The following is a 230,686-nucleotide window of genomic DNA, read 5'->3' on the forward strand; positions in this document are numbered from 1 at the left end:
ACGGCAACGGCACTGTAATTTCATCCCCGGACGGAATCAACTGCGGGACGAGATGCAACGCGCCTTTTACCCGCGGAACCAATGTCACACTTACAGCTACACCTGCTTCGGGTTTTATTTTTTCCGGGTGGAGCGGAGCATGCAGTGGCACCAGTGCTACCTGTTCCGTTGCCATGAATACGCCCCAAAGTGTAACCGCAACCTTCTCCCCCGTTGCCACCCCTGGCACCGTTGTCGAATATTACAATCCCGATCTGGATCATTACTTCATTGCGGCCGATCCCGGCGAGCAGGCTTTTGTTGACAGTGGCGCAGTTGGACGCTGGCAGCGTACGGGGGTCAGGTTCGCGTCTGGCGGAAATGTGCCTGTCTGCCGCTTCTACGGCAGCGTCTCGCCCGGGCCAAATTCTCATTTCTATACAGCCAGCGCAGATGAATGCACGCAGCTTAAGCAATTGCAGGCGACAACGCCTGCAACACAAAAGCGCTGGAATTTCGAGAGTCTCGATTTCCTGACGATGATGCCCATGAATAACACATGTCCCGCCGACACCGCGCCGATATATCGCGCCTACAATAATGGATTTAGTAAAAACATCGACAGTAACCACCGGATCACCAGCGATCAGGCAGCGATTCAGGAAGTGGTAGCTCGCGGCTGGATCAATGAAGGTATAGTGATGTGCGCACCGCAGTAAGCTCTGCTTCGTTATCCTAAAAATCCCGATACGACGATAGAGATGTCTTGATTGCTCGGATCGATAAAGCGCACTTTCAATTCGCAGAAATTGAAAAAGTACTTGGAATTCCCATCTATTTTTGCAGGCTAGGGTTAATGGCATAATTTATAACATCATGATTTAAAAGATGGCATGAATTATATTGAACATCCCTAGCGCATTTTCGACACCGCATCCTCCACCCGCTCCACTGCAATAATTTCCATACCTGCTATTTCTTGCTTCGGCTTGTTAGCCTTGGGAATAATGGCTAGGGTAAAACCTAGCTTGGCAGCCTCTCGTAAGCGTTCCTGACCACGCTGCACCGGACGTATTTCGCCAGCCAGGCCGACTTCCCCAAACACTACCAATTTTTCTGGCAGAGGTTTATTGCGTAGCGAAGAGACGATGGCCAACAATACGGGCAAGTCGGCACCCGGCTCGGTAATTTTCACTCCGCCCACCGCGTTGATAAACACATCTTGATCAAAACAGGCGATGCCTGCATGGCGGTGCAGTACGGCCAGCAACATGGCCAAACGATTTTGTTCCAGGCCCAATGAAAGGCGGCGCGGATTGGGCGAATGCGCCTCATCCAGCAGGGCCTGGATTTCGACCAATAGCGGACGCGTACCTTCCTGCGTCACCATCACGCATGAACCAGCCACTTGCGCGCCATGCTGCGACAAAAACAACGCGGAGGGGTTACTCACTTCACGCAAGCCTTTTTCGGTCATGGCGAACACACCTAGCTCGTTTACTGCACCGAAACGATTTTTGAACGCACGTATCATGCGAAAGCTGGAGTGGGTATCGCCTTCGAAATAAAGCACTGTATCCACGATATGTTCTAGCACACGCGGGCCGGCCAACGTGCCATCCTTGGTGACGTGGCCTACCAGAATCATGGTCACCGCTGTGCTCTTCGCCATGCGCGTGAGTTGTGCTGCAGATTCACGCACCTGCGCTACTGAGCCGGGAGCTGATGTGAGATGTTCAGAATACATGGTCTGGATGGAATCGATCACCACCACATCAGGTTTTTCCTGCTTGATAACAGACTGAATTTTTTCCAGCTGAATTTCAGCCAACAGGTACATTCCCCGCGCATCCAGCGATAGTCGCCTGGCGCGCAAGGCAATTTGCTGCGCCGATTCCTCGCCACTGACATATAAAACTTTTTTATGTGTAGCGAGATGCGCCAGTGCTTGCAACAGCAGGGTAGATTTACCTATTCCAGGATCACCACCGATCAAAACCACACCACCACTCACTAACCCGCCACCCAACACGCGATCAAACTCGGCGATACCGGTTGGCGTGCGCGGGACTTCTTCCGCTCCTACTTCGGCCAGCGTCTGCATCATGCTCATTGTAGCCAGCGAGCTGTAGCGATTTTTTCCGCTAGTTTCCAATTCCGCCACACTTTCCACCAGCGTATTCCAAGCCGTGCAATGCGGGCACTGCCCCTGCCATTTTGAAACCTGCCCACCACATTCAGTGCAGCTATATATTATTTTTGCTTTCGCCATAATTACCTTTTATTTGGAGCAAAACAGGAAAAATTGGCGCCGTCAAAAATTAAAATTTCTAAATAAGGCCAGGTTTAAACGAGGTTAGACATGAGAAATTTTTGCTGCGGGATAAATCGTCTTGAATAAACAAAAAGCTCAACGCATAGCCGGCACCATCAATAACCGGCATCTAGCTTGCATAAAAAAATCTGCCACACATATCACCCGTGCCTATAAGGCAAAAATTTGCTTCCTAGTGGCAGAGAATAAGCAGCAGGGCGCAATACTCCATGTCCCAAACTTCCCACCAAACTCAATTGGGTTCCGGCAAGCATTGTTCATGCGAATGTATGATGAGTATTGCTGCACTTTATACATTCTGGGCAGGCTCTTGCTTTTATAAAGCCTTCAATGTAATTCGTCCGTTGATCACCAATACCTATGAGTGGGATTTTTTCCAATCACTTGCCAGTTCCTTCGCTTCGGAAATTTGGGATGCTGTCATAAACGATTCCGCAATCTTCAATCCATTTTTTGCACTTTCATCACCCGCCTCACTGGCAAGATTGAACCATTTATGTGCTTCGACATAGTCCTGTGTAACACCATGGCCTTGCGCATACATGAGCCCCAAATTGTTTTGTGCGACCGGATGTCCACTCTCTGCGGCCTTACTCCACCAAGTCACAGCTTGCTTTTGATCCTGTTCTACCCCTTCACCCGTGTCGTACAGGCCGCCCAAGTTTAATTGAGCATCTGCACTTCCCTGCCCTGCAGCCATGCTGTATAAAAACACAGCCTGCTGGTAATCCTGTGTAACGCCTATGCCTTTCTCATACATAAAGGCCAGGTTGTATTGGGCCACTTCATCTCCCTGCTCTGCAGCCTTACGAAACCAAAACACAGCCTGCTCGTCGTCCTGTGTAACACCTTGACCTTTTGCATACATAAATCCCAGATTATATTGTGCCTCTGAATTTCCCTGCTCTGCGGCTTTAAGCAACCAGAACACAGCCTGCTGGTAATTCTGTGCAACACCTTCGCCTCTAGCATACATAAGCCCAAGATTGTTTTGGGCCAATGGCTCTCCCTGCTCTGCTGACTTGCGAAACCAAGGCTCTGCTTTCTGAAACTCCTGAGTAACTCCCAGGCCTTTTGCGTATATTAGTCCCATATAGTTTTGTGCCAGTGCATGTCCCTGCTCTGCAGCTTTCTTAAATGATTTTATGGCTTTAGCGTAGTCTTTGCTGGCTATAAACTTTTCACCTTCTTCAAAGTCTTTAGTGACCGCCCCTGCGGGTGTTGATGGCTTCATAAATTTCTCTCCGTTATTTTAATCGTGGCTAGCGGCAAATCTAATTAACGCTGTGGGAATAAGTTTATAAGTCAGAATCATTGATCACACAATGGCTGGCATCTTCGAATGATGTCATCAATTGCGCGCCGATGTCGAGAATATATTTTGTTTTTTCTTCAAGCGGGAAGTAGCAATTTTCTATCGCACAATTGGCCCCGTTTCTGACTAAAATGTAAATAGCCATTTAAGGCATTAGCTCTCGCTTTGCGTTTCTGTTTGTTTTTTTTGCGTCACCCCAATGTGCGAATCACCCCGTTTAAGCGCCAGTGCATTCTGTTTTTGCCGCTCAACAGCACGGGCGCGTGTTTTTTCCGGCAGGGTATCAAAACAATGCAGGCAAGATATGCCCGCTTGATAACTGGGTAACGCCTTATCATCCTGTGAAACGGGATGACGGCAGGCATAACATTGATCATGCGTCCCTATTTTCAGGCCCTGTCCAACAGAAATTCGCTGGTCGAATACAAAGCATTCACCCTCCCACATGCTTTTTTCAGCAGGAATATTTTCCAGATACTTGAGAATCCCGCCCTGCAAATGGTAAACCTCCTTGAAACCCTGTTCGAGCATGAAAGAAGTGGCTTTCTCACACCGAATTCCGCCCGTGCAGAACATGGCAATTTTTTTATGCTTTGCGGGATCAAGATTTTTGCTGATGTACGCGGGAAACTCGCGAAATGTAGTGGTGTGGGGGTCAATTGCACCTCGAAAAGTTCCTATGTCGTATTCATAGCCATTTCGTGTATCAATTAGCACTACCTCTGGATCGGAAATTAGAGCATTCCAGTCTTTTGCGTCCACATAGGTTCCGACCTTTTCGTTCGGATCCACTCCTGGTACGCCTAGCGTGACAATCTCTTTTTTCAGGCGGACCTTCATTCTGTCAAAAGGCATTTCATCAGAATAGGACTCTTTATGTTCGATACCTCTTAATCGCGCATCAGTCCCGAGAAAATTGATCAATGCATCTACCCCTGCGCGCGTGCCAGCGACCGTTCCATTAATACCTTCCGCAGCCAGCAAAATTGTTCCATTGAGTCCTTGCGCAATGCAAAAATCGAGCAGACCGTTCTGTAACTCACGGTAGTCAGGCAGTTTGGCAAATTTATACAGCGCAGCAATAACAATATTAGCCATGAATTATTTAACTCTATTAAAACTTATTATGATATTTCGTAAAGTTTCCAGCTATACAGCACGAAATTCGGGCGCGTATGGCACTAGCTCCGATTATATGCTGGCATTGATTCCAATGTCGTTGTGTGCTGTGTGCCTCGTACTCAACATTGAATATTAAACCGGTTCGGAGCAGCTTTCCAGTCTTGGTACAAGGCAACCATATCGGACTGCTGTTGTTTTTTCTGAACTAGCCACCCCGCTCAGGGTTTGGATGTTTCTGCAACTTGCGTTGTAACGTGCGCCGATGCATATCAAGCATGCGTGCGGCAGCGGAAATGTTACCGCCACAGTCAGCAAGCACCTTTTGCAGATGCTCCCACTCCAGGCGATCCACTGACATTCTTTTCGTTTTAATCACAGCTTCAGCAATGCCTGGCTGATGGTCAAAAGCCGCGACAATTTCATCTGCATCCGCGGGCTTGGCCAGATAGTATGTCGCACCCAGCTTCACTGCCTCCACAGCAGTGGCTATGCTCGAATAGCCGGTCAGCACCACGATGCGCGCGTCAAAATTACGCTCCTTGAGATAGGCTACCAATGTCAAACCTGACGGCCCGGGCATTTTTAAATCAATCACCGCGTGAGTAGGAAGATTTTGTGCAATCATTTGAATGGCTTCATTCACATCTTTTGCCACACTTACCGCGAAACCGCGCCGGGAAAGAGCCTGCGCTAACACCCTGCAATAGGTGACATCATCGTCCACCAGCAACAGCTTGCGCGTGTGCGGTAACGAGTTTTTCAATTCTGGTAAGGTCATATTGAATTCGTCACACGCAAACGAGCCAAGGGCAATGTCACGCGGGTGCACACACCTCCGCCATCCCGATTCGACAATGACAGTGCACCCCCAAACCGGCGTAGTGTGGCATTGACCAGAAATAATCCAAGTCCCTGCCCGCTTTCTTTTGTAGTAAAAAATAATTTTCCGGCATGAGTTTCCGCAGTTGGGGTCAAACCTGTGCCACGGTCGGAAACTTCGATCCTCAATTGCTCTGCATTGCAACTAACTTCCACCTCAACACTGTGCTCCGAAGCGTCGGCAGCATTGTTTAGAATATTGGTGATAACTTGTCCCAGCACTTGTTCCGCTACAATCTGCGGTGCGGGGGATGGACCCATCCAGCGATAACTTACCTGCGCCGAGGGACGCATGCTGCGCCATTGCGCAAGTAAGTCTGCCAGATAACTGTCAAGCGCGATGCTGTAACCACTTTCCGCTCGCGCTTGTTCTGTCGACGAAAGCATGTGCGAAAGCGTGTTTTTACAACGCGTAACTTGGTCACGCAACAAATGCAGCTCTTTTACCAATTCTGGCTGCATCGCATATTCATGTTCAAGTTCTTTAAGCACTACCGCCATCGTCCCCAGCGGCGTACCTAATTCATGCGCCGCACCCACTGCCAGTGCCCCGAGCGCCACCAGATGTTCATCACGCAGCGCGTTTTCACGCACTTCAGCCAGCATGCGCTCGCGTTCGCGCAAGGTGCTGCCCATCTTCACCACATAATAGCCGATCAACCCCACGCCCAGCACGAACCCGAACCACATGATCCAGGCACTTGAGTCTAAGCGGGCAACGTGGTCAATATGAAAATGCGGCAGCGGAATGTATACGAACATCAAGAACGTATAACAGACCACGATTACCGCAGCCAACACCCAAGCATAGATAGCTAACAGCGTGGCGGAAGCTATCGTGAGCGGCAACAATAGCAGCAGCACAAACGGATTGGTGGCGCCTCCGGCCAGATAGAGCAACGCGCTCAGCAACAATACATCTAGCAGCAACTGCGCAAATACCTCAATCTCCCGCACCGGCCATGCGAATTTGAGCCGTATCCAGGTGAGTAAATTGAGTACCAGCAGCACGGTGCCTATCACCGCAAACGGCAACGGCATCCCCATGCCTTTTGCAACCACCAGCACCGCCAAGGTCAGACCGACCACGGCGATATTTTTGAGCACCAACACACGCCGCAAATTCACTGGCGACGATGTTGAAAAAGAAACAAATGGTTTCATTAATTAATCCGGCAATTCAATACTCTCTCGCTTTTAGAGGAGAGAAATGAAGTATAGCAGCACCTTGCTGACCTGCCGTCCGCACACCCACTCACTGACACACGTTATCGCGTGACTTTAGTTAATGGATTGGAATGACAGTAAATGCCCGTGCTTATTTGTAGCCTCCGCATGCGCCGAATGTAAGCTTAACAAGCATAGCTCGGATGGAATGGAATGAATCCGTAGATTAAATTTACACCCCAAATCTGGCTACGCTGCATACGGATTACTTATAGCTCTGCTATTCCGCCGCAACTGGTAAACGTATGGTGTATTGACCTGTTTTTTCATCACGCACCATCATGAGCAGATTGTGCTTTTGTGCGTCCTCCACCAATTCTTTGAACGAACGATAGCCGTAAGCTGATTCAGCAAAGCCCGGCTTACGCCGTTGCATGGTTGGCTTGACCATGGAATACCATATTTTCTCCTCCCCCCGTTCAGCAATCAATGCTTCGATGGTTTCGACAATAAAATCGAGTGCTTCCTGCCGCTTGTCATCTTCAGTCTTCAATAATATTGATTTTTTCGACGTGCCACCGGCAGGTGCTTTTGCCGGAGATTTATTTTCAGCACGTTTTTTCTGTGCTTCTTGCTCTCGTACCAGATCATCATAAAAAATGAATTCATCGCAATTGGCGCTGAGCAAATCAGAAGTCGAGTCCTTAACCCCAATCCCGATCACATATTTGTTGTTTTCTCGCAGCTTTGAAACCAATGGAGAAAAGTCTGAGTCGCCGCTGATGATGACGAAGGTATCGACATGGGATTTGGTATAGCAAAGATCCAGCGCATCGACGACCATGCGGATATCGGCAGAATTTTTACCTGATTGACGCACATGCGGAATCTCAATCAATTCAAAAGCCGCTTCATGCATCGTCGCCTTAAATTCCTTGTAACGATCCCAGTCACAATAAGCTTTTTTGACGACAATGCTGCCCTTGAGCAGTAAGCGTTCAAGTACCTTCTTGATGTCAAACTGCGCATACTTGGCGTCGCGTACCCCTAGCGCAATGTTCTCGAAATCGCAAAACAAAGCCATGTTGGTAATTTCAGGTTGACCAGCCATCTGTTACTCCTAAACTAAGTTTGTTAATAGCTGTACCACACATATCAACTTACTGCTTGACCGGATGAACCCGATTATTACCGACTAGCCTCGCGTATTTGATTGCGTCTCGAACTGCATCAGATCCACTAGCGGCTGCGCTTGCCAGCCAAGCTTACGGTGTTCCGTCACAATATTAGTAAAAATGCCACCACGAACGTAAAATTTGGCGGTCAGGCGCATGAAACGCGGCTGGATGACGGCGACCAAATCATCCAGAATTCGATTGGTAACGTCTTCATGGAAATGCCCTTCATTACGGAATGACCAGATATAGAGCTTGAGACTTTTCAATTCGACGCAGGTCGTATCCGCGATGTAATCGAGGATCAACGTAGCAAAATCGGGCTGACCGGTCTTGGGACACAGACAGGTAAACTCAGGGATTTCCATGTGGATGTGGTAATCGCGCTGGGGATTGGGGTTGGCGAAGGTTTCCAGAAGTTTGCTGGCCACGGTTTTGCTGGGCAGAGCGCTCATTTTGATATGCCTTGTGGGTCGGTTAGAATACAGCGCATTATAATGTCCAACTGATTGAAATTGCGTCTTTCTCACATCAAGATCGCTGGATTCAAATCTTTCGTTGATCCCACCCATATTGCTCTACCCGGGCAGATCGTCGGCATTGTCGGCCCGAATGGTTGCGGAAAATCGAACATCATTGACGCGCTACGCTGGGTACTGGGCGAATCTCGCGCTTCAGCGCTACGCGGCGAATCGATGCAAGACGTAATTTTCAACGGCTCCGGTAAGCGTAAACCGGTCTCGCGCGCCAGCGTCGAGCTGATCTTCGATAACAGTTTGGGTAAGGCTGCCGGCCAATGGTCAAGCTACGCCGAAATTTCTATTAAGCGTGTGCTGCTGCGCGACGGTGATTCCAGTTACCACATCAACAATCAGCATGTGCGACGCAAGGATATAACCGATATTTTTCTTGGCACTGGGCTAGGCGCACGGGCTTACGCCATTATCGAACAGGGCATGATTTCACGCATCATCGAGGCTAAACCGGAAGAACTGCGCGTGTTTCTGGAGGAGGCTGCGGGGGTATCTAAATACCGTGACCGCCGTCGCGAAACTGAACTGCGCATTGCCGATACGCACGACAATCTGCTACGCGTTGATGACATCTTGCTAGAGTTGACCAAACAACTTACCCATCTGACTGGACAAGCAGCGGTAGCCAGGCGTTACTGCGAATTAGAATCGAAGCGCGACACCACGCAACAATTGCTGTGGTTGATGAATAAACAGGAAGCCGAAACACGCCGGGTGCGTTTTACCCAAGGAATTGAGTTAACCAAAAACGAGCTAGAAGCTGAGACTGCGCATCTGCGTGGGATGGAAAGCCAGCTGGAATCCACGCGCAGTGAGCATTACGGGCAGGCTGATGCACTACATGCCAAGCAGGGCGAGCTGTATGCGGCTAATGCTGAGATTGCGCGACTAGAGCAACAGATTGCCCATCTCAACGATCAACGCAAGCGCTTAAACCAGCAGATGGCCAATAGTAAGCTACAGGTTGAACAACAACGCGTTCAGTTACAAGGTATAGAATCTTTACTGGCCCATTGGCAGCAACAACAACAAGAAGCAGACATTCGCGTTGAGAGCTGGGAAAACCGCGCAAACGCCGAAGCACTGCATCTGCCGCAAGCGGAAGAAGCAGCGCGCGCCGGACTGGAGCGCCACAACACCATGCAACGCGAACAGCTCATCTCACAGCAACAACTACAATTGGCCGATACGCAACGCGAACATATCCAACGCAATGTGCAACAACTAGAAACACGCCGCTCACGTTTGCTGCTGGAACAGGACAATCTCCCGCAGGTGGATAGCGAAGCGCTGGCCCAAGCGCAGTGTCTATTACTCGATATGGAGATGAAACACACAGCACAACAGCAGCAGTTGACGGAGTTTCAGGCGCAATTACCGGGGGCCGATACAACACGGCACGATCAACGCACCTCAATGCAGGAACTGGAACGGCAACTGTCGCAGGTGGAGGCGAAACTTTCCGCGTTGCAACAGCTTCAAAATCAGGTCGATAACGACAAGAATCTGAAACAGTGGTTAACCAAACATCAATTAGACCCACTGCCGCGCCTGTGGCAATCCATCGGTATTGAGGCAGGCTGGGAAGATGCACTGGAAGCCGTTTTGCGCGAACGACTCAATGCGCTAGCCCTGCCCCACCTGAACGATGCTGCACATTGGAGTGATGCACCACCAGCCAGGCTAGCTATATTCGCAACGGACAGAGCATCAAATTTCGAAACCCAACAAAATATTGGGCTGACTCCGCTGGGGCAGTTCGTAACCTACCATGATCCACAGGCTGCGCCCGTAGTGACAGACTGGTTGTCTAGTGTGTATGTCACGGAAACGCTGGCACTGGGCTTAAGCTTGCGTGAACGACTGCCTGCCGGTACCTGTTTAGTGACTCCGCAGGGACACCTAATTGGCGCGCATAGCGTGCTATTCCATGCTCCGGACAACCAAGTGCATGGCGTCCTGGCGCGGCAACGCGAAATTGAGCATTTGCAGGAGGCAGCACAACAACAGGCAAAGTCATTGGATCAAGGCAAACACCAGGCAGCACTAGCTGAGGAAACCTATCACACTATCGAAAGCCGCATTGCGCTCTTGCGCGCGGCAAATAGCGAATTACAACAACGTCAACATGGAATACAAGTTCAGATTCTAAAATTAACTCAGGCCAACGAACGCAGCCACGAGCGCGCCGCGCAAATCACGCGCGAATTGCAAGAGCTGGCCGAACAGTCTGCTGGTGAACAATATCAGCATCAGGAAATCGCTGAGCGCATGCACATTCTGCGCGAAAACATTGCGACACAGCAGATAGAAGTGGAGCAGGTGAGGCTGCAAGCTACCGCTCAGGAATCTATGTTGCGTCAACAGCGTGAACGCTCACAAAAAGCGCATCACGAATTGCAGGAAGCTCGCTTTTTTGTTAAGACTTGCACGGGGAAAATCGCCGATCTAAAACATAGTTTTAAACAAATCGAATTGACGCTGGCGCAGTTAGAACAAGCTTTGATACAAAACCATGCTGAGTTAGACCGAATAGAAGACGGCACTAGCAAGCAACAATTGCAGGAGGCACTGCAACAGCGTCAAGCGCGCGAACAGGCGCTGGCCGAGACGCGCAACTTGCTGGAACAAACCACCAGTAATCTGAACAGACTGGAACAAGAGCGCCTGTTGTGCGAACAAAAATTACATCCTCTGCGTGAAAAACTCAGCGAGTTGTCGCTCAAGGAACAGGAAGCACGTCTGCAATATGAACAATGGGCAGCGCAATTGCAAGATGTGGAGGAAACAACATTGCTCTCCCTGTTGGAAAGCGACAATATCAAGCTGAATACGTTACAGAACGAATTAAATCGCCTGAACAGCGACATAAATGGGCTGGGTGCAGTAAATCTAGCGGCGCTCGAAGAATTAAATACGGCACAGGAACGCAAAACCTATCTGGATGTTCAAGCAAAAGATTTGACCGAGGCGATGGACACACTGAAAGGAGCAATCCGCCGCATTGATAAAGAATCACGTGACTTATTGATGACCACTTACAATGAAGTAAATCGCCATTTAGCAGAAATGTTCCCCGTGCTGTTTGGAGGTGGCGAAGCACGCCTGGTGCTAACGGGCGATGAAATACTGGATAGCGGCGTGCAGGTGATGGCCCAACCACCGGGCAAAAAAAATGCCTCAATTCAGTTGTTATCAGGCGGCGAAAAAGCGTTAACTGCGATTGCGCTGGTATTCTCTATGTTCCAGCTTAACCCCGCGCCTTTCTGCCTGTTAGATGAGGTTGATGCACCACTGGATGACACTAATACCGAACGATTGTGCAAGCTGATCCAGAAAATGGCACAGCACACCCAATTCATCTTCATCAGCCACAACAAGATCACTATGGAATTAGCGCAACAACTGGTCGGCGTAACGATGCAGGAACGCGGCGTATCGCATGTGGTGACAGTAGATATTGAGGAAGCCCTACGCCTGCGCGACGATAGCACAATAACCGCATAGCGCTTAGCACGCTACCTGTCAACCTTACATATACATTAACTAATGTAGCCGTAAAACTTTTATCAAACTCTCTTTACGCACATTAAGGTTAACCACGCCGCGTATTTCGCCCACGACTAGCGGCGGCGCTTTCCATCCATTTCTTTATGCGGTTGGCATCACCAACGCGCGTATTCTTCCCTTGTGAATCCAAGAGCACAATGATCACCGGGCGGTGCATAATATGAGCATGCATCACTAGACAGCGCCCTGCTTCATTGATGTAGCCAGTTTTACTCACACCGATATCCCAAGATGCATTTTTCACCAACGGATTGGTATTTCCAAACCGCAGTGGGGGAAATCCAGGTGCTGCAACCAAATGTGACGCCGTCGTGCTGTATTTATGAATAAGCTTATAGTGTTGTGCTGCAATCAACATTTTTACCAGATCCTGCGCAGTGGAAGTATTGCCACTGTTCAAACCAGTCGCATCATTAAAATGGGTTTTCATCATACCCAGTTCGAGCGCCTTTGCATTCATCATTGCCACGGCTGCACTGGTACCGCCCGGATAAGTGCGCGCTAATGCAGCCGCTGCACGATTCTCAGAAGACATCAGCGCCAGATTGAGCAATTCGCCACGTGTCAGCGTCATGCCAATACGCATACGCGAATGACTGCCCTTGAGAATATCGAAATCAAACACGCTGATGGTAATTTTTTCTTCCAACGGCAACTCTGCGTCCAGCACCACAATCGCAGTCATCAGCTTGGTAATGGACGCAATAGGTACGACGGCATTGGCATTTTTGCTATATAGGGGACGTTGCTCCTGCTCGTCGTAAATCAGTGCAATCGATGAACTTAATTTGGGCGAAGAAGTGTACTTCAGCACCGTCGAAGTCAGATCGTCGACCTGTTTTTGGGTAATTGCCTTATTAGGTGCCGCCTGCACTACCAGTGCTGGCGCTAGCAGCAGCACCAGCATCATGAATTTTTTGCACATATCTTCTCCATCAGGGAAAACTACTAAGCGGAGCATACCGCAACATAACAATAAATCAAAGGGAAAGGCTCTTACAATCTCAAATGTGCCTGATGCTTGGCCATATGTCCAACAAGACCTAGACTTAAAAATATTATGTTTTTAATCAAAAAACTTATGCATGGCATAGTGATCTACATAAACGAAGCATGGCTACAAACCTTAGCGTCAAGTTAAGCGTTCTCTGAAGGAAGCCGATACCACACCTTGACACAAATCAAAGAGTGGCATCCGACGGACTCCTAGGCAATACCACTATCCTCAATTTCCATAATATCAACAATAATCCAAGCAACGCCGCTACGGCACTAAAGGAGTACATCACGCTTGCACCCCAGTGCTCCCATAGCGGGCCACTCAATAATCCACCCACCATGCCGCCCGCACCGTAAGTAATGCTACCAAACAGCGCCTGCCCCTTGGACTGATGCCGCCCGCGAAAAAATTGGTGTACCAGCGCCATAGCCACCGCATGAAAGGCACCAAAAGTAGCGGCATGTAATACTTGCGCAAACAGCATCAGCGACAGCAAGTCCACTCCCCAACCAATCAATAAAAAACGTAGCACTGCACCAGCAAAACTTGCAATCATAATTTTCGACAGTGTGAAACGTGACATTAGCCACGGCATAGCGAAAAATACTGCAATCTCGCAGATTACACCCAGCGCCCACAGCCAACCGACCGCGCTTTTCGAATAATCATTCTCCACCAGATAAATCGAATAAAAAATGTAATAAGGCCCATGCGCCAGAGCCATCAGGAAACATGCGCCAAACAATATCAACACTTGCGGCTGTAATACCAAACGCAGGATGGGCTGGCTGTCGGTGTGGTGCGCCAACACTTCGGTGGGTGGAATCTGACGCGCGAACAACAAAACGCCTAGTTTGATCGCCACACCTACCCACAATATCCATGCGATAGCGATGTAGTCAAACGCATAACCCAGCCCCAATACCGCCACAATAAAGCCAACAGAACCCCAAGAACGAATACGGCCGTAGCGCGCAGTGTGCTTGCCCAGATAGGTCAGCGTAGTTGCTTCCACCAGCGGCATGGAAGCACTCCAGAAAAAACTCATCACCATCATAACCAGCAACAAGCCCACAAATTCAGTCGTAAAGAATACCCCCAAGTAACTGAGAATACTGCACAGCGCCGCCAGTTGCACCACTAGCAAACGCTGTCCGGTATGATCGGCCAGCCAACCCCATAGTGCAGGAGACAACATCCGCATCACTGGCTGAGCCGACATTAAAACGGCAATTTGCATTGCATTGAAATGGATGGATTGCAGATACAAACTCCAGTAAGGCGCAAACATGCCCACAAAAGCAAAGTAAAAGAAATAAAACCCAGCGATACGCCAGTGATAGTTTTTATGAAGGGTCACAGCAATGTAAATGGGTTAAAACTGGGGGGCAATGTCCGCGAAAACGTATTATCTCACGTCAATAAAATAATATTGCGCAATGCTCTTGAAATCAAAAAAGTCGACCCCATTTTTATGCTACGCATTTTTGAAGAAATCATTTTGGAGAAGCAGATGGAACCCACCGAATCCTCATCCCAACAGCCTGAACAGGCTACCCAAGCTGAAGATACGCTTAACCCAGAGGTTATGCCAAGCATCGAAGAGATGTTGCAGCAAGCAGAGCGCAAGGGGCAGGAACACTATGACGCTTGGATGTACGCCAAGGCAGAAGGCGAAAATATTCGTCGTCGCGCGCAAGAAGACGTTAGCAAAGCCAAAAAATTAGCGGTCGAGCATTTCTCCAATGAAATGCTGATGGTGAAAGATAGCCTGGAAGCGGGATTAGCTGTTGAAATCGCCACAGTAGAAAGCTTCAAGAGCGGCATGGAACTCACTCTCAAGCAGCTCACTGCTGTATTCACTAAATTCAACATCAAAGAAATCAATCCGCTCGGTGAAAAATTCGATGCCCACAAGCACCAGGCCATCAGCATGGTAGATAGTGAGCAAGAGGCCAACACGGTAGTGAGCGTAATGCAGAAAGGCTATCAACTGCACGACCGGGTGTTACGTCCTGCATTGGTGATGGTGGCCAAGGCGAAGGAATAGCAACTCCATAACCAAGCAGCAGTTCGCTTCTTAAATAAATTGCATGTTCGCGGAGTTTTGCGAAAAAGTATCGTAACACTTGAAATACACATCTGCTGCCCACAGATTAATGCAACACAGGCAGCAAAGACTTTCAACATTACAACGAAAAGGAAACGTTATGGGCAAGATTATTGGTATTGACTTGGGCACCACGAACTCGTGCGTTGCTGTCATGGAAAACGGCAAACCTAAGGTGATTGAGAACGCCGAGGGTACGCGCACCACGCCTTCCATCATCGCTTACATGGAAGACGGCGAAGTGCTGGTGGGCGCGCCAGCCAAGCGGCAAGCAGTCACCAACCCAAAAAACACTCTCTATGGTGTCAAGCGGCTGATCGGACGCCGTTTTGAAGAGCCCATGGTGCAGAAGGACATGGGCATGGTGCCGTATGGCATCGTTAAGGCCAAGAACGGTGATGCATGGGTTAAAGTCCGTGACAAAGATATTTCCATTCCGGAAATTTCCGCACAAATACTCATGAAAATGAAAAAGACCGCCGAGGATTATCTAGGTGAGTCGGTCAGTGAAGCTGTAATCACAGTACCTGCCTACTTCAACGATAGTCAACGTCAGGCTACTAAAGACGCTGGCCGCATCGCTGGGTTGGAAGTAAAGCGCATTATTAACGAGCCAACTGCGGCTGCGCTGGCATTTGGTATGGATAAGCAGGAAGGCGACCGCAAGATCGCAGTCTATGACTTGGGCGGCGGCACTTTCGATATTTCCATTATCGACATCGCTGAAATTGACGGTGAACATCAGTTCGAAGTGCTGTCCACTAACGGCGACACCTTCCTCGGCGGCGAAGATTTCGACATGCGCGTAATTGAATTCCTGGTAGAGGAATTCAAGAAAGAAAGCGGCATCGACCTAAAAAAGGATATGTTGGCTCTGCAACGCCTAAAAGACGCGGCTGAAAAAGCCAAAATTGAGCTGTCTTCCGCACAGCAAACTGAAGTGAACCTGCCTTACATCACAGCAGATGCCAGCGGCCCGAAACATCTGGCCATCAAAATTACCCGCGCCAAGCTTGAAAGCCTGGTGGAAGAATTGGTCGCGCGTACCATAGCCCCCTGTAAGATTGCCATGAAAGACGCGGGCGTTTCCAATGCCGATATCGCCGATGTAATTCTGGTGGGTGGACAAACACGGATGCCGATGGTGCAGGAAAAAGTCAAGGAATTCTTCGGTAAGGAAGCTCGGCGCGACGTTAACCCAGATGAAGCAGTGGCAGTGGGCGCGGCCATTCAGGGTGGCGTGCTGCAAGGTGAGGTTAAAGATGTTCTGCTGCTGGATGTAACCCCACTCAGCCTGGGTATTGAAACCTTGGGCGGCGTAATGACCAAACTGATCAAGAAAAACACCACCATCCCGACCAAGGCCTCACAAATATTTTCTACCGCCGATGACAATCAGAGTGCAGTGACTATTCACGTGTTGCAAGGTGAGCGCGAAGTTGTTTCTGGAAATAAGAGCTTGGGACAGTTCAACCTCTCCGACATTCCACCCTCACCGCGAGGCATGCCGCAAATTGAAGTGACATTCGACATTGACGCCAACGGAATCCTGCATGTAGGCGCAAAAGACAAAGCGACCGGTAAAGAATCCAAGATTACCATCAAGGCCAATTCCGGTTTGTCTGAAGCTGAAATTCAAAAAATGGTACAGGATGCGGAAACGTATGCCGACGACGACCGCAAAGCAATCGAATTGGTTACCTCGCGTAATCAGCTGGATGCATTGATTCACTCCACGCAAAAGTCTATGAAGGAATATGGCGAACAGCTGAGTGCGGATGAAAAAGCTGCAGTAGAATCCGCTTTGAAAGAAGCTCAAGATGTAGTGAAAGGCGACGACAAAGACGTTATAGACGCCAAAGCTGAAGCACTTTCCACCGCTGCGCAAAAACTTTCAGAAAAGATGCACGCCGCTGAAGCTAGCCAGTCCCACCAGCCTGGTGAATCTGGGGCGCAAGGCGACAGCAAGAAAGATGACAGCGATGTCGTAGATGCCGAGTTCACCGAAGTAAAAGATGACAAAGCAAAAGACGAAAAGAAGTAAATATGAAATAGGATGAGAGATGTCTGAAGCGCAATCATCGCAACTTCGAAACTAGTTAATTGGCATTTTGAATATGCAAATAAAAATTATCTAAGGGTCATCTCTTTTTTCCGTTCTAAAAATATAATTAATTTGGCCCGATACAGCGATATCTGCTCTTGGTTATCGCTGTTATTGGTTCTCTGCTGGAATTGAATACATCAACCGAGCTAACTCCAGCTTGGTCTATCGAAAAAACGAACAAAAATGGATGCTATTTCTGGATTTGTCATTAAGCTAATGACCTCAATATAGAGACCAATTACGTAAATCTTAAATCATTAACTCCTTAACCCCTTTTCGCTTCATGCAAAAATGAAAAAACGTGACTATTACGAAGTATTAGGCGTCAACCGCGACGCGTCAGAAGATGACATAAAAAAATCTTATCGCAAGCTGGCAATGAAGCATCATCCTGACCGTAATCCGGATAATCCCAAAGCTGAAGAGCACTTCAAAGAGGCCAAAGAAGCTTACGAGATCCTTTCCGATTCGCAGAAACGCGCGGGTTATGACCAATTTGGACACGCCGCTGCCGATGCCGGTATGGGTTCAGGAGGATTTAGCGGCGGTTCATCCAGCTCCCATTTCGGCGATATTTTTGGTGATATTTTTGGTGCCGGAATGAGCGGAGCAGGCTCACGCGGAAGCAACCAAATGCACCGTGGCGCCGACCTGAGCTACAATCTGGAAATCACGTTGGAACAGGCTGCACGCGGTACCGAAACGCAAATTCGCATACCCACCATGACCAAGTGCGATACCTGTCACGGCAGCGGTGCCAAGCCAGGTACGAGTACGACGACCTGTACCACTTGCGGCGGGCATGGGCAAGTACGCATGCAGCAGGGGGGATTCTTTTCTATCCAGCAAACTTGTCCGCGCTGCCATGGCAGCGGCAAATCCATTATATCGCCGTGTGGTTCTTGCCACGGCACAGGCCGCATCAAGCAACATAAAACACTGTCTATAAAAATTCCAGTCGGGGTTGACAACGATGACCGCATCCGTCTGTCCGGCGAAGGAGAACTCGGCAGCAACGGAGGTCCACCCGGCGATTTGTATGTGGTCATCCGCATCACGTCGCACTCGGTATTCCAGCGCGATCATAACGACCTGCATTGCGAAATGCCGATCAGCTTTGTTGTTGCGGCGCTGGGTGGCGAAATCGAAATTCCTACGCTGGATGGTTCAGCACGCATCAAGATTCCAGCTGAATCGCAATCCGGCAAAGTCTTCCGTCTTCGCGGCAAGGGAATCAAAGGGGTACGCAGTTCAACCTTTGGCGACCTGCACTGCCACGTGATGGTAGAAACCCCGGCCAATCTCACTGATCGGCAAAAGGAATTACTACGCGAATTTGAGCAGATAAACGAAGAAGATAGCGCACGCCATAGCCCGCGCGCGAAATCTTGGATGAACAAAGTTAAAGAATTCTTCGGATAATAAATATTGATCCGGCACGAATTGAACTTGACTGCCGTTCGTGCTGAGCTTGTCGAAGCATAAGAAGCCATTCACATTTCGACAAGCTCAATGCGAACGACTTCTTTGATAAACGGTTACGGATCAATAAGTTGATTAGTTTTCATCAGGATATTTTAAATAGGTGATATTGCCGATAAATTTTATCGGCTCTCTAACTCTTCCCAGCGCGCCATCAGTTGCAACAACTCGTCCTCGATAATAGCGGTGCGTTCCTGTAGCTGCTTGGCGTGGGCAGGATTATCACGGTAGAGATTGCCCGCGCCCAAAGTGGCAGCAAGCTCTTCCTGCTCTTGTTCCAGAGATGCAATTCGCTGCGGAATCTGCTCTAGCTCACGCGCTTCTTTAAAGCTCAACTTGGTAACAGGTTTGGATTGAACTTCAGTCTGCGACGATGGCTTCGCGGGTACAGCGGCTACATTTACGAGCGTTCGCTGCCCGGCCTGCTGCTTCTTTACGCGTACCCAATCTTCATAGCCACCGACGTATTCCATCAATTTGCCATCGCCCTCAAAGGCGATAACCTGAGTCACCACGTTGTCGAGGAAAGCACGATCGTGACTGACCAGAAACAGCGTGCCATCGTAATCGGCGAGCAGGTCTTCCAGCAGCTCCATAGTTTCAATATCGAGATCATTGGTTGGCTCGTCCAGCACCAACACATTAGCCGGACGGCTGAACAGGCGCGCCAGCAGCAAGCGGTTGCGCTCGCCGCCGGACAAACTCTTTACCGGTGAGCGAGCACGTTCCGGCGCGAATAAAAAATCGCCGAGATAGCTAATGATGTGCTTGCGTACGCCACCAATTTCAATGAAATCAGCGCCCTGGCTGATGGTATCGGCCAGCGTAGCCTCTTCATTCAGTTGCGCACGCAATTGATCGAAATATGCCACTGCCAGCTTGGTGCCCAGATGCACCTTACCGCTATCCGGGGCTAATTCGCCCAAGATAATTTTGAGCAGCGTGCTCTTACCAGAACCATTGGGGCCTAACAGACCAATCTTGTCGCCGCGTTGAATGCGGCAAGTGAACTCTTTAATGACTTGCCTGTCACCGAATGATTTGCTGATGTGCGACAGTTCCGCCACCAGCTTACCGGATCGGTCGCCCGCCTCCAGACTCATTTCAACTTTGCCCACACGCTCACGCCGCGCACTGCGCTCACGCCGCAACTGCTCCAGCCGCCGCACGCGCCCTTCATTGCGCACGCCTCGTGCTTTAATGCCCTGACGTATCCATACTTCCTCCTGCGCCAGCACTTTATCGAACTTGGCATTGAGCACCGTTTCGTCCTGCAACATAAGCTCCTTGAAGCGCAGGTAAGCCGCGAAATTACCGGGGAAACTAGCAAGATTACCGCGATCTAATTCGATTATACGAGTAGTGACATTATCCAAGAAACGTCGGTCGTGGGTCACGAACAATACGCTGCCGCGAAAGTTGTTAAGCAAGCCTTCCAACCATTCAATGGACGAGAAATCAAGATGGTTGGTGGGTTCATCCAGAATCAAAACATCCGGCTCAGCCACCAATGCCTGCGCCAGTGCCACGCGCTTGCGCACGCCACCAGAAAGATCACCCACACGACTGTCGGCATTCAGCTCCAGACGTTGGATGGCAGTCTCAATGCGCGCCTGCACCGCCCACCCATTTTGCGCTTCAAGCTTTGTTTGCAGCGGTTGCATTGCCTCCAGCAAACTTTCGTAATCGGCATCCGGTTCGGCAAGTTGATGCGACAAATGATGGTAATCGGTAATAATTTGTTGTAGCTCACCCAGCCCGCGCGCAACTTCGTCAAACACAGTCGCTTCAACGTTTAATTCTGGTTCCTGGCTCACATAACAGATACGCACACCGGGTGCGCGCCATACCAGGCCATCGTCTAACACAGCCTGTCCGGCCAGCACTTTTAACATACTGGACTTACCGCCGCCGTTGCGCCCGATCATGCCGGCGCGCTCACCTTCGTCCAGTTGGAAATTTACATGATCAAGCAATGGTACATGGCCGTAAGCAAGCGCGGCCTTATCAAGAGTAATGTATGGCATCAGGTATTATATTTTTGATTAGCGAAGAAGGATTAATAGATAAACGAAGAACGCACCGGCCATAGCGCAATAGAAAAAAACATGAGCGCCACAACGAGGTTCGGCAACCGCGATAAAATTATGACAGAAACGAATAACGTCGCAGCCAGAATGTTGCTGACAGGATTTCTCATCCCTTTCCAGCAGCCAATAATTTATTTAAATCCTCAATAATTTCTTTCGAATGACGCGACGTTTCTACCTTGTCATACACCTTGCTAATTTTACCTTGCGGGTCAATCAAAAAAGTATATCGACGCGCCACCTTGAATATCCCAAGATTCCGTAGCACGGCATAACGCGTAGTCACCTCGGCGTTCTTGTCCGCCAGCAACGGAAAGGGAAGAGAGTATTTCTTGGCAAAATCGGCATGACTCTTGCTGTCGTCCACGCTGATGCCTACCACCTGAGCACCGAGTCTAGTTAATTGATTCAGATCGTCACGAAAGTTGCATGCCTGCTCAGTGCAGCCTGGCGTATCATCCTTTGGGTAAAAATACAGCACTAACCACTTGCCGTGAAAATCCGCCAAGGTATAAATCTTTCCATTCTGGTCGGGTAGATTGAAATTTGGTGCGGATTCTCCAATTTTCGGCAATTCGCCCGCACGTGCCAACTGGCTTGCTATCAGCAATGCTAATATGCTCAATATACCAAATATTATCAATATCTTAATGTTATTCTCCTCGTGTTTATTTTCAGGCAAAACTCCGAAGCCACAGCAATTACCCACCATAGAGTCGGTATCTAGCCCAACACCGTAATGATACCAGCCGAACGCTATATCGCGCTTGTACTCAATACAACAGAAGCCAACGTTTAAATATGTTGTAGGGGACAAATAAACTGTGCGGATTTGTAGCACATGATTTGTCCGAGTGAAATTGCTACAGAAAATTCGAAAAATGAGCTTTCTGTACCCAGATTGAGTTCTCAAAATATGGAGGCCCAAAGTGCATGGGCACTTCCTTGACGGGATTTTAACCCGCTAACTAACTTCTTTTACTGCAAACGTCTGGCCCTATTTATTCTTATTTGTTTTCGAAAGAAGGGCATATCTCAATCCCGGCAAGCTAGGCTTCGGGAAGTTCAGTTATCGAAACCTTCTGCCCGCCAGTATCATCCATAGTCGCGACGAGCAAGACAAGCCGACCGTGGGCAATTGTCTTTCCCCAGCTGACGTGAACACCTCCAAGCTTGGCACGGTGCATGGCGAAGGGAGCAATCTTGAATTCGCATTGGCCAATAATGCGGAACGACGAAATTGGCCGAAGAACAAGGGGATCAAGCTTCTTCATGAAGAGTGGCCTCTTCAAAGCATCGTGCGGCGGCTCGCAACGAAATTCGAACCACGTGTGCTCCTCTTGTCCTTCAGCGAGGAGATAGTCACGGGCGGAGTTCGAATTTGCGACTGCTTGAACGTATTCGGTTGCTTGGCAGAGCTCGCTACCATCTTCAATATAAAGGAGGTTGTCCTGCAGGAGTACGACCGTCTCTTCGGGAAGACTGTCGGTCGCCAATACGGTGGCGGTGACCTTTGTCGGAGTAATTGAGACTGTCTTCGTCCAAAGCGTTCCATTGGCACCAATTAGTGAAGGAAAATCGATACTATCAACGTCTTCAAGGGAGAATGTCTCAATACCATATGCCTCTGCGACACGGCGAGCTTCCGGAGTGAATCCGGACTTGGAAGCAAGAATCAGTGCGTTTGTAGGGAGCCGCTCATGTTTCGTACACAATGCATCGACCCACTGTACATCGGCTGGCCGTTTGTGGTCACGGCACTCAACGCAAACCATCACGGCCTGGCCGCCAACTCGCCCTTCGATGCAGACGTCAACTTCGCGTCGCTTCTGAGTAACGCGGTCTCGAAGCATCTTCGATTCGGTAACCATCGCCCCAGCCGCAAGATTTGTCCGTACGAGGTATACGAGCTTCTGGAATTCGTTTGTTCGCTTTGGCATGAGAGATATTTTTAAAATTAAAGGGGCAAACACTGATCATTCATAGCGCTTAGCATCATAATCCCAATTCCTCTTGTCCTACGTCGTGCGCTGGAGCCAATGCATTTACCACTCCCAATGGCAATGGCAATGGCAACAATTGTCCTCCACATGCCATTGCCGCAATCAGTTCACCAGAATGCCCAGCAGTTATCAGGCCGCGAGTTCCATGCCCCGGCAATAATTCACCCACTAACGGCATGGCCCCGGGAACCGAAGCTCTCACTGATGCGCGACCGTTCAGTTGCTCAACATTTAATGAATCAATATTCATCGATTTGGCTAGTGCGGGAGATATGCCTACCAGCATGGACAAATTCTCTGCATGATCGGATGCCCGCACATCCACTGCCTCATCGTTAAAACCATGCATCGCTCCCAGCACGTGCAGCTCTCCGGCGGATGGAGCAAGATATCCATTGGCAGATACAATCGTCCGCAAATTTTCGCTATGCGGTAGCAGGCAGCAAAGTGATCTGCCCACGCACCGGCGTCAGAGGAACGTGTGACAACGGCGCAAACGATTTCACTTGATAACCCGTACAAACCCCACCACTACTTGGGCCTCATCAGACCATGGTTGTTGGCGCTCGTCTTTCCCCTCTACCCGCCAGCCGGACTCTATCGCTGTCAAGGATTCTGCGTGACAACCGTTACACTGCACGATGGCTGGACTCTGCCAATGCTGGGAATAAGCGACAAAGTTGTCGTGCCCGCAATAATCACACCAACACAGATGATTTTTTTTTGAAGCTGATGCTTTTTTCCATGCGCTGTGCCACGAATAAGCGAAATTCCTCCATCACCATGACCAATTCTTCTGCCGATGCAGGGATAGGATGCGACGCTTCGACAAATTCGATCTCAATAATTCCGTCATATGCCAATGCTGCTCCTAAAAAGAGCAGAGGGATGGTTGCTTTGTACGCATATTCAAAAATATTAGGGGATAAGAACAAAAAGTCATTTTGAAAATTGTCATCTGTTGCATGGTCGCAATAAACCAGAACAATTTCATCTTTGGCTAGTGCTTTGCGGACTTTGATGAAGGATTTTGCATCAGATTTAATCAGGCGTAGGGGCTCAGTGCAGCCCCAATTCCAACCATAGGCTTTTTTTCTGGAACCGCCATTAGAGATACTCGTAATTGGTATTCCGTGTTTTTCTAGAAAACCAAATACAGCCATGGTTAGACCAAAATGAGCGCTACATAGTATGAATCCACCGTATTTGCGGTGATATTCCAAGAGCGTCCGTTCGTTAGGGCTACGGAGGGGGATTTCGATATAAGCGTAGCGAGTTATGGCAGAAAGAATAAATTTTAAGAGCGCTGTTTTACTGAGGAGTGATTTTTGGGGTCGACGAAAAACCCAGCGATCAACAAAGACGGCAAAAGGGAAAAGCCATTTGACCCAAAGGAGTGCCGCCCAATAGCGCTGTTGAGGATTGCGCAGCTTGGCAATAATAAACCCTGAAACTGCGATGAAGAATTCAATGAGTTGCTTGAATAGTTTCTTTATTGTTTCCCGCATTTGTATGGGACTTGTGTTTGGGTTAAACAAAAATGTTTGAGCATGAAGGCCCTTGCTTCAATCATAAGCCTAAAGTCATAAAATTAAAGGCCAAGCATGAATTATTCATAGCGCTTGTCATCCTAACCCCAATTCCCCTTGCCCTACTTCGTGCGCTAACCATGATTTTGATCTTTGCATAGAAGCGTGAATTCATCAATCGCTCGCCTACCCTACAAACCTCGGCACAGGAACCAATGCATTTACTACCGCCAATGGCAGTGGCGACAAATGTCCACATGCAATCGCCGCAATCAATTCACCGGAAAGCCCGGCAGTTATCAGACCGCGCGTGCCATGACCCAGACTGGTATACAAGCCCGGCAATAATTCGCCCACCAACGGCATGGCTCCGGGAACGGAAGCTCTCACTGATGCACGTCCATTTAGTTGCTCAACATCTAATGAACCAATATTCATCGACTTGGCTAGTGCCGGGGATATGTCCGCCAGCGTGGACAAATTCTCTAAATGATCGGATGCCCGCAAATCCGCTGCCTCGTCATTGAAATCATGCGTCGCTCCCAGCACGTGCAGCTCTCCGTCTGATGGAGCGATATAGCCATTGGCAGATACAATCGTTCGCAGATTTTCGCTATGCGATGTAGCAGGCAGCAACGTGATTTGCCCTCGCACCGGCGTTAGAGGTAAATGTGACAACGGCGCAAATGATTTCACCTGATAACCGGTACAAACCACCACTATCTGAGCCTCATAAGACCATATCTGTTGGCGCTCGTCTTTTCCCTCTACCCGCCAGCCGGACTCTACCGCTGTCAAGGATTCCGCGCGATAGCCGGTACGCTGCACGATGGCTGGGTTCGCTGCCAATGCTGCGCACATCTGTGGCGGAACCAGCCAGCCACCGGCGGGAAACCACAGACCGCCATGTGCCAACTCGATACCAGCTAGCTTAGATGCTTCAGCCGCGTCCACGCGACGTAATACATGCGATGGCCAATCAAGTGCCGCCAGCCGGTCGATCCGTTTCGCTTCTTGTGCAGAAAATGCTAGCTGCAGTTCTCCGCATTCCGCACGAGCGATCCCGTTAATGGGAAGCTTTTCATCCAGCAAGGCGAGCGCATGCCCATAGGAGGCCAACAAAAATCGTTGCAACGGGTTCATGCCTGCGCTTAACCGGATATGCAATATTCCGCGCGAATTGCCCGATGCCGCCGCAGCCAATACCGGTGCACTTTCGATCAGGGTAACGGAGACTCCGCGCATCGCCAATGCTGAAGCAACCGCACAGCCGGCCACACCTCCGCCGATCACGATGGCTTTTGTTACAGTAGCCCGCACTGGTGGCGAACCGGGAAGGTGACCTTGCAGCATTTCACGTTTGCGTCCGAAGCCTGGAGATTTTCGGACCTGAAATCCCGCTTGTTCCAAACCACGCCGTACCCAGCCGGCACAAGTATAGGTGGCAAATGAGGCACCTGGCTGAGAAATTCTCACGATGCTCTCGAATACCTGCTGCGTCCACATTTCGGGATTACGTGCCGGTGAAAAACCATCCAGAAACCATGCATCAATGCCACCGCAGCTTTCCGTTAGCGCATCGACTACGTCACCTATCACCAGCGTAAGACGTATCTTTCCACCGGCAAAACACCACCGATTCCAGCCGGGCACGCGGCGGCGCCAACGGGCAAGGAGTTCATTCGCATACTGCCGCAACATGGGCCACAGTGCCAAAACATCGGCCAGCTCTTTCTCATCAAGCGGATATTTTTCGACGCTAAAAAAATCCAGGCTACTATTGGATGGAGCGACCTCATCGAACAATTGCCAAGCACAAAAAAAATTCAACCCAGTGCCGAATCCTGTCTCGCCAATGGCAAAACACTCCCCGCTTGATAAAGATGCAAAACGTTCAGCCAGCCGATTGCCTTGTAGAAAAACGTGGCGTTTTTCTTCCAGTCCGGAATCATCTGAAAAATAGACATCGCTGAAACGGCGGGAAAAAGGCTGTCCGCCCTCCCAGTTAAGCATGGCAGAAGAATTCAACAATTGCTCGAACTGGTTACAGGCAGCTTTAACGGCTCAACAAAAGTGGGGGTCATCTTGATGCTTGAGGAAATAAGGTAGTTGTCATGTACATGAAGATGTGTGCAAATGTTTGTTAAGGAAGTTTGCGGTATGAGATGAAGGTCATCTCTGAATATTCTGATCCATTAACTAAATTTCCAGCCTTCATAAAAAAGACAACTGCCTTGTTAAATAGAATTTATTTCTCTGGTGGACACTCACGTATGCTAAGTAAATTAACTGGCTGCTCCCCATCGTGATCAGTTTTTAAATACTTTTGTCCAAGTGAACTAATAGCGACAACTACCCAAAATGGATACCCCCCTACATGAGCATAAAATCGCCATTTACCAACTGCAATACCCTCAATTGCCTCCTCCACGGATATTTTCCAGCGAACTCCTTCAGCATCCACCCCACCTATAAATTGAATGCGCTCATGTGCAAGTTGACTGTTATTCTTTTTAATACAGGTAACTCGTAAGTCCATGCTTTTCTCCTTATAACCATCTTTTGAAACGGCATGAAAAATCACTCATACAGAAATTATTGTTCAATTCACACAACAGACTATTATTTACAATTTACAAATTATTTCAAGTTGCCACTCGCATTACGATAGGGACTTTCTCAATAAATTTGGACGATTTATTGCGAAGTCCAATTGCTGCGCACCGAACGGGCAATGCTGAATATTTCTTCCAGCTTGTTGCCATCGGCTTCGGCAAGCGCATTACGCAAAGTTTCTAGTTCACTCATGTAGCGGCCCATCTCTATCAACAACGCATCGCGGTTGGCCAAGCTGATATCACGCCACATTTCCGGCGAGCTTGCTGCAATGCGCGTGAAATCTCGGAAGCCACTAGCAGCAAAAGAAAGTAACAAATCGCGGTTTTCGCGCTGTGCCAAGTCGTGTACCAATGCAAATGAGAGCAGGTGCGGCAGATGACTGACAGCGGCAAACACTTCGTCATGCTGTTTCGGCGTTAATTCGCTCACCAGCGCGCCACACAATTCCCAGGCTAATCTTACACGCGCCACAGTATCAGTGGAGTTTTCCGGCAGCGGAGTCAATATTACTTTTTTATTTTGATACAGATCAGCACGCGCCGAGGTAGCACCACTTTGCTCGCTACCTGCAATAGGGTGTGCCGGTATAAAGCGGGAAATATGCGCGGCCAAATGTTTATAAGCATCATTAACAACATCGCACTTGGTGCTGCCGCCATCAGTAATAAGTGTATGAGCACCCAGATGCGGCGCGATGCGAGCCATGATCTCGGCCATTTGACCCACGGGCGTTGCCAGCAATACCAGATCGGCGTCGCCCAGCTCTGCCGCAAGATCAGAACCGCTGCGGTTGATAATACCGAGTTGTTGCGCTTGTACCAGCGTCTGCGCGCTGCGCCCGAAACCGACCACTTCATCCACCGCATTCATCCGCCGCAAAGCAAGCGCAAACGAGCCGCCGATCAGACCGACGCCGAAAATAACAACCTTGCGAAACAATGGTTTTGTCACGACTTTCCCCACCTCTCCCGCTAGCGTGAGATAGGATTAGAGTGTGCGTCCAATCGCTGTAGCGATACCGCCCAACACGCCCATCAACTTCTTCAACTCTTGCGGAGTCAGCGCCTGATCGGCATCGCACCAAGCCTCACTCGGATTTGGATGCATCTCTACCAACAATCCATCCGCCCCCGCCGCAATCGCTGCCTGCGACAGCGCCGCGACCATCCATGCCTTGCCGCCGGCGTGTGAAGGATCGACTATTATCGGTAAATGGGTTTCTTTTTTCATTACCGGAATGGCGGTCACGTCAAGCACGTTGCGGTAATAAGTTTCAAAAGTACGGATACCACGCTCGCAGAATATGATGTTATGGTTGCCGCCGGCTGCAATGTATTCTGCCGCCATCAGCCACTCGGAAATGGTAGCCGACATGCCGCGTTTGAGAATGACTGGTTTGTTGATACGACCCACTTCTTTGAGCAGATCGAAATTCTGCATGTTACGAGTGCCGATCTGGATTACGTCGACGTCATTTTCAAGAAAGGTATCCAGCATGCGGACATCCATTAGCTCAGTCACAATTGGCAGCTTGAATTTGCTGGCTGCCTGACGGAACATATCCAGCCCTTCAACACCCTTGCCCTGAAAAGTGTAAGGGCTGGTACGAGGCTTAAATGCGCCTCCACGCATCAAACGGCAGCCTGCCTCACTCACGTACTGGGCGGACAAGTCCATCTGCTGCTGAGTTTCTACTGAGCACGGGCCGGCAATAATCTGGATTTGCTTGCCGCCCAGCTGGATGCCGCCGATATCAATCACTGTGTTTTCAGGATGAGATTCGCGCGATACGATCTTATATTGTTTGACTATGTGCATTGCCGACTCCACTCCAGGCAATGGGGTAAACATTTCTTCGGTCAACTTGCGCTCATCACCAATAGCACCAATCACTGTGCGTTCAATGCCTCGAGAAATATTGGCATCCAGCCCGGCATCCTTGAGCTTTTTTACCACCACGCTTATTTGATCGTCGGTAACATCCTTGTTCATTACAATAATCACGCTGCTTCTCCTAACGCCTGCGCCAGCGCAGACAGAAATTTCTCATTTTCACTTTCCAGACCAATGCTCACACGCAAATAATCCGGCATACCGTAGTTTGCAATCGGCCGCACAATCACCCCCAATTCCAGCAGGCGACGATACATCTGGCCCGCCCCTTTTCCCCCACTCTCGGCGGGATTCGCAATACGGCAACAGACGAAATTTCCATAAGAGGGAATGAACTCGAGACCTAATCGCTTCAATCCTTGCGTAATCTGGTTCATGCCAGCCTGGTTCAATTCGCAAGTTTGCCTTACAAAATCCTCGTCCTGTAACGCCGCTACAGCAGCAGCCTGCGCTACGCTGTTGACATTGAACGGTTGCCGCACCCGGTTCAACATGTCCGCTACCAACTCACCTGCCAATGCATAACCCACGCGTAAACCGGCCAAACCATATGCCTTGGAGAAAGTGCGGGAAATGATCAAGTTGGGAAATTCGCGCAACCAGCTCACACTATCGTAACGCAAATTTTGCGGTAGATATTCGTTGTATGCCTCATCCAACACTACCAACACCTGCGGCGGCACTGCACGCAGAAAATCCAGCAATTCCACCGCACCGAGAAAAGTACCCGTGGGATTATTCGGATTTGCGATGAACACCATCTTCACCTTATGCTGCACCGCAGCTTGCAGCATTGCGGAAAGATCGTGGCCAAACCCTTTAGTAGCTGGCACGCTGATGCCGGTAGCGCCTGCGGCTTGCGTAGCCAGCGCATATACCGCGAAAGCATGATCAGCATAAACCACCTTGTCGCCCGGTGCGAGGAAAGCGCGTGCGGCCAATTCCAATAAATCATTGGAACCATTTCCCAACACAATGCATGCAAATTCAATCTGATATCGTTCAGACAATGCTGTCTTCAGATCGAAACCACTGCCATCGGGATAACGCGCGATGTCGCTCATCGCCGCATGCATCGCGGCCATAGCTAGGGGGCTGGCACCGAGGGGATTCTCATTGGACGCCAACTTGACGATGCCACTGATACCGAGCTCCCGCTCCAGCTCGGCAATCGGTTTGCCCGGCTGATAGGGCGCTATGGCGCGAATATAGGGAGGGGCTAGCTCACTGTAGTTCATTTAATACCTTAATTAATTTCGTTTCTGTCATTACCAATAGAAGCAGGCACTCAGTCATTGATAGAACTAAATTTCGTCTTCACGGAATAACGATATTTTTAAATTACACAAACGGTTTTATAGGGTAGCCGGGTAGGAACCTAGTGTTTTTACGAACGCGGCAACTTGCTTTAATTCAACCAGTGCGGCCGCCACTTTGGGTTCATGCTGATGCCCTTCAATATCCATATAAAACACATATTCCCACACGCCGGAACGCGCCGGGCGAGATTCCAGCTTGGTCATACTGACGTCATTTTTGGCCAGCGGCGCTAGCAAATCGTAAACCGCGCCCGGACGATTAGGTGCGGACAGGACCAGTGAGGTTTTATCCTTGCCGGATGGCGCCACCTCCTGATTTCCGATGACCAAAAAGCGCGTGGTATTGCGCGCGTCGTCCTCAATATTTTCAGCCAATAATGGAATGCCGTAACTTTTGGCTGCCTTTGCGCTTGCGATCGCCGCACTATCTTCCTGCTGTTCCAAAGCCAGAAGAATCGCCTTGGTATTGCTGCCAACTGGCACGCGCTCAACATTAGGCAAATTCGTATTCAGCCAGACTTGGCACTGCCCCAAAGACTGTGAATGCGAAAACACACGCTTGATGGCAGAAAGGTCAGTTACCCGCGACATCAAGCATTGATGCACCGGCAACATTACTTCACCACACACCTTGAGCGGGCTTTGCAACAACAAATCCAGCGTACGCCCGATAGCACCCTCTGTGGAATTTTCCACCGGCACTACCCCATAATGTGCCTTGCCGCTTTCTACAGTTTGAAAGACTTCATCTATCGAAACACACGGCTTACTCAGCACTGCGTGACCAAAACGTTTCTCTACTGCTTCCTGGCTGAAAGTTCCACTGGGTCCTAAATATGCAACACATAGCTGCGTTTCTAATGCACGGCAGTGAGACATGATCTCGGTAAATAATTGCGTGATACTCTGATTCGGCAAAGGACCAAGATTGTTGCTAACCATACACTGCAATATCTGCGCCTCGCGCTCTGGCCGCAACACCGTATTTTCACCCTTAAGATGACCGATTTGACTTGCCAGCGCCGCGCGCTGGTTGAGCAACTTGAGCAAATCTTCGTCAATCCAGTCGATTTGATCGCGGTATTTCTTGAGTTCATCACTCATTACTCATACATCCTATTGCTTAAGCATCCAAGGGCAAGTCGCGTACCATGAGCACACCCGGAATGGCGGCAAGCTGCGCGATCATCTCAGGAGGGGTGGCGATATCTGTATCGACCAGGGTATAAGCCATCTCGCCACGCGACTTGTTTATCATATTGTGGATATTAATGCCGGCTCCGGCCAATGCAGTAGAAATCTGTCCGAGCATATTCGGCACGTTGGCGTTAGCGATGGCGATACGGAAAGACGATTCACGCGGCATATTTACAGTCGGGAAATTTACCGTATTGTTCAAGTTACCGTGCTCCAGATAGTCGCGCACTTGCTCCGCCACCATTACCGCACAATTGTCTTCAGCCTCTTGCGTGGACGCACCCAGATGAGGCAGCGCAATAACTGCCGGATTGTCCTGCGTCTTCTGCATGGGAAAATCGCAAACATAATAGCGAATACGTTTGGCGGCGATACCCGCCAGCACTGCGTCTTCATCCACGATACCATCACGCGCAAAATTCAGCAGCACGCTTCCTGGTTTCATCGCTTGTACGCGCTGGTCATTAATCAAACCTCGTGTAGCATCCAACAAGGGAATGTGCAGAGTAACGAAATCGCTCTGCTTAAGCAGATCTTCTATGCTGTGCGCTTTCTTCACCTGCGAAGGCAGTCCCCAGGCTCCTTCCACGGTAATGTCAGGATCGTAACCCACCACTTGCATGCCCAAGCCAATGGCGGCATCCGCCACCAGACGGCCAATGGCGCCCAAACCAATAATGCCCAAGGTACGACCACGCAATTCAATACCTGCATAATGCTTTTTGCCATCCTCGACCAGCTTGTGCAGCGTAGCGTCATCACCCTTCAAATTGGCGGTGAAATGCAGCGCAGCAATCATATTGCGCGAAGCCAGCAACATACCCGCGATAACCAACTCCTTCACTGCGTTGGCATTAGCACCCGCAGCGTTAAAAACCGGTACGCCTCGCGCATTCATCTTTTTAACTGGCACATTATTCGTACCAGCGCCCGCGCGGGCGATGGCTTTCACACTAGCCGGAATGTTCATCTCCAGCATATTGTGCGAGCGCACCAGAATCGCATCGGGTTCTGTAATATCGCTGTCAACGATATAATTTGCAGCGGGCAAGCGGTTTAGACCTACCGTTGAAATTTTATTTAACGTCAGTACCTTAAAAGTTTTAGCCATGTTGCTTTGCAAAATGTGTTATGAAATCAACCAATGTCTGCACACCTTCCAGGGGCATCGCATTGTAAATGGAAGCGCGCATACCACCGACAGAGCGATGTCCCTTCAGTTGCAATAGACCGTGCGTATCTGCCTGTTTGAGAAACTCGCCATCCAGACTGGCATCTTTCAGGGTAAACGGCACGTTCATGCGTGAACGATCCGACTTGACCACCGGGCAATTGTAAAAACCGTTGCTAGCGTCAATCGCCTGATACAGCAGGTTTGCTTTGCTGATGTTGGTCTGCTCCATCTGCGCTAATCCGCCATTGCGCTTGAGCCACTGAAATACCAGCCCGGCCATGTAAATGCCGTAAGTGGGAGGCGTGTTATACATTGATTCATTGTCAGCATGGATCTTGTAATCCAGCATAGTAGGCGTGCTCGGTGACACATGACCAATCAGGTCTTCGCGTACGATAACAATACACAATCCAGCCGGACCAATGTTTTTCTGCGCTCCAGCATAAATCAGGCCATATTTAGATACATCAATCTGGCGCGATATAATGTTAGATGACATGTCTGCAACCAAAGGAATTCCACCGGTTTCCGGAACCCAATTGAATTCGACTCCGCCTATCGTCTCATTCGACGTGTAATGCAAGTAGGCTGCATTTGGATCACATTGCCAAGTATCAAACGCCGGCACATTAATGAAATTCTTGTCCGCGCCACTGGCCACTATATTTACATTGCTAAATTTTTTAGCCTCGGCTATCGCTTTCTTGGACCACTCACCAGTATTAACGTAATCAGCAGAAGACTTGCCACGCAACAGATTCAGCGGAATCATGGCGAATTGCAAATGCGCCCCGCCTTGCAGGAATAGCACCTTGTAATTAGTCGGGATAGCAAGCAAACCACGTAGGTCACTTTCCGCCGCAGCTGCGATACCCATGAACTCTTTGCCGCGGTGGCTCATTTCCATAACTGACATGCCACTGCCATGCCAGTCCAGCAACTCCTCACGTGCCTGTTGCAATACCTCATGCGGTAATACTGCGGGACCTGCGCTGAAATTATAAATTGTCATAACTTGTTTATTCTTTAATCTGGTCTTTAATCTGGTTTGATTAAATGGGAAAGATCTTCCGGCTCAGGATCGGCAATGCGGCTCAAGCCCGCCAGTTTGTCGTCTTTGCCTAAATTAATTAATGTCACGCCTTGCGTAGAACGGCTCATTTCACGGATTTCCTTGACGCGAGTGCGGATTAGTACGCCATTCGTACCAATCAACATGATTTCATCTTCCTCGTTTACCAGTGTAGCCGCGACAACCTTGCCATTCCGGGCAGAAGTTTGAATCGCAATCATGCCCTGAGTACCACGACCATGGCGTGTATATTCTGAAATCGGCGTGCGCTTGCCGTAGCCGTTCTCGGTCGCAGTTAATACCGCCTGGCTTTCATCGCCCGCCACCAGGAGCGCAATTACATGGTGCTTCGCGGCCAGCTTCATGCCGCGCACACCGCGCGACACACGCCCCATGGAACGTACATCATTTTCGTCAAAACGTACCGCTTTGCCACCATTGGAAAATAGCATTACGTCATGCTTGCCATCAGTCAATGCCACGCCGATCAGATAATCGCCTTCATCCAGGTTGATGGCGATGATGCCAGCCTTGCGCGGGTTGGCGAAATCAGATAACGCGGTTTTTTTCACCGTGCCTTTGGCGGTGGCAAAAAATACATATTGATCGTCCGAGAATACTTTTACCGGCAGAATCGCGTTGATCTTCTCGCCACTTTCCAGCGGCAACAGATTAACAATTGGCCTGCCGCGGGCAGTACGGGCACCCTGCGGTACGTCGTATACCTTGATCCAATACACTCGGCCCCGGCTGGAGAAGCACAGAATATAATCGTGCGTATTAGCGATAAACAGGTTATCTACAAAATCGTCCTCTTTAGGAGGAGCAGCCTGTTTGCCACGACCACCACGCTTCTGCGCCACATATTCCGCTAACGGCTGTGCTTTCATGTAACCGCCATGCGACATCGTAACCACCACGTCTTCCGGCGTAATCAGGTCTTCCATACTCATATCTTGTGTATGGGTGACAATTTCGCTACGGCGCTTGTCGCCGTATTGCGCTTTAATCGCAACCAGCTCGTCAATGATAATTTGCGTTACGCGCTCTGGCTTGGCCAGGATATCGAGCAAATCGATGATCTTATCCATCACTTCGCGATATTCGCTTACAATTTTATCTTGCTCCAGCCCGGTTAAACGCTGCAAGCGCAGCTCCAGAATAGCTTGCGCTTGCATGTCCGAAAGCCGATAGGCGCGCTGCTCACCCTGCCCTGACATACCGAATTCCGGCGCCAGACTTTCCGGACGCGATGCATCGCTAACCCGGCTTAGCAATTCCTCAACCAGTGTCGATCGCCATGATCGCGCCATCAAACCCTGCTTGGCAATCGCAGGCGTCGCGGCCGCTTTAATCAGCGCAATAATTTCGTCGACGTTGGAGAGTGCAACTGCCAAACCTTCCAGAATATGGCCCCGATCCCGCGCCTTGCGCAAATCAAATATCGTACGCCGCGTTACCACTTCGCGCCGATGACGCAGGAAGGCATCCAGGAATTGCTTCAAGTTAAGCAGCTTGGGCTGGCCGTCGATCAAGGCCACCATATTCATGCCGAAACTGTCTTGCAGCTGGGTCATTTTAAACAATTGATTGAGTATTACTTCCGGCATTTCATTGCGCTTTAGTTCAATCACAGCACGCATTCCGGACTTATCCGATTCGTCGCGAATTTCGGAAATTCCCTCAATTTTCTTTTCGCGCACCAGCTCGCCTATCTTCATTAGCAAGGTGGCTTTATTCACTTGATAGGGCAATTCATCAATAATGATGGCTTGGCGGTTATTCCCCTTTTCGATATCTTCGAAATGAGTGCGCGCGCGCATTACCACGCGTCCGCGACCAGTTCGGTAACCTTCTTTTACCCCGGCCAAACCATAAATAAAACCCGCTGTTGGAAAATCAGGTGCTGGAATAAATTCTATCAATTGCTCGATATCCAGATCAGGAGTTTTCAGTAGCGCCAGACAGGCATCAATCACCTCGCCTAGATTGTGCGGTGGAATATTAGTCGCCATACCGACCGCAATACCGGTTGAACCATTGACCAAGAGATTAGGGAAACGCGCCGGGAACACCAGCGGCTCATGCTCGGAGCCATCGTAATTGGGTCCGAAATCCACGGTCTCCTTATCCAGATCTGCCAGCAACTCGTGGGCAATACGCGCCATGCGAATTTCGGTATAACGCATCGCCGCTGCGTTATCACCGTCCACCGAACCAAAGTTACCCTGACCGTCCACCAAAGGATAACGTAGCGAAAAGGTCTGCGCCATACGAACGATAGTGTCATACACCGCCGTATCTCCATGCGGATGATATTTACCGATCACATCACCGACAATACGCGCCGATTTTTTGTAAGCCTTGTTCCAGTCGTTGGATAGTTCGTGCATGGAAAACAACGCGCGGCGATGTACCGGTTTAAGTCCATCACGCACATCGGGCAAGGCGCGCCCAACAATCACGCTCATTGCGTAATCGAGATACGACTTGCGCATCTCCCCTTCAAGACTGACTACCAGAATTTCTTTAGCGAATTGTTCCATAGGTATAGCGGATGCTCTAAAATTTCTTGTAAAACAATTCGTAAGTTTAACATGCCCATCTCAAGCGAGCCAAAACATAATTTCTTTGCTGCGCAGCACCTGAAATTAAGTCGCCTGATTGGCTGGCGGTTCAAGACAAGTTTTGTTACATTCTGCCCTTCATTCCGAATTTATGAGCACATCATGACCAATGCTGATCCGCTTGAACTGGAAAAATTTAGTCAGCTTGCCCACCGCTGGTGGGATTCCAATAGTGAATTCAAACCACTACATGAAATCAACCCGCTGCGCCTGAACTATATCAACCGTATCGCGGCCCTGGCCGGCAAAACTGTGCTGGATGTCGGCTGCGGCGGCGGCATTCTGTCGGAAAGTATGGCCACACTTGGCGCGCAGGTGACGGGCATTGATCTGGGTGAGAAGGCACTGCAAGTTGCCAGACTGCACTTGCTGGAAAGTGGCCAACAGGTGAACTACCGCAACATCGCCGTGGAAGACCTGGCGGCAGAACAGCCAGGCCACTACGATGTGGTCACTTGCATGGAATTGCTCGAACATGTACCCGATCCCTCCAGCACCGTGGCTGCTTGCGCGCAACTAACCAAGCCAGGTGGTCACGTATTCTTTTCCACCCTCAACCGCAACCCAAAGTCCTACCTTTTCGCGGTAATCGGCGCGGAATATTTACTTCATTTGCTGCCGCGAGGCACGCACGATTATGCTAAATTTATCAAACCGTCCGAACTCGCACAATCTTGCCGCAATGCAGGGCTTAACATAAGCGACATCAGCGGTATGAGTTACCACCCTCTTTATAAAACCTACTCAATCGGCCAGAACACTGACGTCAACTACCTGCTCGCCTGTCGTCGTGACTAGTGCCGTACTGTTCGATCTCGACGGCACTTTTGCTGACACGGCACCCGACCTGGGCGCCGCCCTAAACCATCTGCTCAACCTGCATGGCAGGCCACCTTTGCCTTTGGAAACAATCCGCCCGCAAGCATCGCATGGCTCCCTTGGCTTGCTAAAACTGGGTTTTAACATTGAGCCAAACGCGCCAACTTTTACGAATTTACGCGATGGCTTCCTGGATTATTATGCCAGCCATATTTGTGTCCATACCACCCTGTTCCCAGGAATGGCGGAACTGATCGAAGTACTGGAACAACGTGGCTTGCCGTGGGGCATCGTCACCAACAAACCCCATCGCTTCACCCTACCGCTGATGCAAGCGCTGGGCTATGCACAGCGCGCTGCCTGCCTGATCAGCGGCGACACATGCGCACGTGCCAAGCCCTTCCCGGATTCGCTACTGAAGGCCAGTGAATTGCTGAAAATCGCACCAAAGCTCTGCCTGTATCTGGGTGATGACAAGCGCGATGCGGAAGCGGCGCAGGCTGCCGGAATGCGCTGCGTCATCGCCCGCTATGGTTACAACAGTTCTCCGGAGGAATTATCCAATTGGCCGGCGCAAGGCGAAATTGATTTACCATCTCAACTATTACAGCATTTAAGAGATTGAAAAATCTGGTAATTTCATGAGGTGAATAGAGAAGACAAAATGATTGCTTTAGCAGGCTCTGCCACCTTTCACTGTATGGTACGAACGCGAGGAAACTAATGTTGTCGGGTCGACGTTTGCATGTCAGTGCACTCAAATGTAAAGTGCATAATATGACCTTGCGCTGACTACATCATGGCCAAAATTATCCTTAAGATTTCCATCCTGCTATTCATCATTCTCCCGGTAGTTATCATCATTGCGGGACAGGCTGGCTTATTCAATGGAAAACGTCCAACCGATCTTGGCCTGCGTGATGGCAAGCTAAAAGCACCTCTTGCAGAATCATCCAATAGTATTTCCAGCCAAGCGGCACTATACCCGCACAGCGACTACCACATCATTGCTCCGCTCACATATCAAGGTGACGGTAAAGCCGCCTTTGTCAAACTGACTAATATAGTGCGCAACATAAATAACACAACGGTGATTACCGCAGAACCAACTTATTTATACGCCGAATTCCAGAGCCGTCTAATGAAATTCACCGATGACGTAGAATTTGCACTCGATGAACAGGCTGACGTTATTAACATGCGCTCTGCGTCACGCCTAGGCAAGAATGATTTTGGAACGAACAGGAAGAGACTAGAAGCTATTCGTGCAATATTTGGAAGTTGACGAGGCGTAATCATGTCCACATCGCAGATAACGGAATCCTCCCGACAACCATCGTTGCGCCAGCGTATGAGCGCTGGGTTAACTCTTCCGAGAAAAAATTACAACCGACAACCGTCGCACTGATGCATTCGGCCTGATATTCAACTCCGACTGTTCAACTCCGGCCCGCGCCATAACGGATCCACTTCCGCCACATCCATAACCACAAAACTAGCAAGCTCATTATCAAAGATGAAGTGAAAGTTGAAATTCTCGTTCGTACATCATCTTGATAATTTGTGTTGAGATAAGTAATTTGAGCCGCGCAATAATATGCGTTGTGGTAGGGTATGTACCCTACTATAAAGGGTGACAAAGTGACAAGATTGTGGACACAGTCAGACAAACTATATAGCTTGCTCAAGACTTGGGCGGTACGAATGCTATGCGCAACAGTTATAACACTGTTAGGTTTAAACATTACGGGGTGCACCATCCCGAAACCGATCCCGGTTGTTGTAGCCGCCCCAATTCCGCCGCATGAACCCAACGAAGTACTGCAACGTGAAATCGAACGTCTGCAGCAACAATTGGCGGAAAAAGAGGTGTTAATCCGAAACCTGAACGCTCGTCAGCAGGGCCAGGCCAAAGCGTTACAGGAAACCACCAGTCAAGTCACTCGCGACCAGGTGAGGTTACGGCGGCTAGCCACACAGCCCGGTGCCGCCTCATCTATCGCGGAAGTAGAAGTAGCTCTGGCAAGTTTAAAGTTATCCCAGATCACAGCGCCCGAACAAACACTGCAAGCACAACGTCTCCTTGATGCCGCTACGGCGTCCTACGCCAAAGGAGACTACGGCACAGCCATGGACCACACGGCGCAGACACGAGAATTTATCGACATGGTGATGGATAACCGCACCCGCAAGGCATCAGATCCACGCCTTGTAATGATACCGTTCAATGTCCCCATTCCGTTACGCGCCAAGAGCAACATCAAGCTGCGCCGAGAGCCATTTGGCAGTGCAGTTAAGCTTGGTGCACTAAAAAAAGGTTCCGCGCTAACTGCGCACGCCTATCTGGGTGACTGGCTACACGTTCAGACCAGCAATGAGCGTTCTGGATGGGTACTAAATACTTTGGTAGAGGTACAAGTGGGCAACCTTAATCACTAATCTTACTATCTCACAAATGTAATATCGTACGTATCTAATTGTAATGAGAACATTGTCACGAAACACTTACGAGTGCGACACTCAAGCCAGGCATAGTGTCATGATTGAGTCCTGTACCTGACACTGAGCGCTAAACTGCCCTTGGGGACGTAATCTTTGAACGTGGCTGACATTTGGCGTTGGCGGTTTCATTTCCATGACCTTCGTCTGCCAACACTACACTCATGAGCACACCTGCAACCATGGCCTAATGCATCTGCTCCAAGGTAATCTTGGACTTGATCGCAACGCAATATCTTCTTCCTAAAGATTTACTCTGAAGAGCCGAGATATTCGATAGGTTAGTAATGGTAAGGAGATGTTATGCAACATCAGAAAATGTGGGGACTGGCCGAGTGGGTAGACTTTTTCAGTCAAGTCGATATTCCGGTATTGAAACAAACCGCACGCAATCTGTCTGCATTGCGCCAACATGAAAAAAACCTTAGTGCGCGGGGTGTTGCCTATATTATTAATTCTGACCCAATGATGACCGTCAAGCTGCTGCGCCATCTGCAGCAGCAAAAGCACGCCAGCCAAGAGCATGAAGTGATGCAGGTGGATCAAGCATTAATGATGTTGGGTCTCGATACGTTTTTTAAAAAAGTGCCGGCAGAACCGCTGGCGGAAACAGTTCTAAGCGGGCAGATGGATGCCTTAAGCTGCTTATTGCGAGTGATACACCGTTCAAACCGTGCATCCACTTTCGCTGTGGATTGGGCGGTGCGCTTGAGTGATATGCATTTTGAAGAAGTTCGCATCGCTGCATTATTATTTGATATTACCGAACTGCTAATGTGGTGTTTTGCACCTGTAGATATGCTGAAAATCCGTGCCCTGCAACAACAGGATAAAACATTGCGTAGTAATGTTGCGCAGGAACGGGTGTTGGGCTTTGCATTATTTAATTTGCAATCTGCATTGGCATCCAAATGGTCACTACCCAAGCTGTTGATCACGCTGATGGATGGCGAATGTGCCAATCAGCAACGCGTGCGTAATGTCTTTCTCGCCGTCAATCTTGCGCGCCATTCTGCCAATGGCTGGAATGATGCAGCTCTGCCCGATGACTATACTGATATCGGCAAACTCCTGCACATGCAGCCAGAAGAAGTGAAGGTTATGATCGGTGCGCAAGAGAAAGACTAATACGCTCCCGATAAACTGAATTCCTGATTTTTTCAATACAAAATTCTTCACCCACGCAGCAGGTTAAATTTTATGTAGCTGCCGCACAGCGACGAGTACTTGTTGCGCAAGATTGTGGGTTAAGCAATCAAATTCGATGATTTCCGGCATGCCGCGCAGCCAGGTAAGCTGACGTTTAGCCAGCTGACGTGTGGCGGCGATCCCTTTGTCCAATAACTCTGTTTCGTTTATTTCTCCGGCGAGGAATTGCCATGCCTGACGATAACCTACGCAGCGCATGGAGGGCATGTTGGAATGCAAAGAATATTTTTCTTTAAGTGCGAGCAATTCATCTACCAAGCCAAGTTTAAGCATGGCAACAAATCGTGTGGCGATACGTGCATGCAACTTGCTACGTTCACTTGGAATGAGCGCAATCTGCATGACGTGATAAGGCAGCGGATATTTGTTTTGCTGCTTAAACAGCGTGGACATTGGTTGGCCGGAGAGTTGATAAACCTCCAGCGCACGCTGGATACGCTGCGCGTCGTTTGGCTTTAGAAGTGCTGCCGTTTCCGGATCAACCTGGGCTAATTTGGCATGCAAGGCAGGCCAACCGAGACGGTCAGATTGCTCGTCCAAAGCAGCACGCACTTTAGAGTCGGCCTGCGGTAGTTCATTCAGACCAAAGCGCAAGGCGCGGAAATACAACATGGTGCCGCCCACCAGCAAAGGAATGCGCCCGCGTTGCGTGATGTCCTTCATCAGACGTAGTGCGTCATGGCGAAAAGCGGCGGCGGAATAAGCATTGGTTGGATCAATTATATTGATCAGGTGGTGCGGCGCACGAGCGAGGACGGCAGCCTCGGGTTTGGCAGTACCGATATTCATATCCCGATACACCAGCGCGGAATCAACGCTAATAATTTCTACTGGTAGCTGCTGGGCCAGTTCTACAGCCACCTGGGTCTTTCCGCTGGCGGTAGGACCCATAAGGAAAAGAGCGGGAGGCAGTGTGTTCATTTTCCTCGCATGAACAGCGTATCCAATTCTGCAATACTCATTTGAAACCAAGTCGGACGACCGTGATTGCACTGGCCAGAGCGTTCTGTACGTTCCATTTCACGCAGGATATTATTCATCTCAGGCACGGTAAGAATTTGATTGGCCCGCACAGCGGAATGGCAGGCCAGCGTAGACAACAGTTCATTACGTCGTTCGGTCAGCACCCGAGTGGCGCCGTATTCACGCATTTCATGCAATACATCACGTGCGGCAGCTTCGGCGTGAGTCTGTTTAAGCATAGCAGGCATGGCACGCACTGCCAGAGTTGTCGGCGACAATGGAGCGATATCAAAACCCAGTTGTGCAATAGCTGCGTGCTCTTCCTCGGCTGTGGCAATGTCCAATGCCTCGGCAGTAAAGCTCACCGGGATTAGTAACGGCTGCATGGGAATTTGTTGCCCGTCAAGTGCCGTTTTAAGTCTCTCGTATACGATACGCTCATGGGCGGCGTGCATGTCCACTACGACCAGCCCATGTATGTTTTGGGCCAAAATATAGATGCCAGCAAGTTGCGCTAGTGCAAAACCGAGTGGCGGAATTTCAGTTTCTGATGAGGAAGATTGGGAGTGAGTATTTAAAAAGGGCGCGTCATTGAATTTTTCCTCCTCCCCTCCCCTGCTTTCCTTCTTTCCAAAAAGAGCATCGTAAAAAGCCAGCGGCTGTGATGCCATGTGCAACCGCAAAGGCTGCTGCATTGGCTGTTGTATCGACGTGGTTCGTTGCACGGATGAAACCTGGGCTAGTTGATTTGATAGGTCAGACGAATTTTCTGTCAGAGCCACAGGCGTGCTCAACACCTGTTGAAGCGTATGAAACACGAATTGATGAATGGCCTGGCTCTCACGAAAGCGAACTTCGCTCTTGGCCGGATGCACATTCACGTCCACCAATTCTGGCGGCATATCTAGAAACAACACAAAGGCGGGATGACGCTGGTGATGAAGGATATCCTGATAGGCTTGTCGGATGGCATGGGCGACTACCTTATCGCGGATAAAACGTCCATTCACAAAAAAATATTGAGCTTCGCGTGATGCTTTCGAATATGCAGGCAAAGAAGCCATGCCATATAAATGCAATCCAGCCGCCTTGCGTGAGACGGGCACCGCACTTTGCCCAAATTCTTTGCTTAACATGGCTTCGATGCGCTTTGGCAATGCATCTGCTTTTTCTTCCCAACTTACTTCAGGAAGCTGGGAGATCGACGTGAAAGGTACACAGCTTGAGCGTGGCAGCATGGGTAATTGCCACATCATGCGGTTGTTGTGTTGCAGGCTGAAGGCGACATCCGGGCGTGACAGTGCGATGCGCTTGAAGGTTTCCTCACAATAAGCAAGCTCGGTGGCTTCGGACTTGAGAAATTTGCGTCGCGCCGGGGTATTAAAATACAGTTCGCGTATTTCCACGCTGGTGCCCTGAGCGTGCGCAGCAGGAATAACTTCGCTCTGTGTGCCATCCCCGGATTGAATCTGCCAAGCATGTGAGTTTTCCGTCTTGCGGCTGGTAAGCGTTACCTGCGCCACTGCCGCCATGCTGGCCAAAGCCTCGCCCCGAAAACCCATGCTGGCGACGCGCTGCAAGTCGGCTAATGAGGCAATCTTACTGGTCGCGTGACGCATCAGGGCGAACGGTAACTCTTCTGGCGCAATACCATTACCATTGTCGCGCACACGCAGCAGCTTTACGCCGCCGCCTTCCAGCTGCACGATGATTTCAGTGGCACCCGCATCCAGACTGTTTTCCAGCATCTCCTTAAGCGCGGCAGAAGGACGTTCGATAACTTCGCCAGCAGCGATTTGGTTGATGAGCAGATCAGGTAATAGCTGTATGGCGGACATATAAAATAATTCAGGTTGCGGACAATGAATTATAACTTTTTCACGCTATGGCAGTGCGGTGGCGAAGATAAAATCGTATAATCTTATGCTAATAAAATCGTATAATTATAAGTTAATATAAATTATTATTGCCCGGTATAACCGGGCTTTTTTAATATGCTTGGACTGGAGCACAGACGTTTTGTCCGCATGTAAGCAAGGTGTCTCGCTTGCAGCTGGGTGGATGACCTCCCCGCTTTAAAATTCACAGCGCATAATAAATTTAGGAGTTTGCACTGCATGGAAAGCTTAAATTCTGAGCAAAGTAGCACAGGTACTGATAGTGGAGTCGCTCCGCCCCCAGTTTTAAAACTGGGGTTCGGAATGAAATTTGAAGATCTCTACAGCTGCGATGGGCTACCCCGCATCGACTCTTGTTTTCTGGCTGAACTTGCTGAAAGCGAACCATTACTGGCTGAAAGACTGGCGGCAGCGCGTAATGCACCGGACAATCTGACGCATCTGGAAGAATCGCAGCTCATTATTAATCTGGCCCCACATCTGGAAGATTTTCTTGGTCAATTATTTGATATTCAGATTGCGGTACGCGAGTTGGCGGAACGACACCACGAGCTAGCGCCGCTGTTCCACTGCAAACGTATTTTTGTGCAGCGTAAAGCAATACACAAGTACAAGGCAGCTGATGCCGCGGCTTTCGATGGTGATATCCTTGCGGCAGCCTTGTTACAGGCTTTCGGCGATGCTACTGGTGAGATGAGTGAATTGCTTTTTGCCCGGCACGTTAATGGCTGGCTTGATGCCGAGGCAGAAAATATCGACAAGCTTGATACCGCCATGCGTTACGCAGCTTGGGCGGCACTTACCACGGCGGGGAAAAAACGTCACGGGCATGGTGTGTTGTTCAAGCTTCCTGCCAAGCTCGACTTTCAGCGTCTGGTGCCTATCGTTCCCGTTGAAAATGTTTCATATACCGCGCATCGCCTTGCGGATAGCCATCTGCGCCAGCGCGAGGGTTTCGCCCTTACGGATAATGGTACGGACTTGGCGGGCGCCTTGGGTGAAGCTAATTACTGCATTTGGTGCCATGAACAAGGCAAGGACTCATGCTCGATCGGGCTGCGAGAAAAAGAAAGCGTGGCGGGTGCTCCCCCTCCATTTAAGAAAAGTACTTTCGGCATTCCGCTCGCAGGTTGCCCTGTGGATGAGAAAATCTCAGAATTCCATAAAGTTAAAGCTTCCGGTCTGGCATTGGGTGCTTTAGCTGTCATTGTTGTAGATAATCCGATGTGCGCCGCAACCGGTCATCGTATTTGCAATGACTGCATGAAATCCTGTATTTATCAAAAGCAGGAGCCGGTCAATATTCCACAGTCTGAGACGCGGTCATTGAAGGACGTTCTGGAACTGCCGTGGGGCTTTGAAATTTACAGCCTGCTCACCCGCTGGAATCCGCTCAATATTCGTCGCCCCTATCCGCGTGCTGCCACAGGTAAGCGTGTGCTTGTGGTCGGTATGGGTCCTGCCGGTTTTACGCTGGCACATCATTTAATGAACGACGGCCATATTGTTGCCGGTGTCGACGGGCTGAAAATCGAGCCCTTGCCGGGCGATTTATCTGGCGTAGATGCTGGTGGTAATCGAGTGGCGTTTAGCCCGGTCTATGATGCAAGCGAATTGAGGGAGCCGCTGGATAACAGGGTCATGGCCGGTTTTGGCGGGGTGGCCGAGTATGGCATTACGGTCCGATGGGATAAGAATTTTCTTAAAATCATTCGCCTGCTGCTGGAGCGGCGCACACAGTTCGCGCTATTTGGCGGTGTGCGTTTTGGTGGAACAATCACTGCCCAAAGCGCTTTTGAGCTGGGCTTCGATCATATTGCACTGGCTGCTGGCGCTGGCCGTCCGACATTGCTCGATATACCAAACGGCATGGCATGCGGTGTTCGCACTGCATCGGATTTTCTTATGGCATTGCAATTGACGGGTGCCGCCAAGCCTGACTCCATCGCCAACATGCAAGTTCGCTTGCCAGTTGTGGTAATCGGCGGTGGCTTGACCGCTATTGATACAGCCACTGAGTCTCTGGCCTATTACCCGGTGCAAGTTGAGAAATTTCTTTGCCGCTACGAAATGCTGGTAGCAGAAAAGGGTGAAGCGGCACTGCGCCGCATGTGGTCGGCGGCTGAAGCAATTATAGGCGACGAGTTTTTGAGTCATGCTCGAGCTATACGCGCGGAGCGGACTCTGGCCTCGATCGAAGGACGTAACCCCAATATCCTTCAGCTTATCAAATCATGGGGGGGGGTCACTTTGGCCTATCGCAAGCGCCTGATCGACAGCCCATCATATACCCTCAATCATGAGGAAGTGGAAAAGGCTCTGGAGGAAGGAATTTATTTTGCCGAAGGTTTGACCCCGGTGCGTGTAGAGGTGGATGTGAATGGCGATGCGACTGCCATGGTGGTGATGAACCAGGTATTAGATGCCGAGGGAGCCTGGCAGAAAGCCGGGCAAATACATCTGCCGGCGCGCACCATCTTTGTAGCTGCGGGCACCCAACCGAACACAGTGCTGGCCCGCGAGTTTCCAGAATACTTCAAGCTTGATGGACGTTACTTCCAGGCATGTGACGAACAAGGGGAACCGGTAAGACCAGAGCGTAGCAATGCCAAACCGGCCAAGGCACAAGTACTTCAATACAAGTACCATGATGGCCGCTTCATCAGTTTTTTCGGTGACCTGCATCCTTCTTATTCCGGCAACGTGGTCAAAGCCATGGGCAGTGCGAAACAGGGTTATCCGGTATTGAGCAAGGTGCTGTCACAGGTGGCCGCTGCAGCAAAAGAGAATAATCAAGAATTTCTTGCACGCCTGGGCAACGATCTGCGCGCCACCATACATCAAGTGGTCCGTCTTACCCCCAATATTGTCGAAGTAATCGTCAAAGCCCCTGCCGCGGCGCGCAGCTTTCAACCAGGACAATTTTATCGCCTGCAGAATTACGAGACTCATGCCGCACAAATTGATGGTACGCGCATGGTCATGGAAGGTTTAGCCCTGACCGGCGCTTGGGTTGATGCCGAGCAAGGCTTGCTCTCTACTATTGTGCTGGAAATGGGCGGCTCGTCGCAGTTATGTACAATGCTGAAGCCCGGTGAACCGGTAGTGCTTATGGGGCCAACTGGTACGCCCACTGAGATTGCTCCGGGGGAAATAGTGTTGCTGGCTGGTGGAGGCTTGGGCAACGCCGTACTATTTTCCATCGGCAAGGCATTCCGTAGCGCCGGCTCTAAAGTTCTTTACTTTGCCGGCTACAAAAAAATGATAGATCGTTACAAGGTGGAAGACATTGAAATGGCCGCTGATGTGGTGATTTGGTGCAGCGATGAAGCGCCCGGATTTATACCGAATCGTCCCCAAGATCGAACTTATGTAGGCAACATCGTGCAAGCCATCAAAGCCTATGCCAGCGGCGAATTAGGGCAGCCAGACATCGCGGTGAATCAAGCCGATCGCATCATTGCGATTGGTTCAGACAGGATGATGGCTGCGGTTGCGGCGGCCCGTCATAACGAGCTGAAACCCTATATGAAACCGGATCACCACGCCTTTGGTTCCATCAATTCACCCATGCAATGCATGATGAAAGAGATTTGCGGCCAGTGCATTCAGGAGCACTTCGATATATCGACCGGGGAAAAGACCTATGTATTTTCCTGTTTCAACCAGGATCAGAGACTAGACTGTGTAAATTTCCCCGGGTTGAATGCCCGGCTCAAGCAAAATACCGTGCAGGAAAAACTTACCGCACAATGGATAGCGCATTGCCTAGAACAAGATGACATATTGACAGGCACATCTTGATGATAAAATTATTTAATTATGGGTTCATGTGCCCGGTATACCCGGGCATTTTTAAAAGGGGAGATGTTTCATGCGTATAGGCATTCCTACGGAAACGCACGCAGGTGAAACACGTGTCGCGGCAACACCCGAAACGGTAAAAAAGATGCTGGCCGCTGGTCATGCGGTCATGGTGCAGCAGGGTGCCGGAGCAGGAGCGAGTATTCCCGATGCAGACTATCAGGCAGCAGGTGCCACCTTGGTCAGCGCCGCGGAAGTTTATGCTCAAGCGGAGATCATGCTTAAAGTGAAAGCTCCAACTGAAGACGAGCTGGCAAAGCTGGCCGCCAAAACCGTGCTGATCGGCTTACTTTCACCTTCTCAGGCGGACTTGGTTGCGGCCTACGCTAAGCAGGGAATCACCGCTTTTGCCATGGAAAAGCTGCCGCGCACGTCACGCGCGCAAGCTATGGATGTTCTGTCTTCGCAAGCTAATATTGCCGGATATAAGGCGGTACTAGTGGCGGCTAATTTATATAAACGGTTTATGCCGATGTTGATGACGGCTGCCGGAACTGTGAAGGCTGCGCGCGTGGTGATATTAGGCGTGGGTGTGGCTGGTTTGCAAGCTATCGCCACTGCCAAGCGCATGGGTGCGATAATCGAGGCTTCCGATGTGCGTCCTGCAGTGAAAGAACAAGTGGAGTCCCTGGGTGCCAAATTCATAGATGTGCCTTATGAAACTGACGAGGAGCGTGAAATTGCCCAAGGCGTTGGCGGTTATGCCCGCTCCATGCCCGCCAGTTGGATGGAACGTCAGAAGGGAGAGGTTGCCAAACGTGTGGCGCAAGCCGATATTGTCATTACCACTGCATTGATTCCCGGTAAAACCGCACCAGTGCTGGTGACAGAGGATATGGTCAAATCCATGAAGCCAGGTTCCGTGATCGTGGATATGGCTGTTGAAGCAGGCGGCAATTGCCCATTGTCCGAGTTAGGGAAGACGGTGGTTAAGCATGGCATCACATTGGTGGGTGAAGACAACCTACCTGCTTTGGTTGCTGCAGATGCCAGCGCTTTATATGCACGCAATCTATTCAATTTCCTCAATTTACTATGCGACCCCAAGAACGGCGGGAAGATGAACATCAATCGTACTGACGACATTATCGCCGGATCGCTGCTGTGTATCGACGGAGAAGTAGTTATTAAATAAATACATTAACCCCTCCCTCTCAGAAAATGAGCTGGGAAAGGTTAAGACTTGCCAATCTCAACATAGGAGTTTTGAAATGAGTAGTGCAATTGATCCTGTCATTATCAATCTGACCGTATTCGTATTGGCCGTGGTGGTTGGCTATCACGTGGTATGGAATGTCACGCCTGCGCTACATACACCGCTAATGGCAGTGACCAACGCAATTAGCGGCATTATCATCGTCGGTGCCATGTTGGCGGCGGGACCTGAGCAACTCGACGCTGGCACAGTAATGGGGTTAGTCGCAGTTATGCTGGCGGCAATTAATGTATTCGGGGGTTTTCTGGTAACACAGCGCATGCTGAGCATGTTCAAAAAGAAAAGTAAATAAGCCGAGAACGTCGATGTTCAGACGCAAAAAGTACAGCGGAGCGATATCAGCCATTAATTTGTAATAGCTCCCTACTTTATTTGTTGAGCATCACGATGCTTCACCTGATTTGCGAGGTAAAGCCGTTACAAAAAATAATCAAGGAAAAATTATGTCGGCAAATTTTGTTGCATTAGCCTATTTGATCGCCGCAGTTCTGTTTATCCTGGCGCTGAAAGGCTTGAGTTCTCCCATTTCCGCACGGCGCGGAAATATGTTTGGCATGATAGGCATGGCCATTGCGGTGCTCACCACACTGACTATCACTCAGAACCTGATTTATATTGCGCTTGCCATCATCGTGGGCGGAGCGATAGGTGCGGTAGTCGCCCGGCGCATTCAAATGACTGCCATGCCGGAATTGGTAGCGGCAATGCACTCGCTGGTCGGTCTGGCGGCGGTGCTGGTCGCCATGTCCGCGTTTTATAATCCAGTCGCCTATGGCATCTCACCGCTGCACGCCAGCAACCTGATTGAATTATTCATCGGTACGTTTGTTGGTGCGATTACATTCACCGGTTCCATTATCGCTTTCGGAAAACTATCCGGCAAACTCGGCAGCAAGCCCTTGCATTTTGCTGGACAGCACTGGTTTAACCTGTTTCTGGGTGTTGTCATGATCGCCTTCGGCATCATGTTCATTTTTACGGAAAGCTGGACGCCATTCCTGATCATGATTGCTTTAGCACTGTCGCTGGGAGTATTACTGATTTTGCCGATTGGTGGAGCGGACATGCCCGTCGTGGTATCCATGCTTAACTCTTATTCCGGGTGGGCCGCAGCAGGCATTGGCTTTACCCTAAATAATAATATGCTGATTATTGCCGGTTCGTTAGTCGGCAGCTCTGGCGCGATTCTTTCTTACATTATGTGTAAGGCAATGAACCGCTCCTTCTTCAATGTAATTCTTGGTGGCTTTGGTGGTGGTGATGGCGGAGTGGGGACTGGCGAGGTCGAGCAGCGGCCGGTACGTAGCGGTAGTGCGGATGACGCTGCGTTCCTGATGGGCAATGCGGATAGCGTCATCATCGTCCCGGGCTATGGTCTGGCAGTGGCGCGGGCACAACATGCAATCAACGAAATGACTGAGCATTTAATCGAGAAGGGCGTCAAAGTGCGTTATGCCATCCACCCTGTGGCCGGACGCATGCCGGGGCATATGAACGTATTGCTGGCTGAGGCTGAAGTACCTTACGATCAAGTATTTGAAATGGACGAGATCAATAACGAATTTGCCGATACTGATGTGGTGCTGGTCATCGGTGCTAACGACGTGGTGAATCCTGCAGCCAAGACTGACCCGAACTGCCCTATTTATGGCATGCCGATCATTGATGCGCACAAGGCGCGTACTATTCTGGTAGTCAAACGCAGTATGGCTGTCGGCTATGCTGGACTGGACAATGATTTGTTCTATTTAGACAAAACCATGATGGTGTTTGGCGATGCCAAAAAAGTAGTCGAGGATATAATCAAGGCGTTGCAGCACTAAGTTAATACTTGATTTCATTTCGAATAATATCCCGGTTTACCGGGATATTTATTTTAGGCATCTAAAAATAGCGCAGAACTTTGCAAATACCTTCTGACCTAGTCAATATTTTAAACAATGCAATGCAGCAGAGAGGATAGAACCTGGATTGTAGAGACACACTAAATTACATTGCGTTCCATAACCCATGCCACATAAAAAACCGAATCGCATATGCCTTCAGGAAACCATGGAGTGCCTTAAAGTATTTCTACAGATTGTCGTAAGGTAATATTCAAAATGATTATTCATGAGATACAAAAAGTGATTTCTTAAAGACCCCTTAGAGTAACTATGTTCAGCGTTCAGCCACACTACAATTATGGAGTTTTCATACAAAATATGATGCTAAATTATTAACGTGGTGAAACCATTGACTGCATCCCGCATTAATCCTATTCAACAGCTATTATCATGGTCTCCTGCTATCCGATTTCTACCATGGTTGGTAGTAATTATTTCTTTAGCTGTAACCCATCAGTTGTGGAAAAATGCGCACTACGAAGCTGTACGGGAGTTGCAATATAATTTCAATTTCCGTTTACTTGATGTCAGCAACCGCATTGAACAACGCATGCAGTCTTATGAACAAGCGTTGCGGGGTACACAAGGTTTATTCGCAGCTTCCATCAGCGTAGAGCGGGACGAGTTCCATGCCTATATCGGTGCTCAACATATTGTGGAGAGCTTCCCTGGTATTCAAGGTGTGGGGTTTTCGCTGATCACCCCTACGACGAAGCAAAATAACCACATTGCCACCGTCTCCAAGGAAAGCTTCCCCGCATACCCCAGCCCTCCTAATGAGAAGCAAGACATCACCACCTCAGTCGTCTACATCGAGCCATTCTTAGAGGGTAATCGACGTACTTTGGGTTACGACATGTATTCCGATCCGGTGCGCCGTGCCGCAATGGAGCAAGCGCGTGACAACAATAAAGCCGTTATCACCGGCAAGACGAAACTGATACAGGAAAATAGCGAAAGCGCGCAGGCTGGTTTTGTGATGTATCTGCCTATCTATAAAAACGGGACACCCTATGCAACCTTGGCTGAGCGTCGCGCCAATCTTGTTGGCTGGGTCTTTGCTCTGTTTCGGATGGATGATCTTATACGTGGCATTCTCGGGGCGAGCAGTCCTGACATCGACATCAAAATCCACGACAGCGAGGAGATGTCGAGTAAGACGCTAATGCATGCAACAGACAACACCAATAAAAACGACATCAAGATGGACTCGCTCTTTCATGCTTCGAAGCGCCTTGAAATTGCTGGCCACACCTGGACAATGGCTATTAGCTCTCTCCCCCGCTTTGAGGCACAGTTAGTCAAAGAAAAAGCACAATCCATTGTCGTGGTTGGCTTAGCTGTAAGTATATTGCTGGGCCTACTCACAGGATTGCTGGTGCAGGGCCGGGAACGCGCTCTTCGAACTGCGCGGAAGATGAATGAACGATTAATCGAGAGCGAGGAGCGCCTACGCCTTAGTCTGATGTATGGCGAGATCGGCACTTGGGATTGGGATATTCGCACTAGCAAACTATATTGGTGCGATCATATTTCCGTCCTTATGGCCTGTCCTGCAAGAAAACAGAATGGTACTTATGACGACTTCCTGAGCAGCATACATCCGGATGACCGTCAGTACATGATCGATTCCATGAATGGCTGTGTTGAAGAAAGCGCTAGATACAACATAGAGCACCGAGTTATTTGGCCGGATGGCACGGTACGCTGGCTACATCAGCGCGGCGGTGTGATACGCGATACAGATGGAACGCCGCTGAAGATGCTGGGTGTGGTTCAGGATGTGACCAGCAAAAAGCTGGAGGAAATGGAGCTGGTCGAAATCGATACGAGATTGCGCACCATTATTGATGCTGCCCCGGACGCCGTGGTGTTAATGAATTCCGAGGGCATACTCACTGGCTGGAATGGCCAGGCAGAAAAAATTTTTGGCTGGGCCAGGGAAGAAGCCATCGGACACATGCTGCACGATCTGATCATCCCGCCGCAATATCGTAATGCGCATATTCAAGGCTTGAAACATTTTTTAGCTTCCGGCAAGGGAGCCGTCCTGAATAAGCGTATAGAGATAACAGGCTTGCATCGCGATGGCCATCAATTTGCCATCGAATTGGCAATATCTCCGGTCAAACAAAAGGGTAAATATGAGTTCTGCGCCTTCATCCACGACATCACAGCACGCAAGAAAACTCAAAGTTTGCTGTTGCGTGCCAAAGAAGACGCCGAGCGAAGTTCCGCAGAGTTAATCAGCTACATCCAGGCAATTGACCAGCACGCCCTCGTTTCCGTTGCCGACCCTTTCGGGCGCATCATCCAGGCCAATGACAAATTTTGTGAAGTCAGCGGCTACAGCCGGGAAGAGATGCTCGGCCATGACCACCGTATCATTAATTCCGAGACGCATCCAAGCGCTTTTTTCGTCGAGATGTGGGTTACCATCGCCAGTGGTGACATCTGGCGCGGTGAAATTTGTAACCGCGCAAAAAACGGTGCACTCTATTGGGTGGATAGCACTATCGTGCCACTCAAAGATGCCAACGGACAAATTGTACGTTACATATCGGTCAGGGTTGACATTACCAAACGCAAGGAATCTGAGCAGCACATTCAGTCCCTTGCCTACTACGATGTGTTGACTGGTCTGCCCAACCGCACCTTGCTGCATGACCGTCTTGGGCAACTGATCGCTGAATCACATCGTGACCAGCATAAATTTGCACTGCTATTTATCGATCTTGATCGCTTTAAATATGTAAACGACTCAATGGGGCATGCGGTGGGCGACAAATTATTGCAAGTCGTGGCGCTACGTTTACAGGAATGTGTGCGTGAGGTAGATACCGTATCACGTATCAGCGGCGACGAATTTATCGTATTGCTGCGTGAGACTGATGCAAAGGGCGCGGCGCGCGTGGCTGGCAAGATACTCAAGGCGCTGACTATTCCTTGTGATGTCGGCACCCTGCAAATCGCCACCCACGCCAGCATCGGCATCAGTATCTATCCTGACAATGCGGACAGTGAAGACGAAATCAATACGTTGATCAAGCATGCTGACGTGGCGATGTATCGTGTAAAAGCCGAGGGCCGCAGCAACTTCATGTTTTTTGCGCCGGAAATGAATTTCCGTGCCAATCAACTATTTTCTATGGAAAATGATATGCGCTTGGCGTTGGAACGCAATGAATTTATATTGCATTATCAGCCCCAGGCAAATTTAATCAGCGGGATGGTGTGCGGTGCAGAGGCATTACTGCGCTGGAAGCATCCAGAAAAGGGCTTCGTTGCACCAGCAGAATTTGTTCCGGTGGCCGAAGAGACCGGGCAGATTATACCTATCGGGGAATGGGTGCTGCGCACAGCTTGCGCGCAACTGGCCGAATGGAGGCGGCAGGGGATGTCCTTATTCCCGATATCTATTAATTTATCCATCAGTCAACTGCGTCAGCCTCAACTGGCGCAAATGATCATCGCTATACTAGAAGAAACGGGGCTACATCCAAAGGACTTGGAGTTGGAAATTACCGAAGGCGTCATGATGAACGAGGCTCAAGCGTCCATGGCTTTCCTGGCCCAGATGCATGAGCTGGGAGTGCAATTAGCCATAGATGACTTCGGTACCGGTTATTCTAGCCTTAGTTACTTGAAGAAAATGCCGCTCGATCGACTAAAGGTGGACCAATCCTTTGTACGTGACATTGCTACTGATGAAAATGATGCGGCTATCGTGCGTTCTATCATTAGTCTGGGTCACCAGTTTAAATTACAGGTCATCGCAGAAGGAGTGGAAACGTTGGAACAACTGGATTTCTTGCGTACTCGAGGCTGCGATGAGATTCAAGGTTATTATTTTAGCCACCCGCTACTAGCTGAAGAATTTGCGATATTTATCAATGGCAATCCAGTGCTGGATTAGGATTGGATATAATTTTGAGTTATCTTATTCAAGCATTGTTCATCTGAGGTGTGGGCATTCGCGAGCTGGTCGTCAATACACGGCACGTCAAGAATGTCCGCAGTCACCCTCGATGCTAACGCAAGCAAACTTTCTGCTCACCACAATGGAAGTGATTTCACGTTCACACTTTAAATAGACATCAAGAGTGCCAGTGTGATGGGAAAACAATAAGGGTGAGCACGACGATAAGCACACAAATCGCGATGACAACTAAAATCAGCACGATGAAAGCCCAGATGCTACGCCATATACTATTCATGTTTTTTCGTCTTTAAGTCTTTTGATGCGAGTACATCGTCCAGAGCAAGTCCAGTCAGGCTGGAAATAGTGCGCCACAAATAATAAAAAATCATCATCATCATCAGCATGGAAGGAATCGCAATCACTGGGTAGCTTAGTAAAGTTAACTGTCCCAGCTCCTCATTGAAGGCGATGCTACCTGTAGGACTGACAACAATCCATTTTGCGAGAACGTAGTTCATCCCTGAAGAAAAGAAAAAAGTACCGCTAAGCATGTAAGTAGCGTTTAATAATCGGGCTTCAAAGGCCTCGGTCCTATCATTTTCAACAAGTTTCTGTGTGATTTTTTCAATATCAATAACGGCTGGGTTATACAGCAATGTCCTGATCAGTGGATAACGTGAGTAGGTAGAAAGAAGCACAGCAATGCCAATCAGGCCGGGGATAGCAGCCTCCTTGATGGCCAGCCATTGGGTACTCAATGCCAGTAAACCAATACCACCTGTAAGCAACGTGCTGATCAAACCAAGAAGTGCTATGAAGTTAAATTTTTTATATTTCAAAAACTCAAATAAGCCCCATATTAGCGGAAAAGCCAAGGCTATAATTAGAGCACCGCTCGCACCAAGACTATTCTCGTTGCTGAATTTCATAAGAACAACGGAGGGAATAAGAATGCTGACTAACAGGTCAATAAACGGACGTGGGGTATGTTTTGCTGCTTTTTTTCCCTGCGTGGGAGGGTCAATCATAAAGTTTCCTTGGGTGTAATCCCGATTTTCAACAGTCACTTTCAATAGCAATATTATAATTGCTCTGGGTAGTTCAAGCGGAAAGATCGCAAATAATATGGATAGGTGTTTAACTCTTTATTTATTTTTAATCATGTCATTCATTATGGCGTAATGCAAATAAGAGGCCTTATTTTTTCAGAGGGGTTTTCAGTTGCGCCGCCAAACGCTCGCCAGCCAAGGTTGCTGTTCTCGCGGCAGTTTGTCGGGACGGTAATAGTGGATAAGCTCAGTGAATCCCGCGTCTGACATGAGGCACCGCCAAGTATCAAGATTGTAATAGACACCGTAGCGCCCGTGGTTCCATCCTTCCTCGTTATGCCCGTGTGGGTTGGAACTAAACAGAACAGCTGCCGGTTTCAGCGTCGTGTGCAACTCACTTAATATGCGTGGCAGCGCTTGACTGGGCACATGGAAAAGCGAGGCGTTAGCGAACGCTCCATCAAAATGATTGGCCGGAAGATCTAGATTGAGGAAATCTTGCTGCCATACTTCGCAGCGGCTGTAGTCGCGCGCCATCGCAGCGAAACGCTTGCAACCATCCAATCCCACCGCAATGTGCCCCATTTGTGCAAACATCTTGAGATCTCGCCCCGGTCCACAGCCAAAATCCAGTATCTTGAAAGGTGGCCCAACCTCGATGTAGTGAAGCAACGACATGATATTTTGACTGACGTCATGATTACTTGTGCCTACAAAAAAATCTTCGGCATGCTGGTTGTAGTACTTTAAGGTGAGCGTGGATATTTTTTCTAAGTCTTGCAGATTCAACTTCATATTGCATTTAAAATTATTGTGTAATCGACGATTTAATTTACTTTAATGTTAAAAGAGTAAGGTCGTCCGGCTTTGTTATTTTTGACTTTTACGTATCCAGATAGTGAAGTTAAATAATAACGAGTGAATAAATTATTTATGACATTTAACCTAGCAGATGTTTTATTTGCTCACTTTCTTTCAATAGCTCACGATAGTTTTCCAGCATATGTTGGCGACCGAGTTCACTTATTGGCAGATTCTGCACAATTTGATAGTCGCCGTTGTGACAAGTGACTGGGAAACCGTACACCACACCTGCTGGTATATCATAACTTCCATCCGATAGTACGCTCATGGTGACCCAGTCATCATGGTGTGAGCCAAGTATCCAATCATGCATATGGCCAATGGCTGCGTTGGCGGCGCTAGCAGCGCTACTCAAGCCGCGCGCTTCGATCACCACTGTGCCACGCTTTTGCACAGTGGGGATAAATTCGCTTTCAATCCAGGTGTGATCTTGCAGAATGTCGAGAATTTTGCGTTCCCGTATTTCGGCATGTGACAGATCAGGATACTGTGTACCGGAATGGTTGCCCCAAATCACCATTTTTTTGATGCTGCCAATGGGCTGGGAAAGTTTGCGCGATACCTGTGCGATGGCGCGGTTGTGATCAAGCCGCATCATAGAACTGACATTCTTCGGGTTTAGGTCGGGTGCGTTATGTATGACAATTAGTGCGTTGGTGTTAGCCGGATTGCCTACTACTAGAACTTTGACATAGGGTGCGGCGCATGCATTGAGAATCTTGCCGTGTTCGGCGAAAATACCAGCGTTAATCTCGATTAGATCTTTACGTTCCATGCCCTTACTACGTGGACGCGCGCCAACTAGTAGAACAATTTCTGCATCGCGAAAGGCGACCCGAGGGTCATCGGTAATGACAACCTGCTGCAACAGGGGAAATACACAGTCTTCCAGTTCCATCGCTATTCCGCGCAACGCTTGCTGTGCTTGTGGTATGTCCAGCAGTTGCAAGATGATGGGCTGTTCGTGTTTCAGCATATCGCCATTGGCGATGCGAAACAAAAGACTGTAACTGATCTGACCACCAGCACCAGTGATAGCGATGCGAATAGGTGCTTTCATAGCAATCTCCTGCGCGATGAATTATATAGACATTCTGACAGTGTTTGTCAGTCAGGCAAAGGGGGCACTCAAGTGTTCAGTTTAAAGCCAAGCTTAATTCCGGTCAAAATATGAGCCAAAAATGTTGCTATCCAATTGAATTTGATAGCAACTTAGAAATCATAATCTTTGGCAATACTATCTGAGGGGTAGGCTTATCTTATTTTAACAATGCCTACCGTGCAGATTAAGATAAATTGTTGCAGGACTCAAATATAGAAGACAGTAAATAGGCGCGGGGCATGTCATAATTTAAAATTGTCTTCTTGCATAAAAATTACTTGCCAGAATTTCATCATGAAAAAATATTTACTATGAAAATTTCATTGGCGACCATCCTTGTCTGGATTGCCGTCGCTTTGCTTGGATCAGCCGCATTGGGTGGTATAGCGCTGAATCGCGGCGAGTCGATCAACGCGCTGTGGTTTATCACAGCCGCGCTGTGCGTATATGCGATTGCCTACCGTTTCTATGCGACATGGATTGCCACTAAAGTCCTGCTCATTGATCCGACTCGTGCTACACCCGCAGAGCGACTTGATAACGGGCGAGATTATATTCCAACCAATCGCTGGATCGTATTTGGTCACCATTTTGCCGCCATTGCGGGGCCAGGGCCTCTGGTCGGACCGACTCTGGCTGCACAGTTTGGTTACTTGCCAGGTACGCTGTGGATATTGTTCGGCGCAGTACTCGGCGGCTGTGTACAGGACATGGTCACTTTGTTTTATTCTACCCGTCGTAATGGCCGTAGCTTGGGTCAAATGGCACGAGACGAACTGGGTGCCATCGGTGGTATTGCCGCGCTAACTACCACGCTGTTTATCATGATTATCCTCATCGCGGTACTTGGCTTAGTAGTAGTCAATGCCATGAAGCACAGCCCCTGGGCTACCTCCACCGTGGCTGCTACTATCCCCATCGCTATGCTGGTGGGCCTATACATGCGTACCATCCGCCCGGGCCGTGTGCTTGAAGGTTCGTTACTTGGCGTCATCCTGTTACTGTTGGCTGTGGCGGGAGGTGGATGGATCGAGCACCAGCAGAACCTACGCGAGTTTTTTGATTACCCCGGTCTGCCGTTAGCCTGGGTGGTAATTGCTTACGGTTTTGCAGCAGCCATTCTGCCAGTATGGCTGCTGCTCGCGCCACGCGATTACCTGTCTACCTACATGAAACTCGGTACGGTCATCCTGCTAATGCTGGCCATTGTGTGGATGCAACCGAGCGTAAAAATGCCCGCATTCACCCAGTTCGTCGACGGGACCGGTCCTATTTTTGGAGGTAAGTTATTTCCTTTCGTGTTTATCACCATCGCCTGTGGCGCAATCTCTGGCTTTCATGCTCTGATCGCCTCCGGCACTACGCCAAAGCTGCTTAGCAATGAGCGCGACATCCGCATGATCGGCTTCGGCGGCATGGCGCTGGAATCTTTTGTTGCAATAATGGCGATCATTGCAGCCACGGTGTTAGACCCCGGCGTGTTCTTTGCCATCAATTCTCCAGCTGGCGTAGTCGGCAAAGAAGCGGCAGATGCGGTAGCAAAAATTTCCAGTTGGGGCTTTCCGGTTACGGTGGTGCAGATGAACTTGCTGGCGCAGCAGATGGGCGAAGCTACCCTGTTCGCGCGAACTGGCGGTGCGCCCTCGCTGGCGGTTGGCATGGCCAGTATTTTCGGCAGCGCTTTTGGTCAAGGCATGCTGGCCATGTGGTATCACTTCGCCATCATGTTTGAGGCCATCTTCATTCTCACAACGTTGGATGCAGGTACACGTGTCGGCCGCTTCATGCTGCAAGATATGCTGGGCAATATTTGGAAACCGCTGGGGCGCACCTCATGGTATCCATCTGTATTGTTAAGTAGCGGCATCATTGTGGCCGCGTGGGGCTATTTTTTATATATTGGTGTGATTGATCCGAATGGCGGTGTTAATATTTTGTGGCCGCTGTTTGGCATCTCGAATCAAATCTTGGCCGCCATCGCGCTGTGTGTAGCCACGGGTATCCTGATTAAATCCGACAAGCTAAAATATGCTTGGATCACAGCTTTACCACTTGCCTGGTTGATCATAATTACCAGCAGTGCAGCGTGGGAAAAAATCACCAGCGCAGATGTACGTATCGGCTTCCTCGCTGCTGCTAATGACCTTGCCACAAAACTCGCATCAGGTCTTCTTTCTCCAGAAAAGGCGGCCATCGCGCCACAGCTCATCTTCAATCAGCGTCTTGACGCGGTACTGACCCTATTTTTTATCTGCATGCTATGGTTGATCGTGTTCGACATGCTGCGTGTTTGTGTCCGCTACCTCACGGGCAAGCCGGTACCTCCTCTGTCCGAGGTTTCACACCATTTGGCTGGAATGGAGAAAGGGTGGGTACGGGATTGATCAAACGAAGCGCGAGCGAATCATCGTCCACGGTAAATGATTCTAGTTTGCCTGTCTTGGAAACTACCCAGGATGTAAATAGGTACATCGCACAAAGCGCTACACTCAGGACAAACGGAACCTGTATCGAACCGCTCGCATTTTGGTCATATGTATGGCGCACTATTCGTGAATTGAGTGGAGATGATGCTTACGAACGCTACATTGCACAACATACCACCAATCATCCTGATACGACGCCACTAGCGCGCAAAGATTTTTTTCTTTATCAGCAACAGCAAAAATGGAGCGGTCTCCAGCGCTGCTGCTGAGGTGTTGCTGACCACAGCAAATCAGAGGTTGGTTAACTTTATGTTTGAATTATTATAAATTTTACAGATGCTTCCTAAAGTTTTCCATTGCACAGCCGAGATTAGTCTTACCTGCACAACACTGCAAAAGTGGTTCATTTATTCTTTCAGGGGTATTCACGTTGCGCTGAATTGTCAAACATTCAATCTGTTGGGTGCGGATTTATTTATAAATTTAACCACGTAAATTAGAGCGAATTCCCCAGGAAGACATATTTTGACTGAAGCTTAGATCAGATACTGAAGCAGCCACATGCACTGTACAAACTGGCAAGTGAGATTAACCAGATGGAGCAGAAGAAAGAAGCCATAATGCGCGACGACTGGACGGAAGCTTCTCGCTTAGCGAAAACATCCGCTCATCCTTCGACAGGCTCAGGACGAACAGATTCACTTCTTCTGTAAGTAGTTGAAAGTTAATTATCCACTCTATTTCTCGTGGAGCCAGATAAAATATTAATAAGGAGTTTGCATGGTTGAGGTTGGCACGAATAAGAACGGGACAGCACAAATGATAGCGGCAAAAAATCTACGGGTACTGTTGTTGGACGACGACAAGTTTACACTCGAATTTGTTGGCGATATGCTGCTCGAACTAGGTGTTGCCGAAGTTATTAGGGCGGAAAATGGTGAGCAGGGACTCGCTATGTTAGCCGGGCTATCATCACAGCCGGATATATTGATATGCGACCTCAGCATGCCTGAAATGGACGGCGTTGGTTTCCTGATGCATCTTGGTATGCAGGGTTACGTTGGCGACGTCATCCTAATCTCAGGAGCCCAACAACATCTGTTGTCCGGGATGGATATGTATTCCAGCAAGCTGGGCTTGATTCCTTTGGGTACGCTGATAAAACCAATTGCACGCGATGAACTGGCAGCCGTTATTACCCGATTTTGCCAGGGCAAATAAAAAGTTGACTTTCTGCTCTTAGCAATATTGTTGAAGCTCTATGTAATTCGTAATGGTAACCCTTCGATAAGTGCAAAATGAATAACAAGAAATCGACAGCTACAAATCTGTTCGTCTTGAGCTTGTCGAAGGATAAATGGATTGCTCGCTTGGCGCACATCCTTTGATAGGATCATGACGAACGGATTTACGTATTCTGCGAGAGATTGAAAGTTGACTACCTACTCTATGTTCACATAGAACCAAGATAATTAATCAGACAGTCGTGTTTGCTTTATCCGAAACAAACACACTACAAATTCAATATTGACAATATTTCTGAATGATTCATGGGTGTCCGCAATTTGAATTTAAAATTGAATCTTTATGCTATTGGCGGATTTTATAAATCCAAGGTGATACATAAACATGGACAAGATACTGCTTTTTCAAATCATGAAGTACGTGCTGTGGAATCCTCCTGGACGCATCTTCAATCGTTATGGTGGAAATGCCATTATCACGCGCTGGCCATATACCTTCTCCTGCCAGTGCGCAACTTTTGTGCCAAAAATCCGACAGGCGCAAAGCTTGACGCGAAAGACAGCGTATTGAACTCGACTATTATCAACCTGTGTTCGAATCTATTCGGTTGTATCCCATTTCAGCGATGAAAAAATTTTTCGGTATCAATATTTTTGCTTTATTTTGGCGAGCCTGTCCGCTTTACATGCTGGCGGCATTTCTGGTTACTGCAAATTCTTATGCCGACAATCAAGAACCCGCTATTGTTGTCATTTCATTCCCTTCAACCAGTGAAAACACGATTTCCCGAAGCACGTTACGCGCTATCTTTGGCATGCGCCTGAGCAAGTGGCCAGCGGATGCACAGGTCAAGGTTTTCGTGATGAAGGATGATGCACCTGAGCATGGCGCATTCAGCAAGAATATTCTGCAAGTATTCCCCCATCAATTGCGATTAGCGTGGGATCGGCAGGTATTTTCCGGGCAGGGCCAATATCCAGAGCAAGTCGCCTCTTCGCAAGAAATGCTATCTAAAATAGCATCAACCCCCGGGGCGGTTGGCTATATCAAAACAAGCGAGGTCACGAATAATGTGCGTATCCTTCAAATTCGCTAAAACTGTAGTTGAAAGATTTGTCCCGTGTGTTTTATTGCTTTGGACTACGTTTGCGCATGCCATAGATCTAATGGGTAGCGAGTTGCAGCTGCATGGGTTTCTCACTCAGGGCGTGGTGATCACCAGCGACAATAATTTCCTCGGTCAGAGTAATAAAAAAGCGAGTACAGACTTTAGAGAAATAGGAGTGAATGCTTCCCTGCGGCCAACTTCCGATTTGCAGCTGTCCGCCGGCTTGCTTTCGCATAAGGCCGGGGCGACCGATAACGGCGAAGTGCGACTGGATTACGGGCTAATCGACTGGACAGCATCGTCGAACGAGCAAGGCCGTAGCGGGATCCGCTTGGGGCGGCTGAAGAATAGCTTTGGACTGTATAACAAGACTCGCGATGTCGCTTTCACTCGTCCCAGTATCCTGTTGCCGCAATCCATTTATTTCGAGCGCACGCGCAACCTTACCATTGCAGGTGATGGAGCAGAGCTTTATATCGATCGCAATTATGAAGCTGGCAACCTGTTCGTGACTCTCGCCCTCGGCAAACCCCAGATTGGTAGTGAAGCGAGCAAGGTGGCCTTGGTTGGCTTGACCCCCAATGGTAGCTTTGAATCAAAACTGGTGCCGATTTTCCAGGTGATATACGAGGGGGACGGTGGCAAATATCGTCTTGGGTTTACCGCAGTGCACTTTGATGCGAGTTATAATCCTGGCGTGAGGGATGTACTGCAGGCAGGACAACTGAAGTATACGCCAAAAATTTTTTCTGCCCAATACAATGCCGAAAGCTGGAGTGTGACCAGTGAGTATGCCTTGCGTCCAGTTTCAACCCGGAATTTTGGTCCGAATTCTCCGGATGCCTTTAATGATGGACAAAGCTATTATGTTCAGGGCAGCTACCGGTTGGCTCCAAAATGGGAAGCACTGCTGCGGTACGATGTGACGTATATCGACAGAGGGGATCGTGATGGCAAGGCATTTGCTGCGGCGACGCACCTGCCGAGCTTTACTCGCTTTTCCAAAGACTGGACTGCAGGAGTGCGCTTCGATTTGACCCCCGAGTTCATGCTGCGTGCCGAGTACCATCGCGTTGACGGCACAGGCTACTTGCCGGTTCAGGATAACCCTAACCCCCGGACTCTGGAGCGCCGCTGGGATATGTTCATGCTACTGGCTTCCTTCCGGTTTTAGTGACTCTCATGTCGGATAGCCGATCCTCTGGTTCAGGCCGTAGTACATTCAGGTTCTTGAGTCTGAAGTGGAAGGTGCTACTAACGCTGGGTGTGGTGATGATCTCGGTTAATGGCACACTTTCCTGGCTACATTTTCATGATTTGAAGGCACGCTTCGAGGAGCAACGTACCGCTTCGCGCGAGCGCCTGATTTCTGAAGCTATCGCTGTGCACACTGATTCTGCTCTGCGTTTACAAACGATGGCCAGCATGCTCGCAACGGTTGGCGCGGGAGGTGTATTCCAGTTGGAGCCGATATCTCGGCGGCTTCATGAGCACCTCGATAATTATTGGCCTGTCTTGCAGCTCGATCTAGACATCAATTCCATGAAGGTGTATTCCAGGACGGGAGTTGTTCTGGCCGCTTGGCATGCAGATGCACTCTCCGATATAGAGCAGAATGACCGTGTGCATGCCGTAATTTCGCAAGAGCGCGCCATGCATTGGACGCACTGTCGACAGACATGCACACAGTTTGCTGCAGCTCCAATCCTGTCGGCGGGCCAAGTGGTTGGAGTAGTTGTTTTGGGTAGTTCTCTGACAGCAGTGATTGTTTCCTTCAACCGTTTATCCGGGGCCGATCTTGGCGTGCTGGCCCCTGACGGCTTTATTATGGATAAAAACTCACTGCCCAACTTGGGTTTGCAGGTAGTCGCCCTGAGCGGCTCCGAACGTAATCTTCCGCTACTTCATCAACTAAGGGTTTTGCCACCGAAGCAAAGCAAAACAAATTGGCAATTGGTACCTTACCAGGACAAGCAATTCGAATTGTCGTTTGTGACTATGGATGATGGCAGTGACGCATATTCCGGCGCCATGCTAGTGGTGATTGATAATTTGACTCAGTCCTTGGCCGAAATTCGCAAATCAGTGGCGAGCCGTTTACAAGCCGAGCTAGCGACATCATTAATCTCTTTACTATTACTAGCTTTTCTTGTGAATGCGCCCTTGCAGCGCATGACGCGGGCAGTACGGGCAATTCCTTTACTCGGTCGAAGTGCTTTTGCCGAGGCGCGTACAAAAATTGCCCCACGTGGCCGACGTTTTTTGGATGACGAAATTGACAGCTTGGATGAGGCTGCGGTTGCCTTGTCCTTTCGGTTGGAAATGCTGGAGCAAGAAGTGGCAGCGCATGCTGAAGAGTTACAAGACATGCTGCATCGTATTTCAATTGAGCGGGATTTTAATAAGAGCCTGCTCGATACCGCACAGGTCATCATTCTGACGCAATCAGCCAGTGGATCGATTCACAGTCTAAATCGTTATGGAGAGTTATTAATAGGTTGCAGTGAAGAAGAATTGTTGGGCAAGTCTTTTACTCAGGCAACTGTTCGTCCTGAAACGACTGAAACAGGAACGCAACAGGCATTGCAAGAACTCGCTACGGGAGGACATAGGCACATTCAGCGTGAATCGATTTTGATGAGCAAGCCAGGTGAAAAATACCAAATCACCTGGAATCACTCGCGTCTTTCCGGCCAGTCAGGCGAGACGGCAATGATCCTGTCAGTCGGGATTGATCACACCGAACGCAAGCGTGCCGAGCAAGACTTGCTCAATTTAAATGCAAGTCTGGAAGTTCGGGTTGAGAAACGCACTTTCGAACTCGAACAAGCCAAGCAACAAGCAGAAACAGCCAACCAGGCCAAGAGCGAATTTCTTTCCAACATGAGCCACGAAATTCGCACTCCAATGAACAGCATCATTGGCATGGCACAGCTGGCGCGACGTACAGAACTTAATCCCAAGCAGCTTGATTATATTTCAAAGATTGATCATTCAGCGCAGCATCTCTTGCGCCTGATCAATGAAATGCTCGATTTTTCCAAAATAGAAGCGGGCAAAATCGAGCTGGATGTAATGGATTTTGAGCTAAGTACAATATTGGAGAACATCTCCAGCCAACTTGGCGAGAGCGCTTCAAGCAAATGCCTGAGACTTGTGTTTGACGTTGACCCTGACTTATCCCATCCGCTCCGTGGAGACTCATTGCGGCTGTATCAGGTGTTACTTAATTACATCAGCAATGCCATCAAATTTACTGATCAGGGTGAAATAATCGTCCGTGCCCGAATTATCGAAAATCAAGCCCCCGGAACAGACAGTTTGATACGCTTCGAAGTGCAGGATAGCGGTATCGGCATAAGCGCAGAACAAATCGCTCAACTTTTCCAACCATTTCATCAGGCCGACGCTTCAACCACCCGTAAATATGGCGGCACCGGACTGGGGCTGGCCATCAGCCGACAACTGGCCGAAATGATGGGCGGCGAAGTTGGAGTAGAGAGTCAGCCCGGCAAGGGTAGCACTTTCTGGTTTACTGCCCGGCTGGGCAGAGGCCTCAAGCCGGTTACGGCGACTCAAACTATGCCATCGGTTGATCTGAGTATAATCCAAGGCTCATACATCCTGTTGGTTGAAGACAACCTCTTTAACCAGCAAGTAGCCAAAGAATTGTTGGAAGAAGCGGGTGCAACCGTTGTCATCGCCAACAACGGAAAAGAAGCCCTTGATCTACTAGTTAAAAAACATTTTGACTGCGTCCTGATGGATATGCAGATGCCCGTGATGGATGGCCTTGAAGCTACCCGTCAAATTCGGGCCAATCCTGAGCTCGTGACCACGCGCATAATTGCCATGACTGCCAATGCAGGACGTGAAAATTGGACACGTTGTTTCGACGCCGGCATGGATGATTTCATCACTAAACCGATCGAGGTGCAGTTACTCCTTACGACACTTGCTAAATGGCTTGTGCAGCGATCCGATCGTGTTGTGGCCGTATCAACGACGACTTCATTTCTAGAGCCTGCAGCGATGGAAGCAGCTGAAGTAGGAGGTGCAGTCGACCCCAGCATCATCGATCTGTCAATACTGGCCAAAATATTGGGAAATCATCCAGATAAAATCCGCAAATATGTCATGATGTTTTTGGACTTGACTCGGGAAGCAATAGTTGAGATCGAAACTGCGCTGGCACATGAAGACATGGCGACACTGAGCGCCCTGGGGCACCGCACCAAGTCATCCGCCAGAACTGTGGGGGCAATGGGTTTTGGCGAATTATGTCAGGCGTTAGAGCAGCTCAAGGGTGGCGAAGATACTGAACAAGCGCGGGACATTGTCGTGCAAATGCGAGCATTGCTGGCGCAGATTTCGGAGAGTATCAATAAGTGGTTGGTATGAAATAACATTTAGTAATACTGATTCGATATGATTCTGCACTTGCCAAAGTAATGGTGCCGATTTTAATAATCATGCGACTCAGGCTTACCGCAATATTCAGTACTTCGATCAGTCGAGATGCGAATCACTTTGCAAGTTAGCATTTGATCTGTATTACAAAATAGTTGCTGATTCATTTTAATTATTTACAATTTTTGGTTTTTTCTTGCAGCAATTAAAGCCAAGTTCAACACCACTTCTCAGATAATTGTTCTATGGTCGGGCACACCCCATTCGACAGTTTATTGTAGCGAGGAAATTCATACAGATGGTATTGTTGAAAAGCATTAAAAGTAAAATTTTTGTTTTCGCCATCATAGCCACACTTACCCCGTCGCTCGGCTTGGGGCTGCTGTCATTCCGTCAGAACGAAGCGCAGATCAGCGAAAATGTGACCCGTGAACTACGCGCCCTGGCAAGTCAGGCCAGTCGTGAGTTGGAGCTGTGGATCAATAAGCACATCCGCGCAGTTCGTGCATTATCCACATCCAATGCGGTCATCGACGGGCTGTCTGCGACTGCTCATCCACGTGCAGGCAAGTCCAATAATACTCCGCAGGCCTTAACGCATTATCTGCGTTCTGTACAATCAAAACTTGACACAATATTGGAATTAACCGTGGTGGACGCTGCCGGACAAATTTTGGCCAGCAGCGCTGCGGCACCCTCCGCTGTAACTTTGCCGCAAAGTTGGCCAGAAAATGCGCTCACCGAAGGCGTTGTGCTCGTGCCACCCCACTGGGAAAAGCAGCGTGCCACCGCGACGCTTAGCGTTGCGGTTCCTGTATTGTCGTACGACAATGTGCTGATGGGAGCATTAGTGGCGGTGCTTGATCTTCGTACCGCACAACCTTATCTAAAAAGCTCAACGAAATCACCGCCGGGCGAGGTGTTATTGCTGGACCAAAACGGCAGAGAACTGCTTAGTAGCCGCGCTATTAGTACAACCAAGCTAATGTCACTGGATGCGGCGGTACTGCGGCAAATGCTGTCGCAACCGGGCGAATCCATGGTCTTTCAAGGGCTAATGCATCGTGAAGTCATCGGGCTAGCAGATATACCTGCTGCGCTACCGGTCACGATAGTGGCAGAACAAGATCGTGCTGATGTCTACGCCACTTGGGTGGATTTGCGCAATCTGTACCTGGCACTAGTGTGCATACTAGTTTTGGTAGTGACAGCGGTGGCTTTTCGGATGGGGCGTTCAATCGTCACGCCGCTGCAGCATTTAATCAATGCAGCCAATAGCATCGCTAGTGGGAATCTTGATGTGCGGCTGCCTGTGACACGAAATGATGAATTCGGCCATCTCACCCGCATATTTAACCAAATGGCGGACAAGCTGCGCCATAGCCATGCCGAAATAGTGGCCACAAATCAAGCTATGCAGCAACAGAATCAGCTACTTGAAAAGCTCTCAATTACCGATGGTCTGACCGGGCTGTATAACCGCAGTAAACTCGATGCGATCCTGATAGATGAAATGGCCCGATTCAAGCGTAATCTACGGCCCTTTGCGGTGCTCATGATGGATATTGATTACTTTAAGACGCTCAATGACAGCCACGGTCATATTGCAGGTGATGAAGTCATTACAGCTGTGGCCAATATACTTAGCCGGTCGATTCGTATCGTAGATTACGCTGCGCGCTATGGTGGCGATGAATTCATTATCATCATGGTTGAAACAACGGCAGATATGGCGCTCAAAACGGCAGAGCGCATCCGTTCTCAGGTTAATGACATGCGCTACAGCGCCAACGGTCAGTTAGTTTCCGTGACAGTGAGTATCGGTGTCGTACAGTGCCAGCAGTCCGACGACGTTACACCGACAGCGGTGTTTTCCCGCGCCGACAGTGCACTCTATGAGGCAAAGCGCGCTGGCCGCAACCGGGCACACTATGCAGCTTAGTGTAACGTGGCATTTACAACTTAATGCAACTGTCGGCTCTGATGACTTTTTGCTTTTGGGAAATGTCGAAGACTTTCACGGTCCAGATAAAGGGCTTGATATCTTTAGTTGTATGAACAATAAATTCATTAACGGCAACCTCAAGTTCTAACACGCTGATAGGTACCCCACAGCATAGCCGTTGCTCGCTATAGTATTGACCTACGTTAATATCCTATCTAGATAGCCGCTTTACTATAACTACAAAATTATATTTAAAACGTATTATCCAATAGTTAATAAATATATGAACAACACTCAACTTCCAACTTTTTTCATCTCGCATGGTGGTGGCCCTTGGTCATATATTGACGACATGAAAAAACAGTTTGCAAAAACTGCCCGGGAATTGAGTCAGCTTCCGGCAAGCCTCACCTGCAAACCGACAGCGATTTTAGTCATTACAGGTCATTGGGAGGAAAGCGAATTTACAGTATCAACTGCAGCCAGCCCTCCAATGAGGTATGACTACTCTGGCTTTCCTGAATATACCTACCGGATCAAGTACCCGGCACCAGGATCACCTGCGCTCGCAAGCCGCGTTCGCGAGCTGCTTGGTCAAGCGGGAATTAGTAGCAAGGAAGATCCACATCGAGGATTCGATCATGGAACCTTTGTTCCCTTGTTCCTGATGTACCCAGATGCAAGTATTCCAATAGTAATGCTTTCATTGAAGTCGGATTACGATCCCTTGGAGCATATCCGGGCTGGTGAAGCTTTAAAGCTCCTACGAGATGAAGGTATTCTAATCATCGGAAGTGGTCTTACTTACCACAACATGCGAGGATTCGGACAAGCCGATGCGACACCTGTGTCCGAACAATTCGAGCAGTATCTAAATGAAGCAATTTCCGAACCAAACCCTGTTAACCGCGCTGAAAAATTAATCAATTGGGAAACAGCACCGGCAGCTCGGCTGACTCATCCCCGGGAAGACCACCTCATTCCGTTAATGGTAGTAGTAGGTGCAGCTGGTAATGATGTCGGGCGTCGTATTTTTGTAGATAAAGTATTTAATGTCGCTATGGCTTCATATCGGTTTGGTGACTGATGTGATGACGAAAAAGTCAAACCATAACGCGTTTACACGCAATCACATCCAGCCCCACTTGTAAGCAGCCACTCAAATTCCAACCAAACTGAAAATATGGAGCCCACCGCGCCTATTTTCCCTGCATGGACAGTGTCCCGCTACGTCCATCCACTGTCCCTATTACCAGCTCATTCCGTGGCAGAGTGCCTTTAAGATTTTTCAAATACTGACGCAATGAAACAAGCTCGTAGCTCTGCTCTTTCCAGCCTATGATGAGCTGTTCAAATACTGGCATCCACTTGCCGCCTTCCAGCTCGGCATGCAGTGTAAATACATGGCCCCTAGCTGGAGGACTTGCAGTCAGTCCCAGTAAGTGTTGCGCCACATTTTCCAGCGTGACCCCCTCTCGATTGATGATTTCATCCAACGTAGGCAAGGTGGTAGGCAATTGTGGGCAGGCAACAATCTCTGCATCCCAAGTGGGAATAAAGGGATGTGTACCCCGTGTGTCGGAGCTGTAATCAAAACCTAGTAGTTGCATCAGGCGTAGGGCATGCCGATTCATCTGCCAACCGGCGGCAGCATGCGCCTTAGGCGCTACGCCAAAAATTTCGATGAATCTATCCACGGCACGCTGCATCTCGCGCCTTGTCCACTCGGCATCTTTACCCGCGACAAAATCCTGCCAGCGGATATGGTCATAGCAATGAATACCGACTTCAAAACCTGCATCGCGTACTGAGCGTAATATCTGTGCACAGCTGCGTCCAATATCCGGCCCAGGCAATAAAGTGCCATACAGCAATGTCTTAAGGCCGTAGTGTTCCAGCACTGAGGTGCGCGATACCTTGCCTAAAAAACCGGGACGAAATACACGCCGGATAGCACGCCCTGTGTGGTCAGGGCCAAGAGTAAAAAAAAATGTGGCTTGCACATCATGTCGCTTCAGCGTTTCTACTAAACGCGGAACCCCCTCGCACGTGCCGCGATAGGTATCGACGTCAATTTTAAGAGCTAACTGGGGCATGAAAATTATATTTCCGTCTGTGCGGGGATGATGAATATTAAATTTGTACTAATTTCCATAACGGTCACAATCATTTCATCAGGGCGATTCGATTAATGACTCATAAATTCTTGGAAAATTATAGAGATACACTGAATTCAAATCTTGTCACCCCATACTGTGTGGCAAACTCTGTGGCGCTCATCTCTATGCCATCCAGCTCAAAACGTACTACGCGCAGTACGCCTTGCCCACAGATAGCGTATGCCTTGCCTTCCTTGATGTAAAAGGCTGGTGTCTCACCTGTTGCAGCGCAAGTTGTGACCAGTGTTTGCAGGATACGCATGGATTTACCCAAAAATTGGGTGGTCGCACCCGGATAGGGCGGTGCCACAGCACGCACCAGGTTGTGAATACTGCGCGCGTCTTGCGACCAATCAATAATGCCATCCTCCGGTTTGCGTCCACCGAAATATGCACCTTTGCTCAAATCCTGCTTTACTGGTTTTGCTGTACCGGCAAGTAGCGCGGGCAAGCAAGCATTCAAAGCGATTTCAGCCGCCACGGTGACTTTTTGAAACACTTCGAATGCAGTGTCATCCGGCAATATTGGTACGGCCTGCTGCGCTAACACCGCGCCGTTATCCGGCTTTTCAGTCATGTAATGCAAAGTCGCGCCAGTTTCTGTTTCGCCTTTAATGATGGCCCAATTTACCGGCACCCGACCTCGATATTTCGGTAGCAGCGAACCATGCATGTTGAGCGCACCATGTTTAGGAATTCCCAGCAACTCGCGTTTAAACATTTCGCGATAATAGAATGAAAAAAGAAAGTCTGGTTGCAGCGCTCGAACCTGCTCAAGCACTTCCACCGTATTCGGATTGTCCGGTGTGATGACCGGAATGCCATGCAGCGCAGCCAACTCGGCCACGCTGGCAAACCAGATATTTTCTTTCGGGTTGTCCCGATGAGTAACCACCAGCGCCACCTCTATGCCATGCGCCAGTAATACAGACAGGCAACGAACCCCCACGTTATGGTAAGCAAAAGCTACCACGCGCGTCATTCAGTCTTGTCCAATACTGCTTGGATCAGATAACGCGGACGATGGCGCACTTGCAGATAAATGCGGCCGATGTATTCCCCCAGCAGACCGATGCCGAACAGGGTAAGACCAATCAGGAAAAAAGCGATGGCGAACAGGGTAAACAGCCCTTCCGCTTCGGGGCCGACAAATAGGCGACGCACCAGTAGAAAGACCACGAAGAATGCAGACATCAATGAAATTGCAATTCCAGCCATGGAAAACCATTGCAGGGGTACGACAGAAAATCCGGTCATCAGGTCAAAATTAAGACGAATCAGACTGTACAATGAATATTTTGATTCACCCAGCGCACGTTCTTCGTGTTCAACCATCACCTCAGCGGGATTGCGCGCAAAAGTATAGGCCAGAGCCGGAACAAAAGTATTCACCTCCTTACAACTATTGATCGCATCAATGAGGGGACGGTCGTACGCGCGCAACATGCAGCCCTGATCAGTCATTTTAATATTCGTAATACGTTCGCGCAGCCGGTTCATGGTGCGTGAGCCCATATGCCGCCACCAGCTATCGTTACGCTGCTTACGGATTGAACCGATGTAATCGTAACCCTCATCCATCTTGGCGAGCAGCTTGGATATTTCTTCCGGCGGATTTTGCAGATCGGCGTCCAGCGTCACCACGCGCGCACCGCGCGCATGCTCAAAGCCCGCAGTGATCGCCATATGCTGACCGAAATTGCCATTGAACAGAATCACCCGTGTTACATCGTGGCGGCGTTGGAATTGCTCGCGCAGGATAGCTGCCGAACGGTCACGGCTACCATCATTGATAAACACGATTTCGTAGCTAATACCAAGATTGTCCAGTGTCGGATATAAACGATCAAACAAGGTTTGCAGACCTTCTTCTTCGTTATAAACAGGAATGACGACAGAAAGTTGGGGGGTATTCATGGCGCAGGATTTTACCTCAGAGGGTGAGGTTAGCGAAATTGGAAATAGATATAAGCAAAATTTAAGATAATGCCAGCAGCATAGTGCGTGCTCTGCGCACGCTAATTTTTCAATACTTCACACATCGCAACGCACGTGCGTTCGACATCGCTTTCACTCATCGCCGCAAACATTGGCAATGAAACAATCTGACGCCCAATACGCTCTGCAATTGGGAACATGCCTTCCTTAAAACCCAGTGCTCGATACAGTTTGAATAGGTGAATAGGCGCGTAGTGATAACCGATGCCGATGTTCTTGTCTTTCATATGCGCCATAAAATCGGCACGGTTGATACGCTCCGGTAGCACTACCTGAAACAAATGCCAGTTGGTATTTTCAAAATCAGCCGGAGGTAATTGCGCGCCAGTTTGTATCTCAAAAACTTCACCGAGTGTATCGAAATAATGCCGTGCCAATTTACGTCGTTGCGCGGTGAAAACATTTAATTGCGCAAACTGCCCTAAGCCAATGGCGGCAGCGATGTCGGTCATGTTGAATTTACCGCCCAGCACGTCCACTTCAATGCCGTCGTAGCCGCTCCGCGTGACGCCTTGCAGCCGATATTTTTCGGCGAGTGCGGCTTCCTCTGCGTTGTTCAGCACCAGACAGCCGCCTTCAGAGGTAGTGATATTTTTGTTGGCCTGGAAGCTAAACGAAACGAAATCGCCGAACGAGCCGATGGGCTTGCCTTGCCATGTTGAACCGATGGCTTGCGCGGCATCTTCGATTACGCGCAATTTATGTCTGGCAGCTATCTTATAGAGATGATCCATATCCACCGGTTTGCCCGCCAAATAGACCGGGATGATTGCCTTGGTACGCGGCGTAATCGCCACCTCAACCTCATCTAGATCAATGTTACGTGTGACCGGGTCAACGTCAGCGAATACCGGGGTTGCACCGACTTCGAGTATGACATTAGCGGTAGCCACCCAGGAAATGGGTGTGGTGATGACTTCGTCACCCTGTCCTATACCCGCAATACGCAGGGCGATTTCCATCGTGCAAGTCCCGGAGTTGAAGGTGCGTACAAAACGTCCACCGAAATACTCAGAGAGTTGCCTCTCGAATTCCTGTACCTTGGGGCCACTGGTAATCCAGCCGGAACGCAGGGTTTCCGCTACACCAGCAATAGTAGCCTCATCAATTGATGGGCGAGAAAATGGAAGAAATTCGTTCATGCTCGAGAAATAATGATGACACCCAAAATTATAACGCTGATGCCGGCCACTTTAGCCGGGTTGATTGATTCGTTAAAAAACCACCACGCTACCACTACATTTACTACGTACCCCATGGACAGCAACGGATAAGCAATGCTGACCTGCACGCGTGATAGCGCCAATATCCAAATCACCACGCTAAGCACATAACAGGCTATTGCTCCAATGATGTGAGGCTCGGTGGCAAGACGCACACCGATTGGTAAGACATTGCTGCGACTAAATTCGAAATAGCCAATGCTGTTGGTACCGGCCTTGATCAAGAGCTGCGCAGCAACATTGAGCATCACGCCAGCAAAAATCAAACCAAAACTGATCAAGTTCATGGTTTGATCACGACGATATATTGTGTATCCTCGAAAATAATCTTCATTGCCAAGCCTTGCTGTTGAAGTTGCGGGTATAACTGAACCGGCATAATCGCCAACGCTGCTGGTTGCTTATCCCATATTTTCGCGAAGCTGACGGTGTCTGGTATCCAACGCTGCGGCTCCTGCATAATACCGAATGCCATTTCATTCTGATAGTCAACTAAGGTGAAGGTGCGCTTCAGATAAAACGGCAGAGTCTGCTCGTAGGTGCCTACCGAATACAATGGGATATCGGGCTTGACATAGGGACGGATTGACTCGGCAATATGGTACGCAGAACGCCATCTGGCCACTGTATTATGCCCGGATAAAACAATTTGTGCCCCAATCAAAGTGCTTAATGCCACCACCAGTACCGCCAGAGATTTTTTTCTGCGTACCAACAATATCATGCCGGAGATCAACCCAAACAAATAAACCAGTGCTGCCACCGCGGCCCAAACTGCATAATTGCTATACATTTCTATTTTTAGCGGGGTTTCTGTCAGCTGTGCTGTAAACGGTGCGAACCCCAACGTCACCACCGGCACCAGCAAGACGGGGACGAGTTGCCACAACAATACTCGTTCCCGTATCTCGGCCAGACGTTTACCCATTAACAATGCCAGAGCCGGAAACATCGGCAGCAAATAGGACGGTAGTTTTGATCCGGATACCGAAAAAAAGACATAAATGAATACCACCCATATCATTAGAAAGCGTTCCGAGTTAAATGCCGTGCCGATATACGTGGTATTTTTCCAAGCACGTAGCAAGGTATCAAACATTAAAATAGTCCATGGCAACATACCTGCCAGCAGGATGGGAATAAAATAGTACCAAGGTTGATAACGCCCCAAATCCTTGGTAGAAAATCGCGTGTAGTGCTCGTAGATGAAGAAACGCTCGAAGAATTCTGGATTTGCTTTCATCACCAGAATGAACCATGGGGCAGTGACAAGCAGAAACAGTAATAGCCCGGTCACTAGATTAAGACGTTTCCATGGTGTCAGATCGCGTTGCAACACAGAATAAATCACCAGCGCGGCAGCTGGCAGTACCAGCCCTATCAGCCCCTTGCTCAATACTGCCAAACCCAATGCCATCCATGCGCAATAGAGCCAATTGCGCCGGGTGCGCGTATCTGCCTCGGCCTGCTGACCAAGTAACAGGCCGACAATACCAAGGGTTAAGAAAAACGTGACACCCATATCGAGCGTATTGATGTGCCCGATCACCGCATACAATAAACTGCTGCCAAGAATCAGGGCTGCATACTGTCCTGCCTCGCGCCCGAATAAACGTACACCGGCAAACCACACCAATAACAAACCCGCAAAACCGGTCAATGCAGGCCACAAACGTGACGTCCAATGATGCTCACCAAACAAAGTATATGCAGTCGCAGTCGCCCAATATTGTAGCGGAGGTTTCTCGAAATATTTCAGATTGTTCAGGCGTGGCGTTACCCAGTCACCGCTCACTACCATTTCGCGCGGAATTTCGGCGTAACGTCCTTCGTCTGGCTTTATCAACTTACGGTATTCCAAAGTACCAAACCAAATTACGACGACCATTAGCAATAGCCACCACCAGCGTTTTGCATCCATCTTTGCCATTAATGCACCAACTTTCGTGGCAGCAGCAGTAGTGAGATACCGGTCGAAAAAGAAATGCCGACGATTTTTAACAATTGATCAATTTTCATTACCGCTCCAAGTATGTCGCTGGTCAATTCAGACTCCATTCACCAGATTTATGGGAGAACACCCATGTCTTAAATATCAGTTGATCGATTTTTTATTCGTAAGTAAAACAATGAGCCGGAGGTCTAATTTTTTATGAACTATACCTGGGTGTCAATTTTGTGTTCCCTATAGCGGGGAGATAGAGCGGGCTAACTGGCTGTTGATACAAAATAAATCTTACCTAAGCGATAAATGACCCAACAATTAAAAAGAAAGGTATAAATTAAAGTTACAGGGATACTACTTCGTTGAGACTTGCCCTTCTAAAAGCACTCCCTGAAATATTTTATTCTCTCCAGATAATCGATGTAGCATCAAAATACAAGCCATAAATTAAATCTTCAGCTATATCCGCAACTCTTCTTAAGCTTTGCTTACAATACCATGACGGCTTATTAAATCGTAGAGTGTTGGACGGCTGATACCGAGCAATTCGGCCGCCTTGGCAATATTGCCATTTACTCTCGCCAGCGCTTTCACCACGGCATTGTATTCAGCGTCATCACGTACCTGTCGCAAATTAATTGACTCTATCATTTTGGGGGAAGTCGACAGACCAATATCGTCAGTGCTTATTTGAGAGCCTTCAGCCATGATGACGGCACGCTTGATGCAGTTTTCCATTTCGCGCACATTACCTGGCCAAGAGTATCCTTCTATCATGGCCAGAGCTTCCTGACTGAAGTTTAGTGAAGAACGCCCCTCCTTTACGCTAAATTTGTTTTTAAAGTGGTGCGCCAATAACGCGGCATCGCCCACACGCTCCCGCAGTGGGGGAATAGTGACTGCAATCTCGCTTAAACGGTAATAAAGGTCTTCGCGGAAGCGCCCTGCAATACTCAGTTCTTTGAGATTACGATGTGTTGCGCAGATAATCCGCACATCAACAGGAATTTCCTGACGCCCTCCTATTCTCTCGATTACCCTTTCTTGTAAAAATCGAAGAAGTTTCGCTTGTAGAAGCATGGGCATATCCCCTACTTCATCAAGAAAAAAAGTGCCTCCATCGGCAAGTTCAATTTTGCCTAACGTCTGTTTGGCGGCTCCGGTAAACGCTCCCTTCTCGTAGCCAAACAACTCGCTCTCCAGAAGATTTTCCGGGATTGCAGCGCAGTTGATTGCCATGAAGCGCTTCTCCTGCCGTGGGCTCATCTGGTGCAGTGCTCTCGCTAACAGCTCTTTGCCCGTTCCGCTATCACCCAACAGCATTACCGAGGCAGAGGATGGTGCTACTTTCTCGATGCTACGGCACACCTTCAACATGCCGGGATCCCGACTGATAATAGTTGATAAGGGGGAATCCGCCTGAATCTGTAAAATTCTGCGATTCTCCTGTTGCAGAGCGTGCAAATAAAATGCACGTTCAACCACCAAACCCAGTATCTCCGGGTCAAACGGTTTCTGATGAAAATCATAAGCACCCATGCCAATCGCTTTCACCGCATTGGCATGATCCTGATTCCCTGAAAGTACAATCAGCTTGGTGTCAGGGGCTAGCGCAAGGATCTGTTGCAGGATTGCCAATCCTTCCGAAGCACCATCGGGATCGGGAGGAAGTCCAAGATCCATGGTGACAACCGCCGGTTCATGGCGTCTGACCTGCGCCAGCGCGCTTTCACGGTCTCCCGCCAACAGTACTTCATAAGCATCAAAATTCCAGCGCAATTGTTTTTGCAAGCCAAGATCATCTTCAATAACAAGCAGCTTTTTTTTATCTTGATTCATGGAATTATTCCTGCCGTGACACGGCGTTCTTAACATCATCGACATGCATATGAAAAGGTAAAATCACTCGGAAAATCGTGCCGGTATTTTGACAACTGGAGACTTCAATCTGACCACCCAGTTCATGGATATATTCACGACTCTCAAACATACCAATTCCCATACCTGCCGATTTTGTAGACTCAAATGGCTTGAATAGTCGTTCACGAATGAACTCTTTGCTCATGCCTTGACCGGTATCTTTGATTTCGACCACCACCAAAGCCTCCTGCTTCGAAATACAGATTGTTACTTTGCCATCCTTAGGTGTGGCTTCAACAGCATTCTGAATAATGTGGCCAATCACTCTCTCAAGGCGATCCCAATTAGCTACCACCATCAGGTCAGGATCTAATATTTCAAGCTCGGGCTTAGGCTCAAATACAGATTTTAACGTCAATGTCTGCCGTAATAATTTGTCAATAAAAAGCGGGGCCGGATGCTCAATGGAAGAACCTCTGCTCAATCTATGCAGAAGCAGCTTCATTTTCTGAACAGAGTAATCCAGCGTATCAAGCATATCTTTCTGAAATTCTGGATTATTCTTATGCTTTTCGACATTGGAAAGTAATAACGACAACTGGGAAACTAAATTTTTCAGGTCATGGACTATAAAAGTCGACATACGATTGAACGATTCAAACTGACGTGCAATCATGAGAGCGTTAGTCGATTCCTGTTGGGCAAGATAACTCGCAGCTTGACTACCCGCAATTTTGAGTAAATCAATCACTTCCCAATTTAACTTAATTCTACTTCTGGGCTGCGTCAATACCATAAAACCAAACAACTTTCCCAGCAGAATTAGGGGAACTATCAGCCAACCTTTAGGGAAAACTCGTAACCATTGAGGAATAAAAATTGCACCATATTTTTCAGGATTTGAATCATATTCCTGCAGATCTATCACCCACTGCTTGTTTTCCAGAAACTGACAAAGAGAACCACTTGCAGACTCAGATTCATTCGGCAAACTTATATTCCAATGAGCCACAGGCTCGCAATTGCCTGATTCCCGACTTATGAACAATACACCCCCTGGACTTTCCACGAGTGCTGCTATCGCTTGGATGGTACGTTCGCCCAGTCCATGGCCGTGTTCAGAAAGCGTACGCGTAAAGCCTAACCATTCCTCACGATAATCATAATTATAATTATAAAAATGCTTACTGATGAATACCTTAAGCCATGAACGAAAAGCTCCCGAGAATAGTATGCCAACGAGCAAAGCCACCGCTCCGAACAAAAAAGTCACTTGCATGACGGCTCCCCAGCTTCCCCCGAAAAAACGCAGGTAATAGCCAGCAGCTGACATAGCTAATAAATACAGAGCAGTGCCTAGCAGTGTTGCAGAATGAAACAAAATACGTCGCGATACTGAGATACCTAATGACCACTGAGGGTTACGTGCTGCCGACACAGCAACTAGAGGAACAATCAGGGCATTGACTGCTCCTCTGGCAGTCCAGATTTCCATATTAACTTGCCTGAACAACATAGCATCGCTATATAAATAAAAATCATAGGCAAACATCCCCCCGATTCCAAAACAGGCAAATTTTATTCCCCATCGTCCTTTAGCCGGGGTATTTCGGTAAAGCTGTTCCACCAAGAGCATGCCCATAACCGCAATTACCACACGGCCAACGATGCCCGTCATAAAACCTGTCTTTCCTTGCGGAGATTCAAGTTTCCAATAGGTATAAATGCTCACAAGTAAGAGTAAACAATAAAACGCTACGACACCAACCACATAGGGTTTTAATTTAAATTTGAAAGGAGGTAAGGAATTTGTTTGTTGGAAAGGCCCCAGTAACATTAACAGAAAGATTGACCACCCTGCATTTCGTAGAATTTCCAAAATATCCGTTAATAGCGGCAAGGAAATTCCGCTGACTGCCTGGTAAGCAATCGATGCTGCCCAAAACATGGTCAGCACGCAGGCAACCGTCAGCGCTGTCCCGAAAATACGGGCACGCCAACTGGTCAACAATAGAAGGGTTAGCGTAAAAAAAGCTATAGCGGCTATGCCATAGCTATATGCAGTGATGCTTGTCAACATTAAGGTTGTTCCATTGGGTTATCTGCTACCCTTACCCAATATAACGACCTGGAACGTATCGATCAATATAAGTACATCCAGGAATAAACTATTGTTTTTCACATAGTACAAGTCATATTGGAGCTTCTGGATAGAGTCCTCAACTGAGGCCCCATACTGATAGCGTACTTGAGCTAAGCCGGTTATCCCCGGTTTAATACTATGCCTCACGTTATAATAAGGAACTTCTTCACAAAGCTGCTTTACAAAAAAAGGTCTTTCCGGGCGTGGCCCAACGAAACTCATTTCTCCTTTAAAAACGTTTAGAATTTGCGGGAGTTCGTCGATTCTCAGTTTGCGAATGATACGTCCTACTTTCGTCGTACGGGTGTCATTTGCAGCCGCCCATTGAGGCTGCATTCCTTTCTCAGCATCATTTCGCATACTACGAAACTTCAGCACCATAAAAGTATGGCCATCCATACCAACTCGTTCTTGTTGATAAAAGATAGGGGTTCGATCTTCAAAATAAATGCACAGCGCCGTAATCAATATCACCGGAAACGAAACAATCAAAATAATAGTGCTGGCGAATAAATCAAAAATTCTTTTAATAAAAGATCGTAGGAAACTCTGATCAAACCCGCCACCGAAAACTAACCAACTTGGTTGAAGAGAATCCACCCTGATCTGGCATGCTTCACGCTCAAAAAAAGACGCTGCATCGGTCACTTTAATTCCATTTAATTTACATACCAATAACTCCTGAATGGGGAAACTTTCCCCTCGCCGATTATTTACCGCGACAATGACCTCATTCGCGTTATATTTGTTTGTCAAACTTATTAAAGAATTTCCAGTCGGTAAAATAGTAGACGGTAGAATACAGCTTGCTTCCCCTGGCAACTGAACAAAGCCAACGATATTATATTTATGGTAGCTAATATTATGCATGGCCAGCTCACCGCATTCCTTTGCCAGAGTACCGCACCCTATAAAAATAATTCGTGACTCCAAATACTTCAACTTGAATAATTGATAAAAAATAGTCCTCACCAATAAAATCAAAAAAACAGCAATAACAATTACGATACCTAAAATACCGCGACCAATATAAATATCTGGCACTATATAAAATGCCAAAGTTATGATGCCGAATCCCAAGGCAAAAGAAGGCATGAGTCGGAGAAAGGTATTTCTCATATCCTCTCTGTAATTGTGTTTATACATGCCAAAAGCACTCATACTGAAAACCATCACTAATGCAAATGCACATGCCGTCAGGAAAAAATTCTCCATCTTGACGAAATATGGAAAGTTACTATCAAAGAACCGAATAGTCGCCCCAAGATAAACCGAGGCCATGAAAACAAGAGTTTCAACAAAAAGCAGAATGGACACTATTTTGGAGACATAGTGATTGGAAATTCTAAACAACATTAAATTTACTCCAAAAATTTGCTGATATTTTAAACCACGCTCACATCATATCGACTTTTATAGCAAGAACATTAGGGATGTTGATAAGCCGATAATTGTGAGAATAAGATTGAAGCTTTTCAGCATATCTGCTAGATTCAAAAAATTATGATAATAGCAAAGTGAGTTTAGTATGGGCATTGTTGCCGTAGTTGGGCTTGGCTATGTAGGTTTACCTCTGGCTGTAGAGTTTGGAAAAAAACAGCGAACTATCGGGTTCGATCTCTCCGCCACCAAAATCGAAAGCTACAAACGGTATATTGATCCTACTGGAGAGTTGTCAACCGAAAACCTGCAAGCGGCCATCCATCTTACCGTCAGCTCCGACCCATCCGAGTTATCTCTTGCCGACTATATTGTAATCGCAGTTCCAACACCCGTAGATAGTGCCCATCAACCCGATTTTTCCCCTCTTGTTGGCGCCAGCGAAACAGTTGGGAAGAATATGAAACGCGGCGCAATCATTATCTATGAATCCACCGTTTACCCTGGAGCTACTGAGGAAATATGCATCCCGGTTCTGGAAAAGAACTCCGGTATGGAATGGAAAAAAGATTTCCACATTGGGTATTCTCCAGAAAGAATCAATCCCGGCGATAAAGAACGTACTCTCACTTCCATTGTAAAAATTGTATCAGGGGATGATACAAATACTTTGGAGAAAGTAGCAAAGCTTTACGAAACCATCATCAGTGCCGGTGTGCACAGAGCATCCAGCATTAAGGTCGCAGAAGCAGCAAAAGTGATCGAAAATACCCAACGTGACCTGAATATTGCATTAATTAATGAATTGGCCATCATTTTTGACAAGCTTGAAATTGACACACTGCAGGTATTACAAGCCGCCGGCACTAAATGGAATTTTCTTCCATTCCGTCCTGGCTTAGTCGGTGGACACTGCATTGGCGTAGATCCTTACTATCTTACCCACAAAGCAGATATGATTGGCTATCATCCCCAAGTGATACTGGCCGGACGCCGAATAAATGATGGAATGGCCAAATTTATTGCGGAAAAAACAGTGAAGGAAATGATCCGGGCCGGCCTCAATGTAAAAGGCTCAAAAGTGAACATACTCGGATTGACGTTCAAGGAAAATTGTCCTGACCTGAGGAATTCGAAGGTCGTGGACATCATTCACGAACTTCGGTCCTACGGTGTAGAAGTACATATCCATGATCCTGTAGCAACCGTCAAAGACGCTCTTCACGAGTATGGCTTGGAACTTAAAACTTGGGAAAACTTGCCACGCGCAGATGCACTCATTGCCGCAGTTTCACACCGTGAATTTCTTGCCAGACCTCTTACCGACTTTCAAACAAAAATTGTTTCAAATGGCTGTTTTATAGATGTAAAATCTCATTTTGATCAGGCCGCGTTGCGTGCAGCCGGCCTTAACGTCTGGAGACTCTAGAAAAAAGTAATTTGTCTCTGGATATGGCTCGTAGTTCGTAGTGGTAACACTTAAATAAGTACCAGATAAACAATAAAAATAATCTGCTAGAAATCCGCTCATCCTTCGACAGACTCAGGACGAACAGATTTTTTCTTCTGCGAAAGATTGAAAGTTGATTACCCACCATAATAGAACCATTAAAATTTAAGACCTTGTAAGAATTTTTGCACGTTGCTCCCACATTAATAGCGTTGCTGTTTTATCAATTTAAGCCAAAATGAGATCAAAAGGAACGAAAGTTATGCCAAACATAAACAGGAAAAAAATCACCGTTATTATAATTTTTGGAACGATCCTGTTCATAGGTGGCGTTACCGCCTGCGGCAAAACGCAGACCTCTGAGACACTAGTTACTGAAGCCAAACAATATCAGCAGAAGGGCGACAACAAGGCAGCCATCATCCAACTAAAAAATGCGTTACAGAAGAACCCAGATGATGTCGAAGCTCGTTATCTTTTGGGCACCATTTACAATAAAACAGGAGATTCCCAATCAGCCGAGAAGGAACTCCGTAAGGCATTGAGCTTGGGCATGAGCCCCGCCAAAGTATTTCCTGACTTGAGTAGTGCCTTACTCATGCAAGGGAAATTCCAGATAGTTCTGGATGAAATAAAGCAGATCCCAGGGGAAAAAGAATCTGCTGAAATATCAATCTCACGCGGTAATGCTTACCTAGCCTTAGGCAAAGGCCAGGAAGCAAAAGAATCCTTTGAACAAGCCTTAAAGGATAAGCCGGATTTCCCAGACGCACTCATCGGGCTAGCCAGACATTCAATTATGGAGAAAAACATTGATGCCGCAACACGTTTCTCCGAGCAAGCTGTAATCAAAAACCCACAAAATACGGACGTTTTGCTTTTTAAAGGCGATCTTCTGCGTGCCCAAGGAAAAATCGAGCTCGCTCTTGCCGCTTATGACCAAGTTTTAAAATTACAGCCGGACAATAACTCAGCACATATCAACAAAGCCTTCCTGGAAATTGGTACAGGGAAATTCGATGTAGCCAAAGCAGATATTGACGCGGCACGCAAAACATCGCCGAACAATCTAACTATAATCTATGCGCAAGCTCTACTTGATTTTCGCCAAGGCAAACATGCTGCAGCATTGGAATCTCTGCAGAAGGTTTTGAGTGCAGCACCGGAGCATATGCCTAGCATTCTGCTGGCAGGAGCCGTGCAATTAGCGCTTGGATCATTACCGCAAGCCGAACAACACATTAAAAAATACTTGGAGAAGGATCCAAGTAATCTCTACGCTCGTAAATTAATGGTATCCACGTTATTGAAAAGCCGCCGGACAAAAGACGCAATCGATATGTTGTCGCCAGTGCTTAAAGTCGCACAACAGGATGATCTCCAACTGTTTGCTCTCGCAGGTGAATCATATATGCAGGCCGGAGACTACACAAAAGCGACGGAATATTTTGCAAAGGCCAGTGCACTTGCTCCAAAAGCGGCAGAACTTCACACCGCTCTAGGCTTAAGCAAACTGGCGCTAGGTGAGAACGACCGCGCAGTAGCCGAAATGGAAACAGCAGCAGCATTGGACACTAAATCACCCAAGGCAGGCGTCTTACTGGTGATGACGCACCTTCGCCTTAAGGAGTACGATAAAGCACTCGCAACAGCGAAAGCTTTTGAAAAAGAGCAGCCTGACAACCCCTTAGCTCACAACCTCAAAGGTGCTGCCTATCTGGGCAAAAAAGATAGCGCTGCCGCACGCGCGAGCTTTGATAAGGCTCTTTCCATTCAACCCACCAATTTCCCTGCTGTAATAAGCCTTACACAACTTGATCTACAGGACAAAAAACCAGAAGTAGCCAAAAAACGCCTTGAGGCTATCCTAGATAAAGATAAGAAAAATTCTCAAATCATGACTGCACTAGCCGGTCTTGCGACCTCCCAAGGGCAGATCAAGGAAGCCACCACTTGGCTGGAGACGGCCAGCAAGGAAAACCCAGATGCATTACAACCAGCCATGCTGCTGGCAGCTCATTATCTACGCATAGGTGATAAACAAAAAGCACTCACCCTCGCCCAAAAACTTCAAGGCTCCAACTCCAGCAATCCAGATGTTTTAAATACTCTGGGACAAGCCCAATTCGCCAACGGTGATAAGCCAGCCGCTTTGGCAACCTATAACAGACTTGCCGCCATGAAACCGGACTCGGCACCGGCCCAATTCCTTATTGCCGCCGTTTACATGTCAATGCAGAACCAACCAGCAGCATCAGACGCCCTCAAAAAAGCACTCTCATTGCAACCAGATTATCTGGAGGCGCAATTGGCTCTAGCTTCTTTGGAGGCCGACAAAGGAAATTATGAGCAAGCTCTCACAATTGCCCGGCAGATTCAGAAAAAAAACGGGAAATCACCCGTAGGCTATGAGCTGGAGGGTAATCTGCTGATGGCTCAAAAAAAACCAGATCTAGCGGTGAAGGCCTATGAGCAGGCATTCACTATCAGCAAGAATGGTGCGCTCATGGTGAAATTGCACGCTTCCCTAGGTCAGGCCGGTAAAGGTAAGGTAGCGGACACCCGTCTGTCTCAATGGCTAAAAGAACACCCTACCGATGAATCCACCCGAATGTATCAGGCAGGAATTTATCTCGCCGACAAGCAGAACAAAGCTGCCATCGAACAATATCAATTTGTGTTACAACAGAATTCAAAAAACATTCCAGCGCTGAACAATCTAGCCTGGCTCTATCAGCAAGAAAAAGATCCTCGCGCCTTGGAATATGCCGAGAAGGCCAATCAACTGGCACCGGATAATCCCGCGATACTTGATACCTTGGGTTGGATGCTGGTGGAGCAGGGCAACACAACGCGCGGCCTGCCGCTTTTGCAAAAGGCCGCCAGCGTGGCGCCGGAAGCAGCAAGTATCCGTTACCATTTCGTGCTGGGGTTGGTTAAATCTGGAGACAAGGCCAAGGCGCGTAAAGAGTTGGAGCAGTTGCTGGCCACTGGAAAAACCTTTCCCCAGATTGAGGAAGCGCGAGCCTTGCTAAAACAACTTTAATGATTTACCAATTCCCCTGTTCCCCTGAAAAAAATAATCTATCGAAGAGACATCGTCACACTGATCGACGGCATTAATATCTTAAGATCAATTTTGAATGGTTGTCTATACCTTTCTGCTGTAATTATATTGAGTCTGACCCCTACCAAAGGCAGCTGATTACTATGCTGCAAGTGCTAGCAACGCTTCATTGGAGTATATTTCAGAATAAACTGAGTAAGCTCTTCCAGCTGTTAAGCATGAATTTACAATGGAGTCGAAAGCATGGCTATCAGCCAGATTTAAGGCAAAAGGCATTCTGGGCCCATGGTGAATTATCGCGGGGCCAATTGATCGGGCTTGAATTCCAAACTGGTTCAGGACACGGGCGATAGAGCGGCGACACAAACAAATGACATAGCCGATTCCGTTTGCGCAACAGTACTCGCGGGCCGCATGCAACATCTTCAGCATGATCTCGGATTCGTTCTCGGAAGATTCTTTCGGCGGCTGGCCATTTCTTAACTTCTGAAAAGGACGAAGGATGCCTAGTCTGGAAAATTCGGCGGTTTGGAGATTATGTGGAAGGAATTGTGGAGAGTCAAAAGCCGTGACTTTTTGAAAGGGTAAACTTCCAAATTGATCGACCACAAGACGGAAAGTGCCTATCCAGCGGTTATTGCTATTAACGAGAAAGTGAATAGCTTTGTCGTCATAAATATCTTTTTCCATTTCATTCTTAAATCTGCCCGCCTCCTCAAATCCTTTTTCCAGACAAAAGATTTGATATCGTAGATTGTAGTGAATATTTTTACTTTCTTCAGTATCAGCCAGTACAACTTCATAGCTGTTTATCATTTTCTCGGTTCCTCCCCTGACAAGTTGAAATATAGCAAAGCAAGATTGAACTTAATACATTCCGCCTTGTTAAAAACATTTTATAAACGACAGAATAGGCTATTTTCTATCTGAAAATTATTAAGTTACTTTGCTGCAACATTGAAATATTTGTTCGGTACATGTCCAAGCTATATGCAACTTACAAACATAAAGCAAGTTTTATGCCATGAACGAATCTGAAAACAAGGATTATCAAATTCCTGCTGTAAGGTAAGGACTATAGAGAGAAATCTCTATTTTGAATTTGGATCTAAAGAACGAATACTGAAGTCTAATATTTGTTCTATAAATTAAGTGGGGTGTCCACGTCAATATTGTGATTTTGACGAAAAATAAATAAACTCTTATAAATTACAATAAATTACAACACACGCCAATTACATGTCATTATCCAAGCAATAATAAACCGTGAACTTTCATTTGTTTATCAAAAAGTTAAATGCATGATAATATTTCCCGCATTCAGGTGAATACCCCACTAAATTTATATAAGTGTCTTAATTTAGAGACACTTATATATTGTTTTAATATTTTACTAATGGAATCAAAACTTTATATTGTCTCCATATGGAGACAATATAAAGTTAAATAATATTTTATATTGACCGATATTGATTTAATAATGCCTTACAAACAAATTATTTAACACATTATTGAAGAAATTTTTGGCTTATATGTAATTAATTATGATAACTTTTAATTTAAATAACATAACTTGTGAGGTTGTCTGCCAATGACTACTCAGCTAGATTCCGAGGATCAGAATGATCAAGCCATCATTACGTTCCCATCTCCGCACCGATTGCAGGATATTTCAATCCCCAAGTTAAAACCCGATACTATTAAAGAGATTCCCTTCGCTCAGCAACAATTTCAAATTCGATTAGCAAATTCGCAAGGTATACGTGAAGCCGCCAGTCTGCTGATTAAGAAGATGTATGCTTGGCGTGGCTATGACACGGATGCCAAAGATCCCAACAAGATCACCTTGGTGACTGACTATAAAGATACTGTAGTGGGTACGCTCACTTTGGGTCTCGACTCCCCCCCTCAAGGCTTAACAGCCGATGAGCTTTATCATCCTGAGGTAGAACTCCTGCGTAGTCAGGGTAGAAAAATTTGCGACATCACACGCTTAGCAATCGACTTGGACCTCAAATCCAAAAGGGTAATGCCAGCGCTATTTCATGTTGCCTATATTTATGCAAGAAATATTCATCATTGCACTGATACTTTAATTGAGGTCAACCCAAGGCATGTGGTTTTTTATGAGCGCATGATGGGTTTTAAACGATTTGGCCCAGAGAGAATCTGTCCTCGCGTTAATGCCCCAGCAGTGCTAATGAGGCTGACAGGGTCATATATGTCCGAACAGATACAAAAATATGGCGGTCTCGGGCCAGATACCAAAAACACTAAATCGATTTACCCTTACTTCTTTTCCAGCACAGATGAACTCGGGATCACCCAACGCTTATTAAGAGATGGATTTGGCCCCACCTAGTTGTTATGAGCATATTCAGTATGGGTAAGTTCCGCAATTTTAGCTGGGTAATACAGCAAGAGCAGAATTAATTGCGCCAAAAACGGGTGGCGATAATCGGCATGGGAGTAAGCGAGGGATATCAATCCTGAACTTGACGTAATCGGCTTTACCGAAGACGTGGCGAAAGACAAAAAGGTTTTCCAGGGTCAACTATTGATCCGGCACGAATTGAACTTGACTGCCGTTCGTGCTGAGCTTGTCGAAGCATAAGAAGCCATTCACATTTCGACAAGCTCAATGCGAACGACTTCTTGGATAAACGGTGCCGGATCAATAGCTAAACGGCATGCTGTTCAGCTTGTAGGTCAGTTTAAATTGGGCAAAACCAGTCGTTATGGTTCAGGCTTTTGACCAGTAGCATTTTAGGTTCGAGTTAGGTAGCTGAATAGAAATGTGGAATAGTCAAGCGGCTAATTCAGATCAACTAATGCTATAGTTAACCAATTTGAGTTTTAAAAATAGCCGCGTTGTTTTGTCGAGCTGTTCTCAGCGCCCCTTCACAACCCTGCCTTCATTTTACTAAACTATCGGATTGACATTAATGGCAGACGGTTTTTCCTATCACGAAGCATTCTCGCGCAATATCGGCTGGGTAACCACCGGTGAGCAAGAGATATTGCGCAATAAAAGGATCGCCATTGCCGGCATGGGTGGCGTGGGCGGTTTCCATCTTTTAACGCTGGCACGCCTTGGTGTCGAAAAATTTAACATCGCCGATCTCGACACATTTGAACTTGCCAACTTTAACCGGCAGGCCGGGGCAGGCATGTCTACCATAGATCGCCCAAAGGTAGAAGTTCTAGCTGAAATGGCGCGGGATATCAACCCGGAATGCAACTTGGCAATCTATCCACAAGGCGTGAACGAGGCCAACCTTCAGGCTTTCTTTCAGGATGTAGACCTCTATATTGACGGTCTCGATTTCTTCGCTTTCGATGCGCGCGAGCAGGTTTTCGCGCATTGCGCCCAACACAACATCCCTGCGGTAACTGTCGCCCCGCTAGGCATGGGCGCTGCCCTGCTCAACTTCATACCCGGCGGCATGAGCTTTGAAGACTACTTCCAAGTGGCTGGACGACCCGAGTTGGAGAAAGCCGTGCGCTTCCTGGTTGGCCTCGCCCCCACCCTGCTGCATCGGCATTACCTGGCGGACAAGACTCGCGTCAATCTCAAGGAACGTCGCGGCCCCTCCACCATCATGGCCTGCCAGCTCTGTGCCGGCGTTGCCGCCAGCGAAGCCCTCAAGATATTGCTCAATCGAGGCAAGGTATGGGCGGCACCCCACGGCATCCAGTTCGACGGCTACCGCAACAGGCTGGCGCATACTTGGCGGCCGGGTGGCAACCGCAATCCTCTAAATCGCCTGGCCATCGCCATCGCCAGCCATCATCTGGGGTTGGCCTGACTTGAAACTCGATCAGGAGCAACTCAACTTCGTCCTAGAGAGCGCCATCCTGGCGCCCTCGGCGGACAACCATCATCGAATCCGATTCCAATTTGTTGATAACACCATCCGAGTCTACTACACCCAGGCCGAACTCCCCCCACAAGGGGGCTACAAACAAGTGCTCGCGTTACTGTCACTAGGAGCCGTGTCGGAAAACCTTACAATTGCCGCCAGCCGCTTTGGCATAGGTACGGAAACGGTTCTATCGCCCGACCCGACACAGCCCGATCTCATCATGCAAATCCGTTTGAAAGCGGACCAGGCGGAAGTCGATCCCCTATGGCCGTGCATCCCTCTACGCCACACCAACCGTCGCGTGCACTTTCGCGGGCCCAGGATGACTGACGCAGAGCGAAGTGAACTGGATGCTGCACGTACCTACCCCGCCTGCCAACTAGTCTGGCTGGATGAACCAATTCGGCGTAGACAAGCCCTCCGCCTCATGCGGCAGGCGGAAACCGAGCGCTTCCATAACCGCATCCTGCACGAAGAACTGTTCTCCGCCATCCGTTTCGACGTGGGTTGGCACAGAGCCTGCTCGGAAGGTCTGCCACCTGGCGCTTTGGGTGTGGAACCGCCGTTACGCGCCTTCTTCGCCCTGCTGCGCCACTGGCCTATCATGCGCCTAGCCAATCTGTTGGGGGCGCACCACATGCTGGGCTGGCGCGCATGCGACCTGCCTTGTCGGCTAGCGCCCCACCTAGGATTGCTGACTGTAAAAAATACCGACAATCAGTCCGTGTTTGACGCCGGGCGGTCATTCCAGCGCCTCTGGCTGGCTGCAACCAGTCAAGGTCGCGTCCTGCAGCCCATGCCCGCCTCGGCGCTTTATGCCTTGGATGGAGCACGAGCGGAGGGTATACCTGCAAAGTTGCAGTACGATCTGGCGGAAGGCTGGAAGTCCAGCCTAGGTGGGGCGATTCCATTGATGTTGTTCAGAATAGGATTTGCGAAGCCGTCATTGGTGGTGACGGGTCGCCGTGAAGCGAGCGACTATGTAGACACAGGATTATAAGGATGAACCTACATAGTGTCGAAATGTTTTACACATTGCCAACGATGAACTTTCTATAAATTCTCAATATATTGTTTTTAATACTTTATTAAAAGTGGCATGATATCTGCTTAGTATTAAAGGCAACCACATAATTCATCAGGTGATGCGTGGACGACAAAGCAAATTACCTTACACTTCGGTAAAGATCAACATTAACATAAAAGGAGAAACAAATAATGTTTACACTACACAAGAAATTACTAATCGGCGTTGCGGGAATCGCGCTTGCCATGGGTGCCACCTCTCAAGCCGTGGCTGTCCCTACATTTACAGTCGATACGAGCGCAGTTGACGGAGGGGCCTCGAACTTAGTTACAGGAGATGCATTTCTAGGCACCTCGTCAGAACTAATACACTTTAATTCGACTACTACTATCTTAACATCGTCATCTGCGAGCGGCTGGCTTAACTTCAGTGAGATAGATTTGACTAACGCACCCGTTGCCGCAATCGGAGTCCTTGGCACCTATAATCTCTTTCTCACCTTCAATCTGACGAATACGTGGAACGGCACTAATTACACCCTTGATACATTAAATTTTACCGTGTACGGTAATTCGCTGAATGGGACGGCCGGAGACATGTTCACGAACGCAAGCGCCGCCGGAACCGGTACGGAAGCTACGCACACCTATGTTGCCGGGACCGAAGTAGTGCTCGGCACAGGGGAATTGGTTAATGGGACCGCTGTATTAAATAGCGGTGGCGCCGCCCTGAACGCGCTTACGTCTTTTGAGGTTTGCAACGGCGTTGGTACAGCTCAAGATGGTCTTGGCGGATCGAAAACGAACTCGGCCTGCACAGGCAATACGGGTAGCCTGTATTTTTCCAGCCCAAATCCTTTCTATAGTCTTGCGTTTAATTCGTTTAATAATACCGCCAATGGAACCACTTATGGAACAGATGCTAGTGGTAACATAATTACGGCGGTCAATGCCGCTCATGGCAATGTGACCTTTCAATCGGTGCCCGAACCCGAAACCTTGGCGTTGTTGGGTGTTGGGTTGTTAGGCATGGGTGTTTCATTGCGCAAGCGTAAATTTTCCTAATTATCAGAATATTTGGCCTTAAACCTAAGGTTTGATAGCAACACTTAAATCCCGCCTGCTTGTCAGGCGGGGTTTTTTAATTTATAAAGCCTTTATGCCCAATCTCGCTCTGATCACTACTTTTCTGCGCGAGCTTATTGTAGAGCGCACACTCCCCCGTGAGCCCGAGCCGGATTTGGTCATGGACGACCCGGATCAGGTGGCAGCATATGTGGAGGCAGGGCGCATCGACGGGGTTATGGCCGCGTCTTATTTGTTTCATACCGCTCGCGTCAGTCAGGTGATCCAAGGCTGCGACACCGTTCTTGACCTTGGATGTGGACCTGCCACCCAACTCGCCCAGATCGCTGGTATGAATCCGGATATCCGCTTCACCGGAATCGATCTCTCTTCCACTATGCTGGCGAATGCGGAAAAGCACGCGGCATCATTGGGTTTGGCTAATATCCAGCTTCGTCAAGGGGACATCACTAAATTGGAAGGTATCGCTGACCACAGCATAGATGCAGTGATCAGCACCATGGCGTTACACCACCTCCCTACCCTGCAACAACTGGAAGACTGCTTTGCATCCATCCGTCGTGTCCTAAAGCCGGGCGGCGCGCTATACCTGACGGATTTTGGCCGGTTGAAATCACTGAAGTCGGCGATCTTTTTTGCCTACTTGAACGCCAAACACCAGCCTCACCTCTTTTCGCTGGACTATGAGCGTTCCCTGCGCGCTGCCTTCCTGAAGGAGGAGTTCGAGGCTTTGGCTACCAAGCATTTTCCGCCTGAGGTCAGGGTGGTATCGACCTTTAAGGTACCCTTCCTAATGATTATCAAGACGGCTGATCAGCCTCTGCAGGAACACCTGCGACAACGATTTATAATCATGCGCAAGGCTCTCAAACCCCGCTATCGACGTGACTTGAACGACATGCGCACCTTTTTCGCTTTAGGCGGATTACACAATGACCCCTTTGCATGACAGCTAGCTGCTGGACTTGCAAAGAAAGAGGCAGGTCTTACATAGCGTTTTTGATGACATAGTCTTCTACTATGGGCTCGTCCACTCCGACTTGAGTTTCCAGATACATCTACCATGTTATTATTAGCGCACACGGCAACGCACGGAATGCAGTATTTTCTCGATTATGAAGACCGAGAATATTTTTTCTCTGTCTCAGCGAAGTGATAATGCCTTTTGGCTGGGTGTGTCACGCGTATTGCCTGATGGAAAATCACTATCATCTGCTTATCGAAACACCTGAAGGCAATCTGTCGCTGGGCACCTCTGTTGAGCCGTGCCAAATCATCGAAGGACTATGGCCCCTGATCTCCATCTTTTGGCGGTAAACCGGCAAAGCATGACGCACCGCTTCTGTTTATAAAACGTGCTCCATCTGCGCCCCTAGGACGAGCCAAGCCCATTCCTCAGGTTCAAGACTAACAATCGTGTGTCGCATGATTCAATTCCATATGATATGGCTATGTCGTAGTTATTTGTTTGTTCTTGGTAACCATTTAATTATGAATAATTTTTCGTTAGTCACAAGAACGTCTACGCCTATTATTTATAGATATTTAGTAAATTCTTAAATCAAATTCAACAGCTAATTGCGACATAGCCTATGATATCAATATCGCAAACATGATATAACCTAAAAAGTGAGAGGCGAAACTGGACATAACATTTTTGATCAGAGTAAGAGCTATGATGACGAAACTTGGCCCCTTTTAGGGTGGGTGTATCCTAAGGATGAGCGTAAGGTTTTTCGATACATTTCAATAAAGCACTCCGTGGCGCGCCAACCTTCACCTCAAGAGAAGAAATTGAAATCAAAGAGATTAAACTAAAGTTAACTTAGCTGTCTTAAGTTAACCTGATTAGCCACAATGTTCAGCCACAGAATTTCATTACCCGGCATAGATGAAAAACCTTTGAAACTTCACCTTGTTAATCCAAATTTCACATCGCCTTTCGTCGGAATGCGCATATCTTGCTCCTCTTCAGGCTTGTCGATTGCGGTGGCTGAACTTCATGGCTAATCAGGTAAGTTAAAGATTCATCCATATGTTCCGAATATAAAGTAAGTTACTCACTTATAAATCAACAATCCGAGGCAATAATAATGCCTCTCAAACCGGCTTGGTATAAAGCAGGCTGGTTTCAACATTATCAACTTTTGAGTAATTGCCAGACGTATGATTAACAAAGAGGTCAGCATGCAACGCTACATAGAATGGATTATTCGCTACCGATTCGTAGTCATTGCTTTGACGTTAGTAATCACCATTGCGGCAGTCATTCAGGCAAAAAATCTAAAGATCATTATTGATCCTAATACCATGCTTCCACAGTCTCATCCCTATGTGACGACGAGCAACCAGGTTGAAAATATTTTTGGGTCGAAGTATATTGTTATGATAGGGGTTACTCCAAAAGAGGGCGATATCTATCAGCCTGCCGTGTTGGAAAAAATTCAGCATATGACGGCAGCTTTTCTCCAAACACCCGGCATAGTTAAAGAAAATTTGCTCAGTCTTTCCTCAAAGCGCACCAAAAATATTGTTGGTACGGCAGAAGGCATGGAAGTCAAACAACTTATGCCGAACGCCCCAACTACAGTCGCACAACTGACGGAACTGCGCCTGGCGGTCGCAAAAAACCCTGTGTATATTAATTCTATTGTATCTACAAATGGAAAAACGGCAGCCATTCTCGTGGAGTTTAAAGACGAGGCGGGAGGTTTCCGGGCTATCATGAACAAGGTGGAGGCCATCGTTGAGCAAGAGCGAGACCCGCGGTTTGAAATCAACGTGGGCGGATTGCCAAGTTTTCTCGCCAGCATAGAAACTTACTCAGAGCGCATGGCATTTCTCTTTCCAATTGCCATTCTGATTTTGGGGTTGGTACTTTTTGAAGCGTTCCGAACGAAGCAAGGACTTATTTTGCCGCTGGCTACAGCAACTCTTGCTGTAGCTTGGGGGGTCGGTGTGATGGGAGCTTTGGGTATTCCGATGGATGTATTTAATTCCGCCACCCCCATCTTGATCCTGGCGGTGGCAACAGGTCATGCGGTACAGATGCTTAAGCGTTATTACGAAGAGTATTTCCGCTTGCGTGAAACAACGGGGCTTTCCCTCAAGGACGCGAATAATCAAGCAGTCATTGCCTCTCTTGTCCGCGTTGGACCTGTCATGATAGCTGCTGGAGTGGTCGCCTCATTGGGTTTTTTTTCCTTGGTGGTATTTAAAATCAGCACGGTACGCACTTTCGGGATTTTTACCGGCATTGGAGTGCTAGCTGCCTTGGTTCTGGAAATGACTTTTATCCCGGCGTTACGTTCAATTCTTTCACCACCCAATGATGCTGAAAGAAAGCGCGAGAAAAATAGGCGGATCTGGGACAAAGCAACAGGAGCGATGGCAAACTGGGTAACTGGCCCCAACCGACGCAGGGTGTACAGTGGTGTTTTGCTCTTAATAATTGTTGCCATGATTGGTATGGACAGGGTAGTGATGGATAACTCTATCAAGAGTTATTTCTCACCTGACCTGATTTTCGAAAAAGACGATAAGGCGTTGAATGAACACCTGGGCGGTACCAATACGCTGTATTTGCTGGTTGAAGGCGCAAGCGACGACGCCATTAAAAACCCAAAAATACTTCAGGCGATGGAGGATCTGCAACGTTTTCTTGAAAAACAGCCCTATGTCGGCAAGACTGTTTCATTAGCCGATTTTATCAAGCGCATGAATCAGGCAATGCATGGCGATGATCCCGCTTATTTCAAAATTCCGGAAAGCCAGGAATTGATATCTCAATATTTATTACTCTACTCGATGTCCGGCGGACCGGGCGATTTTGATTCCTATGTCGATTATGGATACCGCTCTGCCAATCTGACGGTATTTCTGAAAACAGACAGCAGCGCCTACATAGAAACACTGGTCGAAAAAATTAATGCGTTCACAGCGGTGAATTTTGATAAAAATGTGCATATCGGCATCGGTGGCAGCGTACCACAAGGTGCGGCACTGAATGAAGTCATGGTTTACGGGAAGATACTTAACATTCTGCAAATCGCCGTTGTTGTTTTCATTATTTCAAGCCTGATTTTCCGATCCTTGGTGGCCGGGATGCTGGTTCTTCTTCCTCTTGTGGTTGCTGTTCTAACTAACTTTGGCCTTATGGGGTGGAGTGGAATCCCGTTAAATACTTCGACTTCGCTTATCTCGGCAATGGCCGTTGGGATAGGGGCAGATTACGCAATCTATCTGATTTATAGGTTACGCGAAGAACTCATGATGGGAGTTGACGAAATCACCGCTGTGCGGAACGTTATTGCAACAGCTGGACAGGCAATCCTCTTTGTTGCGATCGCGGTCTCAGCTGGTTATGGAGTACTCTTGTTATCATTCGGTTTCAATCTGCATAAGTGGCTGGCCATCCTGGTTGCTACGGCTATGGTCATGAGTTCGCTGTCTGCACTGCTGCTTATTCCCGCACTTATTCTTACATTTCGCCCAAATTTTATTTTCAGGAGAATTGCTGTGAAAAATACCCCACTGATTGCTTCTATCACTGTATTGTCACTAACCTTAGGCTTATCAATGCAGCCCCACAATGTCTGGGCAGCCGAACCCGATCTGACCCAGATCATGGAAAAGAATTTCGTCGTTTCCAAGGTTTTGGATTCAGTGGCTAATGCCACGTTTACCCTAATCAATAAGACTGGTCAGGAACGGATTCGAAAGACTTTTGGCACGACCAAGCTTCAGGAAATCGGGAATGACACTATGCGTATGACGCGGTTCTTGTCACCACCGGATGTGAAAGGAACGGTGTCGCTGCTGATTGAACATGCCAATAAGGATGATGACATCTGGATTTATTTACCCGCGCTAAAAAAGGTACGACGCCTTGTTTCTAACAACAAAAAAGATAGTTTTATGGGCACGGATTTTACTTATGCTGACGTGATTGGTTATAAGGTAGGTGAATGGAATTACAAGCTGCTGAAAGAGGAGCTGGTGGACGGGCAGCCCTGTTATGTCGTCGAAGCATTACCCAAAAATGACGCCATTAGAACCAGCAATGGCTACTCGAAACGTATCGGCTGGCTACGTAAGGACAATCTGATGGCAGTGAAAATGGAATATTGGGATGAGGCAGGGCAGATGTTGAAAACCTCGACTTACACCGATATTCAATTGGTAGACCAGAAGCGGGGCAAGTGGCAAGCCATGCACCTTGAAGCAAGTAACATCCAGACCGGCCACCGCACAGTGATTAAATTCGATAACTTCAAGGCGAACCAGCAGGTAAAGGATGAGTTCTTTACTACACGGTACATGGAAAAAGAATAATGTTACGAATGGGCATTAGTATTCCCTGCTACGCAAAGCGCGTTCTATCATCAGTAATTATCTTTGCATCGCTCAGCACACAGCCGGTTCATGCATTGATCATAGGTGAAATCGAAATTATTAGCAGGGAAGGAGAACCACTGCTCGTGTATGTTCAGATATCCCCTACAAGTCCTGACGAAAAAATAACTACCGGCTGCTTTTCCTTGGTTAAGCCAAGGATCACTCCCGGACAAGAAGAGCCGGATTTGTCCGCTGCAAGCTTGGAACTGGAAGACAACAGAAACATTGGCCAACGAATCAAAATTTCCACAGCGACCCCAATCAATGCGCGTTTGCTGACGCTCCCGCTAAAAGTACACTGTGTACCGAATGGTCTAATTATCCGCGAATTCAACCTCGAACTGAAACCAGCATTAAACACTTTATTCCCACAGGCAGAGAGTTTCTCCGCGCCAGCGGAAAAAGTGGATGTAAATCTTTTACAAAAACCAGAGTTAAGTGGTTCGATTCGAGCGGGATATTTCAGTTCATCACGCAAGCTGGATGGGAAAAACGATTTAGGTACCGGCTCGATATGGCTTAAAGCTACGCAAAATATCGGAGAGGACATTTCCGTGGTTGCTCAGGGATGGGTTCGTAACGACGAAACTTTCAGAGCAGACGCGGATTCAAAAAAATTACAAGAGGGATATCTAAAATTCAGTGCAGGAAATATGGATTATCGAATCGGCAAACAAATCATAGCATGGGGACGTGCAGATCGCTTGAATCCAACCGATAATCTGACGCCACGAAACTTCACTCTGCTAACGCCTGAGGAAGATGATCAGAGACTAGGATCATTGGCAGCGAAAATAACTTATCACTCACATGAAAATTCACTAACCGGCATATGGCTCCCCGGTATGGATCCCCATATCTTCCCTGTCGCTGCAACACCAGGCATTTTTTTTACTCAACATATCCCCCATACCAACCGGATTGCGCTCAAATTTGATCACAGCGGGGGTAATATGGATTGGTCGGCTTCTTACTATAGTGGGTTAGATCTGACTCCTGACATCGCGATTGGAGCGACAACCCCGTCTGGAACAAATGTAATATTCGATCACAATCGCATCCGCGTATTGGGAATGGATGCCGCTACGGTCATTGGGCGCTATGGATTGCGCGCTGAAGCCGCATACACTTGGACAGCTAACACAGGCGCGAACGATTTCTTTGTAAAGAAGCCGTTTCTTTATATGGTGATGGGCGGTGACAGAACTTTCCTTGACTACCTTAACATCAATATTCAATATTACCTCCGTCATGTTGCAAATTATTCCGACCCGCAGGCGATAACAAACCCTCTCCTGCGCCCAGTCGCAATTCAAACAGGTGCGCTATGGAACCAGTTCAGCCGTTCTCAGCATGGAGTAAGTGTCCGGGTCAGCAACAAATGGTTTAATGAAACACTGGAAGGCGAAATCGCTGCTGTCGCCTCTTTTGGACAGAGCAATTATTTCATAAGGCCTAAACTAGTCTATGCCTTTAGTGACAACGTGAAAGGATCGCTTGGCCTGGATATTTATCGAGGAGAAACTAACACGTTCTTCGGTCGACTGCGAGATAACTCATTGTTATTTGCAGAAATGAAATACGGCTTCTGATTGAACAGCGGAATAGGCGAATTTTAAAGTTCCCCCCGTGGAGCAACTTTCTGTAATGATGGTATATCGCCTAATGGTTTAGCCATCTTCCGTTCCATTCGCTGACTGTGATGTTGTAAATTATCACTCAACTGGCTAATAATTTCCGAAGCTGCACTAATAATTTGATTTGAACCGAACCCTCCTCGGGTCATTTCTTTGTAGAAAGATTTTGCAAATATTTTCGCTACTTGATCAGGATTGTGAAGAATGCTACCCAAAGATGCACTCATATTATTTTGGGCTTCTTGGGCTAGCGCCAGTTGGGCAAAGCGCGAATTCAGAATGCTCTGCAATTGGATTGACTGGATCGATTTACCGATGAATAAAGCAACCACATTAAGAAGATTCAAGTCCACCAGATTGAATGCACAATTGCGCATGTGACCACTTATATTAACTACACCTATAATCTGCGCACCAATGGTGATAGGCGAGCAAATCAGACTTTTACCTGGTTCACTTGCACGTCGGGCCAATTTGGCGAACTCCGAACGATTAATATCTTCGATCAATAATGACTGCCCGGTTGCAATCACATAGCCAGCAATCCCCTCACCCTTCCCTATCAACTGTTTATACGCTGCAGCCGGCAGCGGGCCATAGCTAGCGCACACACTCATAAGTAAATTATCGGATTTGTCATCATTGAGTAGCATAATCGAGCAATTTATGGCGCTCAATATTTTAGCCGTCATTTCAGCTAGTTGTGCAAGGTTGTCATTGAGGTTGCCCTTTTCTAAAAAATTAGACAAATCCTGAAGCTTGATCAATGAAGTCTCCACATCACTCATTATAAGATTATCCTTATCTTTACTATATTAAGCAGCCCTATAATCAAATTTTTACTGATCCAAGCACACAAACAACTCACAATTTAATATTGCGCAATAATCAGCAGTGTCCGGAACACAATCATTCAAGCTTAGGTGAAATAAAAGCCTTATGAAACAGATGACGCGCAAGAAGCAAAGAAGGCATACGTAACCAGGTTGCGCGTACATAAAGTATCTGCCGGGCTGCACCGGTCAACCAGTCAGAACAGCTCTTGTGGGTTGGCATGAGCGCACGTTCAAAAAGCTGATCTGTAAATATCAAGGTTAATGGGTTGGGGCGACCATTTTGGGCTGTTTCTACCATGCCTAAGGGGATGGGAGTCTTCAAAAAATGGACAGCATAGCGCAAGGCGTAAAAAAGTGGTCGGCTCAACTCAAGTTCCCGCGCTCGGACGGCTAGATTGGGCCAGAATGCTGGCAAATTATTGAAATGACGTAACAAACTATCAATATCAACCAAATCCCGCAGGCCCTGATCCAGTTGATCATTATAGAACAGGTGAACTGCACTATGGAGCACCATGTCGACTGGGGCAAATACCTTTAAATTGTCGTAGCCATCAAGTAATTGTGCCGCAGCCAAGAGCTTTGCCGAATCAGGATGAAGAACTGTCGTTTCCGGCAAAATCGCATGATGCACGTCGATGACGGTCATCCGTTTAATATGCTGCATAGGGGGTAGTTCGTGCATCCATGTGCGATAGTAGCGCTGGTCATAGGCATCGTGATGCGTCGCAGCCCAACCATGAAGCATCAAGGCGGCCTCTACAGCATTGAGACTACCTTTAGGTACTATGATGTCGATATCGGAGAATAATCTCCCTTTGGCGGACGGCAGTTTTGCCATTACATAAGCAGCGCCCTTGAGGAGAATGACTGGTATCCCTATTTTCGCCAATGCATTTCGAATTTGAGTTATTTCCCAATGAACAGCTTGAATGTGTCTTTCAGAAATTACTCGCGACCACTCTAGATGTTCGCGGGGTTTTGACGGCACCTGTTCGAGTAAGCCGCGTTCGTCCAGTGAAATGCAAATGCGTGCCAACAGATTGGCGCGACGTGCTTGACGTATGAGTAAATCCCAATCAGGTAGACTTAGGGAAATTAACGCTTCTGGCTCTCGGAGAGCTTGCAATATTAAATAATTTTGGATCACATTTAATAATGTCTGGCAAAATAATTAATATGCTCTATGTAAAATAGAGCGGATAATGAAGTTTTAACCTCTCGCAGAAGAAATAAATCCGTCTGCCTTAAATACTCGGTTCGCTCCCTTCAAAGACAGGCTTGGAGTAGCTTCATCGTAAATGGCTTCTATTGGTATATATGATGATTACTTTCTCAAATTTTTGGCTTTAGTGCGCCAAATATTTCAATGGCATCATCCAATTTACCGTACGTAAAATCATAACATAGAGACGCATCAATCAAACTCGTCATGGTCCTAAAGCCATTGAGTCCAAGAAGACTGTAATTAAAAGAATTATCCGCAACCCGCATAAAAGCGCGGGATTGAGGTAAGGTCTCCAAACACGCCTTAGCGCCAGCCTGATATTTTGGAAAAATAATCCACGCAACTTGGACGACCTCTGTAGCTCGGGCTAAGCTATCAGGCGGTGCTTTCATATGGGCAACCGTGCCCTTTATCGTATCTGCCACCTTGCGGCTGAAAATCGCGTTTGGCTCATAACGCCTGATGATCTCGATAGATTCGTTTTTTAAGCTAACGGGGCGCGGAAGCGGGATGAGTTTCCCCTCACCAACACGAACCAACGCAAGCTCATCAGACAGCAATCTCCACCCGCGGTTTACCAAAGCTGCGCATAAGGTGCTTTTACCCGAACCAGGAGGAGCGGGCATAATTGCCGCATAACCACCTTTTTCAACCACCGCCGCATGAATAATCAAACAGTGGTTAGCATGATTTGATACACACCAATTAAGCCCCCACTCCAACATAGGAAATGCCTGGTCGAGCGGCAGAGGTTTAAATATAGTGTTTCCATCAAATAAAAACAGCGCCTGTGGCTTGAACCATCGCCGCAGGTTACGTGGGCGCACAAGACTAATGTGAAAATCTGCAAAACCATCCTGTTCGACTAAGGGATAATCGGCATAAAGCAAACCGATACCTTCAGCCACACTGGAAATCGAAGTTTTGAGGTGCGTGGTAAAAGAACCGGTTTGCAGAAATATCCCCGTCTTTCTAAGACGGCGTTTAAGTTCTGATGGAGTTAATGCAGAAACATTCAAAATCAGCTAAATTCTATCAGCCCAAGCGTATTAAGCTCATTGAGAAGATGTTCAATTTGAAATGAAAATTCCTCATGCGTTACCATTTTGGCTTGTAGACGGGGAGCAAGCACTTGCGTCAACAATAACACGTTTGATGGCGATTGTCGTAATTCCAACAGTATTTGAGTAGCCGTTGAACCAAGCAGATGCGTATCTCCCGAAAGCTTGTTATAAAACACGAATTCATCATCCCATGAGCAGCAGTTAACTGCTTGATCAGGAATTACTTTCCATTTCATGTTTAATCACAATGTGTGAAAGGAAAGTAAGGTGAGCATCTGGTTATAGCGATAATCAATTATTTTGAGTTTGTTTTAAATAATAAATAATTTCTGAAGCATTCCAATTTACATTAACAGTTGGAGAAAAAGTACCATGATCCTGCCATTCATAAAACATCGATCGAATTCTATCTTCAGTCAAATAAGGAGTAGCTCCACTTCTCGCATGTTGTAATGCTTTTACAAGACATTGTAAGAGTTCTTGTGTTTGAAATGGGGGGTTTGGAGGTGCAATTACAGAAGTTGAAGTTGGCACCGTTATATTATTTGCGCCCTTGCCCTTTTGCGCCGAAGAATTTGAACCTGATGAAGCGCGAAACGCCGTCATGTAGCTCGCAGCTCCCAATTTGCCTTTTTCCGCCTGCACTGGAGCATTTACATTTGCAACTTGAGGCTCTGGCCAAGGAATTGTCAGCATATCTGACAAACGTCTACTATTATATGAGGTATTTGATTGATTTGACTTTGGGAACGCGGTTAAAAATGTTTCGTCCGGATTTGTGACAAATTTAGCGGTAACACTGGACGCTGGAGGACAAGCACCATGCTGGCTGGTATTGCCAGAACAAAATCCAGATGGTGACAGGCAAAACGCATCAGCACCCAATACGGGCCGACTCGCAAGAGTTAGAATTACCCCTGATACCGCCAAACCAGACGTCGCAAATCGTCTGCGAGATTCGCCTGAAAACTTTATTTGATCATCCGTATCCTGAGATAATTGTTGTTTTTCCAGCCCATCATTTTGATCCAAATTGATAGTCATCAATAATCATCCTTTTAAAGTTGCATCCTGCATTACATGCACTGCTACAACTCAATTATTTAGCGCAGGTAAATAATGAGGAGACTGGTAGAATACACTGAACAACTTAAGCAAAATACATGCCACGTATTACATATAAAATATAATATGCTAATAAACATAATTATACATTGTAAATGCTTTGTCGGTTTCTAGTTCTGCTGAATATTATTATTATAAGGTGTAAAAATTTTCGACATCCAAACCAGTTAAATGACCCCCGGCAAAGCCAGGGACTTATTAGATGAGCCCCTCAAAGGGGCCAATAAAACCGTGAGCCGCCCAAGGCGGCTATACGTCCAGTTTCATCTGGTCGTATCGTTCATCCTCTGCTTCTTGATTTCGAATGTACGCTCTAACCATTGCTTCATCTAATCCTACTGTCGATACGAAGTAGCCTCTTGCCCAGAATACCTCTCCAGTGAAGTTCCTCGCTCGACCTCCATACTTCCTTGCTATGGTGATTGCATTCTTGCCTTTGATGTATCCGACCACGTTCGAGACCGCGTACTTCAGCGGTATGCTCAGACATTCAGACATATTAGGTACATGATCTGACATCAGATGCCCTTCCAACACTTCCACTTCCTTGTGCTTCGCCAATTCTCGAAATATCGCACCAAGGTGCTGGCGCAATACTCCAAATATTTTCTTCTTTCGCATCTTCGGGATAAACACCACATGATATTTACAATCCCATCTCGTATGCGCGAGGCTCTGGTACTCTTTCATTTGTAAATCTCCTTCGTCTTTTGGTCAAGACTCGGAGATTCACTCCGACCGTCGTATAGGTCAAACCTTGGTGAGCCCCCCTGCAAAGCCGGAGGTTTACCTCAGTGAATTAACAGCCGCCCCCTAACAAATATAATTATATATTGGAAATTTCTCACTTGCGGCTTGATATATGTCAAAATTAACATATAATTTTTGCTTATATTAATTTTTTGCCCGTATCAAAATAAAAATGTCGCATACCAATATACCTTATAAAAATCCATACCATGCACAAATCTGTTCCCAACAATTCGCTGAAAACTGCATGCTCGACTTGTAATCTGCGCAAACTATGCCTGCCTGTTAACCTGAGTAATATCGAAATGGCACGCTTGGATGATTTAATTACCCGTAAGGGTGTTTACCGTCATGGCAGCATCTTATATCGGAGCGGGGACAAATTTCAGGCACTGTATGCAATTCGTACTGGTTTTTTCAAAACCCAGATCCTTAATGAAGACGGACGCGAACAAGTGACCGGCTTTCAGATGGCTGGAGAAATCATCGGCATGGATGGCATTAGTAGTGATACACACACTTGCGATGCAGTAGCACTTGAAGACTGTGAGATATGTGAAATTCCCTTTAATCGTCTGGAGGATCTCGGTCGAGAGCTCCCTCCACTACAGAGACACCTGCACCGCATCCTTAGCCGAGAAATTGTCCGCGATCAAAATATTATGCTGCTGCTTGGATCAATGCGTGCAGAGGAACGCTTGGCTGCTTTCCTGCTCAATCTATCGCAGCGTTTTGCGGTACGCGGTTATTCCCCCACATCATTCCAATTGCGCATGACGCGTCAAGAAATCGGCAGCTATCTCGGATTAAAACTGGAAACCGTCAGCCGCGCACTGTCGCACCTACAAGAAAATAAATTGATTAATGTGCGCAATAGATCATTGGAAATACTTTGCCTGCCCGGGCTACAAGCTTGCATAGGAAAGCGTGCGCGCTAACATATCAAACAACTATTTGATAACGCACCCCGTATTGTTGTTCAATCTGAACATGAACCCTAATAACTTTCTGTGTAACCACCAGCATCACTGTAATGAAAACCTGTCACAACTGATTGATCGTTGTGCACCCATCATCTCTTTTATCAGCTTAGACTTATATCCTTTTCGTAATTTTACAATTATCCATCGGCGCAATTGCTGATTGTTGTAAGGAAAAATAAATGGGTAACCTGCTTTTACTGTTATTTATGACGCTGCTGATCGGTTGCGAGAAATCCAAGCTGCCTACACCATTCCAAGCTATTGATGTCAGTTGGCGGTATATAGAAAAACCTGTGGATTTCAATCTCACCGACCCCAACGGCAAAACGCGCAGACTATCGGACTTTAAAGGCAAGGTGGTGGTATTGTTTTTTGGTTATACCCACTGTCCGGAAATTTGTCCGACTACACTGGCTGACCTAGCGCAAGTGATGCGCCTACTCGACAAGGATGCAGAAAAGGTGCAGGTGCTATTTGTCACACTGGATCCAGAACGCGATACGCCAAAACTATTAGCTGAATATGTCCCCTCTTTTCACCCGTCTTTTCTTGGCTTGTACGGTGATGCCCAAACTACTGCACAGGTAGCCAAGACATTTGGCGTCAGTTATGAGAAACGGGTCGAAAAAGGAAGCTATACACTGGATCATTCCGATGGCACCTACCTAATTGGTACACGCGGCAAGCCCGTCTTGCTCTCTCCCTATAACCAACGCGCCGAATTGTTAGTGCAGGATATAAAGTTGCTACTACAGACGGCACATTAAACCGGGTTCTAACCCCCTAATCTGTCCACCCCGATTTACATACCGACTGATACACAAACAACAACCTATCCACCATCGTCTATACCTCGTAATACCTTAAAAATCACATCCGGCATAAAGCCGCGCGATTGCATAAAACGTAGCTGCTTGGCTTTTTCCTTGGCATTCTCAGGGGTAATGCCAAACTTTTTTTGCCAGATGCTGCGAGCCGCTTCCAGTTCGGTATCTCTCATTTGCGGTAATGCATCGTTAATCAGATCTTCGCCTATACCTTTCTGGCGAAGTTCATATGTAATGCGGTGCATGCCGAAACGATTGCGGCGCATGCGCACCAACTGCTCAGCTGCACGAGAATCGGATAACCAACCGCGCGCCACCAATTCATCCAAAACCCTATCCACATTGTCGTCTGGTGTAGCCTTGAGCAGAAGCTTCGCGTGAAGTTCAGCACGACTATGTTCACGCCGCACCAGATATTTCATGGCGCGGGTGTGCAGATTTAACTCAGGCTTCTTTGACACCGCTTTCCATTCCATCATTGAGTGCAACTACCCCAGCCGCAGCACGGATTTTGTTCTCAATTTCAATTGCCATTTCAGGATGCTCTTTAAGATATTCGCGCGCATTATCTTTTCCCTGGCCAATCTTCTCGCCTTTGTAGCTGTACCAAGCGCCCGCTTTCTCGACCAGCTTATGCAGCACACCCAGCTCGACGACTTCGCCTTCACGAGAAATACCTTCACCATACAAAATATCGAATTCCGCCTGCTTGAACGGCGGCGCCACCTTGTTCTTAACCACTTTCACGCGGGTTTCTGAACCGATCACCTCATCGCCCTTCTTGATCGCACCGACACGACGAATGTCCAAGCGAACAGAAGCATAAAATTTTAGAGCATTGCCGCCGGTCGTAGTTTCCGGGCTACCAAACATCACACCGATTTTCATACGTATCTGATTAATAAAAATCACCGTTGTATTAGAACGCTTGATGTTAGCGGTCAGCTTGCGCAATGCCTGCGACATCAAGCGCGCCTGCAAGCCCATTTGCGGCTCGCCCATCTCTCCTTCAATTTCTGCCTTAGGAGTCAGTGCTGCCACAGAATCAACCACCACCACATCCACAGCAGCCGAACGCACCAACATATCAGCAATCTCTAATGCTTGCTCACCGTTATCCGGTTGAGAAATGAGCAGCTCACTGACATTCACGCCCAGCTTTTGCGCGTATTGCGGATCGAGCGCATGTTCTGCATCAATAAATGCAGCCGTTCCGCCTAATTTTTGCATTTCGGCGATCACTTGCAATGTGAGCGTAGTCTTGCCGGACGATTCCGGTCCGTAGATTTCAATTACACGACCACGCGGCAGGCCACCCACGCCCAGCGCGATATCCAACCCTAATGATCCAGTCGAAACCACTTGAATATCACGCGCAATATCATGCTCACCCAAACGCATAATAGAGCCTTTACCGAACTGTTTTTCGATCTGACTCAGAGCCGCCGCAAGTGCCTTGCTTTTATTATCATCCATGCAACTTTTCCCTTCAAAAATGATACATGATTATGGCATAAGCCATCCGAGTCTGAACCAAAAAGACTCCGGCTGGACTAGTTGCGAATGAACACTGGATTTTTACGATGTTATTGAAGACTGTCGCGAATTTCCTGAAACCTCCTCACAAAAAAATAATCAAAGCGAATTTGAACAATTCGGATTGTTGAAGGGTTTAGCAAACGTGTTCCGCAAACTACTGCTCCTCACTATCAATAGTGTCAGCCATTACTTTTAAATTTCCTAATTTTAAAAATGTCCTTAGGATTTTTATTGTGACAACCATAACCGGCACGATCTTAAACTACCTCTGTTACCTGACCCAGCAGTTCCAAAACTCCTTGAAAAGCCATGCCTACCGACTGCGTGCGAATTTCTGCACGGTTACCTGAGAGATGATGCAGGCGCACAACGCACTGTCCTCCCTTAATCCCCCAAGCGAACCACACTGTGCCAACAGGCTTGTCCGGCGTACCGCCTGCTGGCCCGGCAATACCGCTGACCACCAATGCCACCTGCGCATGACTATGGTACAACGCGCCTGCTACCATTTCACGCACGACGGCCTCGCTTACCGCGCCGTAACGCATCAGAGTATCTTGGGTTACGCCCAGCATCTCGCGTTTGGCCTCATTTGAATAGGTGATAAAGCCGCGCTCAAACCATTCGGAACTGCCCGCAATATCAGTAATGGCACTCGCCACCGCACCGCCCGTGCATGACTCGGCGGTGGCCAACATGAGGCCATGCGACTTTAGCGCACTGCCGATTTGTATTGCCATATTTTCAATATCACGATTCACAAACATAATTTCATTAGCTCGTCATTCTCACGCTTGAGCTCATCGCACGACAAATTGAACATCGGTCAGATAGGGCGCCCAGTTATCTCAAAATAAAAGTATCCTAGCTCGGTGCGGAGATAGCAGCTTTTTATTTGTACAACCCTCTTGCTAGATCGGTCTGGATATCGCTCACAGCTTCCAATCCGACCGCAATGCGCAGCAAGCCCTCACTAATACCAGCTGCATCTCTTGCCTCCTGAGTTATACGGGCATGCGTGGTGGTAGCTGGGTGAGTTAACGTAGTCTTGGTATCGCCCAAGTTAGCGGTGATAGAAATCATGCGCGTACTATCGATAATACGCCAAGCCTCCTCTCTGCCACCCTTTACTTCGAACGATACGATACCGCCACCAGCCTTCTGCTGCTTCATCGCCAGTTCATGTTGTGGATGCGATGGTAAACCTGGGTAATACACGAGCGCCACATTCGCCTGCGTCTCCAGCCATTGCGCCACGGACAGCGCATTAGCGCTGTGCGCATCCATACGGACCTTCAACGTCTCCATGCCTTTCAGGAATATCCATGCGTTGAATGCACTCATAGTCGGCCCCGCCGTACGCAGAAACTGATATATAGGCTCCAACACTTTCTTGCTGCCCAGCACCGCACCACCCAATACACGCCCTTGCCCATCAAGATACTTGGTGGCGGAATGAATTACAATGTCCGCGCCCAATTCCAGCGGGCGCTGCAGCACGGGGGTGCAAAAACAATTGTCTACTGCCAGCAACACACCATGCTGCTTCGCCACTGCCGCAATTCCCGCAATATCGGATATTTCGGTAAGCGGATTGGACGGCGTCTCCAGGAAGAATAGCCGTGTGTCGGGACGTACCGCAACTTCCCACTCGTTCACATCGGTGGCAGAAACAAAGGTGGTGTCCACACCAAACCGTTTGAAGATGGTACCGAACAAATTTACCGTCGAACCGAATATACTGCGCGAAGCGACGATGTGATCCCCGCTTTTCAGCAAACCCATGCAGCACGCCAAAATCGCCGACATACCTGAGGCCGTCGCCACACACTGCTCCGCGCCTTCCAGCGCGGCCAAACGCTCCTCAAACATGGTAACGGTGGGGTTGGTGAAACGCGAATAAATATTTCCCGGCTCTGCGCCGATGAATCGTGCAGCGGCTTGGGCCGCGCTATCGAACACGAAACTAGAAGTGAGAAACATAGCTTCGCTATGCTCATTAAATTGGCTACGCTTTGTACCCGCATGTACTGCAAGTGTTTCAAGCTGATAAGAATGCTCTGTTTGGTTGGATTGTTCCGGCATAACGTACTCCCTCGTGCAGAATAAAAAACCCGGATAGCTTAAGCTAAACCGGGCTTCACCCGCTTTAGCTGTATTTATAAAGCGCCCGCAAGCTGTTCCTCAAATCGGCGCATGTGCAAAATTAACACCTGTTACACATCATTGTCAACATCCAGCTTTCGTGAGGTAACGGACATCTGGAGCAGGTGTAATTTATGGGAGCCGGCATCAAGCATTGGTCTCGCAAAGTGCTGGGATGTAGACCATTATTTCAGGTATTCTTTAAGAAGAAGGTGCGCTACACTAAAACGATAGACATACTGCTTTATCATCGGCTGTTGCACTTCGATTTTTTCGAATTTAAATCCGCGCTACTTATCAGGATACCAATCCTTGCGGCGTCAATGCGGGAATCAATCAACGGAGAAAATGTCATGGCGGGTCATAGTAAATGGGCAAATATTCAACACCGCAAAGGTCGTCAGGATGAAAGGCGTGGCAAGGTTTTTACACGCCTGATCAAGGAAATCACCGTGGCGGCCAGGTTGGGCGACAGCGATCCGGCCAGTAATCCGCGCCTGCGATTGGCGATGGAAAAAGCCTATGACCAGAACATGCCGAAAGATAATGTGGAGCGCGCCATTAAACGCGGCAGCGGTGAACTGGACGGTGTGGATTATATTGAGCTTCGCTACGAAGGGTACGGCATCAATGGCGCAGCGGTGATGGTCAATTGCATGACCGACAATAAGACACGCACCGTGGCCGATGTACGCCATGCTTTCACAAAGTACGGCGGCAATCTCGGCACAGATGGTTCTGTGTCATTTCTATTTAAACATTGCGGGCAGATGATTTTTGCACCTGGCACCGATGAGAACGCCCTAATGGAAGTAGTGCTGGACGCAGGAGCAGAGGACGTAGTGAGCAACAATGACGGTAGTATCGAAGTTATCACCGCACCCAATGATTTTATCGAGGTTAAGCAGCGCTTGGAAGCCACTGGATTTAGGCCGGAAATGGCGGAAATAATTATGAAGCCTATTGCCGAAGTCCTATTTACGGGTGACGATGCAGTGCGCATGCAAAAGCTATTGGATGCGCTGGAAAATCTTGATGATGTACAAGAAGTTTACACAACGGCCGTGATTGCGGAATGAAGAGGAAATGAAAGAGGTACGGAGAAAAGGTAAATTCTCTTTACACCAATGACTCACTCTTCTCCTGCACGCATTTTAGGTATCGATCCCGGCCTGCGGATCACCGGGTTTGGCGTACTGGACAAAGTGGGGCAAAAACTCATTTATGTCGCCAGCGGTTTTATTAAAACGCCGGTAGGCGAGTTGCCTGAGCGTCTTAAAGTCATTCTCAATTCATTGCGTGAAGTGATTGAAATGCATCAGCCGCAGCTGGTGGCGGTAGAAAAAGTATTCGTTAACGTCAATCCGCAATCCACCCTGCTGCTGGGGCAGGCGCGCGGTGCGGCGATTTGCGCGGCGGTGCTGGCGAACCTGCCGGTTGCGGAATACACTGCGTTGCAAGTGAAGCAGGCGGTGGTAGGTAATGGCCATGCCAAAAAGGAGCAGGTGCAAGATATGGTACAGCGACTGTTGGAATTATCAGGCTCGCCCAGCCCGGATGCGGCGGATGCGCTGGCGTGTGCAATTTGTCATGCACATGCTGGTATGGGAATGGGCCAGCTGGCGACCAAGGGCTTGCGCATGCGCAATGGCAGATTAAGTTAAAAAACATGGTAACTTCTCCAGCCACGGATTAAACGTGATTGTAATTTTTCCAATGCAATAATTATCGCGCCTGCACGATTAGCCGAGAAAGATTAACAAGGAAGACATGATTGGGCGTTTGACAGGTAACTTGTTGGAAAAAAACCCACCGCAAATTTTGTTGGATGTTCAAGGCGTGGGATATGAGGTGAATGTGCCGATGAGCACCTTCTATAACCTGCCTGTACTGCATGAACGTGTGGTGTTATATACCCAACTTATCGTTCGGGAGGATGCACACCTGCTCTATGGCTTTGCTTCTGAGGACGAGCGCGCGGCGTTTCGTCACTTGTTGAAAATTAGTGGCGTGGGGCCAAAGTTAGCGCTGTCGGTGCTGTCTGGTTTGAGCTTGAACGATCTTGCCATTGCCGTGACAAGTAAGGAGGTAGGGCTATTGACCAGAATTCCAGGAGTGGGCAAAAAGACCGCCGAGCGGCTGTTGCTGGAACTGCAAGATAAGTTCATCGTGTCCATGTCGGACGGCACAAGCGGTGTTGTGACGCCACATGGTAACGATATCACCAACGCGCTGTTGGCGTTAGGCTACAGCGGGAAGGAAGCGGATTGGGCAGCCAAACAATTACCCGCCGATGCAAATGTATCGGACGGCATCCGCCAAGCACTTAAGCTATTATCCAAAGCATGATCCAAAACGATAACCTGACTGCAGCCGATCGCATTATTTCTCCCGCTCCCGTCTCTTTGCAGGAGGAAATGCAGGAGCGTGCATTGCGCCCCAAACATCTGGACGAATATATTGGCCAGGAAAAAATACGCGGACAGTTGGAAATTTTCATTGAGGCGGCTCGCAAACGTAAGGAGCCACTTGACCATGTCCTACTGTTCGGCCCACCAGGACTGGGCAAGACGACTTTGGCGCATATCATCGCACGCGAGATGGGTGTCAACATGCGCCATACTTCCGGGCCAGTTTTGGAACGTGCCGGCGACCTCGCTGCCCTGTTAACCAATCTCGAGCCGAACGATGTGCTGTTTATCGATGAAATCCATCGTCTGTCGCCGGTGGTGGAAGAAATCCTGTATCCCGCGCTGGAGGATTATCAGATCGATATCATGATCGGCGAAGGCCCCGCGGCACGCTCAGTGAAACTGGATTTGCCACCGTTCACTCTGGTTGGAGCAACTACTCGCGCCGGTATGTTGACCAACCCCCTGCGCGACCGTTTTGGTATCGTAGCGCGTCTAGAGTTTTACACCACCAGTGAATTGCAGCGCATCGTGACGCGCTCTTCCGGTTTACTGGAATTGCCGATCTCGCCCGATGGGGCTCTGGAAATTGCAAAGCGTTCACGTGGTACGCCACGTATTGCAAATCGTTTGCTACGCCGCGTGCGCGATTTTGCCGAAGTAAGGGCACAAGGCGAAGCTACGCGCAACGTGGCAGATGCTGCGCTTACCATGCTCGACGTGGATATGCAGGGATTGGACATGATGGATAGAAAACTATTGTTGACCGTGATCGAAAAGTTTACCGGTGGCCCAGTGGGCGTAGACAATCTTGCCGCTGCCATCGGCGAGGAGCGCGATACCATTGAAGACGTACTGGAACCTTATTTGATTCAACAGGGCTACTTGCAACGCACATCACGCGGAAGGGTGGCGACCGCTAATGCCTACAAACATTTTGGACTAGTGCAGCCACGTAATGCTAACAGCAAAGATTTATGGGAGGATAGCAATTAGAAACCATGCATTATCAATATCTTGGCATTCGTTATTCCCGCACAGACTGAGGGAATGTTTTTAAAGGTGCTGAGATACTCAAGTTTAAACATTCAGCTCCAATAGCATTACTACTCGCTCACATTTAAATTCAGGCCTTGAATTATGCCAGCGAGGGACACATATCACAGCCAATATTCAAATCTGCGAGCAACCCATTCTTTAAGTCGGTTGCCCAGTGAACGCTGCTCCCATGTTTCCTTGATAATTTCGACTGAATTGCGGAGATCCTCGAAAAACGCATTTTCCATCGCAGTGCCAAATTCATCGCCAAAAACCACCACATTGATTTCATTGTTGTGCAAAAAACTACGGGTATCAATATTGGTCGACCCCACCGTCGACCAAACCTTGTCGATCACGGCGGTCTTGGCATGCAAGACCGCAATTTGCAGCTGATAGATCTTGATTCCGTTGGCCAGCATTTCGCTGTAAAAGGATTGCGCTGCATGGAAGACCAAGCCGCTGTCCGTTACTCCAGGCAAAATAACTTTAACGTCGACACCACGGTGTGCAGCATCAATTAACGCCTGCAGAATCTGCGCGTCTGGAACAAAGTAAGCGCAGGTAATATGGATCGTTTTCTTTGCCTCTTGTATCGCCAGAACATAAGCCTTGTAAGTATCATAATCGCCACCGGGTTCACTAACCAGCACCCGGACAAGCTTGTTGCCGACCTCTTTTAAAGGCGGAAAAAAATCGCTGTCCGGGAGATCAGGGGATTGCTGGCTGGCCCAAGTATTTAGAAATGCCCACTGAAATGCAGCGACCCCCGGCCCTTCGATCTTTATATGGGTATCGCGCCAACCGACTTTGGTATTGCGCTTGACTTTCGAGCGAAACAGCGAACTGTTGCCATAGGCGTTACTGATATTCACGCCGCCCGTAAAGGCGACCACACCGTCGACGACCAGAATCTTCCGGTGATCACGGTTATTCGGCCCCCACGGCCCCGTCAGCTTCAGTGGATTGACAGGATTAAAGGCCAACAGATGAATTCCGGCATCGCGCATTTTGTCGAAAAATGCCTGCGGCGTACCAATCGTGCCGACGCTGTCGTAGATAATATTGACTTGCACCCCGGCGCGTTGGCGGGAAATCAAAAGATCGGCAAAGCGGATACCCAACTCATCCTGATCGAAAATATAGGTTTCCAAGTTGATATGATCCTTGGCCGCGCTGATCGCCTCGATCATCGCGGCCATGGTTTGCGGTCCATCATAAAGCAAGGTAACTTTGTTGCCGGCAATCAGAGGACTGCCGGTAGCCGCTTCTTCCAGCGCCGCCAGCGCTGCGACATCCACGTGCGAATTGCGCCAGCGTTTGGCCAGTAGGGAATTTGATTTTTTTGCGCTGAGGGTACCTTGCGCATTGGTCACCGTTGGACTATCCGGCGCTACCAGCGAACTTTTGAGATAGCGCACTTCGGGAAGTGCCGCGCAAGCAGTGGTCAGCAGACCGATCGCGACCACGCTGGCAAAACGGATAATCCAGTTAAGACGAACAACGCAGTCCATGAGGCGCTCCGAATGTTGATAAGGATTAAAGAAGATTAAGAAGGGCGGATTCAAGAACCAACCACAACAGTTAATGTTTAGTCGCGAATTTAGCGAATTCCATATTGAGCAGGAGCTCGTTGTAAACCGCTACGGGTGTTCGAAATCCGAGCGATTTCCTCGGACGTGTATTTAAACTCCAAGCAATTTCATCCAACTGTTCTTGCGTGTAGGTCGACAGGTCTACTCCCTTCGGCAAATACTGGCGCAGCAGTCCGTTCGTATTTTCGTTCAAGCCGCGTTGCCACGGGCTGTGCGGGTCGCAGAAGTAAACCGCCATACCCGTTCGTTCAGTCAGTTGCACGTGTTTGCTCATCTCGCGCCCCTGATCGTAGGTGAAGGTCTTGCGTAGCTCTGGCGGAATTGCACTGAGCGCTTCACTGAAACCGTCCAGGGCAGATTGCGCCGTGCCATCAGCCATTTTGGCTAACACCACCAGTAATGTAGTGCGTTCGACCAGCGTGCCGACTGAGGAACGGTTCATCGCACCTTTGATCATGTCGGCTTCCCAGTGCCCCGCTATCAAACGATCCGCCACTTCCGGCGGACGCAGGTGGATGCTCTGCATTTCTGCGATATGTCCGCGACCATCTGGAGCACGGGTCTTGGAACGGCGCTTGTCACGACTCCAGCGTAAGCTGGCAATCAATTCACGGCGCAGTTCACCACGCGGCATGGCGTAAAGGGTGTGGTAAATCGTTTCATGGCTTACACGTTGTGAAGGCTGATCTGGGTACATACTTTTAAGTGTGCCTGCAATTTGCTCAGGTGACCATTTCTTCTTGAGATGTTCCTTCACAACTTCAAACAACGGATTCCCCTCCACGAGCTTCAATGGCCTACGGGGCTTGATTCGCAAACGGCGTGCCTGTTCGCCAGCCAAGGAGGCAACGTAGCCAGACTCACATCCCAAATCTCGTGCAATCTCGTTTGAGATAGTGCTTGGCGAGCGTTTCAAGAATCGCCCAATTTCCCTCAGTCCACTTCCTTCTCGTTTCATTAGCATAATCGTCGCGCGCTCTTCAGCATTCAACTGCTTGTAATGCTTTCCTGATTTCTCCATTCCAACACCTTAACCTCTCCAAGGTGTTGCGGTTGGTTATTGAGCGCGCCAAGTGTTGAAAAGGTGCCTGCCCTTTTATTTTCCATGTTCTGCCTTTCTTAGCCGACCTTGTGGGCGATACTCCAACTGGCGTCCACTACCTTCCCCAACTGCTTAATAAAATTCACATTGCCGCAGGGGAATTCTTTTACTATATTTTGTTTCAATATCCAGATGTACTCCATTTCATCTTCTTTGGCGAGCCAGTCAAACCATCATCCATCGCGGCAAATTGCTTGCTTCAACCGGATTTTAGATTTAACGGTTATCTGATCTATTACGAGATACAAAAGATCGGCAGCTACGGTTCGTAGGGTAATCTGAACACGACCTGAAGACTAACATGGGAAATGATAGCGTCTCTTTTATATTTTAGGTAACAGAAATGCCGCTGTAGCTTACAATGTCAAACTGCATTCAAGCCCAAAAAAGGACGGTAGGCTATAGTTTAGCTGGCGGTTCCATTTCATCTTCGTCCCCTATCGTCAGTATTTTAGAAACACTGGATTTTTTTGCCAACTTACCTCAGTGCATTATGGTTGACAGTTACTCTATCACTCGCTAAATTCCATACCTTGGCAATTCAGTCAACAAAAGGAAAAAATCATGGCTGTTCTCGTCGGTAAACTTGCCCCCGATTTTACTGCTGTTGCAGTGATGGGCAATAATGAAATAAACGAAACTTTTAACTTAAATAACCACTTGGACGGTAAATATGGTGTGGTGTTCTTTTACCCGCTGGACTTTACTTTCGTTTGCCCTTCCGAATTGATTGCATTCGATCATCGTCTAGACGACTTCAAGGAGCGTAAAACCGAAGTAATCGGCATTTCCATTGATTCGCAGTTCACACATCTGGCTTGGAAAAATACGCCCGTTAATATGGGTGGCATCGGCCAGGTGCGCTACCCGCTCGTGGCCGATATTAAACACGACATTTGCCGTGCTTATGACGTTGAACACAAGGATGGTGTGGCTTTCCGCGGCTCATTTCTGATAGACCGTGACGGTGTGGTACGCCACCAAGTGGTGAACGATCTACCGCTGGGTCGCGACATTGATGAGATGCTGCGTATGGTAGATGCATTGCAATTTCACGAGGAGCATGGTGAAGTTTGCCCCGCTGGCTGGAGCAAAGGTAAAGCTGGAATGGATGCCTCTTCTGAGGGTGTAGCGAAGTACTTGGCCGAGCACGCTGAAAAGTTATAAACGCTTATTTTCAAGTTACGCAAAGGCTCCTTCGGGAGCCTTTTTATTGATCTCAATAGCTGCCAAGGACTGCTACAATTCGACCATTCTGTTACGATTTTGCAAGGCACTTATGTTGATTTGGCTCGTGATTCTGTATTTGATGATTTCTATCGGAATTGGCTTGTATGCCGCCACGCGCGTACATAATGTCAAAGATTATGTGATGGCTGGCCGGCACTTGCCGCTGTATGTTGTGACTGCCACCGTGTTTGCTACCTGGTTTGGTGCGGAAACGGTATTGGGAATATCCACAAAGTTCGTCCAGCAAGGCTTGAGAGGAATAGTTGAAGACCCTTTCGGTGCCAGCATGTGCTTGATTTTGGTAGGGACATTCTTCGCTGCCAAGCTCTATAAGATGAACCTGATTACCATCGGCGACTATTATCGGAAACGCTACAATCGCTCGGTGGAGGTACTTACCAGCCTGGCTATCATCGCTTCATACTTGGGTTGGGTTTCAGCGCAAATTACAGCGCTGGGCTTGGTATTTTCCTTCATCACTCAAGGTGCGATTTCGCCCAGTGAAGGTATGGTGGTTGGTGCTGGCATCGTGCTGGTTTACACCCTGTTCGGTGGCATGTGGTCAGTGGCGTTGACAGATGCTTTCCAGATGACGATTATCGTTGTCGGCATGTCGTACCTGGCTTGGCTGTTATCCGGTATAGCAGGTGGGGCAGGAATGGTCATAGACCATGCCGCACATGCCAACAAGCTAATTTTCTGGCCGCAGCTTGAAACCAGAGATGTGCTCGCATTCATCGGCGCAGCGGTAACCATGATGCTAGGCTCCATCCCACAGCAGGACGTATTCCAGCGCGTAATGTCAGCAAAAAATGAAAAAACTGCCGTACACGGTGCGCTACTCGGTGGCATTCTGTATTTTCTGTTCGCCTTCATTCCCATTTTTCTGGCTTATTCCGCCACGTTGATTGATCCCATAATGGTCGCCACGTTGATCGACGAAAATGCGCAGTTGATTCTGCCTACGCTGATCATGAACCACACACCGGTGTTTGCGCAGGGGATGTTCTTTGGTGCACTACTTGCCGCTATTATGAGCACTGCGAGCGGCACCTTACTGGCACCGTCAGTGACTTTTACCGAAAACATCCTGAAAGGCATTATCGGCCATCAGAGCGATCGACGTTTTTTGTGGACCATGCGCGTGGTAGTTGTATGCTTCGCCGTGGCTGTTACCTTGTTTGCACTAAAATCTACATCGAGTATTTATTCGATGGTAGGGAACGCCTACAAGGTGACTTTAGTGGCAGCATTCATTCCTCTGGTGTGCGGGCTGTACTGGAAGCGCGCGAACACGCAAGGTGCGTTGTTTGCAATTGCCGCGGGGCTGTCTTCCTGGTTATTGCTTGAAATTTTTAATCCTGAAGGACTGTGGCCGCCGCAACTAGCGGGCTTACTGATGAGTGCAACAGGCATGTTGGTCGGCTCGCTGCTGCCTGATTTGAAAGCGCCGACGCCAAGCTGTTCATCAAATTAAATAACAGATATGGCCGTCATACTACTGTCACAATTCTGTCATACCATCGCAAGTTGTTTGTCATATGAACGACGGAGAAATTAATGACCGCTAATATTCTGGTAGTGGAAGACGAACCTGCGATACAGGAACTGCTGGCATTCAACATAGCGCAATGTGGCTACCGCGCAATCGAGGCATATGATGCCGATGGCGCTTGGAAGCACATCAACCATGCGCTGCCAGATCTAATCCTGCTTGACTGGATGCTGCCCGGTAGCAGTGGCGTGGAGCTGGCGCGCCGTCTACGCGCCGATCAACGTACACGTAACATTCCCATTATAATGCTGACTGCGCGTACCGACGAACGCGACAAAATTATGGGGCTGGAGTCAGGCGCAGACGATTACATAACCAAACCATTTTCGCCGCGTGAGCTGATGGCTCGCATCCGTGCCGTGTTACGCCGCCGCGCACCCCAAATGAGCGATGAAACAGTCACGGCGGGTGGGCTGGAATTATCGCCAGCGATGCATCGTATCAACGCTAATGGAGCAATGATTGATCTGGGGCCGACCGAGTTTCGTTTGTTACATTTTTTTATGACCCATCCCGAGAGAGTCTATAGTCGTTCGCAGCTGCTCGACCAAGTTTGGGGCGATCACGTATTTGTGGAAGAGCGCACTGTGGATGTGCACATTCGCCGGCTGCGCCAGGCGCTTGAACCCTCCAGCCTCGATGGACTGATTCAAACTGTGCGCGGTAGCGGTTACCGTTTTTCATGCAATTAAACTGGTGGGTAAATCGTAGCCATAGTTCATCCCGTCAATTGCAGTCTGTTTGCATCCTGCCGGTATGTGGTTTTCTACCGCTTTGCACATCCTAAATAATGGCGCAGCGTAATTTTTAAAGGCTACACCATGTTTGATTTTTGGCGGCGTGCACTTTTTTTTCCATTTGCCTTTTTGACTCTCTCCTTGCTAGTGTGGGCAACAGTTGGAGCGTTATCCGCTACCTTATTCTTTGGTGTATTTCTGCTAATACATCTAGTTCTTCACTTGCGCCAGCTCGAAGCACTTGATTACTGGCTGGCCGATTCTGATGAGCGTATAGTGCCTGATGGTCCGGGGATGTGGGAGGAGGTATTTACACGGCTGAACAGGATGGTACGTCAACACCGCAAAGAACACGAGCAACGTGTCGCGGCGTTACAGCACATGGAACAGGCTACCTCGGCACTGCCAGAAGGAGTGACCATACTCGATGAAGCCTACCGCATTGAATGGTGCAACCCGCTTGCCGAGCAACATTTTGGCCTGGACTGCAAGCGCGATATCGGCCAGCAAATCACTTATCTGGCGCGTCAGCCTGAATTCGTCCAGTACCTTGCCCTGCACGAATTCAGCGAACCGCTGGTTCTGTGCGGTGCGCGGCAGGACGGGCTGACGCTGTCCATTAAACTGATTCCCTACGGCAACAACAAGCTGCTATTGATCAGCCGCGACATTACTCATCTGGAACGTATTGAGACCATGCGCCGTGATTTTGTCGCTAATGTGTCGCACGAATTACGCACACCGCTTACAGTAGTCAACGGTTTTGTTGAGACCCTCCACGACATGCCCAACCTTGAAAACAGCATGACGCGCCGCGCGCTGCACCTGATGGGCGAACAAACGCACCGCATGGAGCGGCTGGTAGACGATTTACTTACCTTGTCCAAGCTGGAGGACACACTCAACGCCTTGCAAGAAGAAACCGTGGATGTATCCAGACTTTTACGCACGCTACATCAAGAGGGACAATCTTTAAGTGCGGAAAAACACACCTTGCGACTAGAACTCACGAGTAGTTGCATTCTGCTTGGCAACGCCGACGAGTTGCGCAGCGCCTTCGGTAATTTGATATCAAATGCCATCCATTACACTCCACAAGGGGGCGAGATTTTGGTGAGCTGGCACGAACAGGGCGATCGGCCAGTTTTCAGTGTGCAGGACAGCGGCAGCGGCATCGCGCCGCAACACATTCCGCGCCTGACCGAGCGTTTTTATCGGGTAGACCGCAGTCGCTCACGAGAAACCGGAGGCACAGGTCTAGGACTTGCCATTGTCAAACACATAGCCAGCCGACATCAAGCGCGACTTGAGATTGCCAGCGTGGAAGGCAAGGGCAGCACCTTCAGCATAGTATTTCCAGCCAGTCGACGCCTGTCATTGCCAGCGGAAGAGGCTATTACCACTTAGTGGAGCCATTACATGTCAAGACCGAATATTCAATAACATCGCTTGCATTCAGGCCAAGTTTTTAACATACCATGCCATCGACTCTTCCAAACCTTGGGCAATAAAGTGACTAGGCGCATAACCCAGAAAAGACTGGGCTTTTAAAATATCTGCTTGAGAGTGGCGCACATCACCCGCACGAAAATCACGGTAAACCGGTTTAAATTCTTTCAAATGGGGAAAGTTCGGCAGGAGCAATATTCGGCATTGATCAAAGAGGTTATTAAGCGTAGTTCTATCCCCGACAGCAATATTGTAAACTTGATTAGTGGCAGCGATATCCTCTACAGTCGCGGCAAGAAGATTGGCTTGCACGGCATTGTCGATGTAGCAAAAGTCGCGGCTGGTTTCTCCATCGCCATTAATATAAACCGGCTTATTCTTGATCATACTGGCCACCCACTTCGGGATTACCGCTGCGTAGGCACCGTTAGGATCCTGACGACGTCCAAAGATGTTGAAATAGCGCAAACCGATTGTGTGAAATCCATAACATCTACTAAATACATCAGCATAAAGCTCGTTCACATACTTTGTCACTGCATAAGGCGACAAAGGCTTGCCTATTAAATTTTCAACCTTGGGCAACCCGGGATGATCACCATAAGTTGAACTGGAAGCCGCATATACAAAGCGTTTTACCGCTGCATCGCGTGCCGCCACCAGCATATTGAGAAAACCCGAGATATTATTTTCATTAGTAAGAATGGGATTCTCAAGCGAACGTGGCACCGAACCAAGCGCTGCCTGATGCAGTACATAATCAACACCCGACACCGCCTCTCGACAAACACTTAGATCGCGAATATCACCCTCAATGACACGAAACCGAGCCCATTGCTGCGGCGTGACGTAATGCTGTACCTCCTCCAGGTTCTCTCTATAACCAGTAGCAAAATTATCCAAACCAATAACATGCTGCTCCAGCCGGAGGAGTGTCTCCACCAAGTTGCTCCCAATAAATCCAGCCGCGCCAGTAACCAGCCAAACACGAGGTTCCTGCGGAAGACTCTGCTTAAGAGCTTGAAAAGCGGTCATAATTATTCCTCACACATACCAAAAGACCATACCCTATGCCTTTGACTACCATCAGATTAAAACGCGAATTTGTCACTCGCATATGCAAATTATTTGTAATTAAAATTGAAGACTTTGGAACATTTCTAAATAGATACCGAGGAAGACTTAAATCACAGACAAAAACCGCCTCTGTCGAATTCTACCTTAGCTCGACGTCATTTCACACTTTCCACCCAGGTCTAGTAAGTGCTGAATATTTATCACCGGTAATCATTCAGATAATACAAAAAACTTGCAATCCTTTTTGAAAAAGGTAACAATAACAAGAACAATTCTTATTATTAAGTGGATTTTAATAGCTATGCCAATTCAACGCGAGACAGAAACTTCTAACACTGTGTGTGAGTCGGTTTCCAACTCTAAAAAAAATTCACTCATTCGCATTAAAAGTGAGGATTTATTTCAACTAAGGCGCGAAATAGAAATTGAACATGCGGGCCGCATTTACCGGCTTCAGTTAACTCAAAGCAACAAGATGATTTTAACAGCATAAACACACAACTAAATTTAGTAACGAACGACAATAATTCATGTAATAACAATAAATCTGAACATTGCATAACTAAAAATAATTAGTGCACCACTAGTAAGTAAGCAACATTAAATCACACGTGATTTTCAATTATCCAGGGAGCAAGCCGAGTGTTGTAATTTGCGACACTCCAGCCAGCCACCCGCTTTGATTCAAGTAATGGGGAGCATTCATGACATGCAAAAAGATCCGACCTGCATTACTGGTAACGCTGGTTTTACAGCAATTCTGTAGTCCTGTCTTCGCACAGAACTCAATACCACCGCAATCGGAAGTGACATCCTCAAAAGCGTTACCAACCGTTAAAAAAACCATTAAAAAACCTGTTAAAAAAAGAATTACCCCAGCTCTTAAAAACACACAGTCAGAACAAACTATCACTACGCAACCGTTATCCGAACCGACTGTATTGGAACCTACAATAATATACCCTCCGCTACCGGAACCGGTGTGGAAGCACCGCCTCTCCCGAAAATAATTTCAGGCGTGGAATATCTAAAAGCGCCAGAGCCTGAATATCCACCTCTCTCCAAACGTATGGGTGAAGAAGGTCGCGTCACTCTGCGCGTATTGGTGAATGAGAAGGGCAATCCAGATCAAGTCAATGTACAACAAACCTCGGGTTCATCACGACTCGACGAAGAAGCACGGCAAGCAATCCTGCGTTCACAGTTCAAACCCCATATCGAAGATGGCAAAGCGATTGCCGTTTATACCATCGTACCTATTACGTTCCATTTGGATAATTAAGGAGGTTATCAAACACACAAACAAATCTTTGCAACTTTGCCAAGTTATTGTGACCGCTGCAGGAATTAAAGAACAATTTTAATGTTTCTATACACAACGATAATTAGCATTTAATTAATCGTTTTTTTGCACTTACATCTGGAAGCCAGCCACGTGTTTTCTCAGCCAGCCACCTTTTTTTATTTAAAGAACAGGGAGAACTCATGAGATTCAAAAAAACACGTCCTGCATTACTGGTAGCGCTGGCATTACAACAACTCTGTAGCCCAGCCTTCGCACAAACCCCCACAAACGATGGCAAAAGCGATAAATCAACTGATGCCACCCAGTTGCCGGAAATTAAAGTGAACAGCCAAAAGGTGACCGACGATTTTGCAGCGAGTTCTTTCGCCGGCTTTAGAACGCCGACCCCCTTGCGCGATATTCCGCAGACAATCACGGTCGTCAATCGTGCCCTAATGGATTCTCAGGCGATCGCTTCGTTATCGGAGGCTTTACGCAACGTTCCCGGCATTACCGTAGGCGGCGCCGAAGGCGGGCAGATCGGTAACAACATCAACCTGCGCGGTTTTTCTGCGCGTACCGACATGTATCTCAATGGCATGCGTGACAGCGGTCAGTATTATCGCGATACCTACTATCTTGAGTCGGTCGAAGTATTAAAAGGCCCATCGTCCATGCTGTTTGGGCGCGGTTCCACCGGAGGCGTGATCAATCAGGTCAGCAAGCGCCCGCAATTAGGCGATGCAAATCAAGTTACCGCCACCATCGACACCAACGGGGGAGTGCGTTCAACGGGGGACTTTAACCGTCAATTGTCGGATACTTCAGCGGTTCGCGTTGTCATGATGGGTCAAAAAGCGCAAACGACACGGGATGTCATTGTCAATAGAGACTTTGGAATTGCACCGTCCCTGCGCTTTGGAATCGGCACGCAGACTGAGATCACACTGTCAGCGATTCTCTCTCACAACAACGACATGCCGGATTATGGTATTCCTGCCGTCAATGGCCGCCCGGTTAAGGTTAATCGCGATACTTTTTATGGCTTGACAGACGATAAGACCGTACAAAATACAGCTATTGTAAGTGGCCTCATCGAACACAAGTTGAATTCGAACATGACACTGCGTAATCAGCTGCAATATAGCCATTACAACACGGACGCCCAGGCAACGGGTCTTAACGCTGTGGGCACGCTTGCCGGCGGCGTATTTACCCCGTTCACCATTCAAGCTGCTGGAAATACTACTGCGCTGCCTTTGAGTGCACTGTCTGTCAGGCTCAGCAGCCATGATCGCGTGATCAAAAATCAAATGCTCAACAATCAGACCGATCTGATCGCAAAATTTGATACCGGCACCCTCAAGCATACGATGATCGCCGGTGTTGCAATTAGCCGCGAGACCTCCAACATTCTGTCCAGTGCCCGTAGCAACTTGCCCGTCGTATCGCTGATCAATCCAGCCTACCTTTCAACACCGGCCAATTCCGTGAAAACGATCGGAAATGAAGCAGATTCACAAGCGACTTCAGTCGGCGCATATATCAACGACACAATCGAATTGAACAAGCAATGGAAGATCGTCGGTGGCGTGCGCTGGGATCGCTTCAAGGCGGACCTGACCAACACTGTCAGCACCGCTACCCCGCCGCTTCTTAGAGCCGATCAAACCGTGAGCTTCACCAGCGTAAGGGGTGGCGTGATTTACCAGCCGGATAATGTGCAATCGTACTATGCATCGTATGGCACCTCATTTAACCCCTCATTGGAACAACTAACCGCGACCCAGGGTACGCAAGCCTTACCACCAGAAAAAAGTCGTTCCTACGAAGTCGGTACCAAATGGGATGTACTGGGCGGCAATCTATCGTTGACGTCGGCCTTATTCGATATTGAAAAGACCAATTCGCGCTCACAAGTATCGCCCGGGATCTATATCTCTAATGGGAACGTGCGCGTCACCGGTTTTGAGTTTGGTGCAGCGGGTCGGATCACGCGCGACTGGCAACTGATGGGCGGCTACACGCATCTTGTCCCCAAGATTGCTCAAGCTTCACCGCTGGAGGGATCCAATGGAAAAGATCTGGCTAATACGCCGCGCGATATGGCCACGTTATGGACGACCTACAAAGTGACCCCGCAATGGGAAACCGGTGGCGGGGCCACCTATATGTCCTCACGCTTTGCCAGCAACACCAATGTTGTTTCTGCTGCTGGCTACACTCGCTGGGATGGCACGGTTGCCTATCATTTGCCTAAGTATGATATCCGGTTGAACCTTCTTAATCTGACCAACAAGGAATATATCAGCTCATTGATTCCATCAGATGGGGGGCGCGCGGTACCTGGAAGCGGACGTACTGCACTGATAACCGTTGCCCATCGTTTTTAAATATTTCAGCGCCCACGATCCATGTTAGTGCAAATTCCTGAGGTATTGAGCGTCGAACAGGTACGTTTTGTGAGAGAAAAGCTCGAAACCGCTGGGGAGGCATGGGTCGATGGTCGCGCGACGGCAGGCCATCAAGGGCTTGCGTACGAGTTAGGCCGTTTGATTCTACCGAACTCTCGTACGCAACCCGCTCTTTATCAGCGCAACGCTGCTGAATCGGGTTATGCCTAAACATACGGAATGACTCTACGACGACAATCGTTCAATTCAATACCTCTCACAATGTCAGCCCAGCAAATGGCGCTGATGATGATCCGGTTGATTCAAAGAATGGCGACCTCCATTCACGGCGTGCCATTTTTTAAAATAGCTGCGTAAGACCCATGGCTGAATCGGACTCTGAGGTCCAGCCATAGGCTTGCTCTTTGAAGTGACCCGAATCTTGCCGAATCACCATACCGTGCTGAAAATACCGACTGTGCCAGTTCAAAACCCCAATTAAGGGGTTTTAAGCTTTCTGTAAATTCAATATTTTTTGTTATACTTTAGAATAATTTTTATAAAACACAACGATGTTCTCTGTATCACACTTCTTACACCGCCATCTGCTCTGGTTTTTGATCGCGGCGTATGTCATTGCCGTAATTTTTCCAAGTGCCGGTCTATGGATCAGAAATAGTTCATTCGGCGAAATCATTCTCAGCCAACACAAAACAAACATATCGTTGCTGATGATTATGCTCGCCATACTCATGTTCAATGCTGGACTGGGATTGAAAATATCTCACTTAAAAAGTATTTCGCAAAAAAAATATGTTTTGCTAGCCGGGTTAACGGCAAATATGGTTATCCCTATCGCCTATATTTTCGGCGTAACGATTTTGATGCGGCTCTGGTCTGATCCGATAGAAACCCAACACATTCTCGTGGGTCTGGCATTGGTCGCAGCTATGCCGATCGCCGGGTCGTCAACAGCGTGGGCACAAAACGCCAATGGTAATTTGGCTTTAAGCCTGGGATTGGTTTTTTTCTCTACGATTCTGAGTCCAATTATCACCCCGGTTGCTTTTAACATTTTTGGTGAGATGGCTTCCGAGGAGTATGAAAAAATATTACAGGGTTTAGCGGCATATGGTTCCGGGGCATTTCTTGGTCTTTGGGTAGTGCTGCCGTCATTGCTCGGCATTGCAGTGCGCTTGATCATTAGCAATGATAGGCAAACCGGTAAAATGCATTATTTAAAGTTCATTAATAGCATCGTTTTGTTGCTGTTGAATTATTCCAATGCTTCCGTATCGCTACCGCAGGCCATTGCTGATCGTGATTATGACTTCCTGGCCTGCACATTGGCCATTTCTGCAGGGTTATGTTTAACCTTGTTTGCAGCCGGGTACGTTATGAGCCGTTTATTCAGGTTAGAACGAGATGATCGTACCTCGCTCATGTTCGGGCTTGGAATGAACAATAATGGAACCGGGCTAGTGTTGGCCTCTTTAGCTTTATCTTCTTACCCAAATATAATGGTGCCAATAATTTTCTACAATCTGATTCAGCACATCGTAGCGGGAATTGTGAATGAGGCAATGAACAAAAGGGCAAGTGAATAAGCATAATGAAACTTGCTTACACATAAGGGTTGCATTACCACTACCCCGTATGGCCCTTGGCAGCGAGGTCTCAGGCCAACACTCTAGTCGAATTTCTAACAAAAGTTTTCTAATGCGACAAAATTTTATAAATGAGATATTCTGTGGTAGTAAAGAACGCAGAGCAAGGATTGTAGACAAATGTAGCGAGACAAAAAAACTTATTCAAGAATAGAAGTAATCACGGGGCAGCGCCGATCCGCTGCATGTAGATGGATACTCTCTTTAACTAAATACATTATTATTTTGGTTCAAGGGTTCACTGAAGGAGGAATGTCAATGTACAGAATTATATTGGCTTTACTCAGCATAATTGCTGTTTCAGCCTCAGCAAGGACTATTCCGCAGATTATTACTCCTAATGTCACATCCAGATTGCTGTCTACCCCAAACATTACACCGGGACTGCTGTCTACCCAAAATATTACACCAGGATTGCTGTCTACTCCAAATATCACATCGGGCCTGCTTTCATCCCCACAATTTTCTACTCCACCAACCTTTATTCCTCACACGTTCTCCAATCCAGCAAATTCGAATCAAGGTATTTCGATTCCAGAGACTTCACCTCCATTTATTCCAACACCATAAATTTTATGGGAACACAGAAGTACAGTGATTGTGGAAAGCAAAAGCGAACAAAGAATGTGCTGCTATGCGTCATACCCCCCTTATGATTGACGGATTCCAAACAAGGTGACGAACCCAATCCAAGTGTCTAATTATAGACCCGGCACGATTTATAAATGAATTTTTATTGGTTTTCGATGTCTATGGAGTATGGAAAAAGAAGATGCCCGCAAGCAGTCGCGAGAAGTACTGCATGAACGACGCAAGCAAGTCATTCGTATGCACCGCAAAGGTGTGGCGGTGATGGAGATCGTGGTGCAAACGGGACTGAGCTGGACGGCAGTCAATACGGCGCTGCGGTTGTATAAGGCTGAAGGTTCGGGGGCACTCAAGCCCGGCGTTCGGGGTAAAAAACCTGGCAGTGGACGTCGCTTGACGGTTAGCCAAGAGCTGGCGATTCAACAAACCATCTGCGACAGACGCCCCGAACAACTTAAGATGGATTTTGCGCTATGGAGCAGGCCCGCTGTGCGCCAGCACATTGAGCTGGCGCACGGTATCAAGCTGTCTATTCGGGCAGTAGGCAACTACTTGGCACGTTGGGGTTTTACACCACAAAAACCCATTAAAAAAGCATACGAGCAGCGGCCTGAAGCCGTCCAGGCTTGGCTTGATGAACAATATCCGGCCATTGAAGCCAGAGCAAAAACAGAAGGTGCGGAAATTCACTGGGGCGACGAGACGGCGCTAGTCAACACGGATGTCAGAGGCAGGAGCTATGCGCCGGTGGGCAAGACACCTGTGACGTTCGCAGTAGGCGGCACGCGCCACAAGCTATCGATGATTGCGACGGTAACCAATCAGGGTAAAACGCGCTGGATGATTATTGATGAGGCATTTAACTCCGACAAGCTCATTGAATTTCTGGAGGCGCTCATCAAGGATACAGACCGCAAGGTGTTTCTGATACTGGACAACTTGAGAGTTCATCACAGCAAACCTGTAAAGGCTTGGGCTGCCGAGAACGCACAGAAAATCGAGTTGTTCTACTTGCCCAGCTACAGCCCTGAACTCAACCCCGAAGAAAGACTGAATGCAGATCTCAAGCACGTCATCACTTCAAAGGTGCCAGTGCGCACCAAGGCAAAACTCAGAGCTGCTGCGACTGATCACATGACCATGCTTGAGCAAAACCCCGAACGCGTGCGCCGTTATTTCCGCGACCCAAAAGTCGCCTACGCGGCTTCATGAATAATTTGTGCCGGATCAATATATAAGTCTGCGTTAATTCCTCTTCACAACTTCACTCGACCTAGCCTCAGCGCGTTAGTGATCACCGACACCGAACTAAAGCTCATTGCAGCTGCGGCGATAATCGGCGAGAGCAGCACGCCGAAAAACGGTACAGCAGTCCCGCCGCGACCGGCACACCCAAAACGTTGTAGGCAAAGACAAAGAACAGGTTCTGCCGTATATTGCGCATCGTCGCCTGGCTCAAGTGACACGTGCGAACGATGCCGTTCAGATCACCTTTGATCAACGTCACTCCGGCGCTTTGCATCGCCACATCGGTTCCCGTTCCCATCGCGATGCCCACTTGTGCTTGTGCCAGTGCAGGCGCATCGTTGATGCCGTCTCCCGCCATCGCCACGATGCGTCCTTCGGCTTGCAGCTGTTTCACGATCTCAGCTTTTTGTTCCGGCAGCACTTCGGCCACCACGCGTTTGATCCCCAGCTTGCGTGCGACCACATCTGCGGTAGCACGGCTATCGCCGGTGAGCATAATCACCTCCAATCCGGCAGCCTGTAAGGCCTGCACCGCTTCCAGTGTGGATTCCTTGATCGGATCAGCCACGGCGATCAAACCTGCAGGCTTGCCATCCACGGCCACGAACATCACGGTCTGCCCCTCTGCGCGCAGCGCATCGGCACGTTCGAGCAGCGCAGCCATCTCTATGCCCGACTCGACAAATAATTTCTGATTGCCGATCGCGACTTTGCGGCCAGCCACCAGACCAGTGATGCCTTTGCCACTGACGGATTGAAAATCTGTGACCTCGGCCAATGTCAGGCTGCGTTGCTCTGCTCCCTTGATGATAGCTGCCGCCAGCGGATGTTCGCTGGCGCGCTCCAGACTGGCTCCCAGTTGCAAAATGTCGTTATCCAAAAATCCTTGCAGCGCCACTATCGAAGTCAGTTTCGGTTTGCCTTCGGTCAACGTGCCGGTCTTGTCGGTCACCAGCGTATTCACTTTTTCCATGATCTCCAGCGCTTCGGCGTTTTTGATCAGCACGCCTGCGGTTGCGCCGCGACCCGTTCCCACCATAATCGAGATTGGCATCGCCAGACCCAACGCGCAGGGACAGGCTATGATCAGCACCGATACGGCTGCCACGATGGCATAAGCGAATCTCGGTTCGGGTCCCCAAAACATCCATATGCCAAATGCCAGTAGCGCGACGAGCACCACGACCGGCACGAAATAACCTGACACCGTATCGGCCAGCCGCTGTATCGGTGCGCGGCTGCGTTGCGCTTCGCTGACCATGTGGATGATTTGCGCGAGCAAGGTATCAGCACCGACCTTTTCCGCGCGCATCAACAGCCCGCCGGTGCCATTCAGCGTGGCGCCGATCAAGCGCTCTCCTGGCTGCTTTTCCACCGGCATTGATTCACCCGTTACCATAGATTCATCTATCGAACTGCTGCCCTCCACGACCTGCCCATCAACCGGGATTTTTTCGCCGGGACGTACACGCAATAGATCCCCGGCCTGTACCTGCTCCAGCGGAATATCTTTCTCCTTGCCATCGCTGCGCACGATGCGCGCGGTCTTAGGCGCAAGCCCGAGCAACAGTTTGATCGCGGTGTTGGTGCGGCTGCGCGCTTTCAGTTCCAATACTTGTCCCAACAAAACCAGCGCGGTAATTACCGCAGCGGCTTCAAAATAAATTGGCAGCGTGCCATCCTCACGGCGCAACATCGCCGGAAAAATATCCGGCAAAAAAGTGCCAATTACGCTGTACGACCAGGCCACGCCGACACCCAGCGAAATCAGTGTGAACATGTTCAGATGCCGATTGACTAAGGATGCCCAGCCGCGCAGAAAAAACGATCAGCCGCCCCACAGCACGACCGGAGTCGCCAACAAGAATTCAACCAGTTGCAAATGCGTAAACGAAATCATTTGCGGCGCAAAACCCATCCACGTATCAGCAGCCATCGCCATCACGAACACCGGCACGGCCAATACAGTGCTGATCCAAAAGCGGCGCGTCATATCGTCCAGCTCCGGATTCTCTTCCTTGGCAGCCACAGTTCTGGGCTCCAGCGCCATGCCGCAAATCGGGCATGAACCGGGCGTGGCCTGATGCACAGGATGCATCGGACAGGTAAAACCTTGAACGGATGGTGTTGTGATTGTGGAAGCCGGCGTGGCGGTATTAAGGTATTTGTCAGGATCTGCCGAAAACTTTTCCACGCAGTGTGGTGAGCAAAAATAATAACGCTTATCCGCATATTCCAAGCTGCTCCCCGACTCGCTGTCAACTTCCCTACCGCATACAGGATCTGTAATTGTGCTCATGGTTTATCCCTTACAATTACGTTCATCGGAAATGAAGACGGACTGAGCGAAAATAATCCAATCATTACCTCGTTGCGGCTGGGCGGTATCGTCGGACACCATGAGATGATTTTCAGCTTTCTGCATCAGACCGTACGCTTCGCTCATGAATCCATCCGGCTTGAAACCTTGGGCAACGGTACTGCATTCGCGCTTGGCGTACCGTGTACCTTACACGCTGCCCGTCTCATCAAGGAATCGCGAACCACGCGCAAAACTAATATTCAGATGAAGTCCTTTTTGATTGGAATCCTTGAGGGCAACCAATATCAATCACTTACAAAGATGTGTCACTTGCCAAGGTGCTTGCAGGCCAAGCGCCATGCTAAATAACGTAGTAGAATTTATGATTTCATAATCGCATTGCTCATTGCAAATCACATAGAATCAAAATTATTTTGCCGCCAGTTTCCGGCTCCATGTTTGGTAATCGACGGTACCAATGACAACAACGTGATAAAAGTCAGGCTAGCCACCATCTCCGCACAGAGCGATCTTGTCTGAATTGGTCTGCGATGAAACGCAGTAAATGCAGCAAATCCATCCAGAAAATTTTCATGGTTCATTTTGTTTGATAAAACAACTTTTTTGCATAATTAACAACTTAAATACAATATGCCCATGATAACCGACAAAGAAATCCTTATACTGTATTACAGCCAGCACGGTGCAGTGCGTCAAATGGCTCAACTGGTAGCGCGTGGCGTGGAACAGGTGGCCGGTGTTCGGGCGCGACTGCGCACCGTAGCTAAGATTTCTACCGTATGTGAGACGACCACGCCCGGCATACCCGATGAGGGTGCCCCCTATGCCGAGTTATGCGATCTAAAAGAATGTATAGGCATTGCTGTCGGTAGCCCCACGCGCTTTGGCAACATGGCCGCTCCAATGAAGTATTTCTGGGATGGCACTGGTTCGCTATGGATGCAACATTCCTTGGTCGGCAAGCCTGCTGCCTTCTTCACCTCGACTGGCTCCATGCATGGTGGACAAGAAAGTACACTACTGTCTATGATGTTACCGCTGATGCACCACGGTATGATTATCGTTGGCCTGCCATATTCCGAGCCGGAACTCTCCACTACACAACAGGGCGGAACACCTTATGGCGCCAGTCATTTTGCAGGAATGGCTAACGACCACCCCGTTAGCGAGGACGAAAAAAGACTATGCATCGCGCTCGGCAAGCGACTCGCTCAAACTGCATTGAAATTGGCCGCATAAAATTAGGCGAATACATACCTCAACTACTTCCACTTTCCCGGAAATAACAACATAAATAATTTTCAGGAATATTCATGAATAATGCGCGCGAAGCTCGCCAAATGTTACGTGCTCATCGCTACGGCGCGCTATGCACGCTGTCTAAAAAATTTGATGGTCATCCGTTCGGCTCTATCACACCCTATGTGGTTGACCATGATGGCAGCCTGCTCATACTGATTAGCTCATTAGCGGAACACACCAAAAACATCCAGCATGACCCGCGTGTGAGCCTAATAACGCATAACCAAGATAGCCCTCACATTCAGACACAAGGACGCATCACCGTGGTAGGCACAGCGCAAATCATTACGGATAAAGGCAAAGCTGGCACACGCTATTTGCGCTACTTTCCGGAAGCGCAAAGCTACTTTGACATGCATGATTTTTCGTTCTACCGCATTATGCCGCAGTCATTACGTTATATTGGCGGCTTCGGCAAAATCCATTGGGTCGAGGCGGATAGTTATTTAGTGCCACCCTATCCGTTAATCCCGCAAGAAAATGACGTAATTTCGCACATGAACACGGATCATCGCGACACAATGCGTCACTACTGCCAACACTTTCATAAAATCGAAGTGCTGCATGTGGAAATGTTAGGCATCGACTGCGATGGTTTCGATGTCCGCACTGAGGAAAAAATATTGCGCTTTGATTTCCCCGAAATGGTACTCGATGCGCAACAGGCTCGCCATGCCTTAATCACCATGTCACGAGCGGCTAAATAAATATCCATGCCAAAGACTCTATATTTTCTTTGTCTAAAAGAAATATAGTAAATTGAGTATTCAAGCATTTGTGATCTGAAGTTTAAGGTAACAACTTTGGATAGACTCAAAATATATTCAATTTAAAACTAACCAATAATAGGAAATGAAAATACGTGCCACATAGTATTAGCCTGATCACTACGATTGCCGCCAGTTTTGGACTCGCGTTGATTTTTGGTTTCATCGCTGCACGCTTTAAACTGCCGGTTCTGGTCGACTACATGATTGCTGGCATAATTCTTGGTCCTGGCACGCCCGGACTTGTTGCAGACATTGGTCTTTCCAGTCAACTTGCTGAAATCGGCGTAATTCTACTAATGTTTGGCGTTGGGCTGCACTTCTCTCTAGATGACCTCTGGGCCGTTCGCCGAATCGCTTTGCCAAGCGCGGAGTACCATTCGTTGTAGCCGAACAAAATCGCGAACTGGTCGAGGAATTACGTAAACGCGGCATGTTGGCCGTCTCCGGTAACTCTTCTGACCCGGCCATACTCATTCAGGCGCATATTGCGCGGGCCCATATATTAGTGATCGCTACTCCGGATTCGTTTCCTGTACGACGAATAATCGAAATCGCGCGTATGCTCAACCCAAGCGTCGAGACAGTCGTGCGCACCCATAGCGATGAAGATGCGGCGCTACTCCAAAAAGAGCATGCAGGAAAAATATTTATGAGCGAACACGAACTTGCGCTTGGCATGATCCGTTATGTGCTCGAGCTTATCGCCGAAACTGAAAAAAATACTTTGGCTGAATAACTTAATTTTGCTGGCTTCCTGATTTATCACCCTATCAGCGGCCATATTTTCAAAAAAGATATTTAAAGATAAGTTTGAAAAAAGTTAACATGCATCATGTATTAAATGCTGCCGCCCTCCTATGAAACCTTACTCTGAATCATGCGAACAAAACCAAGCTCCTATACTTGAAATCCTACGAGAAACGCTTCCCAATCAACGGCGTGTATTGGAAATAGCCAGTGGGACCGGCCAGCATGCCGTCTATTTCGGGCGTGCGCTCCCTCACTTGACCTGGCAAACCAGCGAATTAGCGCAAAACCATGAAGGCATCTTGACCTGGCTGAACGAGTCGAAACTACCCAATGTGCTTCCACCTGTGACCATCGACGTGAACGATGGCCCATGGCCTATCGAAATTGTAGATACAGTGTTTAATGCCAACACGGTACATATCATTTCTTGGCCAGAAGTTGAACGAATGTTTGCAGGCATAGCACGTGTTTTAAGTGCAGGTGGCATTCTGTGCCTGTATGGACCCTATAACTATAAGGGAAAGTTTACCTCCGAAAGCAATGCGCGTTTCGATGCATGGCTCAAATCACGCGACAGCAACAGCGGTGTGCGGGATTTTGAAGCTATCAATCGGCTCGCCGAGGCGCATGGACTGTTTCTACTGAGGGATGTGACCATGCCTAGCAACAACCGAACCCTAGTGTGGCAACGCGCTCCCAACATCCTTGAAGCACCATGAGCATAAAAATAATCGAATCCATAGCGGATATTTCCGAGGCGCAATGGAACGCTCTCGCGGGGAACAACCCGTTTCTTTCCCATGCCTTCTTACGGGCACTACAAGAAAGTGGCTGCACCACCCCGCATACCGGCTGGGAAGCGCAATTTCTCACGGTCTGGCAAGACAACCTTCTTGCTGGCGCCATGCCGATTTATCGCAAGCACCACTCCTATGGTGAATTCGTTTTTGATTGGGCATGGGCCGAGGCTTATCAGCAACATGGGCTGAACTATTACCCAAAATTATTGTGTGCCATACCTTTTACGCCTATTACCGGGGCAAGGCTTCTGGCAGCAACCTCCGAAGTACGAATACAGCTAATTCGTTCCGCTCTGCAAATGGCGCAGGAGTCAGGCGTATCCTCCCTCCATTGCCTATTCCCCGACGAAAACCAGGCGTTGGAAATGCAACAGGAAGGAATGATGTTGCGTCGCGGAGTGCAGTTTCACTGGCAAAATCCTGGATATGCCGATTTCGATGCTTATCTGTCCAGCCTGCGTCAAGACAAGCGCAAAAAAATCAAACATGAGCGGCGCAAGGTGAAAGAAGCCAGCATTTACTTCAAACGCATCCGCGGAGAAAATATCTCTGAAGCCCAATGGGATTTTTTCTTTCAGTGCTATACCCATACCCATAGTCAGTACAACTCCCCACCATCATTGAATCTGAATTTTTTCAAACGCATCGGCGCGGCCATGCCTGAAAACATTCTGCTGATTATCGCATCGCGCAGTGGAAAGCAGATTGCCAGCGCACTCAACTTATTCAACCGTGATGTTCTTTACGGGCGCTCATGGGGTACGCTGGAATATCATCCTGGTCTGCACTTCGAAACTTGCTACTACCAAGCCATTGAATTTTGCATCGAACATAAAATCGCCACCTTTGAAGGCGGTGCCCAAGGAGAACATAAACTTGCCAGAGGATTTCTGCCGATCACAACTTGGTCGGCGCATTGGCTGGCGCATCCGCAATTCTCACGAGCAGTAGAAGATTTCTTAAAGCGTGAGACAGGAAACATCAGCCAGTATATGAATGAGCTAAATGACAGCAATCCCTTCAAATGCTAGCCTATTAGCAACAAAATAGATTTGTCCGGTTTTTAGCACTTAAATTCTCTTCATTTTAATTTTTCCTATTTTTAGTCGCTGTGACTACCTTTCCAGCTGCTCGCCCTCCAACATGGATGTCTTCAAACTCTATCTTCCATAGTACTTTCATCCAGATCGTTTCTTCACGCCTAGAGGCTAAGTTAAATTGAATATCATATATCTCAAGCTGGGACACTTTACCTGCACGCCACAAGGATATTCAATCGCCTTTCCAAACGATTTTCCAATGTTATGCTAAAATATATAACAGTTTAGATCGATATTATTCATAATAACCACCTCTTCGAATTGAATTAAAAGCGATACTTGGCAAGTCCTTATTTCTTTCGAAGAGGGAGTTACTGAATAAAGGACGACTTTGCATAAAACTGAAAGTGATTTAACAGTATGAATATTCCATAGCGATACCGTTTTCAATACTTTTTCTCATAAAGTTAATATCTTTTCTGATAAAGAAGGAAGCCGAAACCCAAAGTTAGCGAAGATAATAAGTCAGAGCTGTACTAAAGTTTTTCATGCTTTATCCGATGATCTATCATTAGTTTAGTAAAAACTCAGCATATTTATAATTGAAAGTCTAGCAACGAAATTACGACTTCATCTAATAATCATGACGGGGGTGAGACATGCGCTTAACAAACCTACCATCATCATAATGATCGCAAATTTAAGGAAATTCAGATGAATACTCTACATACCAATATCATGAAATGGCTAGTTTGTTTTGTTATAGTATTTTCGGCATTAGCCCTTGGAGGTTGCGCTAACACTAAACGTATAACTCTTTCTCCCTCAGACGAGCCTCCCTCACATGACTATATAATTGGTCCGGGTGACAACGTTAATATCATAGTCTGGCACAATCCAGAGGTCTCCATGTCAGTTCCAGTTCGCCCAGATGGAAAAATTACCACCCCTCTGGTAGAAGATCTGCCCGCCATGGGAAAGACATCAACACATTTGGCTCGTGACATTGAGAAGGCACTGGCTACATTCATTCAAGATCCGGTTGTAACGGTTATTGTGACTGGTTTCATTGGACCATATACAGAACAAATTCGTGTCATAGGAGAAGCTGGTAAACCCCAAGCTCTTCACTATAACAAAGGTATGTCACTCATGGATGTCATGATAGCCGTAGGCGGCATCACAAATTTTGCCGCAGGCAACAAGGCCAGCATTATTCGCAACATTGATGGAAAAGCACAGTATGTTGCAGTCCGGTTGGATGATTTAATTCAAGATGGTGACATTTCAGCCAACATACCAGTACGCCCAGGGGATATTTTAGTAATTCCTGAAAGTTTTTTCTGATTTATACTTTTTTATTAAACTTATGGACATGATTTAAAAGATCAAGTGTCACACACCTAATTTTTCAATACATTTCCCTAATAAAATGGCTACTCCACTATGTAATCGCGGAGTGCTGCTGCATAAAAATTGATACCTGCACCATTATGGAGAACTTGACAAGATGGAGGAATTAATAGCCCTGCTACTTTCCTACCTAAAGGGAATATGGAAATACCGATGGTACGCGGTGGTTATTGCATGGATCATTGTCTTGGTTGGAGGGTTCAAGGTATATTCTTTACCTAACAATTACGAGGCTTCCGCAAGAGTTTTCGTGGATACCCGAACTATCTTAAAGCCATTACTGGCAGGTATGACAACTGTTCCTAACATGGAACAACAAGTTTCAATCATGAGCCGTACTCTTCTTAGCCGTCCAAACGTAGAACGAGTTATGAGAATGGTGGATTTGGATATCAAAGCAATAGATGCCAAGGATCATGAGCGGCTAGTCAGTAATATGATGGGGCAGATCAAGATCAACGGAAGTAATAGTGCTGACCTCTATGTTATTTCTTATAACCACCAAAATCCAAAAATGGCGAAAGATGTAGTTCAGTCCTTTTTAACCATCTTTGTTGAAGGCAGCTTTGGTAATCAGAAACAAGACTCCGAAAAAGCAATTAAATTTATCGAGGAGCAAATCAAAAATTATGAGGATAGATTGGTCATTGCGGAAAAAGCTGTCACGGAGTTCCAAATAAAAAATAGTGGCCTATTGCCCAAGGACGGTGATTATGGATCACAACTGCAAGCAGTTTCGGATAGTCTGAACGAAGCGAAATTGGGGCTACGTGAAGCAGAGCAAGCGCGCAATGCCATCAAAAATCAAATTGAAGATGGTGTACCTCCTGAAGACCTGACGGCAGGACAAGCTCCCTCAACTATCGTTAACCCGGAAATTGACGCTCGCATCCAGGCATTAACTAATGACATGGATGCCTTGCGACTACGCTTTACAGAACGCCATCCAGATGTTATTTCAATCAAGCGCCTGATTACAAAACTTGAAGAGCGCAAGGTGGAAGAGGCTAAACTTAAAAAACCCGTCATTGATCGAGATCGAGGTAAGAGTTACAGCCCAATGCTGCAACAACTTAATGTTTCTTTATCAGAGGCTGAAGCCAGGGTCGCAGCAATGAAGGCTCGAGTAGAAGAGTATTCTTCACGCAGTGCTCAATTAAAAACACTGACTATTGCGAAACCCCAGGTAGCAGAACAGTTTTCTCAACTCAACCGTGATTATCAGATCAACAAATCAAATTATGAAAGTCTCATAGGACGCCGAGAATCTGCAAAGCTGTCAGGGGAATTGAGTGCCACTTCAGATATGCTGACATTCAAGGTCATAGATCCACCTACAGTTCCACTTGTTCCTTCAGGACCGAACCGGTTAATGTTATTTAGTTTAGTTTTTGTTGGTGCCCTGCTGGGTGGAATAGGAAGTGCGCTCTTAATGAGCCAAATCAGACCTACTTTTTTAAGTCAAAATAGTCTACGGGAATCAATTGGTTTACCGATACTAGGTACCGTGACCATGAATTGGACTGCCAATGAAATAATCAAGCGGAAAAGGAGCCTTTATGCTTTTGGTCTCTCTATCTCTCTGCTGGTTGCTCTATATAGCGTGGTAATGGTGTTTTTATTCCTTAAACTATAATTTTGAGGAAATCTCTTTAAATTTAAAACTGCAATGCTAAGAGCAATTAATATATAGGCGGCATTAAGGCTAGGCGTTTGTTAAATTAATAAACCCAAATCAAAGAGCGGATAAAGCAGCCCGATCAAATACCGTTGGGAGATTATGTGAGCATTATTGAAAAAGCAGCAAACAGATTCGAGCAGAATAAAGGTGAGATAACGCCCGCACCAAAAATAGAGTCGGCCCAGCCAAATGAACAAAGTTCAAAAATAATTAATGAACACAATGCCCGCAATTTAGATAGGCCAATAATTGCGCATGTTGAAATCAATCTTACTAAATTGCATCAATTGGGAATGATCACACCGGATCAAGGGAAAACTTTAGCCGCACAGGAGTTTAGAGGAATAAAGCGCTCTTTGATCCAGAATGCTTTCATTAAAGGGGCTGGCGCGATACACCACGGAAATTTGATTATGGTAACTAGCTCGTTACCCAAAGAGGGAAAAACATTCTGCGCCATTAATTTGGCCATGAGCATTGCGACAGAAATGGACCATACGGTTCTGCTGATAGATGCAGACGTAGCTCGTCCATCGGTTCTCCGCACATTAGGATTGAAGTCAGCTGTCGGGTTGATGGATATTCTTCTCGACGAAAAACTCGATTTAGCAGAAGTCATGATTAATACTAACGTCGATACTCTCAGAATTTTACCTGCTGGAACAAGTCACAGACACGCCACAGAACTGTTGGCAAGCCAGGCGATGAGCAGCTTATTAAATGAAATTTCAAACCGATATCCAGACCGCATTGTCATATTTGATTCCCCCCCCTTGCTTCCCACAACTGAGGCACGTGTTCTAGCCAGCCAGATGGGTCAAATTGTCATGGTGGTAGAAGCCGAAACAACTACTCAGCATGCAGTCAAAGAGGCACTTCGTCAGATCGAAACAAACAGTAACATTAATTTAGTCTACAATAAGGCAAGGGCATTCCCAGGCGGAACCAACTATGGTTACGGCTATTATGACTGAAGTGGGTGGGAATAATGTATTTCACAAGATTTACCCTAGGATAGTACAAACAGTTACCACTATCCTATTGATGTGGCCTGCCTATTCCACCGCTGCTGACTGGAAAATAGTGCCCAACCTAAGTTTACTAGAAACTTATACCGACAATGTGACACTAGCTGAACGAGGAAATGAAAAAAGCGATTTCATCACCCAAATTAATCCGGGAATATCATTATCTGGAACCGGGGCGCGCTTGAAAGTCAACGTAAACTATACAATGCAAAATCTTTTTTATGCAAATGAAAGCAACCAAAATAGAACTTTGCATCAGCTAACCGCAAGAGAAAACGCGGAGCTAATTAAAAACTTTTTTTTTCTCGACAGCAGTGCTTCAATAAGTCAACAAAACATTTCTCTCTTGGGCCCACTGACAACCAATAATGAAAATATCACAAACAACCGAACCAATGTAAAAACCTATAGCATTAGCCCCTATATACGTCACAACTTCTCCAATTTTGCTTCAACTCAAGCGCGCTACACACATAATGCAGTCTACACTGACGTAGGTGGGCTATCTACAAGCCAATCAGATAGCGTCCTGTTAAGCCTTACCAGTGGTTCTGCTTTCAGAAAGCTAGGCTGGGGTTTAAATTATAGTAAACAAAAAATAGACGGTTTAGGCACATCCATAGGCGGTTTAAACACATCCGTAGAAAATGAACAATATACGGGTAATCTTCGTTACCGAGTTTCATCAAAATTCAGCCTGACTGGAACAAGCGGATACCAAAAATTCAGCTATACATCAACAACCGGAAAATCGGCTGGATCTTTCTGGACAGCTGGTTTCATTTGGACACCCGCCGAAAGAACTAATATCACTGCCAATACTGGTAAAGCTTTTTTTGGCACTACCTACACACTGACGGCCAGCCATCGCACTCGCAGATCAGCTTGGAGCCTAAGCGCCAATCAGAATATCACAACCGCCCGTGATCAATTTCTGATTCCCGCCACGACCGATACGGCAAACTTCCTGAACCAGCTTTGGACGTCCAACATCCCCGACCCCGTAATGCGGCAGCAAACAGTCGATGCCTTCATCAGAGATAATGGACTTTCAGCCTCCATTTTTGATCCCATCAACTTCCTCACAAATCGATTTTTTCTGCAAAAACGCTTGCAGGCAACCGTCGCTTTAAGTGGCGCGAAAAACACACTCGTGCTTAGCATTTTCAATAGTTTGAGTGAACCACAAACATCAGGAGATGCAAATAGTATTTTGTTTGGGACGAACAACCTTGCACTGAATAGCACTACAAAACAAATTGGCGGCAATGCTCTTTGGAGCTGGAAAGTTTCTCCACGAACCAGCGCCAATATCGGCGCCGTGTATATTAAATCCAATATACTCGCCACGGGCAATGAGGACGAAACCAAGACTTTCAGGATCGGTTTAACACAACAAATACGGACCAAGCTCAATGGCGCACTAAATTTTCGACATGTCGAGCGAACCTCTAACCAAAATATCGGTGAATATCGCGAAAATGCCATCATTGCATCCCTGAATATGCGTTTCTAGCTGGAGCATCAAATAAATGTATGAATCTTACTATGGACTAAGTGCCAAACCGTTTCAATTAAAACCTGACCCACAGTTCTTTTTTGGCAGCAGAGGTCATAAGCGTGCCATGGCCTATCTGGAATATGGCCTGTCTCAAGGGGACGGCTTTATCGTCATCACCGGTGACGTCGGTGCAGGCAAAACCACCTTGGTGCGCAGCCTTTTTTGTAAACTTGAATCGGAAAAAATTCAAGCAGCACAAATCGTCAACACCAACCTTGATGCAGATGACACATTAAGAATGGTAGTCGCAGCATTCGGACTCCCCTACGAAGACGACTCCAAAGCCTCCTTACTAACCAGACTTGAGCAATTTCTTCGACAATGCGATCAAAAAGGAAAGCGCGCGCTACTGATAGTGGATGAAGCACAGAATCTTTCCCACCAAGCAGTGGAAGAGTTAAGGATGCTGTCCAATTTTCAAACAGCTGACAAATCATTACTGCAAATCTTCCTGCTAGGACAGCCTGAATTCAGGAAAACACTTCTTAGGCGCGACATGCAACAATTGCAACAAAGGGTAATTGCGACCTACCACTTGGGACCATTAGACGCCCTGGAAACAAAAGACTACATCGAACACCGGCTGCATACCGTTGGCTGGAATGGAGATCCTTCCTTGAGCGAAGATGCTTTCTTTGAAATCTATAATTTTACTGGAGGAATTCCGCGCAAAATAAATACGCTTTGTGATCGCCTTTTTCTAATGGGTTATCTCGAAGAACGTCACAATTTCAGAAGCTCTGATGTAACGGAAGTATTAGGTGATATTCAACAGGAACTTGCTTTCCCTATATCAGAGGCCGCCGCACGAAATTCATCCGACGTCCCGCAAATCGGACAGAAAGAAAATGCTCAGGGGAGTTTGGAAAATATGGACGAAAGACTTTTCAAGATGGAAAACTCAGTCATCTCAGTTCTGGATCTGCTTAAACGGATTCTTTCTCGCTCCAACTCCAACATCAATAACCTTACAAAGTAAATGGCCACATCAATATTGTGACTATTCAATGAGGAGCGAATTCACTTTGCGAATGAGATTGAAGTACATAAATCAACTTACATGAGAGTGCACTGGCAAGTTGAATGGAATCCAAAGCGGGCCCGGGAATTGCAGGATAAGCAAATCAGGTATTTGTCAGAGCAGAACATAATCTGAAATCAACAAACGTGTTCAACAAGTTTAACAAAGCTCAAAGAATGCAACAGCGTGCTGCACACCTCACAAAAATCATTTTGAAAAACTCATATTGTAAATAATAGTTAATGCAAATCATTAAACCACCTGCCCTCGGACCTCATAGCATTCTATGTGTTGTAGGCGCGCGTCCTAATTTCATGAAAATGGCTCCTATCATGGCGGCCTTTGACGCTCTTGGACCAGAACTCGATGTATCCCTGGTCCATACCGGTCAACATTATGACGTAGCCATGAACCATCAATATTTCGAAGCGCTTGGCATACCGCAGCCCGATATTAATTTGGATGTTGGCTCGGGAAGCCACACAGCACAAACGGCCAATGTGATGCTCCGCTTCGAATCAGTTCTGAACAAAAAGCACCCTTCCGCAGTGCTGGTAGTCGGTGATGTGAATTCCACTCTAGCGTGCGCGCTCGTGGCAGTAAAAAAAGGGGTTCCCGTGATTCACGTTGAGGCTGGTCTGCGCAGTTTCGACCGCGCTATGCCGGAAGAAATCAACCGGGTTTTGACCGACCAGATATCTGAACTCCTTTTCATCACTGAACGCAGTGGTCGCGAAAACCTGTTGCGCGAGGGAATAGCCGAATATCGCATTCGATTTGTCGGCAATGTCATGATCGACACCTTACATCACAACCTGGAAAAAGCAGTCCCGATATCTAAAATTCTACAGAATGCCAACAAGGAAGAATTTCTGGTTGGCCATGACGGGTATGCCATCCTCACCGCACACCGGCCTTCCAATGTGGATGATCCTGACACCCTGCGCTCGTTGCTTCAAACCACTCTCAAGATTAGTACCAAATTACCCATTATTTTTCCGATGCATCCACGCACTCGTGACATGATTCAAAAATTTGGATTGAACAAAATACTGGATGTTCCTACGGTGCTGCAACTGCCTCCAATGGGTTATCTGGAAATGCTGGGGCTCATGAAGGATGCACGAGTTGTATTGACTGACTCAGGCGGTATTCAAGAAGAAACCACGGCCCTTGGCATACCCTGCATTACACTCAGAAATAATACGGAAAGGCCAATCACAGTGGATGAGGGTACCAACACTATCGCCGGCCTGGATTCAGAAAAGATACTAACGATATTTGACGAAATCATGCTTACCGGCGGAAAAACAGGCAGAATCCCTGAGTTCTGGGATGGGCAAGCCTCAACACGCATTGCAGCGGAAATTCTCGATTGGCTGAAAAACGGTTTACAAAGCAAATAATTATTGAAGCCTTGACAAATATTGAGTGCGCCAAAATAAAAAGTGCGGAGAAAGCTTGCGAGCATATATTACCCAAATAGTCTGCTTGCAAGTGTTTCATAGCAACTCGTATGGCGAATATGTAAGTACGACACTTTTCTCGCAATGCGCTTAGATGAAAATGAAGCGGTTTAAACAAGCAATGTGCGCAACAAATGTTCTCAAATATGGATTTTTACCGGAAAAAAATCTGATGACCACAGCGCTAATACGTAATGCGATGACTATCGATGTGGAAGATTACTTCCAAGTCTCGGCCTTCGCCTCCACCATCCCGCGCGAGCAATGGGGAAGTCTGCTGTGCCGGGTAGAACGCAATATTGATATCGCGCTAGCCTTGCTGGATGAAGGGAATGCGCATGCAACTTTTTTCACATTAGGCTGGATCGCTGAGCGCTATCCTACCGTTGTGCGTCGCATCGTAGACAATGGACATGAGCTTGCTAGTCATGGTTATGGTCACCAGCGCGTTAGCGAGCTGAGCCGCAATGAATTCAACGAAGATATCTCTCGCGCCAAAAAAATACTGGAAGACCTCTCAGGTAGCCCGGTAATTGGTTATCGCGCCCCGAGCTTTTCCATCGGCGCTGATAACCTGTGGGCGCTTGATTTACTACAGGAAGCTGGCTATCAATATAGCTCCAGCATATATCCGATTCGACACGATCATTACGGCATGCCCGAGGCACCTCGCTTTGCCCACTACCCGCGTGGCACAGACGGCATGCTGGAACTCCCCCCCACCACTGCAGTATTGCTGGGCCGAAATCTGCCAGCGGCAGGTGGAGGCTATTTCAGACTATTACCCTATCAAGCGTCTCGCTGGCTCATACGCCGTGTCAATCAGCAAGACGGGGAACCCTGTATTTTTTATTTTCACCCGTGGGAACTTGATCCAGACCAACCGCGTCAAGTTAGTATCTCGACGAAAACACGCTTTCGCCATTACGTCAATCTGAAACGTATGGAGTCCCGCATCCAATCGTTGTTGCAGGACTTTCACTGGGACCGCATGGACCGCATATTCATGAAAGCAGGCGCGTGAAGGAATTTTCAGCGGTCGCATCCCCAATGCAGGTACGTGTGATGACATCAAATGATGCCGCACGCTGGGACGAATTCGTTTACGCCTGTCCTGCCGCCACATTTTTTCATCGTGCTGGCTGGAAAGAAGTAATAGAACGCGCCTTTGGGCACCATACTCACTTCCTGCTGGCTGAAGAAAATGGGACCATTCAAGGCATCCTGCCGCTGGCAGAGATTAACAGCAGATTATTTGGACATTCATTATCTTCACTACCGTTTTGCGTTTACGGCGGTATCATCGCAAGTACAGAGCCAGCGCGGATGGCACTGGATGATGCAGCTCAAATGCTGGCTGCGAAACTAGCGGTGGACTTCCTGGAATATCGCAATATTTTGCCCTTCCACACTGACTGGCCAAGTAAGAGTCTCTATGTCTCTTTTCGCAAGGTCATCGAGCCGGACGTGGAAGCAAACATGCTCGCCATCCCCCGCAAACAGCGGGCGATGGTTAGAAAGGGCATTAAAAATGGTCTCGCTAGCGAGATTGACGAAAGTGTAGAGCGGTTTTTTTCCGTGTTCGCGGACAATGTACACCGTCATGGCACTCCCGCATTGCCAAAACGCTATTTCGTACTACTTAAAGAAATATTCGGCAGCGACTGCGAAGTACTGTCAGTAGTTAAGGATGGGCTTATTTTAAGCAGCGTACTGAGCTTTTATTTCCGCGATGAAGTGTTACCCTACTACGCGGGCGACACCGTGGAAGCTCGCGATTTTGCGGCAAATGATTTTAAATACTGGGAGCTGATGCGACGCGCTTGCGAGCGCGGTATTAAGGTCTTCGACTATGGACGCAGCAAGCGCGGCACCGGCCCATTCGATTTCAAGAAAAATTGGGGGTTTGAGCCGCAGCCGCTGCATTACGAATATCAATTGCTCCGGGCGAAAACCGTGCCTGACACCAATCCATTGAATCCAAAATACCAGTTGTTCATCAAAATATGGCAAAAACTACCCCTGCCAGTAGCCAACTGGCTCGGACCGCACATCGTAAAAAACTTGGGATAAGGCCAATGGATCATTTGCTTTATCTTACCCACCGCATCCCCTACCCACCCAACAAGGGTGACAAAATACGTTCCTACCATTTACTAAAATATTTAGCCCGACACTACCATGTTCATCTCGGCACCTTTATCGATGATCCAGACGATTGGCAATACGTAAATACAGTAAGGCAATTGTGCGAAGACACCCATTTTGCATCTTTAAATCCCCGCACGGCGCGTCTGCGAAGTTTGGGTGCACTCATGATGAATCGTCCTCTAACTCTTAATTATTACCGCAACAACGATTTACAGGAGTGGGTAAGAAAAGTAATAAAGACGCAGGCAATTAAGCGCGTTCTAATATTTTCTTCCGCCATGACACAATATGTAACAGGCATTCAACAAGCGCGTTGCATCATCGATTTCGTCGACATAGACTCCGACAAATGGCGTCAATACGCAAAAAGAAAGCCATGGCCCATGAGTTGGCTATATCAACGCGAAGCTCGCTTGTTGCTCCGCTACGAACGGCAAATAGCGTGCACGTATGATGCATCGCTGTTCGTTTCGGAAGCTGAGGCCGATCTTTTTAAACAACTGGCACCGGAGAGCGCTGAGAAAACTGGATTCTTCAATAATGGTGTAGATAGTGACTATTTTTCGCCTAGCCGAGAATATCCTGATCCATATCAGCCAAACATGGCGGCCATTGTGTTTACCGGCGCCATGGACTATTGGCCGAATGTGGATGCGGTACGCTGGTTCGCCCAGGAAATCTTTCCCGTTGTGCTTGCTAATCACCCCCATGCACGCTTTTATATCGTAGGATCTCGCCCAACCGCCGCCGTGCAGGAACTCGCCCAACTGCCTGGAGTCTTGGTAACAGGCGCCGTAGCGGATGTCAGACCCTATCTCGCCCATGCCCAACTAGCGGTGGCACCCTTACGCATCGCCAGAGGCTTACAAAACAAAGTTCTGGAAGCCATGGCCATGGCCAAGATTGTTATCGCATCTCCTCAGGCAGCAGAAGGCATTCTGGCGACATCAGGTAAAGAGCTGCATATTGCCAGCAGCAGCCAGGAGTTTAGCCGCATTATTATATCGATGCTCGCAAGTAAAGCCGAAGAACATTATGGCGAAACCGCACGCGCCCGGATTCTGGCTGATTATGAATGGGGACGCAGCCTTGCGCATGTCAAGGCATTGCTAGATGAAGCGCCGATAACTGCGCCTAAATCCTGTAAACCAGACAAAAATCCCTGGATACCACAAGAAATCCCACACTTGATTACTTTCAAGGATGAGCAACGATGACTGGCACAACACCCGAAGCGCTAACTCCGTCCAGCATCGACAGCCAAACCGGGCAGCCAGAATTGCAATGGCGTTTTATGGCTATCCTCACACTTGCGGTCATTGCCACAATTCTAGTCATTTATCAGCAAACCGTATTATCTACCGTCGCTATCTGGCTGCGATCCGAGACCTTTACCCACGGTTTTTTTATTTTTCCGATTAGTGCCTATCTCATATGGATGAAACGCAAATCACTTGCCGAGATAGCCCCATGCCCGGATTACCGCGGTTTGTTGGCCATGGCAGGATTAGGCCTTGGCTGGCTGCTTGCCGATGCCGGAAGTGTTCAGGTTGTCGCTCAGTTATGTTTGGTAGCAATGATCCCGGTGACGGTCTGGACTATGCTGGGGCTGCAGGTGGCCCGCGCGATAACTTTTCCCCTCGGATTCCTGTTTTTTGACGTTCCTTTCGGGGAATTTCTGATTCCCCCGCTAATGGATTTCACTGCCGATTTTGTAGTGACCGCACTGCAAACAACAGGCATTCCGGTTTACCGCGAAGGAACATTCTTCACGATACCCAGTGGCCAATGGTCCGTCGTAGAAGGTTGTAGCGGTTTACGCTACCTGATCGCATCTTTCACGCTAGGCACCTTATATGGCTATCTCACCTATCGCAGTAATAAACGCAGGCTCATTTTTGCCGCACTGTCATTGATCGTCCCCATTTTTGCCAATGGTATGCGTGCTTATATGATCGTGATGATCGCCCACTTAAGCAATATGAAACTAGCATTGGGAGTTGACCATTACATCTACGGCTGGGTCTTTTTCGGAATCGTTATGACGTTGCTATTCTGGGTCGGTGCTTTCTGGCGGGAAGATCAATCAGATCATCAACAACAAAAAAACAGGATTGTGGTTAATACGGCTCGTGGGACGATCACGAACCGAGGATTTGCCATGGCGGGTGTTATCACCATTCTGATTGCAGCCTTGTGGCCTGCTTACGCAGCTTATTTGAACAACCGTCCAATCAAAACCGATGGACTCACAATTAAACTGCCTGAATCAAATCAAGGCTGGAATTTACAATCTACGCCACTTACGGATTGGCAGCCGCACTATGTTGGTACGAATGCGCAAGTCATGCACACTTATCGCAAGGAAGATAAGGTCATCAGCGTGTACCTCGGTTATTACCGGACTCAGCGCCAAGATGCGGAATTAATCAATTCCCAAAACTACATGATCAAACAAAAACATCCAGTATGGAGCAATGTGGGTGAAACACAGCGCAAAATTTCTCTCCGTGGCAAGAATGGGACGATCCAGCAAACATTATTACGTGCCTCCAATAACCGGTTGTTAATCTGGAGTTGGAATAGCTTGGGAGGCACATATACTATTAACCCGTATCTGGCGAAGTTGCTTTTGGCAAAGGCCAAACTACTTGGGCAGCGTGACGATGGTGCAGTGATCATTATTACTGCCCCCTATGAAGGTACACCGGAATCAGCGGCAGTATCACTGCAATCTTTTGCCAACGATATGCTGCCGGCAATTGACGCCAGTCTTAATGAAGTAGCAGAGCGCGAAACACATGCACGCTAATAGTCCACCGCTGATTGTGCACGTCATTCATCATTTTGGCGTGGGCGGCATGGAAAATGGCATCGTGAATTTGATCAATCATATGCCCCCAGAACGCTATCGCCACGCCATCGTATGCCTGACCGGATACAGCGAATTTCGTCAGCGCCTGAATCAACCCGTTGAATTGGTAGCCCTCAACAAGCGCGCCGGCAATGATGTTGGCCTGTATGGTCGATTGTTTCGTGAGCTGCGGCGGCTCAAGCCGGCCATTGTGCATACCCGCAACCTCGCGGCCTTAGAAGGACAAGTTGTTGCCGCTGCCGCGGGCATCAGCAACAGAGTACATGGCGAGCATGGGCGTGACATGTTCGACTTGCAGGGCAAGAATCGTAAATACAATTTGCTGAGGCAAGCAATCCGGCCGCTGGTAAAGCATTACATTCCAGTGAGTAAGGATCTTGAACGCTGGTTAATCGATACCGTGCGGGTCAATCCGGCAATCGCTACCCAAATTTACAACGGTGTCGATAGTGTAAAATTCACACCGTTCACTGCACCAAGAATTAACTTCGGCCCGCCGGGATTTTGCCCTCCGGATGGATTTGTGATCGGCGCCGTGGGACGCATGGCGGAGGTAAAAGACTATCCAAATTTGGTGCGTGCATTTCTGCGCATGCTCGAACTTAAACCTGAGCTCCATGCACGCGCGCGGCTGGTTATCCTAGGCGAAGGCGTGGCGCGCATGGCTTGCCTGGCCTTGCTCAAGCAGTCCAATGCCGAACATCTCGCCTGGCTACCGGGCAGCCGAGACGACATAGCGGATTTGATGCACCAATTCGACGTATTCTGCTTATCCTCGCTGGGCGAAGGTGTATCCAATACTATTTTAGAAGCAATGGCATGCGGTTTGCCAGTAATTGCAACCGCCGTCGGGGGCAACAGCGAACTGGTAGATGCGGGCATCACTGGGACGTTGGTGCCATGTGCCGACCCGAAGGCAATGGCACATGCCTTGCTAATGTATTATCAAGATAGTGCACTTACCCGCACACATGGCGCGGCGGGGCGGGCCAAAATCGAGGCACACTTTTCGATGTCAGCTATGGTACGCGGATACCTGGGCGTATATGACACAGTGCTGGGTAATTTAAAATAGAGACAGACAACATAATAAAAATGAAAACAAAACCATGTGTGGCATAGCTGGCATATTTGATACGCAAGCCAAGCGCCCCATTGACCAGGCACTACTTGCGCGCATGAATCAGACTCAGCATCATCGCGGTCCAGATGAAAGCGGCTTGCACGCTGAGCCAGGAATGGCAATGGCGCACAAGCGGCTCTCGATCATAGACCTCTCCTCCGGTCACCAACCCCTGTTCAACGAAGACGGTAGCGTGGTGGTGGTATTTAATGGCGAAATTTACAACTTCGTCGATTTGATCCCCGAACTGCAAGCTCTGGGTCATACTTTCCGCACCCGCTGCGATACTGAAGTCATCGTGCATGCTTGGGAGCAATGGGGTGAAGCCTGCGTTGAACGTTTCCGCGGCATGTTCGCGTTCGGATTATGGGATCGCAATAAAGAAACATTTTTTCTGGCACGCGATCGTCTCGGTGTGAAACCGCTCTACTATGCACTACTCGACGACGGTCAGCTTATCTTCGGTTCCGAGCTCAAGGTCTTGACCGCCCATCCAGCTTTGCGACGCGACATTGATCCGCGCGCAATTGAGGAGTATTTCGCCTACGGCTATATTCCCGAACCACGCACTATTTACCAACAAGCCTTTAAGCTGTCGCCCGCACATACTCTCACCGTGAAGCGCGGTCAGCCAATTCCGCAGCCGCGAGAATATTGGGACGTACCATTCCAGCCCCTTACTCCAATGACGCAAGCCGAAGCACAAGAAGAACTCATACCCCTGCTACGCGAATCTGTGAAAATCCGCTTGGTCTCAGAAGTACCGCTCGGGGCGTTCCTCTCTGGTGGCGTAGATTCCAGCGCCGTGGTAGCCATGATGGCCGAATTGTCCACCGAACCGGTAAATACCTGTTCTATTTCATTCGGTGATCCGGCATTCAATGAATCCGAATACGCAGCGAAAGTCGCAACGCGCTATCACACTAATCATCGAGTAGAACAAGTTGATGCCGATGATTTCGATCTCATTGATAAGTTAGCTGCACTCTATGATGAACCTTACGCAGACAGCTCCGCCATCCCCACGTACCGCGTATGCCAACTGGCGCGAAAAAACGTCACTGTCGCGCTTTCCGGTGACGGTGGCGACGAAAGTTTCGCTGGCTACCGACGTTATCGCTGGCATCTTAACGAAGAACGCATGCGTAGCTTCATTCCATCTGCTGTGCGTCGCCCCGTATTTGGCCTGCTGGGCAAGCTCTATCCCAAAGCAGACTGGGCACCTAAAATTTTTCGTGCCAAATCCACGCTCGAAGGCATAGCGCGCGATTCGGTAGAAGGTTATTTTCATAGCATTTCGCTCTTGAGCGATGCAATGCGTGCACGCCTATTCAGTCCGGAATTTAGCCAGGAGCTGAGAGGCTACCGCGCAGTGGAAGTTATGTATCGCCACGATGCACACTCGCCTGCCCAGGAACCCTTGGCACGAGTGCAATACCTCGACATCAAGACCTATCTCGTAGGCGACATTCTCACCAAGGTTGACCGTGCCAGCATGGCGCACGCGCTCGAAGTACGCGAACCTCTGCTTGACCACAAATTGGTGGAGTGGGCCTCGCGCTTACCCGCATCGCTGAAGCTTCAGGGAGGAGAAGGCAAGTATATATTCAAGAAAGCGATGGAGTCGCACCTACCAAATGAAATTTTATACCGCAAGAAAATGGGTTTCGCGGTACCGCTTGCAAGCTGGTTCCGCGGCCCCCTGAAAGAAAAAGTCCGGCAGGCAGTGCTAGGCCCCACGCTGGCTGCCACTGGCTACTTTAATGCGGATTACCTCCGTGAACTGGTCGACCATCATCAAGCCGGACTACGCGATTACAGTACCCCGCTTTGGACGCTACTGATGTTCGAGGCATTCCTGCGCCGGAATTGTGGCGCAAAAGAACAGCTGGAGCGTTAGTTGATGCATTGCAACACGTCAGACCAAGCTAAACGAACAGAGCAGAAGCCACATTCTGGAAACGGCATACCGCGGTTTGCATCGTTCGATTACCTGCGCCTTTTCGCGATGGTTTTGGTTACATTGCAGCACGGAATGGCAGTCGCCGGCTATTATGAACAAACCACTTGGGCAAATGTGAATCTGGGACAGGTGGGTGTGGGATTGTTCTGCGCTCTGAGCGGCTATCTCGCTTTCTCCGGCGGAGCGCCACCTGCCATCGGCTGGCTGCAAAAGCGCTTATGGCAGATCTATCCAGCCTACTGGATCACGACAATTGCAGCCTTCCTGCTCACTTGGGCGGCCGGTACGAAACGCATTGATGGGTGGCTTTTCTTGTCTCAAATAGCAGGCACGGGTTACTTCACTCATGGTTGGGAGCTTATCAATGTCGTGTCCTGGTTTATCTCACTCATTTTGCTTTGCTATGTCATTGCGTTTGTCGGCAAGTGGCTCGGCGCACCGCGACTGATACTTGTCTTTGTCGCCATCATCACCCTTGCCCTGCTTGCAACACGCAGCGAGGTTGCGCTTAGCCGCCATGTACTAACGTTCTGCGTGGCAGGTCTCATAGCCCAAACTTGCCCGCGTCCCGCCGTGATGCTCGCAATAATCTCCAGCCTGTTATGTGCAGCCTTTCTTTGGCCACAATCTTTCTATGCGGCTTTCAGTATCGCGTTGCTTGCGCTGGCGCTGGCATGGCAAACCTCCGATACCAGGTTGACCAGCGTTACGCGCGGCTATGTTTATGAATATTTTTTGGTTCATGGCATTTTCCTTGTCGGGTTAGCGCGGCTCCTGCCCCAGCAAAAGCTTTTCAGCGGCACGATTGCAATCGCCTTGGCCATTGTTGCCGCAGTCATTTTGAAGAAGCTCACCGAACGTTTGGTAACTTGGGTGCGGCGAGATGATTCAACCAAAGTTTCAACAGCCTAATCATGCATATCCTGCACGTACTTGATCACTCGACTCCACTTCGGCTACATCTCCCGCAGGCTCTCAATGCTGCGCGAGCAACGCGCGCTGGACTGGGAAACGTTTCACCTGACCAGCACAAAACAAACTTTAATAACGGCAAAAATAAAATGGAAATAATTAGTTGCCCGTGCACCCGGATTTATCGGCATGCATGTTTCAAGCGTTTACTGGAGCATGGTGACGAAGTCGCTGGGCGTCGACAAAATGGAATCAATGGTATTCATTGCACCTAAATTTGTGCTCATGTTTCCCGCTTAAGTTAGTTTAATTAATAATTCATAACACGCATGCTACTTTGCAGTGCATCTATTTAAGGAAATTGTAATGAAAAAGGTTTTAATCCTTGGCGTAAACGGCTTCATCGGACACCACTTGTCCAATCGCATTCTTGCTACCACTGATTGGGATGTGTATGGCATGGATATGAACGCTGACCGTATCACTGACTTGCTCGATCAGCCACGCTTTCACTTTTTTGAAGGTGACATCACCATCAACAAAGAATGGATGGAATATCATATAAAGAAATGCGACGTAATTTTGCCATTGGTGGCAATTGCTACGCCCTCCACCTATGTTAAGGAACCGTTGCGTGTATTTGAGCTGGATTTCGAAGCTAACCTGCCCATCGTGCGCGCAGCCGTTAAATACAAGAAACACCTAATATTTCCTTCCACTTCTGAAGTATATGGCATGTGTCACGATGAGGAATTTGACCCCGAAAATTCTGAGCTTATCTGCGGCCCGATCAATAAACCGCGGTGGATTTATTCTTGTGCCAAACAATTAATGGATCGCGTAATTTGGGGCTATGGAATGGAACAGGGATTAAACTTTACTCTCTTCCGTCCATTCAACTGGATCGGCTCTGGACTGGACTCCATCCACACGCCTAAAGAAGGAAGTTCGCGCGTGCTGACACAATTCTTCGGGCACATCGTGCGCGGCGAAAATATAAGTCTGGTAGACGGTGGGCAACAGAAACGCGCTTTCACTTATATCGACGATGGTATAGCCGCACTGATGAAGATCATTGCAAACAAGGATGGTATTGCCTCCGGCAAAATTTACAACATCGGCAACCCGGTCAACAACCATTCCATCCATGACTTGGCTACCATGATGCTGAAACTGGCCGAGGAATACCCGGAGTACCGCAATTCTGCAGGCAAGGTGCAATTGGTAACAACCACTGCGGCAGCCTATTACGGCAATGGCTATCAGGACGTGCAAAACCGCGTTCCCAAGATCACCAATACCTGCGAAGAATTGGGATGGGAGCCCGTCATTTCAATGGCCGATGCTCTGCGTAAAATTTTTGATGCTTACCGCGGACAAATTAAAGACGCGCGTGCCCTGATGGAATGATATACAAAATACTGAGACTATGAATCCGGATAGATACTCTTTAAAAAAGTACGCTATACCTGGCCACTATTAATTACTGCGCTTTGAATTTAAATTCACGATTTAAAATACGCAAACGATTTAAAAAAGCAATGCACATCCTACACATCCTCGATCACTCAATTCCACTGCATAGTGGCTATACTTTTCGCACTCTCTCTATTCTTAAGGAACAACGTGCTTTAGGATGGGAAACCACTCACCTGACTAGCCCAAAACAGGGAGTCTGTAGCACAAGCGAAGAGACTATCGATGGCTGGCATTTTTTCCGTGCACGCCATGCAATTGCCCAAATGACGAAAATACCTTTATTGAACCAAATTTCCGTTATTAACAGTCTTACTCGTCGTCTTAACAAAGTAGCCAGAATTGTTAAACCAGACATTTTGCATGCTCACTCCCCTGCTCTGAATGCCATAGCTGCTTTACGCGTTGGCCGTAGCTTGGGCATTCCAGTGGTCTATGAGGTTCGTGCATTCTGGGAAGATGCGGCGGTGGATCATGGCACCAGCAAAAAACAAGGGCTGCGTTACCGCCTCACTCGTGCACTTGAAACCTATGCCTTAAAGCGCGTGGATGCCATTACCACGATTTGTGAAGGCTTGCGCAACGATATCGTGTTGCGTGGCATTTCAGCGCAAAAAGTCACCGTCATCCCCAATGCCGTGGATATTGAAAAATTTTCCTTTGAAAGCACGCCGGATAACGCACTTAAACAGCAATTAGGTTTGGCAGGCTACCGAATCATCGGCTTCATTGGCTCATTCTATGCCTATGAAGGACTGGATTTGCTGCTAACTGCATTACCGCGCATGCTCGATCAAATGCCGGATATCCGTGTTTTGTTGGTGGGCGGTGGGCCACAAGAAGAAGCACTGAAACTGCAATCTCACCAACTCGGCATTGCCGATAAGGTTGTGTTCACCGGTCGAGTGCCACACAGCGAAGTAAACCGCTATTACGACCTAGTGGACGTACTCGTTTATCCACGCCACTCAATCCGTCTCACGGAATTGGTTACGCCGTTGAAACCGCTGGAAGCGATGGCACAGGGCCGTTTGTTTGTGGCTTCCAGCGTGGGCGGTCACAGAGAACTAATTCGTGATGGCGAAACGGGCGTGCTGTTCAAAGCTGAGTCTCCACAAGACCTAGCGAGCAAGGTGCTCGATTTGCTTAACACGCCCGAGCGATGGCCGGCGATGAAAGCCGCCGGGCGGCGCTTTGTCGAGACTGAGCGTAACTGGAAAGTATCCGTAGCTCGCTATCGCGACGTTTACAAACGCTTAACCGACAAGATGGCGGAATAATCAGGATGCGAATTCAAGATTTAAAAATTGCTCTCGTTGGGCCACTGCCTCCACCTTCGGGCGGAATGGCCAACCAAACATGGCAATTGGCTACGCTACTGAAGCAAGAAGGAGCCAACGTAGAGCTTGTCCCCGTGAATGCACCTTACCAGCCACGCTGTGTCGGCCGTATCAAAGGACTGCGTGCCGTGTTTCGCTTGCTGCCGTACTTATTCCATTTATGGCACGCTGCAGGCAGAGTCGATTTATTTCACGTCATGGCCAATTCCGGCTGGTCCTGGCACTTATTTGCGGCACCAGCAGTGTGGGTCGCGAAGTTGCGGGGCAAAGCAGTGTTAGTCAATTACCGCGGTGGCGAGGCCGACGATTTCTTCACTCAGGCATTTGCCTGGGTACAGCCGACGCTGAGGCAAGTCAATATAATCATCGTGCCTTCCGGTTTCCTGGAAAAAATATTCGCGAATCGAGATTTCCTCACTCGCATAGTGCCCAATATTGTAAATTTAAGCCGTTTCATCCCTAACCATTCGCGCAAACGAAACCTTTCGGCACCGCATATCGTGGTCGCGCGTAATCTGGAACCTCTGTACGACAATACCACTGCGCTGAAAGCATTTCGCATTGTGCGTGAAGCCATTCCTGACGCGCATTTGACTATCGCTGGTTCCGGCCCAGAACGCGCGAAATTGGAAGCGATGGCAAAGGAACTAGGCGTGGCCGATGCTGTAGTGTTTGCAGGTCAAATAGATAACGAACGTATGCCCGTACTTTATCGCGAGGCAGATATCGCTCTTAATCCCAGTCTGGCAGACAATATGCCAATCTCGATTTTGGAAGCATTGGCAAGCGGTGTGCCGGTGGTCAGCACCGATGTCGGGGGCATACCGTTTCTGGTGGAAGACGGAAAGACCGCATTGCTGGTGCCACCGCGTAATCCAGAGCGGATGGCCGAGGCTATGCTGCGCGTATTGCGTGATGAATCGTTGCGAGAATGCATGGTTAAAAATGGTCTGGATCACGCGCACCGATTCGCATGGGGAAGCGTACGAGATGCGCTCTTTTTGGCGTACAAAATGGCACTGGATGGGGCAACGTTGGCTGTTACCCAAGATGGAAAATAAACATGGCCAGTCTCTATACCAAATTGGTGGCGCATACCCTGTTTCCTCTGCATGAACGGCTGATGCAGCGCCCTACTTTCGGCTACGTGGACGAGCTGGAAAAGAGCCAATGGTTGTCTCGCGCAGGGGTCGAGCAATTACAGATGCACAAGCTCAAACTACTGCTCCAGTCGGCGGAACAACACAGCCCATGGCATGCCGAGCGCATTCACGCCGCCGGTCTGGAGCCGCGCAGCGACGCGCCGCTCACCCTGGAAGCACTGCGCCGCTTACCCACCATGACCAAGCAGGACGCCACTCGCAACGTCGAGCAACTGGTCTGGCGCGACATTCCCGGCGGGGCCTTTAAATACAATACTGGCGGTTCCAGCGGCCAGCCGCTGATCTTTCACTATGGACGCCTGCGCCAAGCCTCTGATGCCGCCGGGCGCATACGCGCACGGCGCTGGTGGGGCGTCGAGGTGGGTGACCGAGAAGTCTATCTCTGGGGCGCGCCGGTCGAGTTGAACAAAACCGGCCATATCAAAGCGTTGCGGGATCGGCTGCTCAACCAGCTGGTGCTAAATGCTTTCGACATGTCGGCAGCCAATATGGATGCCTACATCGAAGCCATTCGCCGGTTCCAGCCTAAATGCATTTACGGCTACGCCAGTAGCTTGGCTCTGCTGGCGGCACACGCGAGGGAACGCAGCACCAGGCTCAGGTTGCCCTCGCTCAAGGTGGTATGTACCACCGGCGAACCGCTTTATCCGCACCAGCGCAAACTGATCGAAGAAACTTTCGGCGTTCCCGCCGCCAATGAATTCGGCAGCCGCGACATTGGTTTCACCGCCCACGAAACCCCAGATGGCCAGATGCTATTGATGAGCGAAAGCATCATCCTCGAAGTCCTCGATACACAAGGCAATCCGGTCGCGCCCGGCGAATCCGGCGAAGCAGTCATGACCGGACTCTGTTCTCACGCACAGCCCTTTATCCGTTACCGCACCGGCGACGTGGTACGCTACGCGAACGACACCTGCAAAGCCGGACGTGGGCTACACGTGATTGGAGAGGTAGTGGGCCGCACCACAGATTTTGTGGTGCGCTCCGATGGCACGATCATGCATGCGCTTGCGGTAATCTACGTACTGCGGGCAACGGAGGGCATCGACGAGTTCAAATTCATCCAGCACAGCATTCAGGACGTAGAGATTTTGGTGGTGCGAAACCCTGATTGGACCGAGCAGTCTCGCGACAAGGCCGTGAGCGGAATTCAAGCTCGACTCGGCAACAACGTGCGGATCGAACTACGATTGGTGGACTCTATTCCGCCAGAAGTTTCGGGCAAGTACCGCTACGTGGTGAGCCACGTGCCGCTGCAATCGGGCCTGGATAGCGCACTCCGAGAATCGCCGCCTACCATGCAACCGGAAAAAATTTAACAGGAAAACGAGTAACATGAGCCTTGCCAATTTGCTTGCACTGCCTTTCCGTTACCGTCCTTGGCGGCCGCGGCATATGCGTCTGATCCTCAATGACATTGCTGCACCAGCCCAACCCGAACTTGACCATGCGATCCATCTCGCGGGCGCAATCGACTGGCTCTGCCGTGCCCAAGACATCAGGGATGGCCACCCCGACGCAGGCGGTGTTTCGGCAGGATGGAGCTTCGAAGACGGCTGGCTGCCAAGCTATCCGGAAACCACAGGCTACATCATCGAAACCTTCCTCGCGGCGAGCAAGGAGCTGGAACGCCCTGATCTAGAGAGACGTGCCCGATGCATGATCGACTGGGAACTCTCCATACAGCAGAATGATGGCGCATTCCCCGGCCACTTCGGCGAAGCAGGCAGCCGCCCGGTGATTTTCAATACCGGTCAAATCATGCATGGAATGCTTGCCGGATATCTGCAACTGGGCCGCCAGGAATGCCTGGCTGCAGCGGTCAAGGCCGGTTTGTGGCTGGTCCGTCAGCAAGATGCCGATGGCTGCTGGCATCGATTCGAACACAATGATGTACCGCACGTGTACAACACCCGGGGCACCTGGGCACTAGTGGCTACGGGCCTGATCGCGAACGAGCCAGAACTAACCCAAGCGGCGCGACGCAATCTCGATTGGGCACTCACCCAGCAAACAACTTCCGGATGGTTTTACACCAACGCCTTTACTCCGGACAAAGCACCGTTTACTCATACCATCGCCTATGCGATTCGTGGTTTTTTGGAGAGTGGAATATTGCTGGACGATGCACGTTATCTTTCAGCTGCACTTGCCGCTGCTCGCGGCATGGCACAGGTGCAACGCGCCGATGGCTGGCTTGCCGGCACTTATACGGATAATTGGATACCACGCGCAAATTACAGCTGTCTCACAGGCGTAGCGCAAATGAGCCTCAATTGGACACGCCTGGCGCAAGATGGCAGCGCACCGGAATTTCGCGAGAACGCGCGCCGTGCAATCGGCTACGTAAAACGCACACAGCGTCTTGATGATGCTGACGAGGCGGCGCGGGGTGGTATCGCTGGTTCGTCGCCGATCTGGGGCGATTATTCTCGTTTCGAATATCCGAACTGGGCTGCAAAATTTTTTGCCGATGCGCTGATGATGGATATGCGAGATTGTGTGATTCCTCCCGTCGCTACACGAATCGCCAAGCCAGGGGAGTATCCACATGGCTGAGCTTTCTATCATGGTGCTATGCGGGCGGGCACCGCGACATCTTTATGTCGCAAACCGGCTGTGCAGCACCGCACGGGTAGTAGCTATCGTACAGGAGGCAGGCAGCCACTGGACGTACAAAAAAATACTCAAACTACTACGTCCAGATAACTTATGGCGCAAAGTGTGGCGCTGGCTACGCGACCGCAAGCGTTACGCTGACGGTGGTGAAGGCAAGTTTTTCTTTGGTGGTGCCGAGCCGCAACTCGATAGACCCGAATTGATCACCGAAGTGCCACACATTAATCATCCAAGTGTAATCGAACTTGCCGATCGGCTACGGCCCGACGTAATTGCCGTATTCGGCACCTCGCTCATCAAAGGAGCGCTGCTTAAGCGTGGTTCTTTGGGCATCGTCAATCTGCATGGTGGCTTGTCGCCCGAATACCGCGGCGCAGATTGCACATTCTGGGCGCTTTATAACGGCGAACCGGAAAAAATCGGCTGTACGCTACACTTCATCGACAGCGGCATCGATACCGGCAAGCTGCTCGCCCATATTTGCCCCGAAGTGCATGAGGGCGACAACGAGCTCACGCTATTTTGGCGCGCTGTGCGCGATAGCGCCGAGGTTTATGCCGAGGTGATCGGGCGCCTCGCGCGAAACGAAGCACTGGGTGCTCCGCAATCAGGCAAGGGCAAGTTGTATCAGGTCAAGGATCGTGGCTGGCATCATGAGCAACACCTCGCACAAGGTTTACACAATGGCTTGCTCAAGGATATACATCTAAAGAAGCGCGTGATATGGTTTACTCCCACTTCCTCCGAGAAAGAACAGAGGTAAGCCAGTGCGTGACTTGATCGTCACTGCCATAGTGTTTGGGCTTTTACCTATGGCTTTATCGCGTCCATATGTTGGCCTTTACCTTTATTCCTGGTTGAGCTACATGAATCCCCATCGGCTGGCTTGGGGTTTCGCGACCTCCATGCCCTTTGCCTATATCGTGGCAATTACAACATTGATTAGCATATTCTCTTCAAAAGAGCCGAAGCACATGCCATGGACGCGCGAGATGACGGTGCTGCTCATGTATGTTTTATGGATGTCGGTAACCACATATTTTGCATTTTTCTCCAATCTGGCCTGGGAGCAATTGCAAAAAGTCCTCAAAATTCAAATCATGATCTTTCTTACACCTCTGGTGATAAATAATCGCCAACGGTTGCATGGGCTGGTTTGGGTAATAGCACTGTCACTTGGTTTTTATGGGGTGAAAGGCGGAATTTTCACGATACTGAAAGGGGGTGCACATCGTGTTCAGGGACCGCCAGGAACATTCATCGACGGTAACAATGAAATCGCTCTGGCTTTGCTAATGACTATTCCTCTGATGCGCTATTTACAGTTGAATGAGACACGCAAGTGGCTGCACCAAGGATTGGGGGCGGCAATGGTACTCACCGCCGTTTCGGCTATTGGCTCACAATCTCGAGGTGCCTTGGTGGGCGCGGCGGTAATGGGCTCAATCTTCTGGGTGAAAAGCCGGAATAAATTCTTCACCAGCATTATGCTTGTAGCCGCGATCGGTATGGTGGCCCTGGTCATGCCGCAAGAGTGGTATGACCGCATGTCCACCATTAAAACTTATGAGCAGGATGCATCTGCTCGAGGCCGAATTAACGCTTGGTGGACAGCATGGAATGTGGCTAAAGCCCGTCTCACAGGCGGCGGATTTGAAATGTTCCAGTATCAAACATTCCAGGTGTACGCTCCAGATCCGATCGATGTCCATGATGTACATAGCGTATATTTTGAAGTGCTGGGTGAGCATGGGTTTATCGGACTTGGACTATGGTTATTACTTGCTCTCTTGACGTGGCAAACCGGCTCCTGGGTAATAAAACAGGCGAAACGCGATCCTGACAAAAAATGGGCAGCGGATTTAGCCGCGATGGGACAAGTAAGCATGATTGGCTTTGCGACGGCGGGAGCCTTTCTTGGGCTATCCAATTTCGATCTCTATTACCACCTACTGATGATTATTGTACTGACTAAAATAATCTTATTAAAAGAGCGAGCGCAGACGGCCAGTGCATCAATCTTATTAAAAGAGGAAACGCAAACAATCAATGCAATTGCAGCTACGCGTCAACCCAAAAGTCTATAGTTAGCCTATTAATAAGCTCAGGCTTAAAATCTTTAGAATGTCGCGAAATTATATTTCGCGCGAAGAGTTGTTCAACATTTCCCAACCTGACGAAACATTATGACAAATACACTTAAAATTGGCCTTATTTCAATTAGCGACCGAGCCAGCAATGGCGTTTATCAGGACGCTGGCTTACCAGCGCTGCAAGAGTGGTTTACACAGACGCTGACTAGCCCATGGCAATGTGTCACACGCTTGATACCGGATGAACAGACGATGATTGAGGCTACCCTGATTGAGTTAGCAGATCAGGAAAAGTGCCATCTGATCTTGACTACTGGAGGAACCGGTCCAGCGTTACGCGATGTTACGCCGGAGGCTACATTGGCCGTGGCACACAAGGTGTTACCTGGTTTTGGAGAACAAATGCGTGCAGTCAGCCTGCGTTATGTTCCTACGGCAATTTTGTCACGCCAGCTTGGCGTGACACGCGGACAGTCCCTGATTCTGAATTTGCCTGGGCAACCGAAGGCAATAAAGGAAACACTGGATGGAATTTTTGCCGCCGTGCCTTACTGCATAGATTTGATTGGTGGGCCCTACGTAGAAACAAATCCAGACGTATTAACGTCATTCCGTCCCAAGTCAGCGCAACGACAAAAATAAATTATGCAGCTTGCCAATGCCCCGAACGCCCACCCTGTTTTTCCAGTAAGCGTAACCGGTTAATTTCCATGCCACGATCAACCGCCTTGCACATATCATAGATCGTTAACAGAGCGATACTCACTGCGGTCATGGCTTCTATTTCGACACCGGTGCGGCCAAACGTTTCTGCGGTCGCGATGCATTCCACCGTACTACTCTCATGGTCGAGATGAAACTCCACCGCAACATGAGTCAGATACAGCGGGTGACATAATGGAATTAATTCGGCGGTACGCTTACTCGCCTGTATCGCAGCAATGCGCGCTACACCCAGCACATCGCCCTTCTTGGCTGTGCCGGAAGCAATCAATTCCAGCGTGCTGGGACTCATTTTGATATTACCGGACGCTTTTGCGATACGCTGGGTCTCGCTCTTGCCAGCAACATCCACCATATGTGCCTGTCCGTCTTGATCGAAGTGGGTCATGCCATTTGTCATGCTGATTTCCTGACTGTATCGTTATGCCAATGTTCCATGCGTTTCACGTCTGTGTCACGTGTTTCGAGCCACTGTGAACCTTCCCTGGTTTGTTCTTTTTTCCAGAATGGAGCGGCAGTTTTCAAGTAGTCAATGATAAATTCACAGCCCGCAAATGCTTCACCACGATGCAATGCCGTAGTCGCCACCAGCACAATCTGATCGTTTGCAAACAACTGTCCAATGCGGTGGATCACACGAACATTTATTAAACTCCAGCGTTCAGTCGCCTCAGCAATGATTTTATTCAGCGCCTTTTCAGTCATACCAGGATAGTATTCAAGATAAATACTTTCTATCGTTTCATTATGACTAAAATCGCGCACTAAACCGACAAAACTAACCATGGCGCCCACTTTTGAGTTTCCGGAACGCAGAGCTGTCAATTCGGAGGCAAGGTCAAAATCGTCTTCCTGTATCAACACGCTCATTATCAACCTCCAGAGATTGGCGAAAAAATGGCAATCTCGTCACTCTCATTAATGGCAGCAGGCAAACCAGCAAACTCTTGATTGATCGCGCAACGTACACGGCTGTCTGCCAGCTCCTGTGCCCATATATCTCCGCGTAAACGCAGCCATGCCAGAAGACCTGCTAGTGTCGACGCTTCTGCTGGCACATCCGCAGTTTCGCGTGACATCTTCAAATGTTCTCTCGGCCGGCCAAAATACACTAATTCAATTTTCATGGTTGTTCCTGGAAAAATTATTCAAAATAAATACGGCTAGTTTCTTTTGGCATCTCTATATCAAGTAGGGATGTGAGAATATCTATTTCAGAAACCATCTATCAAAACTCTTATCCTATTGCTATGAATTACCGGCATGACGATATATTTGCTATTTCATTACACAATTCGCGTATTCCTGCTTCAATCATTGCGATCAAATTATTAGTAAGTTACATACCGGGCCAATTAAACAAAAAGTATCTTTACCAATTTTCCGTCAGGACAACTATTCTGTGCAGTCATTAGTAAATTTTACCTATAAATCAAAAACATGGATTCTGTTTAAAGCGTGGCTCATTTAGCCTTAAGCGGGGATCATCAATCCAAAATTCTGAACAGCCATGGTAATGGGCCGTGATGGCAATCTCGTCATTTTCGTTCAATGGTCGTGCCAGACCCGCAAACTCCTGATTAACCGCGCAGCGCACACGATCTTCATTCATTTCTTGTGCCCATATTTCTCCACGCAAACTTAACCATGCAAGCAGGCCGGTAAGTGTCAACGATTCTTCTGGAACATCTACCGTTTCCTGCGATATATTCAAATTTTCTCTCGGCTTGCCAAAATACACTATCTCAATTTTCATAACTTTCCTTGAAAATAATCCAGAATAAACGCGGCTACTTCCTTTGGCGCGTCAATATCAAGCACAGGTAGCGGGAATTTGTCTTTGCTATTTGTCACCACTGCAATAATACCCGGTTCAGATGGATATAGACTCTCAGACCCGGTTTCTTTGCGATGCACCTCCAGTTTTGGTATGGCCGCATGCTTGTAACCTTCCGCCAATATGAGGTCATAACCTGAAAACCGTGAACAGAGATATTCCAGACTAGGTTCCGGTTCATCGTTCAGCTCATGCATTAACGCCCATCTTTGCGATGAAACAATCAATACTTCGCCTGCGCCTGCCTTGCGATGCCGGTAGGTATCTTTACCCGGTTTATCGATGTCAAAATCATGGTGAGCATGCTTGATAACAGCAATGCGCAAGCCTTGTGCAGTCAGAAAAGGGATTACTTTCTCCAGCAACGTCGTTTTGCCGCTACCGGAATAACCCGCGAAGCCCATTATTTTTTTATCAAACATAAAGTTTTTTAATTATTGCGAGTGACCAAATTGTAGTATCAGCGTAGCGTACAGTGAACCCATCCGTCAAGACAGAAGTCAATCTGGCTTCAGCTGTTCTGTATACCCCAGCACAACTGTACTACGCTGCCTCATTCTTGCTAACCAACTTGCCTATCCTTACCTACAAGTTGTCCTGTAACATATTAATATGTAGTTTCAAAAGGTGTAGAAACCTTATGCAAACTTACCCCCCCATTATGAGCTACTACTGCGCAGCCCAATTTTGCTTGCGTGAGACAACTTCGTGAATCCAACAAAACGCCAAGAAATTTTTCTACGCCTGCAAGCGGCCAACCCTCACCCTACCACTGAATTGGAATACCACTCAGCGTTCGAGCTCCTTGTGGCGGTGATCCTATCGGCACAAGCTACCGATGTCAGCGTAAATACTGCCACCCGGCAATTATTCCCGATAGCGAACACGCCTCGGAGCATGCTCGATCTGAGCGAAGAAAAATTGCGCGGCTATGTACAACGCATCGGCCTTTACAAAACCAAGGCAAAGCACATCATTCAAACCTGTCGACTATTATTGGAAAATAATGATGGCAAAGTGCCGCAAACACGCGAGGCGCTGGAAGCTCTTCCGGGTGTAGGACGCAAGACCGCAAGCGTAGTGCTCAACACTGCTTTCGGCCAACCCACCATCGCAGTAGATACACACATTTTCCGCGTATCCAACCGCACCGGCCTTGCCCCCGGCAAAACGACGCTGGAAGTAGAACAAAAACTGCTCAAGTTCGTACCGGACAAATTCAAACATGATGCACACCATTGGCTGATCCTGCATGGACGCTATATATGTCAAGCACGCAAGCCAAAATGTGGCATTTGTAGCATCGTTGATCTGTGCGAATACCGCCACAAGGAAATATAATGTTCAACCCCAGCAGAGATGAAGCACGAATGTTTCTCATCGATACCTGGCGCAAGCGTCGCGCAGGAGCGCTACTCTCTCCACTGGAAGACCTCACTGCACAGCTCATCGAAAAGCATCCTGAATATTACTCTATACTGGAAAATCCGGAACGCTATCAAGATAAAGACTACACACCAGAACACGGCACAACTAACCCCTTCCTGCACCTGATGATGCACCTCACTATTGAGGAACAGATTTCCATCGACCAACCGCATGGCATCCGCATGCACTTTCAGCGTCTTGTTGCCCATCATGAATCAGAACACAGCGCTCAACATCGCATGATGGAATGCCTGGGTGAAATGATCTGGCAAGCACAACGTAACGGCACGGCACCCGATGGAAACGTATACCTGAATTGTCTGGAGAAACAATAGTGGCTAATCGTTTAAGCAAAATTGTCACCCGCACCGGGGATAAAGGAAGCACCGGACTAGCCGACGGCACGCGCGTGGAAAAATATTGCGCACGCATTCACGCTATCGGCAGCGTAGATGAACTCAACAGCCACCTCGGCGTACTTCTCGCTGAAACCGTACCGGATGACGTGCGCGAATTACTGTTACATGTACAGCATGACCTGTTCGATCTCGGTGGCGCGCTAGCATATCCTGCTGCGCAATTTGCCGAAGACAAGCTCCTGCACATGGATGACGCCATTGCTCACTACAACGCCGACCTGCCACCACTTAAGGAATTCATCCTGCCGGGTGGATCCAGAGCAGCGGCGCAATGCCACGTAGCGCGTACCGTGGCACGCCGCGCTGAACGAGACTTCGCCGCACTAGCTCAGCTCGAAGCCGTGCCACAACATGGCCTGCCCTACCTAAACCGTCTTTCTGACTTATTGTTCATACTGTGTCGTGTACTCAATCGCACAATGGGGCAAGAAGAAACTTTATGGCAAAGAAAATCAGTAAAGCTGCAAGAGACATAACTGTCAATCGCATACTCCCGCACTTCGTCAAAGATTACCGTCGATCGATCAAACAAACCTCATCAACCTGAAGTTTCCAGAATTACAATTCAATCTGCACGCTTCCAATACAGAGCCATTACAGCGACTTAATGAAGAATGGTTGGCATTAAACGCCAAGGGATACTCGCCTCAGCCCTATCTCAGGTGGCGACAAAATACAGAGCAATTGTTTACGAAGATTTTGACGAGCGGCAACCAGCAGTTTGTGCAAGATATAGTCGTATAAATTTATTGGCGCTACAAAACATCAGCAACAAATGGACGATGCCCATCAGGGACTGGAAAGCTGCGCTTGATCGCTTTACTATCCAGTTCGAGGAACGGATGCCGCAACATTAACAAATTCCGTTTACACAAAATTCAGGACACCCTCGGACTTCATTGGTAGGGAAGACAGCATGCAAACCCAACGTGAAGGCGATTAATCAGGCGATCCCGTTAGCAACGCTGAAATAAATTACAGGGAGTTGGTGGGAACATAAGTCAATAGGGACAAAAAAGTTAATCACGCCATCAGAATGACGAATATTTTTACACTTTCTTTAGAAACATATTGTTTTATTTATTATACTCAAATATTTTAAACACTAAGGCATTGTAAATAAGATACTTTTATTATGCATTATCATTTGGCATGGTTTATGCATGTAAACAAGGTAGCATCATTATTCTCATTTTCTTTTTCTAATGGTTCTTATGCGACTTCATTTTTTTGTAAAACTTCTTGTATTCGATAGTTGTATTGATATATAAATAAACTCTGTTAATCTAGCAAAACGATAACGTTTCGGACAATAAAATTGTGTCGACAACACCACACATCCGGCACAATTACCGGCATAACTTCCATCAGAATTTACTGAGCACCGATACATTAAAACGCCGAATAATCTCGATCTTAACTAACAACCCCAGGAGATCAACATGCTTAAAAAATCAACAGCCGTATATTTGTTTACCATTCTGTGTACCCTCATGGTTACTCCTGCACAGGCCCGCCAACGGTCCTTTGTCGCTTCTTACGGGAATGACGCCAATATATGCGACACCTTCTTCCCATGCCGCACGTTTGCCAAGGCGCTAACCGTGACCGATCCCAACGGCGAAGTCTTGGCGCTCGATTCTTCCGGCTATGGTCCCGTCACGCTCACCCAATCAGTATCGCTGGCGGCGGTCCCTGGTGCCTATGCCGGCATTGCCGTCTTTCCCGGGACATCCGGGGTGACGATTGGCGCAGGCGTGAGTGTAGTGCTGCGTGGTCTGACCATTAACGGCCTGGGCGGCGATAACGGGATTTTGCTGAGCGGCATCAGCGATCTTTCGATTGAAAACTGTGTCATTTCTAATTTGTCAGGTGCTGGGCAACACGGCGTTTTAGTCAATGCGGCGGCAACGGTGCGGATGGTCGACACACTTGTTCGCGACAATGACATTGGCATTCAGCTTCAGGGGGGGGCAACCACTGATATCTCGGGCTCGAAGTTTCTCGGAAATAACACTGGCATCCTCGTTACAAGCACAGCGAGCACAATTACGGCTGTTGCCATCAGTGATACCCTCGTGACGGGGGGAGTCAACGGCATTGAGGCATCTTCAGGCACATCCGGAACTTCCCAAATTAATGTAATTCGTGCGACAGTCACGGATAATACCGTAGGTGTAAAAACGTCTGCCTCGCCCGGATTCGCCAGGATAAACCTCAGCGACAGCATGGTGACAGGAAACGGAACAGGGCTTTCTCAGGCCACTAGCGGAACGCTGAACTCACTGGGCAATAACACTGTAACGGATAACACACCTAATACTTCCGGCACAATTGGCTCTGTACCTCCCATGTAATACCAGCAGAACCCGGGCGCATCCAAGGCGACCGGGTAAGCTCGAGCCGTAACATAAAACCAAGGAGTTCATAATGTTAAGAAATTCCACAACTGTATATTTGTTTGCCATTCTGTGTACCCTCATGGTTACTCCTGCACAGGCCCGCCAGCGGTCCTTTGTCGCTTCCTACGGGGATGATGCCAATATCTGTGACACCTTCTTCCCATGCCGCACGTTTGCCAAGGCGTTAACCGTGACCGATCCCAACGGCGAAGTTTTAGCGCTCGATTCTTCCGGTTATGGTCCAGTTACACTCACCCAGTCAGTCTCGCTGGCAGCGGCCCCTGGTGCCTATGCCGGCATTGCCGTTTTTCCCGGGACATCCGGGGTAACGATTGGCGCAGGCGTGAGTGTAGTGCTGCGTGGCCTGACCATTAACGGCCTGGGCGGCGATAACGGAATTTTGCTGAGCGGCATCAGCGATCTTTCGATTGAAAACTGTGTCATTTCAAATTTTTCAGGTTTTAGCCAACGGGGCGTTTTAGTCAACACGGCAGCAACGGTGCGGATGGTCAACACCCTTGTTCGCGACAATGACACGGGCATTGAGCTTCAGGGGGGGGCAACGGCTACCATCTCGAAATCTAAGTTTCTCGGTAATGCCATCGGCATCTTTGCGAACGGTGCCACATCGACCACGACTGCAACCGTCCGCGATACATTCGTGACAGGAGGTTTCAACGGCATTTTAGCATTTTCAGAAACCGCCTCCGCAAACAACCGAATTAACGTGATCCGCTCAACGATCTCGAATAGTTTCTTTGGCGTTAGTTCAGAAGCACATCCTTCTGGAACCGCCTCAGTCACTATTAGCAAAAGCATGGTGACGGGAAGCGATTTTGGGTTATATATGCAGGGTGCGCCTAGCGCTAGTGCGACAGTGAAATCCACTGGCAATAACACCGTGACAGGTAACATTAATGATACCTCCGACCCACTTACCCCGATATCTACTATGTAAAACCGGCAGAATTTATTGCATTCAGTGAGCGATAGGAATTATCTACGCCTGCACGAAAGGTACCAAAGTTAAATTTGGCTTTCGATGAATCCCGGTTATACCTCGACCGACTCGAACCTAAAAACCAAACGGCTTGTTCACCACATAGCACTCACACGATACAGCGGGGGTAACGATAAAGGGGCTGACTGGAAAAGTCTGTTAGTACTTGGTCATGTGAAATCATAAATATAACCATTAAGGCATGAAAAGCGAGGGCACTAATTTTTGAAGTGTGAGGACAGAATAGTGCATTCCTTTCCAGACTTTCGCTTGAGAGGTCATCGGCGCATCAAGAGATGCCATGGCCTCCTCTTTCAGTAACCTCAAGAATCTCGGCATTCGGGACAAAGTGATCACTGCTTCGATGGCCATAACTGATTTTCGAAGCGTCCTTCAAACCTGAATCCGCCACATATTATTGGCTCAACGTACTCAAATAAAAATTAAGACAGTCATTGAAAACATGTGAATCTCAACCAAGAATGTAACTTCCGCTTAGTCTCGATCAATTATTCGGTATCATTCCCAACCGTTTCTTCACTGACAGCCATTTTTACCAAAATTTTATGGCTAGCAATGAATATTGTCAGGTATTATCTTCTATGCAAAAAATCGCTCTAATCACTGGTGTAACAGGACAAGACGGCGCTTACCTAGCCGAATTTCTGTTAAAAAAAGGCTACATTGTGCATGGTATCAAGCGCCGTGCTTCTTTGTTCAACACAGACCGTATTGACCACTTGTATCAGGATCCTCACGTCAGCAATCGCAATTTCATTTTGCACTACGGTGACATGACTGATTCAAGCAGTCTGATTCGTATTATTCAGCAAGTACAACCCGACGAAATATATAACCTCGCCGCGCAAAGCCACGTGGCTGTATCGTTCGAAGAGCCAGAATACACTGCCAACTCTGATGCATTAGGTACCTTGCGTGTGCTTGAAGCCATTCGTATTTTAGGCATGGAAAAGAAAACACGTTTCTATCAAGCTTCCACCTCTGAATTATATGGCTTGGTGCAAGAATCACCACAAAAGGAAACCACTCCATTTTATCCACGCTCACCCTATGCCGTGGCTAAGTTATATGCCTACTGGATAACCGTCAACTACCGTGAAGCCTATGGCATGTATGCCTGCAACGGCATCTTGTTCAACCACGAATCTCCCATCCGCGGCGAAACCTTCGTTACCCGCAAGATCACCCGCGCTTTGTCGCGCATCAAGCTAAATCTCCAGGATTGTCTCTTTCTGGGAAACCTGGATTCCTTACGCGACTGGGGACATGCCAAAGATTATGTTGAAATGCAATGGCTGATGCTACAACAGGACAAGGCTGAAGATTTTGTCATCGCTACCGGTGTGCAATACAGTGTGCGCGATTTTGTGATTGCGGCAGCAGAAGAACTCGGCATCAAAATACATTGGGAAGGAACGGGCGTAGATGAGAAGGGCTATGATGCAGCAGGAAGATGTATCGTGGCAGTTGATTCACGCTATTTTCGCCCGACCGAGGTCGAAACCTTGCTGGGGGATGCGACCAAGGCGAAAGAAAAGCTAGGATGGACGCCGAAAATCACTTTCAAGGAGTTGGTGGCTGAAATGGTAAGAGAAGACCTCAAGGGCGCTGAACGTGACGAACTGGTCAAGAAGCACGGGTTCTCAGCGTATGATTATCACGAATAATCCAATCAACAAACAAGCCAGGATTTATGTGGCTGGCCATCGCGGGATGGTGGGCTCGGCTATTGTGCGCCGTTTGCAGGCGGGTGATTACGCCAATATTTTGACCAGAACACACGCTGATCTGGATTTAACGAACCAATCTGCAGTTGCTGAATTCTTTCTGAAACAAAAGCCTGATTACGTTTTTATGGCTGCCGCCAAGGTGGGGGGTATTCATGCAAACAATTCCTGTCGCGCCGATTTCATCTACCAGAATCTGATGATGGAGGCGAACATCGTGCATGCTGCTTGGCAGGCTGGGGTGCGACGTTTACTGTTCCTCGGCTCCAGTTGTGTTTATCCACGAGATTGTCCTCAGCCGATCAAGGAAGAATATTTGCTTACCGGCCCGCTGGAGCAAACCAATGAGCCTTACGCAATTGCCAAAATTGCGGGCATCAAGCTGTGTGAAAGTTACAACCGGCAATACAACACTCAGTATGTTTCGGTGATGCCCACCAATCTCTATGGGCCAAATGACAACTATGATTTGAACAACAGTCATGTGCTACCAGCGCTAATTCGTAAGGCGCACGATGCCAAACTGCGTGGCGACAAAGAACTTGTGGTGTGGGGTAGCGGCATGCCGATGCGAGAATTCCTCTATGTAGAAGACATGGCGGATGCTTGCGTCTTTCTGATGGAAAATGGTGTTGCCGATGGCTTGTTCAATGTGGGCACGGGTGAGGATGTAACGATTCGTGAATTGGCTGAAACCGTGATGAGCGTGGTTGGATTTAATGGCGAGATTGTGTTTAATACTTCCAAACCTGATGGTACGCCACGCAAGCTGTTAAACGTTGATCGGATGCGTGCCTTGGGTTGGCAAGCAAAGACTGAATTACGTGAAGGAATTGCCAAGGCGTATAAAGACTTTACGACTCATGTCAGGCAATGACATATGCCTGACATGTTGTTTAAAAAAGACGGCGCCAGGCGGCCTGTATGGGTGGAGTCCTTCAATGAATGCCACTTGGCTTGGCGCTGCATTGTTTCGCAACCGGCCAATTTGAGGCAACGGCAAAAATGAATAAAGATGGTCCCCTTAACTCACAAGCACACCATTAGATCCATCTCTCCAATACTTTTTCGGTATTCCAGCTCAAGCTCATCAACATACTGATTAATATCCATTGGCCGAACAGCGGCTCCTGATAGCTTTTTTAATAGATCGTGGTCGTCCAAAAGACACATGATCATTTGAGCCAATCCAGATGCCGAGCCCGGGCTAAACAAGAGACCGTTTTTGCCAGGGTCAACGACGTCTGATAATCCTCCAATGTCTGATGCTATCAGAGGGCAACCCGCTGCCTGAGCTGATAACGAGACCAACGGCATGTTCTCATGCCACAAAGAAGGAATAACCAAGGCATCGATTCCATCCAGTATGGCGGGCATCTTCTCGTTCTCGAAGGTGCCGTAGAATTTTATTCTTTCGTCACCCTGTGCAAGCACACGGAGATCTTTTATATAGGCGGAGTCTCCAACTGGAGATTTTCCATATATCTTGATTTTGACAGCAGCATCCGCAGGTAAAAGTTTGCTCGCTTCAACTAGTATATGGAGTCCCTTGTGAGGCAACATCGAGCCGATAAAGCCCAATACCAATGGCCTATCCGTTCTCTGCCGGATGCGTTTTACATAGCCATGATCCTTGATTCCAAATGGCAGAACTCGAAATTTCCCGCCTATTATTCCAGCAGTTTCAATCATTCTTTGAGCGTGAGTGGTTGCGACAAAAATTCTTTCGAGGAGAGGGAGTCTGGCTCCAATTATTTCACTTCTTCTTGCCAGAGCCTGGACATCGCCAAATCTGCCTGAGAGCTTTGCATTTGTCCTCTTGAGAGCATACACGATGCCCTCCACAACACCTGTAGGAATGGAATTTAATATTCCGGCTACCCATTTTGGCTGAGATATAGAAGTCAGATGCTTTAGGCAATTTGCGCCACCGTTGGCTGGCCCGTCGCACATGTTTCCATTTGGCAATAGTAGCGTATGTGCGGGACAGACATACCAAAAGTCTGTTGCAGTAAGAAACGCAGGTATTTTTCTGTCCTTGCATGCGTCAATTGCTTTAATTGATAGCCGCTCCAGATGATGGAAATGCACCACATCCGGTTCGATCTCTAAAAGCAGTTGACGAAATCGATGTGCGAAAACGGGGTTGTCGTAGTCATTTTGCATGACACTGCTTTGGTCTCCCAATGCAGTACGTCCATGCCTGAATCGAATAACACGGATGGAATCGACTTCATACTCATCAAACTGATTAATGTCGCCTGGTTTATCCTTTTCAGGATAACCTGTCACAACCGTAACGTTATGGCCCCTTTGTTTCAAGGCAAGTGCGACACCAAGAACGAGCGTTTCCGTCCCGCCAAAATAATCGGGCAAAAACACATGCGTCGTCAAAAGAATTTTCATCGTATAAATTTCTGGCTCCGGTACCCACACCATGTGACTGTATCTCGTCAATTCGCGAGCAACCGGGTAAGCAGCCGCATACTGAGGAAAAAATTGATTGGCAGTGAAATGAATCGTCACACAATCGAAAGCCTGAAGTCAGATCAAGTATCCAACTTTTCCAATTCACGCTTCATCCACTCCGCAACGCGAGCTATGCCATCCCGCATAGAGATCGAAGGAGCCCACTCCAATTCATCTCGCGCCAAGTCATTACTTAGCACACTTACCGGGACATCAAATGGTCGACCCGGCAGATAGCGAATCTCTATTGACTTTCCAAGTACATCTTCAAGCATGCCAATGAGCTCATTCAAACTGGTGCCAACACCAGAGCTGATGTTAAAACAACTCTTCACACCCGAGTATTTCACAGCCCGAACGAAAGCCTCCGCTACATCACTCACATGAATATAATCTCGCGTAACGCTACCATCACCCCAAATTTCTATGGGTAAACCTTTAATTGCATGGTGAAGAAAAACCCCAACAGCACCCTGTGCAGTTTCGATACGCTGACGTTCCCCATATGGATTCGCAACCCGCAGAGTAATAGCTCTGATTCCATGTAAGTGGCTGTACATCTGCAGGTATTTCTCAATGGCGAGTTTGGTAATACCATATGACACTAAAGGGTCGGTGGGATGCTTTTCATCAATAGGTAAATACATCGGGTTTCCATACACAGTGCCACCAGAAGAGATGAAAACTATCTTGCGAACGTTATGAGCAACCATAGCGTTGAGCATTTGCAGTGTTGCCACAAGATTACTCTGTACGTCGTAAATTGGGTCATCGTTTGAATTCTTGGGCAGAGTGGTCGAAACCAGGTGCAATACAACATCCACGCCACTGATTGCATCGTTAACGTCGTGAGTACTTGATAAATCCCCTGCGATCCACTCAACCTGCTCGGATTCTGCAAACTTTCGATAAGGCGCAACTCGTGGCCGTTCGAAAATCCTAAGTTCGTGGCCATCCAATAAAAGTCGATCAGCAATTGTTGATCCAATAAAACCACCACCACCGAATATTGTGATCTTCATTAAAAATCCTTGCACGAAAAAATGCTCGAAAGTGCTAAGTCATAGTTGTTGAGCTTATACAACACTTCGGTTCGCCATCCTTTTTAGAAGTTTTTTCCCAATGGTTTTCAGAAACTGGCTACGGATAATCATTCGACCAGGCCAGGTTTGGCTCAAAAGAATGGCAAATTTTACAACCGTCTGCGCCTCTGCAGACGTGGTCAGCAATGCAGCATCGGCAGTTGCCGAATGAGGTTTGGTATTCCATAGCCAATCCACTGCCTCGCCAAGACGTTTGCATTCAAGCGACAGTGATGCCAATTCTCGCCCAAAGCTCGGGCTGATCGGATATCGTGGATGGTCAACCCTAAGCTGGTGGGCTTCTTCCAGGAGTGCCAGAAAATTATCAATCATGCCTTCCCATGACAATTTTGACGCGGCAAGAGCCTTGCACTGTTTCGACATCTGATGCAACTCTGCGGAATTAGATAATAAGCGGCGAATTGCACCCAAATACTCTTGAGACTCGTTGAACCCATGCGGGATCAATATACCCGCATTTGGGCTCACAATTTCTTCTTGACCGCCAACTTTTGCCACGATCGGTACGACACCCGCCGCCATCGCCTCAAGGAGCGCAATTGAAATACCCTCATACTGAGAAGGCATCAAGAGAATATCCGAGGCAACAAGAATATCAAGCCATCTTTGATGTGAAACAGAGCCAAGCATTTGAACATTTGCATTCAATTGATATTGACTTAGCAAGCCTTCCAATTGCCCCCTTTGTTCGCCATCGCCGACAATTAATGCCCGAAATAGCAGACCATGATCATGCGTTGCTTTAAGAATTCCGGCTAGCAAGGCGGGACGCTTTTGTTCACAAATCCGTCCTGCAAAAACAATCACCGGCACATCTGCCGGAATGTTCAGTTCTGACCGTATCTGATTTCGAACTTCAACCAAGCGATTTTCTTGAGCAGCGCGAACGCCCGTATACATCACTCTTATCCGTGTGCTGTCGGCACCGCGCCCCTGCATCCATTCAGCCAGATGTTTGGTCGTTACAATATTTAGATCGAGCATATCCTGATAGCCAACCCCAAACCTCGGGTGCCCCCCATTCAACCAATGAAGTTCTTCAACATGGCACATGTCGACAAACGCTACGCTGGGTGAGACGGCTCTAAGATAAGGGAGGAGCTGGTAACCGATGGTACTGCCAGTAATAACCACGGTATCGATTTGCCGGGATTGAATCAGGTATGCCAGAAACCTTGGATAGTTCGATGCGTGAAGAATCTTTGGCAGGACAAAGATATCTGGCGTGAAACGCCTGAATTGATGCTCCCATCCGTGATCAGCCAGCAACGTCGCACAAATCGTTATGTCATGGCCTTTAGACGTCAAACCTTCAATCAAATCAAGATTAACTCGATCAGCCCCGCCCGTTACCATCCACGGGATGATAAACATAATCCGGCGCCTGAGCGGGTTCGCCGCCAAAGGGTTGCACACCAGCGAATTCATCTCAATGGTCTCGTATGGCAAAGGATGACGTCGGACAGGTTCAGGAAAGTGTTTATCCAGGCCATCATATTTCCGATGCATCATTCTTTCGAATTCAGCGTTGACATTTCCGGACTTCATGATCTGTTCAAAACGGCCGCTACCGCGCTTGCGATACCACTGCAGGAACTCTGGAATCGTATAGCCCCAATGCCCCGCTTTTGCCATCGCCAGCCAGAAATCCCAGTCTTCATGGCCAAACCGGATGGACTCATCGAAACCGCCACATTCTGCATATGCCGAGCGACGAATCACTGAAATAGGTGGCCCACTATTGGCCTGTAAGTGCGCCTTGCCTCTTTCAAATCCGGTAGTCCAGAGATATTCCTGTTCGCCAAATATAATGCTATAAGAGTTGCAGAACGCAAACTCTGGATTTGAATCAAGAAACCAGACAGCTTTCTCAAGGTAGGTCGGTTCGACCATATCATCGCTATCGAGCAAACAAATGTAGCGGCCCATCGCATTACGGAATGCCGTATTGCGCGCTGCGCCGGGTCCCGCATTTATTTGGCGAATTACCTTGATGCGTTCATCTTTTGCCGCGATCTTGGAAAGCCGGTTTACAGATTCTTGGTCTGTAGAACCGTCGTCAACAATCACCCATTCCCAATTCTGCAATGATTGTGCCTGCAGCGATACAAATGTTTCAACAAAGAACTCTTCGGTGTTGTAGTAGGGAGTAATGATTGAAACGTCAATGTATTCGCAAGCAACAGTGCTGCGCTTGTAGTTGCGCGGGATGGTTCTACGGCCGGGCAGATCCGTAAAGTCAGGGGATAAATCGCTGATCATTAGAACTTTCTTGACAATCTGACTAGCTTCTTGTCGCCACAAACCAAGCGCGAGCGCCAGCCGGATGGCCTTCAACTGTCGCCCGAGGATTTAACGGATTTCGACTATCGCAGTCAGCGTTTAACGGCATGCGAACATCTTTGAATCCGTCAGACCTGAGCATGCCCATGAGACACTCAGCGCCAAAAACCCACCAATATGTTTCGTCGCCCCAAAATGCACCTTCAATAAATTGGGATTGGGTAGGTGCCTCAGAAAGGACGTGCGTTTCCATAAGCAGTGTTGTGCCAGGCCGCATTATGAAGCCAGCTTTTCAATCAGCAGCATTGGTTCCTTAACGTGATATATCAAACCTTGGCAACTCACGAAATCAAAACCTCCGAAATAGCGGAGGTCAAGATCTTCCCATCCCAGGTTCATAAAACTAACCCTAGGTATATCGTAAACAACATTTATAAAACATGCTTGATGATAGAAACCATAGGATTCAAGTCCCACTGCTTCAATTGCACCTAAGGAACGCATGAGAAATGTGTCGTAGCCAGCATTGCAGCCAATATCGAGGACTCGTGACCCTGCAAGCTTCGTGAGTATCCCTGTGTTTTTATATGCTCCAAATCTGCCACGATCCATTAATCCGTTCAACTGAAAAATACCTCTATAAATTCAAATTTCGTCGTTCCTCGAAGTCAAGACGCAATGTAATAAATGTAATCAATGATATATATTTCAGCTTTCACGGAAATGACGAATTAATAGCGGAACCATAAATACATTTAGAACTTTAATTTGGGTTATCTTTCGACTGGAATGTGTTGTTACCTTAATTTTTGCATCCAGAAAGAACAACCATATGGAGGTTGTACACCGCGATAAAATCCCTCAAGTGCTTTTGCGTTTGTTTTAAATAGAAAAGCATTGGCAATCAATATTTTATAGTCTCTATTGTTCATGAGAAAAGCTTGTAACAAGTATTGTTCATTCCATGTTTGCCCCCGCTCAAAAATCCATAAATCCGGATAATCGTTTGGCAGAAAAATATCGTGAATATGTATTATTACGCCTGATGCCAACCGCGGCAGCACCTCAAAAAAAAACCAATTGACGTCGCTGGCGGCCTTTACGCAATGTGATCCATCATAAAAGCAAATATCCCCCGCTTGTAAAGACTCAAAAATTTCAAAAGAGGCTCGCTGCAACGGGGTTCGATGGAGCTGCCAATCCTTCGGAAATAATTCAAACAGAGCAGGGTTAGGGTATGGCTCGATTTGTGTCACCTGGCAAGGTGTTTGGTTGCGTGCAAGAGCTCGCTGCATTAACAAACTAGACCACCCACATCCAACTTCCACCACACGCTTGGGCTTTAGATCGCGGAGCAATCCGTATTGAACTAGCGCATCGGTATTATTCCACATGGGATTGTTCCAACAATATTCCAACTTGTCTGGTTGATGGTCTTGAGGTACATCCCGCAATTCCTCCACATAGCTGCCTACTTTTTGCGCGATGGCAAGCTGTTCATCAACGTTCCAATCTATTGATGAGGGTGATGAGCGCTCTTTCCATAAATCGAGATTTTCTTTTAGAAATGCCACATCATTTAGTGGGGAGTAATAATCATTCGCTTGAAAGTGATAACCTACCCGTTGAATTTCAGCGAATGGTGTTGCTTTTAAAACTTCGATTGCAGCGGACAGTGTGTTAAGGGGCGGCATGGTACTCTCCTATTGATCAAAAAAATTTCGCTTTTGATAAAAAATTGACAAATCGCATTCCCCAATGGTTGCGAAGCTTGTTCAAAATTGCATCGCTCGCCGCTAGCCTTTTATTGGTCTCATGCAGCCGAGAAGTCAACTCCGCGATCAACTGCTCGCGCTCTGCGGCGGTCTTCTCCCATGCCTCGCGTTGCGACGTCAGCCAGGCGTTGCCGGTGAGTAGGTCTTGTACTTGAGCCTGCAACGCGGCGATCGACTGCTCGCGCTCTGGGGCAGTCTTCTCCCATGCCTCGCGTTGCGACGTCAGCCAGGCGTTGCCAGTGAGCAGATCTTGCACTTGAGCCTGCAGCGCGGCGATCGATTGCTCGCGCTCGGCTATCTGCCAGTCCCGCTCTGCGATCTGTTTGTCCCACTCAACAAAATAAACATCAAATTCTGCGGTCAATCTTATGAAATCCATATAAGAGAAGGAATAAAGCTCTCTTATTTTTTTGTAACGGGTCTTGTCATTAAGCAAATCGAACAGCCACTTTAGACCTAATTGCCAAGCACTTCGCTGTTTGCATTCGTATAAGCAAGCCATGGCCAATAAGAATTTATTGTCAAAACCTTCCTGATTTCTAAAACGTTCGAGACTGGGAAATATCGCGACAATATCTTCAAAGCTTATTATCGAAAGATAATTCTCCCGTAACACATTCCATTCGTTACTAATCCTGATTGCAACTTCAATTCTGGGGCCACTGGTGTTCGACTTGTCCGAAAATAGCCGATGTTTTGTTAGTTTCTCCTGAATAATATGTATGGGAAATTTGATTAAAACCCTGCTCCACATTTCGGCATCAGGCGTCTGGGCAAGTCCGTAGCGGTATACACCCACATCTTGGTAGCACTGCTTTCTGATCAGCACGCTAGGATGGTTTAGATGATTTTGTTCATGGAAAAGCTGATTAAGCCACTGCCATCGGGTCTTGTTTTCCTGATTAAACCAATTATTTTCCAACTTGGCGCCGTTCTCGTCGATTATTTGCGCCCATGTAAAAACCGCGCCTATTTCATAATAATTATCCAGAAAGACAGCCTGCTTTTCCAACTTGTCTAATTCCCAAACATCGTCGGAATGATGGATGGCGATATATTCTCCGCGAGCGATTTCAGAGATGGTTTTGTTGATGCCATAACCGGCCCGGCGTTGTTTGTCGTTGCGGAACGTCTTGATGCGCGAGTCGGTGTAGCGCTGGATCAATTCCCACGAATTATCACTGGAGGCATCGTCCCAGATAACCAGTTCAAAGTCGGTAAACGTCTGGTTCAATACACTGTCGATCGCTTCGGCCAGATATTTTTCGTGATTGAACGATGTCAGAATTACAGAAACTTTAGGCATTTGTTCCGTCCTGAAGAAAAATATCCAGCGAGGTATGTTTAAGTTCCAACATAATTTGTTTCACAATTTCATCAGGCAATACACCTTGCCAACGATCATCGCTCGCATTGGCGCGAAAAACCGAATAAGGGTCGGAATCATGTCTCGATTTACTTGCGCTAAGGAAGTTTTCTACCTGATCACAAACTTTTAACCCACAAAAACCAAATAATTTTTTTGTAGTATCAAGTGGTGCTCTATTCAGTTCATCATAGCTCACCATTAAAAATTGGTGAGGGAATTGACTTTTAAACCGAAGGAACGCCTCGGCAATTTCTTTCCATTTATCAAAACCGTAAAATTCTTCTGGCCTATTCTGGTTCTTGCTTGAAGCGCCACGCCACTCGCTGTTTATATCCCACTCTGAATTGAATTCTTTGGGTGCCAAAACCCAGGACGCCATCACTGCCAAAGGGTTTCTGACGATTCCGATGATTTTAACTTCACTGCATTGAGTGAGAATGTTTTCAATGATATGAAGATATCGCGTCTCCTTGAAAACAATATGTGTTGACGTGACTGCCTTTTGAAAAGCCGGATAATTTTTTTGCATCTCAGTAGCCATCAGGGCGAAAGCATCTTGAGTACAAAGAATTTCTTCAAAAAATGTCCGAATCTCTGCGGCAGATGAGCGCTCGGACAGACTGCCTTTGTGTCCATATGAAAAAAGCGGCTGGAATCTTAATGCCACGTCTGGATGACTGTTAAGAATCTGGCTGAGCCATGTTGTACCTGAGCGTGGCACACCGAATATTGCAATTTTATCCATGATTAAACTAGCTCATACTTATTCAGCAACGTGCGTAACTGACTTGGGGAATTAAACATCATCACATCAATAATTGAGAGCCAAGGCACGTGCATAGGCCCGAATTGCTTGTACTCTATGGTGGATGGGGTCAAGAACTTCAAATCTAAGCCGCTCTGTGCAAATGTAGCTCGGTCATATAGGGCTTGCCCTCCTTGCGGATTGATGTAGGTGGTCGCGCCTTCTTGTGCGCAAATATCGAGTATCCGTGCCTGACTAGGTAAGCCGTTATTCTCATAACAACGACTGGTCACTATGAATTCGGTGTTGATGCCAATAAATGCGGCCAGTGCTTGCAGTTGGTGCGCCAAATAATCCGACAGGCTGTCAGTGTTATAGAGAATTAGCTTCTCTATAACCGGAAACACCTCTGCATAGTATGGTGCCCTTCGGTAGGTGATTTCAATTTTTCTAACCAGTTTGTCGCGCCACACAGGCGAAGATTGAAGAGATATATCGCACATGCGTTTGTACGAGGACGATTGATAGAGAGGTGCCGTGATAAAGGTAGGTTCGCCATTAATCAGGATGCGATTTCGGTTGATCCATCCTCCCTTGATGTAATTCACATCATCGTAAATGACGAAGCGATCCACGGCATGCATCAACTGCCAGTAGCCGATGTAGGGGAAAAAATAGGGCTGCATGATGGACAACTTCATTACAGCGCCACTCCGCCTTGCAGGATGCATCTGATGATGCTGCAAATAACATCAACCTCTGCCTTTCTTAGCCCTACATACAAGGGCAGACAAAGCACGCGCGAAGAAACTTTTTCTGAGACCGGACAGGCTCGTTTTAGTTCCGGCTTCAAGAAGGGCAAGGTGTTCAGCGATGGGAAAAAATATCGCCGTGGGCCGATGCCGTTATCCAGGAGCGTCTGCCGCACTTTCATCATGACGTCATGAGAGGGAAAAATGACCGGATAGTAACCATAGTTGTATTCGAGACCTACTCGAGGCACGGGCCGCTGTAACAAGCTGCCTTCGAATTGTTCGTCGTACCAGCCTGAACACCCTTTCCGCGAGGCAATGATGTCATTCACCTTCGGCAAGACACAAAGCCCCATCGCTGCATGCAGCTCTGACATTTTTGCATTGATGCCGATGTCGAGATAGTCATCTTCGCCGATGTGACCGAACTTCTTCATCAGAAAGACACGTTTGGCGACTTCGGCGTCTTTGCACACCACTGCGCCCCCCTCGGCTGTGTGAAATAACTTGGTGGCATGGAAACTCAAGGTGGAGCAATCCCCATGCTTCAAAATCGATTCTCCAAAAAGCTTCACCCCAAAGGCGTGAGCCGCATCATAAATGACTTTGAGCTTGTGCTTATCTGCAATTTGTTGAATTCTTGCCACATCACACGGATAGCCATACACATGTGTGGCCAGAATCGCAGAAGTTTTCTCGGTGATGGCCACCTCGATCAGATCAGGGTTAATGCAGAAGGTTTGCGGCTCAATGTCAACGAAAATCGGATCACAGTCTTCCCACAATATCGAATTCGTTGTGGCGACATAACTGTAGGGTGTAGTGATGATCTCACCCTTGAGGTCTAGCGCCTTGATGGCAAGCTGGAGCGCAAGTGTGCCGTTAGCTACCAACTCCAGATTTGAAACGTCAAGGAAGCCCGCGATATCGTCAGCCAACTGTCGGCATAGCGGCCCGTTGTTGGTGAGTTGACCTGCTTGCCAGATCTGTTCGAGGTAAGCAACATAGTCTTCAAGGCTTGGTAGCGTTGTTTTAGTTACTAGCAACATATTTATTTTTGATAATCCAGCGCTTGCAAACTCTGACTAATGTGTTCCGGGATGATTGAAAAATCAAAATCCGGGTAACTTTTCCAAGCATAACGGCTCCCTTTGAATATTGGCGCACTCTTATTTTCACGCCACTCATTTAGTGCCGCAGATGAAACATTTCTTGCATTTAATATGCTGTACAAGCCGTAGTCAACATATGTTGCAGTATCCAGCATGGCATACTCAAAGTTCACACCCAAGTGCTCACATATACGCCTAAGTTCAACCTCAGGTTGTTCTACAAAATCCTCGTATCGAACCTGGAGCATCTGATTTGGGTTCAAAATTTTATTTGATAAGTCGATGATTTGGCGAACTTCGGTATGCCACCTTTCAAGATTTTGTCCAATGTCATTATGCCACCACGGGGTACGTGCAAATGAAACCGCAACATCCCTGCCGTCCCGGACCATGTGAATATATTTTGCATCAGGAAATAGCTCATTAAGAATATCAATTCTTTGGCCATACCACGGGGTCTGCTCGATAAAGATTTTTTTGTGTTTGGTTTCTGCTATTTCGCTATAGAAACTATTTACAAGTTCTTTAAGGCTACGAATCGGATATTGCTGCTTTTCAAAAAAATTCCTGTAGTCGAAATATTCATGAAATTTATGGGGACACCTGGTCTCAATCAAATCTATGAAATCCCCAGATCCAAAGTTCTCATTCATTTTTTCTTTGAAAATCTCGTAGAGACGAGCGCCATTATTGCTGTATTCAAATAGAATCTGAAGTTCGTGTGGCACACAAATCATCGAGTGAGAATTGAGCATCTGAGCAAGCATGGTTGTGCCACAACGTCCTGTTCCGACAATAAATGAAAATGAAATGGATTGTTTTTTCTTGAAAAGTTTTTTTATAGTCTCTAAGAGCATCATAAACATTACTTCCAATCGAAATGCATTTCTAACTGCTTATAGAGATCCTCATCATAAGGTGCGTAACAACTTGACAATTCAGAAAGCTGTGGATTGGTCCAAAGTGCCGCTATTGCCTCCTTTGAAAACCAAAAAAAGATGCTGGCAAAGGTACTTATGTAATGCCGTGGTACCAGTTTTTTGGATGCCTATAATCATAAAACCCGGGGGGTTTTATTTTTTCCTCGAAATAAACTATACATTCGAAATTACTTTCCTAATTTTCATCTCTGGGAATAGGTGAATTTTTGACCAAATTCTTGTTTTTTTCCATCGTTCCATCTGAAAAACCACCGCATCCTCGATTACATCCACAAACTCGGCCGTCTCACCGCGCACTGCTGGCGATGTGATCTGTGTTCGAAGTGAATAGCTGCCTTCTTGCAGTGGTAGTCGAAGAGTGTATTCGACCAAATATTGCCCACCAATTTCGGTCGTCAGAAACTCCTGTTCAACTTGAGTAAATCCACATCCTGTCAGATTCACTTTTTTGTCATCACAAATATTAAAATTGACCGAAATGCTCTGCTCTGACGATGATTCAACATGGATTCGAATTTTTACTTCTTGGTTGAATTCCACCAACTGTATCTGCTCATTACTCATGTTGAGTAGTTCAACATAGGTGATTCTTGCACCTCCAGAGCCATACCGAAATGCAGCTACCCGTTTGTCAAACTCATCCGACCGCTTCAAAACCGCGCTGCTTTTCTCCAAGGTTTGCACGGCCCCTTCTTCTATTTTATTAGGCGATACACGGCTGAATCGGCTAATTTCTGCATTCATTTCTTCTCGCATCGTTCGGATGTATTGCTCTGCCACTTCCGGCGCCTTTCCGATGGCCTTGACCATGCCGTGTTCGAGATAAAGACCCCGCGAACACAGACTTTTTACCGCGCCTACATCATGACTGACAAACAAGATAGTAGAACCGCTTTCCTGGATGCGAGTAAGTGCGGTCATGCACTTGGCCTGAAAATTCATATCGCCTACCGCCAGAGCTTCGTCAACAATCATGATATCCGGCTCGGAAATTATGTTTACAGCAAAGGCTAGCCGAACGAACATCCCGCTGGAGTATGTCTTTACTGGTTGATCGATAAAATTACCAATGTCGGCGAAAGCCGCAATATCATCAAACCGTGCGTCGATTTCCTCTTGGCCAAGCCCTAGCAATGCCGCATTCATATACACATTTTCTCGGCCTGTGAATTCAGGGTTAAAGCCAGAGCCGAGCTCCAGCAGGGCGGCAATGCGGCCGTTAGTTTGAATGGTGCCACTGGTTGGGTTGAGCGTGCCGCAGATCATTTGCAGCAAGGTTGACTTACCGCTGCCATTGCGCCCAATGATGCCGACAGTTTCGCCTTTTTGTATTTCAAAAGAAATGTCTTTGAGCGCCCAGAATTCGCCAAAGTATTGTTTGGGTGATTTACCCATCATCCGTCTTAAGCGCGGCAAGACGAATTGCTTGAGCCTATCACGTGGAGTATCGTAGATCTGATAGCATTTGCTAAGATTTTGAACGCAAATAGCGATTTCAGAAGACATCTTTCCCCCTTACTTCTTTTTGTTCTGCCAACCACAACCTTCCCTTCCCCGTTCCCTCTGGAGTTCGTCTTCGAAGGGCAGAGCTTCGCCAACTTTCAGGTTCAAAGGGGCAAAACAATTGAGCAGATCGATATAACGAACCAAGTCTACATAAAAATCTTGTGTTTTCGTGGCAATACGCATTTGGCGAGCAACATAGGCACCCATGCCCAGTTTCAGTAAAAAGCTTTGCAATTCATTGATGATCGCCTGCTCCAAGTCGGCCTCCAACAAACGGCTCGTTTCAAAACGGGTCTTGAACTCCAGCATTTGAGATTTACCTGAGAGAAGCAATTGATCAAAGGACATCGGCAAACCCCTTTCTGGTTTTTTGAAACCAGGCGTAACCTGCCCAAGCGACTAGGGTAGCGGCAAGGCTGTATATGCCCAATCCCACCCAATCTGGCAGCTGCCCCCAGATCAGCACTGCTCGCGCCTGCTCGATAATGAAGGTGAGCGGATTGGCCATGATCCAAGGACGGAATTCTTCCGGTAGGGCATTCACAGGGTAAAAGACGGGGGAAAGAAACATCATGACCGTGGTGGTAATGCCGATGGTTTGCCCCACATCACGCAGAAATACACCCAAGGATGCAAGCATCCAGGCAAGGCCAAGCGTGAGGATCACTATAGGCAGCAGCACGAACGGGGCGAGAATTGCCGTCCAATGCAGATAACCGTTAAACAGGGCAAAAGCAACGAGCAGCACACCCAAGCTGATGAAGCTATGGAAGAGCGCGGCACCCATGGCAATGACCGGCAGTATCTCCAACGGAAACACGACTTTTTTGACGTAATTGACGTTGGAAAGGATGAGCGCCGGCGCGCGATTGAGCACCTCAGCAAATAATCCATGCACAATCATGCCAACAAACAGCACCACAGCAAACTGTGTTTTGCTCTCTTCGCCCCCAACACCCCAGCGGGACTTGAAGATCACGGAGAAGACGAAGGTATACACAATCAGCATGAACACTGGGTTGAAGAAGGACCAAGCCAAGCCCATGGCAGAGCCTTTATAGCGACCCATCACTTCGCGCTTGGTCATTTGCGCGATGAGCTGGCGGTTGCGCCAGAGGCTTCTGGTCAGTGCCATAAGAGATGTGGGTTGAGCGGCGTGGGGGTTGGTTCCCTGGTGAGTGATTAGTGGAGAGGGGTTAATGGGGGTCATGCGAAGTGCTCCGCTTCTGCCAATGACTTGGCTTGTTGATCTTTTGCGGACAAGGTAGGTTCGCCTTGAATGGATTATTAGATGCCAATGGTGTGGTTGTTTCAGGCAATGCTGCGCTCGAATTCAAGTGCACTTTGAGTTCCTGCAAAAGATAATATCGGCCTCTTGCTGCGCCAACCATGGCAACAAACCCTTATCGCAGACAGAACATCCATTGAGGTTAATGCTGATTACACGCACTAAAGTTCTCCATAAGCAAAGCATGTAATTATAATAGCGGTACGTCTAAACTTTTGATCTATTTGCCATGTATCATTTTTCACTAGGATTTCATTCGTTTCGCCATTGAGCAAGGGGTGTTGTATTCATATGAATTAAAAACAAAAAATAGTCGTACAGCCATGCTTATCAAAGGTATCCCACTCGCTGCAGGAACTGCCATTGCTCTAGTAGAAAAAAGTCGCAATATGCCTTGCTACTTTAACCGCAAAACGGCCAAAGGTCATAGTGAAGGCGGTTGTACGGTTGATGGTCGAAGCGAGAAAATGGGTTTTTTCAGAGATGCGTTGCCATGAAGGTTGGTCGCTGGTGATCATGGGGCTTAAAAGCACATGCCAGACTATCCTCACATGTATATTTTGGAAGGGATGAAGACAGTTTTGGATGCCTAATATTAAAGTGCAGAATATGAAAATAGCTGTAATTCATGATTGGCTAACAGTCTATGCGGGAGCCGAGCGTGTTCTGGAGCAAATATTATTATGCTATCCGAATGCTGATTTATATAGCGTGGTAGATTTTATTCCATCCAGGAAACGAGGTTTTCTGCTGGGGAAAACGGCAACCACTTCGTTTGTGCAGAACTTCCCTTTCGCCAGAACCAAATACAGACAGTATTTTTCCTTAATGCCTTTGGCTGTCGAGCAATTCGACTTATCCGGCTATGACTTGGTGCTTTCCTGTAGCCATGCTGTCGCGAAAGGCGTTATTACAGGGCCGGATCAGCTTCATATCAGTTATGTTAATTCTCCTATGCGTTATGCGTGGGATTTGCAGCATCAATATTTGAGCGATTCGGGTTTGAACAAGGGCGTAAAGGGGTGGGTCGCCAAATGGCTATTGCACAAAATGCGAATATGGGATGTGAGAACGGCTAATGGTGTTGATTGTTTTATAGCAAACTCACAATTTATTAGACGGCGAATTTTGAAAACCTATCGCCGCGATGCGGCGGTAATTCACCCGCCAGTAGACATTTCGAGATTTTCCTTACGCGAAAACAAGGAAGATTTTTATCTGGCTGCCTCTCGTCTGGTACCTTACAAAAAAATGAATCTAATCGCGGAAGCATTTACTGCCATGCCGGAGCGACGTTTGGTGATCATTGGCGACGGACCGGAAATGCAGAAAGTGAGAGCGAAGGCCGGACCAAATGTAACGGTGCTGGGATATCAGACTGACGATATTATGTGCAATTACATGCAGCGCGCCAAAGGATTTGTATTTGCCGCAGAGGAAGATTTTGGTATTACCCCATTAGAAGCGCAGGCTTGTGGTACGCCAGTCATTGCATATGGCAAAGGTGGTGTGCTGGAAACAATTCGCGGCCTGGATGATAAACAACCGACTGGGGTGTTTTTTGCGGAGCAATCCATTCAAGCCATTAAAACAGCAGTCACTTCTTTTGAACAGGAAGCCGCTCGTATTTTGCCAGTGTCCTGTCGTAATAATGCCTGCCGTTTTGCGCCCGAGAGATTTCGTGCAGAATTCATAGCGTGTGTAGAAAATGAGTGGCATCGATTCCAACAATCGCTGACGACAGCCACCTCGAACAAAATGTGGTTGCCATGACCTCGCGTAGCCTGCTCAAGGAAAATGCTGGCATTCTTGAATTAGCCCAGCGTTTCCTGGATCCTTTTGTGGTGATAGCCACTGGAATGATGCTTTTCGCGATCAAGTTCGGGGCTTGGGATTTTCCGAGGAATTATGTTTTTGTACTAATCGGTGTGTTTCTATTTTGCCTCGCAGTGTTTCCATTTTTCGATGTATATCGTCCCCATCGGGGCGCAAGTCTGTGGGCAGAAATACAGATATTGGCGAGCGCTTGGACAGTGGTTTGCACTGGGTTGATTATCGTACTGTTTGCAACCAAATCCAGTACATATTTTTCCCGTATATGGATTGGCCAGTGGGCAGTTACAGGGTTCGTCTCTTTGATCGCCTTCAGGGTGGCACTGCGAGTCGGACTGCGTTTTTTCCGCCGCCGTGGTTTCAATCTCCGTTTTATCGTCATTGCCGGCGCAGGGAAGCTGGGGCGTGACGTGGCGCACCGCCTCGCCGCTTCACCGTGGACGGGCTTGAAAGTAGTAGGCTTTTATGATGACGATCCGCGACTGCAGAGGCAAATGTTCGAGGGCGTTCCAGTTCGCGGTGGCCTGCACCGCCTTCCACAAGAAGTAGTTGAACTGGGTATTGATCAAGTATGGATCGCCCTGCCGTTGCAACACGATAAGCAGGTCAAATCACTGGTGGCGCATTTGAGTCGCTTGCCGGTACAGGTTACCTTCATTCCGGACATTTACGGAGTTCATTTACTGAACCATTCCATCGGCGAGGTAGCCGGTTTTCCGGTCATTCATTTGTTGGAATCACCCTTGTCTGGAGTCCAGGGTATTATTAAAGCCGTCGAGGACAAAATTCTGGCAGTATTAATTTTGTTGATTGCTAGTCCCCTCATGTTGCTTATCATAGTTGGAATCAAATTAAGTTCTCCAGGACCCATTTTCTTCAGGCAGCTACGTGGCGGATTACATGGGGAACGCATCTGGGTTTGGAAATTCCGCACAATGAAGCATCATGCCGAACCGTCTGAAAAAGTGCCTCAAGCGATGCCCGGCGATCACCGCATTACAGCCTTTGGCGCTTTTCTGCGACGCACAAGCCTGGACGAATTACCTCAGTTTCTTAATGTGTTAAAGGGTGATATGTCAATTGTGGGACCTCGTCCACATGCGGTGGCGCATGACGAATTTTACCAGCAGCAAATCGATGCCTACATGCTGCGGCATCACGTCAAACCGGGCATTACGGGTTGGGCGCAGGTTAATGGCTGGAGAGGCGAAACGGGAGAGATCGAAAAAATGGAGATGCGAGTAAAGTACGATCTGTATTATATTAACAACTGGTCTTTATGGTTCGACCTGCGAATTATTTTTATGACGGTTTTTATGATGATCACAGGCAGAAATGCACATTAAGCAATAATTTCTGCGTGTATTTTAATAAACTATTTCATTTTTAATTGAAGATATTATGGTATGCCCATTCAACTTGACCCCCACTCTGTACCATCTAAAAAGATCCTGCGCCAAGAGTGGCTAGCTGCACCTCTACTCTTTTTTACGAGCGCTTTGATTTTGTCGCTTGTCTACCTTCAATATAATTGGCCAGGAAAATGGATAAGCAACGTCAAGCCTTTAAGCTGGAATGGCGCGGCACTAACCCTGAACAAGGGCCAGGGTTATAGCGACCAAGGCAAACTGATCATCAAGGAGCTGACGCAGAGTATTGCTGTTGCTTCACTATCCCCTCCCATCTTTCAGGCAAAGGATTATCCGATCATTGTCTGGTCTGTTGCAGGCGTCACACCAAGCGTTGAAATGGAGTTTTTGTGGCGCACTGCGGATAATCGCGTTTTTGTACGTCCGCTTGTTTGGGCGGCTAATACTCTGGAACCATTGGAGGTGGCGGAAGATAAAAATTGGCGCGGGCAAATTATAGACATGGCTATTATTGTTAAGGGAACACTGGCTGCGCCGATTTTGGTAAATGGTATTTCACTTGAGTCTGCGTCTTTGCCAAAAGCGCTACCCCATATGGTGAAAAAATGGTTTGCGCTTGACCGATGGCAGGGAAGTTCGATCAACTTTATTGACGGAGATACCATCGATAAAAACGTCCCTCCTGTTTTAGCCGTCGCCATAATTATATTGCTGGCATTGACCTTGAATTTAATCCTGTCCATAGCAAAAATCATGCCTCTGAATATTGCCATGGTGGGGGGCATGGTATTGCTCGGCTGGTTCATGCTGGATGTCCGTTGGCAGACAAACTTGTTTCAGCAGTTGGCGCTGACACACCAGCAATTTGCCGGTAAAACCTGGGAAGACAAGCATCTTGCTGCCGAAGACGGCGCCTTGTTCGACTTCATGAAAAAAGTGAAGGCAAAGTTGCCTGCTGCAAATAGCCGTATTCTTTATTTTTCCGATGACGCCTACTCGCGGGGAAAGGGCGCTTACCATTTATATCCTCATAACGTTCTAGCTCTTAATGACCTGCCGCCGACATCGCAAATCAAAACCGGAGACTATATTGCCTTGTTCGCAAAAAAGGACGTGAAATATGATCGTTCACATCAATTGCTAATGTGGAGTGATGGACAATCTATAAAAGTCGACTTACTGTACTTGACTGAAGGCAATGCCTTGTTCAAGGTGCGTTAAATGGAATTATTTACGTTAGTGGTTGGCTTGTGTTTGCCTTGGCTGTTGGGGATTGCGTGGTTGCGCGCACCTTGGCTCAAGGCCACCGATGTCACATGGCCGACACTCTTGGGGTATGGCTATCTGGGCGGAATATTATTAACCACGCTTGTGATGCGTTTGCTGGATGCGCTGGGAATCCGCCTTGGCTTCTTCAGTATTGGACTTGCACTTTTATTATTGACAGTTACCGGTGCTTGGCTTGGTCGTAGGGAGCCGTGGCCAATCAAAAAACCCGGAGCAGATTGGCACAGCTTGGCCGCGTGGCGAAAAATCGTATATGCCGTCGTGTTGGCCGCTATTTTGATACGGCTGGCAGGGCTGGGACTGGAAATTGTGTGGCGCCCGCTATTTCCTTGGGATGCTTGGTCACAATGGGCGACCAAGGCTCGAGTTTGGTATGAGCTTGGACACATGGCGACATTCGTCCCCGCTGACGTTTGGCTTAGCGGCGAATTGGCAGGCGCTTACACTGATGCAGCTCCCCATTACCCCCCTGCCATACCGCTAATACAAGTATGGATGAGCTATAGCCTGGGCAGATGGGACGATTCTCTTATGAACCTGCCTTGGCTACTTTGCGCGGTCGCTTTAGGCTTGGCATTTTATGGTCAGGCCAGGCAATGGCAGGCGTCACCATTATTTGCTCTGATCTTTACCTATTTCCTGCTTTCACTTCCCCTTCTGGATGTTCACGTGGCTTTGGCAGGCTATGCAGATTTATTTATGGGAGCATTTTACGGCTTGGCAGCAATGGCTTTTTTCCACTGTACCAGGAAGCGCGATTTCTGGCAGGGGGCCATGGCATTGCTGTTTGGGTTAGGATGCATCTTGATCAAGCAACCTGGCATTGCATGGGCGTTGACTTTTCTTCCAGCGTTGTTAATTGTGTTCATGCCGCGTGCGGGGCTAGTTGGGACGTCCTTGCTGGCAGCAGCAGGTGTGGCAACTTTATTTGTTATTGGAGAAAATGATTTTCATTTGTTTGGCTATCACGTACATCTGCGCTTCGCGGCGGATTGGCATCCATTTTGGCAAAATATGATGGTGATGGACAACTGGCACCTGTTCTGGTATCTGGTAGTGGCGGCGCTTGTTTTGTCGTTTCCCCGGCTTCTTGCCCCCTCTTTTCGAAGCATGACTGTTTTGCTGCTCTCCGCTGCTTCGTTTCTCGCGGTAGTTTTCTTTTTTACCCATGCTCAAGCATGGGCCGAAGACTACACTACGATCAATCGCGCTTTACTGCATATTGTGCCCATGCTTTTGTTTTATGTGATGGTGCTATTCCGGGAAGCTGTCAGTCTCCCGATGGCCATGACTACCCGCCGAAAATTGACGTGATGGGCATGACAAAAAATGGGTTGTGGCTATAAGACTTTACGGGTCTCAGTCGAGAAAAATAAATATTGAATTGCTGCTGGTGCACTGCGAACACAGCGTCATCGCTATTGGTTTTAATCAGAGCAAACCGTAGGAACATAAGGGTAAATTCACGACTGCGTAATTCGCCCGATGATAATTGAAAACATGCGGCGCATTCGCTACGCAATGCGCTCAGCTCCCTTAATGCCGAGCTGACTCTATCTGTTCGCATATCCGTTTTGCACCCAGCAGAATGCGCGGCGTGGAGCGGCTGATCAGGTCCGGGTGAATAAAAACCATGCGACCTTGCCGGACCGCGATCAACGGTAACTCGCGCCATATTCTTTTCGTCTCTTCTTCCTGTTCATACGTGGCGGCGACAGCCAGCATCACCTGCGGATTTTCTTTTACCAATGCCTCATTTGAAATGGCAGGAGTCAACAGGGGCACAGCGGCAAATACGTTCTGTGCACCACACAAACGCAGCACATCACTGATGATATGTGCATCATTTACCGTAAGCAGCGGCGCTGCGGCAATTTGAAAATAAGCGCGCACCTTAGTACGTCCGGCATATTGTCGGCGCAAGGTATCAAGCTGCTCCACGAAGGCGTGTGCAGCAGCTTCGGCTGCTGGCTCAGTGCCGGCGACGCGTCCCAGCAAGCGTAATACTTTGGGAATATCATCAAGACGGCGGGGTTCCAGTACCAGCACTTTCAACTTCAACTTTTCAAATGTGGCGCGGTCACGCGATGACAGACCACTGCCCCATGCAAGCACCAGATCGGGTTTTAACGCGACCAAACGCTCCCAATCCAGACGAAATGCATCACCTACTTGCGGCAGTTGTTTGGCTTGTTGTGGATAGTCACTGTATGCCGTAACCGCCACTATATGACTGCTCATGCCTGCGGCATAAGCGAGTTCGGTAAGGTTGGGAGCTAACGAGATAATGCGCTGTGGCGGGGTGATAAACACTAATTGCGTGCCACTGACATCAGTTACAGGAAATGGCGTCGTGGCCTGCGAAGTTGCGCAAAACAGCAACAGGCAGAAAAAAATGGCATGCTTTACAATAATACAACTACTTTCACCCTCCCTTCTCGCACCCATCTCCAGCAAGCGGAAATAATAAAGCGAAGGGAGCGAACAAGACTGAAGTGGAAGACCTCCGTTCACTGCGCAAAACGTTGCGCCAATGCCACACGCTTGAGATACGCGTCGCGCGCGATTTGTACATCCTCCAGGAAATGGGGCAATTCTTTCAGCAATAATGCCTGCGGCCCATCCACCAGAGCCTTTAATGGAACGGGATGGAAATCTACCAGCACCATATTGGCGCCAGCCATCACCCCTTGCGCGGTGATATGCATCAAATCGAGAATGCCATCGGGCGCAGCACTGCGCGTGCCAACTGAATGCGATGGGTCAATGCACACAGGCATCCGGGTCAGACGCTTGACCACCGGCACATGCGCAAAGTCCACCAAGTTGCGGTGCGGATCGCCCATGTTGGTCTTCATACCACGCAAGCCGAACACCACATTGCGATTGCCTTCAGACGCCAAATATTCGGCGGCGTTAAGTGATTCGTCCAGCGTGATACCAAAACCGCGTTTAAGCAGTACCGGGAATTCCTGCTGACGCCCAACGATTTTCAGCAGTTCGAAATTCTGTGTATTGCGTGTGCCTATCTGTAACATCACGCCAGTGGGATTGCCGGTCTGCTGCAATGCGGCACGGATTTCATTGAGATGCGACTCATGCGTAATTTCCATCGCAATCACTTTTATGCCGTATTTTCCCGCCAGGTCGAAAACAAAAGGCAAACAATTCTTGCCGTGCCCCTGGAAAGCATAGGGGCTAGTGCGCGGCTTGTACGCACCCATACGCGTACAAATCTGACCATTATCGCGCAATGCTTTTAACATGATCTCGACATGTTCAGCGTTGTCCACCGCACAAAGTCCGGCAAATACATTGAGCGTGTCCTGACCAAAGCGCACACCGTTATAGTCGAAATACGTTGGGCGCGAGTCGTCTTTATGCTGCCCCAGGATACGATACTCCTCCGACACGCGCACCACACGCTCGACACAGGGCAAGCTTTTCATATCCTTGATGTCTAGCGCCTTAGTATTGCCGATCAGGTAAATCTCGGTTAGTACCTGCTCCGCACCGCGTTCAACATGCACGCGCATGTCAATATTCGACAGCCCGGTGAGATACGCAATCAGTTGCTGGTAATCCGCACTTTGTTGGTTGGTATTGGAAGAAAGTATCAATATCATGGTGAAGCTCCTGTTATTTGCAAACCAAACATTTTCCAGAAATAACGGCCCATCGCTGCGACTACCGTGCCATTGAGCCTCAAGTAAGCCGTTCTTGCCAAACTACTGCCAGCGGTCCGATGACATAACCCTGACTGACTATACGCAACGATTGCTCTTGTGGTTTGGTGTTATGTCGTTCCACTTGAATTCAGCCGCGATAAAATACGCGGTAACTTCATCACATCACGAATCTTCACATCCACATAAGCTGGTAATCGAGATGTAGCATTCACCCACACGGTAAGCATTCCCAAACATTTGGCAGTCTGCAGGTTTTCCGCACTATCTTCCACCATCACGCAATGCGCTGGATTCAGACGATGCTTGCGTAGCAATCGTATAAAACCCGCTAACTGTGGTTTAGGTTGGTAACGCGTATGCTCAATGGCGAACACATCATCGAACAAATCATCTATACGCAACAATTGCAGCACGGCATGTGCATAGTGCTGTGGTGCGTTGGAAAATACTAGCTTCTTGCCCGGCAATCTTTTCAATACATGGCGCAAGCGTGCCTCATACAACACCATCTGCGGTAACTGCGGAAACTGGTGTGTATGCCACAGAAAATGATCGGGGTCGGTGTCATGGTGCCGCATCATGCCACTTAGGGTCGCACCGTAACGTTGCCAGTAGTACATTCTCAATTCGTTCGCTGTCTGTTCATCCAGCTTCAAATGCTGTTGCAGGTAGGCGGTCATACTGCGATTGATATGCGGGAAAATGTGCGGCACGGCGTTGTGCAATGTGTTATCCAGATCAAAAATCCAGACGATACGACTCATTTACTTTTAATCAACGTACCCACACCTTCATCAGTCAGAATTTCCAGCAACAGCGCATGTTCCACGCGGCCATCAATGATGTGCACCGACCTCACTCCCCCGCGTGCGGCATCCAGCGCCGAACTGATCTTCGGTAACATGCCACCGGACAGCGTACCGTCCGCCACCAGTTCGTCGATCTGTTTCGGTGTCAGGCCAGTAAGCAGCTTGCCGCTCTTATCCAGCACGCCGGGCGTGTTAGTTAACAGTACCAATTTTTCTGCTTTCAGCACTTCCGCCAATTTGCCCGCCACTACGTCGGCATTAATGTTCAGTGTCTCACCATCCGGCCCTACAGCAATCGGCGCAATGACCGGAATAAAATCGCCAGAATCGAGAAAATTTATAATAGAGGGATCAATCAAATTAATCTCTCCTACCAGACCAATGTCCAGCAACTTGCCCGGCTCATCGTGGCTCTCCAGCAGCATCTTGTCCGCACGGATAAACGAAGAATCCTGCCCGGTCAGTCCCACCGCCTTGCCTCCATGCCGGTTAATCAAATTAACGATGTCCTTGTTGACCTTGCCCAGCGCCATTTCGACCACATCCATGGTTTCTTCATCTGTGACGCGCATACCTTGGACGAATTCCCCTTGCTTACCAATGCGCTGAAGTAGGTCGTTGATCTGCGGCCCGCCACCATGAACCACTACCGGGTTCATGCCGACCAGCTTGAGCAATACCACGTCGCGCGCAAAACTTTCCTGCAACTTAGGGTCGGTCATGGCATTGCCGCCATATTTGATTACGATAGTTTTATCGAAAAATCGTTGGATGTATGGCAACGCCTCAGACAGTGTATGAGCTTTCTGGACGGCGGTGGCAGAGGTAAGTGACATGATGTTTTCCTTCGCTAAACAACGCGCATTTTACCTCAGAAGTCCACCATCATTGCAGCACGAAACAACCGGGCGGCACCAAACTTCGCGTTTATTCAATGAGGCATCATCAAAATGCTAATGGGTATGATGCTCGTGCTCATTGCGGCTTGGGCTGGATGATTTAACTTCGACGTTCACATTAATCTTCTCTTTGCGCTTATCGGCGAATTCCACGGTAATGGTGAGTGGCACATTGTCACCCGCTTTAAGCGAATGCTTGAGGTTAAGCAGCATCACATGATTACCACTCGCTCCCAACTTAACCATCTTTCCTGCAGGTAGCTGCAGGAATTCAATGGCACGCATTTTCATCACGCCGTTATCATGCGTCATGCTATGAATCTCGACTGCGCCCGCAACCGGGCTGACAATCGCCACCAGCCTTGCTTCTTTCTTGCTGGTGATGGAAAACCGTACTGTGGCGCTTTCTTGTCCTGGGGCCGTGGCGCGCGCCGAGGCATCGCTCACTACCACATTTACTGCCCATGCTTGTACCGCACAAAACAGCATGACGATTGCAATTGCGTAACGCATTCGAGTCCCCTCTATTTATAAAATGTACAGTAAGATACAGGAATTGCACGGCAATAGGCAATCATGCCTCCCGCCTGAAATAGAAACCCAGAAAACGCGTATCTACATAAAATTAGAGAAATATAAGCATTTTTCCGTCAGCAATTTGGCTAAAATGTTAACCGTAAGCATTGAGTACTCAACAATAATATACAGCACCAATTCGAGGAATGAACATGTCGACCAACAGCACATATATAGTTCCCTGCAACCAAAATATTGATCTAAGACAGGCTGTCAAAAATATTGATGCGCTGCCCGCCATGCCGGTCATTGCGCAAAAACTGTTGGCGCTACAGATAAATGCCGACGAAAACGAACGGCAAATGTTAATGCTGATCGAGCAAGACCCGCAAATCTCAGCAAAAATTATCGGGCTATCCAATTCAGCAATGCTTGGCTCCACACGAAAAACAACGTCAGTAAAAGAGGCTGCGATATTGCTGGGCATGAACCGTGTCAAATCGATTGCAACTGGCATCGCCATCATGTCCTTGTCGGCCAAAGTATCCACGGGTAAATTTAAGGCACAGGATCTTTGGTTGCATAGCTTTGGCATTGCGTTTGCCATGCTCGGCATCGCCCGTGCCATGCCTGCAAAGATCCGCCCTAAGGATGATCAAGTTTTTTTGGCTGGCATACTGCACGACATAGGCTATCTTGCGCTCGCTTTCCTGGATCCAAAACGGAGCGATGACCTGCATGCCCTCTTGTCAGCAGAATCCGATCGTGCTGTGCTGAGTATAGAACGGGAAATGCTGGAAATATGCCACGACGAATTAGGTGCAGAGCTAGCGCGCCACTGGAATTTGCCGGATGAAATTATTGCCGTGCTGCGCTACCACCATACACCGGATGTAGTCGAAGCGGCAGCGGGACAACCAATAGTACACATGATTAGCTTGGCAGAAAAATTGCTGGCTTCCTTTGGCATTAATGAGCACGTCGATGCCAACATCAGCGACGAGGATTGGGAAGTTTTGGGCATCGATCCAAGTAAGGCAGAAGAAATCAGTGTACAAGTAGCTGAACAAGCGGAGCAAGCTGCAGCAGTATATTGATTAAGAGACTCGATTTTCGGGCTCATCTAACCAGCCTAATCAAACTCACCCATATCCCAACCAATCCCACAAGTCTATAATTGCGGTTTTGATTACTGGTCTCAATATGAAGTTTACGCTGTCGTTTCTTATCGCTCTATTACTTCCATTATTTGCCCAGGCGCAGCTAGCCAGCTTACCGCCCGCTCCGGTACTGGCAGCCAAATCCTATCTGCTATACGACTTTACCAGTAATCAGATTCTGGTCGACCAGAACGGCAATGAACGCACCGAGCCAGCATCCATTACCAAACTAATGACGGCCTACCTGACCTTCAACTCCCTCAGGTTGAACAAATTATCGCTGAACCAGACAGTAATCCCTTCGGAAGAAGCACTGCGCGCCCAAGGCGTTGAATCACGCATGTTTCTAGACAAAAATAAACCTGTGACGATTGCAGAATTACTGCGTGGCCTCATCGTACAGTCTGGTAACGATGCCGCGCGTGTGTTGGCAATCACCTTAGCTGGCAGCGAGGAAAGCTTCGCCAAACTCATGAACCAGGAAGCGCAACGACTGAGCATGAACAACACGCATTACATCAATGCCACCGGATTGCCACATCCACAGCACTATTCCAGTGCATATGATACAGCGCTACTCGCCGCTGCCATAGTGCGCGACTTTCCAGAGCACTATCCGATCTATAGCTTGCGTGAATATCAGTACAATCATATCAATCAAGCCAACCGCAACCGCTTATTGTGGATGGATCCCTATGTGGATGGAATGAAAACGGGACATACAGAAAGTGCAGGATTCTGTTTAGTGGCTTCGGCGAAGCGCGACCAGCGGCGGTTAATATCCGTAGTGCTGGGCGCAGCATCTGACAATTTACGAGCTATGGAAAGCCAGAAACTACTAAATTACGGCTTCCAAAATTTTGAATCAGTGCGCCTATATCAGAAGAACGAACCGGTAGCCAGCTTACGTCTATGGAAAGGTACCGAGAGCAAGGCCAAAGTGGGATTCCGCAGCGATCTATTCCTGTCCATCCCAACGGGACAACTTGCACAATTGAAGGCAACCATGGAAACACAGCAGCCTCTTGTTGCACCGATTGCTGGTGGGCAAAAAATCGGTATGATAAAAATTACCTTGGGTGGCAAACCCTATGCCGAATACAAGCTGGTGGCGCTGGAGCCTGTGCCACTGGCCAATGTATTTTCGCGCGGTTGGGATAGTATCCGCTTACTTTTCAAATAAAGGCTTCTTCTTTAGGAAATCATACAATGACAGTCTATTTGAACGGGCAATTCATGCCCATTGAAGAAGCCCGCATTCCTGTGCTGGACCGTGGCTTCATTTTCGGAGATGGCGTATATGAAGTTATCCCGGTGTATTCACGCTTTGCTTTCCGTCTGGCAGAACATCTCAAGCGGCTGCAATTCAGCTTGGACGGCATACGCCTGACAAACCCGCACAGTGACCAGGAATGGACTAAGCTCATCACGGATCTGATCGAGCGCAATACAGCAGAAGATCAATATTTATATCTGCATATCACGCGCGGAGTAGCCAAACGCGACCATGCTTTCCCTAACCCTTCGGTCCAACCGACCATATTTGTGATGAGCAACCCACTTCTCACTCCACCCCCCGCGTTACTTATTAGCGGCGTGGGAGCAGTAAGTGCGCCGGATAACCGCTGGCTGCGTTGCGACATCAAGGCTATTTCACTTTTACCTAATGTGCTGCTACGGCAAATGGCGATAGACGCTGGCTGTGCCGAAACTATTTTGATACGTGATGATGATTTCATGACCGAAGGCGCAGCCAGCAACATTTTCTTAGTAAAAAATGGCATCCTGCTCGCCCCGCCTAAAGATAATCTTATGCTGCCTGGAATCACCTACGACGTCTTGCTGGAAATCGCCGCCGCCCACAACATACCTCATGAAGTTCGCAAGATTGCCAAGGACGAATTATTCAATGCCGACGAGCTATTACTCACCTCCTCCACCAAGGAAGTACTGGCCATCACTACATTGGATAATAAACCGGTAGGCGATGGCAAACCCGGAGTGATGTTCGCCAAACTACATAAACATTATCAGGACTACAAACGCGACGTGATGCGAAACACATAAGCAAGCCCGACATTCCGTGCAATCAGCTAACAACTTGGACAGAAATCGGCGGTTAATAATTTTGATCGAACCACAATCCCCTGCCTGCGTGGGGTTAGAAAATCCTAAACTTACCAAGTAATCCATGGCACTTACTGACAGTCTTATCGAATACCCATGCGACTTTCCAATCAAGGTGTTAGGACTGGCGCATCAGGGTTTCGCTCAAACAGTAGCGGAAGTGGTTATGCGTTACGATCACAACTTTAACGCCGCCACCATGGAAATGCGTCCCAGTAGCGGCGCACGCTACATCGGTCTGACCTGCACCGTGCGTGCCACTTCACGCGAACAACTCGATGCACTGTATCAAGAATTGTGCGACCACCCACAAGTAGTGATGGTACTTTAGAAAGATGGTACCGCTGATTAAACATCTAGGTCTGGTCGAATACCAGCAAACCTGGCAAGCAATGAAACAGTTTACCGCTGCGCGTAACGCCGACACGCGAGACGAAATCTGGCTACTACATCATTTTCCAGTCTATACCCAAGGCTTGGCAGGAAAACCAGAACATCTTCTGCATGCAAGCGACATACCGGTGGTCAAAATCGACCGCGGCGGCCAGATTACCTACCACGGCCCCGGCCAGATCATCGCCTACCTTATGCTGGATTTACGCCACTGGAAACTTAACGTGCGCGGGCTGGTACGGCTAATGGAACAGGCTGTGATAGATTTACTTGTACCATTCGGCGTAATAGCACAGGGGCGGGAGGAAGCACCAGGCGTGTATGTAGATAACGCAAAAATTGCCGCACTCGGATTAAAAATTCGCAATGGATGCTGCTATCACGGATTGGCGTTCAACGTAGACATGGATCTTGCCCCATTCGCTTACATTAACCCATGTGGCTTTGCCGGATTGCGTGTTATCCAAGCGAAAGACTTGGGTATCTGTGCTCCGCGATCCGAACTGGAACTGCAACTTGCGCAGAATTTGATCAAATTATTGCAGCAACATAAATCAGAGAAATCCGCCCAATAATGCATATTTAAAGAAGCAAGCTCCTGCGAATTATTAAGATTTCACACAAGACTCGCTCCTACAACAAAATAAACAACAGCTTATGTAAGAGCACGCATTGCATGCAAACTAGCTAAAAGGAAAAACCATTATGACTATTACAGAAAAGCAAACTGGCGCAGCTAAAACAACACGTAATCCAATCAAAATAGTTCAGTTAGAGCAACGACTACGCAAACCAGAATGGATACGCGTTAAATCCGGCAGCGCGCAAGGTTATCACGACGTCAAGCGCCTGCTACGCGAACACAAATTACATACTGTGTGCGAAGAAGCATCTTGCCCCAACATTGGCGAATGTTTCAGCAAGGGTACGGCCACTTTCATGATTCTAGGCGACCTCTGCACACGACGGTGCCCCTTCTGCGACGTAGGACACGGCAAACCGCTGGCGCCAGATACTAACGAACCAGCACATCTGGCGCAATCCATTGCGATACTCAAGCTTAAGTATGTGGTTATCACCAGCGTGGATCGCGACGATCTGCGAGATGGCGGCGCCCAGCATTTCGTCGATTGTCTGACCGCCATTCGCGCTACTTCACCACATACCAAACTGGAAACACTGGTACCGGATTTTCGTGGCCGCCTGGAAACTGCATTGGACATCCTGGCGAATAGCCTGCCTGACGTACTTAACCACAATATGGAAACCGTGCCGCGCCTCTACAAACTGGCACGTCCCGGCGCAGACTACACTCATTCGCTCAAATTATTAAAAGATTTCAAAATACGCTTTCCACAGGTGATAACAAAATCCGGCCTGATGCTGGGACTGGGCGAAACTGACGAGGAGGTGCAACAAGTAATGAGAGATATGCGCGCGCACGATGTACAAATGCTCACGTTGGGACAATATTTACAACCCTCCGACAGTCACCTGCCAGTGTTACGATATGTCCACCCGGACACCTTCAAAATGTTCGAGCAGTCCGCGCTGGAAATGGGATTCTCACATGCAGCCTGCGGGCCGATGGTACGCAGCAGCTACCATGCTGATGAACAGGCACATCAAGCTGGCGCTATATAATATTCGAGAAAAAATACAGATGCCTTTCTGTTACAAGAGACAATGCCAATACCCCAGTTTTATAAATTGATAGGTAAAGCGATTATCCACAACACTACTTTCACAAGTTACTCACATGTAATAAATAGATGCTCTCAAGAAATGCCCTTTATTTCACTATGCGGAAGCATCAGTGAACATTGGTAATAAAAATATCGCTGTAAAATATAAAGTGGACACGCAAAAATCAAGCTAAACGTGAAAGTGCGTGGTTGCAAATAGAGGTCGACTTGGAGTACGGAAGCGGTCGCCGATGTGCCAGCAAAAAGCAGAAATGTCGGTGCCGAAATAATCAAAAACATATGCAATGCATGAACTACAAGGCCAGCATTAATGCTGGCCTTGTAGTTTAATTTTTACTTAAACATCATGGTGCCATATTATCAAGTGTTACCTGCCTTGATAATAATTTCTTCCAGAACTAGTAGGGTATACATTAAAGCAAGATCCTGATGCATTATTCGTCCCTGCCATACAGTAAAACTGATTGGATTCAACTTTTGGCTTTGCTTCATTACGGGCTACACGGTATGGATTGGGTTGACCATGCATTGCTCTTACCCCATTTTCACTCTCACCTACACTTGGAAAGTCCTGAGCCATGTTATAGGGAAGACGAACTCCCTTATCATCAACCTTTATATTTTGTGTCTGACCATCTATCGTTGCTTTCTTGAAATATGCATCCGACGCAGCATGAGCATGCCCATCATCAGTAGTGGGAGAAGCATGTGCATCAGCAGCTCCATGCGCATCAGCAGCTCCATGCCCATTAGTAGCTGCATGCGCTACTGACAAGCCAAATGCAAAACAGGAAACGATAGCTAGATTCATAACAGTTTTTCTCATTATAAGCTCCTTAATTATCAAATCTTACGAGGATAGTTGAGTGGGGGTGAAATGTGCCTCACTCCTACAAGCTTTATTGCTACTGCATTAAGTGTGCAAATAATCATCATGGAAGTAAACCAATATACAAGCTCACCATAGTATCAAACAGTATTTATTGAACTAAACCTAGTTCAATATCCACATAACTCATTGATACTAAAATTAAGATTAACCTTCTACAGAAAAAAACATACGTATAAAGTATTCTCCTGATAAATCCCTATTCCATTTTTATTAAATGCATAACATATTGTTTTAATTAAAACACTACACCCATTTAATCAAATTACATAGACCCCATGGATATAAGTACATTTAGTAGCTAATAAACGATATTACAGTCTCTCCGTCTACAGTAACTTCTAAATACGTAACTTCTACATACGTCTTTTCACACCACAACGATCAACTTCATGGAGTTTTCGACAAGTATCTTTAATTTTTAATTAAGACCACCAATCGTCAACTTTAGTACCGCTCAGTTTCACGCGCCCACCTTTACATATACACGAGTGAGAGCCGCATAATAGGACGACGGCTATAAAAAGTAAATAAGCAAATCGTTTAAGTCACACGAATACCGCTAGCATATGAAAATGAATGAGTAAATTCCTATTCGATAGACTCAAGAGAACGTGGGTACCACGGCAGTAATGAACAACTAAAAACTATATTTCAAGAATATTAATGGAAACTGGAAATAAAATTATCTATATGTGCACTGCAAAATTCGCATCGCCAATATTCTTAAATCCAAGCAAAGAAACACACCATTATCAAGAAACAGTAAATGCTACGCTTAATCACGTAACAGCCTTTCCATCCAAATGACAAGGCCAGCATATGCTGGCCTTGTCATTTGGATGTGCTAGCTCAATTTATCAATGGGTGTTGTTGCTCTCAATACTACTCTTTATCAATTGCGGGGCAGACGCTCCACTTTCAGCTTCCACCTCGACTGTACCTCCATCAGTGCGCACAGACTCTTCTGCCATTTTGTTCATCACAATAATATTTATGCGACGGTTAATTGGATTGAATGGGTCTTTCCCGTCAAATAGCACAGCAGAAGATAATCCCACCACTCGTACCATTTTTTCCTCCTCCATCCCACCCGCAATCAACTCACGGCGCGAAGCATTAGCACGATCTGCCGACAGATCCCAATTACTGTAACCCTTCTCACCAAAAGAATAGGGCCGAGCATCTGTATGTCCCGATAAACTCACCTTGTTTGGTACTTGATTCAACATCTTGCCAATTTCACGCAGAATTTCTATAGTATAGGGTTCGAGTTTTGCACTCCCACTCTGAAACATGGGACGATTTTCTTCATCCACAATTTGGATGCGCAGGCCTTCAGTGGTAATGTCAAGAAGAATTTGTTTCTTGAATTTTTGCAGTTTGGCATCGGCGTCGATCGCTTTTTCCAGGCTAGTTTTCAACATCTTGAGCCTGTCCAGTTCGTTGCGTCTTTCGATACGCAAAGCTTCTTCAGTTGCCACCTTCAGATTGACTATCTTCTTTTCAGTCGGAAGCTCCCCCTGCTTCACTTGGCCTTCACTACGCGTCAAATCTTTACCTCCCCCCTTGATCAGGCTGGAGCTATCGCCACTACCAGACCCACCTAACAGTGAAACCTTGAGCGGCGTATTAAAATAATCAGATATACCTTTCAAATCACCTTTAGTGGTCGAACCCAACAGCCACATCAACAGAAAGAATGCCATCATTGCAGTAACGAAATCAGCGTAGGCAATTTTCCAGGCGCCGCCGTGATGCCCGCCCGCCACTTTCTTTATACGCTTAACTACTATGAGTCTTTTATCGTCGCTCGCCATGATGCAGCTCTTTCAATGTGAATTTTCTATTCAGCGCTTTTGTTTAACGTGCTCTTCCAGCTCGATGAAACTGGGACGTTCAGTAGAATTGAGTACCTTACGACCAAACTCTACCGCCATCGCCGGAGCATAGCCATTTAGATTGGCCAGCAATGTAACCTTGACTGTCTGGAACATTTTGCTCGACTCCTCTGCTTTTTGCTCCAGCAACGTCGCCAAGGGGCCGACAAAACCATAAGCTAGCAGGATGCCCAAAAAGGTGCCTACTAATGCTGCACCGATCAGCACGCCCAATTCGGCGGGTGGTATTCCGACAGACCCCATGGTGTGCACAACTCCCATAACCGCCGCAACTATACCGAAAGCTGGCAAGGCGTCACCAAACTTGGCCAGAACATGCGACGGTACCATTGCCTCATGGTGATGGGTTTCTATTTCTACATCCATCAGATTCTCAATTTCCATCGCATTCAGGTTGCCGCCCAACATGATTCGTAGGTAATCTGCCATAAATTCAATTACATGATGATCCGCCATTACTTTTGGATATTTAGCAAAGAGAGGACTCTCATTTGTATTCTCAATATCGTTTTCAATGGCCATCAATCCTTCCTTACGAATTTTGCCAAGCAGCTCATAGAGCAGGGCCATTAATTCCATGTAGTGGCTTTTAGTATATTTAGCCCCCTTAAATATACTAGGCAATGCTTTCAAAGTGGCCTTGATTGCTTTGCTGCTATTTCCCACTAAAAAGGCACCCGAACCAGCACCTGCTATCATCAATAACTCGATTGGCTGAAGCAAGGCAGCCAAATGCCCGCCCGCTAATGCATAGCCCCCGAACACAGAAATTAAAATTACTACATATCCGACAATTACCAACATGGCCCAGCTCCCTTGAATTGCGCACAAAGCGATCTTTTGTAGCAGTGTAGTATCGGCTTATGTAAAAACCTCGAAAAAAAGTTGGATAAATCGATATTATTTCGTGCATTCACACAATTGGATAGCGTAAACATCATCATGATTATTCCACATAGCCTTTTGTGACGGTAACGACACCCGATAGTAAAACTTTAATTCGCCACGCTTAATGCCAACAAACTTGATATTGCAGCGTTCCTTTTTGTTTTTCCGGCACGGGAGGGTGGACGACAGATGCCACACACATAGTCAGAATAGAGTCCATTGGCATGCGCTATGAAATGTCCACCACATTCGGTGCAACCTGTCAGTTGCAGCATCTGTGCATCAAAGAACCGTACTAAAAACCAAGCACGTGTAACACTCAATACCGGCTCATCGCCGCTAACATTGATTTGCTCAAGATACAATAAATAACTTTTAATTAGTGCCTCGACGCCCGTTAAGCTGGTATGCCTAAGCAGAAACTGATGGATATCCATAAACAGCGAAGAATGAATGTTAGGCGACCAACTCATGAACCAGTCAGTTGAGTAGGGCAACATACCCTTTGACGGCGAAACACCCTTTACCTCCTTGTACAACTTAAGCAAACGTTCACGACTTAAAACGGTTTCTTCCTGCAGTAATTGCAGACGTGCTCCTAGCTTGATTAAATCCACGGCAATCTGGATTTGGTAAGCTTCAGTGACCACACTCTTGTTTCGCATGATACTCCTCCACCAATAATTTATTTTAAATCAAGCAGCTAAAGCCTCCAAAGGCTGCCCGGTCATCAGGATAGTGGTGTGCGCTTGTGACATCATCCTGTCCTTGTTGTAATCGGTGATCATATTGAGTAGGAGTTTTTCATCAAAGCGAAAGCGACACAACAACATATTGGAGGCCGCCATTTTGAGTAATTGTGCTGAGCTTAACCCGGCGATGAGTTCAGCCATTTCTTGGCTAATTCCAAGACGAAAAATAGCTGCCTCCTTATCGTCCTGAATCATCTGCCGTGCGAGCAGCATATAAGAAAGATTGGCGTCTTTAATTTCTAGATGAAGTTGATCTATATTCATGATTCGTCCCCTTGCAAGTTAACAACACTGTCTTTTTCGACGGTTGAATATTGCTATACGAACGAACAGAAAGAAATCAGAAGACTTCCGATCTCTTTGTAAGAAATTTTCCTACACGGACAGACAAGCCTCCACTTACCCGTATTAGGTTGTAAGCGGAGGATTCCATGTTTACCTGAATCTGCAAGGGGACAAATTCAAGCTTACATTTTTATTATCGACAAACAATGACAAGACTTTAATTTTTTTTGAAATATATTTCATATTACGTACTTAATGTCATAGTCAATTGATAAATATTAATTATTTATTTCTATACGACTATGGACAGCATGCTTCTCCCATAACTACAAACTTAATACCTTGCCGATATTTGCTTGAAAGGGTGGCATAGCTAATAATCACATATTCTCGGATTAGCCAAATGATTTAGCTTTTAAAAGGGGCTGATCGGAAAAAATTTTTATAGAGATTTAAACTGTTAAATTTAAATTTAGCCCTACAATCCTGCATCAGTAATATTTGGGATTCCCGCAAAATTAGTTAATTTATGTTCAGCGATAATAACTCCTACACTATCCTGAAAACCTGGTTTCTGGATTATTACAAATTAATTTCAACCTTATGAAATACAAATAAAATATGGTTGCCAATAAACTTCGGGTCTTATTAGTGGAAACCTCACTAGAGGATGCTCAACGCACGCTCGCAAAACTACAACAGAGCGGTTATGAGGTTGGACATCGACGAGTAGATAATGCGTCCACCATGCAAGCTGCCTTAATTGAAGATGAGTGGGATGTGGTGCTGTGTAGCTATGACCAATCCGGGTTTTGTGGACTTGCCGCGCTCCAGCTAATGCAATCGACAGGAGTGAATCTTCCTTTTCTCTTCCTGTCGCATGACCTACATGAAGAAACCATCATTCATACCATGCAATCCGGTGCAAACGATTACATTTTTAAGGGCAGCTTAAATAGGCTCGCTCCCTCAATAGCGCATAATTTACGCGAGGCACGTATTCGTTACGAACACCGGCAGGCGCAAATCGCCTTACAAGAGAATCAAGCGCGTCTGCAAGCCTTCATTACCAACTTGCCAGGTATGGCCTATCAAGTATTGCTAAAACATGACGGCGAAATATCATTCCCTTATATCAGTGACGGTAGCAAAGCTCTTCTTGACTTGAACCCGCAGGATTTAGAAAAATATCCTCACTTATTCATGAATATTCTGCACCCGGATGACCGCATCTCATATGAGCAATCCATGCGCACTTCAGCAGATAATCTTTCCTTCTGGAACTGGGAAGGACGTATCGTGATATTGCCAGAAGGCGAGATTAAATGGATCAATCTACGCTGCAGCCCTCGAAGAACATTGCATGACGAAATTCAGTGGGAAGGCATTATGTCCAACATCAGCCAAAGCAAGCAGGCGGAAATTGAAATAAAATATTCGCAGGAACAATTGCGTGAACTGTCTTCTCACATCCAGCTCGTACGTGAACAGGAGCGACTTAACATTGCGCGCGAGGTGCATGACGACTTGGGAAGTACTCTTACCGCCATTAAACTCAACATCGCTTGGCTGGGTGGACGCCTGAGTAGAGAAGCACCTGAACTGATTGCAAAAATTAAAGATGTTGAAAACCTGGTTGATAAGTGTACCGCCGCCGCCAACGATATCTCTCATTCCCTGCGTCCAAGCACGTTGGACTGCTTCGGAATCATCGCAGCAATGGAAATTGAAGTGGACGAATTCGAACAACGTACTGGCATTTCTTGCGTATTCAACCACCCAGATGAAGATATCACTCTAGGTCCGGATATCGCCATCGCGCTGTTCCGCATCCTGCAAGAAACGCTCACCAATATCATGAAACACGCACAAGCCAGCAATGTAACAATAGAGCTGCACAATCAAGCTACCCGCGTCGAAATGATCGTTAGCGACAATGGCCTCGGCTTTACCGAATCCGACCGCATCAAACCACGCTCTTTTGGCCTGCGCGGCATTAAGGAACGAGTCGCCTATTTCGGCGGCAATGTGCATATCAGCGGCACGCCCGGCTCAGGAACCACAATTAAGGCATGCATCCCGCATCAACCCGAGCCAGCAGCCATTGGCGGCTTTTGTTTGCCACAGCCCCAGCAAAAAATGTTGTGGTAAACACTATTAAAATCAACCATGATTAATATATTAGTAGTGGATGATCATGCACTGATCCGCAAAGGCATGAAGCAGATCCTGAATGACACCGAGGATATACGCGTAACTGGAGAAGCTGAAAATGGCATGCAAGCCATTAAAATGGCGCAAGAAAACATTTACGATTTAGTGTTGCTGGACATCAGCATGCCTGATAAACATGGCATTGATGTACTCAAACAACTCAAGCTCAATAAGCCGCAATTACCGGTGCTAATATTAAGCATGCACGAGGAAAACCAATATGCATTGCGTTCTCTGAAGGCCGGAGCAGCAGGCTATCTCAGCAAACAAAGCGCCCCGACGCAACTGGTGACCGCCATACGCCAAGTAGCCTGCGGTAAGAAATATATTAGCAACGAACTGGCGGAAGAATTAGCTAATGGCCTGTCACAAGGATATCAGGAACTCCTGCACCAAACCCTATCCAACCGCGAATACCAAACGCTATGCCTGATGGCATCAGGCAAGAGTCTAAGCGAAATGGCGGAAGCTCTATCGCTCAGTGCCAAGACCGTCAGCGTTTATCGCGCACGTTTACTGGAAAAAATGAAACTGAAGAACAATGCTGAAGCAGTACGTTACGCAATCATGAACCACTTGATCGAATAATACCCTTTCATAAAGTAAGATCGCTTTAGCTCCCGCGTGATTGTTATATTCACACTGCCAGACGTGTTTCATTTTGAGGTTCAATAACAAAATTGAACTAACTAATTTTTAGGGGAGAATTATGAATAAATTTCTGTTATTCGTGGGCCTGATGTTTGCAATTTCTGCGTCTTACGCTACCGTTCAAGGTAAGGAAGTAACCTATAGCGCCAATGGTACCAATCTCAAGGGTTATATTGCCTACGACGATGCTATAAAAGGCAAGCGCCCGGGTATTCTGGTAGTGCATGAATGGTGGGGACACAACGAATATGCGCGCAAGCGCGCTCGTATGTTGGCGGAGCGCGGCTACACTGCGCTGGCAGTTGATATGTATGGCGACGGAAAACAAGCGCATCACCCGGACGATGCGGGCAAGTTTGCCAGTGAGGTGGCAAAGAACACTGAACTTGCCAAAGCTCGATTCGATAGTGCATACCGCCTGATCAGCAAGGAAAAGACGGTGGACTCTAACCGCATCGCAGCCATCGGCTATTGTTTTGGCGGTTCGGTAGTATTGCACATGGCGCGCATCGGCGAGCCTCTTAAGGCGGTGATGAGTTTCCACGGTGGTCTGGGAACAGAAACTCCGGCAGAGGCTGGCAAGGTCAAAGCTCGAATCGCGTCCTTCACTGGGGAAGACGACCCGATGATTCCCGCCACGCAGGTCGCCGCTTTCAGGCAGGAGATGGAGAAGGCCGGCGTGACTTATAAAGCGGTAACCTATCCCGGCGTCCAGCACAGCTTCACTAATCCAGATGCAGATAAATATGGTCAAGAGTTCAAACTGCCGATGGCCTATAACGCTGCAGCAGACAAGGCTTCGTGGGATGAGGGCATGGCATTTCTGGCCGATGCGTTCCATGGTGGAGATCTTCCTAAACAAAAATGAAAAAGCCAACGATCGCGTCGAAAAATTCAAGGCATTGTAGTTGTGCTGATTGGGATCCAGACGTTTTAAGTTCATCGGTAACGTTTAAAAGGAATCATCATGAACCAATACCAAATTGCCGTTATCGTTGGCAGCCTTCGTAAGGATTCATTCAACCGCAAGCTCGCTCACGCCATTGTAAAATTGGCGCCATCAGAGTTCGCATTCAAAGAATTGCAAATCGGCGACTTGCCACTTTACAACCAGGACGACGACGCGAACCAGGCCGAGCCCGTCAAGCAGCTAAAAGGCGAAATTGCGGCGGCGCAGGGCGTTCTGTTTGTTACACCCGAATACAATCGCTCTATCTCCGGAGTACTCAAGAACGCAATCGACCACGCCTCCCGTCCCTATGGCCAAAGCGCTTGGACGGGCAAACCCGCTGGCGTGTTGGGCGCTTCTCCCGGGCCCGCCGGCACGGCGATGGCACAACAACATTTACGTAACGTTCTCGCGACTCTGAACATGCCAACGCTTGGTCTGCCGGAAGCATTTATCCATGTAAAAGATGGATTATTTGACGAGGGCGGCGACATCGGTCCAGCCAGCAAGAAATTCCTCCAGAACTGGATGGACCACTATGTCGCGTGGGTGAAAAAACACGCTGTCTGATGCAGTTAAAAAGACAGATGCATTATCGCTAAAATCTCTCCATCTGCAATATCGTGACATGCCGCTATGCGCGCGAAATCTACGTCAAATTACCTGGCTGGCTACCCTATAGCACTGACAGAGCAAGTGCAACGACTTATCGAACAAGATCTACTGACCAACATGTTGCTGCAGAAGTATCCGCATGCACACACTGTGCGCTCTGATAAGGCGCTCTATGACTATGTGCTGGAAGTCAAAGACCTGTATCTGCGCAATGCCGGGCAGCTCAGCAAGGTAGCATTTAACGGCAAACTGCATGTCATTCAGCACGCACTCGGCACGCACACCAACATCTCGCGAGTACAGGGCACAAAACTTAGGGCCAAGCGTGAGATTCGCATAGCGGAATTGTTCAAGGAAATGCCGCTTGAATTTTTGCGCATGATCGTTGTTCACGAACTTGCACATATCAAGGAACGCGAGCACAACAAAGCCTTCTATCAACTATGCCGGCATATGGAGCCTGATTATCACCAGCTAGAATTTGACCTGCGGGCTTACCTCACCTATCTCGAAGCGACTGGCCGATCTCTTTGGTCGACCAGTGCAGTCTCGCCCTTGAATGCGTGAAAGGTCGCGAGTGCGCCACAGTGCCAAGTGGTTATGGAGGTGGATCAATTCTCCAGTGCGCATTTCACCATTTTGATCTGCACTATCCCTTCCGATAACTTACGAAGGACTTTATGTACAGCGTTGCGCACAGCAAATGAGCGGGTATTGCACCGGCCTGATGCTGCCCTTATCACGCAAAGCGTAAAACCCCTGGCCGATACGTTGACCCACTGCACGCCAGCTGCACGGCATCAAGCCCTACATCAATTTGTGGCCAAGAAAGAGCAATTCTGACACGACACAAAATGACGCATACCGAACAATAATGGCATTTATTCTTCACCCTCCCAACACACAAATCATGCGCGCATTCTCGAAGTCGAAACTCATGGCCCTCCGCCAGTGTCCCAAACGTTTGTAGCTGGAAGTTCATCGTCCGGACTTGCGCGAAGATTCGGCCGCAACCCAGGCAAGTTTTCAGGTCGGTTTTTAGGTTGGCGATATTGCCCAGCGCATTTATGACCCCGAGGGGCGTGGTGTCCTGATCAACTTGCAAAACGAAGGATTCAACCGTGCGTTTGAGCGTAGTGCGGAATAACTTCATTCAGCACAACCAATCTTTGAGGCAGGCTTCTCTTCTGCTGGCGCACTGGCCTTCGCCGATGTAATGCTGCCGGAACAAAAGGATGGCAAGCAGGTCTGGCGCATGATCGAAGTAAAATCCTCTACCAGCGTGAAAGACTATCACCGCGATGACGTGACAGTGCAGGCGTTTGTGGCTCAGTCAGCGGGCGTTCCACTGGAGGCCATTGCCTTGGCGCATATTGATAGCTCATGGATCTATCCAGGAAATGAGGATTACCAAGGGCTGCTAAAAGAAAATGATCTCACAGCCGAGGCGTTCTCTCGAACCGATGAAGTCAAAGGCTGGATTGCCCAAGCGCAAAGTATCGCCGCCGAGCCTTCAGAGCCTGCTATTGGAACTGGCGACCATTGCGGCACGCCCTTTGAATGCGGTTTTTACGACTATTGCAGTCGCGACGAGCCAAAGCCGGAACACCCAATCAATTGGCTGCCCCGCTTTTCCTCGACAAAGGAAAAAGAGCTCACCATAAAAGGTGTCTACGATCTAAAGGATGTACCAGACAACTTGCTCAACGACAAACAACAGCGGGTCAAAGATTACACCCTCGCCAATGAAGTGTTCTCGACGCTGCTGGTGCCGCAGCAGATTTGGCTGCGCATGATCTTCCCGCCTATTTTCTCGACTTTGAAACCATCCAGTTCGCCGTACCTATCTGGAAAGGTACCCGTTTGATGACCAGCAGAAACATTGCGAATCCGCTCGTCAGCACGTTGCTACGGGGCATGTGCCACATGGTGTGGCGAATGAGTAAATTTGCGTTTTTATCTTGACGGCTCTAAAGCAGTAACGGAAAAATAATCGAACATGGAGGTCGGCGATATGCGACACATTACGTTGTTGGTTCCAATATTTTCAAGCTGGTAAAAACGGATGTCAAATGCGATACATCTTGAAAGCTTTGGACGCTGCATTACAGTCCAAGGCATCCAAAGAGTCATCTGCGCCAAGCACAACGGCATTCACTTCATACAGCCACATCGGACGTTGCCTCAAGTCAGCTGCTTACTCGGTAAATAGTACAGGAACGCCAGCTATTGCAACCTTCAGGGCTAAAACCTCTCATGTGGCATTAAATAACGCCACAGCCTGGGCTGTAATTTAGCCATCGATATTCGCCCGATTCGGATTCGTTTCATGGCCAGCACCTGTAGCCCGACACTTTTACACATATGTGCGATTTGGCCGGGTTGCACCCCTTTGAGGGCAAAGCGCAGCCGTGTTTCGTTTTGCCAGCTGACCTTGATCGGGGGCAGTACTCGACCATTAAAATTGAGTCCGTGGTTGAGTTGCTTGAGCCCATCCGGGGGTAATTCACCAGCGATCTCCACAATATATTCTTGCTCAATCGTGGCCGCATCATCGATCAGCTTGCGCACCACTCGAAAATCTTGGGTGAATACTAACAAGCCGCTAGCATTTTTCTCTAACGGTGTGCCTTGCTTCAGTCGAGCAAAGTGTTGCTTGGTGATGTGAATACCTGATGGGTCGTCAGCCGCCCGCGTATCGGCGCAAATTAGTTGCTGCGTAGCGTTGGCATCCATGCCTGCGACAAACGATTGATTAAACAACATGGTCACTGGCGCAACCGGAATGAGACTAGCTTCAGGGTGGAGCTCAATTTTCTCCTGCTGCGATACCATGAACTGCGGTTTGTCCACCCCTTGTCCATCGACCATCACCCAACCACCTGCAATATAAAGTTCGGCGTCCCGGCGTGAACACGAGATTAATTCAACAAGGCGTTTTGAGAGACGAACGAGGTCTGCCATGACAAGTGCACACTGAAAAAAGGAATACCATTGTAAATGCTCAAGTCTAGCTATCACATGTAAAATACGAACATGGATGCAAATAAAAAATCAGAAAAAACTCCCAGTTTGGACGGTATCACCCTGGAAACTATTATTACAAAACTATCTGAAAACATGGGTTGGGAAGCTATGGGCACCGCTGTGCCAGTGCGGTGTTTCACTCACGATCCCAGCATAAAATCCAGCTTGAAATTTTTACGCAGAACGCCGTGGGCTCGCAAGAAGGTGGAACAGTTGTATTTACAACAAGTTCAAGCTGTTGTTTAAATATTATTCTGCACGCTTAACGGACAATTTTCGACACGAAGTGGGGTTGAACTGTTTGTAAGTAAGTTGAACTGTTTGTAAGTAGATGATCAAGATTTAGATGCCGCCGTAAACCAATACGGCTAAGTGAAATTAGCCATCATTATATTGTTGAGCGGGCAGACTGGCAGATAAGTTCACACATATCCTAACCAAATCAATAACAATCAGTGCGGCTCTTGTACGCTGACAATGCGAATCTTGCGCTCGGATGGGGGATAGTCCACGCCAGCAGCGCGAATTTTATCGATTATCGCCCGGTTGATCTCCGCTCCCACCGAGCCGTAATCAGTTGCCTTAACCCAAGGTTTGACAGCGATACCGATGGATGCGTCGGTAAGGTTCCTCACCCCAATGAATGCCGCAGGCTGTCCCAACACACGTGAATTAGCCTTAACCACTTCGGCGATTGCCGTGAGAGCTCGCTCAAGATCATCGGCTCGGGCGATGGCTACACTTAAATCCAGTTGCCGGATATGACCATAGTTGTGCAGGATCTCTCCGACAATTTTGCGGTTGGGCACTATAACCATTGAGCAATCCCCTTGGCGCAGCTTGGTGGAAAAAAGGTCGATTTCCTCGACTTGACCCTCGACGCCAACTATAGCGACATACTCTCCCACTCGAAACGGTTGGGTAAAGATAATCGTGAGTCCCGCCGCGAGATTGCCCAACACCCCTTGCATCGCGAGAGCAACTCCAGCCCCCGCCACACCCAATCCAGCGATCAGAGGCAGCAATTCAATGCCAAGATTTTGCAGCGCCATGATCAGGAAAAGACCTACCACCATCAGACGTACAAGACGCACCAGAAGTAATTGCACCGGTGGTTCGAGTTGAAGCTTACCAAGCCAGCGATTGAAGACTGCACCGACCCAGCGCCCTGCATAAAAGCCTACTACCAAAATGAGGATAGCAACAACGACCTTCGGTCCAAACTTGATGCCTAAGTCGATAAGTGTATTTTGCGCTTGTTCGATGACAGCGAGTTGATTCCGCATGGTTATTCCCGTTGGTTTAATTACATGGTTTTAGTAACCTGTGAATTACTAGGCTGTCTATGGGGTATCCCATGAGACAGTTTTGGATCTATAGAAGCACCACTTTTTTAAACGCCTATTTGAGACATTGATTACTGTGGTATCTGGTTGATCACCTTCATTAGTTGTGGCAGACCGGCCGAGCTTTTCGCTGTCAGTTTCTTCCCCTCTATTTTCTCTTGGCTCCAGTCCACCGCCTCTCCCGCACCCAATGATACCAAGGAGGCAATTGCAAATACCAGTACGCCGCGTTTTGTACCATTGTGTATGCCCTGCTCATCCAAAAAACGGCGAACATACCAAGCAACAATGAAAAACACGATAGTGGAGATTATCAGATTCCATATGGAAGGCAGCGAGAACATAATTTATTTTTAGGTTAGAACGTTATAGCGGCCGCACCGATAAAGATACAAAAGATTCAAACGGATAACCGGAGTCAATTCACAAATCGATTCACTGGCAAGGATAAATGCGCCACGGACAAGCATGTGTTACATGTCAGCTGCCGAGAGGTATATAGAGCTCGCCTATCGTCACCCGCCATCATTAAACCATAGCTAGAACTCTTCAACGGGCGGATCAGCGGCCTGATCAGGCAAACCCGCTCGCCTCAGCGACAGAGCCGGAGATAACTCTGGCTCTCCTATTTCAAATCTATAACCACCCTACTCCATAGCGTGCTTTGAATCACCGGACGCTCATCCAGGTCATTGCAAAAATGATAGACAAAAAACGGACCTACTTGTTAAGCGTGTTTATAAACACGTGTTTGACTTGATAGCTATCCACTCATCTGCTCGACGTTGCGCCTCTTCAATTGCGGATGGCGTCAAGTACGATTCCGCAATCTCTAGCCCATCTTTTGCATTCTCGTCCCCATCTACGCCAGCAATGCGGAACCATTTATATGCTTCAATAAAATCCTGTTTAACATCGTTGTCTGGTGAATATATGGATCCTAAATTCAATTTAGCCACCTTGAATTGTGCCGCCACATCTCCCTGTTCTGCTGCTTTACTCAACCAAAACATAGCTTGCTGGTAGTCCCGGGGGACACCTTCGCCATTTGCGTACATAAATCCCAAAGTATATTGTGCCTCCGCATCTCCTTGCTCTGCGGCTATTTGGAACCAAGTTGCGGCCTTCTGGTAGTCCTGTGTAACACCTCGGCCTTGCTCATACATAAGTCCTAAATTATTTTGTGCTAGTACGTGCCCTTGTTCTGCGGCCTTGGTCCACCAAGACACAGCCTGTTGCTCATCTTTTGTAATACCTTGCCCCCCCTCGCACATGAGTCCTAGATAGAATTGCGCCTCAGCGTGTCCTTGCTCTGCAATTTTCTTAAATAATTCTGCCGCTCTGGTGTAATCCTTCTTAGCGACAAACTTCATTCCCTCTTCAAAGTTTTCAGCTAAATCTGGATGTATTAGCGCTACCATATTACGCCTATCACTATTAACAGCTGCATAATTCTTCTCCTCTACAGTAGCGTACAAATTTTTAAAAACAAACACTTATCTTGTTTTAAACTGTATTATCCACCCGCACGCAGCTGCATGACGCTGCCCCATTCTTACTAAATTTACCTATCTTGCCGAACCTTCGCTTGCCCTCGCCTCACGTCGTTTAGTGTCCGATTATTAATCGGCTAACGCACCTTTATCATTATAAAACACAAAGTGTTCGAATTAGTCATGTCATCAGCTCAGTATTTTCCAATCCAGGAATTAAGTCTGAACAAAGAAATTTTAATCTGAGTTACTGAGCTTTATTCTGATTCGATCTAATTGATAGGTGCTTTTGCATTTTACCTTGTTGATTCTATTTCTTGAGTTTGGAACCGTTGCGAACTACCAAGTCAGTCGAATATTCAATTTGTATAATGCACCAATAATATTTCTGCAAAAACGTGTTCATTATCAGACAGCATGTTTAACGTGTCGATCCAGCATACGGTGAAAATTATCGGAGCGAAATTCATCTACAAGTTTTTGTGGCCGGGGCCGCAGGTGTACAGTAGCGTTTGACCAACGGTACGACGGCCAAACGATCGGCATGGGTTGATGTGCTCATAGTGCTCGTGGTCTGGCCTCCAGATTTTGAGAACTCAATCTGGGTACAGGTACTAAAAAATTGCTCGATATGCTCAATCGTACAAAGCCTGATTTTATTTAGGCTGATCACCATTTTTTCGATGATCAACCAACTTCTTCAATTCGACCTCAGTTTGGTTGCCTCAAGCTCATTCCTCTGTAAGAAAATATAGCTCTACGTTCAGGCTCATATCAATTTGAAAAAAGCTGTAGTTTGACCTTTTGTGTGTATTGGGGTAATCTGCTCGGCCTTTAGGAGAGATGGCCGAGTGGTCGAAGGTACTCCCCTGCTAAGGGAGCGTAGGGTTTATAGCCTTACCGAGGGTTCGAATCCCTCTCTCTCCGCCATGGCAATAATTTTAAAAAACAGTTTTGCGCCCGTAGCTCAGATGGATAGAGTACTTGGCTACGAACCAAGGGGTCGGGCGTTCGAATCGCTCCGGGCGCACCAGTAAATCAAGGAGCTAGGCCAAAAGCCTAGCTCCTTGATCTTTTCCTGTAATCAAAAACGTACCACTTTTTAGCAGATTTTCGGTCAAACAAAACAGTAGGCCTGCGATCTACCATTGGGCGAGATGCTCCCTGGACAGGTGCGCATACTTCTGCACCATTTCCGGTGTTGATCATCCGCCCAACTGCTTGCAATACATGCAGCGGGGTGCCTTCTTGAATATGCCAGCTTGCCCAAGTACCTGAGATCATACCAGCGGAAAATCTCGATGCCCGTCCGCTTTAATGCCTTGTACCATGCCTTGGTGCTCACCTGATTTACGGCTTTGCCGTTAAAAGTAAACACATGAGCCTGATGCTTGCCGATCTGTTTGTGCAGCACAGAAATCGCTGCGCTGGACAGGGAACGGGAATCGCTTTTCTGGCCTTGGCTTGTCGGAGTTTTGCGCACTAAATCCACCTGCGATCATTGCAGGCCAGTGACATTAGAACGCCGCAAACCCGTTTCGAGACTGAAGCGCACCATGTCAGCAAGATGCAAGGGCAATTCGGCAATCAGCCTGTCAGCTTCATCCCGCCGCTAGCGCACTCGCTTGATCGGTTCCGACAACATACGCACCACCGGGACAAGCACCAACCATTCCCATTCATTGCAGGCTTTCCGAAGAATTGCCCGGACGACTTCCTGAATACGATTGACCGTAAAGTTTGCGGCCCCTTCGGCTTGCTAACGTGCGATGCTCTTGCAAACCTGCTCATATCTTTTCCTTTCATTAAGTGTTGTGGGACAACACTCCGAAAGATAACTGTATGGGCTAACGCAAAGCCAATTTTCAACTGACACAGAACACCCCGAAAAACCACCGCTCGTTTCAACAGTAAAATTAATGCAGCACATTGATATTTGTCTACTGAAAATAGCATGTTTACATACTAATAGCGTGCTATATGTAGCATATTGACATACTAATAGCGTGTTATATTGCGCTACTTATTTAAATTTACACAATAGCGATAACCAATGAAACGATTGCCACTTTCTGTATTTACTGGGCTGCTGACTCTTGAACAGCGTGGACGGATTCATTTGAAAATGACGTTGCTGCTCATGGGCGGGGCGACTACACAGAAGCGGTCAAGTGGTATCGACTTGCAGCAGCGCAGGAAAATGCGTACGCGCAATCCAATCATTACAACGGTCAAGGTATTGCGAAGTACTATCTGCGCAATAAAAACACCTTGAAGGCACTAACTGACCGTTCGTCTCTACCGCTCTCCTTTGCGCAACAGCGGCTTTGGTTTCTGGATCAATTCGAACACGGCAGCGCGAACTACAACATCCCGTGCGCCTATCGCATTCGTGGTTCTCTGAACATCGGGGCTTTGCGCCATGCTCTTAACGAGGTCGTTCGCCGCCATGAAAGCCTGCGGACGACCTTTGCCATGCAGGGCGATGTACCTGTACAAGTAATTGTTCCTGACTTGAAACTTGCGATCCCCTTGCTCGAAGCAAATGATGAATCAATGCTGCAACCTGATCATGGCTGCAGCCAACCCAACCTTCGACCTGCAACAAGGGCCACTTCTCAACGCCCAGATCATCCGTCTAGCCCCTGAAGATCACGCCCTGCTCATTAATCAACACCCCATCATCTCCGATGGGTGGTCTATAGATATCTTTGTGCGAGAACTGAATCAGTTCTACGCCGCTTTCACCAAGGGTGAACCTTCGCCGCTTGCCGAACCCAGCTTGCAATACGCCGATTACGCCGTCTGGCAGCGTCAGTGGGGTGAAGCGCTGGTAAAGCAGCTTGACTACTGGAAACAAAAATTGGTCGCGACGCCCTTGTTGGAATTACCTACCGACCGCCACCGGCCACCTGTGCAGCGCTATCGGGGCGGAATCTTGAACTGGCATGTCGCCGCACCAATCACTACAAGGCTGAAACAATTGGCACAACAGGAACATGCAACCCTGTTCATGCTATTGATGGCGGCATTCCAAACCTTGATCTACCGTTACAGCGGCCAGGAAGATTTTACCGTAGGCAGTCCCGTCGCTGGCCGCAATCACTCCGAACTGGAGAAGATGATCGGCCTTTTCGTCAACACCATTGTGTTCCGCGCCGATTTAAGTGGTTCACCCACCTTTCTCCAGCTGCTGGCCCGTGTGCAAGAAACCTCTTTAGCAGCATTCAACCATCAAGATGTACCCTTCGAAAAACTGGTCGAAGAACTGCTGTCGACTCGAGACATGAGCCGCAACCCACTTTTCCAAGTGATGTTCACATTGCAGAACACACCCGCGTCGCAACTTGCCTTGAATGGCGCCGAGGTAGAACCAATTGAAATTCCCATAGAAACAGGGAAATTCGACCTCTCGCTGGCGGTCACGGAATCCAATCAGGGACTGGAGTGCACCTTCAACTACAACACCGATCTCTTTGATAAAACCACCATTGAACGAATGGCAGGACACTTGCAAAATCTGCTGCAGGAAGTGGTCGCCAATCCGCAACGGTCAGTCGCTGAATTACCCCTGATGACTGAAGATGAGAAGCAACAAATTCTGAAGCATGGGAATAACACTAACGTCGACTACCAAATCGACGCCACCATTCAGCAGCTAATCGAACAACAGGTTGATAAAACTCCAGATGCGATTGCTCTGGTCTTCAACGAGCATAAACTTACTTACTGTGAGTTGAACAAGCGGGCCAATCAATTGGCTTACTACCTGCGCAGCAAGGGCGTCGGGCCCGACGTGTTGGTGGGTATCTGCCTGGAGCGGTCGCTGGAATTGGTGATCGGCTTACTCGGTATCCTAAAGGCGGGCGGCGCCTACGTGCCGCTGGATCCGGGCTATCCGCAGGAACGTCTAGCCTTCATGATCGAGGATGCGCAAGCTCCGGTGCTACTCACGCAGCAGGGATTGCTCGGAAAATTGCTGTCATTCGACGGGGTTATCACTTGTTTGGATCAGGAACAGCAGACGATCGCGGCACAACCGCATACCAATCTACCCGCCCATGCCACGGTCGAAAACCTTGCCTACGTCATTTACACCTCGGGATCCACCGGCACGCCAAAGGGCGTGGCGATCGAACATAGAAGCGTCGTGACGTTCCTGCGCTGGACCGCAGAGGTGTTCTCGGACAAGGAACTGGCCGGGACTCTGTTCTCGACATCGGTCTGTTTCGATCTATCGGTCTTCGAGCTGTTCGCCCCCCTGAACCAGGGCGGGACGGTCATCGTGGCTGAAAATGCGCTTCAATTGCCTACGCTACCTGGCGCGCAGCAAATCACGTTGATTAACACCGTGCCCTCGGCGATAACCGAGCTGTTGCGGATGTGCGCGGTGCCGGCGACGGTACGGACGATCAATCTTGCCGGCGAGCCGTTGCCCAGATCACTCGCGCGAGATATCTACGAATTGCAGCATGTCGATAAGCTCTTCAATCTTTACGGCCCTACTGAGGACACGACCTATTCGACCTTCGCCCTTATCGCTCGAGGCGATGATGGTGCGCCGACCATCGGACGGCCAATTGCCAACAGCCAGACATATATCCTGGATAGGCATGGCGAACCGGTGCCTGAGGGAGTTCATGGGGAGCTTTATGTTGCGGGCGCGGGGCTGGCGCGCGGCTATTTAAACCGACCGGAGTTGACCTCAGAGAAATTTCTGCCTGATCCGTTCTCGGCGGTACCGGGCTCGCGAATGTATCGCACGGGAGATCTGGCCCGCTACCTGCCCAATGGAAACATTGAGTATCTGGGCCGCATCGACTTCCAGGTCAAACTTCGCGGCTTCCGCATCGAACTGGGCGAAATTGAATCCGTGCTGAGGCTACATCCTTTGGTGAAGAATGCAGTGGCCATCGTCCGTGAAGACACACCGGGTGACCAACGCCTTGCCACCTACGTCGTCCCCTCGAACAATGCAGTTAACACTTGTGAGTTGAAGAGCATGCTCAAGGCTAAATTGCCCGAATACATGGTGCCGGCCGACATTATCCTCATGCAAGAACTGCCGTTGACAATTAATGGAAAAATAGATCGAAAAGCCCTGCCTGCGCCTAGCGCCACATTGACGGATAGTGCCAGACTTAAATCGCGCAGCACACTGGAACTTCATCTAATTAAGATATGGGAAGATTTACTGAAACGCAAACCAATTGGCATCCAAGATAATTTTTTTGATCTTGGCGGGCACTCGCTGCTGGCTGCACAGCTATTCAACCTGATCGAGATACATTTCGGCCAAAAGTTGCCGCTAGATACTCTCTGGTTTGACGGCGCCACCATTGAGGTACTGGCACGTATCTTGACACAAGAACAGAAAACCGTTCTGTGGCCCGAACTGGTACAGATCAAGACAGGTGGTGGTTTGACGCCGCTGTTTTGCATTCACACCTTGGGCGGCCACCTCTTTCATTATTATGAAATGGCTCGTGTTCTGCCACCACAGTTACCGGTCTATGGGCTCCAGGCGCGTGGCGTTTACTGCAATCAGGTCGCCACGGGACAATATCCCCGACATCGCCAGCGATTGTATTAAGGCCATGCGCCAGCTCCAAGTTCACGGGCCCTACCGCATCGCTGGATTTTCAAGCGGTGGCATTGTTGCCTTTGAGATGGCGCAACAACTGCGTGCCGCTGGCGAAGAGGTCTCTTGCCTTGCGTTGCTGGACAGTTTCGCACCGGGTGTGAGGCTTAAGAGAAATTTTTGGAAAGGGCTTTATAAAATCCTTACTTTTCAAGACTTGCGGGGGTATCAAGAGCGGATTTACTATCTTTTTTTGCATACGCTCGGACTTCGCCGCTTGCGTAAGATGAAAACGATTGGAGAGACTCACCGCTGGGCACACTGGAGTTACAAGCATTCGCCTTATCCTGGCCGGATAGATTTATTTCTTGCAGCAGAATCAGAAAAACATGCCACTGACCCATTGCTGGGGTGGAGCAAAGTGGCAAAGGGCGACCTGGTAGTTCACTCTCTGCCAGGCACTCATGGCTTGATGGTCACCCCCCCTTGCGTTGACGTGCTGGCCGAAAAACTACAAGATATTCTAGACAGGACTTCCCATCATAAAAAATAATTCACTGGAAAAAAGCTGCTGTGCCACCTCAACTCCAGGCAGGCGAATTGCACATTTGGAAAATAGAACTCGATTACGACAATGGCCATTGGCAGCCGCTTATGGCCCTGCTCTCAGACGACGAACAGATCAAGGCTGATCGTTACCGGTTTGATAAACTTCGGCTCCGATATATTGCCGGTCGCGCCGCTCTGCGCAAACTGCTCGGCGGCTACATGGGCCGTGAGCCAGAAGCACTAATCTTCGACTACAACGATTACGGCAAACCTTCCTTGCAGAACATTGATAACGGGTTGTGCTTCAATGTTTCACACAGTGGAGAGACCATGCTAGCGGCTTTCGTGCTGAACAGCGAAGTTGGCATTGACATCGAAGCAATCCAACAAAATATCGACTACGTGGATATCTGCCAGCGCTGGTTCTCGGTGCAAGAGAACAACGCACTCCAGGATCTGCCGGAAGAGCAGCGCATTGCCGCATTTTTCCGTGCCTGGACACGCAAAGAGGCCTATATCAAGGCACGGGGAATAGGGCTTTCTTATTCATTGAATCGCTTCAGCGTATCCTTGGATGAAAGCAGCTCTGCGCTCCTTGAGCATCACGATTGCCCGCAAGAAATAAAATCATGGCAAATATACAATATCGAAGTATCGAGTGCCTATTCCGCCGCTGTCGCCATAGAAGCTGCGAGGTGGGACATCCGTCATTATAATTTTGAGCATCTTAGGAAAAGAGCCTGATAAGATGTCTCATCGTAGACTGGTATTACAGTTCATTCGCCACACATTGATGACCACACAGGTTTTAATACTGTCAGTTCAAGCATATTAACTCTGCGATCAGGCTGCCATTGTCGGAATGAAGCACTGTCCGATTCGACGCTACATTTCTCCTTCCGCAGTCTGTTCGAACAAATCAGAGAATTGTCCATCCATAAAGTGCAATTCTTCATTCCCGTAAAAACCGACATATAGATATTAATCATCAATATTGATGGCCGATTTTTGATTGGTGTTGGTTTCGATCCAATCGGCACGCACGTGAATCACGACACTTTGTTCCTCGTAGCGGGTGTAACCCCTGATCTGCTTTATCAGGCTGTCGTCGAGGAGGAAATCGGCTGCGAGCAGTAAAGCGCCTTCGCGGCTGACCAGATCACGGCTCAGTACCATGCCCGGCTTGAGAGAATTTGGACCTAACGCCCACTCCTTCTGCGCTTTATCGACGATTTCACTGTCATTCAGGCTGGCAAAGGCATCGAGCACCTGCGGATCGTAGCGTTTGCCCCGTGACTGCTGGAGGAAAGCGAGCGCCTCTACTGAAGTCAGACGTTTGGCACTGAAGCTTCCGATCTGCAAGCCGTCATAGTCGTTGGCAACGGCGAGGATGCGAGCACCCAGCGGAATATCCGTTGCGCTCAGACCATCGGGATAACCTTGGCCGTCGTAGCGCTCATGATGCGAGCGCAACAAGCGGGCGGCGCTGCGCAGGCTGTCGAGCGCCATTAGGGCTAACTCTCCCTTGATCGGGTGTTTCTTAAACAGAATGAACTCTTCTGTGTTCATTTGGCTTACCGACTTTGCGAGCAGGGCGTCGGGCATGCCAATCTTGCCGATGTCGTGGAGGAGACCGGCGAGCATCACGTCCTGCGTCGCAGTCCGATCCAGCCCTATTTTGACGGCGATGCGTCGGGCCAGGTCGGCGACACGACGCGAATGTCCCGAACGGGGTCCCTCAGTCACCTCAATCAGATTCGAGAAAACCTTGATCGAGGTCAGAAAACTGGTCTTCAGTTTCTCGTTGGCAGCAGCAAGCGCATCATGGGTCAAGCGCAGTTCAGCGGTGCGCTCTTCGACGCGAGCTTCGAGGCTGGCATTCAGCTCGCGCAGCTCCTCGTTCTGCCGTTGGGTCAAGGCCTCGAGACGTCGCTTGTCACGCTCCAGCTGCTTGTGTTCGAGCGCATGGCGCACGATCAGGCGCACATCCTGGTCGTCCCAAGGCTTGGAGATGTAGCGAAAAATCTGACCCTGGTTGATGGCCTCAATGGTCGAGGTGATATCGGCATGGCCTGTGAGCAGAATGCGTGAGGTGTCCGGCCAACGGCTACTTACCACCTCAAGAAAACGAGCTCCATCCATTTCCGGCATGCGCATATCGGAAATCACTAGGTCGACCTGCTCGCTCTCCAAAAGCTTTATTCCCGCATCACCGCTGATGGCTGTCAGTACACGGTAACCATCGTGGCGGAATAACCGGCGCAGGGCGGAAAGAATGTTCTGCTCGTCGTCGACGCACAACAGGGTCGCGCTCGCTCTGCTCGCGGCAGGCGGCAGCAAGATGCTTGTATCGCTCACGGTGTTTCCTCTTGGGTCGATTCATGGCTCTGCCGCTGCGGTAGAATGACACGAAAAGTCGTGCCTGTGCCCACCTTGCTTTCCACCTCTATGCTGCCGCCATGCTTTGTTACGATCCCGTAGGAGAGAGAGAGGCCTAAGCCAGTGCCCTTGCCGATTGGCTTGGTGGTGAAGAAAGGGTCGAAGATGCGCTTCAGATTTTCCGGCACGATACCGCTGCCAGTGTCAGCGACCTCAATCCAGACGTGTAGATCGTCGCAGCCGCTGCGCAATGTGATGATGCCGCGCTCCGCATCGGCGATTGCATGGGCGGCATTAACCAGGAGATTGAGGAACACCTGGTTGATCTCCGATGGCAGGCACTCGATCTCGGGTAATATGCCATATTCCTTGACCACTTTGGCTTTGTATTTAATCTCGTTGTTGACTACGTTGAGGGTCGAGTTTAGTCCTTGGTGCAGGTTGACCCACTTCCACTCCTGGCTGCTATTGACGTGAGAAAAATCTTTCAGATCCTGGACGATCTTACTTACGCGCGAGATACCTTCCTTAGACTCTGCCATAAGCAGCGGAATATCCATACGCAGAAAATCCAAATTAAGTTCCGCCTTGAGTCTCTGTAGTTCGGCGTGGGCCGCTGCGTCGATCATCAGCACATTCTCTGTACTGGCATAAGCGTCGAGAATTAAAAACAAGTCGTTCAGATAGGTCTCCAGCGCCCCAATATTGGAATGCACATAGCCAATCGGGTTATTGATCTCATGTGCGACGCCGGCAGCTAGCTGGCCAATCGAGGCCATTTTCTCGTTTTGCAGCAGATGCTCCTGCACCACGTTAAGACGGGCATTGAGTTCACTCAGCTGCATGTTGCGCCGCAACAAAACTGCTTCGGCCCGTTCTCGATTCCGCACGTCCGCTGCCAACCGAAGGTTCGCCTGCTCAAGTTCAGCGGTACGGCTTTGAACCAACTGCTCCAGGTCTCGGTGTGCATGATTCAGCTCCTCTTCAAAAAATTTTTGCTTGGTGATATCCCTAAACGTCGTAAGAGCGCCAACGATTTGCTTTTGTTCGTTTATCAGAGGGGCTGCGGTGCAACTCAACCAGAGACCATGCTCACCCAAAGAAGGATGGAATATATCGACATTGTAAGCGCCATCGGATAGCGGAAAACAGCGCGGATTGCTGTAATGTGACTCAACGATCTCAGCCTCGCTGACACCCTTCACCACCAGATCAGACAGCACCAGCCGCCGCTCTGTGTAGAAGGCACGCCAGTGATTGTTCGTGCCGACCATCTCGGCCGCACTGATGCCAGTGATCATCTCGCAGGCCTTATTCCAGTGCGTCACAACACAATTGGCGTCGATAACGAACTTCGGCATCGGATTAGCATTGACGATCTGGGCCAATACCTGCTGCGCATGCAGCTGCGCCACTTCGGCGCGCTTACTGTCGGTGATACCCGTAACGAGCACCGCCAGTTCCCCTGAGTGTTCGGTGTTGGCGGCACTGCGCTCAACCCCGATCTCGGTGTCACTCTTGGGAGTAATAGAATATTCTGAATGGGCATCCATCGCTTCGCCACGCTGGTGCGCCAGTTCGCGCGAGTCAGAGTGGGCGAGTTCCCAGTAATCCATGCTTAACAATTCATCATGCGTAAAATTGGTGAATTCGGTTACTGGATTTGCATGGATCAGCTTACTGCCACGATGCGGTATTACGGCAACGGTCTCGGACAACCCGCGGGACACTTGCTGGCTGCATTGCAGTTCCTCCTCCGTCTTTACTTGCGCAGTAATGTCAGTGCAGATCGCAACGTACTTATGGGGTTGCCCATTTTCACCCAACAAAGGCACGATTGTGGTCGATACCCAGTAAAATTCACCATTCTTGCGTCGGTTACGGATATTGCTTTGCCATACCTTTCCGGCACCGATAGTGAGCCACATGCCCTCGAAAAAATCCTTGAGATGGTAACCAGAATTGAGCATGCGGTGATCACGGCCGATGAGTTCCTCACGGGAAAAGCCACTGATCTTGGAAAACAATTCATTAGCATCGAGGATGGACCCGGCGGCATCGGTGACGCTGATGATGGCATGCTGGTCAAAGACAAACTTGTAATTCTCCAGTTCACGCTGCTGACTACTCGGCACAACGGCATCCAACCTATCCGGCTCTGTTTCCATGCTGTCGCCATCCCTTTCTGCTTTAGCTTAGCATCCACTCCGTCTCATCGCGCTGAGCATCTACCTCGCCCAACAGACGCTTGAATTCAACCCAGCCGATGCCTAACCTGTTCCAGGCGACGTCGGATAAGCACGGTACCAGATCTTCATTGCCCCCCGGAAATTCCAGCACATGCGCCATGACGTCGGCCAGATGTACCAGATCGACAAGGGAATTTGCGGGCATATCCATCGGGTTGTGATGGTTGGCGATCGCCACCGCTATCTCGGCGGGAAATTTCCAGCGCACAGCGAGTGCCGCACCGATCTGAGCATGGTCGAAACCCAAAACTGCTTGCTCTGCTTCAATGGGGTAGCAATCGTGCTCGGCACGGTATGCCATCACGCTACGATACTTCTCTGGAAAACGTGCCGCAAGGATAAGCCGGCCTACATCATGAAGCAGGCCAGCGGTGAAGGAATTTTCCATATTGGTACCAAGCTCGCGGGCCAACGCACGCGCGCAAAGTGCCGTCCCGGCGCTGTGCAGCCAGAAGGCACGTTGATCGTAGCCCGCCACTACCAAAGTCTGAAAGTGGGTCACTACGGCGGCTCCGGTGATCAGGGTGCGGGCAGCGCGTAACCCTAACACTGTCAAGGCATCCGGTATCGTTGCTACCTGTCTCTGCAGGCCGTAAAAAGAAGAATTGGCGACACGCAATAATTTAGCCGCCAGGGCCGGATCCCGCGCGATCCTGAAGGCAACTTGCCCAACATCCACTTCAGGGCGCTGCAGGTAGTCCATTAGATCCAGTACCACTTCAGGCAAGGCCGGCAGTCGATCTAGATCGGCCACCGCCATTTGCAGTGTGATCTCGCTCATTTGAATTTCTCCAGCCGGTAGTCAAGCACTGCGCGTCGCAGGGCCTGCATGGTTACATGCGAACCGGCTCGCCTGAACAAATGTTCTACCCGCTCGCTTAGCACTTCACGTTGCTCATTAAGCTCCGCAGCAGAACGCTCGCTCGACACCAGCACAACTATCTCGCTCACTCCACAACGACGCAAACTATCGATATGGGCAGTGTCGATTACCGTACCGAGCGGCAGCAGTATGTTGCTGCCGCTCATCACTTCTTCGCCCAGCACCATGCCGGGTAAAGTCTGCTCGAGCGGAATTATTTGGATCATTACTGGCTTGGTCAGACAACAAGCGGCAGGAGCACGAGCAGAGCACCGCGCGAGCGTGAGTGCTCACCCATGCTACTGCCGCGCAAACGATAGCGGATACCATTAATATCAATATCCGTTTCTGCCATCATGGACGAACCCAACGCCGCGAGGAGCGGCGCCGGTAGCGAGGCGTACATATCCCGCCCCAGAAGCAGCTTACCATCGCCGCAGATCACATCGGCAGCGGTGTTAGCCAAGACGACAATGAACTCATCGTCGATACCGATGATCGGCCAGGGTAGTTGCTGCAGCACTTCTTGCACGATGTTGAGCAAAGACTCGTCGCGCATCACCTGCAGATCCTTGTTCGCCAACATCTTCTGCAGCTGCTCGTTGACCACTGTCATTTGGCTGTTGGCCAACGCCAACCCTGTATGCAAACGACGGTTCTCGTCGGCCATTTCCTTATGACGGAAAGCTTCCTCGATGTTGGCACGAAGGATGTCGTCATCCCAGGGTTTGGACAGGAATTTGTAGATCGCCCCCTCATTGATCGCATCCGTCACCGCCTGTAGATCGGTGTAGCCGGAAAGTACCAAACGTACTGTATCTGGGTGTAGCGTTTTGACCCGGCGCAGAAATTCGACCCCGCTCATGCCGGGCATGAGCTGGTCGGAAATGATCACGTCGACTCGATGGCTGGCGAGCATTTCCAGCCCCTGCTCTGCGCTCATGGCAGTAAGAATATCGTAACCGTCGCGGCGCAACAGCCGCTTCAACGCAGAAAGAATATTTGCTTCGTCGTCGACCAAGAGCAGTGTCCGACTCGGCTTCAGGCCAGCCATCATCCGGCTGTCCAGCGATCGACCCTCGCGCAACAAAGCGGTCGCTTCCTCGACCGGCAGTGGACGGCTAAAATAATAGCCCTGAATCTCGTCGCAATGGTTGGCGATCAGAAGACCCAGCTGCCCCTCGGTCTCGACTCCCTCGGCCACCACATTAAGCTTCAGGTTATGCGCCAGAGTGATGATGGCGCGAGTTATCGAAACGTCATTCGGGTCGGCGATGATGTCCTGAACAAAGGCCTTATCCACCTTCAAACTGTCGATGGGAAAGCGCTTAAGATAGGCTAGGCTGGAATAACCGGTACCGAAATCGTCCACCGTAATCTTCACGCCGATCTCCTTGATCCGTTCCAGAACACCGATGACACCATCGACATCTTGCATCAACTGACTCTCGGTCAGCTCCAGCTCCAAGTGAATGGGCGCCAGCCCGCTCGTCGCTAGCGCCTGTCGCACCGTCTCGCACAGATCGGCAACATGAATCTGTCTCTCGGAGACATTAACCGCCATGCTCGGGGTACCCAATCCCTCATCGTGCCAACATCGCAACTGTGCGCAGGCAGTGGTTAGCACCCATTCGCCGACAGGAACGATCAAACCGGTTTCCTC

199 protein-coding genes, 2 tRNA genes and 3 pseudogenes (2 of these 204 running past the window's edge) are annotated in these 230,686 nt (G+C 48.3%); 111 read left to right on the forward strand and 93 right to left on the reverse strand.

Annotated features, from left to right (window positions below; translation table 11 throughout):
- A protein-coding gene (locus MKZ32_RS10330; protein ID WP_239797185.1) for an InlB B-repeat-containing protein crosses the window boundary here: on the forward strand, positions 1-698 show its 3' portion. Its footprint begins 1,084 nt before the window's first position; the window shows 698 of its 1,782 coding nt (coding positions 1,085-1,782); the start codon falls outside the window, past its left edge; it ends in the stop codon at positions 696-698.
- Positions 699-892: 194 nt separating this feature from the next.
- Here MKZ32_RS10330 and radA read toward each other — a convergent pair whose 3' ends face one another.
- The 7 genes from radA to queF form a co-directional block, all read right to left on the reverse strand.
- Positions 893-2,251 carry a DNA repair protein RadA gene (gene radA / locus MKZ32_RS10335; RefSeq protein WP_239797186.1) on the reverse strand — a complete coding sequence of 453 codons (1,359 nt, stop codon included), beginning with the start codon at positions 2,249-2,251 and terminating at the stop codon, positions 893-895.
- Positions 2,252-2,672: 421 nt separating this feature from the next.
- Entirely contained in the window at positions 2,673-3,548 is an 876-nt protein-coding gene (locus MKZ32_RS10340; protein WP_239797187.1) for an SEL1-like repeat protein, read from the reverse strand.
- Between the two features lie 234 nt (positions 3,549-3,782).
- On the reverse strand, positions 3,783-4,727 hold the full coding sequence (gene trhO / locus MKZ32_RS10345; RefSeq protein ID WP_239797188.1) for an oxygen-dependent tRNA uridine(34) hydroxylase TrhO: 945 nt from the start codon (positions 4,725-4,727) through the stop codon (positions 3,783-3,785).
- A gap of 229 nt (positions 4,728-4,956) precedes the next feature.
- Entirely contained in the window at positions 4,957-5,529 is a 573-nt protein-coding gene (locus MKZ32_RS10350) for a response regulator transcription factor (RefSeq protein WP_239797189.1), read from the reverse strand.
- Complete coding sequence (locus tag MKZ32_RS10355) at positions 5,526-6,794, reverse strand: ATP-binding protein (protein ID WP_239797190.1); 1,269 nt, start codon at positions 6,792-6,794, stop codon at positions 5,526-5,528. The genes MKZ32_RS10350 and MKZ32_RS10355 overlap by 4 nt, the downstream gene beginning before the upstream one ends.
- Before the next feature lie 283 nt (positions 6,795-7,077).
- A complete protein-coding gene (locus tag MKZ32_RS10360; RefSeq protein ID WP_239797191.1) occupies positions 7,078-7,908 on the reverse strand; it encodes an NYN domain-containing protein in 831 nt (276 codons plus the stop codon).
- A gap of 84 nt (positions 7,909-7,992) precedes the next feature.
- Complete coding sequence (queF, locus tag MKZ32_RS10365) at positions 7,993-8,427, reverse strand: preQ(1) synthase (protein WP_239797192.1); 435 nt, start codon at positions 8,425-8,427, stop codon at positions 7,993-7,995.
- A gap of 60 nt (positions 8,428-8,487) precedes the next feature.
- Here queF and smc point away from each other — a divergent pair, with 60 nt between their 5' ends.
- Complete coding sequence (gene smc, locus MKZ32_RS10370; protein WP_420887764.1) at positions 8,488-12,012, forward strand: chromosome segregation protein SMC; 3,525 nt, start codon at positions 8,488-8,490, stop codon at positions 12,010-12,012.
- 88 nt (positions 12,013-12,100) lie between these two features.
- Here smc and pbpG read toward each other — a convergent pair whose 3' ends face one another.
- Positions 12,101-13,000: a D-alanyl-D-alanine endopeptidase gene (gene pbpG, locus MKZ32_RS10375; protein WP_239797194.1), complete on the reverse strand. Its 900-nt coding sequence runs from the start codon at positions 12,998-13,000 to the stop codon at positions 12,101-12,103.
- Between the two features lie 256 nt (positions 13,001-13,256).
- Positions 13,257-14,435: an MFS transporter gene (locus MKZ32_RS10380; protein ID WP_239797195.1), complete on the reverse strand. Its 1,179-nt coding sequence runs from the start codon at positions 14,433-14,435 to the stop codon at positions 13,257-13,259.
- Positions 14,436-14,549: 114 nt separating this feature from the next.
- Between MKZ32_RS10380 and grpE the strand changes: the two genes are divergently transcribed.
- The 3 genes from grpE to dnaJ all read left to right on the forward strand — a co-directional run bounded on the left by grpE (position 14,550) and on the right by dnaJ (position 18,714).
- Complete coding sequence (gene grpE, locus MKZ32_RS10385; RefSeq protein WP_239797196.1) at positions 14,550-15,125, forward strand: nucleotide exchange factor GrpE; 576 nt, start codon at positions 14,550-14,552, stop codon at positions 15,123-15,125.
- Between the two features lie 160 nt (positions 15,126-15,285).
- On the forward strand, positions 15,286-17,229 hold the full coding sequence (gene dnaK, locus MKZ32_RS10390; protein ID WP_239797197.1) for a molecular chaperone DnaK: 1,944 nt from the start codon (positions 15,286-15,288) through the stop codon (positions 17,227-17,229).
- A gap of 354 nt (positions 17,230-17,583) precedes the next feature.
- The gene (gene dnaJ, locus MKZ32_RS10395; protein ID WP_239797198.1) at positions 17,584-18,714 is read left to right on the forward strand and encodes a molecular chaperone DnaJ; all 1,131 of its coding nucleotides are present in this window, start codon (positions 17,584-17,586) and stop codon (positions 18,712-18,714) included.
- Positions 18,715-18,896: 182 nt separating this feature from the next.
- Here the strand turns inward: dnaJ and MKZ32_RS10400 are convergent, their stop codons facing one another.
- The 14 genes from MKZ32_RS10400 to gyrA form a co-directional block, all read right to left on the reverse strand.
- A complete protein-coding gene (locus tag MKZ32_RS10400) occupies positions 18,897-20,801 on the reverse strand; it encodes an ATP-binding cassette domain-containing protein (RefSeq protein WP_239797199.1) in 1,905 nt (634 codons plus the stop codon).
- Positions 20,802-20,970: 169 nt separating this feature from the next.
- Positions 20,971-21,516, reverse strand: a complete 546-nt coding sequence (locus tag MKZ32_RS10405; RefSeq protein WP_239798136.1) for a peroxiredoxin — start codon at positions 21,514-21,516, stop codon at positions 20,971-20,973.
- A gap of 397 nt (positions 21,517-21,913) precedes the next feature.
- The gene (locus MKZ32_RS10410) at positions 21,914-22,837 is read right to left on the reverse strand and encodes a hypothetical protein (RefSeq protein WP_239797200.1); all 924 of its coding nucleotides are present in this window, start codon (positions 22,835-22,837) and stop codon (positions 21,914-21,916) included.
- A gap of 22 nt (positions 22,838-22,859) precedes the next feature.
- Complete coding sequence (locus MKZ32_RS10415) at positions 22,860-23,285, reverse strand: MnmC family protein (protein WP_239797201.1); 426 nt, start codon at positions 23,283-23,285, stop codon at positions 22,860-22,862.
- A gap of 280 nt (positions 23,286-23,565) precedes the next feature.
- Positions 23,566-24,375: a hypothetical protein gene (locus MKZ32_RS10420; protein ID WP_239797202.1), complete on the reverse strand. Its 810-nt coding sequence runs from the start codon at positions 24,373-24,375 to the stop codon at positions 23,566-23,568.
- Between the two features lie 207 nt (positions 24,376-24,582).
- A complete protein-coding gene (gene mnmC / locus MKZ32_RS10425) occupies positions 24,583-26,409 on the reverse strand; it encodes a bifunctional tRNA (5-methylaminomethyl-2-thiouridine)(34)-methyltransferase MnmC2/FAD-dependent 5-carboxymethylaminomethyl-2-thiouridine(34) oxidoreductase MnmC1 (protein WP_239797203.1) in 1,827 nt (608 codons plus the stop codon).
- A gap of 235 nt (positions 26,410-26,644) precedes the next feature.
- Positions 26,645-26,935 (reverse strand): DUF3892 domain-containing protein, encoded by a 291-nt coding sequence (locus MKZ32_RS10430; RefSeq protein WP_239797204.1) that lies wholly within the window; start codon positions 26,933-26,935, stop codon positions 26,645-26,647.
- A gap of 158 nt (positions 26,936-27,093) precedes the next feature.
- On the reverse strand, positions 27,094-27,966 hold the full coding sequence (locus MKZ32_RS10435) for a prephenate dehydrogenase (RefSeq protein ID WP_239797205.1): 873 nt from the start codon (positions 27,964-27,966) through the stop codon (positions 27,094-27,096).
- A gap of 36 nt (positions 27,967-28,002) precedes the next feature.
- Complete coding sequence (gene aroF / locus MKZ32_RS10440) at positions 28,003-29,019, reverse strand: 3-deoxy-7-phosphoheptulonate synthase (RefSeq protein ID WP_239797206.1); 1,017 nt, start codon at positions 29,017-29,019, stop codon at positions 28,003-28,005.
- On the reverse strand, positions 29,016-30,146 hold the full coding sequence (gene hisC, locus MKZ32_RS10445) for a histidinol-phosphate transaminase (RefSeq protein ID WP_239797207.1): 1,131 nt from the start codon (positions 30,144-30,146) through the stop codon (positions 29,016-29,018). Before hisC ends, aroF begins: the two co-directional genes overlap by 4 nt.
- Positions 30,147-30,263: 117 nt before the next feature.
- Positions 30,264-31,331, reverse strand: a complete 1,068-nt coding sequence (pheA, locus tag MKZ32_RS10450; protein ID WP_239797208.1) for a prephenate dehydratase — start codon at positions 31,329-31,331, stop codon at positions 30,264-30,266.
- Positions 31,332-31,350: 19 nt separating this feature from the next.
- Positions 31,351-32,535, reverse strand: a complete 1,185-nt coding sequence (locus MKZ32_RS10455; RefSeq protein WP_239797209.1) for a phosphoglycerate dehydrogenase — start codon at positions 32,533-32,535, stop codon at positions 31,351-31,353.
- Entirely contained in the window at positions 32,528-33,610 is a 1,083-nt protein-coding gene (serC, locus tag MKZ32_RS10460) for a 3-phosphoserine/phosphohydroxythreonine transaminase (RefSeq protein ID WP_239797210.1), read from the reverse strand. The genes MKZ32_RS10455 and serC overlap by 8 nt, the downstream gene beginning before the upstream one ends.
- A 26-nt stretch (positions 33,611-33,636) precedes the next feature.
- On the reverse strand, positions 33,637-36,216 hold the full coding sequence (gyrA, locus tag MKZ32_RS10465; RefSeq protein ID WP_239797211.1) for a DNA gyrase subunit A: 2,580 nt from the start codon (positions 36,214-36,216) through the stop codon (positions 33,637-33,639).
- Between the two features lie 183 nt (positions 36,217-36,399).
- On the opposite strand from gyrA, the gene ubiG reads away from it, so the two are divergent.
- The 5 genes from ubiG (at position 36,400) to MKZ32_RS10490 (ending at position 40,743) form a co-directional block, all read left to right on the forward strand.
- Positions 36,400-37,095, forward strand: coding sequence for a bifunctional 2-polyprenyl-6-hydroxyphenol methylase/3-demethylubiquinol 3-O-methyltransferase UbiG (gene ubiG / locus MKZ32_RS10470; RefSeq protein WP_239797212.1), 696 nt, complete (start codon positions 36,400-36,402; stop codon positions 37,093-37,095).
- Positions 37,088-37,741, forward strand: a complete 654-nt coding sequence (locus MKZ32_RS10475) for an HAD family hydrolase (protein WP_239797213.1) — start codon at positions 37,088-37,090, stop codon at positions 37,739-37,741. The genes ubiG and MKZ32_RS10475 overlap by 8 nt, the downstream gene beginning before the upstream one ends.
- 174 nt (positions 37,742-37,915) lie before the next feature.
- On the forward strand, positions 37,916-38,401 hold the full coding sequence (locus MKZ32_RS10480) for a DUF1499 domain-containing protein (protein ID WP_239797214.1): 486 nt from the start codon (positions 37,916-37,918) through the stop codon (positions 38,399-38,401).
- A 356-nt stretch (positions 38,402-38,757) separates the two neighbouring features.
- Positions 38,758-39,555 (forward strand): SH3 domain-containing protein, encoded by a 798-nt coding sequence (locus MKZ32_RS10485; RefSeq protein WP_239797215.1) that lies wholly within the window; start codon positions 38,758-38,760, stop codon positions 39,553-39,555.
- Between the two features lie 363 nt (positions 39,556-39,918).
- Entirely contained in the window at positions 39,919-40,743 is an 825-nt protein-coding gene (locus tag MKZ32_RS10490; protein WP_239797216.1) for an HDOD domain-containing protein, read from the forward strand.
- Positions 40,744-40,806: 63 nt separating this feature from the next.
- Here MKZ32_RS10490 and miaA read toward each other — a convergent pair whose 3' ends face one another.
- Both miaA and mutL read right to left on the reverse strand, forming a co-directional pair.
- Complete coding sequence (gene miaA / locus MKZ32_RS10495; RefSeq protein WP_239797217.1) at positions 40,807-41,745, reverse strand: tRNA (adenosine(37)-N6)-dimethylallyltransferase MiaA; 939 nt, start codon at positions 41,743-41,745, stop codon at positions 40,807-40,809.
- The gene (gene mutL, locus MKZ32_RS10500) at positions 41,742-43,625 is read right to left on the reverse strand and encodes a DNA mismatch repair endonuclease MutL (RefSeq protein WP_239797218.1); all 1,884 of its coding nucleotides are present in this window, start codon (positions 43,623-43,625) and stop codon (positions 41,742-41,744) included. The genes miaA and mutL overlap by 4 nt, the downstream gene beginning before the upstream one ends.
- A gap of 363 nt (positions 43,626-43,988) precedes the next feature.
- Here mutL and MKZ32_RS10505 point away from each other — a divergent pair, with 363 nt between their 5' ends.
- From MKZ32_RS10505 to MKZ32_RS10525, 5 genes are all read left to right on the forward strand, one after another.
- The gene (locus MKZ32_RS10505; RefSeq protein WP_239797219.1) at positions 43,989-47,489 is read left to right on the forward strand and encodes an FAD-dependent oxidoreductase; all 3,501 of its coding nucleotides are present in this window, start codon (positions 43,989-43,991) and stop codon (positions 47,487-47,489) included.
- Positions 47,490-47,559: 70 nt separating this feature from the next.
- A complete protein-coding gene (locus MKZ32_RS10510) occupies positions 47,560-48,684 on the forward strand; it encodes a Re/Si-specific NAD(P)(+) transhydrogenase subunit alpha (protein WP_239797220.1) in 1,125 nt (374 codons plus the stop codon).
- 76 nt (positions 48,685-48,760) lie between these two features.
- Entirely contained in the window at positions 48,761-49,057 is a 297-nt protein-coding gene (locus MKZ32_RS10515) for an NAD(P) transhydrogenase subunit alpha part 2 (protein ID WP_239797221.1), read from the forward strand.
- A 151-nt stretch (positions 49,058-49,208) separates the two neighbouring features.
- Entirely contained in the window at positions 49,209-50,588 is a 1,380-nt protein-coding gene (locus MKZ32_RS10520) for an NAD(P)(+) transhydrogenase (Re/Si-specific) subunit beta (RefSeq protein ID WP_239797222.1), read from the forward strand.
- A gap of 400 nt (positions 50,589-50,988) precedes the next feature.
- Positions 50,989-54,567, forward strand: a complete 3,579-nt coding sequence (locus MKZ32_RS10525; protein ID WP_239797223.1) for a bifunctional diguanylate cyclase/phosphodiesterase — start codon at positions 50,989-50,991, stop codon at positions 54,565-54,567.
- Between the two features lie 293 nt (positions 54,568-54,860).
- On the opposite strand, the gene MKZ32_RS10530 is transcribed toward MKZ32_RS10525, so the two are convergent.
- The 3 genes from MKZ32_RS10530 to MKZ32_RS10540 all read right to left on the reverse strand — a co-directional run bounded on the left by MKZ32_RS10530 (position 54,861) and on the right by MKZ32_RS10540 (position 57,546).
- On the reverse strand, positions 54,861-55,601 hold the full coding sequence (locus MKZ32_RS10530) for a VC0807 family protein (protein ID WP_239797224.1): 741 nt from the start codon (positions 55,599-55,601) through the stop codon (positions 54,861-54,863).
- A 189-nt stretch (positions 55,602-55,790) separates the two neighbouring features.
- Entirely contained in the window at positions 55,791-56,417 is a 627-nt protein-coding gene (locus tag MKZ32_RS10535) for a class I SAM-dependent methyltransferase (RefSeq protein ID WP_239797225.1), read from the reverse strand.
- A gap of 145 nt (positions 56,418-56,562) precedes the next feature.
- A complete protein-coding gene (locus MKZ32_RS10540) occupies positions 56,563-57,546 on the reverse strand; it encodes a malate dehydrogenase (protein WP_239797226.1) in 984 nt (327 codons plus the stop codon).
- Between the two features lie 353 nt (positions 57,547-57,899).
- Between MKZ32_RS10540 and MKZ32_RS10545 the strand changes: the two genes are divergently transcribed.
- From MKZ32_RS10545 to MKZ32_RS10585, 9 genes are all read left to right on the forward strand, one after another.
- Positions 57,900-59,972, forward strand: a complete 2,073-nt coding sequence (locus MKZ32_RS10545) for a carbon starvation CstA family protein (protein ID WP_239797227.1) — start codon at positions 57,900-57,902, stop codon at positions 59,970-59,972.
- Positions 59,957-60,283, forward strand: coding sequence for a YbdD/YjiX family protein (locus MKZ32_RS15545; RefSeq protein WP_320412267.1), 327 nt, complete (start codon positions 59,957-59,959; stop codon positions 60,281-60,283). Before MKZ32_RS10545 ends, MKZ32_RS15545 begins: the two co-directional genes overlap by 16 nt.
- Before the next feature lie 511 nt (positions 60,284-60,794).
- Entirely contained in the window at positions 60,795-61,235 is a 441-nt protein-coding gene (locus MKZ32_RS10555) for a response regulator (RefSeq protein WP_239797228.1), read from the forward strand.
- A 408-nt stretch (positions 61,236-61,643) separates the two neighbouring features.
- Positions 61,644-61,829: a hypothetical protein gene (locus MKZ32_RS10560; RefSeq protein ID WP_239797229.1), complete on the forward strand. Its 186-nt coding sequence runs from the start codon at positions 61,644-61,646 to the stop codon at positions 61,827-61,829.
- A 55-nt stretch (positions 61,830-61,884) separates the two neighbouring features.
- Positions 61,885-62,355 carry a type 2 periplasmic-binding domain-containing protein gene (locus MKZ32_RS10565; RefSeq protein ID WP_239797230.1) on the forward strand — a complete coding sequence of 157 codons (471 nt, stop codon included), beginning with the start codon at positions 61,885-61,887 and terminating at the stop codon, positions 62,353-62,355.
- 34 nt (positions 62,356-62,389) lie between these two features.
- A complete protein-coding gene (locus MKZ32_RS10570; RefSeq protein ID WP_239797231.1) occupies positions 62,390-63,541 on the forward strand; it encodes an OprO/OprP family phosphate-selective porin in 1,152 nt (383 codons plus the stop codon).
- 56 nt (positions 63,542-63,597) lie between these two features.
- Positions 63,598-66,768, forward strand: a complete 3,171-nt coding sequence (locus MKZ32_RS10575; RefSeq protein WP_239797232.1) for an ATP-binding protein — start codon at positions 63,598-63,600, stop codon at positions 66,766-66,768.
- Positions 66,769-67,075: 307 nt separating this feature from the next.
- Positions 67,076-68,719 carry a sensor domain-containing diguanylate cyclase gene (locus MKZ32_RS10580; protein ID WP_239797233.1) on the forward strand — a complete coding sequence of 548 codons (1,644 nt, stop codon included), beginning with the start codon at positions 67,076-67,078 and terminating at the stop codon, positions 68,717-68,719.
- Between the two features lie 286 nt (positions 68,720-69,005).
- The gene (locus tag MKZ32_RS10585) at positions 69,006-69,809 is read left to right on the forward strand and encodes a DODA-type extradiol aromatic ring-opening family dioxygenase (RefSeq protein WP_239797234.1); all 804 of its coding nucleotides are present in this window, start codon (positions 69,006-69,008) and stop codon (positions 69,807-69,809) included.
- Positions 69,810-69,921: 112 nt separating this feature from the next.
- On the opposite strand, the gene MKZ32_RS10590 is transcribed toward MKZ32_RS10585, so the two are convergent.
- The 9 genes from MKZ32_RS10590 to MKZ32_RS10630 form a co-directional block, all read right to left on the reverse strand.
- Positions 69,922-70,818 (reverse strand): polysaccharide deacetylase family protein, encoded by an 897-nt coding sequence (locus MKZ32_RS10590; RefSeq protein WP_239797235.1) that lies wholly within the window; start codon positions 70,816-70,818, stop codon positions 69,922-69,924.
- A 118-nt stretch (positions 70,819-70,936) separates the two neighbouring features.
- The gene (locus MKZ32_RS10595) at positions 70,937-71,863 is read right to left on the reverse strand and encodes a formyltransferase (protein ID WP_239797236.1); all 927 of its coding nucleotides are present in this window, start codon (positions 71,861-71,863) and stop codon (positions 70,937-70,939) included.
- A complete protein-coding gene (locus tag MKZ32_RS10600) occupies positions 71,860-72,798 on the reverse strand; it encodes a glycosyltransferase (protein WP_239797237.1) in 939 nt (312 codons plus the stop codon). Before MKZ32_RS10600 ends, MKZ32_RS10595 begins: the two co-directional genes overlap by 4 nt.
- 101 nt (positions 72,799-72,899) lie before the next feature.
- Complete coding sequence (locus tag MKZ32_RS10605) at positions 72,900-74,021, reverse strand: DegT/DnrJ/EryC1/StrS family aminotransferase (RefSeq protein ID WP_239797238.1); 1,122 nt, start codon at positions 74,019-74,021, stop codon at positions 72,900-72,902.
- Positions 74,018-74,389: an SMR family transporter gene (locus tag MKZ32_RS10610; RefSeq protein ID WP_239797239.1), complete on the reverse strand. Its 372-nt coding sequence runs from the start codon at positions 74,387-74,389 to the stop codon at positions 74,018-74,020. Before MKZ32_RS10610 ends, MKZ32_RS10605 begins: the two co-directional genes overlap by 4 nt.
- Positions 74,386-76,032, reverse strand: a complete 1,647-nt coding sequence (locus MKZ32_RS10615) for a glycosyltransferase family 39 protein (RefSeq protein ID WP_239797240.1) — start codon at positions 76,030-76,032, stop codon at positions 74,386-74,388. Before MKZ32_RS10615 ends, MKZ32_RS10610 begins: the two co-directional genes overlap by 4 nt.
- Before the next feature lie 492 nt (positions 76,033-76,524).
- On the reverse strand, positions 76,525-77,886 hold the full coding sequence (prsR, locus tag MKZ32_RS10620) for a PEP-CTERM-box response regulator transcription factor (RefSeq protein ID WP_239797241.1): 1,362 nt from the start codon (positions 77,884-77,886) through the stop codon (positions 76,525-76,527).
- 4 nt (positions 77,887-77,890) lie between these two features.
- Positions 77,891-79,987 carry an XrtA/PEP-CTERM system histidine kinase PrsK gene (gene prsK, locus MKZ32_RS10625; RefSeq protein WP_239797242.1) on the reverse strand — a complete coding sequence of 699 codons (2,097 nt, stop codon included), beginning with the start codon at positions 79,985-79,987 and terminating at the stop codon, positions 77,891-77,893.
- An 18-nt stretch (positions 79,988-80,005) separates the two neighbouring features.
- Complete coding sequence (locus MKZ32_RS10630; RefSeq protein WP_239797243.1) at positions 80,006-81,367, reverse strand: TIGR03013 family XrtA/PEP-CTERM system glycosyltransferase; 1,362 nt, start codon at positions 81,365-81,367, stop codon at positions 80,006-80,008.
- Positions 81,368-81,578: 211 nt separating this feature from the next.
- Here MKZ32_RS10630 and MKZ32_RS10635 point away from each other — a divergent pair, with 211 nt between their 5' ends.
- Both MKZ32_RS10635 and prsT read left to right on the forward strand, forming a co-directional pair.
- On the forward strand, positions 81,579-82,859 hold the full coding sequence (locus MKZ32_RS10635) for a nucleotide sugar dehydrogenase (protein WP_239797244.1): 1,281 nt from the start codon (positions 81,579-81,581) through the stop codon (positions 82,857-82,859).
- A 283-nt stretch (positions 82,860-83,142) separates the two neighbouring features.
- A complete protein-coding gene (gene prsT / locus MKZ32_RS10640; RefSeq protein WP_239797245.1) occupies positions 83,143-85,926 on the forward strand; it encodes an XrtA/PEP-CTERM system TPR-repeat protein PrsT in 2,784 nt (927 codons plus the stop codon).
- Positions 85,927-86,088: 162 nt separating this feature from the next.
- Here prsT and MKZ32_RS10645 read toward each other — a convergent pair whose 3' ends face one another.
- Positions 86,089-86,763 (reverse strand): PEP-CTERM/exosortase system-associated acyltransferase, encoded by a 675-nt coding sequence (locus MKZ32_RS10645; RefSeq protein WP_239797246.1) that lies wholly within the window; start codon positions 86,761-86,763, stop codon positions 86,089-86,091.
- A 775-nt stretch (positions 86,764-87,538) separates the two neighbouring features.
- Between MKZ32_RS10645 and MKZ32_RS10650 the strand changes: the two genes are divergently transcribed.
- The 7 genes from MKZ32_RS10650 to MKZ32_RS10680 all read left to right on the forward strand — a co-directional run bounded on the left by MKZ32_RS10650 (position 87,539) and on the right by MKZ32_RS10680 (position 98,914).
- Entirely contained in the window at positions 87,539-88,309 is a 771-nt protein-coding gene (locus tag MKZ32_RS10650; RefSeq protein ID WP_239797247.1) for an N-acyl amino acid synthase FeeM domain-containing protein, read from the forward strand.
- A gap of 583 nt (positions 88,310-88,892) precedes the next feature.
- Complete coding sequence (locus tag MKZ32_RS10655; RefSeq protein WP_239797248.1) at positions 88,893-89,756, forward strand: ThiF family adenylyltransferase; 864 nt, start codon at positions 88,893-88,895, stop codon at positions 89,754-89,756.
- Position 89,757: 1 nt separating this feature from the next.
- Positions 89,758-90,813, forward strand: a complete 1,056-nt coding sequence (locus tag MKZ32_RS10660; protein ID WP_239797249.1) for a hypothetical protein — start codon at positions 89,758-89,760, stop codon at positions 90,811-90,813.
- Positions 90,814-91,031: 218 nt separating this feature from the next.
- Complete coding sequence (gene pepA / locus MKZ32_RS10665; RefSeq protein WP_239797250.1) at positions 91,032-91,904, forward strand: flocculation-associated PEP-CTERM protein PepA; 873 nt, start codon at positions 91,032-91,034, stop codon at positions 91,902-91,904.
- Positions 91,905-91,998: 94 nt separating this feature from the next.
- Positions 91,999-92,874, forward strand: a complete 876-nt coding sequence (locus MKZ32_RS10670; RefSeq protein WP_239797251.1) for a class I SAM-dependent methyltransferase — start codon at positions 91,999-92,001, stop codon at positions 92,872-92,874.
- A gap of 1,217 nt (positions 92,875-94,091) precedes the next feature.
- The gene (locus MKZ32_RS10675) at positions 94,092-97,259 is read left to right on the forward strand and encodes an outer membrane lipoprotein-sorting protein (RefSeq protein WP_239797252.1); all 3,168 of its coding nucleotides are present in this window, start codon (positions 94,092-94,094) and stop codon (positions 97,257-97,259) included.
- 8 nt (positions 97,260-97,267) lie between these two features.
- On the forward strand, positions 97,268-98,914 hold the full coding sequence (locus tag MKZ32_RS10680) for a type IV pilus assembly protein FimV (protein ID WP_239797253.1): 1,647 nt from the start codon (positions 97,268-97,270) through the stop codon (positions 98,912-98,914).
- A 23-nt stretch (positions 98,915-98,937) separates the two neighbouring features.
- Here the strand turns inward: MKZ32_RS10680 and MKZ32_RS10685 are convergent, their stop codons facing one another.
- From MKZ32_RS10685 to tnpA, 6 genes are all read right to left on the reverse strand, one after another.
- Complete coding sequence (locus tag MKZ32_RS10685) at positions 98,938-99,747, reverse strand: GAF domain-containing protein (protein ID WP_239797254.1); 810 nt, start codon at positions 99,745-99,747, stop codon at positions 98,938-98,940.
- Positions 99,748-99,868: 121 nt separating this feature from the next.
- Complete coding sequence (locus MKZ32_RS10690; protein ID WP_275584290.1) at positions 99,869-100,945, reverse strand: nucleotidyltransferase domain-containing protein; 1,077 nt, start codon at positions 100,943-100,945, stop codon at positions 99,869-99,871.
- Between the two features lie 185 nt (positions 100,946-101,130).
- Positions 101,131-102,042 carry an HprK-related kinase A gene (locus tag MKZ32_RS10695; protein ID WP_239797256.1) on the reverse strand — a complete coding sequence of 304 codons (912 nt, stop codon included), beginning with the start codon at positions 102,040-102,042 and terminating at the stop codon, positions 101,131-101,133.
- 2 nt (positions 102,043-102,044) lie between these two features.
- Positions 102,045-102,323 (reverse strand): HPr-rel-A system PqqD family peptide chaperone, encoded by a 279-nt coding sequence (locus MKZ32_RS10700; protein ID WP_239797257.1) that lies wholly within the window; start codon positions 102,321-102,323, stop codon positions 102,045-102,047.
- A gap of 55 nt (positions 102,324-102,378) precedes the next feature.
- The gene (locus MKZ32_RS10705) at positions 102,379-103,131 is read right to left on the reverse strand and encodes a hypothetical protein (protein ID WP_239797258.1); all 753 of its coding nucleotides are present in this window, start codon (positions 103,129-103,131) and stop codon (positions 102,379-102,381) included.
- A 330-nt stretch (positions 103,132-103,461) separates the two neighbouring features.
- The gene (tnpA, locus tag MKZ32_RS10710; RefSeq protein WP_239797259.1) at positions 103,462-103,902 is read right to left on the reverse strand and encodes an IS200/IS605 family transposase; all 441 of its coding nucleotides are present in this window, start codon (positions 103,900-103,902) and stop codon (positions 103,462-103,464) included.
- A 269-nt stretch (positions 103,903-104,171) separates the two neighbouring features.
- On the opposite strand from tnpA, the gene fnr reads away from it, so the two are divergent.
- A complete protein-coding gene (fnr, locus tag MKZ32_RS10715; protein ID WP_239797260.1) occupies positions 104,172-104,900 on the forward strand; it encodes a fumarate/nitrate reduction transcriptional regulator Fnr in 729 nt (242 codons plus the stop codon).
- A 224-nt stretch (positions 104,901-105,124) separates the two neighbouring features.
- Positions 105,125-105,712, forward strand: a complete 588-nt coding sequence (locus MKZ32_RS10720; protein WP_239797261.1) for an SCO family protein — start codon at positions 105,125-105,127, stop codon at positions 105,710-105,712.
- Between the two features lie 65 nt (positions 105,713-105,777).
- Here MKZ32_RS10720 and recX read toward each other — a convergent pair whose 3' ends face one another.
- The 4 genes from recX to MKZ32_RS10740 form a co-directional block, all read right to left on the reverse strand.
- On the reverse strand, positions 105,778-106,233 hold the full coding sequence (gene recX / locus MKZ32_RS10725; RefSeq protein WP_239797262.1) for a recombination regulator RecX: 456 nt from the start codon (positions 106,231-106,233) through the stop codon (positions 105,778-105,780).
- Positions 106,217-107,248: a recombinase RecA gene (recA, locus tag MKZ32_RS10730; protein ID WP_239797263.1), complete on the reverse strand. Its 1,032-nt coding sequence runs from the start codon at positions 107,246-107,248 to the stop codon at positions 106,217-106,219. The genes recX and recA overlap by 17 nt, the downstream gene beginning before the upstream one ends.
- A gap of 320 nt (positions 107,249-107,568) precedes the next feature.
- Complete coding sequence (locus MKZ32_RS10735) at positions 107,569-108,078, reverse strand: CinA family protein (RefSeq protein ID WP_239797264.1); 510 nt, start codon at positions 108,076-108,078, stop codon at positions 107,569-107,571.
- Between the two features lie 124 nt (positions 108,079-108,202).
- On the reverse strand, positions 108,203-109,396 hold the full coding sequence (locus tag MKZ32_RS10740; protein WP_239797265.1) for an O-succinylhomoserine sulfhydrylase: 1,194 nt from the start codon (positions 109,394-109,396) through the stop codon (positions 108,203-108,205).
- A gap of 413 nt (positions 109,397-109,809) precedes the next feature.
- On the opposite strand from MKZ32_RS10740, the gene MKZ32_RS10745 reads away from it, so the two are divergent.
- From MKZ32_RS10745 to ruvB, 4 genes are all read left to right on the forward strand, one after another.
- Entirely contained in the window at positions 109,810-110,535 is a 726-nt protein-coding gene (locus tag MKZ32_RS10745) for a YebC/PmpR family DNA-binding transcriptional regulator (protein ID WP_239798138.1), read from the forward strand.
- 48 nt (positions 110,536-110,583) lie between these two features.
- On the forward strand, positions 110,584-111,120 hold the full coding sequence (gene ruvC, locus MKZ32_RS10750; protein ID WP_239797266.1) for a crossover junction endodeoxyribonuclease RuvC: 537 nt from the start codon (positions 110,584-110,586) through the stop codon (positions 111,118-111,120).
- A 106-nt stretch (positions 111,121-111,226) separates the two neighbouring features.
- On the forward strand, positions 111,227-111,805 hold the full coding sequence (gene ruvA, locus MKZ32_RS10755; RefSeq protein WP_239797267.1) for a Holliday junction branch migration protein RuvA: 579 nt from the start codon (positions 111,227-111,229) through the stop codon (positions 111,803-111,805).
- Positions 111,802-112,863: a Holliday junction branch migration DNA helicase RuvB gene (gene ruvB / locus MKZ32_RS10760; RefSeq protein WP_239797268.1), complete on the forward strand. Its 1,062-nt coding sequence runs from the start codon at positions 111,802-111,804 to the stop codon at positions 112,861-112,863. The genes ruvA and ruvB overlap by 4 nt, the downstream gene beginning before the upstream one ends.
- A gap of 164 nt (positions 112,864-113,027) precedes the next feature.
- Here ruvB and cls read toward each other — a convergent pair whose 3' ends face one another.
- A complete protein-coding gene (gene cls / locus MKZ32_RS10765) occupies positions 113,028-114,419 on the reverse strand; it encodes a cardiolipin synthase (protein ID WP_239797269.1) in 1,392 nt (463 codons plus the stop codon).
- Between the two features lie 70 nt (positions 114,420-114,489).
- Positions 114,490-115,521 (reverse strand): IS30 family transposase, encoded by a 1,032-nt coding sequence (locus MKZ32_RS10770; protein ID WP_239796587.1) that lies wholly within the window; start codon positions 115,519-115,521, stop codon positions 114,490-114,492.
- Between the two features lie 645 nt (positions 115,522-116,166).
- On the opposite strand from MKZ32_RS10770, the gene MKZ32_RS10775 reads away from it, so the two are divergent.
- The 4 genes from MKZ32_RS10775 to phoR all read left to right on the forward strand — a co-directional run bounded on the left by MKZ32_RS10775 (position 116,167) and on the right by phoR (position 120,531).
- Positions 116,167-116,769, forward strand: coding sequence for a peroxiredoxin (locus MKZ32_RS10775; RefSeq protein WP_239797270.1), 603 nt, complete (start codon positions 116,167-116,169; stop codon positions 116,767-116,769).
- Positions 116,770-116,881: 112 nt separating this feature from the next.
- On the forward strand, positions 116,882-118,309 hold the full coding sequence (locus MKZ32_RS10780; protein WP_239797271.1) for a high affinity choline transporter 1: 1,428 nt from the start codon (positions 116,882-116,884) through the stop codon (positions 118,307-118,309).
- Positions 118,310-118,392: 83 nt separating this feature from the next.
- A complete protein-coding gene (gene phoB / locus MKZ32_RS10785) occupies positions 118,393-119,079 on the forward strand; it encodes a phosphate regulon transcriptional regulator PhoB (protein ID WP_239797272.1) in 687 nt (228 codons plus the stop codon).
- Between the two features lie 129 nt (positions 119,080-119,208).
- The gene (gene phoR / locus MKZ32_RS10790) at positions 119,209-120,531 is read left to right on the forward strand and encodes a phosphate regulon sensor histidine kinase PhoR (RefSeq protein WP_239797273.1); all 1,323 of its coding nucleotides are present in this window, start codon (positions 119,209-119,211) and stop codon (positions 120,529-120,531) included.
- Positions 120,532-120,579: 48 nt separating this feature from the next.
- Here phoR and MKZ32_RS10795 read toward each other — a convergent pair whose 3' ends face one another.
- Positions 120,580-121,608 carry an NAD-dependent epimerase/dehydratase family protein gene (locus MKZ32_RS10795; protein ID WP_239797274.1) on the reverse strand — a complete coding sequence of 343 codons (1,029 nt, stop codon included), beginning with the start codon at positions 121,606-121,608 and terminating at the stop codon, positions 120,580-120,582.
- A 343-nt stretch (positions 121,609-121,951) separates the two neighbouring features.
- On the opposite strand from MKZ32_RS10795, the gene hemP reads away from it, so the two are divergent.
- From hemP to MKZ32_RS10830, 7 genes are all read left to right on the forward strand, one after another.
- Complete coding sequence (gene hemP / locus MKZ32_RS15570) at positions 121,952-122,143, forward strand: hemin uptake protein HemP (protein ID WP_420887765.1); 192 nt, start codon at positions 121,952-121,954, stop codon at positions 122,141-122,143.
- Between the two features lie 525 nt (positions 122,144-122,668).
- Positions 122,669-122,932: an energy transducer TonB gene (locus MKZ32_RS10805; RefSeq protein ID WP_239797275.1), complete on the forward strand. Its 264-nt coding sequence runs from the start codon at positions 122,669-122,671 to the stop codon at positions 122,930-122,932.
- Between the two features lie 203 nt (positions 122,933-123,135).
- Entirely contained in the window at positions 123,136-125,328 is a 2,193-nt protein-coding gene (locus tag MKZ32_RS10810) for a TonB-dependent receptor (protein ID WP_239797276.1), read from the forward strand.
- Between the two features lie 21 nt (positions 125,329-125,349).
- Entirely contained in the window at positions 125,350-125,559 is a 210-nt protein-coding gene (locus tag MKZ32_RS10815; RefSeq protein ID WP_239797277.1) for a 2OG-Fe(II) oxygenase family protein, read from the forward strand.
- Positions 125,560-125,945: 386 nt separating this feature from the next.
- A complete protein-coding gene (locus MKZ32_RS10820) occupies positions 125,946-126,935 on the forward strand; it encodes a bile acid:sodium symporter family protein (protein WP_239797278.1) in 990 nt (329 codons plus the stop codon).
- 318 nt (positions 126,936-127,253) lie between these two features.
- Positions 127,254-127,565 (forward strand): hypothetical protein, encoded by a 312-nt coding sequence (locus MKZ32_RS10825; protein WP_239797279.1) that lies wholly within the window; start codon positions 127,254-127,256, stop codon positions 127,563-127,565.
- Positions 127,566-127,754: 189 nt separating this feature from the next.
- Positions 127,755-128,795, forward strand: a complete 1,041-nt coding sequence (locus MKZ32_RS10830; RefSeq protein WP_239796053.1) for an IS630 family transposase — start codon at positions 127,755-127,757, stop codon at positions 128,793-128,795.
- 44 nt (positions 128,796-128,839) lie between these two features.
- Here the strand turns inward: MKZ32_RS10830 and MKZ32_RS10835 are convergent.
- The 3 genes and pseudogenes from MKZ32_RS10835 to MKZ32_RS10845 form a co-directional block, all read right to left on the reverse strand.
- Positions 128,840-131,130: pseudogene (locus tag MKZ32_RS10835) on the reverse strand (heavy metal translocating P-type ATPase).
- A 3-nt stretch (positions 131,131-131,133) separates the two neighbouring features.
- Entirely contained in the window at positions 131,134-131,277 is a 144-nt protein-coding gene (locus MKZ32_RS15550) for a hypothetical protein (RefSeq protein ID WP_320412268.1), read from the reverse strand.
- Between the two features lie 50 nt (positions 131,278-131,327).
- Positions 131,328-131,517: pseudogene (locus MKZ32_RS10845) on the reverse strand (ISL3 family transposase); the annotation flags it as partial.
- Between the two features lie 273 nt (positions 131,518-131,790).
- Here MKZ32_RS10845 and wrbA point away from each other — a divergent pair.
- The 27 genes and pseudogenes from wrbA (at position 131,791) to mog (ending at position 162,346) form a co-directional block, all read left to right on the forward strand.
- Positions 131,791-132,393 (forward strand): NAD(P)H:quinone oxidoreductase, encoded by a 603-nt coding sequence (gene wrbA / locus MKZ32_RS10850; protein WP_239798139.1) that lies wholly within the window; start codon positions 131,791-131,793, stop codon positions 132,391-132,393.
- Between the two features lie 74 nt (positions 132,394-132,467).
- The gene (locus MKZ32_RS10855) at positions 132,468-133,163 is read left to right on the forward strand and encodes a HugZ family pyridoxamine 5'-phosphate oxidase (RefSeq protein ID WP_239797280.1); all 696 of its coding nucleotides are present in this window, start codon (positions 132,468-132,470) and stop codon (positions 133,161-133,163) included.
- Positions 133,164-133,318: 155 nt separating this feature from the next.
- Positions 133,319-133,594, forward strand: a pseudogene (locus tag MKZ32_RS10860) (cation:proton antiporter domain-containing protein); the annotation flags it as partial.
- A gap of 35 nt (positions 133,595-133,629) precedes the next feature.
- A complete protein-coding gene (locus MKZ32_RS10865; protein ID WP_239798140.1) occupies positions 133,630-133,962 on the forward strand; it encodes an NAD-binding protein in 333 nt (110 codons plus the stop codon).
- 121 nt (positions 133,963-134,083) lie between these two features.
- Positions 134,084-134,695, forward strand: a complete 612-nt coding sequence (locus tag MKZ32_RS10870) for a DUF938 domain-containing protein (RefSeq protein WP_239797281.1) — start codon at positions 134,084-134,086, stop codon at positions 134,693-134,695.
- Positions 134,692-135,807, forward strand: a complete 1,116-nt coding sequence (locus tag MKZ32_RS10875) for a GNAT family N-acetyltransferase (protein ID WP_239797282.1) — start codon at positions 134,692-134,694, stop codon at positions 135,805-135,807. Before MKZ32_RS10870 ends, MKZ32_RS10875 begins: the two co-directional genes overlap by 4 nt.
- 723 nt (positions 135,808-136,530) lie before the next feature.
- Entirely contained in the window at positions 136,531-137,163 is a 633-nt protein-coding gene (locus tag MKZ32_RS10880) for an XrtA/PEP-CTERM system exopolysaccharide export protein (protein ID WP_239797283.1), read from the forward strand.
- 163 nt (positions 137,164-137,326) lie between these two features.
- The gene (locus tag MKZ32_RS10885; RefSeq protein WP_239797284.1) at positions 137,327-138,865 is read left to right on the forward strand and encodes an XrtA system polysaccharide chain length determinant; all 1,539 of its coding nucleotides are present in this window, start codon (positions 137,327-137,329) and stop codon (positions 138,863-138,865) included.
- Positions 138,866-139,011: 146 nt separating this feature from the next.
- A complete protein-coding gene (locus MKZ32_RS10890; protein WP_239797285.1) occupies positions 139,012-139,884 on the forward strand; it encodes an XrtA-associated tyrosine autokinase in 873 nt (290 codons plus the stop codon).
- Complete coding sequence (locus tag MKZ32_RS10895) at positions 139,862-141,454, forward strand: TIGR03016 family PEP-CTERM system-associated outer membrane protein (protein WP_239797286.1); 1,593 nt, start codon at positions 139,862-139,864, stop codon at positions 141,452-141,454. The genes MKZ32_RS10890 and MKZ32_RS10895 overlap by 23 nt, the downstream gene beginning before the upstream one ends.
- Before the next feature lie 16 nt (positions 141,455-141,470).
- Entirely contained in the window at positions 141,471-142,478 is a 1,008-nt protein-coding gene (locus MKZ32_RS10900; protein ID WP_239797287.1) for an XrtA/PEP-CTERM system-associated ATPase, read from the forward strand.
- Between the two features lie 284 nt (positions 142,479-142,762).
- Positions 142,763-143,926, forward strand: coding sequence for a non-hydrolyzing UDP-N-acetylglucosamine 2-epimerase (gene wecB / locus MKZ32_RS10905; protein ID WP_275584291.1), 1,164 nt, complete (start codon positions 142,763-142,765; stop codon positions 143,924-143,926).
- 232 nt (positions 143,927-144,158) lie between these two features.
- Complete coding sequence (locus MKZ32_RS10910) at positions 144,159-145,010, forward strand: XrtA system polysaccharide deacetylase (protein WP_239797289.1); 852 nt, start codon at positions 144,159-144,161, stop codon at positions 145,008-145,010.
- Positions 145,007-146,059 carry a FemAB family XrtA/PEP-CTERM system-associated protein gene (locus tag MKZ32_RS10915; RefSeq protein ID WP_420887730.1) on the forward strand — a complete coding sequence of 351 codons (1,053 nt, stop codon included), beginning with the start codon at positions 145,007-145,009 and terminating at the stop codon, positions 146,057-146,059. The genes MKZ32_RS10910 and MKZ32_RS10915 overlap by 4 nt, the downstream gene beginning before the upstream one ends.
- Before the next feature lie 5 nt (positions 146,060-146,064).
- Positions 146,065-147,354 (forward strand): TIGR03087 family PEP-CTERM/XrtA system glycosyltransferase, encoded by a 1,290-nt coding sequence (locus MKZ32_RS10920; protein WP_239797290.1) that lies wholly within the window; start codon positions 146,065-146,067, stop codon positions 147,352-147,354.
- Positions 147,351-148,949, forward strand: coding sequence for an exosortase A (xrtA, locus tag MKZ32_RS10925; protein ID WP_239797291.1), 1,599 nt, complete (start codon positions 147,351-147,353; stop codon positions 148,947-148,949). Before MKZ32_RS10920 ends, xrtA begins: the two co-directional genes overlap by 4 nt.
- Positions 148,939-150,087 carry a TIGR03088 family PEP-CTERM/XrtA system glycosyltransferase gene (locus MKZ32_RS10930; protein ID WP_239797292.1) on the forward strand — a complete coding sequence of 383 codons (1,149 nt, stop codon included), beginning with the start codon at positions 148,939-148,941 and terminating at the stop codon, positions 150,085-150,087. The genes xrtA and MKZ32_RS10930 overlap by 11 nt, the downstream gene beginning before the upstream one ends.
- A gap of 34 nt (positions 150,088-150,121) precedes the next feature.
- Positions 150,122-152,035, forward strand: a complete 1,914-nt coding sequence (locus tag MKZ32_RS10935; RefSeq protein WP_239797293.1) for an XrtA/PEP-CTERM system amidotransferase — start codon at positions 150,122-150,124, stop codon at positions 152,033-152,035.
- Positions 152,036-152,038: 3 nt separating this feature from the next.
- Positions 152,039-153,010 (forward strand): acyltransferase family protein, encoded by a 972-nt coding sequence (locus MKZ32_RS10940; RefSeq protein ID WP_239798142.1) that lies wholly within the window; start codon positions 152,039-152,041, stop codon positions 153,008-153,010.
- Positions 153,011-153,376: 366 nt separating this feature from the next.
- Positions 153,377-154,420 (forward strand): bifunctional UDP-4-keto-pentose/UDP-xylose synthase, encoded by a 1,044-nt coding sequence (locus tag MKZ32_RS10945; protein ID WP_239797294.1) that lies wholly within the window; start codon positions 153,377-153,379, stop codon positions 154,418-154,420.
- A gap of 131 nt (positions 154,421-154,551) precedes the next feature.
- Positions 154,552-155,766 carry a TIGR04063 family PEP-CTERM/XrtA system glycosyltransferase gene (locus MKZ32_RS10950; protein ID WP_239797295.1) on the forward strand — a complete coding sequence of 405 codons (1,215 nt, stop codon included), beginning with the start codon at positions 154,552-154,554 and terminating at the stop codon, positions 155,764-155,766.
- 5 nt (positions 155,767-155,771) lie between these two features.
- A complete protein-coding gene (locus tag MKZ32_RS10955; RefSeq protein WP_239797296.1) occupies positions 155,772-156,887 on the forward strand; it encodes a glycosyltransferase family 4 protein in 1,116 nt (371 codons plus the stop codon).
- A gap of 2 nt (positions 156,888-156,889) precedes the next feature.
- Complete coding sequence (locus MKZ32_RS10960) at positions 156,890-158,311, forward strand: phenylacetate--CoA ligase family protein (RefSeq protein ID WP_239797297.1); 1,422 nt, start codon at positions 156,890-156,892, stop codon at positions 158,309-158,311.
- A gap of 16 nt (positions 158,312-158,327) precedes the next feature.
- Complete coding sequence (locus MKZ32_RS10965) at positions 158,328-159,551, forward strand: prenyltransferase/squalene oxidase repeat-containing protein (RefSeq protein ID WP_239797298.1); 1,224 nt, start codon at positions 158,328-158,330, stop codon at positions 159,549-159,551.
- Positions 159,544-160,374: a formyl transferase gene (locus MKZ32_RS10970; RefSeq protein ID WP_239797299.1), complete on the forward strand. Its 831-nt coding sequence runs from the start codon at positions 159,544-159,546 to the stop codon at positions 160,372-160,374. The genes MKZ32_RS10965 and MKZ32_RS10970 overlap by 8 nt, the downstream gene beginning before the upstream one ends.
- A 4-nt stretch (positions 160,375-160,378) precedes the next feature.
- The gene (locus tag MKZ32_RS10975; RefSeq protein ID WP_239797300.1) at positions 160,379-161,698 is read left to right on the forward strand and encodes a putative O-glycosylation ligase, exosortase A system-associated; all 1,320 of its coding nucleotides are present in this window, start codon (positions 160,379-160,381) and stop codon (positions 161,696-161,698) included.
- 99 nt (positions 161,699-161,797) lie between these two features.
- Positions 161,798-162,346, forward strand: a complete 549-nt coding sequence (mog, locus tag MKZ32_RS10980) for a molybdopterin adenylyltransferase (protein ID WP_239797301.1) — start codon at positions 161,798-161,800, stop codon at positions 162,344-162,346.
- A 1-nt stretch (position 162,347) separates the two neighbouring features.
- On the opposite strand, the gene moaC is transcribed toward mog, so the two are convergent.
- The 5 genes from moaC to mobB all read right to left on the reverse strand — a co-directional run bounded on the left by moaC (position 162,348) and on the right by mobB (position 164,686).
- Positions 162,348-162,827 (reverse strand): cyclic pyranopterin monophosphate synthase MoaC, encoded by a 480-nt coding sequence (gene moaC / locus MKZ32_RS10985; protein ID WP_239797302.1) that lies wholly within the window; start codon positions 162,825-162,827, stop codon positions 162,348-162,350.
- The gene (locus MKZ32_RS10990) at positions 162,824-163,297 is read right to left on the reverse strand and encodes a molybdenum cofactor biosynthesis protein MoaE (RefSeq protein WP_239797303.1); all 474 of its coding nucleotides are present in this window, start codon (positions 163,295-163,297) and stop codon (positions 162,824-162,826) included. The genes moaC and MKZ32_RS10990 overlap by 4 nt, the downstream gene beginning before the upstream one ends.
- 2 nt (positions 163,298-163,299) lie before the next feature.
- Entirely contained in the window at positions 163,300-163,554 is a 255-nt protein-coding gene (locus MKZ32_RS10995; protein ID WP_239797304.1) for a MoaD/ThiS family protein, read from the reverse strand.
- Between the two features lie 305 nt (positions 163,555-163,859).
- Entirely contained in the window at positions 163,860-164,183 is a 324-nt protein-coding gene (locus MKZ32_RS11000; RefSeq protein ID WP_239797305.1) for a MoaD/ThiS family protein, read from the reverse strand.
- A complete protein-coding gene (gene mobB / locus MKZ32_RS11005) occupies positions 164,180-164,686 on the reverse strand; it encodes a molybdopterin-guanine dinucleotide biosynthesis protein B (protein ID WP_239797306.1) in 507 nt (168 codons plus the stop codon). Before mobB ends, MKZ32_RS11000 begins: the two co-directional genes overlap by 4 nt.
- A 286-nt stretch (positions 164,687-164,972) precedes the next feature.
- On the opposite strand from mobB, the gene nth reads away from it, so the two are divergent.
- From nth to fcl, 8 genes are all read left to right on the forward strand, one after another.
- A complete protein-coding gene (gene nth, locus MKZ32_RS11010) occupies positions 164,973-165,605 on the forward strand; it encodes an endonuclease III (RefSeq protein ID WP_239797307.1) in 633 nt (210 codons plus the stop codon).
- Complete coding sequence (locus MKZ32_RS11015) at positions 165,605-166,027, forward strand: DUF1841 family protein (RefSeq protein WP_239797308.1); 423 nt, start codon at positions 165,605-165,607, stop codon at positions 166,025-166,027. Before nth ends, MKZ32_RS11015 begins: the two co-directional genes overlap by 1 nt.
- Positions 166,027-166,587, forward strand: a complete 561-nt coding sequence (locus MKZ32_RS11020) for a cob(I)yrinic acid a,c-diamide adenosyltransferase (RefSeq protein WP_239797309.1) — start codon at positions 166,027-166,029, stop codon at positions 166,585-166,587. Before MKZ32_RS11015 ends, MKZ32_RS11020 begins: the two co-directional genes overlap by 1 nt.
- A 138-nt stretch (positions 166,588-166,725) precedes the next feature.
- Positions 166,726-166,968, forward strand: a complete 243-nt coding sequence (locus MKZ32_RS11025; protein ID WP_239798183.1) for a hypothetical protein — start codon at positions 166,726-166,728, stop codon at positions 166,966-166,968.
- 585 nt (positions 166,969-167,553) lie between these two features.
- The gene (locus MKZ32_RS11030; protein ID WP_239797310.1) at positions 167,554-168,468 is read left to right on the forward strand and encodes a right-handed parallel beta-helix repeat-containing protein; all 915 of its coding nucleotides are present in this window, start codon (positions 167,554-167,556) and stop codon (positions 168,466-168,468) included.
- Positions 168,469-168,541: 73 nt separating this feature from the next.
- Entirely contained in the window at positions 168,542-169,471 is a 930-nt protein-coding gene (locus MKZ32_RS11035; protein ID WP_239797311.1) for a right-handed parallel beta-helix repeat-containing protein, read from the forward strand.
- 644 nt (positions 169,472-170,115) lie between these two features.
- Complete coding sequence (gmd, locus tag MKZ32_RS11040; RefSeq protein WP_239797312.1) at positions 170,116-171,201, forward strand: GDP-mannose 4,6-dehydratase; 1,086 nt, start codon at positions 170,116-170,118, stop codon at positions 171,199-171,201.
- Between the two features lie 4 nt (positions 171,202-171,205).
- The gene (gene fcl / locus MKZ32_RS11045) at positions 171,206-172,138 is read left to right on the forward strand and encodes a GDP-L-fucose synthase (protein WP_239798143.1); all 933 of its coding nucleotides are present in this window, start codon (positions 171,206-171,208) and stop codon (positions 172,136-172,138) included.
- A gap of 152 nt (positions 172,139-172,290) precedes the next feature.
- Here the strand turns inward: fcl and MKZ32_RS11050 are convergent, their stop codons facing one another.
- The 13 genes from MKZ32_RS11050 to MKZ32_RS11110 all read right to left on the reverse strand — a co-directional run bounded on the left by MKZ32_RS11050 (position 172,291) and on the right by MKZ32_RS11110 (position 186,526).
- Positions 172,291-173,700 (reverse strand): glycosyltransferase family 4 protein, encoded by a 1,410-nt coding sequence (locus MKZ32_RS11050; RefSeq protein ID WP_239797313.1) that lies wholly within the window; start codon positions 173,698-173,700, stop codon positions 172,291-172,293.
- A 110-nt stretch (positions 173,701-173,810) separates the two neighbouring features.
- Entirely contained in the window at positions 173,811-174,752 is a 942-nt protein-coding gene (locus MKZ32_RS11055; protein WP_239797314.1) for an NAD-dependent epimerase/dehydratase family protein, read from the reverse strand.
- 54 nt (positions 174,753-174,806) lie between these two features.
- Entirely contained in the window at positions 174,807-177,170 is a 2,364-nt protein-coding gene (locus tag MKZ32_RS11060) for a glycosyltransferase (RefSeq protein ID WP_239797315.1), read from the reverse strand.
- A 222-nt stretch (positions 177,171-177,392) separates the two neighbouring features.
- Positions 177,393-177,728, reverse strand: a complete 336-nt coding sequence (locus MKZ32_RS11065; protein ID WP_239797316.1) for a DUF1698 domain-containing protein — start codon at positions 177,726-177,728, stop codon at positions 177,393-177,395.
- Between the two features lie 185 nt (positions 177,729-177,913).
- Positions 177,914-178,810, reverse strand: coding sequence for a class I SAM-dependent methyltransferase (locus MKZ32_RS11070; RefSeq protein WP_239797317.1), 897 nt, complete (start codon positions 178,808-178,810; stop codon positions 177,914-177,916).
- A 16-nt stretch (positions 178,811-178,826) separates the two neighbouring features.
- Positions 178,827-180,197 (reverse strand): glycosyltransferase family 2 protein, encoded by a 1,371-nt coding sequence (locus MKZ32_RS11075; RefSeq protein ID WP_239797318.1) that lies wholly within the window; start codon positions 180,195-180,197, stop codon positions 178,827-178,829.
- On the reverse strand, positions 180,190-181,005 hold the full coding sequence (locus MKZ32_RS11080; RefSeq protein ID WP_239797319.1) for a sulfotransferase family protein: 816 nt from the start codon (positions 181,003-181,005) through the stop codon (positions 180,190-180,192). The genes MKZ32_RS11075 and MKZ32_RS11080 overlap by 8 nt, the downstream gene beginning before the upstream one ends.
- Before the next feature lie 2 nt (positions 181,006-181,007).
- Positions 181,008-181,706 (reverse strand): WbqC family protein, encoded by a 699-nt coding sequence (locus MKZ32_RS11085; protein ID WP_239797320.1) that lies wholly within the window; start codon positions 181,704-181,706, stop codon positions 181,008-181,010.
- Positions 181,706-182,806, reverse strand: coding sequence for a DegT/DnrJ/EryC1/StrS family aminotransferase (locus tag MKZ32_RS11090; protein WP_239797321.1), 1,101 nt, complete (start codon positions 182,804-182,806; stop codon positions 181,706-181,708). Before MKZ32_RS11090 ends, MKZ32_RS11085 begins: the two co-directional genes overlap by 1 nt.
- 2 nt (positions 182,807-182,808) lie before the next feature.
- Positions 182,809-183,729, reverse strand: a complete 921-nt coding sequence (locus MKZ32_RS11095; protein ID WP_239797322.1) for a sulfotransferase family protein — start codon at positions 183,727-183,729, stop codon at positions 182,809-182,811.
- Positions 183,730-183,963: 234 nt separating this feature from the next.
- A complete protein-coding gene (locus MKZ32_RS11100; protein ID WP_239797323.1) occupies positions 183,964-185,316 on the reverse strand; it encodes an ABC transporter ATP-binding protein in 1,353 nt (450 codons plus the stop codon).
- Positions 185,317-185,325: 9 nt separating this feature from the next.
- A complete protein-coding gene (locus tag MKZ32_RS11105; protein WP_239797324.1) occupies positions 185,326-185,664 on the reverse strand; it encodes a PDDEXK nuclease domain-containing protein in 339 nt (112 codons plus the stop codon).
- A complete protein-coding gene (locus MKZ32_RS11110; protein ID WP_239797325.1) occupies positions 185,654-186,526 on the reverse strand; it encodes an ABC transporter permease in 873 nt (290 codons plus the stop codon). Before MKZ32_RS11110 ends, MKZ32_RS11105 begins: the two co-directional genes overlap by 11 nt.
- 359 nt (positions 186,527-186,885) lie before the next feature.
- On the opposite strand from MKZ32_RS11110, the gene MKZ32_RS15880 reads away from it, so the two are divergent.
- The 5 genes from MKZ32_RS15880 (at position 186,886) to MKZ32_RS11135 (ending at position 192,408) form a co-directional block, all read left to right on the forward strand.
- Positions 186,886-187,101 (forward strand): hypothetical protein, encoded by a 216-nt coding sequence (locus MKZ32_RS15880; RefSeq protein ID WP_478210044.1) that lies wholly within the window; start codon positions 186,886-186,888, stop codon positions 187,099-187,101.
- A gap of 112 nt (positions 187,102-187,213) precedes the next feature.
- Positions 187,214-188,377, forward strand: a complete 1,164-nt coding sequence (locus tag MKZ32_RS11120) for a glycosyltransferase family 4 protein (RefSeq protein ID WP_239797326.1) — start codon at positions 187,214-187,216, stop codon at positions 188,375-188,377.
- Positions 188,317-189,783 (forward strand): undecaprenyl-phosphate glucose phosphotransferase, encoded by a 1,467-nt coding sequence (locus tag MKZ32_RS11125; RefSeq protein WP_239797327.1) that lies wholly within the window; start codon positions 188,317-188,319, stop codon positions 189,781-189,783. The genes MKZ32_RS11120 and MKZ32_RS11125 overlap by 61 nt, the downstream gene beginning before the upstream one ends.
- Before the next feature lie 60 nt (positions 189,784-189,843).
- Complete coding sequence (locus MKZ32_RS11130) at positions 189,844-191,028, forward strand: hypothetical protein (RefSeq protein ID WP_239797328.1); 1,185 nt, start codon at positions 189,844-189,846, stop codon at positions 191,026-191,028.
- Positions 191,029-192,408, forward strand: coding sequence for a hypothetical protein (locus MKZ32_RS11135; protein WP_239797329.1), 1,380 nt, complete (start codon positions 191,029-191,031; stop codon positions 192,406-192,408).
- A 222-nt stretch (positions 192,409-192,630) separates the two neighbouring features.
- Here the strand turns inward: MKZ32_RS11135 and MKZ32_RS11140 are convergent, their stop codons facing one another.
- From MKZ32_RS11140 to MKZ32_RS11160, 5 genes are all read right to left on the reverse strand, one after another.
- The gene (locus MKZ32_RS11140) at positions 192,631-193,476 is read right to left on the reverse strand and encodes a helical backbone metal receptor (protein ID WP_239797330.1); all 846 of its coding nucleotides are present in this window, start codon (positions 193,474-193,476) and stop codon (positions 192,631-192,633) included.
- Between the two features lie 128 nt (positions 193,477-193,604).
- On the reverse strand, positions 193,605-194,720 hold the full coding sequence (locus tag MKZ32_RS11145) for a 3-deoxy-7-phosphoheptulonate synthase (RefSeq protein WP_239797331.1): 1,116 nt from the start codon (positions 194,718-194,720) through the stop codon (positions 193,605-193,607).
- A 170-nt stretch (positions 194,721-194,890) separates the two neighbouring features.
- A complete protein-coding gene (locus tag MKZ32_RS11150; RefSeq protein ID WP_239797332.1) occupies positions 194,891-195,547 on the reverse strand; it encodes a pyrimidine 5'-nucleotidase in 657 nt (218 codons plus the stop codon).
- Entirely contained in the window at positions 195,544-196,428 is an 885-nt protein-coding gene (argB, locus tag MKZ32_RS11155; protein WP_239797333.1) for an acetylglutamate kinase, read from the reverse strand. Before argB ends, MKZ32_RS11150 begins: the two co-directional genes overlap by 4 nt.
- A gap of 117 nt (positions 196,429-196,545) precedes the next feature.
- Complete coding sequence (locus tag MKZ32_RS11160) at positions 196,546-197,004, reverse strand: copper chaperone PCu(A)C (protein WP_239797334.1); 459 nt, start codon at positions 197,002-197,004, stop codon at positions 196,546-196,548.
- Between the two features lie 215 nt (positions 197,005-197,219).
- Between MKZ32_RS11160 and MKZ32_RS11165 the strand changes: the two genes are divergently transcribed.
- From MKZ32_RS11165 to lipA, 6 genes are all read left to right on the forward strand, one after another.
- Positions 197,220-198,104 carry an HDOD domain-containing protein gene (locus tag MKZ32_RS11165; protein WP_239797335.1) on the forward strand — a complete coding sequence of 295 codons (885 nt, stop codon included), beginning with the start codon at positions 197,220-197,222 and terminating at the stop codon, positions 198,102-198,104.
- Positions 198,105-198,210: 106 nt separating this feature from the next.
- Positions 198,211-199,350, forward strand: coding sequence for a D-alanyl-D-alanine carboxypeptidase family protein (locus tag MKZ32_RS11170; protein ID WP_239797336.1), 1,140 nt, complete (start codon positions 198,211-198,213; stop codon positions 199,348-199,350).
- A 26-nt stretch (positions 199,351-199,376) separates the two neighbouring features.
- Positions 199,377-200,234 (forward strand): D-amino acid aminotransferase, encoded by an 858-nt coding sequence (locus tag MKZ32_RS11175; RefSeq protein WP_239797337.1) that lies wholly within the window; start codon positions 199,377-199,379, stop codon positions 200,232-200,234.
- Between the two features lie 124 nt (positions 200,235-200,358).
- Positions 200,359-200,625 carry an HP0495 family protein gene (locus MKZ32_RS11180; RefSeq protein WP_239797338.1) on the forward strand — a complete coding sequence of 89 codons (267 nt, stop codon included), beginning with the start codon at positions 200,359-200,361 and terminating at the stop codon, positions 200,623-200,625.
- Positions 200,626-200,629: 4 nt separating this feature from the next.
- Positions 200,630-201,262, forward strand: a complete 633-nt coding sequence (gene lipB, locus MKZ32_RS11185) for a lipoyl(octanoyl) transferase LipB (RefSeq protein WP_239797339.1) — start codon at positions 200,630-200,632, stop codon at positions 201,260-201,262.
- 130 nt (positions 201,263-201,392) lie between these two features.
- Positions 201,393-202,331, forward strand: a complete 939-nt coding sequence (gene lipA, locus MKZ32_RS11190; RefSeq protein ID WP_239797340.1) for a lipoyl synthase — start codon at positions 201,393-201,395, stop codon at positions 202,329-202,331.
- Positions 202,332-202,760: 429 nt separating this feature from the next.
- On the opposite strand, the gene MKZ32_RS11195 is transcribed toward lipA, so the two are convergent.
- From MKZ32_RS11195 to flhD, 5 genes are all read right to left on the reverse strand, one after another.
- Positions 202,761-203,219, reverse strand: coding sequence for a hypothetical protein (locus MKZ32_RS11195; RefSeq protein WP_239797341.1), 459 nt, complete (start codon positions 203,217-203,219; stop codon positions 202,761-202,763).
- 923 nt (positions 203,220-204,142) lie between these two features.
- Complete coding sequence (motB, locus tag MKZ32_RS11200; RefSeq protein ID WP_239797342.1) at positions 204,143-205,102, reverse strand: flagellar motor protein MotB; 960 nt, start codon at positions 205,100-205,102, stop codon at positions 204,143-204,145.
- Between the two features lie 30 nt (positions 205,103-205,132).
- Entirely contained in the window at positions 205,133-205,987 is an 855-nt protein-coding gene (gene motA, locus MKZ32_RS11205) for a flagellar motor stator protein MotA (RefSeq protein WP_239797343.1), read from the reverse strand.
- Positions 205,988-206,178: 191 nt separating this feature from the next.
- Complete coding sequence (gene flhC / locus MKZ32_RS11210) at positions 206,179-206,736, reverse strand: flagellar transcriptional regulator FlhC (RefSeq protein ID WP_239797344.1); 558 nt, start codon at positions 206,734-206,736, stop codon at positions 206,179-206,181.
- Between the two features lie 30 nt (positions 206,737-206,766).
- Positions 206,767-207,087: a flagellar transcriptional regulator FlhD gene (gene flhD, locus MKZ32_RS11215; protein ID WP_239797345.1), complete on the reverse strand. Its 321-nt coding sequence runs from the start codon at positions 207,085-207,087 to the stop codon at positions 206,767-206,769.
- A 642-nt stretch (positions 207,088-207,729) separates the two neighbouring features.
- Between flhD and MKZ32_RS11220 the strand changes: the two genes are divergently transcribed.
- From MKZ32_RS11220 to MKZ32_RS11240, 5 genes are all read left to right on the forward strand, one after another.
- Complete coding sequence (locus MKZ32_RS11220; protein WP_239797346.1) at positions 207,730-209,259, forward strand: hybrid sensor histidine kinase/response regulator; 1,530 nt, start codon at positions 207,730-207,732, stop codon at positions 209,257-209,259.
- An 18-nt stretch (positions 209,260-209,277) separates the two neighbouring features.
- Positions 209,278-209,910 (forward strand): response regulator, encoded by a 633-nt coding sequence (locus tag MKZ32_RS11225; protein WP_239797347.1) that lies wholly within the window; start codon positions 209,278-209,280, stop codon positions 209,908-209,910.
- Positions 209,911-210,031: 121 nt separating this feature from the next.
- Positions 210,032-210,841 carry a dienelactone hydrolase family protein gene (locus tag MKZ32_RS11230; protein ID WP_239797348.1) on the forward strand — a complete coding sequence of 270 codons (810 nt, stop codon included), beginning with the start codon at positions 210,032-210,034 and terminating at the stop codon, positions 210,839-210,841.
- A gap of 99 nt (positions 210,842-210,940) precedes the next feature.
- Complete coding sequence (locus tag MKZ32_RS11235) at positions 210,941-211,492, forward strand: NADPH-dependent FMN reductase (protein ID WP_239797349.1); 552 nt, start codon at positions 210,941-210,943, stop codon at positions 211,490-211,492.
- Positions 211,493-211,558: 66 nt separating this feature from the next.
- Positions 211,559-212,104 carry a YgjP-like metallopeptidase domain-containing protein gene (locus MKZ32_RS11240; RefSeq protein ID WP_239797350.1) on the forward strand — a complete coding sequence of 182 codons (546 nt, stop codon included), beginning with the start codon at positions 211,559-211,561 and terminating at the stop codon, positions 212,102-212,104.
- A 172-nt stretch (positions 212,105-212,276) separates the two neighbouring features.
- Here MKZ32_RS11240 and MKZ32_RS11245 read toward each other — a convergent pair whose 3' ends face one another.
- A complete protein-coding gene (locus tag MKZ32_RS11245) occupies positions 212,277-212,690 on the reverse strand; it encodes a hypothetical protein (protein WP_239797351.1) in 414 nt (137 codons plus the stop codon).
- Between the two features lie 63 nt (positions 212,691-212,753).
- On the opposite strand from MKZ32_RS11245, the gene MKZ32_RS11250 reads away from it, so the two are divergent.
- A complete protein-coding gene (locus MKZ32_RS11250) occupies positions 212,754-213,404 on the forward strand; it encodes a hypothetical protein (RefSeq protein WP_239797352.1) in 651 nt (216 codons plus the stop codon).
- Positions 213,385-213,483, forward strand: coding sequence for a 5'-nucleotidase (locus MKZ32_RS15735; RefSeq protein WP_420887766.1), 99 nt, complete (start codon positions 213,385-213,387; stop codon positions 213,481-213,483). Before MKZ32_RS11250 ends, MKZ32_RS15735 begins: the two co-directional genes overlap by 20 nt.
- Positions 213,484-213,781: 298 nt before the next feature.
- Here the strand turns inward: MKZ32_RS15735 and MKZ32_RS11255 are convergent, their stop codons facing one another.
- The gene (locus tag MKZ32_RS11255) at positions 213,782-214,501 is read right to left on the reverse strand and encodes an rRNA pseudouridine synthase (RefSeq protein WP_239797353.1); all 720 of its coding nucleotides are present in this window, start codon (positions 214,499-214,501) and stop codon (positions 213,782-213,784) included.
- Between the two features lie 72 nt (positions 214,502-214,573).
- Here MKZ32_RS11255 and MKZ32_RS11260 point away from each other — a divergent pair, with 72 nt between their 5' ends.
- Positions 214,574-214,810, forward strand: a complete 237-nt coding sequence (locus tag MKZ32_RS11260; RefSeq protein WP_239797354.1) for a VF530 family protein — start codon at positions 214,574-214,576, stop codon at positions 214,808-214,810.
- A 206-nt stretch (positions 214,811-215,016) separates the two neighbouring features.
- Here the strand turns inward: MKZ32_RS11260 and MKZ32_RS11265 are convergent, their stop codons facing one another.
- The 3 genes from MKZ32_RS11265 to MKZ32_RS11275 form a co-directional block, all read right to left on the reverse strand.
- The gene (locus MKZ32_RS11265) at positions 215,017-215,850 is read right to left on the reverse strand and encodes a mechanosensitive ion channel family protein (RefSeq protein WP_239797355.1); all 834 of its coding nucleotides are present in this window, start codon (positions 215,848-215,850) and stop codon (positions 215,017-215,019) included.
- 131 nt (positions 215,851-215,981) lie between these two features.
- Positions 215,982-216,254 carry a hypothetical protein gene (locus MKZ32_RS11270; RefSeq protein ID WP_239797356.1) on the reverse strand — a complete coding sequence of 91 codons (273 nt, stop codon included), beginning with the start codon at positions 216,252-216,254 and terminating at the stop codon, positions 215,982-215,984.
- A 393-nt stretch (positions 216,255-216,647) separates the two neighbouring features.
- Positions 216,648-217,406, reverse strand: coding sequence for a tetratricopeptide repeat protein (locus MKZ32_RS11275; RefSeq protein WP_239797357.1), 759 nt, complete (start codon positions 217,404-217,406; stop codon positions 216,648-216,650).
- An 834-nt stretch (positions 217,407-218,240) separates the two neighbouring features.
- Here MKZ32_RS11275 and MKZ32_RS11280 point away from each other — a divergent pair.
- Both MKZ32_RS11280 and MKZ32_RS11285 read left to right on the forward strand, forming a co-directional pair.
- A tRNA-Ser gene (locus MKZ32_RS11280) sits at positions 218,241-218,333 on the forward strand.
- 26 nt (positions 218,334-218,359) lie between these two features.
- Positions 218,360-218,436: transfer RNA gene (locus MKZ32_RS11285), tRNA-Arg, on the forward strand.
- Positions 218,437-218,520: 84 nt separating this feature from the next.
- Here MKZ32_RS11285 and MKZ32_RS11290 read toward each other — a convergent pair.
- A complete protein-coding gene (locus MKZ32_RS11290) occupies positions 218,521-218,886 on the reverse strand; it encodes a hypothetical protein (RefSeq protein WP_239797358.1) in 366 nt (121 codons plus the stop codon).
- 570 nt (positions 218,887-219,456) lie between these two features.
- On the opposite strand from MKZ32_RS11290, the gene MKZ32_RS11295 reads away from it, so the two are divergent.
- The 5 genes from MKZ32_RS11295 to MKZ32_RS11315 are packed head-to-tail and all read left to right on the forward strand — an operon-like array spanning position 219,457 to position 224,277.
- Complete coding sequence (locus MKZ32_RS11295) at positions 219,457-219,678, forward strand: hypothetical protein (RefSeq protein WP_239797359.1); 222 nt, start codon at positions 219,457-219,459, stop codon at positions 219,676-219,678.
- Positions 219,675-220,052, forward strand: a complete 378-nt coding sequence (locus tag MKZ32_RS15740; RefSeq protein WP_420887731.1) for a condensation domain-containing protein — start codon at positions 219,675-219,677, stop codon at positions 220,050-220,052. The genes MKZ32_RS11295 and MKZ32_RS15740 overlap by 4 nt, the downstream gene beginning before the upstream one ends.
- Entirely contained in the window at positions 219,949-222,996 is a 3,048-nt protein-coding gene (locus tag MKZ32_RS11305) for a non-ribosomal peptide synthetase (protein WP_239797361.1), read from the forward strand. The genes MKZ32_RS15740 and MKZ32_RS11305 overlap by 104 nt, the downstream gene beginning before the upstream one ends.
- Positions 222,917-223,537: a thioesterase domain-containing protein gene (locus MKZ32_RS11310; RefSeq protein ID WP_239797362.1), complete on the forward strand. Its 621-nt coding sequence runs from the start codon at positions 222,917-222,919 to the stop codon at positions 223,535-223,537. The genes MKZ32_RS11305 and MKZ32_RS11310 overlap by 80 nt, the downstream gene beginning before the upstream one ends.
- Positions 223,538-223,557: 20 nt before the next feature.
- Positions 223,558-224,277 (forward strand): 4'-phosphopantetheinyl transferase family protein, encoded by a 720-nt coding sequence (locus MKZ32_RS11315; RefSeq protein ID WP_239797363.1) that lies wholly within the window; start codon positions 223,558-223,560, stop codon positions 224,275-224,277.
- 237 nt (positions 224,278-224,514) lie between these two features.
- Here MKZ32_RS11315 and nosR read toward each other — a convergent pair whose 3' ends face one another.
- The 5 genes in view from nosR to MKZ32_RS11340 are tightly spaced (at most 22 nt apart) and all read right to left on the reverse strand, a layout consistent with a single transcriptional unit that may run on beyond the window.
- The gene (gene nosR / locus MKZ32_RS11320) at positions 224,515-225,891 is read right to left on the reverse strand and encodes a response regulator c-di-GMP phosphodiesterase, NosR family (protein WP_239797364.1); all 1,377 of its coding nucleotides are present in this window, start codon (positions 225,889-225,891) and stop codon (positions 224,515-224,517) included.
- The gene (locus MKZ32_RS11325; RefSeq protein WP_239797365.1) at positions 225,888-228,080 is read right to left on the reverse strand and encodes a PAS domain S-box protein; all 2,193 of its coding nucleotides are present in this window, start codon (positions 228,078-228,080) and stop codon (positions 225,888-225,890) included. Before MKZ32_RS11325 ends, nosR begins: the two co-directional genes overlap by 4 nt.
- A 22-nt stretch (positions 228,081-228,102) precedes the next feature.
- A complete protein-coding gene (locus MKZ32_RS11330; RefSeq protein WP_239797366.1) occupies positions 228,103-228,942 on the reverse strand; it encodes an HDOD domain-containing protein in 840 nt (279 codons plus the stop codon).
- The gene (locus MKZ32_RS11335; RefSeq protein ID WP_239797367.1) at positions 228,939-229,250 is read right to left on the reverse strand and encodes a hypothetical protein; all 312 of its coding nucleotides are present in this window, start codon (positions 229,248-229,250) and stop codon (positions 228,939-228,941) included. The genes MKZ32_RS11330 and MKZ32_RS11335 overlap by 4 nt, the downstream gene beginning before the upstream one ends.
- Positions 229,251-229,261: 11 nt before the next feature.
- Positions 229,262-230,686, reverse strand: the 3' end of a protein-coding gene (locus MKZ32_RS11340) for an EAL domain-containing protein (RefSeq protein WP_239797368.1). It continues 2,172 nt past the right edge of the window; only the last 1,425 of its 3,597 coding nucleotides appear in the window; the start codon falls outside the window, past its right edge — the gene reads right to left on this strand; the stop codon is at positions 229,262-229,264.

The sequence above is a fragment of the Candidatus Nitrotoga arctica genome (assembly GCF_918378365.1).
Taxonomy (GTDB): Bacteria; Pseudomonadota; Gammaproteobacteria; order Burkholderiales; family Gallionellaceae; genus Nitrotoga; species Nitrotoga arctica.

What these genes read in the sequence shown, in the direction of transcription:
- radA (WP_239797186.1), bottom strand. Translation starts at nt 2,251, where the DNA reads ATGGCGAAAGCAAAAATAATATATAGCTGCACTGAATGTGGTGGGCAG.
- MKZ32_RS10340 (WP_239797187.1), bottom strand. Translation starts at nt 3,548, where the DNA reads ATGAAGCCATCAACACCCGCAGGGGCGGTCACTAAAGACTTTGAAGAA.
- trhO (WP_239797188.1), bottom strand. Translation starts at nt 4,727, where the DNA reads ATGGCTAATATTGTTATTGCTGCGCTGTATAAATTTGCCAAACTGCCT.
- MKZ32_RS10350 (WP_239797189.1), bottom strand. Translation starts at nt 5,529, where the DNA reads ATGACCTTACCAGAATTGAAAAACTCGTTACCGCACACGCGCAAGCTG.
- MKZ32_RS10355 (WP_239797190.1), bottom strand. Translation starts at nt 6,794, where the DNA reads ATGAAACCATTTGTTTCTTTTTCAACATCGTCGCCAGTGAATTTGCGG.
- MKZ32_RS10360 (WP_239797191.1), bottom strand. Translation starts at nt 7,908, where the DNA reads ATGGCTGGTCAACCTGAAATTACCAACATGGCTTTGTTTTGCGATTTC.
- queF (WP_239797192.1), bottom strand. Translation starts at nt 8,427, where the DNA reads ATGAGCGCTCTGCCCAGCAAAACCGTGGCCAGCAAACTTCTGGAAACC.
- pbpG (WP_239797194.1), bottom strand. Translation starts at nt 13,000, where the DNA reads ATGTGCAAAAAATTCATGATGCTGGTGCTGCTGCTAGCGCCAGCACTG.
- grpE (WP_239797196.1), top strand. Translation starts at nt 14,550, where the DNA reads ATGCTACGCATTTTTGAAGAAATCATTTTGGAGAAGCAGATGGAACCC.
- dnaK (WP_239797197.1), top strand. Translation starts at nt 15,286, where the DNA reads ATGGGCAAGATTATTGGTATTGACTTGGGCACCACGAACTCGTGCGTT.
- dnaJ (WP_239797198.1), top strand. Translation starts at nt 17,584, where the DNA reads ATGAAAAAACGTGACTATTACGAAGTATTAGGCGTCAACCGCGACGCG.
- MKZ32_RS10400 (WP_239797199.1), bottom strand. Translation starts at nt 20,801, where the DNA reads ATGCCATACATTACTCTTGATAAGGCCGCGCTTGCTTACGGCCATGTA.
- MKZ32_RS10420 (WP_239797202.1), bottom strand. Translation starts at nt 24,375, where the DNA reads ATGCGGGAAACAATAAAGAAACTATTCAAGCAACTCATTGAATTCTTC.
- mnmC (WP_239797203.1), bottom strand. Translation starts at nt 26,409, where the DNA reads ATGCTTAACTGGGAGGGCGGACAGCCTTTTTCCCGCCGTTTCAGCGAT.
- MKZ32_RS10430 (WP_239797204.1), bottom strand. Translation starts at nt 26,935, where the DNA reads ATGGACTTACGAGTTACCTGTATTAAAAAGAATAACAGTCAACTTGCA.
- hisC (WP_239797207.1), bottom strand. Translation starts at nt 30,146, where the DNA reads ATGAACTACAGTGAGCTAGCCCCTCCCTATATTCGCGCCATAGCGCCC.
- pheA (WP_239797208.1), bottom strand. Translation starts at nt 31,331, where the DNA reads ATGAGTGATGAACTCAAGAAATACCGCGATCAAATCGACTGGATTGAC.
- MKZ32_RS10455 (WP_239797209.1), bottom strand. Translation starts at nt 32,535, where the DNA reads ATGGCTAAAACTTTTAAGGTACTGACGTTAAATAAAATTTCAACGGTA.
- serC (WP_239797210.1), bottom strand. Translation starts at nt 33,610, where the DNA reads ATGACAATTTATAATTTCAGCGCAGGTCCCGCAGTATTACCGCATGAG.
- gyrA (WP_239797211.1), bottom strand. Translation starts at nt 36,216, where the DNA reads ATGGAACAATTCGCTAAAGAAATTCTGGTAGTCAGTCTTGAAGGGGAG.
- ubiG (WP_239797212.1), top strand. Translation starts at nt 36,400, where the DNA reads ATGACCAATGCTGATCCGCTTGAACTGGAAAAATTTAGTCAGCTTGCC.
- MKZ32_RS10480 (WP_239797214.1), top strand. Translation starts at nt 37,916, where the DNA reads ATGGCCAAAATTATCCTTAAGATTTCCATCCTGCTATTCATCATTCTC.
- MKZ32_RS10490 (WP_239797216.1), top strand. Translation starts at nt 39,919, where the DNA reads ATGCAACATCAGAAAATGTGGGGACTGGCCGAGTGGGTAGACTTTTTC.
- miaA (WP_239797217.1), bottom strand. Translation starts at nt 41,745, where the DNA reads ATGAACACACTGCCTCCCGCTCTTTTCCTTATGGGTCCTACCGCCAGC.
- mutL (WP_239797218.1), bottom strand. Translation starts at nt 43,625, where the DNA reads ATGTCCGCCATACAGCTATTACCTGATCTGCTCATCAACCAAATCGCT.
- MKZ32_RS10505 (WP_239797219.1), top strand. Translation starts at nt 43,989, where the DNA reads ATGAAATTTGAAGATCTCTACAGCTGCGATGGGCTACCCCGCATCGAC.
- MKZ32_RS10510 (WP_239797220.1), top strand. Translation starts at nt 47,560, where the DNA reads ATGCGTATAGGCATTCCTACGGAAACGCACGCAGGTGAAACACGTGTC.
- MKZ32_RS10515 (WP_239797221.1), top strand. Translation starts at nt 48,761, where the DNA reads ATGAGTAGTGCAATTGATCCTGTCATTATCAATCTGACCGTATTCGTA.
- MKZ32_RS10520 (WP_239797222.1), top strand. Translation starts at nt 49,209, where the DNA reads ATGTCGGCAAATTTTGTTGCATTAGCCTATTTGATCGCCGCAGTTCTG.
- MKZ32_RS10530 (WP_239797224.1), bottom strand. Translation starts at nt 55,601, where the DNA reads ATGATTGACCCTCCCACGCAGGGAAAAAAAGCAGCAAAACATACCCCA.
- MKZ32_RS10535 (WP_239797225.1), bottom strand. Translation starts at nt 56,417, where the DNA reads ATGAAGTTGAATCTGCAAGACTTAGAAAAAATATCCACGCTCACCTTA.
- MKZ32_RS10540 (WP_239797226.1), bottom strand. Translation starts at nt 57,546, where the DNA reads ATGAAAGCACCTATTCGCATCGCTATCACTGGTGCTGGTGGTCAGATC.
- MKZ32_RS10545 (WP_239797227.1), top strand. Translation starts at nt 57,900, where the DNA reads ATGAAAATTTCATTGGCGACCATCCTTGTCTGGATTGCCGTCGCTTTG.
- MKZ32_RS10555 (WP_239797228.1), top strand. Translation starts at nt 60,795, where the DNA reads ATGGTTGAGGTTGGCACGAATAAGAACGGGACAGCACAAATGATAGCG.
- MKZ32_RS10560 (WP_239797229.1), top strand. Translation starts at nt 61,644, where the DNA reads ATGGACAAGATACTGCTTTTTCAAATCATGAAGTACGTGCTGTGGAAT.
- MKZ32_RS10565 (WP_239797230.1), top strand. Translation starts at nt 61,885, where the DNA reads ATGAAAAAATTTTTCGGTATCAATATTTTTGCTTTATTTTGGCGAGCC.
- MKZ32_RS10580 (WP_239797233.1), top strand. Translation starts at nt 67,076, where the DNA reads ATGGTATTGTTGAAAAGCATTAAAAGTAAAATTTTTGTTTTCGCCATC.
- MKZ32_RS10585 (WP_239797234.1), top strand. Translation starts at nt 69,006, where the DNA reads ATGAACAACACTCAACTTCCAACTTTTTTCATCTCGCATGGTGGTGGC.
- MKZ32_RS10590 (WP_239797235.1), bottom strand. Translation starts at nt 70,818, where the DNA reads ATGCCCCAGTTAGCTCTTAAAATTGACGTCGATACCTATCGCGGCACG.
- MKZ32_RS10595 (WP_239797236.1), bottom strand. Translation starts at nt 71,863, where the DNA reads ATGACGCGCGTGGTAGCTTTTGCTTACCATAACGTGGGGGTTCGTTGC.
- MKZ32_RS10600 (WP_239797237.1), bottom strand. Translation starts at nt 72,798, where the DNA reads ATGAATACCCCCCAACTTTCTGTCGTCATTCCTGTTTATAACGAAGAA.
- MKZ32_RS10605 (WP_239797238.1), bottom strand. Translation starts at nt 74,021, where the DNA reads ATGAACGAATTTCTTCCATTTTCTCGCCCATCAATTGATGAGGCTACT.
- MKZ32_RS10610 (WP_239797239.1), bottom strand. Translation starts at nt 74,389, where the DNA reads ATGAACTTGATCAGTTTTGGTTTGATTTTTGCTGGCGTGATGCTCAAT.
- MKZ32_RS10615 (WP_239797240.1), bottom strand. Translation starts at nt 76,032, where the DNA reads ATGGCAAAGATGGATGCAAAACGCTGGTGGTGGCTATTGCTAATGGTC.
- prsR (WP_239797241.1), bottom strand. Translation starts at nt 77,886, where the DNA reads ATGAATCAAGATAAAAAAAAGCTGCTTGTTATTGAAGATGATCTTGGC.
- prsK (WP_239797242.1), bottom strand. Translation starts at nt 79,987, where the DNA reads ATGTTGACAAGCATCACTGCATATAGCTATGGCATAGCCGCTATAGCT.
- MKZ32_RS10635 (WP_239797244.1), top strand. Translation starts at nt 81,579, where the DNA reads ATGGGCATTGTTGCCGTAGTTGGGCTTGGCTATGTAGGTTTACCTCTG.
- prsT (WP_239797245.1), top strand. Translation starts at nt 83,143, where the DNA reads ATGCCAAACATAAACAGGAAAAAAATCACCGTTATTATAATTTTTGGA.
- MKZ32_RS10645 (WP_239797246.1), bottom strand. Translation starts at nt 86,763, where the DNA reads ATGATAAACAGCTATGAAGTTGTACTGGCTGATACTGAAGAAAGTAAA.
- MKZ32_RS10650 (WP_239797247.1), top strand. Translation starts at nt 87,539, where the DNA reads ATGACTACTCAGCTAGATTCCGAGGATCAGAATGATCAAGCCATCATT.
- MKZ32_RS10655 (WP_239797248.1), top strand. Translation starts at nt 88,893, where the DNA reads ATGGCAGACGGTTTTTCCTATCACGAAGCATTCTCGCGCAATATCGGC.
- pepA (WP_239797250.1), top strand. Translation starts at nt 91,032, where the DNA reads ATGTTTACACTACACAAGAAATTACTAATCGGCGTTGCGGGAATCGCG.
- MKZ32_RS10670 (WP_239797251.1), top strand. Translation starts at nt 91,999, where the DNA reads ATGCCCAATCTCGCTCTGATCACTACTTTTCTGCGCGAGCTTATTGTA.
- MKZ32_RS10675 (WP_239797252.1), top strand. Translation starts at nt 94,092, where the DNA reads ATGATTAACAAAGAGGTCAGCATGCAACGCTACATAGAATGGATTATT.
- MKZ32_RS10680 (WP_239797253.1), top strand. Translation starts at nt 97,268, where the DNA reads ATGGGCATTAGTATTCCCTGCTACGCAAAGCGCGTTCTATCATCAGTA.
- MKZ32_RS10685 (WP_239797254.1), bottom strand. Translation starts at nt 99,747, where the DNA reads ATGAGTGATGTGGAGACTTCATTGATCAAGCTTCAGGATTTGTCTAAT.
- MKZ32_RS10700 (WP_239797257.1), bottom strand. Translation starts at nt 102,323, where the DNA reads ATGAAATGGAAAGTAATTCCTGATCAAGCAGTTAACTGCTGCTCATGG.
- MKZ32_RS10705 (WP_239797258.1), bottom strand. Translation starts at nt 103,131, where the DNA reads ATGACTATCAATTTGGATCAAAATGATGGGCTGGAAAAACAACAATTA.
- tnpA (WP_239797259.1), bottom strand. Translation starts at nt 103,902, where the DNA reads ATGAAAGAGTACCAGAGCCTCGCGCATACGAGATGGGATTGTAAATAT.
- fnr (WP_239797260.1), top strand. Translation starts at nt 104,172, where the DNA reads ATGCACAAATCTGTTCCCAACAATTCGCTGAAAACTGCATGCTCGACT.
- MKZ32_RS10720 (WP_239797261.1), top strand. Translation starts at nt 105,125, where the DNA reads ATGGGTAACCTGCTTTTACTGTTATTTATGACGCTGCTGATCGGTTGC.
- recA (WP_239797263.1), bottom strand. Translation starts at nt 107,248, where the DNA reads ATGGATGATAATAAAAGCAAGGCACTTGCGGCGGCTCTGAGTCAGATC.
- MKZ32_RS10735 (WP_239797264.1), bottom strand. Translation starts at nt 108,078, where the DNA reads ATGTTTGTGAATCGTGATATTGAAAATATGGCAATACAAATCGGCAGT.
- MKZ32_RS10740 (WP_239797265.1), bottom strand. Translation starts at nt 109,396, where the DNA reads ATGCCGGAACAATCCAACCAAACAGAGCATTCTTATCAGCTTGAAACA.
- MKZ32_RS10745 (WP_239798138.1), top strand. Translation starts at nt 109,810, where the DNA reads ATGGCGGGTCATAGTAAATGGGCAAATATTCAACACCGCAAAGGTCGT.
- ruvC (WP_239797266.1), top strand. Translation starts at nt 110,584, where the DNA reads ATGACTCACTCTTCTCCTGCACGCATTTTAGGTATCGATCCCGGCCTG.
- ruvA (WP_239797267.1), top strand. Translation starts at nt 111,227, where the DNA reads ATGATTGGGCGTTTGACAGGTAACTTGTTGGAAAAAAACCCACCGCAA.
- ruvB (WP_239797268.1), top strand. Translation starts at nt 111,802, where the DNA reads ATGATCCAAAACGATAACCTGACTGCAGCCGATCGCATTATTTCTCCC.
- cls (WP_239797269.1), bottom strand. Translation starts at nt 114,419, where the DNA reads ATGGACTGCGTTGTTCGTCTTAACTGGATTATCCGTTTTGCCAGCGTG.
- MKZ32_RS10770 (WP_239796587.1), bottom strand. Translation starts at nt 115,521, where the DNA reads ATGGAGAAATCAGGAAAGCATTACAAGCAGTTGAATGCTGAAGAGCGC.
- MKZ32_RS10775 (WP_239797270.1), top strand. Translation starts at nt 116,167, where the DNA reads ATGGCTGTTCTCGTCGGTAAACTTGCCCCCGATTTTACTGCTGTTGCA.
- MKZ32_RS10780 (WP_239797271.1), top strand. Translation starts at nt 116,882, where the DNA reads ATGTTGATTTGGCTCGTGATTCTGTATTTGATGATTTCTATCGGAATT.
- phoB (WP_239797272.1), top strand. Translation starts at nt 118,393, where the DNA reads ATGACCGCTAATATTCTGGTAGTGGAAGACGAACCTGCGATACAGGAA.
- phoR (WP_239797273.1), top strand. Translation starts at nt 119,209, where the DNA reads ATGTTTGATTTTTGGCGGCGTGCACTTTTTTTTCCATTTGCCTTTTTG.
- MKZ32_RS10795 (WP_239797274.1), bottom strand. Translation starts at nt 121,608, where the DNA reads ATGACCGCTTTTCAAGCTCTTAAGCAGAGTCTTCCGCAGGAACCTCGT.
- hemP (WP_420887765.1), top strand. Translation starts at nt 121,952, where the DNA reads ATGCCAATTCAACGCGAGACAGAAACTTCTAACACTGTGTGTGAGTCG.
- MKZ32_RS10810 (WP_239797276.1), top strand. Translation starts at nt 123,136, where the DNA reads ATGAGATTCAAAAAAACACGTCCTGCATTACTGGTAGCGCTGGCATTA.
- MKZ32_RS10815 (WP_239797277.1), top strand. Translation starts at nt 125,350, where the DNA reads ATGTTAGTGCAAATTCCTGAGGTATTGAGCGTCGAACAGGTACGTTTT.
- MKZ32_RS10825 (WP_239797279.1), top strand. Translation starts at nt 127,254, where the DNA reads ATGTACAGAATTATATTGGCTTTACTCAGCATAATTGCTGTTTCAGCC.
- MKZ32_RS10830 (WP_239796053.1), top strand. Translation starts at nt 127,755, where the DNA reads ATGGAAAAAGAAGATGCCCGCAAGCAGTCGCGAGAAGTACTGCATGAA.
- MKZ32_RS15550 (WP_320412268.1), bottom strand. Translation starts at nt 131,277, where the DNA reads ATGAGCGAAGCGTACGGTCTGATGCAGAAAGCTGAAAATCATCTCATG.
- wrbA (WP_239798139.1), top strand. Translation starts at nt 131,791, where the DNA reads ATGATAACCGACAAAGAAATCCTTATACTGTATTACAGCCAGCACGGT.
- MKZ32_RS10855 (WP_239797280.1), top strand. Translation starts at nt 132,468, where the DNA reads ATGAATAATGCGCGCGAAGCTCGCCAAATGTTACGTGCTCATCGCTAC.
- MKZ32_RS10870 (WP_239797281.1), top strand. Translation starts at nt 134,084, where the DNA reads ATGAAACCTTACTCTGAATCATGCGAACAAAACCAAGCTCCTATACTT.
- MKZ32_RS10875 (WP_239797282.1), top strand. Translation starts at nt 134,692, where the DNA reads ATGAGCATAAAAATAATCGAATCCATAGCGGATATTTCCGAGGCGCAA.
- MKZ32_RS10880 (WP_239797283.1), top strand. Translation starts at nt 136,531, where the DNA reads ATGAATACTCTACATACCAATATCATGAAATGGCTAGTTTGTTTTGTT.
- MKZ32_RS10885 (WP_239797284.1), top strand. Translation starts at nt 137,327, where the DNA reads ATGGAGGAATTAATAGCCCTGCTACTTTCCTACCTAAAGGGAATATGG.
- MKZ32_RS10895 (WP_239797286.1), top strand. Translation starts at nt 139,862, where the DNA reads ATGGTTACGGCTATTATGACTGAAGTGGGTGGGAATAATGTATTTCAC.
- MKZ32_RS10900 (WP_239797287.1), top strand. Translation starts at nt 141,471, where the DNA reads ATGTATGAATCTTACTATGGACTAAGTGCCAAACCGTTTCAATTAAAA.
- wecB (WP_275584291.1), top strand. Translation starts at nt 142,763, where the DNA reads ATGCAAATCATTAAACCACCTGCCCTCGGACCTCATAGCATTCTATGT.
- MKZ32_RS10910 (WP_239797289.1), top strand. Translation starts at nt 144,159, where the DNA reads ATGACCACAGCGCTAATACGTAATGCGATGACTATCGATGTGGAAGAT.
- MKZ32_RS10920 (WP_239797290.1), top strand. Translation starts at nt 146,065, where the DNA reads ATGGATCATTTGCTTTATCTTACCCACCGCATCCCCTACCCACCCAAC.
- xrtA (WP_239797291.1), top strand. Translation starts at nt 147,351, where the DNA reads ATGACTGGCACAACACCCGAAGCGCTAACTCCGTCCAGCATCGACAGC.
- MKZ32_RS10930 (WP_239797292.1), top strand. Translation starts at nt 148,939, where the DNA reads ATGCACGCTAATAGTCCACCGCTGATTGTGCACGTCATTCATCATTTT.
- MKZ32_RS10935 (WP_239797293.1), top strand. Translation starts at nt 150,122, where the DNA reads ATGTGTGGCATAGCTGGCATATTTGATACGCAAGCCAAGCGCCCCATT.
- MKZ32_RS10940 (WP_239798142.1), top strand. Translation starts at nt 152,039, where the DNA reads ATGCATTGCAACACGTCAGACCAAGCTAAACGAACAGAGCAGAAGCCA.
- MKZ32_RS10945 (WP_239797294.1), top strand. Translation starts at nt 153,377, where the DNA reads ATGAAAAAGGTTTTAATCCTTGGCGTAAACGGCTTCATCGGACACCAC.
- MKZ32_RS10950 (WP_239797295.1), top strand. Translation starts at nt 154,552, where the DNA reads ATGCACATCCTACACATCCTCGATCACTCAATTCCACTGCATAGTGGC.
- MKZ32_RS10955 (WP_239797296.1), top strand. Translation starts at nt 155,772, where the DNA reads ATGCGAATTCAAGATTTAAAAATTGCTCTCGTTGGGCCACTGCCTCCA.
- MKZ32_RS10960 (WP_239797297.1), top strand. Translation starts at nt 156,890, where the DNA reads ATGGCCAGTCTCTATACCAAATTGGTGGCGCATACCCTGTTTCCTCTG.
- MKZ32_RS10965 (WP_239797298.1), top strand. Translation starts at nt 158,328, where the DNA reads ATGAGCCTTGCCAATTTGCTTGCACTGCCTTTCCGTTACCGTCCTTGG.
- MKZ32_RS10970 (WP_239797299.1), top strand. Translation starts at nt 159,544, where the DNA reads ATGGCTGAGCTTTCTATCATGGTGCTATGCGGGCGGGCACCGCGACAT.
- mog (WP_239797301.1), top strand. Translation starts at nt 161,798, where the DNA reads ATGACAAATACACTTAAAATTGGCCTTATTTCAATTAGCGACCGAGCC.
- moaC (WP_239797302.1), bottom strand. Translation starts at nt 162,827, where the DNA reads ATGACAAATGGCATGACCCACTTCGATCAAGACGGACAGGCACATATG.
- MKZ32_RS10990 (WP_239797303.1), bottom strand. Translation starts at nt 163,297, where the DNA reads ATGAGCGTGTTGATACAGGAAGACGATTTTGACCTTGCCTCCGAATTG.
- MKZ32_RS10995 (WP_239797304.1), bottom strand. Translation starts at nt 163,554, where the DNA reads ATGAAAATTGAATTAGTGTATTTTGGCCGGCCGAGAGAACATTTGAAG.
- MKZ32_RS11000 (WP_239797305.1), bottom strand. Translation starts at nt 164,183, where the DNA reads ATGAAAATTGAGATAGTGTATTTTGGCAAGCCGAGAGAAAATTTGAAT.
- mobB (WP_239797306.1), bottom strand. Translation starts at nt 164,686, where the DNA reads ATGTTTGATAAAAAAATAATGGGCTTCGCGGGTTATTCCGGTAGCGGC.
- MKZ32_RS11015 (WP_239797308.1), top strand. Translation starts at nt 165,605, where the DNA reads ATGTTCAACCCCAGCAGAGATGAAGCACGAATGTTTCTCATCGATACC.
- MKZ32_RS11025 (WP_239798183.1), top strand. Translation starts at nt 166,726, where the DNA reads ATGGTTGGCATTAAACGCCAAGGGATACTCGCCTCAGCCCTATCTCAG.
- MKZ32_RS11030 (WP_239797310.1), top strand. Translation starts at nt 167,554, where the DNA reads ATGCTTAAAAAATCAACAGCCGTATATTTGTTTACCATTCTGTGTACC.
- MKZ32_RS11035 (WP_239797311.1), top strand. Translation starts at nt 168,542, where the DNA reads ATGTTAAGAAATTCCACAACTGTATATTTGTTTGCCATTCTGTGTACC.
- gmd (WP_239797312.1), top strand. Translation starts at nt 170,116, where the DNA reads ATGCAAAAAATCGCTCTAATCACTGGTGTAACAGGACAAGACGGCGCT.
- MKZ32_RS11050 (WP_239797313.1), bottom strand. Translation starts at nt 173,700, where the DNA reads ATGGTGTGGGTACCGGAGCCAGAAATTTATACGATGAAAATTCTTTTG.
- MKZ32_RS11055 (WP_239797314.1), bottom strand. Translation starts at nt 174,752, where the DNA reads ATGAAGATCACAATATTCGGTGGTGGTGGTTTTATTGGATCAACAATT.
- MKZ32_RS11065 (WP_239797316.1), bottom strand. Translation starts at nt 177,728, where the DNA reads ATGGATCGTGGCAGATTTGGAGCATATAAAAACACAGGGATACTCACG.
- MKZ32_RS11070 (WP_239797317.1), bottom strand. Translation starts at nt 178,810, where the DNA reads ATGCCGCCCCTTAACACACTGTCCGCTGCAATCGAAGTTTTAAAAGCA.
- MKZ32_RS11075 (WP_239797318.1), bottom strand. Translation starts at nt 180,197, where the DNA reads ATGCCTAAAGTTTCTGTAATTCTGACATCGTTCAATCACGAAAAATAT.
- MKZ32_RS11080 (WP_239797319.1), bottom strand. Translation starts at nt 181,005, where the DNA reads ATGGATAAAATTGCAATATTCGGTGTGCCACGCTCAGGTACAACATGG.
- MKZ32_RS11085 (WP_239797320.1), bottom strand. Translation starts at nt 181,706, where the DNA reads ATGAAGTTGTCCATCATGCAGCCCTATTTTTTCCCCTACATCGGCTAC.
- MKZ32_RS11090 (WP_239797321.1), bottom strand. Translation starts at nt 182,806, where the DNA reads ATGTTGCTAGTAACTAAAACAACGCTACCAAGCCTTGAAGACTATGTT.
- MKZ32_RS11095 (WP_239797322.1), bottom strand. Translation starts at nt 183,729, where the DNA reads ATGATGCTCTTAGAGACTATAAAAAAACTTTTCAAGAAAAAACAATCC.
- MKZ32_RS11100 (WP_239797323.1), bottom strand. Translation starts at nt 185,316, where the DNA reads ATGTCTTCTGAAATCGCTATTTGCGTTCAAAATCTTAGCAAATGCTAT.
- MKZ32_RS11105 (WP_239797324.1), bottom strand. Translation starts at nt 185,664, where the DNA reads ATGTCCTTTGATCAATTGCTTCTCTCAGGTAAATCTCAAATGCTGGAG.
- MKZ32_RS11110 (WP_239797325.1), bottom strand. Translation starts at nt 186,526, where the DNA reads ATGACCCCCATTAACCCCTCTCCACTAATCACTCACCAGGGAACCAAC.
- MKZ32_RS11120 (WP_239797326.1), top strand. Translation starts at nt 187,214, where the DNA reads ATGAAAATAGCTGTAATTCATGATTGGCTAACAGTCTATGCGGGAGCC.
- MKZ32_RS11130 (WP_239797328.1), top strand. Translation starts at nt 189,844, where the DNA reads ATGCCCATTCAACTTGACCCCCACTCTGTACCATCTAAAAAGATCCTG.
- MKZ32_RS11135 (WP_239797329.1), top strand. Translation starts at nt 191,029, where the DNA reads ATGGAATTATTTACGTTAGTGGTTGGCTTGTGTTTGCCTTGGCTGTTG.
- MKZ32_RS11145 (WP_239797331.1), bottom strand. Translation starts at nt 194,720, where the DNA reads ATGATATTGATACTTTCTTCCAATACCAACCAACAAAGTGCGGATTAC.
- MKZ32_RS11150 (WP_239797332.1), bottom strand. Translation starts at nt 195,547, where the DNA reads ATGAGTCGTATCGTCTGGATTTTTGATCTGGATAACACATTGCACAAC.
- argB (WP_239797333.1), bottom strand. Translation starts at nt 196,428, where the DNA reads ATGTCACTTACCTCTGCCACCGCCGTCCAGAAAGCTCATACACTGTCT.
- MKZ32_RS11160 (WP_239797334.1), bottom strand. Translation starts at nt 197,004, where the DNA reads ATGCGTTACGCAATTGCAATCGTCATGCTGTTTTGTGCGGTACAAGCA.
- MKZ32_RS11165 (WP_239797335.1), top strand. Translation starts at nt 197,220, where the DNA reads ATGTCGACCAACAGCACATATATAGTTCCCTGCAACCAAAATATTGAT.
- MKZ32_RS11170 (WP_239797336.1), top strand. Translation starts at nt 198,211, where the DNA reads ATGAAGTTTACGCTGTCGTTTCTTATCGCTCTATTACTTCCATTATTT.
- MKZ32_RS11175 (WP_239797337.1), top strand. Translation starts at nt 199,377, where the DNA reads ATGACAGTCTATTTGAACGGGCAATTCATGCCCATTGAAGAAGCCCGC.
- MKZ32_RS11180 (WP_239797338.1), top strand. Translation starts at nt 200,359, where the DNA reads ATGGCACTTACTGACAGTCTTATCGAATACCCATGCGACTTTCCAATC.
- lipB (WP_239797339.1), top strand. Translation starts at nt 200,630, where the DNA reads ATGGTACCGCTGATTAAACATCTAGGTCTGGTCGAATACCAGCAAACC.
- lipA (WP_239797340.1), top strand. Translation starts at nt 201,393, where the DNA reads ATGACTATTACAGAAAAGCAAACTGGCGCAGCTAAAACAACACGTAAT.
- MKZ32_RS11195 (WP_239797341.1), bottom strand. Translation starts at nt 203,219, where the DNA reads ATGAGAAAAACTGTTATGAATCTAGCTATCGTTTCCTGTTTTGCATTT.
- motB (WP_239797342.1), bottom strand. Translation starts at nt 205,102, where the DNA reads ATGGCGAGCGACGATAAAAGACTCATAGTAGTTAAGCGTATAAAGAAA.
- motA (WP_239797343.1), bottom strand. Translation starts at nt 205,987, where the DNA reads ATGTTGGTAATTGTCGGATATGTAGTAATTTTAATTTCTGTGTTCGGG.
- flhC (WP_239797344.1), bottom strand. Translation starts at nt 206,736, where the DNA reads ATGCGAAACAAGAGTGTGGTCACTGAAGCTTACCAAATCCAGATTGCC.
- flhD (WP_239797345.1), bottom strand. Translation starts at nt 207,087, where the DNA reads ATGAATATAGATCAACTTCATCTAGAAATTAAAGACGCCAATCTTTCT.
- MKZ32_RS11220 (WP_239797346.1), top strand. Translation starts at nt 207,730, where the DNA reads ATGGTTGCCAATAAACTTCGGGTCTTATTAGTGGAAACCTCACTAGAG.
- MKZ32_RS11225 (WP_239797347.1), top strand. Translation starts at nt 209,278, where the DNA reads ATGATTAATATATTAGTAGTGGATGATCATGCACTGATCCGCAAAGGC.
- MKZ32_RS11230 (WP_239797348.1), top strand. Translation starts at nt 210,032, where the DNA reads ATGAATAAATTTCTGTTATTCGTGGGCCTGATGTTTGCAATTTCTGCG.
- MKZ32_RS11235 (WP_239797349.1), top strand. Translation starts at nt 210,941, where the DNA reads ATGAACCAATACCAAATTGCCGTTATCGTTGGCAGCCTTCGTAAGGAT.
- MKZ32_RS11240 (WP_239797350.1), top strand. Translation starts at nt 211,559, where the DNA reads ATGCGCGCGAAATCTACGTCAAATTACCTGGCTGGCTACCCTATAGCA.
- MKZ32_RS11245 (WP_239797351.1), bottom strand. Translation starts at nt 212,690, where the DNA reads ATGAAGTTATTCCGCACTACGCTCAAACGCACGGTTGAATCCTTCGTT.
- MKZ32_RS11250 (WP_239797352.1), top strand. Translation starts at nt 212,754, where the DNA reads ATGCTGCCGGAACAAAAGGATGGCAAGCAGGTCTGGCGCATGATCGAA.
- MKZ32_RS11255 (WP_239797353.1), bottom strand. Translation starts at nt 214,501, where the DNA reads ATGGCAGACCTCGTTCGTCTCTCAAAACGCCTTGTTGAATTAATCTCG.
- MKZ32_RS11260 (WP_239797354.1), top strand. Translation starts at nt 214,574, where the DNA reads ATGGATGCAAATAAAAAATCAGAAAAAACTCCCAGTTTGGACGGTATC.
- MKZ32_RS11265 (WP_239797355.1), bottom strand. Translation starts at nt 215,850, where the DNA reads ATGCGGAATCAACTCGCTGTCATCGAACAAGCGCAAAATACACTTATC.
- MKZ32_RS11270 (WP_239797356.1), bottom strand. Translation starts at nt 216,254, where the DNA reads ATGTTCTCGCTGCCTTCCATATGGAATCTGATAATCTCCACTATCGTG.
- MKZ32_RS11295 (WP_239797359.1), top strand. Translation starts at nt 219,457, where the DNA reads ATGAAACGATTGCCACTTTCTGTATTTACTGGGCTGCTGACTCTTGAA.
- MKZ32_RS11305 (WP_239797361.1), top strand. Translation starts at nt 219,949, where the DNA reads ATGATGAATCAATGCTGCAACCTGATCATGGCTGCAGCCAACCCAACC.
- MKZ32_RS11310 (WP_239797362.1), top strand. Translation starts at nt 222,917, where the DNA reads ATGGGCTCCAGGCGCGTGGCGTTTACTGCAATCAGGTCGCCACGGGAC.
- MKZ32_RS11325 (WP_239797365.1), bottom strand. Translation starts at nt 228,080, where the DNA reads ATGGAAACAGAGCCGGATAGGTTGGATGCCGTTGTGCCGAGTAGTCAG.
- MKZ32_RS11330 (WP_239797366.1), bottom strand. Translation starts at nt 228,942, where the DNA reads ATGAGCGAGATCACACTGCAAATGGCGGTGGCCGATCTAGATCGACTG.
- MKZ32_RS11335 (WP_239797367.1), bottom strand. Translation starts at nt 229,250, where the DNA reads ATGATCCAAATAATTCCGCTCGAGCAGACTTTACCCGGCATGGTGCTG.